The 230,686-nt window shown below is 41.7% G+C and carries 218 protein-coding genes (1 of these 218 cut by a window edge); 30 read left to right on the forward strand and 188 right to left on the reverse strand.

Annotation, left to right across the window (positions count from 1 at the left end; translation table 11 throughout):
• Positions 1 to 310 (forward strand): hypothetical protein (locus QM657_RS02640; RefSeq protein WP_415064975.1); only part of this gene is annotated, 310 nt, incomplete at its 5' end.
• A gap of 60 nt (positions 311 to 370) precedes the next feature.
• Here the strand turns inward: QM657_RS02640 and QM657_RS02645 are convergent.
• The 3 genes from QM657_RS02645 to QM657_RS02655 all read right to left on the reverse strand — a co-directional run bounded on the left by QM657_RS02645 (position 371) and on the right by QM657_RS02655 (position 3,114).
• Positions 371 to 520, reverse strand: coding sequence for a hypothetical protein (locus QM657_RS02645; protein ID WP_415064976.1), 150 nt, complete (start codon positions 518 to 520; stop codon positions 371 to 373).
• Positions 521 to 1,028: 508 nt separating this feature from the next.
• Positions 1,029 to 1,721, reverse strand: a complete 693-nt coding sequence (locus tag QM657_RS02650; protein ID WP_415064977.1) for a hypothetical protein — start codon at positions 1,719 to 1,721, stop codon at positions 1,029 to 1,031.
• Positions 1,711 to 3,114, reverse strand: a complete 1,404-nt coding sequence (locus tag QM657_RS02655; protein WP_415064978.1) for an AAA family ATPase — start codon at positions 3,112 to 3,114, stop codon at positions 1,711 to 1,713. The genes QM657_RS02650 and QM657_RS02655 overlap by 11 nt, the downstream gene beginning before the upstream one ends.
• A 222-nt stretch (positions 3,115 to 3,336) precedes the next feature.
• Between QM657_RS02655 and QM657_RS02660 the strand changes: the two genes are divergently transcribed.
• Together QM657_RS02660 and QM657_RS02665 are read left to right on the forward strand one after the other, a co-directional pair.
• Positions 3,337 to 4,005 (forward strand): tyrosine-type recombinase/integrase, encoded by a 669-nt coding sequence (locus QM657_RS02660; RefSeq protein ID WP_415064979.1) that lies wholly within the window; start codon positions 3,337 to 3,339, stop codon positions 4,003 to 4,005.
• Positions 4,006 to 4,092: 87 nt separating this feature from the next.
• Positions 4,093 to 4,956 carry a lysophospholipase gene (locus QM657_RS02665; RefSeq protein ID WP_415064980.1) on the forward strand — a complete coding sequence of 288 codons (864 nt, stop codon included), beginning with the start codon at positions 4,093 to 4,095 and terminating at the stop codon, positions 4,954 to 4,956.
• 197 nt (positions 4,957 to 5,153) lie between these two features.
• Here QM657_RS02665 and QM657_RS02670 read toward each other — a convergent pair whose 3' ends face one another.
• From QM657_RS02670 to QM657_RS02795, 26 genes are all read right to left on the reverse strand, one after another.
• Positions 5,154 to 6,287: a toxic anion resistance protein gene (locus QM657_RS02670; RefSeq protein ID WP_415064981.1), complete on the reverse strand. Its 1,134-nt coding sequence runs from the start codon at positions 6,285 to 6,287 to the stop codon at positions 5,154 to 5,156.
• A gap of 26 nt (positions 6,288 to 6,313) precedes the next feature.
• Positions 6,314 to 7,423 (reverse strand): hypothetical protein, encoded by a 1,110-nt coding sequence (locus QM657_RS02675; RefSeq protein ID WP_415064982.1) that lies wholly within the window; start codon positions 7,421 to 7,423, stop codon positions 6,314 to 6,316.
• Positions 7,423 to 8,010: a hypothetical protein gene (locus QM657_RS02680; RefSeq protein WP_415064983.1), complete on the reverse strand. Its 588-nt coding sequence runs from the start codon at positions 8,008 to 8,010 to the stop codon at positions 7,423 to 7,425. Before QM657_RS02680 ends, QM657_RS02675 begins: the two co-directional genes overlap by 1 nt.
• Positions 8,010 to 9,485: a VWA domain-containing protein gene (locus QM657_RS02685; RefSeq protein ID WP_415064984.1), complete on the reverse strand. Its 1,476-nt coding sequence runs from the start codon at positions 9,483 to 9,485 to the stop codon at positions 8,010 to 8,012. Before QM657_RS02685 ends, QM657_RS02680 begins: the two co-directional genes overlap by 1 nt.
• Before the next feature lie 684 nt (positions 9,486 to 10,169).
• The gene (locus QM657_RS02690; RefSeq protein WP_415064985.1) at positions 10,170 to 11,411 is read right to left on the reverse strand and encodes an IS256 family transposase; all 1,242 of its coding nucleotides are present in this window, start codon (positions 11,409 to 11,411) and stop codon (positions 10,170 to 10,172) included.
• Between the two features lie 530 nt (positions 11,412 to 11,941).
• A complete protein-coding gene (locus QM657_RS02695) occupies positions 11,942 to 13,348 on the reverse strand; it encodes a hypothetical protein (RefSeq protein WP_415064986.1) in 1,407 nt (468 codons plus the stop codon).
• A gap of 52 nt (positions 13,349 to 13,400) precedes the next feature.
• On the reverse strand, positions 13,401 to 13,514 hold the full coding sequence (locus tag QM657_RS02700; protein ID WP_415064987.1) for a sugar transferase: 114 nt from the start codon (positions 13,512 to 13,514) through the stop codon (positions 13,401 to 13,403).
• A 417-nt stretch (positions 13,515 to 13,931) separates the two neighbouring features.
• Positions 13,932 to 15,779, reverse strand: a complete 1,848-nt coding sequence (locus QM657_RS02705; protein WP_415064988.1) for a polysaccharide biosynthesis protein — start codon at positions 15,777 to 15,779, stop codon at positions 13,932 to 13,934.
• 344 nt (positions 15,780 to 16,123) lie between these two features.
• Positions 16,124 to 17,266, reverse strand: coding sequence for a non-hydrolyzing UDP-N-acetylglucosamine 2-epimerase (gene wecB / locus QM657_RS02710; protein WP_415064989.1), 1,143 nt, complete (start codon positions 17,264 to 17,266; stop codon positions 16,124 to 16,126).
• 9 nt (positions 17,267 to 17,275) lie between these two features.
• Positions 17,276 to 18,433, reverse strand: coding sequence for a capsular polysaccharide biosynthesis protein CapF (locus tag QM657_RS02715; protein ID WP_415064990.1), 1,158 nt, complete (start codon positions 18,431 to 18,433; stop codon positions 17,276 to 17,278).
• 1 nt (position 18,434) lies between these two features.
• Positions 18,435 to 19,475, reverse strand: coding sequence for a polysaccharide biosynthesis protein (locus QM657_RS02720; RefSeq protein ID WP_415064991.1), 1,041 nt, complete (start codon positions 19,473 to 19,475; stop codon positions 18,435 to 18,437).
• Positions 19,476 to 19,480: 5 nt separating this feature from the next.
• Positions 19,481 to 21,004, reverse strand: a complete 1,524-nt coding sequence (locus QM657_RS02725; protein WP_415064992.1) for an oligosaccharide flippase family protein — start codon at positions 21,002 to 21,004, stop codon at positions 19,481 to 19,483.
• Positions 20,997 to 21,560, reverse strand: coding sequence for an acyltransferase (locus QM657_RS02730; protein ID WP_415064993.1), 564 nt, complete (start codon positions 21,558 to 21,560; stop codon positions 20,997 to 20,999). The genes QM657_RS02725 and QM657_RS02730 overlap by 8 nt, the downstream gene beginning before the upstream one ends.
• Complete coding sequence (locus tag QM657_RS02735; RefSeq protein WP_415064994.1) at positions 21,554 to 22,597, reverse strand: hypothetical protein; 1,044 nt, start codon at positions 22,595 to 22,597, stop codon at positions 21,554 to 21,556. The genes QM657_RS02730 and QM657_RS02735 overlap by 7 nt, the downstream gene beginning before the upstream one ends.
• A gap of 206 nt (positions 22,598 to 22,803) precedes the next feature.
• The gene (locus QM657_RS02740; protein WP_415064995.1) at positions 22,804 to 23,937 is read right to left on the reverse strand and encodes a hypothetical protein; all 1,134 of its coding nucleotides are present in this window, start codon (positions 23,935 to 23,937) and stop codon (positions 22,804 to 22,806) included.
• Positions 23,938 to 25,017 (reverse strand): glycosyltransferase family 4 protein, encoded by a 1,080-nt coding sequence (locus tag QM657_RS02745; RefSeq protein ID WP_415064996.1) that lies wholly within the window; start codon positions 25,015 to 25,017, stop codon positions 23,938 to 23,940.
• Between the two features lie 278 nt (positions 25,018 to 25,295).
• Complete coding sequence (locus QM657_RS02750; protein WP_415064997.1) at positions 25,296 to 26,480, reverse strand: glycosyltransferase; 1,185 nt, start codon at positions 26,478 to 26,480, stop codon at positions 25,296 to 25,298.
• 4 nt (positions 26,481 to 26,484) lie between these two features.
• Positions 26,485 to 27,459 (reverse strand): SDR family oxidoreductase, encoded by a 975-nt coding sequence (locus QM657_RS02755; RefSeq protein WP_415064998.1) that lies wholly within the window; start codon positions 27,457 to 27,459, stop codon positions 26,485 to 26,487.
• Positions 27,460 to 27,477: 18 nt separating this feature from the next.
• Positions 27,478 to 28,797 (reverse strand): nucleotide sugar dehydrogenase, encoded by a 1,320-nt coding sequence (locus QM657_RS02760; protein WP_415064999.1) that lies wholly within the window; start codon positions 28,795 to 28,797, stop codon positions 27,478 to 27,480.
• Complete coding sequence (locus QM657_RS02765) at positions 28,794 to 29,909, reverse strand: glycosyltransferase family 4 protein (protein WP_415065000.1); 1,116 nt, start codon at positions 29,907 to 29,909, stop codon at positions 28,794 to 28,796. Before QM657_RS02765 ends, QM657_RS02760 begins: the two co-directional genes overlap by 4 nt.
• A complete protein-coding gene (locus QM657_RS02770) occupies positions 29,899 to 30,771 on the reverse strand; it encodes an NAD-dependent epimerase/dehydratase family protein (protein ID WP_415065001.1) in 873 nt (290 codons plus the stop codon). The genes QM657_RS02765 and QM657_RS02770 overlap by 11 nt, the downstream gene beginning before the upstream one ends.
• Positions 30,772 to 30,817: 46 nt before the next feature.
• The gene (locus QM657_RS02775) at positions 30,818 to 31,447 is read right to left on the reverse strand and encodes a sugar transferase (RefSeq protein ID WP_415065002.1); all 630 of its coding nucleotides are present in this window, start codon (positions 31,445 to 31,447) and stop codon (positions 30,818 to 30,820) included.
• A gap of 59 nt (positions 31,448 to 31,506) precedes the next feature.
• Positions 31,507 to 32,088, reverse strand: coding sequence for a winged helix-turn-helix transcriptional regulator (locus tag QM657_RS02780; protein WP_415065003.1), 582 nt, complete (start codon positions 32,086 to 32,088; stop codon positions 31,507 to 31,509).
• A 216-nt stretch (positions 32,089 to 32,304) separates the two neighbouring features.
• The gene (locus QM657_RS02785; RefSeq protein WP_415065004.1) at positions 32,305 to 33,882 is read right to left on the reverse strand and encodes an O-antigen ligase family protein; all 1,578 of its coding nucleotides are present in this window, start codon (positions 33,880 to 33,882) and stop codon (positions 32,305 to 32,307) included.
• A gap of 743 nt (positions 33,883 to 34,625) precedes the next feature.
• Complete coding sequence (locus QM657_RS02790; RefSeq protein ID WP_415065005.1) at positions 34,626 to 35,507, reverse strand: hypothetical protein; 882 nt, start codon at positions 35,505 to 35,507, stop codon at positions 34,626 to 34,628.
• An 82-nt stretch (positions 35,508 to 35,589) separates the two neighbouring features.
• Positions 35,590 to 37,323, reverse strand: coding sequence for a cell wall-binding protein (locus QM657_RS02795; RefSeq protein WP_415065006.1), 1,734 nt, complete (start codon positions 37,321 to 37,323; stop codon positions 35,590 to 35,592).
• Positions 37,324 to 37,761: 438 nt separating this feature from the next.
• Between QM657_RS02795 and QM657_RS02800 the strand changes: the two genes are divergently transcribed.
• The 3 genes from QM657_RS02800 to QM657_RS02810 all read left to right on the forward strand — a co-directional run bounded on the left by QM657_RS02800 (position 37,762) and on the right by QM657_RS02810 (position 42,724).
• Positions 37,762 to 39,588 carry a sugar phosphate nucleotidyltransferase gene (locus tag QM657_RS02800; protein ID WP_415065008.1) on the forward strand — a complete coding sequence of 609 codons (1,827 nt, stop codon included), beginning with the start codon at positions 37,762 to 37,764 and terminating at the stop codon, positions 39,586 to 39,588.
• 118 nt (positions 39,589 to 39,706) lie between these two features.
• Positions 39,707 to 40,813 carry a cell wall-binding protein gene (locus QM657_RS02805; protein ID WP_415065009.1) on the forward strand — a complete coding sequence of 369 codons (1,107 nt, stop codon included), beginning with the start codon at positions 39,707 to 39,709 and terminating at the stop codon, positions 40,811 to 40,813.
• Between the two features lie 117 nt (positions 40,814 to 40,930).
• Complete coding sequence (locus tag QM657_RS02810; RefSeq protein ID WP_415065010.1) at positions 40,931 to 42,724, forward strand: GH25 family lysozyme; 1,794 nt, start codon at positions 40,931 to 40,933, stop codon at positions 42,722 to 42,724.
• A gap of 139 nt (positions 42,725 to 42,863) precedes the next feature.
• On the opposite strand, the gene QM657_RS02815 is transcribed toward QM657_RS02810, so the two are convergent.
• The 20 genes from QM657_RS02815 to QM657_RS02910 all read right to left on the reverse strand — a co-directional run bounded on the left by QM657_RS02815 (position 42,864) and on the right by QM657_RS02910 (position 67,676).
• Positions 42,864 to 43,799, reverse strand: coding sequence for a glycosyltransferase family 2 protein (locus tag QM657_RS02815; protein ID WP_415065011.1), 936 nt, complete (start codon positions 43,797 to 43,799; stop codon positions 42,864 to 42,866).
• Positions 43,800 to 43,818: 19 nt separating this feature from the next.
• The gene (locus tag QM657_RS02820) at positions 43,819 to 46,095 is read right to left on the reverse strand and encodes a sodium:solute symporter (RefSeq protein ID WP_415065012.1); all 2,277 of its coding nucleotides are present in this window, start codon (positions 46,093 to 46,095) and stop codon (positions 43,819 to 43,821) included.
• Between the two features lie 15 nt (positions 46,096 to 46,110).
• Complete coding sequence (locus QM657_RS02825; protein ID WP_415065013.1) at positions 46,111 to 47,496, reverse strand: hypothetical protein; 1,386 nt, start codon at positions 47,494 to 47,496, stop codon at positions 46,111 to 46,113.
• Positions 47,497 to 47,513: 17 nt separating this feature from the next.
• Positions 47,514 to 49,322, reverse strand: coding sequence for a hypothetical protein (locus QM657_RS02830; protein ID WP_415065014.1), 1,809 nt, complete (start codon positions 49,320 to 49,322; stop codon positions 47,514 to 47,516).
• 36 nt (positions 49,323 to 49,358) lie between these two features.
• Positions 49,359 to 49,994 carry an SIS domain-containing protein gene (locus tag QM657_RS02835; protein WP_415065015.1) on the reverse strand — a complete coding sequence of 212 codons (636 nt, stop codon included), beginning with the start codon at positions 49,992 to 49,994 and terminating at the stop codon, positions 49,359 to 49,361.
• A gap of 4 nt (positions 49,995 to 49,998) precedes the next feature.
• Positions 49,999 to 50,577: a D-glycero-alpha-D-manno-heptose-1,7-bisphosphate 7-phosphatase gene (locus tag QM657_RS02840; protein ID WP_415065016.1), complete on the reverse strand. Its 579-nt coding sequence runs from the start codon at positions 50,575 to 50,577 to the stop codon at positions 49,999 to 50,001.
• 61 nt (positions 50,578 to 50,638) lie between these two features.
• Entirely contained in the window at positions 50,639 to 51,709 is a 1,071-nt protein-coding gene (locus QM657_RS02845; protein WP_415065017.1) for a GHMP kinase, read from the reverse strand.
• Positions 51,706 to 52,413 carry a nucleotidyltransferase family protein gene (locus QM657_RS02850; protein ID WP_415065018.1) on the reverse strand — a complete coding sequence of 236 codons (708 nt, stop codon included), beginning with the start codon at positions 52,411 to 52,413 and terminating at the stop codon, positions 51,706 to 51,708. Before QM657_RS02850 ends, QM657_RS02845 begins: the two co-directional genes overlap by 4 nt.
• Positions 52,414 to 52,554: 141 nt before the next feature.
• Entirely contained in the window at positions 52,555 to 55,668 is a 3,114-nt protein-coding gene (locus tag QM657_RS02855) for a glycosyltransferase (protein ID WP_415065020.1), read from the reverse strand.
• On the reverse strand, positions 55,655 to 56,434 hold the full coding sequence (locus tag QM657_RS02860) for a class I SAM-dependent methyltransferase (protein WP_415065021.1): 780 nt from the start codon (positions 56,432 to 56,434) through the stop codon (positions 55,655 to 55,657). Before QM657_RS02860 ends, QM657_RS02855 begins: the two co-directional genes overlap by 14 nt.
• Before the next feature lie 107 nt (positions 56,435 to 56,541).
• Positions 56,542 to 57,867, reverse strand: coding sequence for an ABC transporter ATP-binding protein (locus QM657_RS02865; protein WP_415065022.1), 1,326 nt, complete (start codon positions 57,865 to 57,867; stop codon positions 56,542 to 56,544).
• Positions 57,868 to 57,888: 21 nt separating this feature from the next.
• Complete coding sequence (locus tag QM657_RS02870; RefSeq protein ID WP_333646133.1) at positions 57,889 to 58,701, reverse strand: ABC transporter permease; 813 nt, start codon at positions 58,699 to 58,701, stop codon at positions 57,889 to 57,891.
• A gap of 23 nt (positions 58,702 to 58,724) precedes the next feature.
• The gene (gene rfbC / locus QM657_RS02875; protein ID WP_415065023.1) at positions 58,725 to 59,279 is read right to left on the reverse strand and encodes a dTDP-4-dehydrorhamnose 3,5-epimerase; all 555 of its coding nucleotides are present in this window, start codon (positions 59,277 to 59,279) and stop codon (positions 58,725 to 58,727) included.
• Positions 59,280 to 59,362: 83 nt separating this feature from the next.
• On the reverse strand, positions 59,363 to 60,325 hold the full coding sequence (locus tag QM657_RS02880) for a glycosyltransferase family 2 protein (protein WP_415065024.1): 963 nt from the start codon (positions 60,323 to 60,325) through the stop codon (positions 59,363 to 59,365).
• Positions 60,326 to 60,345: 20 nt separating this feature from the next.
• Complete coding sequence (locus QM657_RS02885) at positions 60,346 to 61,950, reverse strand: DUF2142 domain-containing protein (protein WP_415065025.1); 1,605 nt, start codon at positions 61,948 to 61,950, stop codon at positions 60,346 to 60,348.
• Entirely contained in the window at positions 61,931 to 62,305 is a 375-nt protein-coding gene (locus tag QM657_RS02890; RefSeq protein ID WP_415065026.1) for a DUF2304 domain-containing protein, read from the reverse strand. The genes QM657_RS02885 and QM657_RS02890 overlap by 20 nt, the downstream gene beginning before the upstream one ends.
• A gap of 19 nt (positions 62,306 to 62,324) precedes the next feature.
• Entirely contained in the window at positions 62,325 to 63,020 is a 696-nt protein-coding gene (locus QM657_RS02895; protein WP_415065225.1) for a glycosyltransferase family 2 protein, read from the reverse strand.
• Complete coding sequence (locus QM657_RS02900; RefSeq protein ID WP_415065027.1) at positions 63,020 to 64,276, reverse strand: lipopolysaccharide biosynthesis protein; 1,257 nt, start codon at positions 64,274 to 64,276, stop codon at positions 63,020 to 63,022. Before QM657_RS02900 ends, QM657_RS02895 begins: the two co-directional genes overlap by 1 nt.
• A 114-nt stretch (positions 64,277 to 64,390) precedes the next feature.
• Positions 64,391 to 66,106: a DUF5722 domain-containing protein gene (locus QM657_RS02905; RefSeq protein WP_415065028.1), complete on the reverse strand. Its 1,716-nt coding sequence runs from the start codon at positions 66,104 to 66,106 to the stop codon at positions 64,391 to 64,393.
• Between the two features lie 127 nt (positions 66,107 to 66,233).
• Positions 66,234 to 67,676, reverse strand: a complete 1,443-nt coding sequence (locus tag QM657_RS02910) for a lipopolysaccharide biosynthesis protein (RefSeq protein WP_415065029.1) — start codon at positions 67,674 to 67,676, stop codon at positions 66,234 to 66,236.
• Positions 67,677 to 67,829: 153 nt separating this feature from the next.
• Here QM657_RS02910 and QM657_RS02915 point away from each other — a divergent pair, with 153 nt between their 5' ends.
• The gene (locus QM657_RS02915; protein ID WP_415065030.1) at positions 67,830 to 69,257 is read left to right on the forward strand and encodes a L,D-transpeptidase family protein; all 1,428 of its coding nucleotides are present in this window, start codon (positions 67,830 to 67,832) and stop codon (positions 69,255 to 69,257) included.
• Between the two features lie 76 nt (positions 69,258 to 69,333).
• Here QM657_RS02915 and QM657_RS02920 read toward each other — a convergent pair whose 3' ends face one another.
• The 8 genes from QM657_RS02920 to QM657_RS02955 form a co-directional block, all read right to left on the reverse strand.
• Positions 69,334 to 70,317 (reverse strand): glycosyltransferase, encoded by a 984-nt coding sequence (locus QM657_RS02920; protein WP_415065031.1) that lies wholly within the window; start codon positions 70,315 to 70,317, stop codon positions 69,334 to 69,336.
• A complete protein-coding gene (locus QM657_RS02925; protein ID WP_415065032.1) occupies positions 70,314 to 71,321 on the reverse strand; it encodes an ATP-grasp domain-containing protein in 1,008 nt (335 codons plus the stop codon). The genes QM657_RS02920 and QM657_RS02925 overlap by 4 nt, the downstream gene beginning before the upstream one ends.
• Before the next feature lie 88 nt (positions 71,322 to 71,409).
• A complete protein-coding gene (locus QM657_RS02930; protein ID WP_415065033.1) occupies positions 71,410 to 72,519 on the reverse strand; it encodes a DegT/DnrJ/EryC1/StrS family aminotransferase in 1,110 nt (369 codons plus the stop codon).
• Between the two features lie 175 nt (positions 72,520 to 72,694).
• Positions 72,695 to 73,615 (reverse strand): glycosyltransferase family 2 protein, encoded by a 921-nt coding sequence (locus QM657_RS02935; protein ID WP_415065034.1) that lies wholly within the window; start codon positions 73,613 to 73,615, stop codon positions 72,695 to 72,697.
• Between the two features lie 30 nt (positions 73,616 to 73,645).
• Entirely contained in the window at positions 73,646 to 74,536 is an 891-nt protein-coding gene (locus tag QM657_RS02940) for a glycosyltransferase family 2 protein (protein WP_415065035.1), read from the reverse strand.
• A complete protein-coding gene (locus QM657_RS02945; protein ID WP_415065036.1) occupies positions 74,533 to 75,540 on the reverse strand; it encodes a glycosyltransferase family 8 protein in 1,008 nt (335 codons plus the stop codon). Before QM657_RS02945 ends, QM657_RS02940 begins: the two co-directional genes overlap by 4 nt.
• Before the next feature lie 122 nt (positions 75,541 to 75,662).
• The gene (glf, locus tag QM657_RS02950; protein WP_415065037.1) at positions 75,663 to 76,766 is read right to left on the reverse strand and encodes a UDP-galactopyranose mutase; all 1,104 of its coding nucleotides are present in this window, start codon (positions 76,764 to 76,766) and stop codon (positions 75,663 to 75,665) included.
• A 68-nt stretch (positions 76,767 to 76,834) separates the two neighbouring features.
• The gene (locus QM657_RS02955; protein WP_415065038.1) at positions 76,835 to 78,019 is read right to left on the reverse strand and encodes a GGDEF domain-containing protein; all 1,185 of its coding nucleotides are present in this window, start codon (positions 78,017 to 78,019) and stop codon (positions 76,835 to 76,837) included.
• Positions 78,020 to 78,391: 372 nt separating this feature from the next.
• Between QM657_RS02955 and QM657_RS02960 the strand changes: the two genes are divergently transcribed.
• The 5 genes from QM657_RS02960 to QM657_RS02980 are packed head-to-tail and all read left to right on the forward strand — an operon-like array spanning position 78,392 to position 83,740.
• Positions 78,392 to 80,284, forward strand: a complete 1,893-nt coding sequence (locus QM657_RS02960; RefSeq protein ID WP_415065039.1) for a BglG family transcription antiterminator — start codon at positions 78,392 to 78,394, stop codon at positions 80,282 to 80,284.
• A 28-nt stretch (positions 80,285 to 80,312) separates the two neighbouring features.
• On the forward strand, positions 80,313 to 80,648 hold the full coding sequence (locus QM657_RS02965) for a PTS sugar transporter subunit IIB (RefSeq protein WP_415065040.1): 336 nt from the start codon (positions 80,313 to 80,315) through the stop codon (positions 80,646 to 80,648).
• Complete coding sequence (locus QM657_RS02970; RefSeq protein WP_415065041.1) at positions 80,645 to 81,877, forward strand: PTS transporter subunit EIIC; 1,233 nt, start codon at positions 80,645 to 80,647, stop codon at positions 81,875 to 81,877. Before QM657_RS02965 ends, QM657_RS02970 begins: the two co-directional genes overlap by 4 nt.
• Positions 81,878 to 81,901: 24 nt before the next feature.
• Positions 81,902 to 82,258, forward strand: a complete 357-nt coding sequence (locus QM657_RS02975; protein WP_415065042.1) for a PTS lactose/cellobiose transporter subunit IIA — start codon at positions 81,902 to 81,904, stop codon at positions 82,256 to 82,258.
• A gap of 30 nt (positions 82,259 to 82,288) precedes the next feature.
• Positions 82,289 to 83,740, forward strand: a complete 1,452-nt coding sequence (locus QM657_RS02980; RefSeq protein ID WP_415065043.1) for a glycoside hydrolase family 1 protein — start codon at positions 82,289 to 82,291, stop codon at positions 83,738 to 83,740.
• A gap of 70 nt (positions 83,741 to 83,810) precedes the next feature.
• On the opposite strand, the gene QM657_RS02985 is transcribed toward QM657_RS02980, so the two are convergent.
• Positions 83,811 to 84,359, reverse strand: a complete 549-nt coding sequence (locus QM657_RS02985; protein WP_415065044.1) for a beta-class carbonic anhydrase — start codon at positions 84,357 to 84,359, stop codon at positions 83,811 to 83,813.
• A gap of 47 nt (positions 84,360 to 84,406) precedes the next feature.
• Positions 84,407 to 85,099, reverse strand: a complete 693-nt coding sequence (locus QM657_RS02990) for an MBL fold metallo-hydrolase (RefSeq protein WP_415065045.1) — start codon at positions 85,097 to 85,099, stop codon at positions 84,407 to 84,409.
• A gap of 194 nt (positions 85,100 to 85,293) precedes the next feature.
• On the opposite strand from QM657_RS02990, the gene QM657_RS02995 reads away from it, so the two are divergent.
• Positions 85,294 to 85,443 carry a hypothetical protein gene (locus tag QM657_RS02995; protein WP_415065046.1) on the forward strand — a complete coding sequence of 50 codons (150 nt, stop codon included), beginning with the start codon at positions 85,294 to 85,296 and terminating at the stop codon, positions 85,441 to 85,443.
• A 26-nt stretch (positions 85,444 to 85,469) separates the two neighbouring features.
• The gene (locus QM657_RS03000; RefSeq protein WP_415065047.1) at positions 85,470 to 85,709 is read left to right on the forward strand and encodes a hypothetical protein; all 240 of its coding nucleotides are present in this window, start codon (positions 85,470 to 85,472) and stop codon (positions 85,707 to 85,709) included.
• A gap of 86 nt (positions 85,710 to 85,795) precedes the next feature.
• On the opposite strand, the gene QM657_RS03005 is transcribed toward QM657_RS03000, so the two are convergent.
• On the reverse strand, positions 85,796 to 86,812 hold the full coding sequence (locus QM657_RS03005) for a metal ABC transporter substrate-binding protein (protein WP_415065048.1): 1,017 nt from the start codon (positions 86,810 to 86,812) through the stop codon (positions 85,796 to 85,798).
• Positions 86,813 to 86,963: 151 nt separating this feature from the next.
• On the opposite strand from QM657_RS03005, the gene QM657_RS03010 reads away from it, so the two are divergent.
• The 10 genes from QM657_RS03010 to QM657_RS03055 all read left to right on the forward strand — a co-directional run bounded on the left by QM657_RS03010 (position 86,964) and on the right by QM657_RS03055 (position 98,188).
• The gene (locus QM657_RS03010) at positions 86,964 to 87,641 is read left to right on the forward strand and encodes a metal ABC transporter ATP-binding protein (RefSeq protein WP_415065049.1); all 678 of its coding nucleotides are present in this window, start codon (positions 86,964 to 86,966) and stop codon (positions 87,639 to 87,641) included.
• Positions 87,628 to 88,449: a metal ABC transporter permease gene (locus tag QM657_RS03015; protein WP_415065050.1), complete on the forward strand. Its 822-nt coding sequence runs from the start codon at positions 87,628 to 87,630 to the stop codon at positions 88,447 to 88,449. Before QM657_RS03010 ends, QM657_RS03015 begins: the two co-directional genes overlap by 14 nt.
• Before the next feature lie 182 nt (positions 88,450 to 88,631).
• Positions 88,632 to 89,045, forward strand: a complete 414-nt coding sequence (locus QM657_RS03020; RefSeq protein WP_415065051.1) for a Fur family transcriptional regulator — start codon at positions 88,632 to 88,634, stop codon at positions 89,043 to 89,045.
• 38 nt (positions 89,046 to 89,083) lie between these two features.
• Positions 89,084 to 90,049, forward strand: coding sequence for a CobW family GTP-binding protein (locus QM657_RS03025; RefSeq protein ID WP_415065052.1), 966 nt, complete (start codon positions 89,084 to 89,086; stop codon positions 90,047 to 90,049).
• Between the two features lies 1 nt (position 90,050).
• Positions 90,051 to 91,625: a permease gene (locus QM657_RS03030; protein ID WP_415065053.1), complete on the forward strand. Its 1,575-nt coding sequence runs from the start codon at positions 90,051 to 90,053 to the stop codon at positions 91,623 to 91,625.
• Position 91,626: 1 nt separating this feature from the next.
• Entirely contained in the window at positions 91,627 to 92,517 is an 891-nt protein-coding gene (locus QM657_RS03035; RefSeq protein ID WP_415065055.1) for a TIGR03943 family putative permease subunit, read from the forward strand.
• Between the two features lie 363 nt (positions 92,518 to 92,880).
• Complete coding sequence (locus tag QM657_RS03040) at positions 92,881 to 94,098, forward strand: ROK family transcriptional regulator (RefSeq protein WP_415065056.1); 1,218 nt, start codon at positions 92,881 to 92,883, stop codon at positions 94,096 to 94,098.
• A gap of 67 nt (positions 94,099 to 94,165) precedes the next feature.
• Positions 94,166 to 95,734, forward strand: a complete 1,569-nt coding sequence (locus QM657_RS03045) for an ATP-binding cassette domain-containing protein (protein ID WP_415065057.1) — start codon at positions 94,166 to 94,168, stop codon at positions 95,732 to 95,734.
• Positions 95,731 to 96,981 (forward strand): sugar ABC transporter permease, encoded by a 1,251-nt coding sequence (locus QM657_RS03050; protein ID WP_415065058.1) that lies wholly within the window; start codon positions 95,731 to 95,733, stop codon positions 96,979 to 96,981. The genes QM657_RS03045 and QM657_RS03050 overlap by 4 nt, the downstream gene beginning before the upstream one ends.
• A 52-nt stretch (positions 96,982 to 97,033) precedes the next feature.
• On the forward strand, positions 97,034 to 98,188 hold the full coding sequence (locus tag QM657_RS03055; protein WP_415065059.1) for a substrate-binding domain-containing protein: 1,155 nt from the start codon (positions 97,034 to 97,036) through the stop codon (positions 98,186 to 98,188).
• Positions 98,189 to 98,265: 77 nt separating this feature from the next.
• On the opposite strand, the gene QM657_RS03060 is transcribed toward QM657_RS03055, so the two are convergent.
• Together QM657_RS03060 and QM657_RS03065 are read right to left on the reverse strand one after the other, a co-directional pair.
• Positions 98,266 to 99,621 carry a diguanylate cyclase domain-containing protein gene (locus tag QM657_RS03060; RefSeq protein ID WP_415065060.1) on the reverse strand — a complete coding sequence of 452 codons (1,356 nt, stop codon included), beginning with the start codon at positions 99,619 to 99,621 and terminating at the stop codon, positions 98,266 to 98,268.
• Between the two features lie 226 nt (positions 99,622 to 99,847).
• Positions 99,848 to 100,228 carry a winged helix-turn-helix transcriptional regulator gene (locus QM657_RS03065; protein ID WP_415065061.1) on the reverse strand — a complete coding sequence of 127 codons (381 nt, stop codon included), beginning with the start codon at positions 100,226 to 100,228 and terminating at the stop codon, positions 99,848 to 99,850.
• A 156-nt stretch (positions 100,229 to 100,384) separates the two neighbouring features.
• Between QM657_RS03065 and QM657_RS03070 the strand changes: the two genes are divergently transcribed.
• The 4 genes from QM657_RS03070 to QM657_RS03085 are packed head-to-tail and all read left to right on the forward strand — an operon-like array spanning position 100,385 to position 103,327.
• Complete coding sequence (locus QM657_RS03070) at positions 100,385 to 101,494, forward strand: radical SAM protein (RefSeq protein WP_415065062.1); 1,110 nt, start codon at positions 100,385 to 100,387, stop codon at positions 101,492 to 101,494.
• Positions 101,495 to 101,525: 31 nt separating this feature from the next.
• A complete protein-coding gene (locus tag QM657_RS03075) occupies positions 101,526 to 102,407 on the forward strand; it encodes a VIT1/CCC1 transporter family protein (protein WP_415065064.1) in 882 nt (293 codons plus the stop codon).
• A gap of 44 nt (positions 102,408 to 102,451) precedes the next feature.
• On the forward strand, positions 102,452 to 102,871 hold the full coding sequence (locus tag QM657_RS03080; protein ID WP_415065065.1) for a flavodoxin family protein: 420 nt from the start codon (positions 102,452 to 102,454) through the stop codon (positions 102,869 to 102,871).
• Positions 102,872 to 102,904: 33 nt separating this feature from the next.
• Positions 102,905 to 103,327 (forward strand): metal-dependent transcriptional regulator, encoded by a 423-nt coding sequence (locus QM657_RS03085; protein WP_415065066.1) that lies wholly within the window; start codon positions 102,905 to 102,907, stop codon positions 103,325 to 103,327.
• 18 nt (positions 103,328 to 103,345) lie between these two features.
• Here the strand turns inward: QM657_RS03085 and QM657_RS03090 are convergent, their stop codons facing one another.
• From QM657_RS03090 to QM657_RS03450, 73 genes are all read right to left on the reverse strand, one after another.
• Positions 103,346 to 103,822: a flavodoxin gene (locus QM657_RS03090; protein ID WP_415065067.1), complete on the reverse strand. Its 477-nt coding sequence runs from the start codon at positions 103,820 to 103,822 to the stop codon at positions 103,346 to 103,348.
• A 188-nt stretch (positions 103,823 to 104,010) separates the two neighbouring features.
• Entirely contained in the window at positions 104,011 to 106,038 is a 2,028-nt protein-coding gene (locus QM657_RS03095; protein ID WP_415065068.1) for an ATP-dependent helicase, read from the reverse strand.
• 15 nt (positions 106,039 to 106,053) lie between these two features.
• Complete coding sequence (locus tag QM657_RS03100) at positions 106,054 to 108,717, reverse strand: DEAD/DEAH box helicase (protein WP_415065069.1); 2,664 nt, start codon at positions 108,715 to 108,717, stop codon at positions 106,054 to 106,056.
• A gap of 201 nt (positions 108,718 to 108,918) precedes the next feature.
• On the reverse strand, positions 108,919 to 109,323 hold the full coding sequence (locus QM657_RS03105; RefSeq protein WP_415065070.1) for a GNAT family N-acetyltransferase: 405 nt from the start codon (positions 109,321 to 109,323) through the stop codon (positions 108,919 to 108,921).
• Positions 109,324 to 109,647: 324 nt separating this feature from the next.
• Entirely contained in the window at positions 109,648 to 110,352 is a 705-nt protein-coding gene (locus QM657_RS03110; RefSeq protein WP_415065071.1) for a hypothetical protein, read from the reverse strand.
• A 1-nt stretch (position 110,353) separates the two neighbouring features.
• A complete protein-coding gene (locus tag QM657_RS03115; protein WP_415065072.1) occupies positions 110,354 to 110,704 on the reverse strand; it encodes a hypothetical protein in 351 nt (116 codons plus the stop codon).
• A 13-nt stretch (positions 110,705 to 110,717) separates the two neighbouring features.
• Positions 110,718 to 111,017 (reverse strand): phage terminase small subunit-related protein, encoded by a 300-nt coding sequence (locus tag QM657_RS03120; protein WP_415065074.1) that lies wholly within the window; start codon positions 111,015 to 111,017, stop codon positions 110,718 to 110,720.
• A gap of 15 nt (positions 111,018 to 111,032) precedes the next feature.
• Positions 111,033 to 111,350, reverse strand: coding sequence for a hypothetical protein (locus QM657_RS03125; RefSeq protein WP_415065076.1), 318 nt, complete (start codon positions 111,348 to 111,350; stop codon positions 111,033 to 111,035).
• Positions 111,340 to 111,696: a hypothetical protein gene (locus tag QM657_RS03130; protein ID WP_415065078.1), complete on the reverse strand. Its 357-nt coding sequence runs from the start codon at positions 111,694 to 111,696 to the stop codon at positions 111,340 to 111,342. The genes QM657_RS03125 and QM657_RS03130 overlap by 11 nt, the downstream gene beginning before the upstream one ends.
• Positions 111,697 to 112,345: 649 nt before the next feature.
• On the reverse strand, positions 112,346 to 113,617 hold the full coding sequence (locus QM657_RS03135) for a RidA family protein (protein ID WP_415065079.1): 1,272 nt from the start codon (positions 113,615 to 113,617) through the stop codon (positions 112,346 to 112,348).
• A gap of 170 nt (positions 113,618 to 113,787) precedes the next feature.
• Positions 113,788 to 114,096, reverse strand: a complete 309-nt coding sequence (locus tag QM657_RS03140; protein WP_415065080.1) for a cupin domain-containing protein — start codon at positions 114,094 to 114,096, stop codon at positions 113,788 to 113,790.
• A gap of 76 nt (positions 114,097 to 114,172) precedes the next feature.
• On the reverse strand, positions 114,173 to 114,472 hold the full coding sequence (locus QM657_RS03145; protein WP_415065081.1) for a Dabb family protein: 300 nt from the start codon (positions 114,470 to 114,472) through the stop codon (positions 114,173 to 114,175).
• A 162-nt stretch (positions 114,473 to 114,634) separates the two neighbouring features.
• Entirely contained in the window at positions 114,635 to 115,384 is a 750-nt protein-coding gene (locus tag QM657_RS03150; protein ID WP_415065082.1) for an ABC transporter ATP-binding protein, read from the reverse strand.
• A complete protein-coding gene (locus QM657_RS03155; protein ID WP_415065083.1) occupies positions 115,381 to 116,433 on the reverse strand; it encodes an iron chelate uptake ABC transporter family permease subunit in 1,053 nt (350 codons plus the stop codon). Before QM657_RS03155 ends, QM657_RS03150 begins: the two co-directional genes overlap by 4 nt.
• Positions 116,430 to 117,419, reverse strand: coding sequence for an ABC transporter permease (locus QM657_RS03160; RefSeq protein ID WP_415065084.1), 990 nt, complete (start codon positions 117,417 to 117,419; stop codon positions 116,430 to 116,432). The genes QM657_RS03155 and QM657_RS03160 overlap by 4 nt, the downstream gene beginning before the upstream one ends.
• 41 nt (positions 117,420 to 117,460) lie before the next feature.
• Entirely contained in the window at positions 117,461 to 118,516 is a 1,056-nt protein-coding gene (locus tag QM657_RS03165) for a siderophore ABC transporter substrate-binding protein (RefSeq protein ID WP_415065085.1), read from the reverse strand.
• Between the two features lie 275 nt (positions 118,517 to 118,791).
• On the reverse strand, positions 118,792 to 119,499 hold the full coding sequence (locus tag QM657_RS03170) for a nitroreductase family protein (protein ID WP_415065086.1): 708 nt from the start codon (positions 119,497 to 119,499) through the stop codon (positions 118,792 to 118,794).
• 46 nt (positions 119,500 to 119,545) lie between these two features.
• Positions 119,546 to 120,340, reverse strand: a complete 795-nt coding sequence (locus tag QM657_RS03175) for a nitroreductase family protein (RefSeq protein WP_415065087.1) — start codon at positions 120,338 to 120,340, stop codon at positions 119,546 to 119,548.
• Between the two features lie 98 nt (positions 120,341 to 120,438).
• Positions 120,439 to 120,777, reverse strand: coding sequence for an ArsR/SmtB family transcription factor (locus QM657_RS03180; RefSeq protein ID WP_415065088.1), 339 nt, complete (start codon positions 120,775 to 120,777; stop codon positions 120,439 to 120,441).
• A 250-nt stretch (positions 120,778 to 121,027) separates the two neighbouring features.
• Positions 121,028 to 122,131, reverse strand: coding sequence for an eIF2A-related protein (locus tag QM657_RS03185; protein WP_415065089.1), 1,104 nt, complete (start codon positions 122,129 to 122,131; stop codon positions 121,028 to 121,030).
• Between the two features lie 123 nt (positions 122,132 to 122,254).
• The gene (locus tag QM657_RS03190) at positions 122,255 to 123,499 is read right to left on the reverse strand and encodes an MFS transporter (protein WP_415065090.1); all 1,245 of its coding nucleotides are present in this window, start codon (positions 123,497 to 123,499) and stop codon (positions 122,255 to 122,257) included.
• Positions 123,500 to 123,577: 78 nt separating this feature from the next.
• Positions 123,578 to 123,931 (reverse strand): DUF2200 domain-containing protein, encoded by a 354-nt coding sequence (locus QM657_RS03195; protein ID WP_415065091.1) that lies wholly within the window; start codon positions 123,929 to 123,931, stop codon positions 123,578 to 123,580.
• 3 nt (positions 123,932 to 123,934) lie between these two features.
• On the reverse strand, positions 123,935 to 124,360 hold the full coding sequence (locus QM657_RS03200; RefSeq protein ID WP_415065092.1) for a VOC family protein: 426 nt from the start codon (positions 124,358 to 124,360) through the stop codon (positions 123,935 to 123,937).
• Between the two features lie 218 nt (positions 124,361 to 124,578).
• Positions 124,579 to 125,901 carry an MFS transporter gene (locus QM657_RS03205; protein WP_415065093.1) on the reverse strand — a complete coding sequence of 441 codons (1,323 nt, stop codon included), beginning with the start codon at positions 125,899 to 125,901 and terminating at the stop codon, positions 124,579 to 124,581.
• Between the two features lie 119 nt (positions 125,902 to 126,020).
• Entirely contained in the window at positions 126,021 to 127,805 is a 1,785-nt protein-coding gene (locus tag QM657_RS03210) for a toll/interleukin-1 receptor domain-containing protein (RefSeq protein WP_415065094.1), read from the reverse strand.
• A 780-nt stretch (positions 127,806 to 128,585) separates the two neighbouring features.
• Positions 128,586 to 129,977, reverse strand: coding sequence for a dihydropyrimidinase (gene hydA, locus QM657_RS03215; protein ID WP_415065095.1), 1,392 nt, complete (start codon positions 129,975 to 129,977; stop codon positions 128,586 to 128,588).
• Between the two features lie 362 nt (positions 129,978 to 130,339).
• Complete coding sequence (locus QM657_RS03220) at positions 130,340 to 131,056, reverse strand: MBL fold metallo-hydrolase (protein ID WP_415065096.1); 717 nt, start codon at positions 131,054 to 131,056, stop codon at positions 130,340 to 130,342.
• Positions 131,057 to 131,339: 283 nt separating this feature from the next.
• Positions 131,340 to 131,981, reverse strand: coding sequence for a Vat family streptogramin A O-acetyltransferase (locus QM657_RS03225; RefSeq protein ID WP_415065097.1), 642 nt, complete (start codon positions 131,979 to 131,981; stop codon positions 131,340 to 131,342).
• 24 nt (positions 131,982 to 132,005) lie between these two features.
• Entirely contained in the window at positions 132,006 to 132,890 is an 885-nt protein-coding gene (locus QM657_RS03230) for a hypothetical protein (RefSeq protein ID WP_415065098.1), read from the reverse strand.
• Between the two features lie 467 nt (positions 132,891 to 133,357).
• Positions 133,358 to 133,705, reverse strand: coding sequence for a cupin domain-containing protein (locus tag QM657_RS03235; RefSeq protein ID WP_415065099.1), 348 nt, complete (start codon positions 133,703 to 133,705; stop codon positions 133,358 to 133,360).
• A 490-nt stretch (positions 133,706 to 134,195) separates the two neighbouring features.
• Complete coding sequence (locus tag QM657_RS03240) at positions 134,196 to 135,428, reverse strand: 6-phosphofructokinase (protein ID WP_415065100.1); 1,233 nt, start codon at positions 135,426 to 135,428, stop codon at positions 134,196 to 134,198.
• A gap of 265 nt (positions 135,429 to 135,693) precedes the next feature.
• Positions 135,694 to 137,415 carry a Na/Pi cotransporter family protein gene (locus QM657_RS03245; RefSeq protein WP_415065101.1) on the reverse strand — a complete coding sequence of 574 codons (1,722 nt, stop codon included), beginning with the start codon at positions 137,413 to 137,415 and terminating at the stop codon, positions 135,694 to 135,696.
• 205 nt (positions 137,416 to 137,620) lie between these two features.
• Positions 137,621 to 138,475 (reverse strand): winged helix-turn-helix domain-containing protein, encoded by an 855-nt coding sequence (locus tag QM657_RS03250; RefSeq protein ID WP_415065102.1) that lies wholly within the window; start codon positions 138,473 to 138,475, stop codon positions 137,621 to 137,623.
• A 2-nt stretch (positions 138,476 to 138,477) separates the two neighbouring features.
• Positions 138,478 to 140,487, reverse strand: a complete 2,010-nt coding sequence (locus tag QM657_RS03255) for an N-6 DNA methylase (RefSeq protein WP_415065103.1) — start codon at positions 140,485 to 140,487, stop codon at positions 138,478 to 138,480.
• Positions 140,488 to 140,920: 433 nt separating this feature from the next.
• Positions 140,921 to 141,121, reverse strand: a complete 201-nt coding sequence (locus tag QM657_RS03260; RefSeq protein WP_415065104.1) for a hypothetical protein — start codon at positions 141,119 to 141,121, stop codon at positions 140,921 to 140,923.
• 168 nt (positions 141,122 to 141,289) lie between these two features.
• Positions 141,290 to 142,321 carry a virulence RhuM family protein gene (locus QM657_RS03265; RefSeq protein WP_415065105.1) on the reverse strand — a complete coding sequence of 344 codons (1,032 nt, stop codon included), beginning with the start codon at positions 142,319 to 142,321 and terminating at the stop codon, positions 141,290 to 141,292.
• Between the two features lie 486 nt (positions 142,322 to 142,807).
• Positions 142,808 to 143,302, reverse strand: coding sequence for a hypothetical protein (locus QM657_RS03270; RefSeq protein ID WP_415065106.1), 495 nt, complete (start codon positions 143,300 to 143,302; stop codon positions 142,808 to 142,810).
• A gap of 554 nt (positions 143,303 to 143,856) precedes the next feature.
• Complete coding sequence (locus tag QM657_RS03275; RefSeq protein ID WP_415065107.1) at positions 143,857 to 144,666, reverse strand: hypothetical protein; 810 nt, start codon at positions 144,664 to 144,666, stop codon at positions 143,857 to 143,859.
• 260 nt (positions 144,667 to 144,926) lie between these two features.
• Positions 144,927 to 145,208, reverse strand: coding sequence for a hypothetical protein (locus QM657_RS03280; protein WP_415065108.1), 282 nt, complete (start codon positions 145,206 to 145,208; stop codon positions 144,927 to 144,929).
• Positions 145,209 to 145,610: 402 nt separating this feature from the next.
• Entirely contained in the window at positions 145,611 to 147,572 is a 1,962-nt protein-coding gene (locus QM657_RS03285) for a hypothetical protein (RefSeq protein WP_415065109.1), read from the reverse strand.
• On the reverse strand, positions 147,569 to 148,405 hold the full coding sequence (locus QM657_RS03290; protein ID WP_415065110.1) for a TRAFAC clade GTPase domain-containing protein: 837 nt from the start codon (positions 148,403 to 148,405) through the stop codon (positions 147,569 to 147,571). The genes QM657_RS03285 and QM657_RS03290 overlap by 4 nt, the downstream gene beginning before the upstream one ends.
• A gap of 13 nt (positions 148,406 to 148,418) precedes the next feature.
• On the reverse strand, positions 148,419 to 149,405 hold the full coding sequence (locus QM657_RS03295; protein WP_415065111.1) for a TRAFAC clade GTPase domain-containing protein: 987 nt from the start codon (positions 149,403 to 149,405) through the stop codon (positions 148,419 to 148,421).
• Between the two features lie 3 nt (positions 149,406 to 149,408).
• Complete coding sequence (locus tag QM657_RS03300) at positions 149,409 to 150,476, reverse strand: GTPase-associated system all-helical protein GASH (protein ID WP_415065112.1); 1,068 nt, start codon at positions 150,474 to 150,476, stop codon at positions 149,409 to 149,411.
• Entirely contained in the window at positions 150,473 to 151,819 is a 1,347-nt protein-coding gene (locus QM657_RS03305; RefSeq protein ID WP_415065113.1) for a metallophosphoesterase, read from the reverse strand. Before QM657_RS03305 ends, QM657_RS03300 begins: the two co-directional genes overlap by 4 nt.
• Positions 151,820 to 152,401: 582 nt before the next feature.
• Positions 152,402 to 152,569, reverse strand: a complete 168-nt coding sequence (locus tag QM657_RS03310) for a recombinase zinc beta ribbon domain-containing protein (RefSeq protein WP_415065114.1) — start codon at positions 152,567 to 152,569, stop codon at positions 152,402 to 152,404.
• Between the two features lie 155 nt (positions 152,570 to 152,724).
• A complete protein-coding gene (locus tag QM657_RS03315; RefSeq protein WP_415065115.1) occupies positions 152,725 to 153,255 on the reverse strand; it encodes a hypothetical protein in 531 nt (176 codons plus the stop codon).
• A gap of 224 nt (positions 153,256 to 153,479) precedes the next feature.
• Positions 153,480 to 153,662, reverse strand: coding sequence for a hypothetical protein (locus QM657_RS03320; RefSeq protein ID WP_415065116.1), 183 nt, complete (start codon positions 153,660 to 153,662; stop codon positions 153,480 to 153,482).
• A 404-nt stretch (positions 153,663 to 154,066) separates the two neighbouring features.
• Positions 154,067 to 154,354: a hypothetical protein gene (locus QM657_RS03325; RefSeq protein ID WP_415065117.1), complete on the reverse strand. Its 288-nt coding sequence runs from the start codon at positions 154,352 to 154,354 to the stop codon at positions 154,067 to 154,069.
• Positions 154,347 to 154,811 carry a helix-turn-helix domain-containing protein gene (locus QM657_RS03330; protein ID WP_415065118.1) on the reverse strand — a complete coding sequence of 155 codons (465 nt, stop codon included), beginning with the start codon at positions 154,809 to 154,811 and terminating at the stop codon, positions 154,347 to 154,349. The genes QM657_RS03325 and QM657_RS03330 overlap by 8 nt, the downstream gene beginning before the upstream one ends.
• 255 nt (positions 154,812 to 155,066) lie before the next feature.
• On the reverse strand, positions 155,067 to 155,999 hold the full coding sequence (locus QM657_RS03335; protein WP_415065119.1) for a DUF5688 family protein: 933 nt from the start codon (positions 155,997 to 155,999) through the stop codon (positions 155,067 to 155,069).
• A 122-nt stretch (positions 156,000 to 156,121) separates the two neighbouring features.
• Positions 156,122 to 157,777 (reverse strand): recombinase family protein, encoded by a 1,656-nt coding sequence (locus tag QM657_RS03340; RefSeq protein ID WP_415065121.1) that lies wholly within the window; start codon positions 157,775 to 157,777, stop codon positions 156,122 to 156,124.
• Positions 157,774 to 158,718, reverse strand: a complete 945-nt coding sequence (locus QM657_RS03345) for a recombinase family protein (RefSeq protein ID WP_415065122.1) — start codon at positions 158,716 to 158,718, stop codon at positions 157,774 to 157,776. The genes QM657_RS03340 and QM657_RS03345 overlap by 4 nt, the downstream gene beginning before the upstream one ends.
• A 16-nt stretch (positions 158,719 to 158,734) precedes the next feature.
• Positions 158,735 to 160,330 carry a recombinase family protein gene (locus tag QM657_RS03350; protein WP_415065124.1) on the reverse strand — a complete coding sequence of 532 codons (1,596 nt, stop codon included), beginning with the start codon at positions 160,328 to 160,330 and terminating at the stop codon, positions 158,735 to 158,737.
• A gap of 80 nt (positions 160,331 to 160,410) precedes the next feature.
• Positions 160,411 to 160,572, reverse strand: a complete 162-nt coding sequence (locus QM657_RS03355) for an SHOCT domain-containing protein (protein WP_415065125.1) — start codon at positions 160,570 to 160,572, stop codon at positions 160,411 to 160,413.
• 48 nt (positions 160,573 to 160,620) lie between these two features.
• Positions 160,621 to 160,989, reverse strand: coding sequence for a type II toxin-antitoxin system PemK/MazF family toxin (locus tag QM657_RS03360; protein ID WP_415065126.1), 369 nt, complete (start codon positions 160,987 to 160,989; stop codon positions 160,621 to 160,623).
• Between the two features lie 709 nt (positions 160,990 to 161,698).
• Positions 161,699 to 162,070, reverse strand: a complete 372-nt coding sequence (locus QM657_RS03365; RefSeq protein ID WP_415065127.1) for a hypothetical protein — start codon at positions 162,068 to 162,070, stop codon at positions 161,699 to 161,701.
• Positions 162,071 to 162,174: 104 nt separating this feature from the next.
• Entirely contained in the window at positions 162,175 to 162,594 is a 420-nt protein-coding gene (locus tag QM657_RS03370; protein WP_415065128.1) for a sigma factor-like helix-turn-helix DNA-binding protein, read from the reverse strand.
• 766 nt (positions 162,595 to 163,360) lie between these two features.
• Entirely contained in the window at positions 163,361 to 165,343 is a 1,983-nt protein-coding gene (gene tkt / locus QM657_RS03375) for a transketolase (protein WP_415065129.1), read from the reverse strand.
• 23 nt (positions 165,344 to 165,366) lie between these two features.
• Positions 165,367 to 166,020, reverse strand: a complete 654-nt coding sequence (fsa, locus tag QM657_RS03380; protein ID WP_415065130.1) for a fructose-6-phosphate aldolase — start codon at positions 166,018 to 166,020, stop codon at positions 165,367 to 165,369.
• Complete coding sequence (locus tag QM657_RS03385; protein WP_415065131.1) at positions 166,017 to 166,322, reverse strand: hypothetical protein; 306 nt, start codon at positions 166,320 to 166,322, stop codon at positions 166,017 to 166,019. The genes fsa and QM657_RS03385 overlap by 4 nt, the downstream gene beginning before the upstream one ends.
• A 53-nt stretch (positions 166,323 to 166,375) precedes the next feature.
• Positions 166,376 to 167,275, reverse strand: a complete 900-nt coding sequence (locus QM657_RS03390) for a ribokinase (RefSeq protein ID WP_415065132.1) — start codon at positions 167,273 to 167,275, stop codon at positions 166,376 to 166,378.
• An 11-nt stretch (positions 167,276 to 167,286) separates the two neighbouring features.
• The gene (locus QM657_RS03395) at positions 167,287 to 168,057 is read right to left on the reverse strand and encodes a sugar phosphate isomerase/epimerase family protein (protein ID WP_415065133.1); all 771 of its coding nucleotides are present in this window, start codon (positions 168,055 to 168,057) and stop codon (positions 167,287 to 167,289) included.
• 29 nt (positions 168,058 to 168,086) lie between these two features.
• Positions 168,087 to 169,067 carry a Gfo/Idh/MocA family protein gene (locus QM657_RS03400; protein WP_415065134.1) on the reverse strand — a complete coding sequence of 327 codons (981 nt, stop codon included), beginning with the start codon at positions 169,065 to 169,067 and terminating at the stop codon, positions 168,087 to 168,089.
• Between the two features lie 15 nt (positions 169,068 to 169,082).
• Complete coding sequence (locus tag QM657_RS03405) at positions 169,083 to 170,024, reverse strand: Gfo/Idh/MocA family protein (protein ID WP_415065135.1); 942 nt, start codon at positions 170,022 to 170,024, stop codon at positions 169,083 to 169,085.
• A gap of 340 nt (positions 170,025 to 170,364) precedes the next feature.
• Positions 170,365 to 170,814, reverse strand: a complete 450-nt coding sequence (locus tag QM657_RS03410; RefSeq protein ID WP_415065136.1) for a YhcH/YjgK/YiaL family protein — start codon at positions 170,812 to 170,814, stop codon at positions 170,365 to 170,367.
• A gap of 13 nt (positions 170,815 to 170,827) precedes the next feature.
• Positions 170,828 to 171,751, reverse strand: coding sequence for a sugar phosphate isomerase/epimerase family protein (locus QM657_RS03415; protein ID WP_415065137.1), 924 nt, complete (start codon positions 171,749 to 171,751; stop codon positions 170,828 to 170,830).
• Positions 171,751 to 172,659: a dihydrodipicolinate synthase family protein gene (locus QM657_RS03420; protein WP_415065138.1), complete on the reverse strand. Its 909-nt coding sequence runs from the start codon at positions 172,657 to 172,659 to the stop codon at positions 171,751 to 171,753. The genes QM657_RS03415 and QM657_RS03420 overlap by 1 nt, the downstream gene beginning before the upstream one ends.
• Before the next feature lie 85 nt (positions 172,660 to 172,744).
• Complete coding sequence (locus QM657_RS03425) at positions 172,745 to 173,698, reverse strand: ABC transporter ATP-binding protein (protein ID WP_415065139.1); 954 nt, start codon at positions 173,696 to 173,698, stop codon at positions 172,745 to 172,747.
• 24 nt (positions 173,699 to 173,722) lie between these two features.
• Entirely contained in the window at positions 173,723 to 174,721 is a 999-nt protein-coding gene (locus QM657_RS03430) for an ABC transporter ATP-binding protein (protein ID WP_415065140.1), read from the reverse strand.
• Positions 174,722 to 174,737: 16 nt separating this feature from the next.
• Positions 174,738 to 175,628 carry an ABC transporter permease gene (locus QM657_RS03435; RefSeq protein WP_415065141.1) on the reverse strand — a complete coding sequence of 297 codons (891 nt, stop codon included), beginning with the start codon at positions 175,626 to 175,628 and terminating at the stop codon, positions 174,738 to 174,740.
• Entirely contained in the window at positions 175,628 to 176,569 is a 942-nt protein-coding gene (locus QM657_RS03440; protein WP_415065142.1) for an ABC transporter permease, read from the reverse strand. Before QM657_RS03440 ends, QM657_RS03435 begins: the two co-directional genes overlap by 1 nt.
• A gap of 99 nt (positions 176,570 to 176,668) precedes the next feature.
• Positions 176,669 to 178,276: an ABC transporter substrate-binding protein gene (locus QM657_RS03445; RefSeq protein ID WP_415065143.1), complete on the reverse strand. Its 1,608-nt coding sequence runs from the start codon at positions 178,274 to 178,276 to the stop codon at positions 176,669 to 176,671.
• 234 nt (positions 178,277 to 178,510) lie between these two features.
• On the reverse strand, positions 178,511 to 179,548 hold the full coding sequence (locus tag QM657_RS03450; RefSeq protein WP_415065144.1) for a zinc-dependent alcohol dehydrogenase: 1,038 nt from the start codon (positions 179,546 to 179,548) through the stop codon (positions 178,511 to 178,513).
• Between the two features lie 788 nt (positions 179,549 to 180,336).
• Here QM657_RS03450 and QM657_RS03455 point away from each other — a divergent pair.
• On the forward strand, positions 180,337 to 181,356 hold the full coding sequence (locus tag QM657_RS03455; protein ID WP_415065145.1) for a LacI family DNA-binding transcriptional regulator: 1,020 nt from the start codon (positions 180,337 to 180,339) through the stop codon (positions 181,354 to 181,356).
• A gap of 400 nt (positions 181,357 to 181,756) precedes the next feature.
• On the opposite strand, the gene QM657_RS03460 is transcribed toward QM657_RS03455, so the two are convergent.
• From QM657_RS03460 to QM657_RS03490, 7 genes are read right to left on the reverse strand one after another with little or no spacing between them, the layout of a single operon-like run.
• Positions 181,757 to 182,722 carry a sugar phosphate isomerase/epimerase family protein gene (locus QM657_RS03460; RefSeq protein WP_415065146.1) on the reverse strand — a complete coding sequence of 322 codons (966 nt, stop codon included), beginning with the start codon at positions 182,720 to 182,722 and terminating at the stop codon, positions 181,757 to 181,759.
• A gap of 22 nt (positions 182,723 to 182,744) precedes the next feature.
• Entirely contained in the window at positions 182,745 to 183,848 is a 1,104-nt protein-coding gene (locus QM657_RS03465) for a Gfo/Idh/MocA family protein (RefSeq protein ID WP_415065147.1), read from the reverse strand.
• A gap of 33 nt (positions 183,849 to 183,881) precedes the next feature.
• Complete coding sequence (locus tag QM657_RS03470; RefSeq protein ID WP_415065148.1) at positions 183,882 to 184,826, reverse strand: ROK family protein; 945 nt, start codon at positions 184,824 to 184,826, stop codon at positions 183,882 to 183,884.
• Positions 184,827 to 184,847: 21 nt separating this feature from the next.
• Positions 184,848 to 185,408, reverse strand: a complete 561-nt coding sequence (locus QM657_RS03475) for an SIS domain-containing protein (protein WP_415065149.1) — start codon at positions 185,406 to 185,408, stop codon at positions 184,848 to 184,850.
• 24 nt (positions 185,409 to 185,432) lie between these two features.
• On the reverse strand, positions 185,433 to 185,870 hold the full coding sequence (locus QM657_RS03480; protein WP_415065150.1) for a cupin domain-containing protein: 438 nt from the start codon (positions 185,868 to 185,870) through the stop codon (positions 185,433 to 185,435).
• A 37-nt stretch (positions 185,871 to 185,907) separates the two neighbouring features.
• Entirely contained in the window at positions 185,908 to 186,948 is a 1,041-nt protein-coding gene (locus QM657_RS03485) for a zinc-dependent alcohol dehydrogenase (RefSeq protein WP_415065151.1), read from the reverse strand.
• 56 nt (positions 186,949 to 187,004) lie between these two features.
• Positions 187,005 to 187,835, reverse strand: coding sequence for a sugar phosphate isomerase/epimerase family protein (locus tag QM657_RS03490; protein ID WP_415065152.1), 831 nt, complete (start codon positions 187,833 to 187,835; stop codon positions 187,005 to 187,007).
• A gap of 558 nt (positions 187,836 to 188,393) precedes the next feature.
• Between QM657_RS03490 and QM657_RS03495 the strand changes: the two genes are divergently transcribed.
• A complete protein-coding gene (locus QM657_RS03495; RefSeq protein ID WP_415065153.1) occupies positions 188,394 to 189,398 on the forward strand; it encodes a LacI family DNA-binding transcriptional regulator in 1,005 nt (334 codons plus the stop codon).
• Positions 189,399 to 189,810: 412 nt separating this feature from the next.
• On the opposite strand, the gene QM657_RS03500 is transcribed toward QM657_RS03495, so the two are convergent.
• The 46 genes from QM657_RS03500 to QM657_RS03725 all read right to left on the reverse strand — a co-directional run.
• The gene (locus tag QM657_RS03500; protein ID WP_415065154.1) at positions 189,811 to 190,077 is read right to left on the reverse strand and encodes a helix-turn-helix domain-containing protein; all 267 of its coding nucleotides are present in this window, start codon (positions 190,075 to 190,077) and stop codon (positions 189,811 to 189,813) included.
• Positions 190,078 to 190,089: 12 nt separating this feature from the next.
• Complete coding sequence (locus tag QM657_RS03505; RefSeq protein WP_415065155.1) at positions 190,090 to 191,904, reverse strand: VirD4-like conjugal transfer protein, CD1115 family; 1,815 nt, start codon at positions 191,902 to 191,904, stop codon at positions 190,090 to 190,092.
• 70 nt (positions 191,905 to 191,974) lie between these two features.
• A complete protein-coding gene (locus tag QM657_RS03510; RefSeq protein ID WP_415065156.1) occupies positions 191,975 to 193,393 on the reverse strand; it encodes a DUF3991 and toprim domain-containing protein in 1,419 nt (472 codons plus the stop codon).
• Between the two features lie 146 nt (positions 193,394 to 193,539).
• The gene (gene mobP3 / locus QM657_RS03515; protein WP_415065158.1) at positions 193,540 to 196,380 is read right to left on the reverse strand and encodes a MobP3 family relaxase; all 2,841 of its coding nucleotides are present in this window, start codon (positions 196,378 to 196,380) and stop codon (positions 193,540 to 193,542) included.
• Complete coding sequence (locus QM657_RS03520; RefSeq protein ID WP_415065159.1) at positions 196,380 to 196,796, reverse strand: hypothetical protein; 417 nt, start codon at positions 196,794 to 196,796, stop codon at positions 196,380 to 196,382. Before QM657_RS03520 ends, mobP3 begins: the two co-directional genes overlap by 1 nt.
• 383 nt (positions 196,797 to 197,179) lie before the next feature.
• Positions 197,180 to 197,794: a hypothetical protein gene (locus tag QM657_RS03525; RefSeq protein ID WP_415065160.1), complete on the reverse strand. Its 615-nt coding sequence runs from the start codon at positions 197,792 to 197,794 to the stop codon at positions 197,180 to 197,182.
• Positions 197,794 to 198,054, reverse strand: a complete 261-nt coding sequence (locus QM657_RS03530) for a DUF6103 family protein (RefSeq protein WP_415065161.1) — start codon at positions 198,052 to 198,054, stop codon at positions 197,794 to 197,796. Before QM657_RS03530 ends, QM657_RS03525 begins: the two co-directional genes overlap by 1 nt.
• A 75-nt stretch (positions 198,055 to 198,129) precedes the next feature.
• Entirely contained in the window at positions 198,130 to 198,666 is a 537-nt protein-coding gene (locus QM657_RS03535; RefSeq protein WP_415065162.1) for a hypothetical protein, read from the reverse strand.
• 139 nt (positions 198,667 to 198,805) lie between these two features.
• Positions 198,806 to 199,252: a hypothetical protein gene (locus QM657_RS03540; RefSeq protein ID WP_415065163.1), complete on the reverse strand. Its 447-nt coding sequence runs from the start codon at positions 199,250 to 199,252 to the stop codon at positions 198,806 to 198,808.
• Positions 199,253 to 199,452: 200 nt separating this feature from the next.
• Positions 199,453 to 200,580 (reverse strand): C40 family peptidase, encoded by a 1,128-nt coding sequence (locus QM657_RS03545; protein ID WP_415065165.1) that lies wholly within the window; start codon positions 200,578 to 200,580, stop codon positions 199,453 to 199,455.
• A 4-nt stretch (positions 200,581 to 200,584) separates the two neighbouring features.
• A complete protein-coding gene (locus QM657_RS03550) occupies positions 200,585 to 200,719 on the reverse strand; it encodes a hypothetical protein (protein WP_415065167.1) in 135 nt (44 codons plus the stop codon).
• Positions 200,719 to 202,572: a VirB4 family type IV secretion system protein gene (locus tag QM657_RS03555; protein ID WP_415065226.1), complete on the reverse strand. Its 1,854-nt coding sequence runs from the start codon at positions 202,570 to 202,572 to the stop codon at positions 200,719 to 200,721. The genes QM657_RS03550 and QM657_RS03555 overlap by 1 nt, the downstream gene beginning before the upstream one ends.
• The gene (locus tag QM657_RS03560) at positions 202,541 to 203,122 is read right to left on the reverse strand and encodes a hypothetical protein (protein WP_415065168.1); all 582 of its coding nucleotides are present in this window, start codon (positions 203,120 to 203,122) and stop codon (positions 202,541 to 202,543) included. The genes QM657_RS03555 and QM657_RS03560 overlap by 32 nt, the downstream gene beginning before the upstream one ends.
• Positions 203,119 to 203,382, reverse strand: a complete 264-nt coding sequence (locus tag QM657_RS03565; protein ID WP_313180819.1) for a hypothetical protein — start codon at positions 203,380 to 203,382, stop codon at positions 203,119 to 203,121. The genes QM657_RS03560 and QM657_RS03565 overlap by 4 nt, the downstream gene beginning before the upstream one ends.
• Positions 203,358 to 205,313, reverse strand: a complete 1,956-nt coding sequence (locus QM657_RS03570) for a DNA cytosine methyltransferase (protein WP_415065227.1) — start codon at positions 205,311 to 205,313, stop codon at positions 203,358 to 203,360. The genes QM657_RS03565 and QM657_RS03570 overlap by 25 nt, the downstream gene beginning before the upstream one ends.
• 150 nt (positions 205,314 to 205,463) lie before the next feature.
• Positions 205,464 to 206,552 (reverse strand): DUF4406 domain-containing protein, encoded by a 1,089-nt coding sequence (locus QM657_RS03575; RefSeq protein WP_415065169.1) that lies wholly within the window; start codon positions 206,550 to 206,552, stop codon positions 205,464 to 205,466.
• Positions 206,553 to 206,565: 13 nt separating this feature from the next.
• The gene (locus QM657_RS03580; RefSeq protein WP_415065170.1) at positions 206,566 to 207,471 is read right to left on the reverse strand and encodes a conjugal transfer protein TrbL family protein; all 906 of its coding nucleotides are present in this window, start codon (positions 207,469 to 207,471) and stop codon (positions 206,566 to 206,568) included.
• A gap of 132 nt (positions 207,472 to 207,603) precedes the next feature.
• Positions 207,604 to 208,584 carry a hypothetical protein gene (locus QM657_RS03585; RefSeq protein WP_415065171.1) on the reverse strand — a complete coding sequence of 327 codons (981 nt, stop codon included), beginning with the start codon at positions 208,582 to 208,584 and terminating at the stop codon, positions 207,604 to 207,606.
• Positions 208,585 to 208,704: 120 nt separating this feature from the next.
• On the reverse strand, positions 208,705 to 209,487 hold the full coding sequence (locus QM657_RS03590; RefSeq protein ID WP_415065172.1) for a hypothetical protein: 783 nt from the start codon (positions 209,485 to 209,487) through the stop codon (positions 208,705 to 208,707).
• 4 nt (positions 209,488 to 209,491) lie between these two features.
• Positions 209,492 to 209,833, reverse strand: a complete 342-nt coding sequence (locus QM657_RS03595; protein WP_415065173.1) for a DUF3852 domain-containing protein — start codon at positions 209,831 to 209,833, stop codon at positions 209,492 to 209,494.
• A 66-nt stretch (positions 209,834 to 209,899) separates the two neighbouring features.
• Positions 209,900 to 210,370: a hypothetical protein gene (locus tag QM657_RS03600; protein ID WP_415065174.1), complete on the reverse strand. Its 471-nt coding sequence runs from the start codon at positions 210,368 to 210,370 to the stop codon at positions 209,900 to 209,902.
• A 13-nt stretch (positions 210,371 to 210,383) separates the two neighbouring features.
• Entirely contained in the window at positions 210,384 to 212,075 is a 1,692-nt protein-coding gene (locus QM657_RS03605) for a hypothetical protein (protein ID WP_415065175.1), read from the reverse strand.
• A 56-nt stretch (positions 212,076 to 212,131) separates the two neighbouring features.
• On the reverse strand, positions 212,132 to 212,725 hold the full coding sequence (locus QM657_RS03610) for a DUF6550 family protein (RefSeq protein WP_415065176.1): 594 nt from the start codon (positions 212,723 to 212,725) through the stop codon (positions 212,132 to 212,134).
• A 116-nt stretch (positions 212,726 to 212,841) separates the two neighbouring features.
• The gene (locus QM657_RS03615; RefSeq protein WP_415065177.1) at positions 212,842 to 213,387 is read right to left on the reverse strand and encodes a hypothetical protein; all 546 of its coding nucleotides are present in this window, start codon (positions 213,385 to 213,387) and stop codon (positions 212,842 to 212,844) included.
• An 8-nt stretch (positions 213,388 to 213,395) separates the two neighbouring features.
• Positions 213,396 to 213,791 carry a DUF4320 family protein gene (locus QM657_RS03620; RefSeq protein WP_415065228.1) on the reverse strand — a complete coding sequence of 132 codons (396 nt, stop codon included), beginning with the start codon at positions 213,789 to 213,791 and terminating at the stop codon, positions 213,396 to 213,398.
• Between the two features lie 132 nt (positions 213,792 to 213,923).
• The gene (locus QM657_RS03625; protein WP_415065179.1) at positions 213,924 to 214,295 is read right to left on the reverse strand and encodes a hypothetical protein; all 372 of its coding nucleotides are present in this window, start codon (positions 214,293 to 214,295) and stop codon (positions 213,924 to 213,926) included.
• An 8-nt stretch (positions 214,296 to 214,303) separates the two neighbouring features.
• A complete protein-coding gene (locus QM657_RS03630; protein ID WP_415065180.1) occupies positions 214,304 to 215,176 on the reverse strand; it encodes a secretion protein F in 873 nt (290 codons plus the stop codon).
• A 3-nt stretch (positions 215,177 to 215,179) separates the two neighbouring features.
• Positions 215,180 to 216,109: a type II secretion system F family protein gene (locus QM657_RS03635; RefSeq protein WP_415065181.1), complete on the reverse strand. Its 930-nt coding sequence runs from the start codon at positions 216,107 to 216,109 to the stop codon at positions 215,180 to 215,182.
• On the reverse strand, positions 216,106 to 217,629 hold the full coding sequence (locus QM657_RS03640; protein WP_415065182.1) for a type II/IV secretion system ATPase subunit: 1,524 nt from the start codon (positions 217,627 to 217,629) through the stop codon (positions 216,106 to 216,108). The genes QM657_RS03635 and QM657_RS03640 overlap by 4 nt, the downstream gene beginning before the upstream one ends.
• Entirely contained in the window at positions 217,623 to 218,438 is an 816-nt protein-coding gene (locus QM657_RS03645) for a ParA family protein (RefSeq protein ID WP_415065183.1), read from the reverse strand. Before QM657_RS03645 ends, QM657_RS03640 begins: the two co-directional genes overlap by 7 nt.
• A complete protein-coding gene (gene cpaB / locus QM657_RS03650) occupies positions 218,438 to 219,250 on the reverse strand; it encodes a Flp pilus assembly protein CpaB (RefSeq protein WP_415065184.1) in 813 nt (270 codons plus the stop codon). Before cpaB ends, QM657_RS03645 begins: the two co-directional genes overlap by 1 nt.
• A 20-nt stretch (positions 219,251 to 219,270) precedes the next feature.
• The gene (locus tag QM657_RS03655) at positions 219,271 to 220,182 is read right to left on the reverse strand and encodes a phosphoadenosine phosphosulfate reductase family protein (RefSeq protein ID WP_415065185.1); all 912 of its coding nucleotides are present in this window, start codon (positions 220,180 to 220,182) and stop codon (positions 219,271 to 219,273) included.
• A gap of 51 nt (positions 220,183 to 220,233) precedes the next feature.
• Positions 220,234 to 220,512 carry a hypothetical protein gene (locus QM657_RS03660; RefSeq protein ID WP_415065186.1) on the reverse strand — a complete coding sequence of 93 codons (279 nt, stop codon included), beginning with the start codon at positions 220,510 to 220,512 and terminating at the stop codon, positions 220,234 to 220,236.
• Between the two features lie 16 nt (positions 220,513 to 220,528).
• The gene (locus tag QM657_RS03665) at positions 220,529 to 220,909 is read right to left on the reverse strand and encodes an LPD28 domain-containing protein (protein WP_415065187.1); all 381 of its coding nucleotides are present in this window, start codon (positions 220,907 to 220,909) and stop codon (positions 220,529 to 220,531) included.
• Between the two features lie 34 nt (positions 220,910 to 220,943).
• The gene (locus QM657_RS03670; RefSeq protein ID WP_415065188.1) at positions 220,944 to 221,372 is read right to left on the reverse strand and encodes a prepilin peptidase; all 429 of its coding nucleotides are present in this window, start codon (positions 221,370 to 221,372) and stop codon (positions 220,944 to 220,946) included.
• The gene (locus tag QM657_RS03675; protein WP_313180914.1) at positions 221,362 to 221,568 is read right to left on the reverse strand and encodes a DUF6133 family protein; all 207 of its coding nucleotides are present in this window, start codon (positions 221,566 to 221,568) and stop codon (positions 221,362 to 221,364) included. The genes QM657_RS03670 and QM657_RS03675 overlap by 11 nt, the downstream gene beginning before the upstream one ends.
• A gap of 71 nt (positions 221,569 to 221,639) precedes the next feature.
• Positions 221,640 to 225,080: an S-layer homology domain-containing protein gene (locus QM657_RS03680; protein WP_415065189.1), complete on the reverse strand. Its 3,441-nt coding sequence runs from the start codon at positions 225,078 to 225,080 to the stop codon at positions 221,640 to 221,642.
• Positions 225,081 to 225,092: 12 nt separating this feature from the next.
• Positions 225,093 to 225,449 carry a SpoVG family protein gene (locus QM657_RS03685; protein ID WP_415065190.1) on the reverse strand — a complete coding sequence of 119 codons (357 nt, stop codon included), beginning with the start codon at positions 225,447 to 225,449 and terminating at the stop codon, positions 225,093 to 225,095.
• A gap of 118 nt (positions 225,450 to 225,567) precedes the next feature.
• Complete coding sequence (locus QM657_RS03690; protein WP_415065191.1) at positions 225,568 to 226,122, reverse strand: YodL domain-containing protein; 555 nt, start codon at positions 226,120 to 226,122, stop codon at positions 225,568 to 225,570.
• Positions 226,123 to 226,135: 13 nt separating this feature from the next.
• A complete protein-coding gene (locus tag QM657_RS03695) occupies positions 226,136 to 226,888 on the reverse strand; it encodes a DUF3849 domain-containing protein (RefSeq protein ID WP_415065192.1) in 753 nt (250 codons plus the stop codon).
• On the reverse strand, positions 226,878 to 227,483 hold the full coding sequence (locus QM657_RS03700) for a hypothetical protein (protein ID WP_415065193.1): 606 nt from the start codon (positions 227,481 to 227,483) through the stop codon (positions 226,878 to 226,880). The genes QM657_RS03695 and QM657_RS03700 overlap by 11 nt, the downstream gene beginning before the upstream one ends.
• A 120-nt stretch (positions 227,484 to 227,603) precedes the next feature.
• Entirely contained in the window at positions 227,604 to 228,434 is an 831-nt protein-coding gene (locus tag QM657_RS03705) for a DNA adenine methylase (protein ID WP_415065229.1), read from the reverse strand.
• An 8-nt stretch (positions 228,435 to 228,442) separates the two neighbouring features.
• Positions 228,443 to 228,778 (reverse strand): hypothetical protein, encoded by a 336-nt coding sequence (locus QM657_RS03710; protein ID WP_415065194.1) that lies wholly within the window; start codon positions 228,776 to 228,778, stop codon positions 228,443 to 228,445.
• 120 nt (positions 228,779 to 228,898) lie between these two features.
• Entirely contained in the window at positions 228,899 to 229,189 is a 291-nt protein-coding gene (locus tag QM657_RS03715) for a hypothetical protein (protein ID WP_415065195.1), read from the reverse strand.
• A gap of 277 nt (positions 229,190 to 229,466) precedes the next feature.
• Entirely contained in the window at positions 229,467 to 230,009 is a 543-nt protein-coding gene (locus tag QM657_RS03720) for a hypothetical protein (RefSeq protein WP_415065196.1), read from the reverse strand.
• Positions 230,010 to 230,023: 14 nt separating this feature from the next.
• On the reverse strand, positions 230,024 to 230,686 hold the end of the coding sequence (locus tag QM657_RS03725) for an antirestriction protein ArdA (protein WP_415065197.1). The gene runs 819 nt beyond the window's last position; the window shows 663 of its 1,482 coding nt (coding positions 820-1,482); its start codon lies beyond the right edge, outside the window — the gene reads right to left on this strand; it ends in the stop codon at positions 230,024 to 230,026.

Genomic DNA, 230,686 nt, shown 5'->3' on the forward strand with positions numbered 1-230,686 from the left:
ATGCGGGTTAGAAATGACATGTCTGGATCTTAACTATCAGGACTTTATGGATCTGTCCTGCGAAGCGAGGGACGAGCTGCTTTCTACATATATAATTATGTCATCTTCTCCTTATGTAAAGCGCCTGCTGGAGCCCCATAAGACCAATAACAAAAGGGAAATCATAGCCCAGATGGGCGCCCGCATTACCGAACTGGAAATTGAAAATGAAAAATTAAATAAGACCATCGAATGGATGCACCAGACCATATGGGAAATGGTCCGCAAAAGCAAAGGGCTGGCTCATGATGACAAAGAGCCTTTTATATGAGGGACAACCTGGCAAGGATATAACCGGGAGTGACGGGCACTCCCGGTTATGTCTCCCGGTTCAGGCCATCCTATCAGAGCTTATGTAACGTCCGATTAATCTGTTGAGTGTCTGATTCAGCCTTTCAATCACCTTGTAGAGTTTCATATTCTCCTCCAGCAGTTTCTCATTCTCCATCTCTATAATCCGCAGCTTCTCAGCATCTGTCATATAGAAAACCCTCCTTTTTCTGCTATAATCTTTTAAAATTTCTAAATCCTATTACAAAGATTTAAAAATTTTAACGGATTACTGCTTTTCTTGTAATCACTATAAGCTGTTTTAAGCCATTTGAAAAGCAAAATCTATCGCATTATTCGACATTCTTTTATCGTTTTTTAATAAAAGGGCTCTCTTTCTTCCGATGAAAAAATCAAACATACTACATATATCGATGACAACACAAAACTATACTATATGTACCATAGGTGCGCTTATTATAGTGTCGACAAGATTTCATAAAAGATTATAAAAAAAATGAATTTTTATGAGAATCCGGGCTTTTTTCTTTGAGAATTTTGCCGGTCAGACCTCTTTTGGCTTGAAAAAAAGGAACCTGCGGACGGGAAATCGTGATTTTCCATCCGCAATAATTGATAATATTTATAAAAATTTTATATTTATACAGTTTAAAAAGTAGTATTCAGAATCTATATCCAGTATAGCAGGATTTTTCTACTTACCTGTCTTCCTGAAATATATAGTGCATATTGGTTGCCCGCCTCAATGAATTTAAGCCTTCTTCCATGTACTTCCACGTTTCCTGGTAGTCTCCCGGCGCAGCTACATCCGGTGAGGAAATGAATTTGATAAAATCATTGACACGTCCTTCGTATTGTTCTGCAAATCCGTCTGATAACTCTTCCTTTTCTTCATTGGTGAAATCCTTTTGCTTCCCGAACAGCACATGCTCCAAGTTACGGGAATTATAATAGATGCGGTAAGGAATGGTGCCTATCTTTCCGGTTTTGCGTAATTTAAACAGTATTTCTTTTTTTCGGTGGTTTCTGTCCAATGTGTTCTTTACAGAAGGAGTCTCCATACGGTCCTCATAATACTCAATGCCATCCACATGGGCCTGGTATACGCGTTCATCGGGGATAAAAACGCCATCAGAATCTGTTAAATGAATAATCCTCACAAAATCTGCATTTTTATAGCCGTACCTGCTTTTCACCTTATTGAGCAAATCATTGATCCTTGACAGTATCTTATCCGTACTCACATAATCCCTCACTGTGATGTCGCCGTGAACCACAAGAAACTGTACCTGCTCTGCCTTAAAATACTCTTTCATGATTGTGCCGATGGCAGCTTCATCGCTGGGGCCTTCCACCAGAAACAGAAGGACCCTTTTCTCGCTATTTTTCATCCCATATACTCCTGCCTGCTTTCCGGAAAGCACGGGAAATCTTTAAGCTGTCCGTTTCTGCATAAATTTCCTCCTTTTGACCTCCCAGGGTTATGCTTCGCAAATATACGTCACGCAAATTATTGGAGTTTTTTATATGCTTCATGTGGATATAGCGGTTTTCAGGATTGGAGGTGGAAAACATGATACTCTCTTTTTCCAGCATTTCCAGTGCTCTTAAGTTGTGGGAAGTGAAAATAAGCTGGCCCTTTGCGGTTTTGTCAAATATGGACAGCAGTTCGCCCAGCATGAATTCAAAAATACCGGCATCCAGTTCATCAATGACCAGACACACGGAATAGTCTCCAAAGGCGTGGATCAATGCATTTAGAATGGAAATTATTTTTATGATTCCTTCGGACTCCATGCGGATAGGAATTTCAATTCCTTCTCTCACTGATAAAAGCTCAATCTTGATTCCCTCTTTTCCGCTGTCCATAAGCTGCAATCCATAATCGCGAATCCCCATCTTCATTCCGGGAATAATGGTGTAGAGAACTGTGTTGATCTCCTCCACGATCTGATATAGGACCTCTTTTCTTTCTTTATCAATAACAGTCGGGTGGATAAGAGAAACGGCAAAATCGCCTTTCATGGCTTTTCCCGTCATTTCACCGGCTTCAATCCGAAATGCCATGGGGAGGATTAAATTGGCTGAGATGACACCGGAATGGGTGTTGCGGATCACAAATAAATCTGTCAGGGCAAAACGGAACAGGGATATGATAATAAAGGAATACTCCTGAAATGCCCCCTGAAAATTGCTCTGAAATACGTCTCTGCTGCCCTCACCGAATATATAGGAGCAGTTGCTTTTTTTTGCAATTCTTTTTGCCACCAGTAAGTCCATTTTGTAGGACTTATTTTCCTCTACCAATTCGTCCAGGCGTTTTTTAGGTGTGAAAATGGCTTCGTCATCACGGTTGTAATCCATGAATACGGTTTTATTGCTTCTTCCTTGGGAAGTGGTTTTTGCGCAGCTGAGGATTTCCCGGCAGATTTCTGCCCGGCCTCCAGAGGGGTTGTGGAGCATAAGCTTATAGGTGATTTCATAAATTTCATTTGCTGTGTAAAGGGCAAATTCTGCTGTTATTTCAGCGGTGGTTTCTTTGACATCGATGTAGTCCTCGATCTCAGGGTCAAGTACATTGCCCGTCATGATGCGCTGAAGAAAATACAGGGCATCCACAACCGCCGTCTTTCCCGAACCGTTTTGACCGTATAAGCCTAATATCTCCGGGTTTTTGTAGGATAGCTTTTTTCGGAAGTTGTTGGGCATTTCAATTTTTCCGTTATTTACATTTTTGATGTTTTTTAATTCTATAGACTGCAAACGTACTACAATATCTCGCATATATTTTCCCTCCATATTCATCTTTTATTTTATGCTCTTTTTTGAATTTTATCAATATTTTTTGGTAAATGTGCTTTTTTTATTTCGTTTTTATTATTTTATGGGCTGTTTATTGGGATTTTTGTGGTGAAATTTGGAAATATGAAGGGCAAAACAGCTTTGGACAAACGAATCATTATCCTTCATAATATCTCTATTACTTTACATCAGGAGGATAACTTCATGAATCACTTACAGCAATTAATCTCTGAATATCTGGAATACTGCCATTATCAGAAGAATCTCAATCAGAAAACAATAAAGGCGTATAAAATTGACTTGGGGCAGTATTATGAACATATTAAAGATGCTGATATGGCATTTAAACGGAATCATATTACGAATTACATAACGGATTTGCATAAAAAATATAAGCCTAAAAGTGTTAAGCGGAAAGTTGCAAGCTTAAAGGCATTTTTTTCTTATCTGGAATATGAGGAAGTGCTGCCGGAAAATCCATTTTCCAAAATTAAGGTAAAATTTCAGGAACCATTTCTGCTGCCTCGGACCATTTCTACAGGAAACCTGCAAAAGCTGTTTCAGGCTGCTTATCAAAACAGGGGGGTAAATGGGGTAAATGGGGTTACTGAGTATCAGGAAAGGGCAGCCGTGCGCGATATAGCGGTTTTAGAGCTGCTGTTTTCTACGGGGCTGAGGGTGTCGGAGCTGTGCTCTTTAAAATGCAGTGATCTGGATTTAGAACAGGGGAGTATCCGGATATATGGAAAGGGATCGAAGGAAAGAATTGTTTTGCTGACAAACTATAGCAACCGCTCATTAATAAACATTTTACAAAAAACTTACAATAGCTTAAAAACAAAAGATTGTCATGCCCTTCCATTTCATATATAATAACCGTAATATAATTGTGATTCATTAACCTTGAAATATATCAGATATCAGACAACACACAGATGATATTAAGATGGAGGTGCTACCATGTTACAAAAAAAATTAAACCCAGTAACAAAAGATGGGAAAACCATTAATGCAATCCTTTTTTATCCTGCCGATAAACCAAAAGGTATTCTGATTGTCTGTCACGGATTTGGAGAACACATCAAACGATATGAAGAATTTGCCCAATACCTGACAGACAGCAGATATGCATGCATTGTTTATGACCAGCGCGGTCATGGTGAAATGGGTGGCATAGCTCCTTCTAAAAGAAAAAAACAGTTTGGAATCATCCCGGATTATAAAAGCTTTTTAGATGATATAGATATTATTAAAAATAAAGCCCTTTCTTTATATCCCGATATTCCACTAATTTTATACGGGCACAGCATGGGCGGAAATATAGCTATCAACTACTTGCTCACAAGGAAACAAAACCGTTTTACATGTGCAGTATTGGAAACACCCTGGTTACGACTGTTTGATCCTGTCCCTGCACCTTTAGTGGCTTTGGCCAAGATATTGGGTAAATTAAACCATAAATGGGCTATCATTAAGAAGTTAAAATTGAATCATATATCCAGAGATAAGAAGAGAAATGGTGAGATAGGTTCTGATGAACTATATCATAACCGTATTTCATTTCGTATGTTCTCAGGTATAAATGATGCCGGGGAAAATGCCCTTAAAAAAGCTGCTGATATATCGATTCCGGTCCTGTTAATATGTGCAAAAGATGACAAAATTGTCAGCCCGAAAGCAATTGAGGAATTCAGTGAAAAGTCTAAGGACAACGTTAAACTAAAATCTTATAACAAGGCTTATCATTCAGTACATAATGATATTATAAAAGACGTATATTACAAAGACCTCATTGAATATCTTGATTCATTTATTCAGGCATAAGAAAGTAAAACTTCAGCACATCTATATGATGAGGCGGGGTTCTTTTTCAAACCATTGACAAACGTTCTATGAAAAACAGACATGTTTCCCATCCATTTGATTGATAAGGCCACCAAGCCAAATCCCGTAAATATGAATGTGAAACATGTCTGATATCTTTATACCCTCTAAACACAAACCCCTTATAACTCCAACACCTATTTCATCACCAGCACATTCTTTAATTCTGCCTCATAAGACAACAGACGCTTCTCTTTATCTGCTCTCTCCTCCTGTGCCCGTTTCGATATCTCATATACCCCGCTTATAGTATCCACAAGACTTCTATTGATGCTCTGAATCGTTGCTTCATCAATCACAGAGCGCTCTCCTGCTGCTGCCACCTTAAGTGAGGTATCTTTCAGCATCTCTGCCGTCTGAGTCATGGACCTATTGATGCTGTCTGCTATCTGCTCGGAAGACTTATTGGCTTCGGCTGCTTCGTTTACGGCAATGGCAACAACCATTTGTGTTTTCCATACCGGAATAGCCAGCATCAACTGATCATTGATGTTCTCCAATATCTGAGTATCAACTTTTTGAATCATCCGGATCTCCGCGGCCATCTGAAGAGAAAGCATCCGGGATACAAGCAGATTATGTATTTTCTTATCAAATTTATACAGCACTTCTCTGAAGTCACTGACCTGCTGAATCTGCTGGGGGTCTCCGCTTGCATTGGCGCGCTCCTCCATTTCAGGAAGTACCTTTGTCTGCAGCTCTTTTAACTTCTCTTTGCCTGCTATAATATAATGCTTAAGCTGGGTTATATACTTGTCATTGCTGCCAAATAATTTCTCCATAGTTGCCAGAGACTGCCTCAGTTCAATCATATGATCTTCCAAAACATTGACAACTCTGTCAATATTGGCTGCTACCGATGAATATTCCGTTTGAATCTTTAAGGCCCTGGATTTAAATCCACTCATCAGCTTTTCAAAAATATTATCTTTTTCCTGCTGAAATTCCCTTACCTTTGTATCATAATTATTTAAAAGCAGAATGAGTTCTGTGATATCTTTTCCGATAGGGCCGGTATCTCTTGTTCTGGTACTTTTTAAAATGGAGTCCGATATTACGGACAATTCTCTTTGAGTGTTGATGCCAAAGTTCTGAACATCCATGGGAGTCTTAATTTCCAGCTTTTCAATAAAATCCTGAAGCTGTTTCCTGTCAGCCTCCTGTAAAGCCTCCATAGACAGGTAATGATACTGCTCTTCATACTCCTTTTCATTAAGCACCTGAGAGTTTGCTACTGCTTCTGAGGGTAATTCCAATCCTAAATCTGACATAGCCATACCTCCAAATATTTTTTCTTTTATTCTTTTAATGTATCTATCATGATATCATATATTTCTTTCTTCAAGCCTGGCACTACGGAAGTCAATTCACTGGCTACCCCATCCACGGGAAGTTCTGCCAAGTTGTCGCCTCCCATGAGCCCGGTTCTGAACCCATACCGCTCCCAGGCAATTTTCTTGATATCCGGATCATTTAAAGCCTCAAGATAGCTGTTTCCTTTTTCCGTCAGGGTGAGAAGGCAATGGCTGTTCCAAATCGTAGGCTCCGGATAGAGAATCCTCACCCGGTTTCTTACCTGCTCATACCCTTCCGGATTATTTACGGCAAACTCCAGCATCGATTTCTCATAGTCAACAATCAACGGTTTCGCTCCCATTCCTGTTCTTAAGTACAAGTCAAATAAGTCAGCCGGAGTATTATTCATAAAACCGCTGAATTCATAAAACTGCTTAATATTCGGAAGAACGGATTCCACCGTATTTTCTGTAACAGTTCCTCCATTCATAATGGAGAGCAGAAGTCCGTAATAGGTGGCTCCTGGTGAGGAGGTAACAGGATCTGTGGAAGCAATATTGATTGTTCCAAATACATTGGTCAGTCCAATATCCGCCCATTTCTGGCCTTCCTGAATCCTGTTCAGCAGGCTGCCCATATCCTTGATAAAATAAGTTTCTCCCCGCACCTCCGCAACACCCTCATTTATCAATGCGTCTGCAATCTGATCCCATGAATAAATGACAACCGGCGTGTTCAGCGCAATGGAGCCATCCAGACTCTTTGCCAGATTATTTGCTTTGAAGTAATCATAAAATCTCTGATCGGAAAAAAACACCGCGTCATAAGGTGTGCCGTTCTCTCTTTCCAGCTTCACACCGTCAGCAATCAGCTTATTATTGCTCCAGGAATCAGAAATGACCTCTATACCATACTTCTGCGCCATAATTGCCTTCACTTCTTCATCTTTTACAAATCCCTCTTTACCGCCGCCCATGGCAACATATACTTTTTTCGTCTTTGCAGAAGGTTGAGCACCTCCTTTTTGCTTCCCGGCAGCAATGGCGCCGATTACAATTAAGGCAAGTACTACAATTCCAATTATCAGAAATGATTTGTATTTCCTGTTCATTATAAATTTCCCCCGTCGTCTTTACTTAAAAGTCCATGTGAGCGGTAAGTCTCATCAAGAGCCCGCATCAATGATTCCGCCTCTTTCATATCCTGTCCTCCGGATGCTGTCAGCAGCCTGGTAAATGCCTCCGATGTCCGTACCATAAATTCCTGTGACTCATTTTTAAATGCCATATCCGCACTCTTTAAAAGGTATGTATCCAATATTTTGTTGATCCTGGGGATATAAAGCCCTACCTGCTGGACAAACTTCAAGTCAATGCTGTTATCATGCAATATATGATTGGAAACATCATATATATTATCTACCGCACCGGACATGACCCCCTGGTGCTGGCGGTCAATCTGTTCTTTATAAGCTTTCAGTTTATTGAAATTCTCCAGTATCCTTTTCCTGTTTTTTATATCCGTATCATTTATCCTGTTATCTGCTTCAACCAGACGCCACTTTTTATCCAGATAAAGCGCAAGAGCCAAGCCAACTGCCAGCACCAGCAGCGATAGCAGGATACTGTCTGTAAAAAAGTATACAATCCCAACTGCTGCAACAGTACATAAAGAGAGTATTACTGCAAGACTTCCCATTAATTATACCCCCTCAATGTCTTAAATGCAGAAACCAGATCTGTTTTTCCGTTAAATATCTTTCCTCCTGATAATTCTGCCAATTTCTCCAATTGTTTCTCATCTGCATCTCCCATTGTAATGGAATAAATCGGGAACTGTTCTTCCAGATGATTGTATTTTTTAACAAATGTATTTTTATACTCTTCTTCACTCTGGCCATCGGTGAGCAGTACGACATAATTGCTATACCCTGAGGATGAGGGAACCACGTGTTTCACCGCTTCATCGAGTGCTTTATAAATATCGGTTCCGCCCTCCGGCCTTATGGATTTAAGTTCTCCAGGTATGGCGCCGAAGCCCTCATAGGAAATGCTCACGCCTTCATTAGCAGAGCCATTAAACAATATAAGAGTAACCCGATCCGTTTCTTTCATTTGGATAAAGTATTTTGAAGCAATTTCAGCATCAAAAAGCGTAGTCATTGCTTTTACCATATCATCATGGCCATCTCCCCGCATACTGCCTGAAAAATCAAGGCAGAAAATATAATTTGCAGGCTTGCTTATCCCAGCCGTATAGAAATTCAATAACTCTGTGGTTACTTCTTTAGATGGGTAGTTCATGGGGGCAAGATATTTCTGGGTATCAATTCCCCAGTCTGCATTAAAAACCTCCGGCCCTGCATATGGAACCTGGCCGCCGTAACCGGTTCGGATTCCCTCCTGGCACATTTCCTTTTGTGTGGAATTTTTCAACAAATAATTTTGTATGTCTAAAAAAATTTCCTTTTTATCGCTGTCTTTATTATCGACATAAGCAAATGGCTTATCTGCCAGAGGTACACCGTCTTCAAGGTACAGTAACTTTAAGGTGGTGCCATATTCCATATTTAGTCTGATAAATTCAGATTCATATCCATAATAATAGTCATTCTCTCCGGCCTGTACAAGCTGGGTCAAATCTTCGTATGTACTGTAAATCTGGCTGTTATCCTGCATATAAGAGTATATCTGATCCCTTATTTCCTGGTTTTTAGCCTGGTCCATTGTCAACATTCTGGGAGAACCGCTTAAGGAATAATAAATTCCCAGATAAGAGCTGGCACCGGCATCAGAACGGGTGATAGAAGGTATGCCAAACTTTCCTCCCAATTGGATTAAATCATTCATTGTTTTTATTGACTCACTGTAGAGCTCAGGTTTTATGCCTACTACGATTGGTACGATGCCGGTTGATTTTGAATCTGTTATGGATACCGACTGGTCCAGGCGGTACAGCCACATGGAATTGGAAAGCCATACGGCATCATAGGCAGCGCTGTTTGCACTCAATTCGTTAATTGCATCAATGTCGCCCATGTAGGTGACATTTAGATCAGCGTTTGTCTGGTTGCAGTAATCTTCTATGTATTTGATTAGTAGCTCATTTTCTGGTGTTGTGAGAAGACGGAATTCTTTATTGGTTTCGGCTGTGGCTGTGGTGGGAAATAGCATTATTATAGCTAATAATATTGTCAGCAGTTTTTTCACTCGGATTACCCCCATTTGTTTACTGTGTATAAAGTTAATATTATAATAAATGTGGGGGGAATACAATAGAATTTGGAGAAAATGTGTGATTTGGGGTGGGAGATTGATATGCGAATATTCTAAGAGTCTGCTTCGGAATATTCAGGAAGGAATTATCCTGATTCTGAGGAACAGCTCTTTCTGAATATCAATGATTGTGCGTTTACCATTTGACGACTCTTTGCAGAGTTAGTTATATTCACATTGATAAAGATATACAACTACTGCATAAGATGATACTTGCATAGGGACTAGAATTATAAAACTACAAGATTTTTTATTGGAGTGTACCAATTGTAAAATTAAAAATGACAAAATAAATCTGAATGTTTATTCAGCAAAGCAAAAGCTAATCTGCCCTTATTGTAATAATACGTCTTCAAAAATACATTCTGTTTATTAAAGGGATACCCAAGGCACCTCTTTATATGAGAAACAGAAATTTTGAGTGTGTGAAGAAATCTCTGTAAAAACAGATCTTCTATGATAAGTGGTAGGGCTGAAGGCGTCTTTATGAGCCTTCAGCCCTTGGTTTATATATACCCTACCTATCAGGGCATGTCAAGGGCAGGCGGGAATACCGCCTGTCTTGCAAACAACTATAATGACTTAACTGGACAGGCGGCCCTCGTACATGATACTCAATTCCCCATATACCTGACCCCAGTTACGGATTGGCATTGTCCACTTTTTTGTGGCTTCAAATGTAGATAAATACAGGGCCTTTAACAGCGCTCCATCGCTCGGAAACACACTCCTTTGACGGTTCAGCTTCCGATAGGTCGCCTTCAGGCTTTCTATTGCATTTGTGGTATAAATAACTTTACGGACATTCACCCCGAACTTAAAGATAGGTGAAATTGCATCCCAATTCTGACTCCAGCTTTTCATGGAATTAGGGTATTTTTCTGACCACTTTCCGGTGACCCGTTCCAAAGCTTCCAAGGCTTTTTCCTCCGTAGGAGCCTGGTAGATCGTTTTTAAGTCTGCAGCAAAAAGCTTACGGTCCTTATCAGATACATATTTCAATGTATTACGTACCTGATGAACAATACAACGCTGGTATTCTGTTTTAGGATAAGCAGCTGTGATTGCTTCTTTGATCCCGGTCAGCCCATCTGCACAAATGATAAGGATATCTTTTACCCCGCGATTCTTTAAGCCATTCAGGACAGAAAGCCAGTACTTGGAGCTTTCGTTTTCACCCACCTCAATAGTCAGGACTTCTTTTAATCCATCTGAATTAATGCCAAGAACAACATAAGCTGCCAGTTTTCGGATCACTCCATTATCGCGTACGGAATAGTGAATAGCGTCTATGTAGAGAACCGGATAAACGTCAGAAAGCGGGCGGTTCTGCCAGTCTTCAATCTGGGGCAGTATCTTATCGGTTACATCTGAGATAAAGCCTTCCGATGCCTCGAAGCCATAAATGTCTTCAAGAGTTTCTGAAATCTGCCTTGTGGTCATACCCTTGGCATACATAGCTATGATTTTCTGATCAATGTCGGAAATATCTTTCTGACGCTTTTTCACTACCTGAGGCTCAAACGTAGACTTACGATCCTGAGGAATATCAATGGCCATGCTCCCATAGCTGCTGTTTACCTGTTTTGCTTTATAGCCATTCCGATAGTCTTCGTTATCAGAACGTTCTGATTTGCGATATCCCAGGTGATCAGCCATTTCTACTTCCATCATTTCCTTGATGGTCCCGCCGAGAAGATCTTTCAGTGCATCTTGAATATCCTGAGCAGATTCGATATCATACTCCTCAAGAAGCTGCCGGATGATGTTGCGTTTTCCATCTGTCATTTGTACTTTGTGTACAGGTTTCTTTTCTCTTGCCATAATAAAGGCCTCCTATGATTGATATTTTATCATAGAAGACCTTTAAAAACCTTATTTACAGAAAAACTTTCACAAACCCCCTCCAACTATTAACAAAGAACCCGGAGAAAGTGCAGTCCATCCCATGTCCTGGAAATGCACGTTCTCCATATTTTTCATATTCACTTATACAGTGATACAAAGAGTAATAGTGGATGTATAGATAATAACTATAATACATTGGCCTCCGCAGTAAATGTGCTTCCGCTCACAAAAGATCACGAAACGCTTGTATTACGGCATTTGAAGATGGCCCAATTAGCAACTTTTTAATACTCCATTTTAATACATAATATCGAACTGCCTATTTTAAATATCCCTCTGTTCCCGATTACTCACTTTAAGAACAAGGTGTCGATGCATAAAAAAATGTTTCATATTGTAATTATCCTTCTCTTAAAAATCATCCATAAATCACTATGCACCCCATAGTGATAATTTATTATTTCTATCTGCCCTTAGCGGGCAGGCTACTCAACACCTTAGCCTTTCTAACGCCTTACACAACTTTCTTTAGAATCCAAAACAATATATCCCATAATATTCCTTTTTAGGTTTAAGATTATTTCGACTTCCTTGCCGATATCCTTGTATTTGGATTTACTCCTGACCTCAACTAAAATAATTTTATCGTATTCCGGAATCTTTTGCAAGGTTGATACATTTTTAGTTATATCAGAACCAATTTCCAAGATTAATTGAGGAAGCCTTTCCTTCAATTGTGTCTCCAATTCCTTTAAAACCACTTCTTTCACTGTACCCGTCAAGAATATGGCTCCACCCTTATCTTCAAAATTGCTGATGTTGGTAGCAATTATATCATAGACTAATTCGTCAGCTAGGTCTTCCCCTCCTTCCAACTGTTCTAACCATGTATCAATGCACGAGAATCTTCTTTTCCTTTTTATTTCTGCAAAGCTCCCTAAAAGTTTTATGCCAAACCGATCTTTTAAATCATTATCTATTTTTAACTTTCCATCCATCAGGAAAATTACACTGGACCCGAAAGCCACTAAAAATGCACCCGCAATACCACCCAAGAAGCCATACTTTATTCCTTCTTTTAATATTAAACCATTTGATAAAGCAGCTGGCCTCTCCGGTTCCTTTACCCCTCTTAAAGCCATTTCTATATCCATTAAAATCTTATTGGTCTCAGCCATATTTTTTACGTTCTGCTGCTGATAATCCGCCAAAAGCTGGTCTGTAACAGAACCTGTGCTCTGATTCATAATTGCAATGCTGTGCTGCCCAAGGTCCTCCTGTATTTGGATAGTTATGAATTCTATCTTCTCTAAGATTTTATTCAATATTTCTTCTGCTTCTGCTTCCTCTGTAGAAGTGACGCTTACGTTAATCATGTTACTATCATAATCTTCCGTAACAGTAATTAGCTCATTTAAATAAATCAAATCAATCCCCTTTTGTTTTGACACTTCCTCCAAAAATGTATCCTTCTGGATAGCAGAGGCATAGGCCTTTACCATGCTATCAGCATGGTCCACGCCTGCCACTGCCCCCCCATCTGCTTGAAGAGGTTCTGGTATCTTAACAAAAATATCAACAGTTGAGACCCCTTTACGATAAGGATTTATCCTTAAAAGCAGAGAATTCTTTTTATACATTTCTTGATGTTCTATACTTGCAGTGAGATTTTCAATATCAAGCTTATATCTCATCACTACCTGTTGATACTTTTCCAAATTATTTTCATACTCTTCTTTTAAGTCCAGCAAAAATTTTTCATCATTATGATTCATAAATTCTTTACCAGATTTATATCCCCCTAGTAAAACGGCAAACACAAATGCAACCAGTAAAATAGAACGCCATTTCCTAAAAGTAAAGAACACCAAGTCCTTTAAATTAATCTCCTGCTCATATATATTGTTATCCATATGAATTTCCCCTTTAAACTGTAATTAATTTTATCATGTGACAGACAATAAATCAAATATCACCTTGATCCATTTCCCGTAAACCGTTAGAGAACTGTGGAAGCTTGTCTATACTGGTACTACGCAGAAATCTTCCAACCTTTATAACCCTTGGATCATATCCCATCTTAAATATAATATCCTTTACTCAATTTTTCTACAAACTCCTTTTTATTTGTTCTGCATCCTGATACATGAAATGAAATTTATAAAAGATAGACAGCTTACCAGGTTTCCTGCAATGTCTAGCAATTCTTTTTCTACTATTTTTCTTGTAAAAAAAGTCAAGTCTGCAATTACTCCCATATTCACAAGCCCTGAAACTCATTTTTGCAGAACTAAGTCATATATAACTTTAGTCCGTTACTTTTTATTTTTGATACATATCTCCTGCTCTCTTGTCCAATAATCAGCATTAACCAATTGCACAAATGAATAGAGCAAAGTGTTTGTATAGTCGTAATGAAATATAAGCATCTTTTTACAAATTCTTAACATTGGCGCTTACCTTATATTTCACGGTTTAGATTAATGTTACTATCTATTATTCTTTAGGCTGATAGGTAGGTACCATTTCCTTGACAAACTTCCTCACATCCTCTTTCTCAGTAATTAAGGCCCCATACATCTCATCTAATCTATTCAGGAAAGTTTTCTCATCAAAATCAATAGGTTTTCCTATGTGTATCAATTTATTCTCTGTATCCTGCAGACCTTCTTCATCCATGAGAAGTTCTTCGTAAAGTTTTTCCCCAGGTCTTAGACCCGTATATTTAATCTCTATATCTCTGTCAGGGACATAGCCGGATAGTCGAATTAAATTCCTAGCTAAGTCATCAATTTTGACTGGTTCACCCATATCCAGTACAAATATTTCTCCTCCCTTAGCTAATGCTCCTGCCTGTAGTACTAATGAAACAGCTTCAGAGATTGTCATAAAATATCTGATGATATCTGGATGTGTCACGGTTATAGGTCCGCCTGCTTTAATCTGTTTCTTAAACAAAGGAATAACACTTCCATTGCTCCCCAATACATTGCCAAACCGCACTGCTACAAATTCCGTGTCAGACCGGTTATTATATGCCTGAATAATCATCTCACACATCCGCTTAGAGGCACCCATAACATTAGTGGGGTTTACTGCTTTATCAGTAGAAATCTGTACAAAACGTTTTACACCATATTTATCTGCCAACTTTACCAGTTTAAGAGTTCCGTATACGTTATTCTTAATAGCCTCATTAGGACTGACTTCCATGAGAGGTACATGTTTATGGGCCGCTGCATGATAGATGAGATCAGGTTTATATTGTTCAAAAATTTGTTCCATACGATTAGAATTACGCACTGATGCAATAAGGACTACTAGACTAATCTCTGGATAATTTCCTCGTAACTCCTGCTGAATCTCATAGGCATTATTTTCATAGATTTCTACAATAATCAACTGCCTTGGCTTGTGCTTCACTATCTGCCTACATAGTTCACTTCCAATAGAACCACCTCCGCCGGTTACAAGAACTACCTTATCACTGACGTAGTCTATAATTTCTTCTGTATTTAACTCTATGGAATCACGCCCCAGTAAATCTTCAATTTCTACATTTCTAATGTGGCTTACCTTCACATCTTCATTAATTAACTGATAGATGCCAGGAAGTGTCTTGATAATGCAATTTGTTTCTTTGCAAATTACTGCAAGCTTCTTTAACTCTTTTCTTGAAATGGAAGGAATAGCAATAATGATATCTGTTACATTATATTTTTTTGCTGCCCAGACAATATCTTGGCGGTCTCCCACTACTTTAACACCCTGGATATAACTTCTAAGTTTTGCCCTATCATCATCAATGGCACACACCACTTTACCATCCAAGTATTGACTATCGTTAATTTCTTTTATAATGGTACTGGCTGCAGAACCAGCACCAATAATCATAATATGCTTCTTGGAATCTGTACGGTACTGATTATTAATCATACGCAATACACGATAGAAAAATCTGGAGCCGCCTACAAAGGCAGTCAAATACATAAGACTTAGAGGCCAAAAGCTCCTTGGCATGCGATGCCCCAGTAGTTTCATGCCGATATATTCTACACCAATTGCAGTACAACAAGCGTAAACGATATTGGTCATCTCTTCTATACTGGCATAACGCCACATACTATGATACAAGCGAAAAAGCATAAAGATAATTAGCGTAAGAACAGTGTGCATGAGAGCATAATCCAAAAATATTTCACTGTACTTTAAATCCACTTGACCAATACTAAAATCAAACCTTGTTACAATAGCACACAGGGATGCAAAATTAATGAATATGATATCTAATATAAATAAAAAAGCCCTCCGTATTGCTAATTGTCTATCCTTTATTATATTCATAGGTTACCCTCCATATAGGAATAAGGATGTTGACAAAATCGTCAGCATCCTTGATTATTGTAGCATATTCTACACCGTAAGACAACTATTCACATAGAGGAACAGCTTTGAGTGATTATTTTATAAGAATAATTCAATATGTTTATCTCTTCTTCTGCCATATTTCAATGTCCTTGTTTATGAAATAAATTAATATTCAATATTCTTTTCAAATAATTAGATTACTAATCTTATTCCTAACTATCAGATAAAATAATCTTATTTATAAATCTTTACTAGTTCTCTGTCATCAAACTACTACTATTTTATGGCCACTACTCCGTAATCCTAGTTATAAATATTCTCTAACATTTTCTCCATACTAGTTTATTCACTATTCCCGTGTAACTCTGAATAATTTTCACTACTTTTACACTTACATTTTCATCCACATAATTAAAAACATCAGAACCGCAATCCATGTTATTACCCATTTCAACCGCCATATTCACTGCCTGCAATACCTGCTCTTTAGTAATTCCGGCTAGAATAAAGTTCCCTTTATCTAAAGCTTCTGGACGTTCCGTACTAGTACGAATACATATTGCAGGAAATGGATAGCCCACAGACTGGAAGAAACTTACTTCCTCTGGTAACGTGCCACTATCACTTACCACTGCAAAGGCATTTATCTGCAATTTATTATAATCATAAAATCCCATCGGCTCATGAATTCTTACTCTAGTATCCAGCACAAAATTTCTACTTTCTAAATACTTCTTACTTCTTGGATGACAAGAATATAAAATTGGCATATCATAATTCACTGCCATACTATTTACCGCAGTGAATAAGCTATTAAAGTTTTCCTCCGTATCTATATTCTCCTCTCTGTGTGCCGACAGGAGAATATATTTGCCTTTTTCTAATCCCAATTTCTCTAAAATATTACTCAATTCAATACCTTTTATATTATCATGCAATACCTCTGCCATTGGTGAACCAGTCACATAAGTTCTCTCCTTCGCTACACCCTCAAAGTTTAGATATCTTCTGGCATGTTCACTATAACACAAATTTACATCTGCTATATGATCGACTATCCGGCGATTGGTTTCTTCTGGCAGGCATTCGTCAAAGCATCGATTACCCGCTTCCATATGAAAAATCGGAATATGCAAACGTTTTGCACTTATTGCGCTCAGACAGCTATTAGTATCTCCTAAAATAAGCAGTGCATCAGGTTTAACCTCTAACATTAGCTTATAACTTTTTGCAATAATATTTCCAATTGTTTCGCCCAAGTCACCCCCCACTGAATTCAAATAATAATCCGGCGCACGCAACCTTAATTCATCAAAAAACACCTGATTTAAATTGTAATCATAATTTTGTCCAGTATGCACCAGAGTATGTTCAAAATAAACATCACATTTTTTTATAACAGCAGATAAGCGAATAATCTCAGGCCTGGTGCCAACAATAGTCATTAATTTCAATTTACTCATTATATGTCCTTATCTTTCTTCTACTGGTAAAAAATAGGTATCTGGCTTTTCTGGATTGAAACACTCATTACACCACATGAAGGTTACTAAATCTGTATCGCCTTCATTAATAATGTTATGTGTATACCCTGTTGGAATATCGACCACTTCTATTTTATCTCCGCTCACATGATAATTAATTACTTCATTATTATCTATCTTTCGAAACTGTATTAATCCCTTTCCGCTAACGACAACAAACTTCTCATTCTTAGTATGATGCCAATGATTCCCTTTTACAATACCAGGTTTAGAAATATTAACAGAAAATTGCCCACAGTCACTAGTGCGAAGAATTTCAGTAAAACTCCCCCGTTCATCAATATTCATTTTCAAAGGATAACTAAATTGATCAGTCGGAAGATAGCTAAGATAAGTTGAATAAAGCTTTTTTATCAACCCACCTTCTGTCATATCCGGCACATTTAGCTCTTGACGGCTTAATTTAAAGGAATACAGTAAATTTATAATTTCACCTAATGTTACCGTATAAGCCATTGGCACATAGCAATATCCTTCTTCATTCATATGTGGCTGTCTATTTAATACCTCAATTAGTTCTGACACTAAATCATCAATGTACACCAGAGTCATAATAACACTGGGGTCATTCACCTTTATAGGTAAATCATGTGCAATATTATTACAAAATGTAGCTATTACAGAATTGTAATTAGGTCTGCACCATTTTCCAAACACATTAGGAAAACGGTACACATATACATCTACACCAGTTTCTTTCTGATAGGAAAACAACAGGTTTTCACCTGCTTTTTTACTTTGTCCATAAGGATTATCTAGCTCTGCTTGAATGGAAGAGGATATCATAATAGGGCAAAGATTATTATGTTTTTTCAAAGTATTAAGTAGTACAGTGGTAAAATCAAAATTTCCTTCCATAAATTCACTTTGCTCTTTAGGGCGATTCACACCTGCTAAATGAAACACAAAATCACAATCAGAAGAATACAGGTCCAATAACGCCGGATTTGAATCAATATCATACTCATAAATAGTAATATTATTAGATACTGTAAAGGACTTGTCTTCCCCTCTTCTAATATTATTTAAAGTTGCAATTAAATTCTTTCCAATAAATCCTTTTGCACCCGTAACCAATATCTTCATCTTATCTATTCTCCCACGCTGCCAGCTCTGTGCGAACATAAGGTAGCTCTAGCAACTTTTTCTTTACCTGATTTACATTCAAAAGTTCTGTGTTATTAGAATTAAATTCAGATAATTTAATCCTTTCTTTATCGCCATTTTTAAAATAATTATCATAATTTAAGTCCCGTTTATCACATGGAACCTGATAAAAATCACCCAAATCTATAGCATTTGCACATTCCTCATTTGTAAGAAGGGTTTCATACATCTTCTCTCCATGACGAATTCCAATTACCTTAATCCCATGTTCAGGAGTGAACAATTCTGCGACTGCCTGGGCCAATACTTCAATTGTACAAGCCGGAGCCTTTTGTACCATAATATCTCCAGAAACCGCATTTTGAAAAGCAAAAATCACCAATTCTACGGCTTCCTCTAAACTCATAATAAAGCGTGTCATAGATGGTTCTGTTATAGTCATAGGATAGCCTGCTTTTATTTGCTCAATAAAAAGCGGTATTACAGACCCTCTAGAGCACATCACATTTCCGTATCTTGTACAACAAATACTTATCTTATCCGGAGACACTGTTCTCGATTTTGCCACTATTACTTTTTCCATCATAGCCTTAGAAGTACCCATAGCATTTACAGGATAAGCGGCTTTGTCAGTTGATAAGCAAATAACCTTTTTTACATTTGCTTCAATGGCAGCCGTTAACACATTATCAGTTCCAATAACATTAGTTTTCACTGCTTCTAAAGGGAAAAACTCACAGGAAGGAACCTGTTTTAAAGCCGCTGCATGGAATATATAATCTACTCCGTGCATAGCATTTTTTACACTTTGCAAATCTCTAACATCACCAATATAGAATCTGATTTTCTCAAATTGCTGAGGATACCTTAATTGATATTCATGACGCATATCATCCTGTTTCTTTTCGTCTCTGGAAAAAATACGGATCTCTTTAATATCGGTATTTAAAAATCGGTTTAAAACCGCATTTCCAAAAGAACCGGTTCCTCCGGTAATTAATAACGTTTTTTCTTTAAACATTAATTTTATCTCCATCTGATTTTTCTATATATTATTTTCAACATATTATAAAATAATAGCCTCTCATATTCACTCATTCCCACTTTTAACATTGTGGCCATATAAATACACGTTATTATTCCATTTCCAGCTACAAATCCCAACCAATTTTCCGGCAGTATATATTGAATCATCCAACCAACTATACCCGTTGTGAGCAAGCATATCCCTGTTCCTTTTAATATCCCGGCAAAATACCTTTTAATACTTATCTTAATAAACTTTCTATAAACATAGTTCATGACCAGAACATCGCCTATAATCAGCGTAATTGCTGTAGCAATTACAGCTCCAAACAACGGATTCCATTTAATTAATATAATGGAAACTCCAATATTTGCAATTGCAACTGATAATTTCAGATAGGCCTGTTGTTTATGCTGATTCATAGCCCATAATATCTGCGATCCTATTGACTGAGATAATATTATTATCTGAGGAAATAGCAAAATTATTGCTATCCAATAGGACTGTTCATATTCATTTCCCACCCATAAACGAATAAATAGTTTACCAAATATGCCGAAAGCTATGCCTATAAAAGCCAGTATAATAAATATAATTCTACTAATACGTATCATTTCACTCTCAATAAACTGTACACCCTTCTTTTCCTCTACCATTCGTACAACACCAGGCATGAGAACACTATTTACATTTGCTGCAATATTTTGTACATATTGTGGAATCAAAATTCCCGTTCCATACACTGCTAAAATCACGGTTGCAGAGGGCGCAAGAATCCCCAGTAACACCTGGCCTATCATTGAGTTTAATTGTGTCGCTAATACTTGTAAAAACACAATACTCGAAAAAATGATAACCTCCTTGGTAAAATGTCTATCCAAGCTTTTAATAGAGGGAACTATTTTCAACTTACTAAATACAAATAATACTGAAATTACCCCTACACCAATTGTTACTCCTAAATTAATTACTACAACATTATAAGAATTTCCACCATATTCTAATGCGATTACGCCTAATGTCATCATAGATACAACCTTCAGAATGTCTACACTTTTACTTAAAGAAAAATATTCATATGCTAGTAAAATCTTTTGATATGCCCCAAAGAACAACGTTGCTGCAGCATTTAAAACAGTAATCCAAAATAATTTTTTAGCCATCTGAATTTCCTTGTCTTCAAATCCCCTGCCTAAAATAAACGTAAAATTACTTTCTAATATGATACCTATAACAACTAATACAATCCCAATAAACAAGTAATAAAGAGTAATAAAACCCAAAAAATTCTTCTGTCTCTTTTCATCTTTCTGTATCCTATATTGTGCTGCATACTTTACAATCGAATTTCCAATCCCCATATCCAGCAGATATAAATATGCTGTAATCGAATTTACCCAACTATATATACCATATTCTGATTTTCCCAAAGAATTTATTAGTAATGGAGTAAATAATAAACTGGATAACATCTGTATCAACATCAATAGATAAGAAAATAGAACACCTACTTTTCTATTCATTTCTTTTCCTTTGCTTGATTTCTTTTGCTGGAATTCCAACTACAATCGTGTCTTGTGCGACTTTTCCCTTTACCAATGACTTTGCACCCACTATAGCTCCATCCTCTATTACAGAATGCTTGAGAATTGTACAATTATCCCCTATCCATACATCATTTCCAATTTTCACAGTACCAACTGTATTCTTCTGCTTATATATAGGAATTCCTTTCTCTAAGCCATGATCGCAATCAATGATATAGCTATGAGCTGCAATCATAGTATTATTACCAATGGAGACCCCACCTTTATCTGCCGATGCATATATTATAACGTCCTGCCCTATTGCTACATTATCGCCTATCATAATTTTTCCATCACCAAAAAAAGTAACATTATGAAAAAAGGTAACATTATCTCCAATAGTTATATTATTATTTAATATATTTACTCTACTATAAACATTGCAATTTTTGACATTCTCATTTCCTGTTTTCACCAAAAATACCTTTCTATAATAGGCTCTCTTGAACTTATATAATACTCGATCAAACAGTACCAATCCTCTACTCAGCATAGTTGCGCCTCCTTTACCACTTTATCACATATGTATGGATAAATAACATATAACACAATTGCTAACGAATATGTAGCATTATTAAATCCCAAAATGAATATCATAGCTGCAAAAAAAACAATTGAGATTTCCCTCTTTTTCCCTTTCATTCTTCCTTCTATAAAGAACGGATAGCTGAGCAGAAATACTAACATTATACCGATGCCCACGCCATATAACGCCATCGTATCAAGAATAAACGAATGTTGCCCAAATTCAACATAATAGCCAAGAGACTTCGATAGACGTCCATATATCAGGCCAAAAAACGGGTATTTTATTATCGAATTTGTGCTGATTGATAATACCGGAATTCTGCCCAAAACAAATTCATCAAAAATACTAATTCCTTTTCCATATAAAGATAGATGCATTTGCTGCAATCGGTCAAAAGTTTTACCATCTGGGATAAATATTAAAACCTTTTCTAATATTAGGCTAAACAACGGCCTCCAAAATAGTAAAAGAACCATAAACAATAATATCACAAGTAAAAGCATCAGAGTATTATTTCTTATAATTTTAAAACATAATAAAACACCAATTCCTAAAACACTTAATATAAGTGCCATCATATAATTAGATAATACAATTGTCGCCTCTCCCAAAACAGCTAATGACAAGTAACAAATTCTCCATTTTCCTGAAGATTCCATGCCCTCCCAAAAAAAAATTATAGTCATCAAGACTAACATATATATAAAAGAATAATCTCCTATGCCCTGCTTTAATATACTATCTGAAAACTCTCCTCCACTCTTTATCATACGGGATATATATGGCGAAGCAATTAATGCTTGACAAGTATTAATCATTGTAATGACAGAAAAGAAAATCATAAGAAGCCAAGGGCCTCTTATAGCCTTATGTTTCTTCAAATAATCATATAATATGTGCATCCAAACCATGGGAATTAGCGATATATACCGGTTTCTTAAATCACTATATCCAAAAAACATCGGTACAATCACCGTATATAAAGAAAATACTGCAGCCATAATAAAATACATCCATTCCATGACTTTTTTTCTTCTTCTTAGCATCAACACTGTCAATACGCAAATTATTCCCATGTAAATCAGAACTATCGGAACGTATACTCTAAGTTGAGGAAGGGAGGTTAGTACACACAATATCGCAAAACATAATGTAACAAAATTATCTTCTGAATTTTTTATGAAATATCGAAACATACTCTATCAGCTCACCTCAACTTTTCAAACATTTTTCCTAATTCAGTTACAAAGCTCCTATCCAACTCATAAATTCTCTTTTTTCCAGATCGCTCTACTCTCTGTGCTGCTATTTCAATTGCTCCTGCAATTTCATTTGGCTCGTCTGTTGTATAATAAAATATAATGTCACCTATCGCTGATTCTTGTACAACTTTTATTGTCCCAGTTACAACATTAAGATCATTAGACAAATACGATAATATTTTAGACGGAAAAGAGGTATCATTTAATTCATTATCACTTTTTTGTGTACTTAAACCAACATGACATGATTGGATAAACTGGATATATTCCTCTCCCATTTTACATCCATCATATGTTATCTTACACTGAGCTGTTCTGCTATTCTCATGAACTTTTTGTATTAAATCGTCAATTTCCTTTTTCGTACCAAAACCAATTATATGCAAATGATAATTTCTTCCTAAATACTTCCCTGCCTCCAAAGCCATGATTGCTCCGCCCTTTTTTTGATTAAAGGTTCCCGCATAAACCACATGTATATAATCATCTACAAAAATATTCGCTTTTTCCTCTTGCACTTTATAATTACCATGCACAATTATATATTGCTTTTTATGATGTGCGTTTAATTTCTCTTCTAACAAGTTTGTTGAAAAAATATAGGAATCCGCCCATTCAAATGCCTGATATTCCCTCTTTTTATGTCTATTTCCCAGCTCCTGTGCATCTTGATATATCTCTTCTACCTCTAAACATATTATGCATTTTTTTAATTTCTGTATTATTCTCCATATATGGGCATAAGCTACTGAGTGATAAATTAATAATATATCATTCTTTTTAGCATACCTCATCAAATAACAGAATAATCCAAACTGCAGCCACCAATTATTTATAAATCTAAAGAGACCATTTGTACGTGGTAATGATGATAGGTAAATAATCTTCCTTTTATTTTCTTCGCTTATTCTAAAATTAAAAGCTTTTTTCCCAATTCCAGATAAGGATATTATTTCAACTTCATATCCATTTTTTTCAAGACTATCTGCAATATATGTCATCTTTTCCACTGCTGCTGGACTAATATATGCATCCGTAGTTTGATTCGTATGATAATATCCAATATACTTTATTTTCATCTAGCACCTCAATAATTCTTGATACATATTATCAATTTGCTTTACAATCTTATTTCTATCAAATGTCTCTATCGCCCATTCATAGGCATATTCTCCCATTTTTTTTGCTTTTTGGGGGTTCTGTACAAAATATTGAATTGCTTCTTTTAATTGCCTTTCATTTTTAGATTCAATTAAAATTCCCGTTTCCCCATTTTTAACCACTTCAGGTATAGCGCATATATTAGTTCCAATAGAGGGAAGTTTCGCGAATGCAGCTTCTATATATACCAATCCATAAGTTTCAAAGTGTGTTGGCAATACAAATACATTACTTTCTTTTAAAATATGGTACACTCCCTCGTTAGAAATCCTGCCAAGAAAAATCACCTTTTTTCTTTCAATTTGGTTCTTTAGCTTCTGTTTCATTTCCTCCAGATATGCTCCATCACCAACAATTACAAAGCAACTTTTATTATTAGTATCATCAAAAATTATATTTGATAATTCTTTAAAGCCTTTTCGTATCTCAACATTTCCAACACTAACAAATATAATCATATCACTATCTATATTATATTCATCACGAAATCCTTTTTTATTCAAATTACTTTCCCGCTCTAATGGTATATTATATATCACTCTCCGTCGTTTACGGGCAAATGTTCTAACTAATTTATGATTATATGAAAACCAACTATTGCATTGAACTTCTCTAGCTAACAGTAATGTAATAGGTTCTGTAAAATATTTAAACAATGCTCTTTTATACCAACTTTGAGTCGGTACTTCGCTTGCAAACCCATGTGTAATCAGGATTCGTCTTGAACATCCCGCAAGAAAAGCAGCAATCATACAAGCAAAACCTTCTTGTATTCCTGATATATGTATAATTGATGGTTTATTTGCCCTTATTTCTAAATAAAGTTCTTTTATAACCTGAAATATCCCTATTTCACTGGGTAAATGCCTTTGATTTAAATGAATAAAATGATAATCCTCTATATTCAAACAACTTTCGATCCTATCAAATATAATATTGGGACTTCTTACCAGACCTTCTTTTACATAATGTAACATAATAATGGGTTTGTGATTCATTTTATGCTTCAGCTCCTTTTATCTTCCTCAGGTTCCTCAGGTTGCTGCTTACCAGGTATTTCTTTAAGGTTCTTGCGGGGGTTACCGATATACCCTGGCAGAATATATTTTGTTACAATCGAATTCATACCAATAATACTTCCAAGTTCAAGGTTGTACTACCTCAAATAATAGTATTAACCCTAATTCAGATATCATTTTCAAACATAAGTGTCTCACCCCGTCTATCTTCTTTCTAAAATCAGATTCCCATATTCCCCCTTGTCATTTGATTAACATTAACTGCAATGGTTCTTTAATTCGACAACATCTTTCATGAAGTGAATAACTCTTTTTCCTTGTATCACTGAACTTTTATTTCTTAAAACAAACTCCCTTGCCTTCGCACCCATTCCCTCTCTTTTATTTATATCTTCTTCAAATATCTTTTCAAGTAAACATTTTATACCTGCAGAAGTCTCATCTTCTAATAAATACGTATATTTAAAATATTCATCGGGGATTCCCTGCAGACATGTAAGAACTGTTGGCGTCCCTGATGACATATACTCTATTGTCTTAGATGGAAAAGAATACTTTGTAAATTCATTTTTAGAAAATCTTGGCGATATAAGTAAAACAACCTCTTTCTCCATCTCTTGAACAACATCATTAGGAATAATTCCATAAAAGATTATATTTTTATACATTTTTGAATAATCTTTCACCATATTTTCTAAAGGGCCATCACCGCATATCCACAGCTCAATATCTTTGCGATCTAGTTGCAAAAAACCCTCTAATAATATTTCAATCCCATTATCTGGTGTTAAACCTCCTGCGTAAAGTATTGCCATTTTTTTAATAACTCTATCAAAAACTTTCTGCTCTTCTGCTATCCCTTCCATAATCAGATAAGGTTTGGCTTTTTTGTTTATAATTTCATTCATGCCTTCTGTTAGTAAAATATATCCGTCAAAACTATTATCCAAAAAAGATGAAATTTTCCTGCTCATTTTCCCTATAAAATTAATATTATCTTTTCTACGATATATACTTACTTCCGAGCATAATGTAACTACTTTTATATTACATATTCTCCTCAGCAAAAATGCAGGGATAATGTGCACAGGGTTTGCAGAATAAGTTAAAATCACTTTCTCCTTTTTTCCTTTTGACCACTTTGCAATAAAATATATATTTTTTAGCAATGCTTTCAAAATAGAATTGATTTTTTTCTTATTACACCATAAATATTTTATATTTATGTCATAATACGCGTCTTCACCTACATCGCAATGCATACTCTTTACTTCTGGTAGGTAAGAAATAATATCCATCTTATCACCATTTAATACTTTTATCATCCCATTCAAAAGCTTTGCTTCCAACTGCTGTCTTGCATGAGAGCCCTTGCTTCCGTTATTTACCAATTGATTAAAAAACAATTCATTACAGAAATATCCTAAATATAATATATTCACTGTGCTATATATTCTCCTTATACCACTCAATTGCTTCTTTAATTCCAGTTGCAAAGCTATATTCCGGGTTATACTCCAACTCTTTCCTCGCTTTTGTTATATCCGCATTACTATGTTTAATATCTCCTTCTCTGTCGGGCCCGAATTGAGGTACTATATCTTTTCCCAGTGCTTTGTTAAGTTCATAATAGATATCAATTAGATATTCCCTACTCCCATATGCAATATTATATACTTGTCCTGCTACTTCACGAGGGGCAAGGCAAGCTTTTAGATTAGCTTCAATTACATTATCTATATAGGTAAAGTCCCTACTCTGCTTCCCATCACCGTTTATTGTCGGCTGTTCATTATTCAATAGCAACTTAATAAATTTAGGAATAACTGCTGCATAAACACCATCAGGGTCCTGTCGTTTACCAAATACATTAAAATACCTAAGCCCATAAGTTTCAAGGTCATATAATTTATAGTACAACTTTCCATATTCTTCACCTATGCGTTTAGTTAATGCATAAGGAGATAATAAATTTCCTTCCTGTCCCTCTACCTTAGGTAAAATGGGATGATCACCATATACAGAGGAACTAGAGGCATAAACAAATTTCTTGACCCCATTCTGCCTGGCAGCCTCCATCATATTCAAGGTACCTTTTATATTCACTTCTTCATAGAATAAAGGCATCTCAATACTTCTTGGGACACTGCCCCATGCAGCTTGGTGAAGTACATAATCAACATTTTCACAAGCTTTAACACAAGTTCCTAAATCTCGTATATCACCTTTGATAAATGTATAATTGGGGTTATCAATAAATAAATCCACATTAGCATGCTTTCCATTTGAAAAATCATCTAAACATCTTACTTTATATCCTTTATCCAATAAAACCTCACACAGATTAGAGCCAATAAATCCTGCTCCTCCCGTTACCAGGAACACACTGTCTTCTTTGAACCTTATATTTCTATATCCCATGATGTCCTTTGCCTTTCATTACAATCTCCAATATCTATATCCTGCTGCTTCATATTCTTTTCTATCTAAGATTCCTTTAATATCAAGCAATACTTTGTTATTGCTTGAACTATCTTTAAACATTCTATTAAAATCTTCTTGTGTGAATTTCAAAAATTGAGTATGGCCTACTGCCATAATTATGGCATCCATATCTCTAATGTCATCCAGTGAATCGAAAACAATGTCATATTCATCTTTAGCTTCCCCAGCATCTGCCTCCGGATCTGCAATCATTGGAATTATTCCATATTCTTTAAGTTCATTAACAATATCAATTACTCTAGTATTTCTAGTATCCGGACAATTTTCTTTAAATGTAAATCCTAGTATTGCTACTTTTGCATCTTTAACCGAAATATCTGCCTTTATTAGATTTTTAATTAAGTTCTCAACTACATACTTGCCCATGTCGTCATTAATTCTTCGTCCTGAAAGGATAACTTGAGAATGGTATCCTAGTTGTTCCGCTTTATATGTTAGATAATAAGGGTCCACACCGATACAGTGTCCTCCAACTAATCCTGGGGAAAAATTCAAGAAATTCCACTTTGTTCCTGCTGCTTCTAATACTGATTTAGTATCAATTCCCATTTTGTTAAAAATAATGGAAAGTTCATTCATAAAAGCAATATTAATATCTCTCTGTGAATTTTCAATTACTTTCGCCGCTTCGGCCACTTTAATTGAATCCGCTTTATGCACCCCTGCATCTACAACTAATTCGTATACCTTTGCAATAATATCAAGAGATTCTTCGTCCATCCCCGCAACGACTTTTACAATCGTTTCAAGCCTATGTACTTTATCTCCTGGATTTATCCGTTCTGGTGAATATCCAACTTTAAAATCTACACCACATTTTAAGCCTGATTCTCTTTCCAAAATAGGTACACAAACATCTTCTGTAACTCCCGGATAAACTGTAGATTCAAATACAACAATAGAGCCTTTAACTAAATTTCTACCTACTATCTTACTGGCAGACTCAACTGGCCTAAGGTCTGGTGTATGATCTGTATTCACAGGTGTTGGCACTGCTACAACATGAAACTTAGCTCCCTTAAGTTTCAATTCATCCGTTGTAAATTCAACTGTTGTTTCCTTTATTATAGTATCACCAACCTCTTTAGTTGGATCAAAACCTTTTTTATACAAATCAATTTTTTCTTTACCGATATCAAAGCCTATAACATCTGCTTTCTTGGCAAATGCAACAGCAATCGGTAGCCCTACATAACCCAATCCTACAAGTGAAATTTTTTCTTCTTTATTTTTAATTTTTTCGTATAAGTTCATTTAATATTCCCCTTTATTATAGCATCTATTTCATCTAAGTAAGCATTAACAATGATTTGCCTATCAAATTCCTTTGTTACCTTTTTTCTTGCTTCAATTCCCATAACTTCTCTTTCTTCCACTGATAATCGCATAAATTTAGATATTGATGAAATTAAGCTTTCAACATCTTTAACCTCAAAAGAAAATCCACTTACACCTTCATCAAATATTTCTTTACATCCTGATATATTGGATGCCAATATGGGTCTTCCCGTTGCTGCTGCTTCTAGCAAAACATTTGACATTCCCTCATGGTATGTTGGATGAATTATTGCACTACAGTTTTCTAAATAACTCCTTATATTATCTTTTACACCATGAAATGTAATAATATTCTCTTTTTGTAACAATTGAATTCTTTCTTCGTATTCAGTTTCGCAAAAGCCTAAAGCATCAAACTGCACATTAGCATATTCTTTTTTTATAACTTTTGCAGCTTCAGCCAGTTCTTCAATTCCTTTATCCCTCATTATTCTTCCAACGAATAAAAACTTAAAACTTTGAGTATCTTTTGGATATTCTTTGTAAGAAAATTCATTTATATTGACCCCTGAACCAGGTATAAGTCTTTCTTTAGCAGTTGTAACATAATTATCAATCATAAACTTTCTATTCGCTTGATTCTGAAAAAAGACACATTTAGCTTTTTTTAAGCCAATTCTGTAAAGTTGCAATGAAATCCACTTTGTTAATCCTTCGTTCTCAATCGCTCCTCCTAACCCCGTTATATTTGATATATAAGGAACATTTAGCATCCTACATACTATTCCCCCGTAAATATTGGGTTTTATAGTATACGTTAGCACGACCTCTGGCTTTATATCCTTTATTATATTTTTATAATGCATAATTAATTTAATATCTTGTATAGGATTAGTTCCATGACGATTAATATTAGTTTCAATATATTTACAGCCCATTTCAATTAATAAATCTATTTTTCCTCCAAAAGGTGAAGAAATATACACCTCATGGCCATCATCAATCAGATATTCTACAAGTTCTTTTCTAAAATTATAAATGACAATATCATGATTTACTAAAAACAATACTTTTTTTTTATTCCCCATTATCTTTCTCCGTCAGTTCAATTGATTCTGTCAAATCCCTTATCCTATAATTCTCCTTATCATAGCTACTCATAGACTGATCATAAACCAAATTGCCAAATATTTTATTTACCACACGAATCCTGAAAGCCATCTTTACAGCCCAATTCATTCCTTTAAACAATTTTATCTTTTTTCCATGCACTTCTGCAATTATTCTAACCATCTCACTTGTTCTCACATACTCCTTATTCTGTGGAAAGAATATTCCAGATTCTTCATTATCAATCATTATTTTAATGAATTCGCATAAATTATCTATATGAAGCATACTTCGCTCATTATCTATATCAGGAAATATTGGTATCTTCCTAGCCAGTTTTGCAAGCCGAGGATAATTACCCTTAGAATTTTTTCCATAAATCATTGGTGGTCTAATTACCACAATCTTAAAGCTTTCATCTTCTAAAGACTTAATGCCTTCCTCCGCTTGCAATTTACTATTCCCATAAAAATTACTTGGTACGGGTACAGTGTTTCTATCAATGACCCGCTTACAATTACTTCCATCTCCATATACAATAATACTACTCATAAATATAAACTGCTTTACACCTTCCCTCTTAGCCTTCTTAGCAGTGTCTATTACTAAATCCCTATTGACTCTATAATATAAATCTTCCATCTTCGGTTCAGATGAAATATGAGCTATCCCTGCCACATGAAATATCACATCATACTGCGAAAAATCTTTTTTTCTCCAAAAATCCCCCTTCATATCCACAGTATCTATTTTATATGTATCAGGCTTCTTCATAAGCCAATTTTCAAGAGAATTACCTATATAACTATCTTTACCCGTGATTAATACCTTTTTCATCATCTCACCCTATAATATTATTGTAAATTAGTTACTGATTAATCAAACGTCAAATACCTTTTTCTTCTTTTCCTTTAGTCGTCTTTACTATCATACCCGTACCACCTTCAACAATACCTTTTCTACCAAATACAACACTAAATGTTCCTAAAAAACATATAGCATCAAACAATATGCTTTTTTTTCTTACATACTCTCCGTCTAACTTTGCCTTTTCTTCAATAGGCAACTCATCTCTACCATTGATCTGGGCCCAACCCGTAAGCCCTACAGGCACATCATTAGCCCCATACTTATCTCTCTCTTCAATTAAATCATACTGATTCCACAATGCGGGTCTTGGACCAATGATACTCATTTCGCCTTTAAGAATATTAATAATTTGCGGAAGTTCATCTAAACTTGTCTTTCTTAAAAACTTACCAACTCTTGTTATCCATTGCTCTGGGTTTTCTAAAAGATGTGTCGGAGTATCTTTAGGGGTATTAATTTTCATAGTTCTAAACTTGAGTATATAAAAATGAGACTTATGTATACCTATTCTCTTTTGTCTAAAAAAAATAGGGCCCGAGGAGTCTAGTTTTATTGCCAATATTAAAAGCAAAAAAATTGGTAATAATAATACTAAACCTATAAGAGATAGTATAAAATCAATTAATCGTTTAAACTTTAAATACATTACGCCACCTCAAAAATTATTGATTAACAATTACTCTTATTAATAAAATATAACTTTTCTCAAAAAATCTCTATGTATAATCTTTCTGCCAAATCAACCCTTTTTATTTGGCTACTATCTACATATTTTTTCAAATCATCTTTGTTAATTTCCATATATATCAATACAGCAGGTTCTGCTTCTTTCATGTTGAGTTGTTGCTCATTTTCGATTATTATAATTTTAGATTTCACATTAAAAAACTCAAATTCATCAATTGAAATATGGATAATCTCTTTCATATCGTGATCATTAACCCACACAAAAATAGTATCATATGTTTGAGACAATTCACCCAATATTCCTTTTATCTTTTCTTTTGTTTCATATATTACTCTATAATGGGCTTTTATATAACTCACCGTCTTTTTTGTTTTTTCCATCATCCCGGCAGGAGTCAGCATATAAAGCACTTGCTTTTGGGATACCTGTGTCATTTTGATTAAGCCTTCTCTAATCATCTTGTTTATTAATACATTAACAGTACTTACAGACACTCCCATTTTTTTTGAAAGTTCACGTTGCGTAACTCTTTCATTTCCTGCAATTTCTGACATAATAGTATATTCATTATCAAAAAGTACATTTCTATTTTCTGGCAAACTTATCCCTCTTTCAGCACATCAGCAAAACACCAAGCACACCGTTCGAAAATCAAACACTAGAAACATCTTACCTCTTTAGAATTTATTTGTCAATAAAAATCTATTTGAAATAAAACCTGAAAGCAGATTCTTTGAACGGTGTACGAACAATTTATCAACCATCATAGAAATTAATAACATAATATCAAATATAGTCTTTTTTATTAGATTCAATTAATTTTCTTCCATCAATATATTATTACTCTCTATTGATTTGGATCCTCCCATTGCCAATAATAACCATAAAATCGGTGTAATTATAGGAAGGCCAAGATTCACGAAAGCCTGAGCACTATAACAAATCACTCCAAAAACTATTGCAATGATGTAAGGATTCCTATTTTTATAACTAAAGCATTTCTTTATATAAGACAATATAAGTATTATATAAGAAATTAAACCAGCAATCCCAATGGTGAGTAAATATTGTAAATATTCATTATGAGCACTATCAAAGATTTCATTATAGGGATTTCCATAAGTTCTACGCATTAGTAAAATACCAAACGTTTCCGGGCCAAATCCAAAAATTTTCTTCCATATAGTAAATTCCCCAAATTGTTCTATTGCATTTCTCCAAATATATCCCCTGTGGGTTCCCCATTGGTCATTAAAGATAAAATAACTTCCATACTTTTCATATGATTCTATATTTCCCAATATATTACAATCATACATAATATATACAATGAAAATTATTACTGCAAAAATTAATGTCAACCAAATATATCTAAATATATTTCCATATTCTTTATATCTCGATTTTGTTATATAATCTATAATACACCATATCAAAATCAATCCCCATAAAGCAGCGATCCAATACAATAGTAATTTAGAATCAGCAATCACAGTAAATATACCATCAACTCTTCGTACTGTATTTTTAAAATAAAAATTAATCCAATCAATAACTTTGATCACCGAAAAAAAAGTAGCTAATACTATTAAATAGCTTTGAATTCCTTTTTTATTAGAGAATAGATATAAAGGTAAAAAAACAAATAATGTAGCCAAAGAAATATATGCATTATCACTAGCGCCCATAATAATAGCAAAAAAAGTAATGATCATGCATAAATAATAAAAAACAGTTTTTTTTCTTTCTACGGAGGCTGCAAAAAGAACTGTCGCTATAGCTGCAATTATACCTACATAAGCAGTATAGGTGTTAATATTACCTATCGTTGATGTAAAACTGAGCTTCTGCTTATCCATTACAAAAGCCTTAAAGCGAAAAATATCCATCTGAAAATAATCTGTGATACCAAATATTGATACAAAGCATCCTGTAATAAGGATAAGATTAATGTAATAGTTTTGATATCTCCAAAATTTACTTACACAAAAATATGATATTACATATAGGCTTAATAAGAAAAATCCAGTAAATCGACCTTCATTTCCCCAAAACGATTCATACAAATAATCTGATGATAACGTTGAAATAAGTGATACCAAAAGAAAGCTTAAAATAGAACAATCTAATAAGTTTGCTTTTTTTATAAGGTTTTTTACAGAAAAATCCTTATAACAGTGCAAAATAGTCTCCCTTCTAGCAGTTAAAAAATAAACTAGCAAAAGCACAAGCATCAAACCTGTACATATGCAATAGAAATAATATTTGACTGCAAGTATATCAAAATAGGCATTTTTAACAACAATAGGCAATCCTACTCCAATCAACACTACATATATTCCAAGAATCATCGTTAAATAAGTACCCTTTTCATTTGCCAACTTTATTTTCATTCTTGTTACCATTCCTTTCACTTCACTCAAGGCACAAACAACTAATGAAAATATTGTGCCCCTATACTGTTTTTTTATAATTATCATATGGATTAGCAATACAATACAAACACAAAAGATGAGTAGTGAATGGTACTTCCTACCTTTCATTCTTAAATGTACCGTCAACCCTTCAATCACAAAGAAGCGGAACTTAGTATCTAGACTCTTATGATTGATAATAAACCATGTATATTTAGTCGTAGGAGAACAGTTATTGCTATTTTTAGGGGAGTGCTATTTTACTAAAACTTCAATCCCCATATGTCGTGGTGTTAATAACCACAAAAAGGGGATCATTGTAACCTTTTCTACTACCAGTTCTGACCTTCCCAAATTTCATTGCTCATAACATTAATTTATTCAAAAATACTGCGGATACTATTAGGAACAAAACTACTCTCAAATTTATTCTCAAGAATATAAAAGCTCATTTTGCCATGTCTTTGTTATTCTCAAATCACAAGGCTATGTTGCTTCACCATTAGTCAGGTGCAATGATAAAAGGAGGTTGTATTCTGTTTTCTTTTTACTCTTTCTCATTGTAAAGTAATTATTTTTCTTAGTATAACATCTTACATTACTATATTCAATATTTCTGCATTTTAAATCTCGCATTAAAATTCCCTGCAGACCTGACAGCATTTTTCTGCCTCCATTCTGCAGGGATATCTTTTATTTCTAATATCATTTCAAAGCCATATTTATTTAGGCCCGATACTAAAAGAAACATAGTCACCATGAATAGTATATAATATTTTACCATCGCCAAATGGTGTATAATATTCACTTCGCATAACTGTTTGATCATATTCAGATGCTGTATATATAGGATTATATATCATCTGAGGTGTGCGGCTTATTAAGGTACACATCGCCAATAAAGCAGTTTCCATACCAGCATCAAATGCGACATAATCAATTAATTCATAATGATCTCCTGACTTGATTAATTTTAACTTTATTTCTCCGCCAGGCGCATAAGTAATAGAAGTCCCATCAATTAAAAAGGAGTTCTCCATAACAGTATTCAAAGAATTCATGGCTTCTATACTTCCTGTAATTCCCCAATTATCATTTGATAAATTTTCAGTAGCAAATGAGGACAACGAAGGAAATTCAATACCCTTCAATAAGGTGGCTGCTTTTTGATTATTTATTTCGCTAGAAGGTCCTACGTTCTTATTTTTTTGATTATTTCCTTTTGTAGCATCATAAACACCAGATTTATTTACATAATATCCGTCTGGAGTACGTTTATTAGCCCACATATCCCCATTGGTTTCGTCCAGGTAATACCAGCTTCCATCCTCATCAAGAAACCATCCCGTTTTCATATGACCATTTGCCTTATCAAGATAGTACCACTCTTTTTTATCCTTTATCCAACCAGTTTCCATCACTTCATTTTCAGAAAAGTGATACCATAAATCATTAATTTGCAGCCACTTATTGCTTGCATAGGAAGAATTTGTCTCTAGGTATTTCCAATTACCATCCTGATGCTGCCATGCTGCAAAAACAGTAGAAACAGATGCCAAACTAATTAAAATTGAAACCCCTATAGTAGTCAGCTTTTTCTTCATTCTATTCTCCTTTTTTTAAAGGGGGAACGTCAATATGACGTCCCCCCTTTATATTTATAGCTATAATCTTATAAAAATTACATTATTTTTCTTCAAAAACAGCTATAATCTTACCATTCTTAACCTGATAGCAAATAGAATCACCATCTTTAGCTTTTGTTCTATCGCCTGTTTCTACCTTACCTGTAGTATTTACAAGATGATAGGTAACACTACTAGTATTAGCTGGGAATGTGTAGTAAGCATTATCTTTCTTCTGAGTAACAGCTTCACCATTTACTGTAGTTGTGCTGTCAGCAGATAATGTTGCTCCTAAAGAAGTAACAAACTGATCTGTTGTAAGCAATTTAATGGTAGTAATTGTAGTTCCAGTCTTTGTAACTTCGACAACAGAATATTTATCATCTTTGTCAGCCTTTACTAACTTACCATTCAGATAATACTTGTCACTATCTTCACCAATCTTACCAGCACCTTTGGTTCCGCCGGACTTATTGAACAAGAAAGTAAAGCTATCGCCATCAATATCAACGGTCTGTTTTCCAGTCTTCATTGAACCATCTTCACCACCGCCGAAATAATAAGCATAAGTCACATAATCATCAATAGAAGATGACCAGTCAAAGTTCGGTGTTGTTTCACCAGCTTTCCAAGAACCAGCAGTAGCATTGGCAAAGGCATCAAATTCACCTTCAGTATCATAGTAATCACCATCATGAATGGTTACAATCTGGTTCTTATCTGCCTTTAAAACAGAAATGAACTTAAGGCCAGAAACCATACCACCCTTGTCATCAAATGCATACTTTTTGCCATTAATAGTCTTTAACTGATTAGCAACCAGTCTGCCATCATTATCACTATAATACCATCTGTCTTCGTCATTGTTGTATCTAGTAGCATTTAAGCCTCTTGCAGGAACAACTTTAAACCAGCCCTTATTAACTCTTGCACCATCTTCTGGTGTTCCATAGTATCTCCACTGCTGGGACCGAGCGCCCGTAACAAGAGTACTTGGTGTTGCAGTTGTTGTGCCTGGAGTTACATAGCTTGCATTCTGGCTCCACTCTGCAGTCATTCTACCATCGGTATCAAATGCATACTTTTTGCCATTGATAGTCTTGCCTGTTTCGTTCTTCATTTTTCTACCGTTAGTCTTAAAGTAGAACCAACGATCCTGATCTTCATCATCAAATGCTGTATCTGCATCTGTATCACTTGCATTACTATCTGTAATACTTAACTGAATCCAACCTACAGTCATAGCTCCATCATTCTCATCACCAAAGTAGAACTCGCCGCCACTACTTGCTGACCATGCATCATCGCCTGTGACTCTTTCACCATTTGTGTCAACCCAGCCATAAAGCATTTTTCCATCATTATCAAAAACATACTTTTTGCCATTAATGGTTTTCAGATTTACAGTATTATTGTCGGAGCCTTTGATAGCTTTACCATTAGCCTGGAAATAATACCAGTGGTTAGCTGCTTCATCATCATCGCCATCATAATCTTCGTTCTCAATGGAAACCCACTGATTAGTTACCATGGCGCCATTCTCATCTACATAATAGAAGTTATCATTGTACTCAATAAGAGCATCAGTAGACATCTCTCCATCATCGTTAAGATAGAACCAGTTGTCACCAGATTTCTCCCACTTTTCAGATGCTAAATCGCCGTTCTTGTCATAGTACACCCATGTGCCATTCTCTTCTGCCCAGCCAGTAGCTGCGAAAGAGGACATGGAAGCGCCTAATGCCAGCAGTGCTGCTGTTGATAATACAGCAACTAATTTTGTCTGCTTTCTCATAATTAATGCACTCTCCTTTTTTCTTTTTGAAATATTTTTTCTGAAATTCCTAATTGCATTACGAGGTAATTATACTTCCTATATTGGAAATAATCAATACTTTTTTTACTTTTTTTGAATATTCTTCAAAAAACGAACAATATTTACATTTCCGCCAGAAGCTCTCAACTCCTCCATCACATGGAACAGTATAATACATTTTTTAGGAAAATGCTATAACATTTCTCTGTTCATTTTCTTACGGAATCTTTACGAAAGAGTCGTTCTTCCTTATTTAAATAGTAACACTTTCGAAAAATTCATTTCATCCCCCCTCAACAACAAAATATCTGCATTGCATCCCCGCCATTTTAATGATATAATGTTCACAATATATTCAATATTGGTATTTTTGAACACTTTTTCCATCACCACAAACCACACGGAGGTCATAAAATTATGGATCGTAACGTCATTATCTGCCGTTCCATTCTGGAAAATCCGGCTGTAACGCAAAGAGATTTATCAAAGGAACTCAATGTTTCCTTAGGAACCGTTAATAGCTTAATGAAAGAATGCATAGAAAAAAAGTACTTTGAAGTCGGAAACAAAAACGAGTCCTGCACCCTTCTTCCGGCTGGACAGGCTCTGCTGGATCAGCATAAGGTCGACGGAGCCCTCATCATAGCCGCAGGCTTTGGCTCCCGTTTTGTTCCCCTGACCTTTGAAACTCCAAAAGGCCTGTTAGAAGTATTGGGGGAGCGTATGATCGAGCGCCAGATCCGCCAGCTTCATGAAGCAGGAATCACGAATATCACCATTGTGGTCGGCTATTTAAAAGAAAAATTTGAATACCTCATCGACAAATACCAGGTAAAACTTCTCTACAACCCGGAATACTCTCACAAAAACACCCTGGCAACCATCTATCATGCCAGAGAAGTCCTCCGGGGCCGGAATATGTACGTGCTCTCCTCCGACAACTGGATGCGCCACAACATGTACCACGCCTATGAAGGAGGCGCATGGTATTCTTCCTCTTATATGGAAGGGGAAACTTCCGAGTGGTGTCTGGACTACAATAAAAAGGGCCGGATTCTGAATGTATCCGTGGGCGGATGCGACCAATGGGTCATGTATGGCCCCGTATTTTTCTCCAAATCCTTTTCAGAACAGTTCCTTCCCGTCCTGGAAGCATATTATAATCTGCCCGGCACCGAACCCTTTTACTGGGAAAATGTCTTTATGGAGATGTTATCCGGCGAAGCCGCCAGAAAGCTTCCTCAACTGCCCCAGGCCTGCCTTGAACCGGAGATGTTCATAAACCGCAGGCCTGCCCATGAGGTTTATGAATTTGAAAATCTGGAGGAGCTGCGCCGTTTTGATATAAGATACCAGCACACCTCCGACAATCAGGCCATGAAGCTGATTTCCCAGATCTTCCAGGTAAAGGAATCTGAAATCACTGAAATCCGCTGTTTAAAATCCGGGATGACCAACAAGTCTTTCCTATTTAAAATAAAAGACCGCCACTACATCTGCCGCATCCCCGGACCGGGAACAGATCTTTTGATTAACAGGAAACAGGAAAAGGCCGTTTACGATGCCCTGTCCGGATATGATATTTCAGAAAATGTAATTTATTTTGACGGGGAAACAGGATATAAAGTCTCTGAATTTTACGAAGACTCCCACAATGCAGCCCCACACAACCGGGAAGAAATAGTGCGTTGCATGGATGTTGTCCGAAAATTCCATCATTCCGGACTTAAAGTAGATCACTCATTTGATCTCAGAGAACGGATTGATTTCTATGAGAACCTCTGCAAAACTTACGGAGACACCTTATTTGACGATTACCGCCAAATCCGCAAACAGATGGATGAACTTTTAAATAAGCTGGACTTCTTAAACCATGAGAAGGTGCTCTCCCACATCGATCCCAACGTGGATAATTTTTTAATTCTGCCTTCAGGCGATATCCGTTTGATCGACTGGGAATACGCAGGCATGTGCGATCCCCTTGTGGATATTTCCATGTGTGCGATTTATTCCTACTACACCCAGGAGGAGACAGACGACCTTATAGAAATCTATTTAAAGAGGAAGTCCACTGACGAGGAGCGGTTTACGGTTTACGCCTATATGGCCCTCGGCGGATTTTTATGGGCTCTATGGGCCGTTTACAAGGCTTCTCTGGGAGAAGAGTTTGGAGAGTACACTATCATCATGTACCGCTATGCAAAGAATTACTACAAAAAGTGTCTTGAAATTTCCAATATATGATTTCTTTGGAAAAATGTCCGCAAATCGTAATAAATTATTTATGCATTCTGACCCGTACTATGCTATAATTACCATATATATGAATAAAGTTTAGCTGGAACAGGAGGAGGAAAACTGCATGCGATATGGAAAAAAGGCGGCTGCGCTGCTGCTGACAGGACTGATCGGAACCGCTGTCCTGATACCGGCCCAGACGGCTTGGGCTGCTACGGGCTGGGTTTCGGAGGGCTCCAGTTGGAAATATATAGATCAGGATGGCTCAGTGCATAAGGGCTGGGTGAAAACTTCTGACGGAACATTTTACTTTCTGGACCTTTCCACAGGCTACATGGCAACGGGCTGGAAGCAGATCAACGGAAAGTGGTATTATTTTCATTCCAACGGCGCTATGGCTACCAAATGGGTCCAGGATGGGGGAAAGTATTACTACCTCATGGATGATACCGGTGTTCTCGTAAAGGGATGGCTAAAGATCGGAAACGATTATTATTATATGAAGGGCGACGGTTCCATGTCTGCCGGCTGGCGGGAGATGGACGGCGGCTGGTATTATTTTAAAGAAAACGGAAAGTGCACCATCGGCTGGGGACAGGTTGGAAATGACTGGTTTTATTTCAACTCCGACGGAAAGATGGCTACCGGCTGGAAGCAGGTGGACAACGCCTATTACTACTTAAATGCTGATACCAAATCTATGCTGGGACGGATGATGACAGGCTGGCTCAGTGACGGAACCAACAAATATTATATGGATAACAGCGGTAAAATGGCTCATGGCTGGAAGCAGATTGAAGGGTCCTGGTATTATTTCAATGAATCCGGACACACCATGACCGGTTGGATACAGCTTTCCGGGGTTTATTACTATCTCGATCCCTCCAGCGGCAAGATGGCAGCCAACACGACTCTTACCATTGACGGAAAGAATTATACATTTGCCTCCAACGGGGCTTATCAGGAAAATGGCTCCGGTACTCCCTCTGCAAATACGGGCAATAACGCTCCGGGAGAGACATCTTCTGGAACCACGATTCCCGGCGGAAGCGGCAGTTCCACTCCGTCAGGCTCTGGCGGACCGGGCGGTTCTTCTTCCGGCGGAAGTGATTTAAGCGGTGCTCCCGGCAGTTCCTCCAACGATACCCCCGGCAGTCCTTCGGGCTCTTCTGGTTCCTCCGGCGGCGGAGTATACGAATTACAGCCTGGGCTTACAACAGGACCTGGCTGATAAGGTTATTTTGTATCTGTGTGGGCATCCGCACCTTTGCGCGGATGCTCATTTTTTACGCAGACATAAGAGACACTCATGATTCCATAAAACAAGAAGGACAAGGAGGAAACGATTTTGAGACACAAGAAGGTTTGCAGGCAGTTGGCTGCAGCGGTATTATGCGCTGTTATGGGGATGACCTCAGGACTTTACCCGGTCATGACTTCCCAGGCAGCGGGATATGAAAAAGTAAACGGGTATTATCAGATGAAGGACGGCACTGTGATCAAGGAAGCCATTGCCAGGGGAATTGATGTTTCCAGATGGCAGGGCAATGTAAACTGGCAGGCTGTGGCGGCAGATGATGTCAGCTTTGTCATGCTGGGAGCCAGATCGAGAGGCGTGACTGATCCTTATTTTCACACCAATGTCCAGGGCGCAACATCCGCGGGGCTGAAGGTGGGAGCTTATATTTATTCTCTGGCAACAACTCCTGACATGGCAAGGGAGGAAGCAGATTTTATGCTGAACCTGCTGAAGGATTATCCTATTTCTTTCCCCATTGCCTTTGATGCGGAAGACAATGCCACTCTCGGAACCCTTCCCCCTTCCCAGGTCAGCGAAGTGATCAATGCATTCTGCAAGCGGGTGGAGGAAGCGGGTTATTATCCCATTGTTTATGCCAATGATTACTGGCTGTCAAAGAAGATTGATTTATCCATCATGAAATACGATGTGTGGGTGGCCAGATATGAGGCGAAGCACGTTTATCCTAATCCCATTATGTGGCAGGTCACCAGTACCGGCTCCATCAGTGGAATCAGCGGGAATGTTGACATTGACTTTCTCTATAAGGACTTGACTCCAAAGCTTCCCGGAAATATGTGGAGAACCATCGGCGGAAAGACTTATTATTATCAGAATTACTCCATGCAAAAGGATGCCTGGATCAATGACGGAACCGGCTGGTTTTATATGAACGAAGAAGGGCTGACCACCAAGGGCTGGCTGGATAAGTCAGGGCTCCGGTATTACCTCAATGAAATCACAGGCCGCATGGATACAGGCTGGAAGCTGATGGATGGAAAGTGGTATTTCTTCAATGCAAGCGGCTCCATGAATACGGGCTGGCTCTCAGAAGGCGGACAGAGGTATTATCTGAATTCTGACGGCACCATGGCAACGGGCTGGCAGGGCTTAAACGGCCAGTATTACTATTTAGACCCCTCCTCCGGTCAAATGGCAACCGGCTGGAAGGATATCAACGGAAAGCGGTACTTCCTCCAGGACAGCGGCGTCATGGCCACAGGCTGGGTGGATCACAACGGTTCCCGGTATTACTTAAACAATGACGGTTCCGTGGTTACAGGCTGGCATACGGACGGCGCTTCCAGATATTATCTGGGCGAAAACGGCGCTGTTTCTACAGGCTGGAAGCAGCTTGACAATGACTGGTACTTCTTTAATCCAAACGGTGCGACAGCATCAGGCTGGGTGAATCCGGACGGAAGCTGGTATTACATCGGAACGGACGGAAAGATGCAGTCCGGATGGCTGGATGAGCGGGGAACCAAGTATTATTTGAGCAATTCCTCCGGTAAAATGACCGTAGGCTGGAGACAAGTAGATGGAAGCTGGTATTATTTCGGCGGAAGCGGCGCCATGGTGACTGGTATGACCCAGGTCGATGGACAGCAGTATTATTTGAATCCGTCTGACGGAAAGATGGCGGCATCTACGGTATTCACTTTAGACGGAGTTTCCTACACGGCTGATTCAAACGGCGTCTGCACCCTGACCCCGGCAGCGGTTCCGGAACAGACAGAGCAGAACACGCAGGGAGATCAGAGCGCTCCGGCGCCTGCTGAATCTCCGGCACCGGATTCAAGTACCAATCCTACAAAGGAAATCGGTCCTGGAATCCGCTGATGAGTGACATGATTGAAAGACAATAAATAAGGTACCTTGATTGGCCTGCCTGAAGTGATCTCCTTAAATTAGATTTTTTAGTCTGATTTAAGGAGGCACATCAGCAAAAGCCTTTCAGGGTACCTTTTTTATGATAATTTTATTCCTCAAAATTTTTCGTCTCTCCCACTATATAAATGGGCCTGTCCTTCAGTTCTGCAAACAGGATGGCGATGTAATTGCCGATCACTCCCACAATCAGAAAAAGAACTGCAAACATAAAGCAGATCAGCACAATGGTGGTGGCATAACCGTTTGGAGTTCCCACCCTGGCCCAGCTCCATATGGTGTAGATCATCATCAGCACACCCAAAAGTCCGGCTCCGGCTCCGGCGTAAATTCCAAGCTTTAAGGGGAGGTTGGAAAAGCACATGATGGTATTTACGGAAAGGGTGACCAGTTTTTTGATGCTGTATTTGCTCTCTCCTGCCACTCTGGTTCCGGCTTCATATTCGATGGTGGTCCGGTTAAAGCCAATGCTTTGCACATATCCCCGCAGAAAACGGACCTTTTCCCTGTAGCTTTCCTTTAGTACCTTTGCGGCTCTGCCGGATACAGCAAAGAAATCGGACGCATTTGGCTCAAATTTCACATCGGAAAGCAGGTTGATCAAATGGTAAAAGGCTGAGGAAGCCAGGTTCTTAAACCAGCCGGCTGACTCATTTTTCGTCCGGACCATGTTGATGACATCATAACCCGCCTCGAATTTCCCAAGGATTTGGGGCAGATACTCCGGGGGATGCTGAAGGTCTGCGTCCATGCAGACAATTCCGTCCCCGCTGCTGTAGTCCAGCCCTGCGATCATGGCAGCTTCATGGCCGAAGTTTCTGGAAAAGCTGATGACCTTTACGCGCTCATCACGGCTGGCCAGAAAGTCAAGGACTCTCATGGTGCCATCCTGACTTCCGTCATTTACAAAAATCAGCTCATAGCTCCAGGGGAGTTTCTTTAAAATTCCGGCTGTTTCCTCATAAAACTGTTCCAAAGCCATTTCCTCGTTGTAGCAGGATACAACGACTGACAATGTTTTTTCCATATTCTCTGTACTCCTCATGCTATTGCTGTTCCTCTGCTTCTTTTTTTAAATAATACTGTTCGAATTCTTTCGATGCCTGGACCGATGTCTGGCTGTGCTCTCCGTTTATATCCACTGCAGCCAGAAGGTTTCCCTTCTCATAGAACACCGGAACCAGCTTTCCCCATTCAATCAAATCTTTTACCAGGGTATAGGAGCGCAAATCGCCACCCATATAGCCTGCCTGAACGTAGACGTAATCGGTTTTCGCATAATCCATGAACTCCACAAAATAATCCATTTTCTTGACCAGAACCACATTTCCCCATACGCCTGTGATGTCATCATATGACTGGGCGCTGCAGGGGAAGGACAGTACCTGGGGATGATCTCCTACGGCGATGAGCCGGGTCCGGGGATCAGAAGCCAGAATGTCCCAGATTCTTTCATTTCCCTTGAAAACCATGTCCTGTCTGGCCGCTTCCCGGTGGTTATAGTACCCTTTATGGCGGAGGGAAGGAGGTGAAAAACCAACGCTCCAACTCCAGTTTGTCATGGAGGTGATGAACAGGGAAAAGAGGAAAATTCCGGCTCCGGCCCCCATTGCAGCCCTCCATACCGCTTTTTCTCCTGTGTCTAAGGCGGTTTTCAGTACATAGACCGCTGTCAGCACATAAAAAAGCATAAAGTAATTTCCATCTACCTGATGGAGCATGACCAGACTCACAAGGTTTACCAGCAGAAATGGGATATACACCATTGTCAGCAGGACGGAAGCGTTCCGGTTACTGGCTCTATCCACATTTTTGCCGTAAAAACGGCTGATAATCCACAAGATGAACAGGAAATACAGCACAAATCCGCCCCAGGCCAGAATGACATGGTCCATATCCCTGCCTGTAGGGGAAAGGAAGAAGCCATAAATCCGTTTTATCAGGTGAAAGGCCTGTTCTTTTATGGACCCGGTTGGAGCGGAATTGGGTATGGTATTGACTTCAAAGGGGTATTTCATCTGAAAGCCAAGCCTTGTCAGCAGGGAGGAAAATACGGAGGTAAGGGGCAGGCCCGTAATTACCATGGTTCTTGCCCATATGCCTGCCAGGGCCACTGCCGATGCTGCCAGAACTGCCAGGGAGCCTGTATTTTGCATCCCCGATTTTCGCTGAGGGAGAAATCCCTTTCCGAAAATGCATAAAAGGGCCATTCCGAAAGCAGCGGTGGAAAAAACCAGGGCAGTGGGTTTTAAGGTCAGGCTCAAGAAAAAGGCGGAAATTCCATAACACAAATGGCGCCAGGACCGGGGGCCTGCTTTGATGCAGCAAAGAAGATGGTAAATCATAATCTCCTGAACGAGAAGAGTCATCACATCACTTTTAGCAGTTACCGCCATATTCATGATGCCGGGAGTTGCGGAAAGCAGGGCGGCCAAAAAGACAGACCGTTCCCGGTTCATGTAAAGCCGTCCTATCCGGCAGCCCATATAGAGGACTCCCCCTGCCAGCCACAGGTTGACGGAAGTTAAAAAGCTGTAGGAGGGAAGCAGGGATAATGGCAGGGTCAGGACTTCAAAGCCTTTGGAATACGTATAGACAATCCCGATTGTACCCATGTTTTCGTAGATTCCGCGGCCATTGTTCAGGATGTATCCTGATCTGACACCGTACCACAAACTGTCATAATCCACCGAGATATTAAGCCGTCCGGCCTGGAGGCATACCATTGCCATGAGAAAGGCCAAAAGAAGAACTTCCCTGCGGTTCCAGGGCTGGTTTTCCGCTCTTACTATTTCTCGCGGGTGTTTTCGGCTGGCTTGGAGTTTCCAGACAATTGATACCGCTGCCCCGCTGATTAAAACAAACCCGGTCAGGTATGGAATGCTTCCAATGCCCAAAGCGGACATGAGGCAGAAAACCGCGATGAGAAAAGCAGAGCCTGTGAGAAAATCGGCACCTGTTCCGTCTTTTCCCGGAAGCTTCCACAGAACAGTTCTTAAAAACCTGCCTGCAAATACAAGATAAGCCATGTACAGTCCGGAAACCAGAACCGGAAAGAAGACCTGATGGACCCACAAAAAGATTGACAGGAGAAGGGCGGCTGCCCCTGTCCTCTGCCGCCTTCCGGGAATCAGGAGGCCAAAAGCACAGAAGGCAGCCAACAGTCCTGCTGTCTCTGCCAACATGGTTCTATATTCGTTCTGGTTCATGACCCACTGGAATGTCTCCTGATGGAGGATACTTTCCAGTGAATGCAGAATTCCTGCTGCAAAAACCAGCAAGAACAGCCAAATCCCATATCTCTGCTTTTGTGCCTGCTTCATAAAAACCTCCGGATATCATTTTTCCTTTGCAAAATCGCTTCGGAAAATGCTGTATCCATTTTCTTTTAATATTGTCAAGGCGTTCCTCACCTTGGCACCGCTGTCCGGTCTGGAGCGGCGGTATTCAAAGTTATCCTTCAGCTCATCATCCGTGTATTGTTCAAAATTCAAAGCTATTTCTGCCCTTGTTTCAAAGCTGTCCTTGCGGTGAGGCGCCTTTTTTATTTCTTCATAAGTGGTGTAGCCATTTCCCGCCAGAAACAGCACACAGGCTCCGGCAGCGGCCAGCCGCACGGCAAACCTGTTTTTTATCCTTTTTTTCTTCATCACAAGGGCAAAGGTGAGCAGGATTCCCAGAATTCCGGTCTGAAACTGAAGCGCATACCGGGAACTGATTCCATAGTTTTCCTGCAGGAATATCCATCTGGAAACCAGAATGAGCACATGGTTCATCCCTCCTGATACCATGAGCATCAGGGGGAGGATGGAGTCTTTATAGAGCCGGTATTTCATATAAAGCCACAAGGCCAGCAGATACAGCGCCATCACCAGAAGACCGAGAATGAGAAATGGGCCATTGCTGGAAAAGATATTCTCTGCCGCTTCTCCTCCTATGACCATGGAAGAAAAAGATTTTATCAGAAAACGGACAAAGAAACCGGGCGTATCCATTAGCTGGGTGAGCAGGGATACTTCTGCCGGGGCGGCGTGATCCTCTATTGCATAAGAATTACTCCACATATACAAAAGAAACGGAACCAGGGCACTTAGTCCATAAACGCTGTATTTCGCCCTTTCTCCCTTCTTTGCCAGGAAAAACAGGAAGCAGCAGGCAAGGACCACAGTTACGGAATATATGGCGCAATAAGGGCCTGCCACTAAAAGGGTGGTGAAAAAGGGGAGTATAATCAGCTTTATCTGGTCACGGGGCCATTCCTCTTCGTTCCATTTTCGGTCCAGCAAATCATAATGGTAATAAAAGCAGACAAAGGACAGAAAGTGGGCCCAGCCGCTTCCGTTTGTCAGCATTTCCCATTTGTTGAGGCTGAAAACCACTGCCGTCAGGATGATAATCCAGATGAGGGAAAGCCTTTTCCTGAGGCAGTACCTCGCCAGAACGATCCCGGAAAGTCCCAGGGCCAGAACTCCCAGCACCCGGTCAAACATGGTGGAGTAGCTGAAAAGGATCACATTGATAATCCTTCCCAGATAATTGACGGGAATTCTGGTGAAGATGTCAGGCACAAAAAATTTGGCAGGATTCCATACGTCAGGCAGATAGCTGTTCACCAGGCGTATATAATCGGTATAGATTCCCTCACTGGTGGATGCAAAGATGTACCAGAGGCAGAAAAACGTTCCCAAAACAGGAAATAAGTAATATAAATAACTGCGCTTCATAAATTCCTCCCTGTCGCTTAATCTGCGGTTATTTCAGCAACCACAGCAAGGTGCTTTTCTCCTCTTTGTTCTGATGCATTTTCATAATAAAAGTTGCATTCAAAGTCCAGTTCCTTGATCTGAGAGGGCTCTCCGGCGATTTCTGCGGTCACAGTAGAGGCATTTATAGGAATGATCTGCTTCTTGTTTCCATTTATGGTCACGGTGATGGTTTCCAGGCCTGTAATATTTCCGGGATAATAGAATTTCAGGCCGATCTTTCCTTCTTTTCCCGTCATGACCTTGATTCTGGCGCTTTCATCCAGCCAGCCGTCTTCATAGCAGCCATAAACCGGCTCTAATTTGATCCGTTTTACAAAATCCGTTATATCCTGGAACCGGTTATGAGCCGGTTCTTCTCTTAAAATAAGCATATTGGGCTTCACCAGTCCGATGTCGTGAATGGAATCGATGAAATAGACCTCTGTGCCTTCTGCCTTCCGTTTCTTATCGAAGGTCTTAAAGAAGGTCTGGGCTGTAAAATCGCTCATTTCGTAGGAATTTCCGATCATATAAATCTTTTTTCCGAATATGCCGTCTTTATACTTCCCATAGGTTTCTTCTGCCAGGGAATTATACCGCAGCTGATTGGGCCAGTAATACAGGTTTTCGTATTTCCCCCGATAAAAGCTTTCCACCGGAAACATGATGAGTCCGTAAACCAGAAACAGGCCGCAGTAAAGAAGGGGCCAGGAGATGCGGACTTTCATTTCCTGTCTGGGAGCTGCGATTTTGCACATATAAGCGGCCAGAAGCCATGCTCCTGTCATGGATACATAAATCCACCTGGTTTCCACCCGGATGGTGACGCTGGAGGAACCGATGCACAAGGCGATGAACAGCAAGAACAGACCGATAACGGGAAGGCGTTCTTTTAGCGCTTCCTTCTCTTTTAAAAGCCTGATCAGGAAAATCACGGTCATGGTGAGCAGAAACAGGTCAGAAGCTATGACAAATACCCGGACCCAGGCAGGGGACGCTCCCCAGCTTAAGCCGCTCAAATGTTCTGGGCCTGCATTGATTCCGAAGATATAAAGAACCTGACTGAACGCATAACGGAACGTATCCGAAATCCGGAAGGTATCCGCCACATTGGTCCCTCCGGTTCCTGCCGGAGATATGGTTCCGATGGTGAGAAAACGGATGGCCTGGACAGCCAGAAATGCGGCAGTCACATGAAGCCAGGGCTGTCTGCGTTTTTCCTTTTTCATGAGAAAGGCTCCGTAGAATAAAACCAGCAGTGCCATATACCGCTCATGGATGAAGCAGACGGAAAAATACAGCACCGATGCCCAGGGCAAAAGCCTTTTTGTCTCCTCTCCCGACAAATAGCGGTAGAGGCAGTAAAGGATTCCTATGGCAGCCCATAAGGCCAGGCTTTCCATCAGGCCGTAGACCTGGCTGATCTGGTAGTAGGACATCCTGGAAAGCAGATATAAAATACCGCATAAAAATCCCACCGGCCACCGGTCTGACAAACGCTTTCCAAAACGGTAAACCGTGTAGGCAATGCAGGTGTTGAGCAAAATATTAATGGGAACGAACCAGCCGATGCGGCTTCCGGTCACCATCAGCTCCAGCCAGGCCGCCAGATAATAGACAAAGCGGAATCTGGTGCTTCCCAGAGGGAATACGAACTGGGCAAAGGACTGTTCCCCATAGCAGGACCACAGGTAAAGGTCGTCCATATAAAGGCCTTTGATCTCAATTCCCCTGTTTATAAAAAAAGCGAAGACCAGCAAAAGCGCAGCGGCAATCAGCTCATTTTTCCATTGTTTTTCTCCCATCTCCCCTTGGTCTCCTTTCCCTGTGTGATGCATTTTTTAAAAAAAGCGTTCTTCCAGCATCAGACACAAGGTATGGTAAACAGGGAGGTGAAGCTCCTGTATCTTAAATACCTCTGTTTCCGGAACGCCGATGGTCACGTCTGCAGCTTCTTTTAAAAGCCCTCCTTTTTGGCCGGTCAGGCCGATGGTCTTCATGCCAAGAGCTTTTGCGGCTGCCAGGGCATACATGACATTTTTAGAATTTCCGGAGGTGGAAATGCCTAAAAATACATCTCCCTTTTTCCCGTATCCATAGGTCTGCTGGGCATAGATCAGGTTTCCATCCACATCGTTTAAATATGCGGTGGAAAGGCCCGGATGGTTGCTTAAGGAAATGGCAGGAAGCCCGCCTTGAAGCTTCTGGGCCAACTCCTCTCCCCTCTCCGGATCAGCCTCATAAAGAGCCTTTGCAAATTCCTCCGAAACCTGGCGGCGCTTTACAAAGCCTTTCATCAGCTCGCCTACGATGTGTTCCGCATCAGAACAGCTTCCTCCGTTTCCGGCCACTAAAAGCTTTCCTCCGTTTTCGTAGCATTGTTCTAAAAGTTCATAGGCCGCCCTGATCTGGGGTTTTACTTCCTCCAGTACAGGATAGCGGTCTGACAGTTCATCCAGGTATTTCATAGGGTCCATTTCTTCACTCTCCTTCTCTCGTCAGTATCCAGTCCACCGCCTCTTTCATGGTGGGGACATAGGCATCTAAGGATTTTTCTCTTTCTTCCCCGGTCATGGCTTCATACAGTTCTCTGCCGTATCCGGTTCCCACTAAAATCCCTTTCACTCCGTAACGCCTTCCGGCTTTTGTATCCAGAACCTTGTCACCGATCATGTAGGAATGAGCCTTATCCACTTGAAAAAATGCTTCGGCCATTTCAAACATCCCGATTTCCGGCTTCCGGCAGCGGCATTCTTTTTTATATTCTCCGATTCCGTGGACCGGGTGATGGGGGCAGTAGAAAAAGCGGTCAATTTCCGCTCCTCTTTCAGAAAGAAGGCTGTTTAAGTATTGATGAAGGGATACCACATCTTCTTCTTTATAATATCCTCTTGCCACTCCCGCCTGATTGGTCACCACCACCAGCTTAAAGCCGTGGTCTTTAAGCCTTTTCAATTCTTCTGCCACACCGGGAAAAAGGACCATGTCTGAATGGCGGTATAAGTATTCCACTTCTTCATTGATGGTGCCGTCCCGGTCTAAAAATACAATTTTATCCATGTTATCCACTTTCCTGCCCTGCATTTTGGGCATAATGGTATGCCCGGAGGGCGCTTCCATTTTATAATTGAAAGCGGTATTCTCCGTCCGGAATGGCAACCTTGATCTCCTGGTAATCCCAGCGTGTTTCATCGGTGATCCACGCCTGGGCTCCTCGCAGTTCAAAGTTCCAGTCTGTGAGCTGGCCGCCTGCGGCTTCCAGACGGGCCGCTACCTTATGGCGCACATTATAGGGGCAGTAGATCAGAAGGTATCCGCCGCCGCCCGCTCCTAAGAGCTTGCCTCCCAAAGCGCCTGCTTTCAGCGCCTCTTCGTAAAGCTCATCGATCTGGGGAGTGGTGATCTTGCTGCTCATCCGTTTTTTGCTCTTCCAGCCGTAATCTAAAAGCTTTCCAAAGCCGTATAAGTTTCCTTTTAAAAGCTCATCCTTCATGGCGTAGGCCAGGGCCTTTACCTCGCACATAGCATCAAAGGGGTCTTTCTTTTCGTAATTTTTTACCTGATCCTTGATGATGTTGGCGGAAACGTGGATATTTCCGGTATAGCAGAGCAGCAGGTTGTACTGCAACTCGTGAATGATCTCTTTTTTGATTCGAAGGGGATTGACCACTACATTATTGCGTCCGTGGAATTCGATGAAGTTAAAGCCTCCGAAGGTTGCAGCATACTGGTCCTGGTATCCGCCGTCGATTTTTAAGTCCTCCCGCTCCACCTTATAGGCCAGATCCGCCATGGCGTAACCGTCCAACTGTATGCCCTTCCATTTTGCCATGGCTGTCAAAAGAGCGACCATGACTGTGGAAGAGGTTCCAAGACCTGATCCGGGAGGTGCGTCGCACTGTAAATACACTTCGCAGCCCTGTTTGATGTCCATGGCTTTTAAGGCCGCTGTTACGAGATCAAGGCGTCCGTCGTATACATAGTTTTCTTTTGTATTGTACTTAACCGTCATATCAAAGTCTAAGGAATGAACGGTGATATGGTCGTCTTCACGGGGAACGATAGAGCAATAGGCGTATTTATTGATGGTACTGCCGATAATCGCTCCTCCCTGCTGCTCACAGAAGGGAGCCACATCCGTACCGCCGCCGCCAAAGCTCACTCTTAGAGGTGCACGTCCTCTGATTATCATACGACTACCCTTCCTTTCTCCACATCTTCTATAAACCGGTAATAGTCTTCCGGAACTCCGATATCAATAAAGTATCCGTCATTGACAAAACCGCCAAGTTTTTTTCCTTCCAGAAGCCATTTGGGGATCATGTCGTGTTCTAAGGACACTTTTCCTTCGGGGATTTCCTCCAGCAAAGAGCGGTTCATTAAGTAAACGCCTCCGTTGATGGTTCCTCTCCGCTTTTCTTCCGTCTTTTCGTCAAATGAGGTGAGCCAGCCGTCTTCTACGACTGCCTGTCCATACCGGGACACATCCTCTACCTCCCGAAGCACCAGGGCCATGTCAAGGTCCCGCTCCTGGCTTAAGGCAGTCAGCCTGCTGTAATCAATCTGATAAAAGGTATCTGCATTCAGCACCAGAAAACGGTCCGTATTTACCTGCTGTCCTGCATTCTTAATGGCTCCTGCTGTTCCCAGAAGCGTTTCTTCATAAGCATAAGAAACCTGGATTCCCCAGGCTGATCCGTCTTTAAAATATTCTTCCACCATGGAGCCCTTATATCCCACTGCAAAGATCACGTGAGTCACTCCATGACTGATTAATTCCATGATTACATATTCCATAAAGGGCTTGTCCTGGATCAGCGCCATAGGCTTTGGCCTGTCGCTTACCACGGAACGAAGCCTGGTGCCAAGACCGCCTGCCAGTAAAACTGCCTGCATATTCTGTGTCCTCCCGGTTCTGTCTTTCCTGTAAATAATCTAAACGTCATTATTATAACATATACCCTTTGGAATAATCCACTATATTCGGCATAAATCGGAAAGGCAGGAGGTCATTTTTCCTGACTTCCTGCCCGAATCTTAAAAATCTTCTCCAACCACTTCCCAGGCCGCATCAATGCTGTGATATCTGCGGATATAATCCTGGGAGGCACGGCACATCTGCCTGCACCGGTCTGTATCCTCATAAAGAGACACTACTTCACGGGCAAATTCCTCCCGGTCATCTCTGACTGCCATGACAGATTCTGCTTCGGCAATTCCTTCGGCTCCGATGGAAGTCGTGACTACAGGAGCACCGTAATAAAGAGCCTCAATGACCTTTCCCTTTACTCCGGCCCCGTAACGGAGGGGAACTACTACAACCCGGCACTGTTCATAAAGCCTTGACAATTCTTCTTCTGAAACAAAGCCCTTTACAATGATTCCGTTATCCGGCTGCTCCAAAGCGCTGATTTCTTCCGTCACCTTAGAACCTACGATATAAAAATTCACCTTAAGCTTCTCTCTGATAAGAGGGAATATCTCTTTTGCAAACCATAAAACGGCATCTGCATTGGGCGGATGGGCAAAGCCGCCTACAAACAGCAGCCCTTCCTTCTTTTCAAAATCATCAGAAATCCGGGTTAAGAACGGTTCAAATACATAGGCCACAATGGCCTTTACGGTCAGGGCCGGTTCAAGCTGGTGAATGGCATCCCGCTCCACATAAGACGGATAATAGGACACTGCCGCCTTTCTCATAATGCGAAGCTCCACGGACTTCCAGTACTCAGAAGACCGCCGCTTTTCCGGGTCCCCGGTCAGCTCATACTCTCTGCCTTCCCGCAGGAAATGAAGATCGTGTCCATAATAGATCATCTTCATATTTGTGTTGTTTTTTATAAAATCCACGTATTTTGCCGCAATGTGAGGCCGGTTTAAGTAGGCCACCTTAATGTCATCTCCATGGGCTTTTAACCAATCCCAGATCTTAGTCTCATAATCCCTGCCATAGAGAATTTCAATTCCCATCTGCTGCAATGCGGTGGAATAAGGTTCTTCATGAAGAAAGTTGTCCCCAAGGAACTTCACCACATAGCCTTTTTCCAGGAACATCTTCAAATACTGGAAGGTGGTCTTGGAACCGGCATCCCGGTCATAGGTGGGCACATAATGGTCCACAACCAGAATGATGTCCTTACCCTGGCTTCTCTCCCTGGCCCGGAATGGGTCTGGATTTCCATTGTTTTCACTTTGCTTCTTAAACTCATCAGCCCATTTTTCTTTCAGTTTCTTTCCGTTTTCCACCTGATAGCGCTTTAAGCCCGTACCGTTTACATCGGTTCCATTAGAAACGCCTTCAAAATGAATGACCTTGGAAAGAGGCTGATAAACCACCCGAAGCCCTGCTTTTCTCACCTCAAAGGCCAGGTCTGAATCCTCGCAGTACGCAGGCGCAAATCGCTCGTCAAAACCGCCGATCTGCTTCCACAGATCATTGGACAAGAGAATGGCTGCACCGGAAATGTAGTCCACATCTTTTACATAGTTATACTCCGGCTTGTCCGGATCATCCAGACGTCCATAATTCCAGCCGGAACCGTCGCTCCAGATGATTCCTCCTGCTTCCTGAAGACGTCCGTCAGGATATACCAGCTTGGAGCCGGCCATTCCGATCGTTGGGTCTGATTCCACTAAGTTCACCAGACTGCTGAGCCAGCCAGCCGTCACCTGGGTGTCGTTATTGAGGAACATGATATATTTTCCCCTGGCAGCTTTGGCTGCCTGGTTGCAATTGCGCAAAAAGCCCTGGTTGGTTTCATTGCGGCAGATCACCAGATTTTCAGTAAACCTGGAAAGCTCTGCTGTGGCATCGGTGGAAACGTCATCGGCAATGATCACCTCATAGGATACATCCTTTGTGTGTTCCAGGATGGAAACGAGGCAGGCATACGTATAATGAATCTGATTGTATACCGGGATGATGATGGATACCATGGGATGTCCCTCTTTTACAAAGCGAAGCTTTCCATGGGTCCGGTATATTTCCCCGATCTTCATATCCCCTTCGATCAGATTCTTCCCCTCTTCGGTGGTATAGAGGCGGATAGAACGGATGGGGTGGATGATCGCGTCTTTTGTATAGGAAAAAATCTTGCGTTTTCTCGTTCCCTGAGGGAATTTCTCATCGAAGATTCTTTTCAGTTTTCTCCTGACCCGGTAGGTAAATGACAGGTGTCCCTGAAGGGTTTCCATGATTCCCTGCATTTCCTGGCAGTCCTTTCGGAGGGTTTCAATGATGGCAGTCTGATTGCTCACATGGTTATCAGTCAGCCGCTTTTCCTCCTGCTGCTTGGTGATGGTCACATCCCGTTCCTTCACCTCCAGCTCCAAGTTGGCTATACGCTCTTTGGCGTCGTCGATGATCTGGGATACCTCATACATATCCCCCGGCAGGGCGTGGGTTTCATGCATGTAGTTGACCAGATATATCTGCTGGTTTTCGCCGTGAACGTATTCCTGGAAATGGCGTTCCATTTCCTCATAAACAGGAAGGCGCTCCGCCTCCACACCCATTTCCTCCATGAATTCTTCCAGAGAATCATAGGATAAAATGCTCTTATACTGCTCATAAAAATAATAGAGGACCCGGTATTTTATATATGTCATGGGAACCGGGAAAGTGAAGACCCATTCATAATCCAGACAGTAATATCCATCCCCGGTCTTCATAATGTTCTCAAACAGACAGTCGATGTTGGAAGTCTGAAAAGCCCAATCCTTTTTTACGCTCTCGTCAGCCCCTGAAAGATTTCCGAACACTTCTTCAAATTCCGGCGTCAGAACAAAGGGAATCATATGGTCTTCCCTGACATTTAAAATCATGGAAATTCCGTCTTCCATATGGGAAACAGAGACCTTCCCATCCTGGATTTCCTTTCCAAGAAGTTCGGATAAAGTTTCCCCTTTGAGAAAATCGAACCGGGCCGTGCTGCCGTCAGGGCTTATGGAGACCTTGGCAACTTTCAGTTTCTGGCTCTGGTCCCTTAAGCGGCTGTATTTTTCTCCAAGGGACTTGATATGAGGAATTCCCTCTTCCCTTAAAGCTGTTTTTTCCACAAAGGGCCTGCCATCCGCCTCCACAATGCTGGTGCGGATCTGAAATTCTTCCCTGCGGGTCTTATTGTATTTTACAAAATTAATTTTCTTCATGGCAGCTCCATATGGTTAAAAATGAATTGGCAAATGTTTCAAACTGCTTTCCCTCACATACCTCATCAAACATCTTTCCCAGGTCAAATCTCAAATACTTGGGGTAGTCGTAGGCTAAAATAGCATGGGTCAAGTCGCCCTTGCCCGGCAGGTAATGGTCAGAATACAGGGCCATGGTGCTGCGGTAGTCAGGCATGGGGTAGTAAAATTCTGCCTTTCCTCTGTTTCCTTCTGCACCGCATAAAAGCTCCAGAACCTCTGCCCTGGATAAACGGACTTTATCCGGGACAGCTCCTGCCTGATATTTAAGCCCCATACGGTTGCAAAGAGCTAAAATCAGCTTTCCTTCCGGCTTTAAAAGGGATTTTGCCTTTTGAATCTGTTCTTCATAAGGCGCCTTAAGGGAGCCGATCATGACCACGTAATCAAAGCCCTCTTCTTCAAAGGCTTCCAGTTCCCCGGTCACGTAGCGGATATTCTCCTGTTTCTGGTTTCTTAAGCGGTTAAAGGAAAGATCGTTTTCATTGGGGTCAAGAACGGTCACTTCCTTCACTCTTCTGCTGTATAAACCTGTTAAGGCACCGTAGTCGGAGCCTACCTGAAGCAGAGATGCTTCCTGATTAAATTCGTACCATTCTAGCAGATTTTCACGGATATCTGACAGAGCATATAAATATTCCACATTGGGATTTTCCTGCAGCAGCATTCTTATATCCCCGTTGTATTTAAGAAACAGTTTCCTGATTTCAGGAGTGATGTCATTCATGTTCGTTTCCTCCTTTCAACTTTCTTGTCCAGGTTTTCAGGACATCATGGTATGCCCGCAGGGTGCTTCCGCCCATGGGGTTAGAGTATTCCTCCCCCACAGGCACTTTATTTTCCTGCTCTGGAGAGTTTCAAGCTGACCTTTGATTCCATATCATAAACTCCCACCGTATTCTTATTGGAAATAACTGTAATATTGGCAATATCATAAAGACGGTGGTAAACCACATGTTCTCCGTTTTCAAAGCCCGTACAGCTCATGGAAAGCAGATATTCCCCTCCCTGGAGGGTCATTTTCTGGTTGAATTCCACTTCGTACTCGTCGCCTTTTTTCACAGACTTCACGTCAGAAGTCTCGTACATGGTGTTGGTGCCGGTTAAATCGGCTCCCCTTTTATCCTTGATCGTGTAAGTAAAAATAGGGGTTTCAATCTCCGCGTTAAAATGAATCCGTTCCTTAATGGTAAACCGTTCTCCCTTTAACAGTAAGTTGGTCACATTTCCCTTGGCATCCAACAGTCCGAAATCCACGATTTCCGCCCGTTTATCACCGTATTCGGTACGGGCAGGATTGATGGTCAGGCGGTCCTTCATAAGGCCCTCCAGGCGCTGTTCGGCCTGTTCCCCGGAAAAATCATTTAAGGTTCCTTCCCGGATTTCTTCCAGCTCTTCCCCTAAATCATCCATCTGGTTAGCCAGAATTTTCTTATAGAGGTCCACCATCTTTCCAGGCTCACCCTCTGCGATGAAATTCCCTTTGTTTAATACCACAACCCGGTCACAGTACTTGATAATGGCCCCCATATCATGAGTAACCATCAAAATAGTGGTGCCGTTTCTCCGGATTTCCTCCATGCGCCGGTAACATTTGGCCTGAAAGAACACGTCACCTACGGACAGGGCCTCATCTACAATGAGAATCTCAGGTTCCACATTAATGGCAAGGGCAAAAGCCAGGCGGACGAACATACCGCTGGAATACGTTTTTACAGGCTGATAGACAAAGTCCCCGATATCCGCAAAATCCAGGATATCCTGAAGCTTTTCATCCATTTCCTTTCTGGAAAAGCCCATCATGGTGCCGTTCATGTAAATATTTTCGATTCCGGTGTAATCCATATTGAACCCGGCTCCCAGCTCCAAAAGAGCGGAAATAACTCCGTTTACCTCCAGCTCTCCGGTGGTAGGAGTCAGAACTCCGGTGATGATCTTCAATATGGTGGACTTGCCGGAACCGTTGGTACCGATGATTCCTACCGTCTGGCCTTTTTCCACGTTAAATGATATGCCGTTTAAGGCATAGAAATCCCGGTGGAAATTCTTATGGGACAGGCTTAAAGACTCCTTTAAACGGTCAATGGGCTTGTCGTATAATTTATAAATCTTTGTTATATTATTAACAGAAATTACATTCTCGTTTGTTCCTACGGACATTGAATCCTCCATTTAAGCCGGTTACAGCACATCAGAAAAGTGCGGACGCAGCCTTTTAAATACTTTTAATCCTGCAAGCATCAGAACAATGGTTACGGCCCAGAAATACAGGCCTAGTTTAGGTCTTTCTATGAACCAGTTTCCAGTTAGCATGCTGTCACGATAGCCTGCCACGATATAGTAGAAAGGATTGATCTTCAATACAGAAGACAGCCAGGCCGGTGCGGACGGAAACATATCCGGGTCCCACATAACGGGAACCATCCAAATGCCAAACTGAAGAAAAATTCCTACGATCTGACTAATGTCCTTGAAAAAGACATTGACGGCACTGGTGAAATAAGTGATTCCCAGAGACAGCATAGAGGACGCAAAGGAATAGTAGATAATCTGCAGCCAGCTTATCCTTGGCATAAAACCGTAAAGAAGAAATATTGCAATCATTACCACTGCAAATATTCCATGAACCATGAGACAGGAAATCATCTTAATGACCGGAAGAATTTCCACCCGGAACACCACCTTTTTCACCAGATAATTATATTCCTGAAGGCAGCCTGTTCCCAGGTTCAATGATTCACTGAAGTAAAACCAGGGAACGATACCAGGAATCAACCATAGCACATAGGGGTAACCCGGTACTGGAGGGGCACTTTTAAATCCAAGCTGGAACACACAAAAATATACCATGATGGTTGCCAACGGCTGTAGAAACAGCCAGGCTATGCCAAAATAAGAACCTACAAACCGTTTCTTAAAATCAGCTTTTGACAAATCCAGTATCAATTTTCTTTTCGTAATAATTTCTTTTAATAAGGAAACCAGATAATTCATGGTTTTCTCCTCTCACAATCTCATTAGAATTTGAAGGTCTCGCTGATTCCGCTCCACTTCTGGTCCTTATCGGAAATAATCAGCTCCATGCCCTCTTCCACCGGCCATTCAATTCCGATTTCCGGATCGCTCCATAAGATTCCGCCTTCATCTCCCGGATGGTAGAAATCCGTACACTTATAGGCGAATTCCGCTTCATCGGATAAAACCAGAAAGCCATGGGCAAAGCCTTCAGGAATGTAGAACTGCTTCTTGTTTTCTGCTGAAAGTTCCACACCGAACCATTTTCCATAGGTTTCAGAGGAGGAGCGCAGGTCTACGGCCACGTCAAATACCTTTCCTCTCACCGCACGCACCAGCTTTCCCTGAGGAAACTGCTTCTGGAAGTGAAGTCCCCGCAGTACGCCTTTGATTGACATGGACTGATTGTCCTGAACAAAAACCATGTTAAGTCCGGCTTCTTTAAAATCGTTCTGATTATACGTTTCCATAAAATATCCCCTGGAATCAGGGAATACGGCAGGCTCAATCACATAAAGTCCTTCAATTCCACATTCTGTTACTTTTATCTTTCCCATAATTATTTTCCTCTTTCTTTATACAGGCATATTTTAATGCATGCTTTTACCTGTAGCATTTTACCACAGTTTTCTTTGAATTTCTATTTATTTTCCGTTTTCCAGTACATGGGATTCATGGTGCATGTTAAGATCAGCCACTCCGGCAGCTTTTTATACCGTTTTCCCATTAAATACCCCATATATTTAAACCCGCTTTTTACGATCACGCCCGGCACCAGCCACGGTTTTTTCTGTTCCACAAGCCATGCGCAGGTCTTTTTCACCAGCCGGATTCCTTCGCTCTCTGAACGGATTCCCTCAAATACCTCAGGGTGGTCCGCCTGGGATACGGCCAGGTCAAAGTTTCGCTTAAACTGGGCAATGCATCCGTAATTGTGGGAATGATACACCCTTGCATCAGCCGCATAGGCAACGGCCTGCCCTCTCTGCCTGATGGTATTGCCTGCATAGATCATGTCTTCGTTAAAAATAGTCCGGTTAATAAAACCGCCTGCCTCTAAAAAAGCTTTCCGGTCATAAGCGCAGCAGACATTGGAAGCAAAGAAAGTCTTGATTCCAAGTTCCGGCAAATCTGCCTTTGTCTTGACCCTGCTCTCTTCCGGATAATTAAAGGACCGGGTATACTTCTCTGCCAGGGCGCAGTCCGGGTTTGGAAGCTGTCTTCCATAGGCCATGACCACCATTTCCCCCTGCTTTCCGGTCTGGTTGAGGCCATTTACCAGAGCACGGATCAGATTCTTATCCGCCGGAACGGCATCGTCGGTCATAAATACCATGATATCCGCTTGCGAATACCCGGCTCCCTGGTTTCTGGTTTTTCCATGGTCAAATTCCGCCTTTGTCACATGATGGACCTCCAGATTGGGAACCCAGGTGTGATCCTCTTCCTTCCAATAGGACTGATCCGTATTCATGACAATGATACGCCTTACGGAGTAAGACTGTTCTCCCAGACACTTTAAGAGGCGTCTCAGGGTCTTCCCCGGCTTATAGACAGGGATAATCACATCCACTGTCCGGCTTTCCTGTGTCTTCTCTTCCATCACATTTCCTCTACTTTCCATCAATAGCGCAAAACCGCAGACGAACAAATGCGGATCAGGGCGTAAATACTCACAAAGCATTCCAGATACCAGGCGCTTTTTCTCAAGTCCATGCTGGTGGACAGGCGCCTGTCAAAGAAAATCAGCAGCCCAAGGGGCAGCAGGGGGATGAAATATCTTCCCTGAACGCCTGTAATATACGTCATCTCTCTTGGCGTCCAGCCCACCAGCATGGAGGCCAGTATCAGACAGACACTGAAAAATATCAGAATCAGGACCCACAGCTTCTGCCCTCCTGTCATAGGAGCTGATTCGCCTTCCCTTCTAATGACGCTGACAAACAGCCCGTACCACAAAATCAAAAGGCAGAAGAAAGGAACCGACAAGCTGCTGTCTAAATTCCCCAGATAGCCGCCTACCATGGTGGTCAGATAGTAATCGAGCTGAGTGACCAGAGTTTCATAGTACATCTGAAAGATTTCATAAGGACAATTCCAGACATCGTGCAGGGTATACCCCGCCGCCTCATTCCAGCTCACATACCCTTCTGTTTCCGTGGCCCACACGGAAAGAACCAGACGGTTCACCAGAAATACAGCCAGCAGCATAACGGAAGCAACCGTGATCACGGAAATCCAATAGCGTTTCTTTGTGCTGAATTTAGAAGCCGGAATCAAAAGGCATATCCCCGCCACCGGCAGATATACGATCTTTCCAGGCTCCAAAAGAACGAGAAGCAGGCCTAAAATGACCGTATCCCTGACAGTCACCTCTTTCTTTTCATATGCCAGATGAAAGCACCACGCCAGAAATATCATGGAAAGGCCGATAAACGCAGTATCATAGGAAAAAGAAGCCGCCAGATGAAGGGTCATGGGCAGGCAGGAAATTGTCATAAAAAGCTCTTTTTTAAAAGGCATGATCCGGACAGCCAAAAATGCCATGGCCGCAAAACAGACCAGATTCATCAGTCTTCCCATATAGATCAGAGGAACGTATCCCCAATGAAAAAGACGGGCAAGGCTGATTCCTATTGCCTGGGGAAGATATACAAGAGGCATGGTGTTCACCGGCACTTCATACCGAACCGTCAGCTCCTGGCTTTTATCCATGGAAAACAATCCGGTGAAAACCTGATTATAGGCATTTTTCCCCACCTCTGTATAAAATTCAATTTCATCATCTCCGCTCCGGACTAAAACATTGGCCCCACGGCTGATCCGCTTTTTTTCCTCTTCACTGGCCTGAGCCAGAAACTCTTCATCCGCCACCGCCGGTTTTCCCATCAACTGGCTGGAAAGGCGGTATGCGCTGGTGAAATGAACCGCTTCATCAGGAGCGGAAAAGGGCGGAAGCACGAACATATAAAATATTCCCAGAATAACGACGGTCAGGGGAAAGAACCACTGGCCGGTCTTTGGCAGCACCCATAAGGCGATTCCCTGGCAAACCAGAAATCCGCTTCCAAAAATCAGCAGCCACCGGTAGAGACTCCGGACTGATTCATATTCCGGAGAAGGAATTCTTACAATAATTTCCGGAAAGGTTTTAAAAAACAGGAGGACAAGAACAAGCAGTGTTCCGGCCACCAAAGCCAATGCCTTTTTATTTCTGATGGACTTCACGCTTTTTTCCCTCCTTCTCCGCCTCCAGCTCCTCCCGGTCCAAAGCCAGAAGCTGAATCAGCTCCGTGACCTTCCGGTCCAACTGGGATATCTTCATGGACTGGGAAAACACCTTGATCAGCAGAATAAAAATCATAAAGGCAAAGATAAAATTGGCGGTGGAGTAGGTTCCAACCAGGCGGGAAAGAATATCCGCCACCCATGGAAGTATACTGAACGCAACCAAAAGCAGGGAAAACATCACCCAAAAGATGGAATCCTCTATTTTCATCTTGGACTGGCGTATTTTCCTGATTACATAACACGTGAGCAATATGGAAACGCATATTAAAACGCCTCTGAGTGCAACTGTCATCTTTTGTTCTCCCTTCTTCTTACCCCCGGTTTCGAATGCGGAAGCTTTGTACCAGTAAAATGGAAAACAGCATTTTTCCCATATACCGTGCCGCATTGACCGGATTCAGGTAGCTCTCGCCCAGAATCCGCTCATCCATGGTGACCGGAATCTCGGAAACTTTCGCTCCCTGCTTGATCAGATAGGAAATGGTGTCCGGCTCCGGGCCGTAATTCAGACCATCGGCAAATTCTTTGATCATCTTTTGGCTGAACATACGCATACCGGAGGTGGGATCATTCACCTTCACTCCAGTGGTGAGCCAGATGGCGCCGCTTAAGATGGAACTTCCCAGCATCCGCATGGAAAGGGGCTTTTTTTCTGAAACAAAACGGGACCCGATGACAATATCATATCCTTCATCCATTTTTTCCTTCATGGGAAGAATGTATTCAGGCCGGTGCTGTCCATCTCCGTCAAACTGAACCGCATACCGGTATCCATGGCGGTGTGCGTATTTAAGCCCGGTCTGAAATGCCCCTGCCAGCCCCAGGTTGATGGGAAGGTCAATGATCTTCCAGCCGTGGTCGCGGCAGATGTCCGCCGTATGGTCCGTAGAGCCGTCGTTGATAATCACATAGTCAAATACAGGGTAGTTTTTGATCACTTCCCCTACCACCCGTTCAATATTAAGAGCTTCGTTGTATGCAGGTATCACTACCAGTACCTTATCCATCATTTCCCAGTGTTTCTCCCTTTACTTTTCTCTTTTCCAAATATCCGGACAGCCTGCCCCATAAAGCAGAGCATGAGGATGAGCATTTCCAGCATATAGGAAAGGGCTCCTCCGTTGATTCCTCCTGTTTTCACCAGACGAAAGGAAAGAACAAAGGAAAGGAGGCAGACAGGCACATACCCCCAGAATATCAGTTTCTGTTTCTTCATAATTACAAGCACATAATAAAACAGGTTCATGACTGCAAACAGGCCGCCGCCCAGAATAATCAAAAGCAGGCCGGACTTGTAGGGCTTTAAGTTTATATTGTAAATGGCACCCAGCACAGGCACTCCTAAAAACCAGGTTCCCGCCAGGGCTGCTGCCGTAAGGGCAAAAATAACCCCTGTCAGTTTTTTTACGCTGGACTGAAATTCCAAAAACTGCTTTTCCTCCCACTGAAAGGACATCCTGGTCAAAAAGGGGCGGATGACGAAGTTGGCCGCCAGATTGATCACAGAGGTGGGCATGAAAATGGCGGCAAAGGCGGCGTTATCTGCGGAAGTCATCTGGGCATCCACCCCATACCTTGCCATGGCAAAAATAAGGCCGTCCAAAAATACCGATAAAAACAGCAGAAAACATTCCTGCAAAAGCTTCCAATGGCTGCCCGCAGCTTTCGTAAACCGGATTTCCGGAATGCGGCCAGCAGCCCTTTTGTCAAATATTAAAATTCCAACTCCCTGGGATATGACCGCAATCCCGCTGGAAAAAACCAGATTCCTTGTGATTGCCAGGGAACCTAAAAAGCAGAGCACCGACAGAAGAGTACGAAAAGTCATGGCCTGTCCGGTCAGGTATAAGTGTCCGTTTCTCTGAAACTCTGATTCATATACATCGGCAAAGCCGTCCAGCACCTTATAAAGGACCATAAGAAGCACCACCAGGGCTTTTTCGGACGTATAGCTTCCGGAAGGCATCACCGTATTCCAGGCAATATAACAGACTCCCAAAACCAGCGCTGCCAAACAGGTCACAAGGCGGGCTAAGCGGTATTCTCCAAAGGTATACCGTCTGCCGATGTCTGTACTCTGGAGAGGTCTCATGCCAAAATAGGCCACCAGAAACATCTGCTGACCAAAGGTGGTGAAGGCAAAGGCGAATATCCCTCCCTTGTCAGTGCCCACCAGGTGATTGACAAAAGCCGCAAGAACCATGCTGGAGCCTGCATAGACCAGACTTCCCACCATATTCCAGGCTATATTTTTTCGTTCCATTTCCGTTCCTCTTTGCTTTTCATGCTCCATTTATTTTACAATACATCTGTTAAAAAGTAAACTTAAAAAGGCCCTGCAGAGTGCTTCACTCCCCTGCAAGGGCCCTTATTCTCATTATTCCACGTATCTCCATCTGAAATTGGGGACCACATCGGACCATTTTTCAATTCCTATAATGGGTTTTGCGAATTCCGTGACTTCTAAGGTGTATTTCTTTTTATCAATGTCCCGGAATACCTGCCAGATCTTTCTGCGCCTTGTGGCAACAATGGTATCGCCCTGATCCATCCGGCATTCCCAAAGACCAAAGGCCAATCCGCTGCGCACCTCTAAAGGAGCGTCCACCTGACGGCTTAAAATATAGGCGTCAATATAAGGATTGCTGTCAACCAGATAATAGGAGTAGGCAAAGGCTGCCGCCTGATTTAAGGGGACCTCCCCTCTGGTAGGGCTTTTTGCTGTAAATCCTTCTTCTGTCAGGATGATATGGCGGACGTCGCCGGCAGGAGACCGGAAAGCAGCCTGGGCCATATAATCAGTCAGGAGATTTAGGTTGGCAAAGTTGATGACAGGAGAATTAAAATCATTGGTAATCCAGCCAGTCGTCGCATCATCCCAGAATTCAGGCTCTATCATAGGAGCCGGATATGGGTGGTAGGCCAGACCCCAGTCCATCTGTCCCTGGGAAGCGGTGATAGAATTAAAGGTATCCACAATATTCTTGCCGCCGTATTTTAACTTGTTATCAATCTCATTATTCCAGTTGTAATCCAGGGAGAAATAAACCCTGTCACTGGCGCTGACGCTTTTTATTGCCGTATAGAAAATGCGGAATGCGTCGTGATAAGCCTGGACGTAGCTGTTTAAATCCCATGGGCCGGTGTAGTTCCACTGCTGGTTGTTGATCTCATTTCCGATGATCCAGTTGGAAACTTTTCCGTGATTTGGATTGGAGCCGTTATAACGCTCTGCCAGAAAGGAGGCAATGGCTCTGGTCTGCTCAAATCCCTTTTCCGTGGCGGGGTTAAACAAATAATAAAATGCTTTGGAGGACTTTTTAGTTCCGGGATAAATGAGGTCCGGTGTGGCATCATTCCAGCCGTTTAAGATAATGGCTGTTATGGTCATGCCTTTACCCGAAAGAGCGCTGATGGTGCTGTCATATCCTTCCATAACCTGTTTGCTGAAGTGGTAGGTCTTTCCATCGTACTGATAGTCAATTCCCTCACCTAAAATCTGGTGAAATGCGATGTTCGTTGACGCATGTTTCACTCCCAGATCAAAAGCATCTGCCAGCATATTCAGTTCGATCTGGAGACCTTTTTTGGTCAGAGGATCGTTAAATGGTTTCGTATTTGGTGCAATAGCCTCAGGATTAGTAATATAATGGGGCTTGCTGACCTCAATATACTTTTCTCCATCCCACACGACTACCACAAATCTGCTGTATAAACGGTCATCTTTTGTCCCCTGGTTTAAGGAAAAACTGTAGGTAACCTCTTTTCCAAAGGGCATGGCTCCCGCATAGTCGGTTCTTCCGTTTAAATCCTTCTGATAGGGCTTTTGCTCCACCAGATAAAGCATTCCGTCCGTTCCGGTCATATCTCCTTCACTGACTGCTTTCACCGTCACACTGGTCTTGTCCGGGTTCACCAGACAGGAAGTGATGGCAGATTCTACCGCCGGCGTCGTCTCTTGTGCTGTATCTGCGGCACTTGCTGCATCTGCCGTATTCGCTGTATCGGCCCATAAGACAGATGTGCCTAAAAGACACATAGAAGCCATTAACAGGATTCCTGCAATTCCTTTTCCTATCTTCTTATGATTCATTCTTGTTCCCTCCATGCTGCCAAATTTCATGTACTCTACCATAATACCCATGTATTGCCATATTTACAATAACATTTTTATTACGTTATTCTGTATTTACTTACAATATTATTACCTTGGACCCGGTCTAATGTTTTAAGTTTTTCACTGTGGCACAGAGATATACAAAGCTTTCCAGCTTAAAGAGCCAGGAAAGACCTCCGTAGACCAGAACTCCCACCAGAATCTGAACCAGCAGGGTCAGCAGAGTTCCTTCTATTATATACTGAACTCCATAGGCAGCACCGCACATGATGGCGGACAGGATGAGAGATGGAAATACATCTTTCCACTGCTGGGAAAAGCTGTAATCCAAAAGCTTTTTATTGGGGTAGGCGTTGATAAAGGTGCAGACAAAGTCCGTCACCGCCCGAAGTCCCACCATAACATAAATTCCGAAAGGGATACTGATAATAAGGGCAATCACGCTGACACATTTCTTCACGATTTCCAGCTTTAAGAATATTTCACTTCTGCCCAGCGCATTGATGGCCTGTAAATTAGCCACATGAAGAGGCCAGGTGGCATAAGCCACGCACAAAAGCCGCAGCATGGGGACAGACGGCAGATAGCGGTCTGTTAAAAGCAGCTTTACCATAGGCTCTGCCACGGCAATGAGTCCGGCCATCATGGGGAATACCAGATAAGAACTGGTGACAATGGACCTTCGCACCATGCTCTTTAACCGTTCCTTATCATCCTGACAGGCGGAAAAGGCCGGAAGCATGACCGACTGGATGGCTGCCCCCAGGTTATTGGCAATGAGAGCCGGAAACTGGTTTCCCCTGGTATATTGGCCCATCATATAAGAGCTGTACTGTTTTCCGATGACAAGGCCGTATAAGTTAGTGAATACGGTATCAATCAGGCCGGAACAGAGAATCTTCCAGCCATAGGAAAACAGGCCCTTTGCCTTGTCCATGGAAAATAAAAGCCTGGGGCGCCACTTTACCAGGACTCCAAGAACCACCATGAGAAAAAAACTGTAAAAAAACTGCTGCATGGCAAGGGACCAGAGCCCAAAGCCTTTGGCAGCCATCACGACACCGATCACACCGGAGCCAAAAGCGGCTGAAAGGCTTGCCATGCACAGCTTTCGAAATTCCATATTTCTGGCCACTACTGCGGACTGGACTGAGGTGACCGCTCCGAAAAACAGGGTTACAGCGAGAATCCGCAGAACCGGAGAGAAAACAGGCTGTCCGTAAAATGCGCCGATAGCAGGTGCGCAAAAAAATAAAACCCCGTAAAGAATTACGGCGATAGCGGCACTGATATAAAAAGCGGAGGAGTAATCCGCCTCATCCACACGGTATTTCTGAATCAGGGCGGTGTTAACTCCGCTTTGGACAAAGACATTTCCAATGGAAATGAATATCATGATGAGCATGACTTCTCCGGACTCCGACGGCGTCAGCATCCGGGCTAAAAGAACTGAGACCAGGAACTGAATTCCCTGGGTTCCGCCATTTTCCATCGCTTTCCAGAACAGGCCGGAAAGTACCTTTTTTTTCATATTTTCCTGATACATACTGGCTTTTAACCTCTTTTTTCCTTTTGGCATTTTCACCTTATTGTACTATATCCCCCAATAAATGTAAATCTTATATAGCATTTTAGCCCTGATTATGTTAAAGTAATCTTGTATATTTTTTATCTATAAGAATTCAGGAGGTTATAAATTATGCGTAAACTGACACGCCGCCTGGTAGCATTCTGTCTGACGGCTGCCCTTGTTTCCGGACAAGCGTCCATTGCGTTGGCGGAAGAAGCATATGGACCGGGATTTAAAAATGGCAAGCCCCTGGACCAGGCAGATCAGCCTGCTGGTACCGTAGGAGGCATATCAACTGAAGATGCAGAAAGCGCCCTTGCAAATGCAGGGATCGTTATTGAAAAAGAAGCAGAGGGAGGCGGCGAAGACGGTGTCGTAGACGAAGCCGCAAAAGCAGCCCAGGAAGCCTTAAAGGCAAACTTCCCCCGTCTTCAGACCACAGCCATGACAGGAGGCGGCAATTGGACACAGCCTTTTGTCAATGACGCCTGGATCACCAATGAGGGACAGGGTTTTCACGGATTATCCACATTTTTAACGAATATTGTGGGAAATGTTCTTTACCGCACTTATACAGCCAGCACCGGCTGGTCTCCCTGGGTCATGAACGGCCAGCAGACCACCAACTACCCCGATGATGTAAACATCGAGGCAGTACAGATGCGTTTTTCCGGTTATGTGAATAACCAGTTTGATATTTACTATGCCACCCAGTTAGAGGATGGAACCACTACCGACTGGGCCAAAAACGGCGCAACTGCCGGAACCATGGGAACGGGCCATTACATAACAGGGCTTCGGATGGCATTCTTTGCCAAGAATTCAGAATTCCCCTATGCCACTGCAAAACCGCTCATTGCCGCAGACGTTGACGGGATGAGGGAAATCGACGGACAGCTCCGCTATTTCAACGGAGATAAAACTCCTTTCACCGGCTGGGCATGGTCTGGAAATGAACGTTATTACTTCCAGGACACTTATCCGGTCACCGGCTGGCAGTACATTGACGGTTATAAGTATTATTTTGATGAATCCGGGAAAATGCTTTCAGACTTAGAGCCTATTGTAGGTGCCGGCGGACCGTTTCTCATCAGCATCAACAAAGAGATGAACACTTTGACAGTTCTGGGCAAAGACGGAAACAACGGCTTTATCATTCCGGTAAAGACATTTTTGACCTCCACCGGACCGGACACCCCTCTGGGAACCTTCCAGACTCCGGCCAAATACCGCTGGCGCGATATGAACCACGGAATTTTCACCCAGTATGCGACCCGCATCTGGAAAGGATTTCTGATTCATTCCCTTCTGTACAGCAAACCTAACAGCATGACGCTGGACTCTTCTACTTACAACTTTTTAAGTATTGCCGAGTCCGCCGGATGTATAAGGCTGATGACAAAGGATACCAAGTGGATCTATGACCACTGCGCCCTTGGAACTACGGTGACGATTTACAATTCGCCGGTACCCGGACCTTATGAGCGTCCGGCCATTGAACAGATCATACCGGAAGCTCAGACCTGGGACCCGACAGATCCTAATGTTGCACAATAATTGAATTGACAGATATGAGAAAATGCCTCATGCCGGTTTATGTAAAGCCGGTATGAGGCATTTTTTAATTTTATTTTTACTTTTTTCCCAGAAATGTTTTTCTGAGAGTTTTATAAAGCCATGGAGTCCGGTACTGAAGCTGGATGAAAAAACGGGTTCTGGGTGTCAGCTCCTTATAATACCTTCTGTATTCCGGATTCACAATCTCCTTAAACTGCCTGGTGTTGACCATGGTGTGATAATAAGTCCGTTTCATGGCGCTTTCAGAGGCTTTATGAAAACGTCCGCCAGTGGCAGCATCAAATTCTTCATATACCTTTTTCATGCGTTCACAATACATCTGCTGTTTTTTTCTGTAATCTCCGCTCTTTCCCTCCACGGTCCAGGAACCTGCAACTCCTACACGGTAGGCACTCATAGGTTCATCGATATAATAACCGTATCCGGCTGCTGCGGCCATCATCTGCAGAGGGGTGTCTCCCACAGGGCAGTCCACATAGTAATCCGGAAGTTCTTTTACCAGACGGGAAGGAAATGCCATGGAGGACATGGCATAGCCGGAGGATTTATCGATAATTTCCTCGGAAGTGATGATACGGCTTCCCCGGTAAGGGCGCATCTGACTTTCGGTCACTGCCTTTCCCACCAGCTCGATTTTTGCGCTGTGAATACAGAGGGTGCATTCCGGATGGGCTTCCATATAGTCCACCTGCTGTTGCAGCTTGTGGGGTGAAATCCAGTAATCATCGCCATCGCACATGAAGATGTACTTGCCTCTGGCACGGGGAAAGTTAAAGGCTCCGCTGATGTTGTCAATTCCCTGGGAATACTGATTTTCAGTCTGAATCAGAGGTTTTATTTTATCCGGGTATTTTTCGGCGTATTCTTTTATGATTTCCCCGGTTCCATCGTTTGAAGCATCGTCATGAACCAGGATTTCGTATTCAAAGTTTGTCTTCTGCATCAGAAAACTGTCCAGGGCCTGCCGGATATAAGCTGCGTGGTTATAAGTGACACAGTTTATGCTGGCCATGATGGCAGAATCGGAATAACCGCTCATTGGTCTTTTCCTTTCTCTTCCTCAATCTTTGTGATATATTCTTCGTATTTTCTGGCAATATACATTTCCTTAATGGGGCCTCTCATATCCAGGGCCTCACCGGTAAAGCACCTTAAATGGTTGGTGACAAAGTCATATCCCGCCATGCAGGAAAATTCCACTCCCCCGGAAAAGCGGGGATTGCATTCCAGCATGTGATGGATTTTGTCCTCTCCTTCGATGAACTCAAAGTTGACACAGCCATTGATTCCAAGGATGGAGGCTATTTTTTTACACATTTCCTCCAGAAGAGGATCAGAAAATACCTTTACTGAAGTTCCTGCACCGTTAGGAGTCCGCAGAAGCTCTTTTCTGCAGACCACTGCCGTTTCTCCTGTATCGGATTTTCTTACTACATCCACAGTGATGATGCTTCCTTTATAAAATGGCTGAAGGATAAAGTCCCCTAAGTCTTCCTTCTCCAGAAATGCCTTCATCTCATTCTTTGAATGAATATAAGAAAGCCCCTGGCTGCTTCTGCCGTTATAAGGCTTTACAACCACCGGATAGGTCAGGGCCTCCGGGTCAGTTTCTTTTAAGTCCAGGGTAGGAATTGGGGTTCCGACACCTTGTGAGGTCAAAAAGTGAAAAAGCTTTCTCTTATCCCGGCATATGCTTAAGGTTTCTTCACAAGGCAGGCACAAGGTGACTCCTGACTGCTGAAATTCCCTGCGGAAACTGTTTAAGACATCAGCTTCCACATCGGTCAGAACCAGGATGGCATCCACATGTTCCTGTTCGCAGATTTCCAGGATTTTGTCCGCGTACAGTTTTCCCTCAGTCGCATACGGCACCTGATAAAAGGAATCCACGTTAGAGGAATCAGCAATCCATTCTCCCGGATAAATGTCACATCCAATGACCCGGATTCCATTCTTTTTTAAATTTTTAATTACAATGTCCGCAGAAAATGATCCGATTGCGGTTACCAGCGCTGTGTTCATAATTTCCTCTTTCCTGTCCATGCTTTTTGGACATAGTGGTATGGCCGGAGGGCGCTTCCTCTTTCTCGTCCATAATTAGGGGACATAACGGTATGCCTGCAGGGGCCTCCTACTTTCCGCTTATGATAATATCGCAGATACGGTCCACCTCTTCTAAAGAGAGCTGGGCGTAAAGAGGCAGTGTCAGCACATTATTGGCCGCTTTTTTTGCCACTGGAAGGCATACATCGGCAAACCTTTCCCGGTAGCATTCAAAGTCAGTGATCAGGGGATAAAAATACTTTCTTGCAAAAATACGGTGGGAAGCCAGCAGCTCATATACCTCATCCCTGGTCTGGGAAAAACCGTCAAATACCACTGGAAAATAAGCATAATTCTGTTTTATCCCTTCCTTCGGAGGAATCAGGCGTATTCCGGAAATTCCTGACAGACGCTCCCTGTAACGCTCTGTGATCTGCCTGCGCAATTCTATGTTGTCACCCACATGGCGGAGGTTGCAGATTCCCATGGCTGCCTGAAACTCATTCATCTTGGCATTTCCGCCTATGTACTCCACGGATTCCTTGCCGGTTATTCCAAAGTTTTTCAAGTAATTAAGCAAAACCTCCAGAGAGGGATCATGAAAGGCAATTGCTCCGCCTTCGATGGTATTAAAGACCTTTGTGGCATGGAAGCTGAACATGGAGGCATCTCCATATGTTCCAATTCCTTTTCCGTTGACCTCCACACCAAAGGCATGGGCAGCATCGTAAATTACCTTTAAATTATGTTTTTTCGCGATTTGCTGAATTTTTTCTACATCACAGACATTTCCATATACGTGAACCGGTAAAATGGCGGAGGTCTTGTCCGTAATCAAAGACTCGATCTTATCAACGTCTATGGTGTAATCATCTTCTCTGATATCGCAGAACACCGGAGTTAAGTTGTTTCTTATGATGGCATGGGTGGTGGAAGCAAAGGAAAATGGGGTTGTGATCACTTCTCCGGTCAAATTCATGGCCTGAAGAGCCATCTCAAGAGCCATGTGCCCGTTGACAAACAGCAAAAGATTTTGGACATTTAAATAGTCCTTCAACTCATCCTTTAGTTTGTCATGAAACTCTCCCATATTGGTCATCCAAGCAGTTTCCCAGATCGGTTTGATCTCTTCTATAAATTCTTCGTAAGAAGGCATGGAAGCCCTCGTTACCAATATTTCCTTTTCTTCCGGTGTCATATGCCAATCTCCTTTAATTTCCGTTCTTATGCCCATGTTCTCTGGGCATAATGGTATGCCCGTAGGGCGCTTCCTCTTTCTTGCCCATGCTTTTTGGGCATAGTGGTATGCCCGTAGGGTGCTTCCGTTCTTATGCCCATGTTCTTGGGGGCATAGTGATATACCCGCATGGCGCTTAGATAGAAAACATCTGCCCTAAAGTTCTTATATAAGTGCTTTTCATGAACCTGTATTTCCAAATGGTATAAATTTTTCCTGCACGGCTTTTATCCGGAAGCTGGATGAAATGTTCCAGAATCTCCCTCTGCTCTAAGGACAAATCCTTTTGATATCGGTTTAAAAATACTTCCGCCTGTTTAAACATCTTCCTGTAATTTTCCCGGACCTTTTCCCTGTTATGGGACCGGTTTGCATACTGTTCCATGCCGCTTTGGGAACCAAGCTGGTTGCTTCCATGCTGGCGGTAGAGAACCAGAGGCTGATTAATATAAGAAATCTTCCCGAAACAGCTTGTCAAAAGTCCAAGCCACCAGTCATGCATCATACATTCTTCCGGCCTATGGACGAGAAAGGGAAGAAAAGCCCGGTTGATCATAACCGTATTCCCCGTAATATTATTTTCAACCAGATAATGACTGAGCCTGTTATCATCGACTGCGATCTTCTGATACTCTGCCATGGACTTATGGAGAATCCGGCCGTTTTCATCCACAACCGACAGATCGCTGTGGACCAGAAGAGGCATATCCTTTCCATAATCGGCTTCCAGCCGTTTCATTTCCCGAAGGGTAATTTCCACTTTATCAGCCGTCCACACATCATCCTGATCGCAGAGCATGATGTATTCGTCTGATACCGCAGACAGCAGGCGGAAGAAATTGTTCTGGGCGCCGCCGGAGCGTTCTTCATTTTTCAGGCTCTTTACACGGTCCGGATACTGTTCTTCGTATTCTCTGATAATGGCAGGTGTTTTGTCTGTAGAAAGGTCGTCGGAAACCACCACGTTCAAGTCAGGAAAGGTCTGGTTCAGAATGGAATCCATCTGCTCTCTGATATATTTTTCTCCGTTATAGGATGCCAGAAGCACCGATACCATGTCTACTCCTCCTTCCAGAAAGGGGCCCATTTACCAGGACAGTCCCACAATTTTAGTCAAAAACCATATCTCAGCCATAAGGCCCCCCAGAAATGCTTTTATCAGCCACTCCTGGAACCGGTTGATCTTTAAATAGTTTTTGTAATAATACAGCTTGCTCTCATGAAGAAGAGCCTGTTTCCTCAGGATGGAACCCACGCTTTTATCAATGGAAACGGAATGAAGGTGCATATAAGAATGATTTAAAAGAAGGGCGGTCTTATACCCCTTTTCCCTCAGCTTAAATCCCAATATCTTTTCCTCATAATACAGGAAGACATTCTCGTCATAAAGTCCGCAGTCCATGAGGGCAGTCAGATCAGCCATAAAAAGCGAACCAGCCACTGCATCCACATATGCGTATTTTCCTTTTCCCTCTGCTGCAAAATCGGCTTTTAATTCCGGACGCCCATTAAGTAAGGGGGCAAAAAGCCGTCTTGTAATGAGCCCTGTATCAAGAATATCTCCGAAAAGACCGTTTATCTTCCAGCTTGACAACGCGATGGCTCCAGTGCCGTCAGTGGTGACCACAGCAGCAGCAGCCAGCTTGTCTATCCTGGAAAAGGCCTTTTTCATAGCCTGTATGGATTCTTCCGAAACCTTTACATCAGGATTGGCAATGAGGCCATGGGTGGCATGAAGGTTCTCATAAGCATACCGGATTCCCAGATTATTTCCGTAGCCATAGCCTCCATTTTTATCCGCCTGAATCAGATGGATGTTTCCCCCTTCAAGGGCCTTTAATCTGGAAAAGGAATCATCGGTAGAGTGATTGTCCACGATGACAATGGAGTCCAGAACTTCATAATCAGATATGGACTTTACCAGGTTTTCTGTGGTTTCAGAATCATTATAATTGAGGATAATACAGCTTATATTCATGCCTTCTCCTTTTGATCTGTTTCCCTCTGTACATTTTTCCTGGAATTGATCACCTGCATCCCGAACCTGCGGCTTACAAAATCGCGGACAGGAGGGCATAAAAAGGTGGCGTAATCCATCAGATGATAGGCGGCCATATAGAGGCGGCTTCCATTTTCTTTTGGGGTCCCTGCCCAGGGAGTGCGGGAAAGATAAGTTTCATAAGCTTTGCGGTAATGGTTTAGATTGCCCTCTTTCCAGGGTCTTTCATCCCCCATAAAATGCAGGATGACAGGACGGCGTTTGGCTTCCTGAAAGCTTTTTTTTGAAATTTTCCCATAGACAGGAGAAAGCCGTGTCAAATGGTCATACCGGTAATACCGGTAATTGGTGAAAAAGTTATACCGGGGAGGCAGAGGCTTGATCTTTCCCTTCAGCGCTCCGTTGATGGTATCCTGATCACCGGCAAAAAGCTTTCCGCCTCTGGAACAGTAAAAGTCCAGAAGCATTTTTCCCGCATCTTCAGTTCTCCAGCGTTTCATATCAATTAAGAGGACTCCGGAATTAAAATAGGGTTCTTCCGGCAAAAGGCCGATCTCCTCCTTAATAGACGGGTATATGGTTGGCTCCATAACCGCACCTAAAATAGAAGAATCCAGCTCTGTTTCCCACAGGCGTTTTAATGAGGCGAGGACTACGGTGTCGCAGTCTAAATACAGGACACGGTCCGTATCAGGAGGAAGGACCTCCCCGATGAACAGGCGGGCCATAATGCTTAAATCAAAGCCTCCGGTGTCCACCTCATAGGAAAACCGCTCCCTCAAATCTCCCAGCTCTATGACGGTCAGGCTTCGGCCAAAAGTGGCCGCCGCCCGTTCCAGACGGGCTCTGGTTTCGGGAGATAATCCCATGGATAATATATAAATCTGGACATCTGAAATTTCCCTGTTATGTTCCAAAAGGGAATAAAGGGATACGGCCAGATGCCTGGCATAATTGTCGTTGGAAGCGTATACAACGTTCATAGATTCCTCCAGTTTTAACGGTTCATTTCCGTTGTATTGTACTATATCCAGGGGGAAAAGTAAATAAGCACCTAAACCTGTCCGGGCTTAAGTGCTTTGGCCTTAATGGCCGCATATATTTATTACTCTGCTATATAAGCCTCCGCCGCCTTCATAGCCGATTCAATCACCTTGTCCATATCATAATATTTGTACTCCCCTAACCGTCCGCCAAAAATCACCTGTTCCTCTGCCTCTGCCAGTTGGGCGTATTTCTGGTAGAGTTCCTGGTTTTTGGCATCATTGACAGGGTAATACGGTTCCATGCCTTCGCTCCAGTCCACGGAATATTCTCTGGTGATGACAGACTTTGGCTGGGTGCCGAATTCGAAGTGCTTATGCTCGATGATTCTGGTGTATGGAGTTTCCCGGTCCGTATAATTCACCACTGCCACGCCCTGATAATTATCCGTATCCACTACCTCTGTGTCAAATTTTAAGCTCCTGTATTCCAGCTTTCCAAACTGATACCCGTAATATCCGTCTATGGTTCCGGTGTATATCACCTTATCTGCCAGACTGTCGTAATGCTCTTTATTTTCTAAATAATCCACTCCCAGCTCTATATCGCAGCCCTCAAACAGCTTTTCAATGATCACGTTATATCCGCCGATGGGAATTCCCTGATACAAGTCATTGAAATAATTGTTGTCATACGTAAAACGAACGGGAAGCCGCTTGATGATAAAGGCCGGAAGCTCCTTACAGTCCCTTCCCCACTGCTTTTCCGTATACCCCTTTACCAGCTTTTCGTAAATATCCACGCCCACAAGGCTGATGGCCTGCTCTTCCAGGTTTTGCGGTTCCCCTGAAACTACTGCCTTCTGCTCATCAATTTTTGCCTTTGCCTGGGCAGGTGTGGAAATGCCCCACATCTTGCTGAAGGTGTTCATATTAAAGGGCATGTTATACATTTCACCCTTGAAATTAGCCACTGGGCTGTTGGTGTAGCGGTTGAATTCGGCCAGCTCATTGACGAACTGCCAGACCTTCTTATTGCTGGTATGGAAAATGTGGGCTCCGTAGGTGTGAACATGAATCCCTTCGATTTCCTCACAGTAAATATTGCCTCCCATGTGGTTTCGTTTCTCCACCACGAGACACTTCTTTCCCTTTTGTTTAGCCAGATATGCAAAAACGCCGGAATAAAGGCCGCAGCCCACCAGCACATAATCATATTTTTTCATAATTTCCCTCCTGTCTCTGTTCTCAATTACATTCATTATACTAAAGCCGCCTGAAAATGCAAATGAATTCAAACCCCGGAATCTTTCGATTTCACCACTTCCACCCGGTTTCGCCCATTCCGTTTTGCCGCGTAAAGGGCATCGTCACTCAGTTTATACAGGGTGTATATAGAAGTGTTTTCATCAGGCGTAACGGTGACCATTCCTATGCTTATGGTGAACTTTACAATCTGGCCTGCACCCACATCAATGGAAGCATTTTCTACGGCCTTTCTCAATCTCTCTGCCGTTTCAAAAGCTGCTCCTTCACCGGTTCCCGGAAGCAGTACCGTAAACTCTTCTCCCCCAAACCTTCCAAACAGATCGTATTGGCGCAATTGGCCTTTTATGAGCATGGCAAATTCCTTCAAAATATGATCGCCTGCAGAATGGCCATAAACATCATTGATTCTTTTAAAATTGTCCAGGTCAATAAGGAAAAGAGAAATGGGTTCTCTTTTTCTCGCGTACAGCGCAATACTCTTTTTACCCTGGGATAAGAACTCCCTGCGGGTGAATATATCCGTCAGCTCATCATACGTTGCCACCTTAACTAATTCCATATCTGATTTTTCCTTTGCAATCAGGATAAAGCCAATATTTCCGATCAGCATGATCAGATACAGGAAGATATAAAATGAAACATTGTATATGTTATTGGTCATAAGCTGCATGGACTCACCCAGCTTAAATCCCATATAGCCTCTTACAACGAGTAAAAGGAGCTCTGCCGTATAGATAAAGGCAACCGTCTTTTGCAAAACAGAAGAATTTTTATCCGTTAACAGGATATAGATCGGGTAAAACCACAGCATGACCCCGCTGATGGACATGATGGAAACCCTTATACCGGCTATATCATGCAGCAGTAAGGCCAGATGAAGCAAAATGATTGAAATGGCAGCAATGATAAAATATCTCCTTTTTATCACTTTGCTGTAACGTTCTTTTATGCTCAAAAAAGCGGTGCTCTGCAGAACCTGGGCGACAACCAGGAACGAATTGCCGATTGAAATGGATACAAACGTATTGATCATGCCCCGCATGCCAAGGAGAGTCCATGCGCAGGTATCAAACAGTCTTGCAAATAAGAATATATATAAGGAAGAATCTTTTTTATGCTGGGTCATGTAAGCAATGCCCAGTATTCCTGAAAAAAGATGTCCCAAAACAATGGTGAATATAAGAGTTTCTACATTAAAGTTTAAGCTCATCTTATGACTCCTCATCCTCATATTGAAGTTTCATTCTTAAAGTATAAACGATCATCATTTTAAAGCGGGCCGGACATGAAACTTTCAGTTTTTATTCATTTCATGCCTTGCATATTTTCTAATCTTCTTATTGTTTGTATCGTATATATTATAATCTATAATTACACATACTAAAAGCTAAAAATGTTTTTTCTGAACTTTGTCACACACATATAAATAATAAGTGCGTATAATCCGAGTAATCTTTTCCACTTTATAATGGAAAAAACGGAAATTGATCCGCCAATTTCAAGGTGCTATACTGAGATCATCAATAAGGTAAGACTGCAGTTATAAATATGTTGATAATTTGGTATACGGAGGGGGATGCAAGTGGATGGACGACTGGGTACATTGTTGGCTAACCTTTCAGAGGATAAGTTCATAACGATCGATGAACTCGCCTTAAAGCTTCAACTGAGCCATAGAACTATCAGAAGCCTGATTAGCCAATTGGAACAAATGCTGTACGGAAATGGCGCCTCAATCGGACGGCAGAGAAACAAGGGGGTGTGCCTTCATATAACAGGCAGGGAACTATATCAGGAATTTTGCAGGAAAGAAACGCCTTCCTCGGTTCCCGATTCCGGAGAACAGAGAATGGAGTACGTGCTGGCGCTGCTTTTCCAGACTCCGGATTACATAAAAACAGAGACTCTCTGCGACCAGTTATTTGTATCAAGAAAAACCATATCCCTTGATTTAAAAAGCGTGGAAAAATTCCTGAACCGCCATCATATATCTCTGGAAAGAAAGCCTTACTATGGGCTGAAAATGAAAGGAACTGAGTTTTCCTTCCGTTTGTGCCTGAGTGCCATATTTTATGAATTAAGGGATGTGTGGTTCGGGAAAATCTATGAAACATTTGAGGATTCCGAAATAATAAGAAAACAGGTTTTAGACAGCATCCATAAAAGGGGATATACCATTTACGAAACGGATACTTCCAACATTGTTCTTCAAATTCAGATCGCTCTTTACCGGTGGAAGATGGGGTGTAAAATCACCATGGAAGAGGTTGACAGCAAAGAGTGGCTGCAGGAGGGAGACATTCAGGTAGCGCAAATGTGCAGTCTGGGTTTAGAACATGCTTTGGGAATATGCTTTCCGGTTCCGGAGGTCAAGTATATTGCCATTCATTTGTCAGGGAAAAAGAAGCTGCTCGCCGGTGAAAATGGAAATGTGGTCATTGATATGGAGATAAACCAGTTGGTGAATGAAATGCTGGAAAATGTTTATCAGGTATTCCAGTTGGATTTCAAATCAGATTTTGATTTAAGCACATCACTGAGACAGCATATGGTGTCTTTGCGGATCAGACTTCAATACCATTTAAAACTGGAAAATCCCATGTTAAAGGAAATCAAGGAGGTATACAGCTTCCCCTACGCAGTGGCGGCACAGGCTGCCACCGTGTTATCTGAATATTTTCACGTCATCGTATCAGAGGATGAGATTGGCTACCTGGCGTTATGCTTTGCTCTTTCTCTGGAGCGAAACAAGAAAAAAAAGAAACGTAACATTTTGCTGGTGTGTGCATCGGGGCAGGGAAGCGCCAGGCTGTTTGAATACAGGTTTAAGGAATTATTTGAAGGGTATTTAAACAGGGTGGAAATCTGCGATATCGGTTCACTGCCGGACAAGGACTTCCATGGTGTGGATTATGTGTTTTCTACGGTTCCCATCACGGTCCCGGTTCCGGTTCCCATTTATCAGGTGCAGTATTTCTTTGACAGGCACAATATCAGACAGGTAAAGCGGGTTTTAGAAGATAATCAGCCGGACACCATAAAACAGTATTTTTCAGAGGATTTATTCTTTGTGGATGTGGAGGGAGACAGCCGGGAAGAAGTGATTCGCAAGATGTGCCGGCGCATTGGAATGGTGCGTCAGTTACCGGAGGAATTTGAAGCAAGTGTTTTATACAGGGAAACCATTATGCAGACGGATTTTTGCGGCCAGATCGCAATTCCGCATCCTTATAAACCTTTGACTGATGAAACCTTTGTATGCGTGGCAATTTTGAACAAACCTGTGCGGTGGTATCTTTGCGATGTGCAGGTGGTATTTTTACTGTCTATTTCAACTCAAAAAGAAAACCTGGAAGCTTTTTACATGACAGCGCCTCAGTTTATGATGGATGAGAGCTTCATCAGACGGCTGATCCGGGAAAAACGTTATGAAACATTAATGGACATCATTGACACGGTAGAGAATTGCCAATGATGCTGACGGATAACGTCAGGAAGGAGAAATGATGAGTACATTAAGAGTGTTATTATGCTGCGGAGCAGGCTTTTCCAGCGGTTTTCTGGCTCAGAAAGCGAGACAGGCTGCAAAGAAAAGAAAACTGGACATGTCGATTGATGCCAGAAGTGAAAGCGTCATCACCGAATACGCAAACAAAATGGATGTTTTATTGGTAGGGCCTCATTATGAAGGAGCTCTGGCCAAGCTGAAAGAAGAGTATGAACCGCGGGGAATCAAGGTGAAATTAATTCCAGCTCATATTTATTCCGCTTTAGATGGAGAAGAACTGGTAAATCTGGCTCTTTTGGCAGAAAGTGAAAAAGGAGGAACATTGGCATGAACGGATTGATGGAATGGTTATCGAATGTATTCGCTCCAAAGGCCAGAAAGGTGTTCGCTAATCCATGGATTGATGCGGTGGCGAGTACCATGAAAAAAGTGCTTCCTTTCATTTTGGCAGGCTCCCTGATCTTTTTTTACAATGTATTCCGGTCCTATCTGGCTTTTTTACCGAATCTGAGTGTCATTGCTAACTATACCTTCGGATTCCTGGCCGTATTTGTCGTATTTATTATGACCCATGAAGCCATGATTAAGCTGCATCATGAGCAGTATCAGATCAATGCTTCCCTGACTGCAATCGCCGCTTATTTCCTGTTCTGCCAGCCCAAGGTGGTGGATGGAGTCTTTCAGATTGCCAACGCAAGAATCGGAGCCGCCGGTATTATGTTTGCATTGGTGGTAGGTATTTACGTGTCCCTTGTATTTCACTTTTATGCAAAGCTTCACGTATTGGAAAACAATGTGACCCTTCCTGACTTTGTCAGTGAATGGATCAACAATATCATCCCCATTACCATAACCCTGGGAATTGCCATGGTACTGAGCAATGTGCTGGGACTGGACTTTTACCAGTTAATTGTGAACCTCTTTATGCCGTTACAGCAAGGGGCTCAGACCCTGCCCGGATTTATTCTGCTTTGTTTTATTCCGGTTATCTTTTACTCCATGGGAATTTCCAGTTGGGTATTCAATGCGGTGACTACGCCCATCTTTATAGCCGCTATTGCAGAAAATATAGCTGCAGTGGCAGCAGGAGGAGTCCCGGTAAACATCGCTACCAGCGAAGCTGTTTTTACAGCGGCATTGATCACCATGGGCGGCAGAGGAGGAACCCTTCCCCTCAATGTGCTGATGCTCAAATCAAAATCAAAAAAGCTTAGAACCATGGGGAAAATTTGTATCGGTCCGTCTCTGTTTAATATTAATGAACCGCTGATGTTTGGGGCTCCGGTGGTATTCAATCCCCTGCTCATGCTTCCCATATGGATCAACAGCATTGTCGGTCCCGCCGTTGTCTGGCTCACCATGCATTTTGGCCTTTTGAATATACCGTCAAAGATGATACAGGTGGGACAGATTCCGGCACCGTTTTCCAGCGTCATGATTACAGAGGACTGGCGGGCTTTACCGGTGTATGCCGTATTATTTATCCTGTATCTTATGACCTGGTATCCGTTTTATAAGGTATATGAAAAACAGTGTATAGAGGAAGACGGGGTTCAGTAAATAAAAAATCTGAGGAGTTAATTTATGGAAAAAGCGTTGTATAAGGATGAAGACAAGGTAGTAAAAGTGGCGATGGAGATTGTGATTGCAGCAGGAGAAGCCAGAAACAAGGCTGGAAAGGCTTTGGACTATGTGGAAGCCTTTGATTTTGAACAGGCAAAAAAACATCTGGAGGAAGCCAGGAAAGACATATTAAAAGCCCACAATGCCCAGACTGATATGATTCAGGCTGAAATTTCAGGAGAAGAATCCATACCGCCAAGCCTGCTGTTTAACCATGCACAGGACACATTGATGACGATTATGACAGAGGTGAACTTAACGGAAAAGATGATCATGTTGTTTGAGAAATTTTATAAAAAAATGGAAGAAGGCACTTGAAAACAGTACATAAATAAGGAGATTATCAGAATGAATCATCAAAAACAGAAGCAAATGCCGGAAGGCTTTTTATGGGGAGCCTCTACAAGCGCTTATCAGGTGGAGGGAGCTGTCGAAGAAGACGGAAAGAAGCTGTCCCAGATGGATATATTAAACCGGGATACGGGTTTTTCTGATGCCAGCGTTGCCAGTGATCATTACCATCGGTATAAAGAGGACATCGCATTGATGAAGGAGTGCGGCTTTAATGCTTACCGTTTTTCCTTTTCCTGGTCCAGAATCTTCCCTGATGGCGTGGGAGAGGTGAATCCAAAGGGAATTGCATTTTATGACGATTTGATCGATGAACTACTGCGCAATGGCATCACTCCGGTCCCAACCATTTACCATTATGATATGCCTATGGCCCTGGTGGAAAAATACGATGGCTGGGTCAGCCGGCAGAGTGTGGAAGATTTCGCTGCTTACGGGGAGTATTTGATTTTAAGATATGGTGACAGGATCAAAGACTGGCTGATTATCAATGAACAGAGCATCATCGTGGAGTTCTGGAAAAAGAAAAATTATATTCCTTCAAAATACCATGACAATCCCCAGATGAAGTTTCAGATCAATCACCACATGAACCTGGCCCAGGCAAAGGTGAGCCAGATGATCCATAAGCATGTAAAGGATGGACGGTCAGGGTCAGCAATCGGGTACTCCCCTGTCTATGGACTGGACTCTTCTCCTAAAAACATGCTGGCAATGTTAAATGCGGAAGACTTAAAAAACCATTTCTTCCTGGATATCTACTTCAAGGGGGATTATGCGGTTGGGGCTTTGAATTATCTCAAAGAGCAGCAGCTTGCACCGGTGATTGAGGAAGGGGACATGGAAATCATAAAAGATGGCTGTCTGGATTTTCTGGGAGTCAACTATTATGCCAGCAAATGTGTGAAATACCCTGACAGTGAGAAAAATCATCTGGTAGAAGCAAAAAGCAATTTGAAAGGGCAAAAAGGCGCCATGGGCGCTTATGAGGTGATGCCTGATTTTTATGAGTATATGAAAAACCCCAATGCAGATACCAATGACTGGGATTGGACCGTTGATCCCGATGGTATGGAATATTTGCTGCGGGATATTTATGAAAGATATGGCATACCCATGATGATTACGGAAAATGGCCTGGGCGCCAGGGACGAACTGGAAAGCGATGGAAGCATCCATGATGATTACCGCATCGATTACTGGCAGAAGCATTTAAGAGCCATACACCGGGCGGTGGAGTTAGGTGTAAAGGTGGAAGGCTTCCTCCCATGGTCATTTGTGGACGTGCTCAGCACCAGCAACGGATACCAGAAGCGCTATGGACTTGTCTATATCAATCGCAATGACGAGGACTTAAAAGACTTGAAGCGAATGAAAAAAGACAGTTTTCACTGGTATCAAAAGGTCATTGAAAGCAATGGTGCCTTTGCGCTGGAGCAGGATAATTGACAGAATAAGTCTTCACTGATACTTGATTTACCTATAAATGGCAGATTCTTCGGAATCTGCCATTTGCACGTTACAGGGCATCAACTCTTTTTAACTCTCCCGTTACAGAATCTATGATCAGGCCGTATACCTTTATTTCTTCCGGAATCAGGGGATGCTTTCGTATCAGCTCCACCGTCTTATTAATAGAAACACCCAGGTCCTTAAAACCGGACAGCCATGAATCGAAATCAATTCCATAGTATTTTATCATATCAATGTTCTTCTGCCTGATCCCATGGTATTTCATTTTTTCGATCATTTTGTCGCTGTCCGTATACATGGCTCCGCAGTCCGTATGGCCGATTACGAGAATTTCCTGAATGCCTAATTCGTAAATGCCGATCAGCAGGCTTCGCATGACGCTTCCAAAGGGATGGGATATAAGCCCGCCTGCATTTTTGATGATCTGGGCATCGCCGTTTTTTATGCCCAGGGCGCAGGGCAGCAGTTCCGTCAGTCTGGTATCCATGCAGGTGATGATCGCAACTTTTTTATCCGGATACTTGCTGGTGACATATTTTTCGTAGCCTTTGTCTTCCACAAAGGCTTTATTATATTGCAGTATTTCATCGATCATAATTGATTCTTTCTCCTTTTATCCATTATATCCCTGAAAAGAAGGGATTAAAGAATCAGGACGCCTCCATGATAACAGATCATTTCTTTTGCCCCGTATGCTTTTATTTTTTCCAGGGAGACTTCCGCTTCTGTTAAGTTCAGTGCATACTGGGGATTTGCAACAATCGGCTCTCCGTGGTCAAGTGCTGCTGCATCTCCTGTAATCATCACCTTTTCCTCATTTACAAAAACAGAAATGTGGCCCGGTGTATGGCCCGGCGTTCCCACGATGGTACAGCCTCCGCACCAGTCAAAAACATCTCCATCGCATACTTCCAAATCCACCGGAACGGTCCGGACACTTTTTAAAAGATTGCAAAAGGCCAGACCAAACTGCTTTTGATCTTCCGGCAGCTCAGACTGCATTTCTTCCGCCTGTTCCAAACGCAGGGACTTTAATTCACCGGAAATATAGGGCGATTCTTCTTTCCCCGCAACAACCTGTACGCGGGGATATTCCTGCTTTAATTCCCATAGTCCGCCCATATGGTCGTGATCCTGATGGGTGATCAAAACATGGGTTAAATCTGCGCAGTTGAGGTTTTTTTCTTCCATGGCCTGTTTGATGGCAGAGAAAAAACCGGTATATCCGCAGTCAATCAGGACCATATTTTTATCATCCATTAATACAACCGGATGGATTATCTCTTTATTTTCACCAAATGTGAGTGTGGTAGTTAAAACAATGATTCTATTCATTTTCAGACTCCTTATATTCTTTAAACTGACAGGGGCTTGCAGCAAGCCGCTCCTTTCGCATCTTCATTATACTTGAAGCCGCCTCAAACTTGCAACTGGAAATACAATTCTCACGTAACCATTTCCCGCTGCACCTTTGAATAATATTCCTCTGCCTGCAAATAATAATCCCATCAATATGAAGGAGAATGATTATGGCAAAAGATTCGCAGCTTGACCCAAAACCGATTCGCAAGCAAAAAGCCAATGGAGGCCCTACCATGGCTGAAAGCGCATTAGACGGAGAAGGCCGGAACAATAAGAAGCAGTCCGGCAGCCGCCACAAACCCGGCAACGACAAATAAGCCTTCCACGCAAAGGAGCAGACGAAATGAACCGTGATAAACTCATAGCCCAGGTAAAAGACGAGTATGCACGAATTGCCTCTTGTGAATCCCGGCAAAACTTCCAGCAAAGCACAGCGGAGCTCACACCGGAGGCCTATTATGAAAACCTGTTAACCAAGGCCGTAAACGAGATCAACAGAGGCACCTTTGACCATTTCAAATCCGGAGAGGAAGTCGTAACTGCCATTGCAAACAATAAAAACTGGCTTTCTGACTGGAAATAGCACATACCTCCAATAAAAACCGCAGCCCTCTCTATAAAGGACTGCGGTTTTTATGATACACATGTATATTTACGGCTGCTGCCCGCTTATGAATTTCCGGTCAGGCTGTTATAAATTTTAGACAGGTTGCTTTCCATCCGCTCCAGATATGTCAGATCATCCTGGGCGCTTTCCATGGTATAGGCGGTCTCCACCGCTGCGCCGACTTCATTTGCCAGGGTCTGGGAAACTGCGGGGCTCACCATCTCTTCTGCAAAAATGGTGGTTACGTTGTTTTCCCTGCAATACTCAACCAACTGGGCCAGCTGCTGGGCGGAGGGCTCCCCTTCTGCAAAAATATCTCTTACGCTGTTTTGCTCCAGACCGAAGTCCCGGCAGAGATATCCAAAAGCGGCATGACCGGTCACAAAGGTCTTTTTCTCCGCGGACTGGAACTTGCCGTTATATTCATTATAGAGACTTTCCAGCCGGGAAATGTAGTCGCTGCTGTTTTTCTCGTAATACTCCTTATTGTCCGGGTCAGCCTGGACAAGAGCATCCTTGATGTTCTTCACTTCCGTCTGCGCGCCCTTTAAGCTCAGCCACAGATGAGGGTCGTACTTCCCGTGAGAATCTTCGTCTTCCCCCTCTTCGTGGTCTGCCTCTTCTTCATGGTCATCAGACGCCGCTTCCCGTTCAATGAAATCAGCCCCCTTGGACGCTTCCACAACGATCAGCTCCGTGTTATTGACAGCAGAAACCGCTTCTTCCACCCAGCCTTCCATTCCAAGACCATTATACACAAAAACCTTAGCAGCGCTTATTCCTGCCAGGTCCTGAGCCTTCGGTTCAAAATCGTGGGCTTCTGTTCCTGCCGGAATAACGGTTGAAATTTCAACTTTATCCTGTCCTACAGCCGCAACAAATTCCTTCATGGCGTCAAAGGTGACAGTAACCTTGATCCTGGTCTCCTGCTCTGCACTCGTCTGTTCTGCGCTGCTCTCCGCCTTACTGCTCTCTCCTGCCGCAGTTGCGGAAGCGCTCTCCTGATTATTATTGCTGCAGCCTGAAACGTTCACCGCCGCAATCAGACACAGCAGCATGGCTGCCCATTTTTTTAACATAACAATATCCCTCCTAAATTTCACTTGCAAATGGTTCTTATTTGCATTTATAATATATGATAGCGACTCAGGATATATTTGTCAAGTGCAAATGAATCGCATTTGCAACAACAAATGAGTTAATAATTCTCATTTAGAAAGGGTATTACTTATGATCAAAGCAGAAAATCTCTTTTTTTCTTATACAGGTTCGCCGCCCTATGTGCTGGGAGGCATGGATCTGGAAATACGGGATGGCGAGTACGTTTCCGTTGTGGGGGAAAACGGCAGCGGAAAAAGCACGCTGATGCGGCTGATATTGAAATTCATAAAACCGGCCTCCGGCACCATTGTGACGGAGGCAAAACGGATCGGATACGTTCCCCAGAAAAATGATTTCTCAAATTCAGGCTTTCCCATTACCGTATATGAAGTATTGGATTCATACCGCAGATTATTAAAAATCAAAAACAAAAGCGCCGTATGGGAAGCCCTTGAACAAGTTGGAATGTCCGGTTTCTCAGGCTCTCTCATGGGCAACCTGTCCGGAGGGCAGAGCCAGAAAATACTGATTGCGCGGGCGCTCATGGGAAGGCCGGAGCTGCTGGTTCTCGACGAGCCTTCCACCGGAGTGGATATCAGCAGCCAGAATGAAATCTATGGCTTTTTAAAGAGGATAAACAAGGAAAAGGGAATGACCATTGTTTCCGTAGAACACAATCTGGATGCCGCCATTTCAAACTCAACCCTGATCTATCATCTGGTCGGCGGCCAGGGGCACCTCTGCTCCCCTCATAAGTATGCAGATGAATTCTTGAAAAACAGGGGGGAAAACGATGGAAATATTTAGTTACAGCTTCATGCAGAACGCGATTTTCGTTTCCGTGTTCATTTCGATTTTATGCCCCTGCATCGGAATATTTCTGGTGCTCAGGCGCTATTCCATGATCGGGGACACACTGTCCCATGCCTCCTTGGCAGGCGTCACCATCGGTCTGCTGACCGGGCAGAATCCCATACTGGGGGCCTTCATCTTCACCTCCATATGCGGCGCATTGATCGAATTTCTGCGCAGCTATTTTAAAAAGCATACGGATTTGATTCTCTCCATCGTGCTTTCCTTAAGCGTGGGAACCGCCATCACCATCATAAGCTCCGGAAAGCTTCATGCCAATGCGGATTCCTTCATGTTTGGAAGCATTTTAACCGTATCCCGGCTGGATATGATCATGATTTTAATTCTCAGCGCCATTTCCGTCCTGACTCTGATCCTTTTATACCATCAGATGATTTATATTGCCTATGACGAGGAGGCTGCTAAAGTGGCAGGCGTAAGGGTCCGGCTGATCAACTACGTTTTTTCCATCCTTGTGGCTTCTGCCATTTCCGTATCCATCAGAATCGTAGGCGTGCTGGTGCTCAGCTCCATGATCTCCCTTCCTGTGGCCACGGCCCTGCAGCTTGAGAAAGGGTTTAAAACGACCCTGATATTCTCCATCATTTTCAGTGTGGTTGACATCATGCTGGGGCTGTTCATCTCCTACTATCTCAATGTGGCCCCCGGCGGATTTACGGCCCTGGTTTCCGTTGCCGTTCTGGTGTCCGTCCTTTTGGGGAAAAAGCTGTACGGCTCTGTCCGCGCCGCCCGGAGCAGATAACTGGGCTTTAAAAAACTTGACTTCATGGCATCAGCCTTTTATAATGAATCTAAATGCGAATAAAACGCATTTGCACCTCATATATACAAAATAGAGAGCGCACTGCCGTTTTATTCATCAAACTTACACGAAACCACAGGAGCCGGGAAGGCCCTTGCAAAAAATCAAATGAGGTGAATAAAATGAATGAGATACAAAGCACCTGGCCTGCAGGAATAAAGAGAACGCGGCAGCGCGAAAGTGTCCTCTCCGTACTTGAGAATTCAGAAAGGCCTTTAACCGCTGCGGATATATGCGCTAAAATGGAAAAAGGCGGGGATGGGACCTGGATGTCCACAGTCTACCGGATTCTCGGCATTTTCGAAAAAAAGGGCGTAGTGATCAAAACCAATATGATGAACAATGAAATGGCAATGTATGAGCTGAACCGTTTTAAGCATAAACACTATGCGGTCTGTACAAGCTGCCATAAGATCATTTCCATGGATAACTGCCCTATGGAACAGTTTATTCCAAAGTTTGAAGACGAAGGCTTTTACGTCACCGGCCACAACCTGGAGGTATTCGGATTCTGCAAGGATTGTAGGCCCATGTGAGAGCTGCCTGAGTCAGTATTAATGTCAGGAGGAATTGCATGTCAACAGAAATATTTATAATCTCCGGCTTTCTGGGAGCGGGAAAAACCACTTTGATTCAAAAGCTTTTAAAAGAATCCTTTCAGAATGAGAAAATCGTGCTCATTGAAAATGACTTCGGCGATATCAGCGTCGATGCCGCCCTGCTGAAATCAGGCGGTATTGAGGTGAAGGAAATGAATTCCGGCTGTATTTGCTGCAGCCTTTCCGGTGATTTCATCAAAGCCTTAAAAGAGCTTTTAGACCGCTTTCAGCCCGGCAAAATCATCATTGAGCCTTCCGGTGTGGGCAAGTTATCGGATATCATAAAGGCCTGCTCAGACCCGCGCATCCTGCCCCTGGCTAAAATCAGGGCCAAAATCACAGTCGCAGATGTAAAGCGCTGTAACGTGTATCTTAACAACTTCGGTGAGTTTTTCGAGGACCAGATTAAAAATGCCGATACAATCCTTTTAAGCCGCACGGACGAATTTCCCGATAAAATAGATGGTGCCCAGAAACTCATCAAAGAGTTAAATCCCCTTGCAGCCATTTTTTCAAAACCCTGGGACCAGATCCCCGGAAATGAAATACTCCAGGGACGCCATGTACATACAAGCATCTGCAAATGCGAGTGCCGCAGCGCCCACGGCCATTTAAATCACGAACACATCCATGGCCACAATTGCTCCTGCGGCCATAATCATGCTGCGGAAGATGTCTTTGATACAGTGACCATCAGGACGAATCACGTATTCAGCATGGAGGACTTAAAGGCGCGGGTCTCCAATATGGAGCGAAACGCAAAAGGGACGGTTCTTCGCGCAAAGGGCATCGTCCGGGGCCCCGGCGGATATATCAATTTACAGTATCTGCCCGGCGACATCAAGATGACAGAGTCTGCTGCCAGAGGCGATATGGTCTGCATTATCGGCCGGGATTTAAACAGGCAGGAACTGTGCGCTTTATTTGGCGGGGAGCAGTGAGATGGAGATACCAGTTTATGCAGTGACCGGATTTCTCGATGCCGGAAAGACCACATTTCTTTGCACCCTGCTGAACAGGCAGGACTGGAAGGACATTAAGGTTCTCGTTGTGCAGTTTGAAAGCGGGGAAGAAGACTTTAAAAGCCGGCATGGCAGCTGTCACACCGTTTCTTTTCCCAAAAAGACCTTAGACCAGCAGCCAATGGAAGCGGTGGTTCAAATTTCGGAGCTTTTACAAGCCGATGATTATGATGAAATCTGGATTGAATGGAACGGCGTCGCCCCATTTTCCAGCCTCCAGGCTCTTCTGCTGCAGGAACCTCTCCGTGGCTTGTGCAGGCTTCAAAAAGTCATACACATTGCGGATGGCGCAGCCATCGAAGGCCTGCTTGGCCGGACAGGAGGCGCTTTGCCTGAGCAGATTGCAGGAAGTGATTTTGCCGTGGTCCGAAACGTCCGTACACGGGCTGACCGTAAGCGGCTTGGCCGCCTGTTAAACGGAATCAATCCGGGCATTGAAATATATGAAATAGAGGACTATGAAGATTTATACAGACCGCTTTTTAGAAGGCGGGAGCGGCCCGTCAACCTGTTTTTCCTGATCATCATCCTGCTGACAGCCCTTCATTTTGTCGCGCAGCCTGTTTTTGAAGCGTATGGGATTCCGGCCAATATGGTGATCAATGTATTTTTAGGGATCATCCTGCAGGCGGTTCCATTCCTGTTAATCGGCGTGCTTTTATCATCGGCCATTCAGATTTTTGTGCCTCAGAGCTTCATTGAACGCAGATTTCCCAAATCCCTGGGCGCAGGTATGGCGGTGGCTGTTTTGGGAGGTTTCTGCCTTCCGGTCTGCGACTGCGCTTCTATCCCCATCTTCCGCAGCCTGGTGAGAAAGGGAATTCCCCTTCCCGTGGCAGTTACCTTTATGGCAGCCACGCCGGTGATCAATCCTGTGGTCATTCTATCCACCTATTACGCCTTCAGCGGCAATATGACCGTTGTGCTTGGCCGGGTCTGCCTTGGGATCATAGCTGCCGTTATGATCGGACTGTTCTTTTCTGTCTGGCCGCCCAAAGGCGGAGCACTGTCAGGGGGCGCGCTGGACCGGCTCATGTGCAGCTGCGGCTGTTATGAGGATGCGGAATCAGTCACCGCTTTGTCCGGAAAGCTCAGCCTGTTTATCCGCCATTCCCAGGCGGAGTTTTTCAGCGTGGGGAAATATCTGGTGATCGGAACCTTTATCGCTTCTGTTTCCCAGGTGCTGGGAACGGGAATATTTACCTCAGCCCAAAAGGGGGCCGGGCTGGCTGTTTCCATCATCATTATGATGGCAATGGCTTTCGTCCTCTCTCTCTGTTCCTCATCTGACGCCGTCATCGGACGCAGCTTTGCCAGTCAGTTTCCGATGGGGGCGATCATGGGCTTTCTCGTGTTCGGGCCAATGATGGACATTAAAAATGTGATGATGCTCTCTTCAGGGTTTTCCAAAAGCTTTATTGTGAGACTGTTGTTTACGGCGTTTATGGTATGCTTTGCCGTGGTCTTTTTGTTTGCCGGTTTAGGAGGGATATAACATGCGGGCAAGAGCGTTTAATCCCCAGATTTTTCTGGAACTTCTCTGTTACTGCCTCTTTGGGGGATCGATGCTGTACCTGGTGAACAGCGGAAAGTACCTTTCCTATGTTACGCCGAGAATGAAGCCCTATCTTTACTTTACAGCAGCCGTTATGCTGATATGGGTTTGCGTAAGCCTTTTTAAGCTGTTCCGCCCCCAGCATATTGTGCGCTCCTCCCACTGCTTTGTGCTGGCAATCCCTGTTTTGCTTCTTTTGCTTCCCCACGGCTCTTTGAACACTTCGGATTTTTCCAGCAATTACATCGGGGGAAATACTTTTTCCGGTAAAAATGGCGTAGCAGGTGTTCCGGCAGAGGAATACGGCAAAAGCAGCGCTGATCCGGCAGGGGGTCAAAGCGATGCGGCCCAGGCAGATATAGAGGTGCCAGGTTCCATCGACAGCACTGTCCCTGAAACCCAGCCTGATGCGGCGGGCCAGGGCTCTTTGGCCTATCTGCCCGGCCTGGATACGGCAAACAGGAAGATCACTGTTTCCGACGATTCTTTTGGCATGTGGCTTTCTGAAATATATATGAATATGAAGAAGTATGAAGGCTATACCATTACCATGACGGGATTTGTTTTTAAAGACCCGGAACTGCTTAATGAGGATGAGTTCGTACCTGCCCGCTTAATCATGTCCTGCTGCGTGGCTGACTTAGCTCCTGCGGGGATGATATGCAAGTACGATAAAGTCTCCGAGCTGGAAAACGATTCATGGGTAACGGTTGAAGGGACTATATTTATCGCAGAATACGAATATGAAGGACAGAAATACAGTGATCCTCAGATCAGGGCAGAAAAGATCACTCCTGCCCAGGAGGTAGAGGGATACGTCTATTCTTATTAGAACATGAACTGCAGCTTTCTCCCGCTTTCAAAATCATCTTTCCTGCTGTAATTTAAATATGCATTCCTGTATTCCGGCACCGGACTCAAGTTCTGGTGCCGGATTTTTATGTAAACGGAGGATTTCGCCTTAAAAGCGGTATTTCGCGCTTATTTGACCTATATGCTGTATTTAAATGACGCTTTAACGCGATACACATAGCACATTGACCAAATTGCAGCAAACATCTTTGTTATAATATACAATAATGCTTTAATTTTTCATAAAATAATTGACTAATATGTACTTTTGGTTTAATATATAAACAGAGTTAATGAATTAACGCAGGAATGATTGTTTTAAAGCAGAGGAAGAGGGCGGTCAATGAACATGCGAGACACAATAGGCAGCAACAACAGCGATTTGACTGAGATGAACCGCTCCGCTGTTGTAAAAATATTGCAGCAGCGAGAGGTCTGCTCGCGGGCGGACATCGCCAAGCAGATGGGCCTCACCCAGGCCTCCATCACGAAAATAGTGGCGGCCTTAATAGAAATGGGAATCGTATCCGAGGTTGGCAGCATGAAAGGCAGCGGCAACCGCCGTTCCATCGGGCTGAAATTAAATGCCGACAGGCACCAGATCATCGGAGTGAAGTTTGCAAGACATATGTTTGCAGTGGGCGTCTTCGATATTTCAGGGAAAATATACACCCAGACGGAAATCGAATACTCCCTTGAGCAAGACCAGAAATCCGTGCTTTCTGCCATGAAAAAGCAGATACACGACACTCTGGAAGAATATAAAAATGTGGTGGCTATCGGCCTCGCATTACCTGGGCCGTTTTTACAGGATGTAGGGCGCATTGCGGTGGTGACCCAGATGCCCACCTGGCACAATATCAACTTTATCGAAGAATTCAAGTACGAGTTTAACAAACCCTTCTTCTTCGTCCACGATGCCAACGCAGGAGCGCTGGCGGAATGGTGGTTCGGGGACCATGAAAGGCCTCTGCACACCCTGGCTTATTTTCTGGTAGGGGAAGGCGTAGGGTCCGGCATCATTGAGCGGGGCAACCTGCTGCTGGGCGTACAGGGCGCTGCCAGCGAAATCGGACATATCAGCGTGGATGTCAAGGGCACCCGCTGTGAATGCGGCAACTATGGCTGTCTGGAGCTGTACTGTTCGGCTCCTGCCATGATGAATAAGGCTCAGCAGCGTGTACCGGAATGCCTTTCCAAGGGACACCAGCAAAGCGCTGATGCCTGCAATGCCATATTTAAAGCAGCCCGCGGCGGCAATGCCGGGGCACTGGAGGTAGTGCGGGAAATAGCGGAATACATTGGCTACGGCTGCGTTACCCTGATCAATTCCTATAACCCCGATATCATTGTCATCGGTGACATTGCAGCACAGGGAGGGGACCTGCTGCTTCCTACGATTCAGGAAGTTGTAAAACAGCGGGTCATCTCTGAACTGAGTTCCAGGGTGCAGATCAAGATGTCCACCTTAAAGGTCGATCCCACTCTCTATGGCGCGGCGGCCATAGCAACGGATAAGGTGCTGCAGATGCCCAGTGCATTTTTAGCAGTAAAGGAATAGGAAAAGAGAAGGAACACATATAGCACAATACTTGCCTGCCAAAAGCAGGCATACAGGGAGGTAAGTTATGGAACATCCTTTAATCCTTCAGATGCAAGGCATTACCAAGGTATTTCCGGGAGTGCGGGCGCTGGATGACGTAACCCTGGAAGTGCACCAGGGCGACATTCACGCCATTTGCGGGGAAAACGGTGCCGGAAAATCAACCTTGATGAAGGTTTTGTCCGGCGTTTACCCTCACGGCACTTATGAAGGCCATATTATTTACAGGGGCAGTGAAATGGCCTTTAAAAACATCAAGGAATCGGAAAATGCCGGCATCGTAATCATTCACCAGGAACTGACCATGATTCCGGAGCTGTCTATCACGGAAAACATCTTTATGGGAAACGAAGTGGTAAAGCACGGCCTGATCGACTGGGACACTTCACGGCAGCGCACAGTGGAACTGCTTGCGCGGGTGGGTCTGACAGTCAATCCCGATACCTTAATCAAGCACTTGGGCGTAGGCCAGCAGCAATTGGTGGAAATCGCCAAGGCACTGTCCAAAAACGTCAAGCTGCTGATTCTCGACGAGCCCACTTCCGCCCTCAACGAGGACGATTCCGCAAACCTGCTGGACCTGATGCGGGACTTGAAAAAACGGGACATCACCTGTATCATGATTTCCCACAAGCTCAATGAGATTGCGGCAGTATCGGACGCTGTCACCGTAATCCGTGACGGCCACACCGTTGACACCTATGCTGTGGAAGCAGGACGGGTGGATGAAAACCGTATCATTCGCTCCATGGTGGGACGCTCCATCGAAAACCGGTATCCTGAACACGAATCCAATCCGGGAGAAGTCATTTTCGAGGTATCGGACTGGCGTGTGGAAGACCCCCATATTCCGGGGCGTCTGGTGTGCAAGGACTCCACCTTCTATGTAAGAGCCGGTGAAATCGTAGGATTTGCAGGTCTTATGGGAGCAGGAAGAACAGAGCTCATGCGGTCCATCTTCGGACGCAACTACGGCATTCACCTTGGCGGAACCATTAAAGTCAGAGGAAAGCAGGTCCGCATCACCTCCGTTGCCTCCGCCATCAGACAGGGCATTGCCTATGTGCCGGAAGACAGAAAGACCCTGGGTCTCAATCTGATCGACTCCATCCGCATGACCATCGTGTCGGCAAACCTAAAGGCGATTAAGCGGGGAGGGCTTCTGGACCCGGACAAAGAGTACCAGGCAGCCGAAAAGTACCGCCAGTCCTTAAGGATCAAGGCCCCCAGCGTGGGTATCGGCGTGAACACATTATCCGGAGGAAACCAGCAGAAGGTTGTTCTGGGCAAGTGGATGTTTACGGAGCCGGATGTCCTGATTCTCGATGAGCCTACCCGCGGTATTGACGTGGGCGCCAAGTATGAAATTTACCGCCTGATTCATGAGCTTGCGGATCAGGGAAAAGCGGTGGTAATGGTTTCCTCCGAGCTGCCGGAGCTGCTAGGCATGGCGGACCGGATATACACCATTTTCGAGGGAAGCATCACAGGCGAGGTAGAGCGCAGCGAGGCCGATCAGGTAAGGCTTATGAGAATGATGACAGACACCTCTGCGTCAGAATCTGAATCAGGAAAGGACGGAAATCCATCATGAAATATATTAAGCAAGTATTAGGCGGTGAACTTCGTCAGTATACCATGGTGATCGCCCTGGCGGCGCTTATCATCATCTTCAATATCACTTCAGGAGGAAGAATGGTTACTTCCTCTAACTTCCAGAACCTGCTGTCCGGCAATGCGTACGTACTGGTGCTGGCTATCGGAATGCTGATGGTCATTGTCATCGGACAGATCGATTTATCCGTTGGTTCTGTAGCAGGCTTCTCCGGAATGGTCATGGCTTTGGTAGCCAGAGATTTAAACTTTCCGTGGTGGCTCGCAGTTCTTGTCAGCCTTGCAATCGGCGTTGCAGCCGGAGCATGGCAGGGATTCTGGCTTTCCAGGCTTGGCATCCCAGGCTTTATCACCACATTGGGCGGCATGATGATCTTCCGCGGCGGCGTTATCTGGATATCCAAGTCCATTTCCGTGCCCGCACCGCCGCAGCTTAAATGGTTCGGCGCCGGATACCTGCCTGAATGGGGTCCTGCATTTACCGGAATGAACAATTCCACACTGCTGCTTGGAATCGTCGCAATCGCAGCTCTCGCTTACATACAGCTAAGACGGCATGCCCGTTCCGCCAGTCTCACCGGAGCAAAAGAGCCTATTTGGCCGGTTGCAGTAAGAATCGGTCTGGGCGGAGCCATCATCGGCTACTTTACCTGGCTGTTCGGCAGCGGACGCCCCGGAACATCATTTCCCGTTCCCGGTCTGATTCTGGTTATTTTAGTTATCATATACCACACCATCACCCAGCGCACCCAGTTTGGCCGCCACATCTACGCAGTGGGAGGCAACAAGAGCGCAGCCGCTCTCTCCGGTGTCAATGTTCAGAGAACTTATTTTCTCACCATGCTCAACATGTCATTCCTTGCAGCTTTGGCAGGAATCATGTTCGTGGGACGTTCCACGGCTGCCGGTCCTTCTGACGGAACCGGCTGGGAGTTAGATGCCATTGCATCCGTATTTATCGGCGGTGCAGCCGTTTCAGGCGGTATCGGTACAGTTCTCAACACCATGGTAGGCGGTATGGTAATGGCAGTTCTCAACTCAGGGCTCATGCTCATGGGTGTTGGAGCAGACCGCACCCAGGTTATTAAAGGTTTCGTATTATTGGCCGCTGTTGCTTTTGATGTTTACAACAAAGCACATGGCCGCCGTTCCATCATCGGAACATTATTTCCTGACAAGGAAAACAAATCCAAAGAAGGTAAGCCAACCGGCGGTGATTCGCAATAAACCGCAGGTCTGGGCCTTATATAGTCGAATGACTTTAAAAAGGAGGTTATTTATGAAAATGAAGAAACGATTATCTCTGCTTATGGCGGCAACATTAGTTGCGACAGCAGCGATGACGGGCTGCGGCGGCGGACGCCAGGCAGCACCGGAGACCACAACAGCAGCTCCTGCACAGGAGACAAAGGCAGCAGAGACAAAAGCCGAGGAAACGAAAGCAGCAGAAGCTGCAGGCTTTGAAGCCGGTGCAACCATCGGTGTTTCCCTTCCATGGCTGGGCACCCAGAACTGGAAAGAAGCTGACGAAATGTTCAAGACCCAGTTAGAGGCCGCAGGCTTTAAGGCAATCGTTCAGGCCGCTGACAACAAGGTTCCTCAGCAGCAGCAGCAAATCGAGTCCATGATTCAAAATGGAGCAAAAGTTATTGTTGTTGGTCCCGTTGACGGTTCACAGCTTGGTTCTGTTTTAGAAGAAGCTGCAGCCGCTGGCATTACCGTAATCGGTTATGACCGTCTCCTTGAGAACACCACCGGTGTAGAAGGCGTAGTACAGTTCGGAAGCATCAAGACCGGTGAATTACAGGGACAGGCGCTTCTTGACGGTTTAGCAAAAGAAAAAGGCGCAGGCCCTTACAATATCGAGTTATTCGGCGGCGGCCCTGCTGACCCCAACGCTCCTAACTTCTTCAAAGGCGCTATGTCAGTGCTTCAGCCAAAGATCGATGACGGCACACTTGTAGTCGTATCAGGACAGACTGACTTCACACAGTGCGCAACCCTTGACTGGGATAACTCCAAGGCTCAGGCACGTATGGACTCCCTGCTCTCCGGTTTCTACGCAGACAAGGAAATTCACGGTGTTCTTTCTCCTAACGACGGTATTGCCCGTGCGATCATCACCGCATCTGAGCAGGCTGGCCAGAAGATTCCTGTTGTTTCAGGTCTTGACGCTGAAAACGAATCCGTTGAATGGGTTTGGTCCGGAAGACAGTATTCAACTGTAGCAAAACCAACCGATGTTCTTGTAGGCAAGACAGTAGAAATCATCAAGTCCCTTCAGGAAGGCAAGGGTATGCCTGCACCTGATACCAGCGTAAACAACGGCAAGAAGGATGTTGGCGTTTATGAGCTTCCTCCTCTGGTAGTTACAAAAGACAATGCTAAGGAAGCATTTGCAAACGATCCTGGCCGTCTTGAGCTTTTAAAGTAATCAATTGATGGAAATCTTATAAAGAAACGGCAGAGGAGCATATCCTCTGCCGTTTCTTTTATCTTTTATGATACGTCTTATTCTTTTTCTTTCAGCGCAGACCGCCTTTTGGATTTCTCCAGATACATCAGCTTATCCGCTCTGTGAAGGATGGTGTCAAGATCACTTCCGTCTTCCGGAAATATGGCATATCCGATGCTGGGCGATACCTTGATGGGGTAACCCGGAACATGAAACTCCTCTTCAAAGCGGTTGAGAAGCCGTTCTTTTGCCTTTCGAAGGCTTTCCATACTCTCAATTTCCGGCAGTATCAGCAAAAACTCATCTCCGCCTAAGCGAAAGGCCATCTCATCCGGCCCGGTGCTCTCTTTTAATATGCGCGCAGTCTCAACAAGCACCATATCTCCTACGCTGTGCCCATATGTATCATTGATCTTCTTAAAAAAATCCAGGTCCAGCAGCAGGATTCCCAGTTTGTATTCTTTTCGCTTTGCCGCCGCGAAGGCATTGGCCTGATAACTGTTGAGAAAGTGCCGGTTAAACAGGCCTGACAAAGAATCGTAAACCGACATGATAATGATCTTGTTGTTGGACCTTATGTATTTGTATACCAGAATCCCTCCGGAAGAAGAAAGGAGTACTGAGAAGATAAACAACAGCACAAATAAAGGCAGATTACCCTCCCATCCGTTTGACGAACTGACTGTAATGTTCCAGTTGATGAAGTCCGGGTCCACAGCGAATTCCAGCTTGGAATTCACATTAGAATCAACTGAGCCAAAAAATGGGGTCGTTTTGTTCTCCTGATTAAAAATCGCAATATCCAGCCCTGAGCTTACGGCATAGGACTCAATCTCCGCAAGTATTTTTTCCGGTTCCAGCACAATGGCAATCTGTCCCCAATACTCCATATCTTCCATGACAATGGGAAGCCTGACGATGAAGCCTCTCCCGCCCTGCACTAAGTCCACCGGCCCCTGCAAAATAGGTTTCAGCTCGTGTTTCACCTTCAGCACAAGGTCCTTCTGCCCTTCCACCGTGGATAAGTCCACCCCGATTGCTTCAGAATTGGACTCCTGGGGATAATTCCATATGATAGTCGTATCCCTGAGAACGCCCACATTGCGGATATAATCTGAGTTTGTGGAAAGAAGCTCATCCATATAACGGTAGGAGATATCTGCGATCAAATCCGGCTGAAGCTTGATATAAGCCTCGTAGCCTTGAAGCAATGTGACATTGGAGTAAATCAGCCTCTGGACCCTGCTTTCAAATACCATATACCGGTCAGTCGTTTCCAGGACTGCTCTCTGCCTGATGTTATTGTGCAGCATCAGAATAAAAGACAGGCAGATGGATAAGAGCACAATAACCGCAGCCATGGAAACCAGCAGCGGGCTTGCTTTTTGAGGAAAAGGTTCATTTTTTCTCATATTGGTTTCAAAAATCCTTCTTTTTATCTCCTTTGCAAGGGGACTGCAAAGAAGTGTATTTTTGATATTATAGCAAAGCTGGGCGGTTAATACAAGGCGTTTCGGTCCATATGACATTTATTGTAACCTAATATTTTCCAGGAATCTACCGATCATCTTTTTGTACAAAAAAAACCGGCGCGCTGCCGGCTTTTTTATAGTTAAAACACCCTGATTTTCTCTGTTTTCAACTGACTGACTGGCATCTGCTGCATAAAATGCCGCAGGAAGCTGTCTCCTGCATATCTTCAATTGCCCAACCTGCAAGCTGTGCGAGTATGGGGAGAATGTGCTTGCCCTTTTCCGTCAGAGTGTACTCCACTCTGGGTGGAACTTCATTATACTGTTCCCTGTGAATGACTCCTGCTGCTTCCAGCTCTTTTAAGGACTGAGCCAGCATCACATTGGTAATATCCCCCAGCTTTCTTTTGATGACGCTGTAGCGCAGAGGGGTTTCGCCTGAAAGGATGCACACAATAGGCAGCTTCCATTTCCCGCTGAATATGCTCATCAAATGGCGGATTGGGCATAGTAATTCTTCTGTTGTCTGATTGGTTTTGTCACTCATTTTCTATTCCTCTGCTCCCATAGTAAGTTTTTTATTACTAAGTCTGTTTTTTCTGCGTTATTGAAAAAAACTTATTTTGTTTTATAATTATATCACAAGAGATATTCAAATACAAGTTCTTTCAGCGATGAGAGCACGATCAGCGGTTTAATGAGAATGAAAAGGGGTATATATGCCATGTTAAACTTAAACAACTTTCTGAACAACGGAATTAAAAACATTTCTGAGACTGCCGGACGCTTCTATCTGGGAAGCCGCCGGGGGCAGGCATTCATGCTGCACATGGTATCAGACCTGCACAAAGGGGCAAAACTAAGAGAACAGCACGAGGAAAACGGAACCCATGTTCCGCCTTTCCTGATTGCCAGCATAGCTTCTGACTGCAATTTGCGGTGCACTGGCTGTTACGCATGGGCCTCCGGCGCCTGCGGCAGCGGACAGGAGCCCAAACAGCTAAATGCTGAAGACTGGCGGCGTATCTTTCAGGAAGCATCAGACATCGGCGTATCCTTTATTCTCCTGGCCGGAGGGGAGCCCCTTTTGCGCCGGGACATCATCATGCTGGCGGCAGAGTTTGAACATATCATCTTTCCCGTATTCACCAACGGAACCTTGATTGATGAAGAGTATCTGGACCTATTTGACCGGCACCGCAATTTAATTCCGGTCCTCAGCATTGAAGGCGATGGGGAAAAAACAGATGCGCGGCGGGGAAAGGGTGTGGCAGAAAAGCTTGAACAGACAGCCAAAATCCTTAAGAAACGGGGAATTCTTTTCGGAAACTCCATCACCGTGACCTCCCAAAATCAAGATGAAGTGACAGACCCGGCCTTTGCCGAAGCCCTGCGGGAAAGCGGGTGCGGCCTCGTCTTCTATGTGGAGTACGTTCCAGTGGAGAAAAATACAGATCATCTCGTTTTAGATGACGAGCACCTGCACATCCTGGCAGAACAGATTGACAGCCTGCGAAAGAGCAAGAAAAATAAAGGCATGATCATCCTCTCCTTCCCCGGCGACGAGGAATCCATGGGAGGCTGCCTGGCCGCCGGACGGGGATTCTTTCACATCAATCCCACAGGCGGAGCCGAGCCCTGCCCCTTCTCTCCTTATTCAGAAATGAATTTAAAGGAGCAGTCCTTATTGACGGTACTGCAATCGTCATTTTTTGAAAGGGTCCGGGAAATCAGTGCGGCGGAAGCATTAAACCACAAGGGCGGATGCACTTTATTTCAATATGAAGATGAAGTAAAGCAGGCAGTCCTGTAAAAATCTGTTATATAAGAAAGGCGGGAGGAGTATGCCAAAGCAGTTAAGTCCGGCTTTGCACAAGCGTATTTTACAGTTCCAGAAAAATGAAATCAGCGGCAGTATCCTGTATGAATCCATTGCCAGAAGACAAAAAGATAAGAATAACGAGCTGGCTCTGCTTGAAATTTCAAAGGCAGAATTCAGCCATTATGAAACATGGAAAAGCTATACAGGCAAGGATGTGAAGCCTGACTGGGTAAAAATTACCATTGCCAAGGTTTGCAGCCGCATATTAGGCGATACGTTTACGATCAAGTTCTTTGAAAAAGGCGAAGACTTTGGAATCAAAGAGCTTCAGGAAATTGAAAAGGAAGTGCCGGAAGCGCGGGCCATTGTCCAGGAGGAAGAGGAACACGAAAACCGCCTGATGGCAATGGTGGATGAGGAGCGGCTGCACTATATCGGCTCCATGGTATTGGGCCTTAATGACGCTTTAGTGGAGCTTACAGGAACTCTTGCAGGACTCACATTTGCGCTGGCAAATACCCGCCTTGTGGCCCTTTCCGCAATCATCACCGGAGTTTCTGCGACCCTCTCCATGGCGGCCTCCAACTATCTGGCGGAGCGGGCCAGCGGCAACGCAGAAGCATTAAAGTCAAGCCTTTATACGGGCATGGCCTATCTGGTAACCGTCGCTTTCATGGCTCTGCCTTACCTGCTTCTGCCAAACAGCCTTTATATCCTGGCTTTCGCAATCATGCTGGCCGTGGTGGTGCTGATTATCCTGTTATTTAATTATTATATTTCCATAGCCCAGGACCAGCCGTTTTTAAAGCGTTTTGGGGAAATGGCATCCATCAGCTTAGGCGTTGCGGCTATTTCCTTTGTCATCGGGCTTCTCGCAAAGTCCCTGCTTGGGATTGATATATAAGATGAACTGCAAATTAAATTATAGATCAAAAGGAGGATTTAATCATGAATACTGCTATACGTTACTTTACACGCGGAGGCAATACAAAGAAGGTCGCTGACGCGGTTTCCAGAGCCGCAGGAGTGGAAGCAAAGGACTGTTCCAAAGCCCTTACAGAACCGGTTGACTTACTGTTTTTGGGAGGCTCTGTATATTGGGGCGGAATAGACAAAAAACTGAGACAATTCATCGACCAGCTTGACCCGGCAAAGGTGAAATGTGTTGCCGTATTCGGCACATCAGCCTTAAAAAAAGAGCCGGACCGGGAAATAGAGAAGCTTCTTCAAAATAAGGGGATTCCCGTATCAAAGCACAGCTTTCACTGCTGGGGAGAATTTTCCGCCGTTCACAAGGGCAAACCGGACAGCAGTGATTTAAAGCAGGCCGAAGCCTTTGCACGGACCGCATTGAGCGCAATGAAATGATGGCCACAGCAGATTTGAAAGGAGGAACCCAACATGGTGCAGTTAAGCCCTTCAGAAAAAGATTATATGGAAGCAATTTATATTCTGGCCAAACGCCTGGGCTCTGTCCGGTCTGTTGATGTGGCAAATTACCTGGAGCATTCAAAGCCAAGCGTCACAGTGGCCGTTCAAAATCTCTGTTCAAAGGGATATTTGCAAAAGATTGACCGGGACCTGGTATTTACCGACTCAGGGCAACCCATTGCTGAAAATATCTTTGAACGCCACTGTATCTTGACCCACGCCTTAAAGGAAATCGGGATCGATGAACCCACTGCCATTAAGGACGGACAGTCCATGGAGCGGGTCATCAGCGACGAGGCCGTGGAAGTCACGGCCAACGCAATCCAGTGCCAGAAATGGCTGACAGGAGTCTGCCCGGCGGGTTCTGACAGGATCGGGATGATGGTTGGATAAAGCAGAGCATTTCCAGTCTCATCTTCCGATCCGGGCCACCCACTTGTCAATCTCAGCCTGAGCAGTAACAAGGCGCTTTCCGCTGAAACGGATGTCAATTCCGTCTTTTACATCAGCCCCCTGACAGGCTTTTTCCACATCCGGAAAGCTGTGTCCAAGCCAGCCCGCATTGGTGGCAAAAGCATATACCGTCTTTTCTTCCCAATTGACAGAAGAAAGGGCGGTTTTTATTGGCGGAGCAAAGGTATACCACCACACCGGAAAGCCGAGAATAACGGTGTCATAATCTTGCGGGTCATATTTTAACGGCTTGATTTCCGGCTCATAGCCGTTTTTAATTTCCTTCTCTGACTGATTCACTGTCGCATTATAGCTTCCGGGATAAGCCTTTACAGGCTGTATTTCGGCCATATCGCAGTTTAGGGTTTCGCTGATCTGACGGGCAATTTTTTCCGTATTTCCGGTGTAAGAATAATAGAGAACTAATGCTTTCATCGTTAATCTCCTTTTTATAGATGTAATTTTTCAAAACAGACACGTTACCGTCCCTGTAAATAGGCTTGGAATCTGCTTCACTATATTATTATAGTACAAAATACGTCTTTTACAATAACACAGAAATAATTAACTTAGTAAGAAAAACATATCAATATAAAGGAGATATTTCCGAAATCCCAAAGGGGTTATACATAGGACAGTTCACTGAATGCTTTTATAAATTCCTTTTGCCCGTAACTTTCAAAATCCACCAGGATCATATCGTCATCTTCTGAAACCACGGTTCCCAGGCCGTACTTTTCATGTTTGACTTTAAGCACCGTTACAGCAGCCTCCTCTTGGCTTTCCCGTTTTGCCGCTTCCACCTGCTTGCGCAAATCCTGTAAGCTGATCTCTTCCGCTCCCTCCATGCCTTCCCTTACAAACTGCCTGGGAATCATGTCAATATACCGGCTTGCCCCCGGCATCGCCTTATAGCTCTCCGGATTGGTATAATAGGACAATTCCAGATAATCTTTGGCACGTGTTATTCCCACAAAAAATAACCGCCTCTCCTCTTCCTCTTCAAAGCCTCTGGTCTGGAGAGGAATCAGGCCATAGTTGATGCCCACAATAAACACATACTTAAATTCCAGCCCTTTTGACGCATGAAGAGTCATCAGCTTTACGGAATCCGCCTGATTGTTAATATCCTTCTGCAATATGTTCACCCCATATAATGCAGAGGAATTAATAAAGTCTGCAAGTCCGGCCACAAAATCCATTTGCTTCTCTGCGATATAATCGACAATAATATCTAACAGCGCATCAACAGCCTCTTTATCCTCCCCGTAAGAGGCAGAAGTTGGCCTTATATAACGATCAAGGTTAAAATACTCATACAAATCCTCACCTGTCCCAATACCGGCACAGCTCTCTTTAAATTGCAGCATCAGCTCCAGAAGCCTGGATTCTGATACCATGCCTTGTTTCACCGCTTTATTTGCCATGGAGTCCGATAAGCCTTCGCCGTAAAAACGGTCTTTCAGCACGTATAACGCCGAAGATAAGTCCTCCTGATTGACAGAAAACCTCAGAACCTTTATGAGCCAGTTTAATACGGGAATATCTCTGATGGTCTTTTTAAGGGAAACCTCGTAGGGGATGCCTTTCTTTGTGAATACAGCTTCAAAGGTATGGGATTGATTCTGCAGCCTGTAAAAAACAGCCATTTCCCTGTACTCTGCGCCTTTGTTATGTAAATCCTGAAGCCTTTCCGCCAGATACTCCGCTTCGTTAAAGGGATTATAGTGATTCTTGATCACAATCTTACTGCCCTGGTCCCGTATGCCGGAAAGCTGGCTTCCGTTTTCCAGAAAACACCTTGCAGCCCCTAAAATCGATGCAGAAGAACGGTAATTGATGGGCAGGGTAAATTCTTTTGCAGAATATTTTCTTTTTAAAGAATAGAAAACATTGATACTGCTTCCCCGCCAGCTATAGATCACCTGATTGGGGTCTCCGACAGCAAACAGCTTTGTCTCCCGGCCTTTCAGCTTATCGATAAACTCCAGTTGAATCTTATCACTGTCCTGCACCTCATCGATAATAATCCACTCCGGTTCAGCGGAGTAATCCGCCAGCAGCGCATTGCTCACGTGAAGCAGATCGAAAAATGTCATCTTATTTTGTTTCTTTTTTTCTTCCGTTAAAAGGCTGACCAGCGTTAAAATATCATCATTGTATTTTGACGTCTGCCTGCCTTCCTGGGCTGACATCATTTCCTGTTCCAGCCTCTTTTTTAACCTGTTTTTATATTTTATCGTCAGATGATGCTCCTGAATCACCTGCATGGCGATATCCAGTTCCTCATCCGGCTCAATCACGGCAAAGTCCCTGGTATACCCCATTTTTTCCAAAGGCAGACCGTTCTTCAAAAGATTGAGCGCAACACTGTGAAATGTCCCAAAGCCCAGCAGTTCCTCCTGGGGGATTTCACTGTCTAACTGGAACAGGCGCTCCTTTATTTCATTAGCCGCTTTATTTGTAAAGGTCAATACAACCATGTTTTTATAAGGAACACGTTTTTCATAGTGCAGATAGATGATCTTAGCGATCAGCACCGTAGTTTTTCCGCTTCCTACATTTGCATTCACAACACAGGCCTCACTTTCATCAAGTACGGCTTCTCTTTGATATTCATTCAGCCTGCTGAATTCATTTTCATACTTCATTCTGTTCTCCTGCACCTACTCCGTAAGGTTTTCATATCTCCTCTGAAGCTTGCTCCTGACATTTGAATGCTCTTGCGTATTCCCGTCAACGCAGATGGCAATATCAATCCCAGGCGGGCATTCTGCATGATACCGGATAATATTGACCAGACTCTTTTTGTTCGTTTTTTCCATGACCCAGTCACGGTAAAAGGGGCTGGTAACCGTAAGCGTCAGCATATGGCCTGACACTTCTGCTTTGGGGACGCTTTCTAAAAATCCGGCAAACGCATCACCCTGACCGGATACATACCGGCAGAATTCCGGCCATTTTTCCTGCAACTGCTCAAAGCGGAAGGGCTTTTTAACCGTGGTCTCCAGATCGGGTTCAACGGCCTTCATGCCCGCAGGAGGAGTTTGCTTTTCAAGAAAGCTTTCCAGCCCCCATTTGACCATGCCCTTGTCCAGCTTATAATCACCTACACATGCGGGACAGCCATCCTTGCAGTGACAGCCGCTCACCATCCTGATCGCATTTTCCAGAATTTTAGGCGTTAAATCATATATCTTTTCAGAATAGCCTAATCCGCCCACGTACTTGTCATATATGTAAATGACAACATCAAATTCCATGACCCCGTCCGGGGTTATAGCGTTGCTGGATACATTTACATCAATGTCGTCCTGGGCTGTCATGGTCACCATCATGGCCGCACTTTTAATGGCGTGGCACAATCCCTCAAAATGGTTATTTCTCACCACCTGGCCGGTTTCATTTCTCTGCAAAAGCTTTCTGAACACCTCCACCACGTCGGAGGGGACTTTGATCCATGTGCTTTCCGTGTCGTAGTCCTTTGATAACGGCTCTGACAACTGCTCATATCCCAGGTTCTGATGGTTATGGAATTGCAGCTTTTTATACATGTACACACTTTCGTCTACATTGACATCACCAAAGGCGATATGGGTTCGCCTATATTCCGTATCTTTAAAGCGCTGGATCATCCTGATAAAAGTATTTCCTCCCGGCATGGTGTAATAATTGCCGTTAAAGGGAACCGCCTGGGCGGTTTTACTTTCCAAGTCCAGCTTTATGACCTGATACAGAACGCCATCATGCATATACACGGCTCCGTTGTGAATCTCGCGGAATGCCTGCATCTCATCCATCTCGGTAATTTCTTTTCCGTTTTCTTTATTGATCAGCTTATACCGGGATTTATCGATGTTTCTCAAGCTGTAATCCCCTGCGGGAAATGTCTTGCCGGACCAGATGAATTTGCCGTTCATGCCGGTCAGTTCCCGGACCTTCATCAAAACCGGGATGATTTCTCCAAGGTCCGGGAACAGGGAGATATCGTCTAAAGTCAGGGGAAGTTCCGCTGCCGCTGCCCGGATATGGGCTAACTGGATCAGCAGATTGTTCTTATCGATTACCGCATTTTCACTGTCATGCTCAAACAGCCAATCCGGATCAATGGTAATATACTGGTCAAAGGGCTGGTTATCCAGGATTAAATAGTTGGTGCATTCTCTCCCGCTTCTTCCTGCCCTGCCGGTCTGCTGCCAGAAAGAAGCCCTTGTGCCGGGGTATCCCACCAGCACAGTGGTGTTGATCTTTCCGATATCAATTCCCAGCTCCAGCGCATTTGTGGAAATCAATCCTTTTAAGACTCCGGAAACCATCTTGTGCTCAATTTCCTTTCGCTCATTGGGAGTGTAACCGCCCCGGTAGCCCGATATCTTATCGGTCATGGAGGCGTTGAAAATCCCTTCTGACTCCAGTTTATCCCTCGACTCTTTTAATACGATTTCCACATTTTTTCTGGATTTTACAAAGGTGATGAAGCTTTTGTCATTCACAACCAGTTCCGGCACCAGATGGGCGGCTACGGTTGTTATGGGGATTCTTCCGTAATCCTTATCCTGTGCTCCTTTAATGCTCGGAGGCTGGATGACTGCATACTTTTTTTCCGGTGACGGGGAGCCATCCCGGTCGATTAATACAAAGGACTGGCCGCAGATTTCTGATGCCAATTCCACAGGATTGGCTATGGTTGCAGAACTGCATAAATACCTTGGGCAGGAGTGATAATATTTGCAGACTCTTTGCAGACGGCGGAACACATTTGCCAGATGGGAGCCAAATGCGCCTCTGTAGGTATGGAGTTCGTCAATGACTACGTATTTTAAATTTGAGAAAATAAAATCAAAGCCAAAGTTGCTGTGATTGGGCAAAAAGGCGCTGTTTATCATCTCCGGATTGGTCAGGATTATGTTGGCGCTCTTTCTTATCCGGCTTCTCTCATTGACCGGAGTGTCCCCGTCATATACTCCTGCTGAAATTCTGTCCGCTCCAAAGTAGTCAAGATATGGCTTGATAGCTCTGTACTGGTCGCTTGCCAGGGCCTTTGTGGGGTATATGAAGATAGCTCTTGCCAGTGGATTTTCCAGGATTTCCTGAATGACGGGCAGCAGAAAGCTGAGGGTCTTTCCGCTGGCTGTGGAAGTGGTGATGACAATGCTCTTTCCCTCCACTGCCTTTGTGAACATCTCGGCCTGATGGGAGTATAAGGATTTCATTCCGTTTTCGTTTAAGAATTGAGAGAGCTCCGGAGACAGGTTATGGGGGTGTTCAACGTAGTCGCCTGTGCGGGGCGGGAGTGTTTTTTTATATATAATCAGTTCGTTTGTGTTCATAAGAATCTCCTGACGGGTTTTCGTTTTCGAATGTACGTTCTATTTTTATTATACTATAATTTATGAGTTACTACAAGAATAATTAAAAAGGCGTACCGTTTTCTGTATCAATGGTATCGCCTCTTTTCATGATTTTATTCTGTTTTAAATACCCTCTCTGATTACAGCATATTAAATTACTCACACGCCTGCCAGTACACTTTAATATCTTTTCGCCATACCAACAGACCTTGGTGCCGAATACTCAAATCCGAACCTTTCATATAATTTATCTGCCGGAACATCAGCAATTAAACTCACATAAGAATCTTTAGGAACATGGTTCTCCAAGTACATGTTTATTTCCGACATGATCTGTTTCCCCAATCCCTTTCCCTGATATTGAGGCGCAACCGCAATGTCCACGATTTGATAAAAGCATCCTTTATCCCCTATCACTCTGCCCATGCCGATCAGTTTATCCGAATCTCTTAGCGTAACCATAAAAATAGAATTTTTCAATCCTGTTTCCGATGCTGTTTCATCCTTGGGACTGAGGCCAGAAATGATTCGTAAATTATTATATTCCTGTGCATTTGGAACTTCATATAAAACAGCTATACTCATATTTAAATTCCTTCTCCTACTCTTTATATGTAATCCTATTGTTTATTTTATCTTTTCTCTAATGATATTATTATCTCATCATACTTTAAATAGTCCAAAATGTCATACCTCTCCCATATCCCCTTGACAATGGAATCTATTCTTTATTTTTTCGGATATCTTTATCAGCTTTTGGAAAACATATATCTAAAGCGTTTACACGATAACCACATGAAATTTGAGTGCCTATACTACTAAAAACCATATTCACACATCACTTTATATAACATAAAAATTATTGATTCTTTATTGTTCTCAGACAACAGTATAATCATAATATTAAGCTTACAGCTTACTTTTTTTAGATGGCGCAACAGGATTCATCCTTATAAAAATAACATGAATAGTCTTATTATTAAATGTTATATCAAAAACCCCGTTATTTTTATTAAAATAATCACATCCATTCTTTGTATAATCAAAGATGACATAATATCCTTCATTATACATTCTACCACTCAGATATGAATCCAACTCTGGAAATCCCGCCTGATAATATATTTCACCTTTCCAAAGCTTAGTTTCAATAATAGTTTTCTCCCTTGGAATACATATGTCGCATTTGCCACCAGACATTTCTGGTTCTAAAAATGTTTCTTCAGAAATGAACATCGCCAGCAAACGACGAAGCTTATCTTCAGAATCATCGCTTTCAATTAAACTTTTAAAAATTCCATCTTCAACTTTATGTTTAAACCTTATTACGCTATCAAAAAACCTTTCCGACTTACAATATACTAATTCCTGTTTCATAAATAGAAATAATCCTTTACAAAATTCTGTTACATTAAGATCATTTGCTACAAAAAAATCTTTTCTTGATTTAGCAGCATCACATAAAGTTTTAGTATTAAAATTTTTATTATTCAAATAAACTATAATTTTAGGAGTAACAGATAAAGCAAACTTATCCACTAGTACACTTGCAGAATTTGCAAAACAATAATCATGAATAATTCTAATAATTGACTTTGAAATATCCCCTCTCATGTTATAATACCTTAGTTAATTTAAAAGCCTTTTCCGCAATAGAATGCATATAGATCTTGTTATTTCCAACGACCTTTTTAATTTCTATTAATCCTAACTCCAATAACTTTTTAATTTTACGAGAAACTGCTACTTCATTTGTAGAGAGTATCTGAGCAATATCTTTTTGGGCCCTTTTACCATCAATACTTTTGTATACTTGTAGTAGCACTATATCTGCTTGAAATTCTGCTACATATTCATCTAGAAGAACTTTATTTGACCTCAAACTAAGTAATTCAATTTTTTCTAGTGTATCAACTTTATGCTTAATATAGTTCACGCTTGCAAACAATTCATCAGTTTCACTCATAATTTACTACTCCTTAAAAAAGCCTCTTGGGATACTTAAGCTTTGCATTCACATTAATATATTCTATAAGTCCATCCTTTTCCAGAGTGACCGCAAATAGTCTAACTGCTTCCGAAGATACATTAACTTCTTCAGCTATTTCTTTAAGGCTTTTAGTACCATCAAATAAATCGTACATTTTTTGTCTTTGATCTGTTGTAAGATATTTAGATTTAATAGACTCGTTAAAAGCTGTTATTTTATCTTGACATAAAATTGTTAATAACTTTTTTATTGCAATAAGTTCATTTAGTACTTTTTCATTATTATCCATTTATAGTTTCTCCTATTATTCATTTTCAACTGAAATAATACCATACTCACTAAGATTAAAAGCTGCTTTATACCGACCTTTGCGTTCTGCCGGAATAACAATACCAATAATAGCCCATCGTTTCCATATATTGGCCACCGTAACGTGTGAAATATTACCTAAAAGTGATGCTATTTCACGAGTAGGTTTTTCTCCATCAGTTAATTCATATAGTTTTAATAATTGTGAAGTATTAAGCTCTGTTGTAAGTAAATCAATAATTATTTTTCTATTAACCAACTTATATATTCTAAGAAATTCTTCAAATAACGAACCTAATTGTTCAATATCCACTAATTCCTCCCCCATCTTCTAATGATTTATTTGTATAATATAAAGCTATTTTCGATGTTGACTTTTTTAATATTCTAGATTTTCCTTGAACAGTAAAGTCAACTAAATTTCTTTCAATTAACTGTTGTGCAAAAATTTGAAGAGTGTTTATCTTACATTTAATATCTTCGCTTATTTGCTGGAGGGTACGCATTCCATCAAAGCTATTATACATTTCTTGCTTTAAATCCGAAGTAATAAATTCCTTATTAAACTTTTGTAAGGCATCACTTTTAATAGAAACACTTAATAATTGTATTTCTTCCAAAATTTCTTCTAAAAGCTCTATTTGTCTATTTTCATTCATACCTCTTCCCCTTTTGTGTATTTTTATTTATTTTATCGTATACGTATTCCTTTGTCAATATTTTATTTTGTACAACTTGCAATATCGCTTAACAATAACTCATATATCGCAAAAATCAGATATCTTCGTTTTGTAAAAAATATTTTATACAACATTTATTTTACAACTTCTATATATTGTGCTCATAAATAGGAGTTTGTTAATACTATTATTATATTTAACTTTTATATTGTTATAAATTCACTTTATTGCAGCTACTTATCCAGAGATCATAACAACACTATTATATTTATTATCTTAACAATCATATAATTTATATAAAAGCATAATATCAACAATATCCTTTTGATAAAATACAAGTACATGACTACGCAACATATACCTCTAACAGTATCTAACCCCAAATCTTAAGTGTTATTTTCTATAAAGTCCACTTCTATAGTTTCACCGATCATCCCACTTCTTGCACCTTCAAACAAAAAACAGCAAAGTTTCTACTATAATTAATTAAAATATTAATCTTCTTTCATCTACACTATAAAAAAACAGAAGCTGTCTCAATTTTTTATTTGAGACAGCCCCTCTTATAATTAGAATATATGATTTGTTATTCGCCACCAACATTAATAGGTAACTTTGATAATGCCTGTTATTTAATTGGAGGTGTTCCTTCTTCGTTTCCTGCAACTGCATCGATTTGAATCAAAGCACCTTCAGATAAAGCGGATACTCCAACGATTCTTCTTGCAGGTGTTCCTTCTGGGAAGAATGTCTTATAAACTTCGTTTACAGCATCAATATCTGCAATGTTCTTAAGGTAAATGTTTACTTTAACCACATCTTCCATAGCGTGGTCAACGCTCTCTAAAATTGCCTTGATATTCTTTAAGCACTGCTCAGCCTGCTCTTTTACACCGCCAGCTACCACTTTACCGGTTTTTGCATCAACAGGTAACTGAGCTGAAATGTGGTTGTAATGGGAGAATGCTACTGTCTGTGTGGAAAGAGAACACTTTGGTGCATTTTCTGTATTGTTTGCTTCGATGATGATTCCATGTCTGTCTTCTACAAGCTGAGGAGGTGTACCGTCGCCGTGTGATACCACTGCTTCGATCTGTACCAGGGCATCCATTGGTAAAGCTGCAGCTTCAACGGTTGTCCGTGCAGGAACGTAAGCTACGGCTCTTGCAATAGCGGAATCCGGGAAAAAGGTTTTATAAACTTCGTTTACAGCTTCCATATCGGAAAGGTCTTTGACGAAGATGGTAGTCTTAACAATATCATCAAAAGGAACATCAATGCTCTCTAAAATTGCCTTAATATTCTTCAAGCACTGTGCAGCCTGCTCTTTTACACCGCCGCTTACCAGTCTTCCGGTCTTTGGATCGATCGGTAACTGAGCTGTAAGGTTATTGTAATGAGAGAAAGACACTGTCTGTGTGGACAGAACGCTTGTTGGTGCGTTTGCTGTGTTATTTGTAAGCTTGATCAGATCGCCTGACTGCGGTGCGTTTGGAATAGTGCCTTCACCGTTTGAAATCAGCGCTTCAACCTGTACCAGAGCATCCATTGGCAGAGCTGCAACTGCAACGGTTGTACGTGTAGGAACATAAGTTGGGAAGAATGTTTTATAAACTTCGTCTACAGCGTCAACATCTTTGATATTCTTTACGAATACAGAGATTCTGACAACATCGCTCATAACATGGCCGATGCTCTCTACAATTGCTTTGATGTTCTTAAAGCACTGTTCAGCCTGCTCTTTTACACCGCCGGCTACCACGTTACCTGTTTTCGGATCGATTGGTAACTGAGCTGAAAGATTGTTGTAGTGAGAGAAAGCTACTGTTTGTGAGTATGGACCGATACCTGTTGGAGCATTTTCTGTGTTTCTTGCTAATACTGCGTTATAACCGCTCATAATAGTATTCCCCTTTTTCATATTTTTTGCGATGTAACCTCCCCAAATGGTTACTCTATTTGCATTATAACAGGCTTTCTTCATTTTGACTATAGGTTTTTCTAAAAAATTTTTAGTTAACCAAAAATTTAATTAGGTTCCTCTGGAAACGGCCCTTCCAGCCCCTGTTTTCAGACATCGTATTCATATTTGACAACGAATAATTCCACTGCTGCATCAGATTTATTGCCCAATTCCGAGTTAACTCCTTTGGGAATATTGACGAGCTGGCCTGCTTTGAAAGTCTTGGTCTCCTGATCTTCCACTGTGACGCTTAACTCCCCCTGGGTAATCAACGCATATACCGTTGCATCCGTTGGATGTTTTGGAAATACTTTGCCTGCCGGAATAACCACATGATTCATAAGAAGCTTTTCATCTTTAAAAACATTTTCAAATATTTCCTGATTCGTTATCGTATAATTGTAAACTTTCTCCATACAGCCTCCTGCTTTTTCATGGTAAAATTTTCTAAAGCCGCAGCGCAGCCACTCTTATCCAATCCTGTAATGCTGCCTATTCGTAATAGTCAATGCAAATGCGGTCCTGCATCACTGCTCCAATAAAGGAAGCCGCTTTTTTATGCTCCGGATGAATCTGGTAAGACTCCAAGGCTTCTTCACTATGAAAAAGGCTGTTAAGAACAACATCCCTGTTACCGGAAGGCATTGTATTTATATGAACTCTTAATTCAATAATTCCCTCCATGCACTGAGGCAGCGCTTCTAACTCTTTTTTTATTTTTTCAGCGTTTTCCCTCTTTTGAGCTTCTGTAAATTCTTCTTTGTGATTCCATGCGACAATATGTCTTATCATATCTGCACCCTCTCCTCAATTTTATTTTTTATCATTCCGGATTCCTGTCATTCAGGATTTATTATACCACAAACTGCGGATTATTTGGAGCTTTTATGTGTGAGCACATTGCGTTCACATATTGTCTTAGGAGTTGTTTATACGATATTGGAGGACACTTTTCTAATAAATCGCGATTGGCCCATGAGGTCCATCCATAATCTCTATTTTCGTTTCAAAAATGTCCGTTAAAACGTCGGAATCCATAATCTCATCCACCGTACCGAAAGCGGCGATTTTTCCGTCTTTCATGGCACAAATCCGGTCAGAATATTTAGCTGCAAAATTTATATCATGCAAAACAACCAGGATTGTCCTTCCGAATTTATCAGCCGCATGTTTTAAATGCTCCATCATTTGAACGGAACGGGCAACATCGAGATTGTTTAAAGGCTCGTCCAAAAGCACATATTCCGTCTCCTGGCACAAAACCATTGCCACATACGCCCTTTGCCTCTGGCCCCCGGAAAGCTCATCCAGATACCGGTTTTCCAAATCCGTTAATTCTAAGAAATCAATATATTTTGATATAACAGCCTCATCTTCTTTCGTCAGTCTCCCTTTGGAATAAGGAAAACGCCCGAATCCGGCCAACTGCCTGACAGTGAGCTTTGTCATAAAATGATTTTCCTGCCGTAAAATGGTCAAAACCTTTGCAAGGTCCTCTGATTTTGATTCTGATACATCCATATCCGCCACCCTGATATGGCCTTCTTCCATATGCAAAAGCCTTCCAATCATCAAAAGTGTGGTGGACTTTCCGGCACCGTTGGGACCGATTAAGGAGGTGAGGCCGGCTTTCGGTATTTTTATATTCAAAGGCCCTATCTCCACCTCACCGTATGATTTTCTGGCATTATCAATAATTATCATAAAGCACCTTTCTTTAAAAATACAATTAAAAATGTTATTCCGCCAAACATTTCAATGATGACGGAAACCACGCCTTGAGCATTGAATACATGATACATTAAAAAGTATGCACCTGTTATGATTAAGAATCCAATCGCAAGGGCCATTGGGAAAACATATCTATGATCATAGGTCGGCGCTGCCTGATAGCTCAAAGTTGCAACTAAAAAACCATAAAAAGTGAGCGGTCCCACCAGGGCCGTGGAAATAGACATCAAAACAGAAACGAGTACAAGGCTGTAAATCACACTGGTCTGATGTTTGATGCCCAGAGAAGTGGAGCAGTCCTTTCCAAGTGACACCACATTCAGCTTCTTGGAGTACACAAGAAGAAGCAATGCCGTAACGGCTACAACCGGAATTGCGATGGGAAAATACTCCGAATCCGCATTATTGACAGAACCGAACAATCTGGCCTGTAAAATATCAAACTCTGACGGCTCCAAAAGCCTTTTCATAAAAGATGATAACGATCTCAGCCCGCTTCCCATAATAATGCCGATTAAAAGCATGAGCTGTAAATTGCCGTATTTTCCGGAAAGCAGCCATCCATAAAGGATCAGACACATCAACACCATAACAACAACCTGAAATACAAAGGATTCCATGCCGCTGAAACTGATAAATGCGCTGGCACCGAAGAAAAACATTGTACCGGTATGAATCGCCGAGTAAAGCGCTTCAAAGCCCAAAAGTGAGGGGGTTATGATCCGGTTATTGGTAATGGATTGAAAAGCGACTGTCGATAAACTCTGGCAGACCGCCGAAATAATCATCGCCGTAAGGGCAAACAGCCTTCTTCTGACAACCGGGATAAAGGAAGGAGATTCGATTGGAACAGGATTTTTATAGACCAAAAGGCCATAGGAAGCAAAAATGCCCAGAATAATCAGCGTTATGAGTAAAATCCAATATCTGTTCTCTTCTCTCTTTGAGCGGAAGGCCTTTGCTGACCGGTTCTCATGACAGACAGAGGGGAGGCTGGTATTGATTTTGCCTGTTTCGTTCATTTGCGCCTCCTTTGTTTTAATAAGATAACAATAAACACGACTGAGCCCACGGTTCCAAGGATCAGGGAAACCGGCACCTCAAAAGGCATTATGATAGCTCTGGAAATGATATCGCAAAGGGTGATTGTGCCCATCCCCAATATGCAGACCCAGGGCAGATTGCTTCTTAAATCGTCGCCCCGATACATGGAAACAATATTGGGGACGATTAAACCTAAAAAGGGCAGGTTTCCAATGACAGCCGTAACAATTCCAACCGCAACAGAAACGAGACCAGTCCCTAAAATAATCATTTTATTGTAATTGACACCAAGGCTTGTTGCCACATCTTCCCCTAAACCGGCCAGGGTCAGCCTGTCGGCATAGATGAAAATAAGACCCGTAACGATGATAATCAGCCATAAATATTCGTATCTGCCGATTTGGACTGCTGCAAAGGAACCGATAAACCAGTTTTGAATGTTCTGGGTCATTTGAAAGGTCAGTCCTATAAACGTGGAAAATGCCGAAACAACTGCACCAAGCATCATCCCGACGATGGGAACGATCAAAGACGAGCGCAGTTTGATTTTCCGTAAAAATAAAAAGAAAATCATGGTTCCTGTAAAGGAAAACACGATTGCCCCGGTCATTCTCAATACTAAAGTCGGCGCAGGGACTAATATATACACAAGAAGAAGTCCCAGACCCGACCATTCAACCGTGCCTGTTGTAGTGGGTTCAACCAAACGGTTTTGGGTAATCAACTGCATTACCAGGCCTGTCATTGACATGGCTGCTCCGGAAAGCATGAGTGCCGCCGTTCTTGGAATGCGGGTTATGAAAAACATGGCCATCCCGTCTGCCTGGCCCCATATATCGTAAACTCCGACAAACAGGGATATCACACCTAAAGCAGCAACAGCCATAATCGCTGACACGAAAGGTATGGTCCATATTTTATTGTGATTATAGCGTTGAGGCTGAGAATTCTCAGCCCCAATCATTTTTTTCCTTATTTTCTTAAACACGGCCTATACTCCTGCCATTACTCAGCCAGAGCTTTTGCAAGGTCTTTAAACAGCTCCAGATAAGTTTGTATAGATTCGTTTGTGTAAGTGTCAGCCGGCGCATAGACGATGTTTCCTTCCGTAACAGCGGTTACGTTTTGAAGAGCAGGTGAATGATCGATAACATCCTGAGCTGGAACCGCATCGGCTGTGGAGGATACTGCAGCATCACGGTCTAAGACAAAAAGCCAGTCCGGGTTACTCTGTGCAATGGCTTCAACGGAAATCTCATCACCCTGATGATCGGAAGTGGCATCAGCAATATCCAATGCCGGAACCCAGCCAAACACTTCATACATAGGGCCCCAGACACGTCCGGAACGGGGAGCTGCAAAACCGATATTTCCGCCGGAAACCACAACGCTCATAACTGTGTCCGTTCCGTTGTATGCGGATTTTACAGCTTCAATGGACTGATCAAAATCGGCTGCCAGTTTTTCAGCTTCTTCATTTTTATCAAAAATCTTTCCTAAGGCGATTGTCGAATCCTTAAGTCCATTAACTAAGTTTTCTCCGGGTGTATCCGTTTTTTCGGAAACGTCAAAGTTTAAATCAATCACGGCTGCATTTGGCACCAAAGCTTTTATGTCTTCATAAAAAGAAGCAAATCTTTGACCGACAATGACCAGTTCAGGGTCTGCGGCTGCTATTATTTCAAGATTTGGCTCACGGTGATTTCCGATATCCAGAACTGACTCATCAAGCACATACGGTGAATCTGCCGGCATTACTCCCTTTGGAACTGCTGCCAATGCGATTCCCCAATCGGACAATGTCTCGAAGGTTCTATTATCCAGAGAAATCACGTTCTTAGGATTGACAGGAACTGTAACCGTACCGTGAACATCATTGATTTCAACGGTTGAGGCCTTCTCTGTCTCCGGTTCCGTGGCTTCTGTGCTTTCTGCGGGGGCTGAAGATTGAGAGCTTTCTGCAACTGTAGTATTGGGGGTTGATGGGCTTGAGCAGGCTGATAACATTAAAGCGGTGACTGCCACAATAGCGGTTGCATTTAAAAACTTAGTTAATTTCATGATCTTCTCCTCATTGAGTATATGTATTTAGTTAGTTTTATTTATCTTGTATTAGTTTTAACTAACCGCATATTATCATACTATAAGAGTAGGATTATTGTCAACTGTTAAATTGCAAAGCGGTATTTACTGGAAATTATATATCTTTCTGGTTCTGCTATCTCCAACCACAAATGGCCCCCAAAAATCGGATGTAACGGACATCCTCTTCTGAAGGGCCATGCTCCAGGCCATCTTCCTGGTGCCATCGCTTTCTAAACATTAACGTCTATTGCTCATCCTAAATGAAAAATACCTCCATTCCCAAATTCAAACTTCCCCCCTGCTCCTATCTCGAAATGCTTCTTCGCAATGCCCAGATCAATTAAGTCCATGGAATAGTCATCTGCAATTTGAGCGCTTAAGGTGTTATTTTCATATTTAAACATCACTTTCTGTGTGTTTTTAGCACTGGGAGCCAGCAGTACAGCTTTCATTCCGTTTTCTACCCATTGAGGCAAAGGCTGATCGCTCATAATTCGCTCTTCCATGCTCTTTACTTTTCTATGCGTAGCTGAACGCACCATTTTTTCTGTCAGGGAAGGCGCTGCTGCTTTACCTGTCACTATAACACAAGCCAATTCCTCGCCGTCTTCAACGGGCAGTTCTTCTTTATCAAATGTGCCTCCAACCCAGCATGTTCCAAGGTCTAAGTCAGTTATAGAAAGAACTAAATCTTCTCCGTAATATCCAATCTTTTCTTTTAAATCTCTATCATCTTTCCTGCCTTTCATCAATATAAGAGAACGCACATTGGTAAATAACCCATAGCTTTTTCTCAGCTTCCCAAAGGCATTGCTTCCGTCCTCCATGAATGCCATGGTTAGACCGGAGGCCTCATTTAGCTGATCAATAAGAGAAATAATATTTTCCTTTTTCGAACCTGTTATGGGCTCCTTTTCAAATTTTCTCCGTGAAACTCTATTTTCTATTGCACTGCGCATGAAATTACCTCCAATTATTCTTATATGGCTGTTTTAATATTTGCTTTTATCTCCATTCAATCTCAGCCTTTTTTCTGGGAACCGTCCGCATGTATTTGACATCGGGATATCCCATTGCAAGGCAGGTTACCACCTTTTCTTTTTTAGCGAGGCCAAGCCTTTTTCTGATTCTTTTGCTCATTTTCGCTGCCACCACGAAAAATCCCACGTACAGCGTGCCAAGCCCCATGGCTTCAGCCATCAATTCCATATTCATCGATGCAAGGGAGGCATCCACATCATCATCTGAAATGACAAAAAGGACTGTCGGCGCTCCATGGAAAAAGAAGCCCGGTTTTAATTTATATCCGCTCACGTCATAGGGGAGCTTAACAAATCTGCTCACCATTTCTAACAGGCGTTTTAAATACCTGAATGTTTTCAGCGCCTCATTTTCAAACATGGGAATGCTTTTTTGTGCAACAATATATCTTATCCTCTGCTTATTGCTTCCCGTAGGGGTAAAGCGCCCGGCTTCTATGATCTTTTTGATTACTTCCTTTTCTACCTGCTTATCTTTATAATGCCTTACCGACCGTCTGAACTTTATTGTGTTGAGGAGAATATCTTCGTCAATGCCGAAGACGTTTTCATCATACGGTTTGACTTCACTCATATCGTATCCGCTCATGGTAAAGGCATCTGTTGGACATACGGCAACGCAGTGTCCACATTCAAGGCATTTCTCAGCCATCATCACGGCTTTTCCCTTTTGCAGTACAATCACACGGCTGGTACAGTCTTTGCAGCATAACCCGCATCCGATGCATTTTTCTGTATCAATTTTTACAGTACTGTTCATCACTCACACCTCAATATTCTTATTTATATAGTTGATTTCATTACAGCGCAAATTTTTTCCTTCTACAAATGCATATGGAGATTTACAGCTAATACTATTTATTGATAAAACTCCTTCATCAAATGCTCAATATCCATAACTAATTTTTTCAGTATATTTAGTTTCGGAGAAACATTGATATAATAAAAGTTTTTAGTCCCTTCCTCTCTCATCTTTACAATTCCGATATCCTTCAATATTTTTAATTGATGTGATACGGCAGGACGGGAGAGGTGTGTTTTGGCTGTGATTTCACCAACACGCATTCCGCTTTCGCAATCGGATTCCATTAAAACCAGGAGTATGATCTGGCGCGTTTCATCGCCAATGGCGGTTAAAATTGACTGTGCGTTTTTAAAATCTTCCTGTATCATTTCTATTTGTTCTTTTTTATTCATTGTGAACACCTCACCTTTTGTTCTTTAGTTCGCACTGATAAACCATTGAATATATCATATACCCGAAAACGAAAGAATACAACATTGGGAAAGCAAAACGAGACGAACTTTTTTCTTCTGCATCAGAATCATGCACTCCTCATTCCCTGAGCAGTCAAAAAGGGGATGTCGTTTGAGCCTGACATCCCCTTGGGGTAAAGATATATTTAAATTATACAGAACTGAATCAATGCGGTTTTTATGATCGCCGTTATTTCTTTAAGGAATATTCCAGGTAAACAATGCTGCTATGGTACTGTTTTCCATCCCACTGGGAATAAACAAGCTCTTCACCGGAGGGGCTCCAGCAGGTAACTACAGCTCCGGCATCTGCCGCAGCCTGAACAGACTCATCCGTCAACATATCATAAATGTATAAAATGCCGGCCCCGGTACTGCTTTCTTCTCCCATTACACTGTAAGCAATCATCCGCTGGTCAGGAGACCAGGATATTCCGCCAAGCTCAATTCCTTCCGCAATTGTTTTAACATTTTTTCCATCCATGTCACAGAGCAGCAGAATCTGTTTTGATCCGTTATACTGCAAAACCAGCATCTGATCTCCGGCCGGAGAGGGATATACGCCGGAAATATTGGTCAAACCGAGGTTCACTGTTTCCTTATCAGACTGATTCAGAGCCATTAAAGTCATATCATCAGCAGTATTATAGTAAACGGTATCTTTTATCTTCTCAATAATAAATACAGCTTTTGGGTCCAGCTCTTCAAAAGAAGCAATGTGTCCATCAGCAGTTGCGTAATAGGCGCCATTCACATATCCGGCTCCAATAATCGTATCTTTATCAGCCCACTTGGCACTCCCCGCACTTCCAATCGGTTCTCCTGAAATGTCAAAACCTTCCAGGCTCTCCATATTAAGCACATGATACGACTGATCGCCCAGACTGTAGCCATGGTATAAAAGATTTTTCTTATCAGGCGACAGCTTTGCCCCGCCCAGATTAAGTTCTTCCTGTTCTTTTAACAGCTTATATTCCTTCGTCTTAAGATCATACAGGTACAGGCTTCTAGGATAAGAGTCCGCCAATTCTTCCAGCGTCATTTTTCCCAGAGACTCATTTTCTTTCGAAACAATGACAGTATCCGAATCCAGCCAGTCAGAAATCTCCAGATTTTCATAGTTATCAGTCCTGACTATGGATACGCCGGGATCACTTGTCTCATTGCCTGCATTATCGGTACTTGTTATGGAACTTTCCGGTTCCTGTGCCGTCACTTCATTATTTTTATTTTCTGCACTGCATCCCGTAGTTATTAACAGGATCAAAGCGCATATGATTTGTATCCTCCTCATATCACCCACCTCCTTGAGATATATCCACACAGCACTGCCTCTGGTCTCACTTTAGCGTGTGAATATATTCGAAGTTTCTAACATAAGCCTTAGCCTTAGAAATCATATCCCTGAATGCTCACACTACGATTTGCCTATCTCAATCAATGAATGGGCCCGAAGCAATGCAAGACCGCTGGCAAATATTACCACGCCGGTTCCAATCAGGAGCCACTCAATTCGCACAATATCGCTCAAGGGGCCAAATACAGCCATTCCGAGGGGCATCGCTAACCCGCTGAACATCATCATCACGCTGAATACGCGCCCCATTTTATCCGGATCGATTTTACTCTGGAGCAGCGTCATACTCGGCGTGTTAAACAACGGCATCGTAGCGCCGCAAACCAGCATGACACCCAAATATACCCAAAAATCCGGCACTACGCCCAGCAGAAATCCGGTTAAACCGAAGGAGGCACAAGCCATAACAATCGTATGGGCTTTATTTTTGAAACCGCCCCAAACGGAAATCAATATGCCGCCTGCGACTGCACCGATTGAAAATACAATTTCAATTGCGGTCAATCTCCAGACATCATCGCCGAATGTACGGGCTGTCTGAAGCGGAGTGAGTAAAGCTGCGGGAGACGCAAAAAAGCTGAAAAATGCGCTGTAAATGATAATAATTTTCAACCACGCCTTGGAATTGATATACCTAAGGCCCTCCCCCAGTTCGTGAAAATATGCCGTTACACCAGTCTTTACTTCCCCTATATGCGGAATCTGGGACACCTTAACAAATATCAAAACGATGCTTATGCCTATTGCCGCAGTTACCACATCAATGAAGAAAATATACTCAATGGGCAGAAACGACAGCAATGCGCCCGCCGCCATGGGTGCGACAAACATATTCAGCGACTGGATTGAGCTTTGTATGCCGTTGAACCGCTGCAGGCTGTCCGTTGGAACGATTTGCGGTATCATTGCGGATACGGCGGGCTGCTGTATGCCTTGCCCAAAGGACCGGGCAACTACAACGATGAACATAAGCCATACATTTTTGTATCCGGAAATGTACGCGACTGCCAGGCCCAGCGTTATCAGTGCGATACCCGCATCGGATATTACGATAAGGTGTTTGCGGTTATGCCTGTCGGCCCATACGCCCGCAAACGGCGAAATCAGCGTCATAGGCAGTAACGCAGCGCAGGTGAACAGCGTCATAATCACACCCGATTTCGTTTCAAGCGTGATCTGCCAGGTTATGGCATGCTGCACCAGCATCGAGCCGAACATTGACATGAACTGCCCAATGATATATAATGTTGCATTACGTTTCCAGTTAGTCATTTCATCTCCTCTATTGAAAGCCAGGTAATCCAATTACGGCCTCCCATCTTCCAGGTGGCCTGGAATCAATACCTATCTCTCAAAATTCCTTTTTACATAATTATTGCAGAATTATCTGTCTCTCAGCACCTTCTCCATGGCCTTACCTTTTGCCAGTTCATCCACCAGCTTGTCTAACCAGCGAACCTTCTGCATGAGCGGGTCTTCGATTTCTTCGATACGAACTCCGCAGATCACTCCGGTGATTTTAGGAGCGTTGGGATTGATTTGAGGGGCTTCGGCAAAAAACGTTTCAAAGTCAGCTTCTTTATCCATTTGAGACTGTAATTCCTGTTCACTGTAGCCGGTCAGCCACTTGATGATGGTATCGACTTCTTCTTTCGTGCGCCCTTTACGTTCGGCCTTTTGAATATACATGGGGTAAACGCTGGAGACTTTCATTCTGTATACACGGTGGTTATCCACTTTTTATCCCTCCAATTGTCCAGGCGTTTCTTCAGCGACTACATTCCAGTTCACACCGAACCGGTCTGTTACTGCGGCGTGGAACACGCTGTAAAAAGTCTCAGTCGGCGGAAGCGTCACCTCGCCGCCCGCGCAAAGCGCGTCGAAAATAGCTGCCGCTTCCTTGCCCGTAGGTACTGTGGCGGTCAGCTTGATGTTATTGCCGTTATTGTTCGGTATCGCTTCATCAGCAAACCAGACGTTCGTACCGCAGATAGACATCTCGGCGTGCATAACCCAGGTGCGCAGCAGTTCAGGCGGTGTCTTTGACCCCTCCGGCATATAATCACCATAGGGCAGGACCTTTGGCTCTCCGCAGGAAAAGGCGGAGCGGTAGAAATTCAGTGCATCTTTACAGTTACCGTTGAATGTAAGATAAGGTGTAATCATGATTTCTTCTCCTTTGTTTCGTTTTCTGGCCCAGACAGGAATTTAAAACGCTTTCACTCGCTTCTCTGAAAATCCATTTTGTTATTATGAACGGACAACTGGCTTTTTATGTCATTTCAGGGGAAACACACCGGGTTATGGTTGTTTATTTTCTGTTTCAGGAAAGCATATGGACAGCAGTCCTGGGGCGGTTTTCTCATTGCTGTAACAGCTTAAGTTTAATCACCTGCACCGCAAGCCGCAGAATCATCCGCTTCCTTATACACTTTAGCGAATTCAGGATCACGGATACGGCCAACGATAATAATCGCCACGACAAAAATAGTGAACGTAAACACAAATGGCAGGCGGCGGTCAATACTTGACAGCCATCCGGCTAAATAACCAAACGGTGAGGCAAACGCGATGGTAAAAGACATAATCAAAGCATTAATACGGGCCCGCTCCTTTGGATTAATGTTTAGCTGGAGCAAAGCATCTTTACGAGGCACTACAAGAGCATTGGCTACTGCCACAAGAAAGACATAAATGATAACACACAGCATATTGCCGATGGGCGTCAGGATCAGAAGAACGGAACATGCGGCGTACAATACGAGACCGATCCACATGGGTATCCGAAATTTCACTGATTCCAGACGGTGCTGTATTCCAATCATGAAAATCAGCATCACTGCCGCATTCAAAATAGGGAAAAAGGCCAGATAACGATCCGCGAGGCCCAGTCTTTGTGTCACATACAAGCTGAAGAAATTGATACTGATGAGATTCGTTATATGTAATATCACTGAAACAATAAGCACTTTCATAATCTCTTTATTCATCAGCACTTTAGGTATCAAATCCTTGTACTCGTATAACATTTTTAAAACAGGAGTATCTTTTGTCTCGGCCATGCGAATCTTTCCTTGCCGGGTTTCTTCACAATGCCGAAAAGTAATAATCGTCTTAATCACCATGTTCACGGCAAAAACCAAATATAAAACACGGACAACCGGAACCACGGTAAAGAAATTTATCAGCAATCCCGAAATCGGTGCAAAAAAGATTGCAATCAGGCCGCCGATATTCACCCAGGTATATATTCCTAATAAATCTTTGGAATCCGCATCTTCAATCAATAAGCAATACCATGCCGTCTGGTTGATCTGCTCAAAACTGTTAAATAAAACGGCAATTAAAAAGAGCCAAAAGTTTCCCGAAACAGCCCATACGAGGCAAGCAATACCCCAGCCAAAGAAATCGCCCATCATGGTTGTAACCTTACGCCCCAGCTTATCGGTGATTATCCCGCCAAAGAAAGAAAAAAGCACCTGAACAACCATGGAAATCGACAGAATCAATCCGATCTGAACGTCCGTTATTCCCTGGGTGTACATATATAGTGTGGCAAAAGGGGCGATTAAGTTATGGGGAATACCCCATAGCGGTTCCATGAAAATCAAAGTTCTTGGATTTCCTTTGTTGTTTTTTAATAATTCAATTAGCGGGTGTCTCCGCAGATCTTTTAGTTTTTGTGCTGTATTCACTGGTTTCTCCATTCTGTGACGGTTTTTGTATTTATGGCTGTTTCGTTAAGCATATAAATTCAAAATAATGTTCTACAAAAGCAGTTCTATATTCGCTACTGATAATAAGGGGGCAGTATCATATCTGAAAATTAGAAATTGTTATATAAAGCTTCCCCATCACGAATCAATTCTCGTATCTTCTTTTTCTGATTAGCATTACACGCTTCTATCAATACATATAATTTTTCAATAGTTAATTTAACCTTCCTCATTGTATCATCCATACGAATTTGATTTCGTTCTAGCTTAATATCAATTCCGTTTATCAAGGCATCTAAATTGGTGTTTCCTAACAAATAGTCACCTATAATTATTAAATTTTTTTCAATTTTGTTATAATACCCATCAAGTATCTTTTCTTTTACTATCGAGAATAGTTCTCTATATTCTTCAACATTAGTTTCCTTTACAATTGTATATAAAAGAGAAGTCGCATTATAGTGTTGTAATAGAAAATCTTTTGAATTATTTATAATTTCAAGAGACTCTTTTAAATTAATTTCGGCAATAACCTCTAAGGCTGTTTGTTTAATTTCTTTATTTGTTGAATCAGTAAATGTTTTTAAAGCATCTACATCATCAATCGAATTGAAAATATATGCGATATTATATTCATCTCTTAAAGTCTCAAGTGTAAGCAATATTGAATATGCATCCAATTGTATGAGCTTATTCCATATCTGCCTACTACCTTCAACAAGGTTACCTGCACCAGTCAATAAAGCAATCATTAAATTGGCATTATGAATATCATTTTCACCAAATGAATCAAATAGCACTCTTCTAATATCATTTCTAAGTTTTGGACTTACTATGAAAACCCCCTCTGATTGAAATCCATATTCACACAAAATACTTACAAGATTCAACCTCTCCTCTTCATTAGATTTATTCCAAAGAATATACCATTCCTCAAAAATTTCATCAATACCTAATCGATTATATAATTTACACATGCACATAATAATCTTACTATCACGTTTTTCTCTCGGCTGTTCTTGAATAAATTCCCACAATTCCCGTGCTATATCGATATCTAGTTGTGTATTAAGAAAGTAATTCCAAATACTTTTCTCTAAATCCTGTTCTTTACATGATTTCAATATTTTCAATATCTTTTTCTGTTGTATTTTTAAACTCTTAGTCTTCTCCAAAACTTTTATTGTGCTTTCAATTACTTGACTTTCTTTCTTTTCAAGTAATTGTGTTAAACCTAACTTTACAATCGCATCATTAGGACAGTATCTACAGATATCTATCAATGAGGTTAATGCATCTATAGATATTCTTGTATCCGCAAATAGTTTATTTAATGTTTGAACAAATGTATCCCTATAAAATAAATTCCTTTCAGAATATCTAAAACTTTCCAAGAACTCTATAAGTTCATTCTCGTTTTCAGTGTTTTCAATTTTCTCAATTACTTGAACTGCATTTAACTTATACTCTGTAAATTCGTTTGCATCATCTTTTATCTCACTAATATCAAAACGTTTAATCAAAGCTGATATATTTTCATTATATTTTCTAGTTGTAGACATATCAGCATATAATTTCCCTTTTAGAAACCCAGGTAAGTCACACTTCCCTGCGAGAACAGGAACAGTTATTATCCTTCTCCCTTCTATTTCATTATTCATAGCAATATCTAATTCTCTTTTTACCCATTCAGAACGAATAGAATCTTCTGATATTAATGCTATCAAAAAGTCCACACGATCCAATCCATCTCTTATTTTCTCAATCAAAGAATCCCCTAGTTTTATTTCAGACTCATCAATCCATGATTTAATCCCATATTTATTTAACTCTTTAGCTATTTTTCTTGCTATTGGTTTATCTTTGTAATTGTGGCTTATAAATACATTAATCATATAAATTCTCCTTAGTATTCTTTTATATTATTTGAAAACTACCTGAATACTCTTTAATCACACCCACCATTTCTGGTATAGAATGTTTTTCTTGACCATTTTAATTCCTCTATTGCATCGGATACCCTATAAATCGATGTACTTAAATCCTTTTTACTTTCGCACTATAAACCAAGTGTACTTTAAGACCGTATTTATTCTCCATATATTCTGTTATCATTTTATGGGAAACGTTTTAGCTATTTCTATATTTTTCTGCCTTTTCAGCAACCGTTCTAACAGGGTCTCACCATCTCCCTCACTAAACTCTACATTTACATTGATATATGTATCTATCTTTGTGTAGGAAAGAAGTACAACTGTTTCAACACTAACCTCTTATTTTTCAAGTGATAATATCAATTATAACATGACAACTCCTATTTTTCGATGTCCAATTAATATAATAAAAGCTGCCAATAATAAACCCCTCTGTGTACTAAGTATCTTAAAGAGCGCTGCAAAGACCAAAAGATGCAGAGGACAGCATTGAAAATCATCGTATAAGAATTGCGTAATGCACCATAGCTTATCCGTTTAGAGAACACACCATTCCTAGCCATTACAGGTGGCAAGCTTGACCCAAACGGGGAAGTGACGGCCTTTCTTCACATCTTTCTGCCCAAGTCTAAAAGGTGCCGGTGTTCCAAAAAAGCCAACACCGGCATCTCTCATTAAACACGGACCCTCCACTTTTGCAGTGAATCCAGTGCTATTCTATAGATATAACAATCAGCAGTTTTAAGCCTCCGCTAATACGCTCTTATGGCGTTTCAAATATTTTCCGTCGCCTTTCTTTCCAAGGAATTCATTATCTTTGACAATGACATTTCCTCTCAGCAGTACAAGGTCAATATCACCTTTAACCTTCATCCCTTCATAGCAGGTGTAATCAGAGGCACCATGCATATCCCCATGAGTCAAAGTGCGCTCCTTATTAGGGTCTAAGATCACCACATCCGCGTCAGAACCCGGTAAAAGTGTTCCCTTCTGGGGATATATGCCATACATGCGGGAAGGATTGGTGCATAAATATTTCACCATCTGAGGAAGTGTAATTCTTCCCTTTTGTACTCCTTCTGAAAAAACAACCAGCACTCGCTCTTCCACGCCGGGAGCGCCGTTAGGGCAAGCGGTAAAATCATTGGCACCCGCCTGTTTTTTTGTAGTGAAATGGAAGGGGCAGTGATCCGTTCCAATGGTATCAAGCACATTGTCCTGCAGCGCCTGCCACATGGCTTCAATATCCTCTTCCTTGCGAAGGGGCGGAGAAAGGATTGCCTTAAATCCTTCGATATCATCCTCGTACATCTCATCCGTCAGGGCCAAATACTGGGTGCAGGTTTCCACTGCAAAATTCTTCTGATGGGCGGCCCTAGCCTTCATGACTTCAAGAATACCTTCTTTGCTGGATAAATGCACGATATAAAGCGGTGCATCCCCTGCCATGGATGCGATATGCAGCAGTCTGTCCACTGCTTCTGCCTCGCAGCGGGCCGGGCGGCTTAAGGGGTGGTATTTAGGCTGTGTACAGCCTTTTTCCACATAGGCCTTTTTGAGATGCTCTATAACACCGTCATTCTCACAATGTACGGCAATCACAATTCCATCCTCTTTTGCCTGCTTCATAACCTGGTAGATCGCATCATCATTCAGCTTTAAATTATAGGTTGTATAAACCTTAAAGCTGGTAATTCCCTCTTTCCGGGCGATTTCACCCATTTCTTTCAAAATGGATTCATTGACATGCTGAATCACACCGTGAAATCCATAGTCAACTACCGCCTTGCCATCAGCCAGTCTGTGATATTCCTCCACCTGATGCCAGAGACTGCATCCAACCGGGCCAAATGCCATATGGTCTACAATGGTCGTCGTTCCTCCGCATGCTGCTGCAACCGTACCATCATAAAAATCGTCTACCGCACGATACTTTCCAGCTTGTAAATCCATGTGGGTATGAACATCCACACCGCCCGGAATTACATATTTTCCCGTGGCATCAATCACTTCAGCGCTCTCATCAGGAAGGTTTGTTCCGATCGCCTTAATCAATTCACCTTCTATAAGGAGATCTCCCTGAAACACTTCCGAATCTGTAACAATCATGCCATTTTTAATTAATTTATTCATAATGCCTCCTTATGAGCTTGTAATGCTTCTGATTGTATAGTACACCCAATATTATATACTTGTCTATGCTTTTCTTTCGGCTGGATATGAAATCCTTTGAGAAAAATTACTAACAGCAGACAGCCGATGACTGCTCCGCAATCTTTGAAGGCTTCGGTCTTCTCTCAACTTTTCGGCTGTATTTTCTGCTTTCAGCCAGTTTCAAATATCTACTCTGCCTGCGCAATTGTGATCATATTATTTTGCCCACTAGGCATGGATTTTTTCAGACTGCTCTCGCAGCCAAAAATGCCTGTGAATTACCAATTTAAATTATTCAGAAGCAAAATTTACTCATCTTTTTCATATGCTGTCATATTTTCTCAGCGATCCAGAAGAGAGTTCATGATATTAAGAATATCCGCTTTACTTACCGGTTCAGCATGTCCCATTACACAAGTATCAAATTCAAATTCTTCAATCGCTGTAATCAAAGAGCGCAATTTATCTTTATCTAAGCAGCAATTATTGTAATAATCTACGCCAACAGCATCACCTATGAATAACACTCTTTCCTGAGGTACAAATATGCAAGTACAATCTTCGCTATGAGGGGATATGATATGGTGTAATTCTACAACAATATCTCCCAGATCAATTTCCATATCTTTACTGTAAGAAATATCGGAAGTCATTACCCGTATCTCCGAAAGCAGCGGATATTCCTTACGAATACAGGTGTCGGCAAATTCAATTTCAGCTTTTGCTTCTAACCTCTTTTTCATTTCGGAATCTGTCCATTTCCACTCAGCTATTTCTGCAAGTTTATCATTTGTCTTTTTATGGGCAATTGTAATGCCTTCCACTGCATTCATACCAAAAGTATGATCCCAATGCCAATGAGTAATTGCAATGAAATCTGGTTTTCTTAAGCCTTTATTAGTTATAGAATCATTAAATAATTCAACATGTCTTCTGGAGTTCCCTGAATCCACCATTAAAGAATATTTTTGTCCGCTTATATATCCAAGAGCCGGTCTATCAGCCTCTTTACTATGCATAGTATAAAAAACGTGTTCTGTTAACTGTTTTAGTTCCATATAATAAATCCTCCTGGAATATCTAAAATTTTATATAAGTCCGCATTACCGACATTTCATTCCACTTTATTTTTCTTTGGCAAGCAAACCCTCTTTCTATGCCTTGCGGATTCAATGGATGCGTAGCCAAAACCTGGCTATTACTCAATAGCGGCATATATTTCAGTAAAACTGGATTTATAGTACATCAGACCACTGAGTTATGAAATTCATTTAAAACCTGAATACAGACAAGCTCTTTATTTAACTTTTTAAATTATCACATCACCTTTAAGCCAGCCATTTAAAAGTCCTGTTCCATTAACTGTTTTAAACCGATTTCTGATGTCAGCTTTTCAAGATTATCAAATATCCTCTTTTCGTCCCAGTCCCACCATTGAATTTTCAGCAAAAATGCGATGGTTTCATCACTAAATCGTTTCTTGATAAACTTAGCCGGATTCCCGCCATGTATTGTATAAGGTTCAACATTTTTTACTACAGTAGAGTTTGTGGCAATGATTGCACCATCGCCAATTTTAACACCCGGCATAATAGTCACATTTTGCCCGATCCAAACATCGTTGCCTATCACAGTATCACCCTTAAAAGGCAATTGCTCCACTGTCGGAGTGACCTTTTCCCAGCCGCCGCCAAAGATATTAAACGGATAAGTTGTGATTCCGTCCATTCTGTGATTTGCTCCATTCATGATAAACGTAACACCTTCTGCTATTGCGCAGAATCTGCCTATTATTAATTTATCCCCCAGGAACTCATAATGATGTTCTATATGATCATAGAACTTCTCCGGAGAATTCTTATTATCGCTATAATAGGTATATTCTCCAATCTCAACATTTAACCTTTCAGGTAGATTACTTATATAACAAACCGTCTTTATATTTTCATTTGGATAAAGTTTATTCTTATCTGGTCCAATCATAACCATTCGCTCCTTCCAGTCTAATTAAATTGTAGATAAAGATGTGAATCCAGCCTGCCAGTAAATTAATTGACCAATTTTTCCGCATTCCTCAGTAAACCATATTGCTCCGTCTTGTCCTAGAGCCAGGCCATGAGGTTCCGAATCTGTTGTAGGAATCTTATATTCAATTATTTCGCCACACGGTTTAATCCTGCCAATCTGATTACTTCCCCATTCTGTAAACCAAAGTTCGCCGTCTTTACCCGGTATGATTGCATGAGGTTTCGCATCCTGTGTTGGCAGGGAATATTCGGTAATTTGGCCTGACGTGGTGATTCGGCCTATTTTATTGCCGATTATTTCTACAAACCAGACAGCATTATCTCCTCCTTTGCAGATTCCAACGGGACCAGAAGCTGGAGTTGGAATGTCAAATTCAGTTATATCTCCGGATACGCTAATTCTACCGATCTTGTTGCCCTGGTTCTCGGTAAACCAAAGGGCTCCATCTGGCCCCTCTGTAATCATTGATGGAAATAAACCGGGATTAGGTAAATCATATTCTGTAATTTCCCCACTCACGGTGATTCTTCCAATTTTATTGCCGTTAATCTCTGTGAACCACATTGCTCCATCAGGGCCTGATGTTATTCCACAAGGGCCTGAGCCGGCTGTCGGTATATCATATTCTGTCATATTTCCTTCCAATGTAATTTTTCCTATCTTATTGGCTTTATATTCTGTAAACCATATAGCTTCATTAATTCCTTTTGTTATGATCAGAGGCTCTGCGTGTGGAGTTGGAAGAAAGTATTCTGTAATTTTACCTTCTTTTGTAATCCGCCCTATTTTATTTCCTTTGTTTTCTGTAAACCACATAGCCCCGTCATGGCCTGCTGTAATTCCATATGGTCCTGATTTCTCCATGGGAAGCTTATATTCACTCGCTTTTTATCCTTTCATTTTAAAAATAAAAAACCTTTCCTAAACTGAAAGTCTCGGAAAGGTTATAAGTCTCATTATAGAAATTTAATATAAAGAACTATTTTAAAACAGAAATAGTCCTTTCATATTATATAAATTCCAGTTAAATTGACCCCATTATGATCCTATCCGAAACTTACAGCAGTTTAAGCAACACAAACCAGCATACCTTGAATATTAAAAGATATGTCCGCTTTGTCTATACTACTATAACTCATAAAAAATGGATAAGATTATATGATCATTTTAACTGATTACCTCGTGTTTATTTTTATACATTTAAAGTATATTACATTTAAGCTGATAAATCAATGATTCTGGCGCTCATACTTTCTTTTCTACAAATCAGCTGCACTAATTATAAGATAGCAGCTCCCAGTGATCGATGTATATTCAAGAAAGATAAGCCATTAAACGTTTGCATCTGTTGCAAAAGCCTCTGAACCCATTGGTGAAATTGTGACGTAAAGGCGCAGAACACCTTCACCGGTATTTATAACCTGCAGGCTTTCCTGTCCATCAACCTGCATTAACTCGCCTACCTGCAACGGAGTTTCATTGCCATCTGTGACAACATTGGCATTGCCTTCCATAACCTGCAGAAAAAGAGTTGATTGCATATGAGTGTGTCCCGGCAGTATTTCCCCTTTGGCAATGTTTAGAACAAAGGCAATTACATCATCACTTTTGAAAAGCATCCGCTTGGCAATTTTTCCTTCTGGCTCATGAAAATAATCATTAAAAATAAATTTGTTCATAGATAAATCCTCCTTTAATTTAAGCTTAAACTTTAATATACCCGAATTATGGCATATAATAACTAATTTCTTTTCTGCAAAATGTTCAAATATTTTATAAGGAAACAGCCAGGATAAATCACAATGAAAAATGTGGTTCAAGGTTATGTATTGAAGTTTATCGGCAGCCATCCATTACACATAATCCAAATATATGACTCTCTATACCAATTATATCATCAATTGGAATCTCTTGTCTATTGGCCATGGCAACAATTCCCATAAGTTTCTGCATCAGAATCAGTGGCTTCACATGCTTTGAGTGTGTAATCCAGCCGCACACCCAAAGCTATAAAACCATTTTTTTAATTCCATTTTCTCTTTTATCAGGAAGCCTGAATATGAACTTTTTGTATTCCTGTTTATCAGGCTGCAACTACCTGCCTATTGCAGTTATTTTACAAGACTTTATTTAAATATTTATACACGACTGAACAACAGCGGAAATGGCTTATATCGAACGGAACAAATGTCTGGGAATACCATCTACCATGACCGGAGATACATCACCCTGAATCAGAGGACGAACATAATTAATAAATGCATCCGTTACATAGTTTCCTTCTTCATTGACCCAGTTTCTGGGAACTAGCTTCTCATCGTTAGCTATTTTATGGACATCCTTTAATTCTGTGCCGCTCTGATATGGGTCGTCTGAGAGGCGGTTCAATATTACCATTTTGCCGGAATCCCCTTCGTCGGCAGCTTTTACTGCTGCACCGCCTACCTGATACGCTTCCAGAATATCTACCCGTGAGGCGCAGTGTGACGCTGCGCGCTGTAAGCTGCTGAGCTCGATAGCGCGTGTTTTGCAGCCAATCTCTCCTGCAATATAGCTCACCAGATAATTTGCGGTACCAGAAAGCTGTCTATGGCCAAATGCGTCTACAAAATCAACGCTTTGACCAAGCTCACATACATAACGTCCATCTTCAAGGCGTATGCCTTCCGATACAGCCACCACAACTGATGATTTTTTTGAAAGAATCTCCCGTACCTTAAGGGAAAATTTCTCTATATTAAAAGGCAGTTCGGGAAGGTAAATCAAATCGGGGCCAGCGCAGTCCTCACCTCTTGCAAGAGCAGCGGCTCCCGTCAGCCAGCCGGCGTTGCGCCCCATAATTTCCACAATTGATACGAGTCCCTTTTCATATTCCAGGCAGAAACTGTCCCGTATAATTTCCTTTACTGAGGTTCCGATGTACTTTGCCGCACTTCCAAAACCTGGCGTGTGGTCGGTAAGGGAAAGGTCATTGTCAATCGTCTTGGGGCAGCCGATGAAACGGGTTGAGTGTCCGGTGACAATGGCATAGTCAGAAAGTTTCTTAATGGTGTCCATAGAGTCATTTCCGCCAATATAAATAAAGGCTTCAATCTCAAGCTTATCAAGAATGCTGAATATCTTTTCGTACACTTCCTTATTCTCGTGGATTCCCGGAAGTTTATAGCGGCAGGAACCTAAAAAAGCGGCAGGAGTTCTTTTCAGTAATTCTGCATCCAGTTCCGTGACGATGAACTGCGCTAAATCAACATATCTTTCCTGCAACAGTCCCTGAATACCATGGAGCATTCCATAAACCTTGCCGGCCCCCCGGTCTTTGGCTGTACGGTATACCCCCGCTAGACTTGAATTGATAGCAGCTGTTGGCCCACCTGATTGTCCGACGATTACATTTCCCTTCATGCATGTACCTCCCTCTCTAAATGACTGTTACTCATATTTAATGCAAGTTATTTTATAAAAATAATTCGTATTAATATTTTAGTGTATTATAACCAACTTGTAAACTATTAAAAAAATAAAATAGTGGAAATATACAAAAATCGGCATGGTTTGATATAATAGCACAAGGAATTGACAAATTCCACGTGGAGAAAGGGCATATCTATCTCAAATCCAGATTTAAATTCGGAGGTTTTCCACTTTTTATATTGGATTCCGGAGAAGATTAACGATCTGCATTTTCCTTTTTTTTCTTTTCTATCTCAATAGCCCGCAACGCTTCTGTTTTACTTCCGGTGGTGGATCGGATCGAGAAAGCAATGTTCACAATATGATCCGATACTCTTTGCAATGAAAACAGGACGGAATAAATGCTTTTTGATACCTCAACAGGGTACATTCCGGAACTAAGGCGTACCACATGTTCGTCACGCGTAGCGGATATTAGTTTTTTAATTTCCTTATGAAGGTTTGAAATCTTTTTAAAATTCACAGTTCTGCGCTTTGTAAACGCATCAAACCCCAAGTCGAACATTTCGGATATATGGCCGTAAATTAAGTCAAGCTCTTCTTTGGTCTGATCTAAAAACTTCACATTATTTTCTTTCATGTAGCTGGTTTCTTTAACCAGAAGTACCGCGTAATCGCCCAGACGCTCAATATCGTTTGTTACATGATGCAATCCGCCGATCAGTTTTTCGTCATCAGCAAATTTAGTAACTGATGAAATTTTGATAAAAAAGTTTGTGAGCTTATTTGTTAAGAAATCAATACGATATTCCGTATCGGCAATTTTTTTGCTTTCACTCATATCTTCGTTGATCAATGAAGCATAGGAACGGTCAATATTCTCCTTTGCAAGAGTCGCCATATCGTGCAGTTCCTTTAATGCCTGTTCAATGGCAACCGCTGGAGTTTGCAGGAAACGCTCATCAATATATGACAACTCTTCCAGCTTCTGTTGCTTATCTTTCACTAAACTTGTGACTAAATTGACTAACGGGTCCATAAATATGAGTAACACTAAGGTGTAAAGAGTATTATAAATTAAGTTAAATGTTGCAAGGCTGAACTGGGGTTTGCCGGGGAAGAGACTTTCAAACATATCTCTGATGGGTGTTCTGAAAAGAACCAGAACAATCGAAAAAACCACAGCACCAATTACGCTGGTAATCAGATGGAATAATGCGATACGTTTCCCGTTGGCGTTCGTGGACAGAGAGGCCATAATGCCGTCGCTGCAGGTTCCTATATTTGCTCCCATCACTAAGAAAAATGATTGATCGATATTGTGAATAACTCCCGCAGCCAGGAAAGCGATAAAAACACCAGTTGCTGCCGTAGAGGACTGTATGATACCTGTAAAGAGAATTCCTAATATCACCAGCAAGATGGGATTTTGCATGATTTCATATTTGAACACTTTAGAGAGCTGGATGCTCAGAGTTGAATCTGATCCTCCGATTGCGGTTTCCATCACTTCCATTCCGATAAACAGCATTCCAAATCCGATTAAAAATGGCGCAATTTTATTAAGGGTTTCGTTATTAGTGGAAAAAATGATCATGACGCCGACAAACGCAACCGCTGCAAAAACAGAGCTGATGCTAAAGCCGCCTTTGCTGACGCCTGAAAGGGCAAACATAAACGCAGTAAGAGTGGTGCCCACTTTTGCGCCTAAGATAAAACCTGAACCTTGCTTGACTGTTACAATATTCGCATGAGCGAGTCCGACTGTCATGATCGAAGCGGCTGAAGAAGATTGAACAAGTACGGTAGCCCCGATTCCGATTCCGTAATTAACGACTCTGTTTTTATTGATCTTTTTGAAAAGATTCCGTATTCCTGATCCTGCGCTTCGTTCCAGACCAGAGCTCATCTGCTTCATTCCAAACATAAATACAGCGACTCCGCCTAACATAAGCAGTAAATTCATTATAATTTCCATTATACTTTTTCCTATCTTTATTATTTATTTCTTACTTTACCTTGTATAGCAGACAGCATTTTTTTGCTTGCGGTGTAAGGTATTCTTCATACTCCATGGCAAAAGCTGGTCTTCACCTCACCTTATTTATCAAATTAGCATTTTCCGGCCTTAACTCTACATCAACCGCAAATATTCGCTAAATATAAAAAATAAATTCATCATATCACAAAACCCCATAAATCCAATAAAGTTCTCCTATACTAATATGTCTTCCTATAATTGAATTAATCTCAAATTCCCGAGATAAAAATAGTTTAGAAACCATCCATTGAACATCTTCTTTCAGCCCATAATGGATTTGATTATGGCAATTACTACAGAGTGAAAAAACATTCTGTTCTCTATCAAGATTTACACCAAAGTAATCAGTAAACGACATCGGGATCAGATGATGAGGCTCCATATACAAAGTTGTACTATTCCTTCGCAGAAATGATCTATGTGTTGGCTCTATCTCACATAAATGCCCCGCTCTTTTAAGTGCCTGTATTGACACAGAATAGCTTCTCAAATAGTTCCTATGTTGTGTGGAAGGATTTAGTATCGCTCCTATTGGCTGCGGCTCATTTGAAAGATAAATTAACTTGTCTGCTGAATTATTACCAGTTTGGGATATGTGTTCTATAAGGCACTGTTCTTGTTCTACTTCGGCAGATATCTGTACAGAAAATATCTTTTGAAAGAAAACGGGTGTAAAGCAGATATGGGCATCTAATTTTAACTTTTTAGCTTCCTCAACCATTAACGCAAGTTGGTTTTTTCCATCCTCCGTAATTTCCCATGTCCCATCTGTACAATTTTTCATATATCCAAATTCTTTCAGATGCTGTCGTTCATATGAGAAATTGTTTCTCCACACATTTTCATTACGAGAAGACCTTATTTTATCGTTTTGGTCATTCTTAAACCAATAGCAGCTATCATTTATATACTGCAGTACATGCCTTCGATGCCCACCTCCGCCTAATTCATTTAACGTGAAAAGAAGTACAAGCTGCATTTGTTTCTGTTGATTCATCTTTATTTCCTCTTCTTTTGTAGGTACAACACTGGATATGTAATGAAGTGTTCAATCAGCAACTGTATAAAAGCTTCAATCTTTGCATTTATTTCTTTATTCTTATTTGCTACTTGAATATTAGATAAGTTGAATATAGTTTCTCCAATCCTGTGCTGCATTTCTAAATCAGGATAATAAACAGATATGGAAGAAAGCCTATCTATATTCATATTTGCACGAGTTGTGTACACTGGAGAAACCTTTTCTACTTCTCGTCGGTATATCGTACTGCGAAAATAGCCTGCCATATAAAGTGGATCAAGAAGTGCGTCGTTCCTAGGGCGCAACCGCTTAACATAGTTTCCATAAACCGCATTACAGTCTTTCGTTGCAACACTGCAACAGGCAAGCTCACCAATCGACTCACTAGTTCGATTTAATAAAACATCACCACGCTTTATACTATATTTTTCTATTTCCTCCTTAGATACCGCGACAAACGATGATAGCATATCTGGGAGAAATGGATGACGCAGGATAGTTTTTACATCCACCATCGGTGTTCCATGACCAAATGATTCCTTTCCTTTCAAAACACCACCAAATATGTCATATAAGTCTGGCAAAAACGCCCATTTCCAGTCAAAAGAAATCTTCTTAGTCTTCCATTCTTTTATACATGCACGCAAAGATTCATCAGTAAAATAAGGATATAATGTGTCAACCATAGTTTCAAACCGCAACCTATTTTCTCGTATAGATAGTAATGGTAATGATTCCTTTTTGGTGTAGAAGTTAGGGCTTAACTTATAATTGTTTTGCTCGATTTCCGCTAAAGAAACAATTGCATATAATTCAGTTTTCTCTCGCAAGATTCCCATCCGATACTGTTGTATTACTTCCAGCAGCTTTTGAATATCTATGTGATTTTTTTGTTTCAACTTCATGCGATTGGCATCAATTAAGAGTATATCTTTACTGGGCTTAGAGATTTTATTTATTAGCCAAATACAACAGGGGATTTTAGTATTGTAAAAAAGTCCTGCTGGAAGCGTGATAATACATTCTATTAACTGGTCACAAAGAATTTTTTGACGTATCTTATATTCCTGCTGATTTTGGGTTGTCAAAGTGCCATTGGGCAATATGATTGCTGCGTATCCATTGTCCGTTAGATGACTAATAATATGTTGAATCCATGCATAATTTGCATTTTTACGCGGTGGTAAGCCATATATCCATTTATCAAATCCTATAATATTCATTTTACCACACCAGTCACGATGGTTAAATGGTGGATTGGCAATGATATAATCAAATTTACGATTTGCATGTAAATCTTCAAGTAATGTATTGGCTGGGCGATCTCCTAAATCAGCATATAAACCATGCAGAAAAAGATTCATCAAACATATTTGATAAGAAGCGCTATCCAATGTCTGACCAAACAATTTTAACTCCCTATCAGAGAATAAGTGAGCTGCTCGGCCTAACAAAGCACCACTTCCACAACAAGGATCATAAATATTCCCTTGACTTTTTATATTTAGCATTTTCAACATAAACTCAACAACACTTAAAGGTGTATAGAAATCGCCATACAGAGAAGCAGTTGCTTGTAACTCTTTGGATAATCCATATTCATAGAGAGTAGGCAAAGAAAAATCATCCAAAGAAACATCTGACAATAAATCAACAATTTCACAAAAAGCCGATTTGTCTATTTTCACAAATTGTAACTCATCTTCCAACATCTCAAAAATAGATAAACGCGGAGTTATCAATGTCATTGCATATCTAATTACAGCAACATAATCTTCAGAATTTGAATTTATTGCATTAACAACAATATCCCAAGGCGTTTCATTTAGTGGTTCTCCAATATCATTATCTATTAAAAAATCATATAATGTTAGTTGCTTATAAATTGGTTTAAATATTTTAGATGCTTGTCTGATTAACAATAAACACTTCCAAACATTTAAATCTAAGCAAGAAATAAGTTGTATAATTTTTTTATTTTTTATCATGTCTTATTGTTCCCTCTTATGGCATTTAAAAAAGTTAAAATAAATTATATAAATATTTTTTTATTTATTTCTATGTACCAAAAACAAAAATCTCTCTTTCACTTTTAATTTCATTTTATTCATACATACCATTTAACACAAATTCAACTCTTTGGCCAAAATGTTCATTTTCTTTACCCCACCACAGTAACCGGAAACATATTCCAGTAAAACTGACCACGAAAAACACATCTACATATCTTTCTCAAACCCCCGAATCGCTTTGATTTACTGGTCTTTCTTCTCCAGCAGCACAACCGTCTCCACATACCTTGTTGCTGTAATTCGGATGACCGCAATATCTGATATCTCCTCGGTGGCAGGACATATTTTCAGCATCATATCAGATGTGAGAGCCTTAAATTTCCATAAAGCGTGTGATTTCTAAACAGAATTACTCATCATCACTTTCTAAAAACAGATCAAAACCACTCTTGAATAATTGGTATTGCACAATACAGTGTTTTTCATCTTCACCAGCAGTATGTGCAATTTTTGCACATACTGAATTCTCCTCTAATTGATCGTCCAAAAATACCTTTTTTAAATATCTTGTAATCACTAAACGATCATCCCCGTACAGTTCTGCCATCATTCTTTATGTCAATCATATATTTTCATCTATATACACTACAACAGGAATACTGTCTGACCCCTATACCTTACCATCCCACACTGAAATTAGACATAGCATTCATTAAAAAAATTTTTATAGTTGCTTCCAACAGTTTCAACTATCCGGAACTTCCGAATAGTTCACCCTTTACATTCTAGAATTATTGTTTTTACCTTTTTGTTCTAATGACTTTATACTATCCAAGTAATCTTTCTCCACATTACTAAGCGTTTTTGTCTTATATCTCTTGTATTCTGTCTGTGCCTTTTCCATAGCCTGAAGATGGCTAACGGTCCCATTTCCCATGAGGAGATTCTCTCCCGTTGAAGACAAAATTCCATCAAGATGTTTTGCCCAATCATCCATTGTCATGGGGATTCCTCTTTCTGCCTGTCTCTCCGCAAAGTCCAAATACCCCGAAACAAGTTGTCCCATAGCTCGTAATTCTTTTTCATTCAGATAATTCTTTGCTATTTTTGCTTCGCGCAGTGTAGGCTGGTCACCTAAAAACGTCATCAGCCCCATAAAATCTTTTTCTGCATCCGCACGATGGTAAATTACCTCAGCTGCAGTTTCTCCGGAAACGGCATAATGAATTTTATTCTGTACTTTCTTAAAAAATTGAACGGATACCTCTGCCTTGGGGTTGTAATCAACACTGGTTGCATAGATTTCGAGTACCTGACGGTAAAACACCTTTTCAGACGCCCGGATATCTCTAATTCTTTCAAGCAGTTCCTTGAAATATCCGCCACCACCCAGTTCTTTCAGACGCTCATCATCCATCACAAAGCCCTTTTTAATGTATTCCTTTAATATGCATGCTGCCCATATACGGAACTGTACACCACGCTGAGATTTCACACGATATCCGACAGAGATGATAACATCAAGATTGTAATATTCAACCTGATATGTCTTCCCATCAGAAGCAGTTGTTGCAAATTTTGCAACAACTGAACTTCTAAACAATTCACCTTCATCAAAAACATTTTTAATATGCCTTGAAATTGTGGATTTATCTCTTTGAAACAAATCAGCCATCTGTTCTAACGACAGCCACACTGTTTCATTCTGCATATTGACACTTATTTTCGTCAAACCGTCTTCCGTTTGATAGATTATAATTTCTCCATAGTTATCCACTGCATCATCCTCCAACCATTCCCCCGATTTCATATTTCTCAGTGTCTTTCCCTCCTCAGCAACCCACATAATTGACGTATTATCACTTGTTATCCATTCTCCGTTGCAACAGGATTACGGTCTCCACATGCCTTGTTGCTGTAATTCTGATGACGGTGGAGCCTGGTACCCCCTTGGTGTCAGAGTATATTTTCAATAATACCGCCGCTCAACCTTTCCTTTTTTATAAAATAGCGGTCTTAATCATAACATGATAACTATCATTTTTCGATATAATCTAATAAAATAATAGCTACCAACAATAAGACCCTCAGCATACTGAGAATTTTAGTTTTAGCAGTTTTAAGCAGAAACCGATATCTCGCTTTCTGCTTATCATTTCTTTTTGTAAATTGGATTTTAGTAGCTTAGTATTAAAAAGTGTTTGGTTATTTTCGGACATACTTTTTTGACTATTCCCTGGTTTTTGTTGCATAGTAAGTGAAAAAACACTATCATTTCTAACAATGTTGATAACTGCTATTTGTTATTATAATCCTTTTTTAAAGCCGTAAGTATTGCTTTTTCAACAATATCGTTTGTAATAGTATTTGTATCGCTAATTTCTAAAATGGTTTCCTCTTTTATATTACCTTTGTTACCATAGCGTCGAACGATAAGCTTTATATTTCCGTCTGAACGATCACCTTTTTTACGCCCATTTGTTCTCGCGTTTATTATTGCGATGACAAAATCTACAACACTCTTACTCAGAGTAAGTCCCGCTGTTCCAAGTGCAATCCAAGCTAATACTTCCGGGCCACTTTCATGTTCTTCATAACCACAATCAAACTGGTGTTTTTCCATGTAGTCATAGATTTCTTGATATGCATTAGGAGAATGTTCATTGTGAAAACACCCACTGTAAACACCAATTTTAATTGAAATAGGAAAACCTTGTGCATCAGAAGTTCTGTACTCATCCAACCGCTTTCTAAAATCTATTTCCCAATGCCCTTTGTCTTTATAGTCCATATGAAACCTCCTCTCGTATTCAGGTCATTATGCCACGCATTTTACTCTTTTAATACGCACAATTTGTAAACATTGCTACATTATAAATTGGTTTATTTCTTTTAAGTTTCATTTGGCTTAGTGGTCATGATGCAGTAAAGCTCCGTATTATTCGAGAATTCATCGTCAAGGGGTAGCATCACATTTCCATCTAAAGTTCTACTACTATTTATCAGGTGTTTCTGCGTTGCAACAGGGTATGGACTCACATGCCTTGAGTAGACAATAAAGATGAGGCGAGGATCCTCTGACTCCTTGGTGGAGGGGTATATTTTTGAAACAGTCACCTGGACAGACCGCTTTTTCAGTGTTTTGCCGTCTGCTTTTCTTTACAGCTTAAGTAAAATTGAAAGCAATAAAACCTTCAAAAGCAGGTTGGCATCTTGAAGGCTTTATTCGATACAATTACTTATCTTTGTCATCAGGTTCTTAATTAGCATCAGCAATAAGCCTGGAAAAATCAACAGCGTTCTTTCTCGTAATGACTGGCTTTCCCGTATCCGCTTCAATTTCTTTTACTCTACACAGAATAAATCTTTATAAACAGAATCGTTATATGGTACAAACCTTTCTTTTAACCCGTCTGATGTAATTTTCTCGCGTAAGTAGACATAGACATTCTTATTCTTATCAAGATACTTTTTTACTATTCTTCCATTACTCCTTTTGATTACAGCATCTATATTTGAATACACACGTAAATTTTCATGTTGAACAAAATCAATCTGTAACATACTTTCTTTAAATCCTTTACTTATGATAGCTTTTCCATAAAATATTCTAAATTTATCAAACTCAACGGTGGATTGTAAATCAACAAATAACTCATTTAAGCTTAATAGTTCATTATCCACCATAATGATTTTATCAGTATGATTAATCTCGGCATCACTATACAGATCCACAAAGCTAGCTACCGAATAAAGGTTTCTACTTTCTCGCTTAGTTCCAGCTAGTTTTCCATCAGTTCTCTTATGTACTCTGTTGATCGGTGCATCTTCATTACCTTGATGTACACCAATGTCAGTTCTTGCTTTATTAACTGATTTTATCATTTTTATAAAGCCATTTTTATTTATCGTTGTTTTAGCACAATTCTTTTCCTGTTCTATTTGTGTTTTTTCTTCATCTGATGATATCTCTGTACATCCAATAATGTGTAATTCATCATTACTTGAAGGCCTAAAATAATATTTCTTACCATTCAAAATCCCCCAGTTTGAACATGTTAATCCAATTTTACAATTTTCATCGCAGCATATAAACGCTCTCTTATCGTTTAATTCCTTTCTGTATGCTAATGAACTTGCTTTCTTAGCTGTCATCTTATCCTTTTTTCTAGACTGTATGCTCGTTCTGACATTATTCTTTCTCCGCATTATATAGTTTTTTAAAATTCTGCCATATCATCGAAATAAAACGATTTATTAACATAATAAAAACTCTATGGCCTTAAGCATCGTATCAGAAACTCCTATACAAACCTCTTTATCTTCCAAAAACCCATAAATCTTTATTAGTTCACTAAATCTGTCCTGTCGACCGCCACTTTTTACAAGAAAGTCACCATACTATTTTTTGATTTTTAATTTTTCAGTGCAGAGATAACCGTCATCCAAAAATACCTACTATTATAAGATTGTTGAGTACTACTTGGATAATGCGTTTTATTAAGTAAAGTTAATACTAAATCTATGTTTCCGCAAATATCATAGTACTTTTTAATAAGCAAATCATTAATTTCGAAGTTCTCCAGTAAATAATTAGATTCTAATTTCTTAAATAACTCGTCAAGTTCAGATTCTTCATATATTCCTTTCAGAATATCCAATGTTTTTACTTCCGGTTCTTTTTTAGCAGTATACAATTATATCGTTGAAGTTGTCTCCCTCTCTTTGGTACTGGTTGCCGGTTTGCCTTGGATCAGCAAATATTCCTGCAAAGCTCCATTTAGGATTCACAGCTATCTTCTCGGTATAGTACTTCACTTGGGCGTCATACCTGTTTTCCTGCTGTTAAAAGCGTATGCTTACCCTGCAGCAGGCAACCACCTTGAGTTATTTTTGCTCAACTCATACATGCCTATCGTGCTTTGGGCTTGGTGGAATTATAGTGATTTCTTTTTGTTCTGACATTTAAAATACCTCTTTAGATTTGATACTGCCATTCTATTATACAAAATCAAATCTAAGGAGTATACTAAAGCTAATACTGAAATAGTGATTATAACCTTCAAAAAAATTAAAGAATGTTTGGACTAGTCTTTATTCTACAGTAAGTGAAGATCCAACTCGTTATCATTATATTTATTTAATAGTTTAATGTCGTATCCCTTTTTCTTAATTGCCTTTCTTAATCTTTTGCATCTATCCCATTGATTAAATACAGTTACTGGTGGTAATGATCTCTGAAGTTTTTCCCACTTTTCTTCTGGATAAGCAAGTTTTGATAGACGATCATGAACATTGGGCACAGCAAATGATACAATTTCATACGGAAACATATCCTTGCTACATATTATAAATGGCAAATAAAAATCTGCTATTTCATTTTTTTGATATTCATTTAGGCTATTTATGTCAAATAATGAATACGCTGAAATCAACCTTTTTGATGACAGTTTATCTGTAAATGGATTAACTATCCTCATTAATTCAAATATTTGTTCAAAATTAAATCTTTCTAAATCCATTTCAAACAAATTTGCAGCAATATGAGAATGTTGCTTACATAATTCGACCATTTTAGAAGTATCATTATGACGCAGATATTCTATGCCAAGTAAATATTCAAGAAAAACAGATATGGCTGCTTCACCCCATATATTATATATCTCACCAGAAAAATCGAACTCACTATCATCTAGAATAATTCGAAGCACTTTATTATCTAGCCTATTTTCCTTTTTACAAATTTGCAAAGAGTTCAATATTCCATGTTGGAAGCCTCTAGATTGCTTCCAAATGGCATCACACTCAGCTAATGTCGAATTAATTGCGATTAGAACATTACAAACACTGTAATCCATATCTGAAAATTCTTCAAAAGAACTCGGAGACAATAAGCTAGCGTATATTGGTAAATATTTCTCTTGTAGTGGTGAATCATCAATTTTAACAAGATATTGCACTATTTTTTTTGAACCGATAAAATCTGTAGAAAACCCTTTTTGAATTAATAATTCTAAAGTTTCTGGTAGCACATCGATCCAGAGAAACTTTATTGTTGCAATAACTATATTTGAATACGCAGTATATATGCCCCATTCTTGAAAAGCACCTTGAAAATATAGTTCAAGTAATTTGTTTCCTATTATTGACCTATCTTCTCTAAAAAGTTTATCTATTAACTCCAACGAAGCATAGATATCAATGGAGTTTTTTTCATTGTAAAAGCAAGAATACAATTTTATGAAGGATGTAAGGCTTACTTCGCTTAAACTCCCATCACATAATAGTTCTTTAAACGCTAAAAATTTACTCCACTCTCCATTTATCAAGATCGAATGTGTATTTATTACCCATTGTGGAAACTTCTGCACATCATCTATGCTTTTCATTAATGTAATATTACTTGATAAATGGCTTAATTTATTCCGAACTTGCTTTGTGCAGAACTGTAAGCTAATTAGATTGCTGTTATCACTTTTTATAAAACTTGTTCCTGTAATAAAGGAATAGTCATAACTTAACTCGCTGTAGCACATGAACCAAATAAACAAAAGTTCCTTAATAAATTCTTCCGAGTCTTTTGTTACAATATAATTAGGTGGAGTTTGACCAATCATAATCCAAATTAGATACTGAATTTTTTTATCATCATATTTCTGCAATATATCTTCATGTGTATTAATTACTAATGACTCAGAATATTTTGTTTGACTCTCACTAATACCAGGACGTTGGAATTTGGCTAATAACGCATTGATATTAGCAGCACAAAATGCCAAGTCCTTGATAGGTATTAATAGCGAATGTGTCCATACACAGCCGGGTCTAGACATTTCGGGTGCATACCATGTTTTTGATAATACTACCAGCTCTTCGTTTTCAAGATGGTATCCAGAATAGTAAAAATCAAATCCATCTGTAACATCCGTCCCCGAAAGATCGCTCAAAATATCCATTTTCCTCTTTGAGTCATCCGATAATAAAATAGATGCTTCTAATAAATGGTGACCATTAGAGTAGCCATGTAATGTTTGATGAATAATTATACTCTTTTCGTTCATTCCATATCACCCATTAATAGATATAAAGGAAGTGTTAAATCGCAGCCTTGATAGCCATCATTCCCTTCAACAAAAATCCTTTCGTAAGGATACTCCTTATCTAACAATAAATCTTTCTTATCAAAGCTGCCTCCTTGAGCACTAATTCCCCAAGTTTGATATTTAATAATATCATCATTTGATTGGCAAAATTGCCATAACATATTCATTCGTTGCTCAAGAAATTGCTCTGGCTTAATATCATTCAAGCTAGATTTTATTAAATCCCATGCAGAAAACATGAAGCCTATCTTAAGCATCTTGTTTTTTCTTATGAACAGAATAAACTGTAGTAATTCAATCACCTGTATTTGAATAGGATCATCTTTTTTAGGATTACGATTTATAATATCATTATTAATTGCTGGAGTGCTTGAATGAAGAAAAGTTTGCTCTGAAATCAATCCCAAAAGTTTAATGCTATTCACATTTATAAAGAAAAGTACTGCATCCGCATCTTCTATATATTTCACAACTTCTTCTGAAATTTCACGCATTTCATATTGGCTTTGAAATGTTTCTCCAGACAAATCGGGAAGTTGTAAATCAAAAGTAGTCTTATTAGGCAACTCTAATTTAATGCTTATACTTGCTTGCTCGCCAGATGGCACTGTCCTTTCCAGAGGCTCCATATTAGCCCATTTATTGCTAAGATTCGCAAGATATTGTCCATTTTCAATTTTGTTCAATTTTAACTTAGCATCAGGGTCATGATTTATAAGATTCCATAAAGCTGCAAGAAAAGTAGTTTTACCCGCACTAGGTAAACCTGCTATAAAACATTTTTTATACATAGCTTCAACCTCCCTACATTTTATAAATAAGCTTATTAAACTCTGAATCCAATTGATAGTCAATCATATATGATTCAACAACTTGATTATCAGTGCGCGGTTTATTCCATGTGCTAAGCAGCTCCTCAAGACCATAACCAACTTCAAAATCACCTGGTTCTGGCATAGCAGCTACTTTATGAAGGGTTACTTCACTTACATATTTCTTTAACAAATCAACTATACAGTCAAGACGTTTATCAATCGTGGTTTCCAGATTAGCATCATCATTCTTTTTAATAATATCATATTTACTAATTAGAACTTGCACCCTTGTAGATGACGAATATAGCTTGGCATCAAATATCGTCCGTGCCATATTATAAGCTTGATCTATTACACCATTTCTTTTATTTTTGTCAGCAAGCTGTTTCCCGTCAAGGATAAAAACATAACTATCAACCGACTTTAAATAGGGCATCTTTTCAGAAATTGTTTCTACATTACCTAAATGTGAATAAATTTCCTCACCCGAGATGTCCCCAAATAAATAATTGGTTTTTGTTTTTGTTGTACTATCATACAATTTAAGATGCAGAAATATCTCGTCAGCAAATCTACTTGTTCGTGGCGTTGTTGCTGTTTCTTTTTTACACTCTAATCTAGTGTAAAATGATCTTTCTTCATAGCCAAATAAACTTTGAGACCCCGCAAAATATAACCCTGCAAAAGGCTTCCGTTGAAACAATTGATATATGGTTGTCTCAATTGTGGTTTTACCACTGTCGAATGGGCCTATAAGAATAATCATTTTGCTAACTTCTGAGGCAGTAATGGGGTATGTTTCTGCTACTGTTAATGCAAGTCCATGTGGTAACTTTATGAACCCGCTTCTCCCATCTTCTTCAATGATTTCATTTGAATCTAATGTTTCAATATCGTCATTTATAAGTTTATCAATATCCGAGGATTGCTCAACTTCTAACGTTGGCATTTTGTTTTCTACATTATTATCTTCCATAACTTATTCACGACCCTCTATTTTAACAAGTAAGCACTCAAAATATAGCAATTTTGCCCATTCTAAAGTTTCATATTCTGTTGATTCAACATTAATAGAAAGTTTATTGGCAGCCATGCTTTTCCATACATCCGGTTGCTTTGCATCTAATGCACATTTTATTGAAAATAGTATCGGGGTATTTTCTTGTTTAACGCCATCCATTTGATAACACGAAAGAATAGATGATTTATGTGCATCGTCAATTGAATCCACCATTGTAACAAGCGAATATTTTTTTGTTTCTTTCTTGCAGGTATCTAACATTTTTTTTAGGAATGCTTCGAATGCATAAGGCCCCGGAATAACTTGTACAAAATCTGCTAACTCTTTTGATAGAAGCAAAGCAATATCTTTCTGTAAGGTTCCCTTTGTAATTGGTTTTTCTAATTCGTTGCTCCAGCTTCCAGTTATCCAAGATAAAATATCTGAATCCTCTTGTACAATATTAACAATCTCAAGAGTTTTATATTGATTTTGGACAATAATTTTAATGTCTCTAACTATTTCCGTTAAGGCATTTGAAAGCCCTACTATATGATTAGGCTCTAACACAGTTAATTCTTTTAGTGACTCAATGAGTTTATTTGAATTTACAGTGGAACAGTTTTGGTACTTTACTGACTTCTCTCTGATTTCAGCAGAAGTTTCACCAAAAACCTTATATGCTGCCTCTCCTAATTCAGGAACCAAAATTTCAACATTATACTTAGATACACACATTACCGCAAGTGCAATATGTAAACTTAGATCTGAGTCCTCCATAAGCTTCATTAAACAAATAGACGCTAGAAGCTCCTGTTCTTTTGTAAAATTAGCCTGAAATGATATATCAATATTTTGAAATATAGTAATAAACTCATTTTTAAATTCATCAGTAGCGTTTAATGAATATGCCATTTTTATAAGATTATAGATGTCAAATTCTTCTTGATCACAATATTCCTCTATTCCTTGCCATCTTTTTTCTAGTTGCTCAGGTTTTGATTCTGCACATACTCTAAAATACAACTCAGCAAATTGCTTTCTCATAAATTTCCCTCCATTTTATTTAATATCTTGTTGTGTAACTCAAAGAGTCTGTCTTGTTCTCTTGCACGGTTAATTGCTTCACCTATCATTTTCGAGTCCAATGTGGCTGAAGTTTCCTTTGTGATTAGTGATAACTGTGTAAGAATATTAATTTGCTCAATCCAAGATAGCTCATAAAAATCGTAAATAATTTTACGTTCATCTATTAACGCAGAAGTTTCGGTCACTGACATACTCTGTGTGCATAATTTAATCTCATCTTTAACGAACGCTTCTCTTTTACGATCTTGCAATGCAGATTTACGTTTGCGGTCTATATTTATTTCATGGGATATATGATTTTCACCGGAAGGGCAGGTACTATCGATGGCAAATGAGTCCCTGTCAGCTGTTAAACATCTAGGGTAGATTTCAACTTCTAATATCCGTTCATCAGTTTCTGTTTTACTGCTTATAGTAATCCAGTTGTACCGAGGTAACCAGTCAACAGTTCTAGTGGGATGTACAGCACCAGAATATAGTATTGCGTTTTCATCCATAATCTCTACAGATTGTGAATGCATATGTCCATACAACTGTATATCAGCCCTTTTATTTATACGTTGCAATATATCATCCTTGAATTTCCAACATTGGGGTGGATGATGACACATCAATAAAGTAGCTACGTCTGTTTCATAGCAAGGAATTTGAGCTTGTCCAATATACATTAGACGATCCGGCTTATCTTTTTGATGATCCGTTCTGTTAGATAAAAAAGATGAGTTTATCCCAACAACTCTAAGCTTCAGGTTCTCTTCAAGTACAAAATCCTTTTGCCAAAATATCTTATCTGTGGAAATATCGCATTCAAATCTTTTAGCAAACTCATTGTACTCGTCTATAGGTTTAAATAAAGCATTAAAATTATTGTCACTAATATATTTACTAAATGTTTTATCAGCGTCATCTATAGTCTCTTTTTCATCAACAGCATTTTGTGCTGCAAAGATTAAATCTGAACTATTTACTACATTCTGGTTAACATCATGATTGCCCGGAACACAATATACATCACTTGGTTTAATATGAAAAACATCACAAACTCTGTTAAGATATTCTTTGGCAATTTCATATTCTTCTATATTCCCTGAAAAAGCAATATCTCCAGTAACCAATATTCCTGCTACATTTTTTAAGTTTCCTCTTCCGTTTATTTCTAAATCTTTTATTATTGCTTCGCGCAAATCTTTATCTATATCTGATGGATCATTACTTGATTTCACAAAATGAATATCTGAAAGATGGATAAAAGATAATTGGGACAAATTTTTCACCTCGTTCACTAGTGTTTCAAAGTTCATTTAAATAAATTTAAACTCTATTCGTATTTGTTATGATTTCTATTTTTCTACACTAAATAATGCACAGTTCAGTAGAATGCAGACATTTAAGGAACCCAACTTCAAAAACTAGGCTCAAATATGGAGGTATAGTAGCCTTAACTGCAATTACTCATTATTGCTATTATTTGTGATTGAAAACATATCATCAGTTAGGTTAGCTAATTCTATTTTTGCTATTTCTAACAATTCATTTACTGTTGACAAAATGATACCTCCTAATTGAGATAATGATATAAACAACATTGTTATTACAATTGTATATCTTTTCCTAAAATTTTACAACAGCAAAACGTTATATTAGATACAATTTTACAGATAATTTAGAATTATAATAGCGAAACCGTCAACAATAAAGTCCTCTGCACTTTAAGGACTTTATTCTTAGCAGTTTAAATTCAACAGGAGCAGGAAATACACCCTGCTCCTGTTTTAATTCCTATTAATAGTAGTCCACTTTTGTTTTACTACAATCCCCGAACAAAATTATATCTTTAATTTTATTTTTATCTATAGATAAACCTTTATATTTGCCCCATCATATTAAATACCATCACAAATTAGTGCTGTGAGTTGTTCTTTTAACCATTCTTCATTTAACGTAGTAGATAAGTTACACTCATTTTTACCCTTTTCAATTCCAGTTGCACATCTCCATAACACTTTGACACGCTCGGTTCTTCTACGATAGGATGCACCACAATCCCACATGCTAATAGATTACCTATTGATGCATATTTAGTTAAAGATAAAAGCTTCTGACAATAAAACTCTCAGCGTACTGAGAGCTTTAGTCTTAGTGATTTACAATAAAATACTATTTCTAGTTCTACCATCATCTCTCCTTATAGATTAGGATTTATCTACTACTTAATATCAATTAATCTATCTTTTCCATCTACATCTCGATAATATATTTTCTCTGCTATAATATGTTTTCTTCTGGTTATAGATACATAATAATCTCTTTGCCCCGCCAATACACTTAGCGACATCATCATAAAAATAACACACATTACTGTAAAAATATTAATATCTTTCCATGTTGAATATTGAACACCTAAAAAGATGGAGGCAAATATCATTAAGAGTGACAATATTAAATTTGCCATCCCATAGAATGAATAATAATAATTTATTCCTTTTAAATGCTTTATGAATATCTTATTGTCCTTTAAAACAATATATTTTGATATCGGCCTTATAATAAACAAAGCACTTAAAAATGTAATTTCAACAAATATATACATCAGTTGAAATGACTCAATATTGTAGATATGTAGAAATGCCATTATAGACTGTTTCTCTTTTGCATCAAGTGACTGATCCAATAAAAGGGCTCCAAAAAGTAGAGCATACTGGAATAAAGTAGTAAAAAACGCTCCATTTTCGTTCATCGAAAGTTTATTAACAAAAATTCCGTTTAATCCCCAAAATGCCTGTCCAATTGAAAATATCTCAAACAGGAACACGAATAAAAAAATAAATATTTGGTACTCTGTTGGTAATAAAATTTTAAAATCTTTTTCTATAAACTTGATTAGTAACGGAGTTACAAAAAAACAAAACACTACAAAAGAAAAATATGGAAAGAGACATATTATTTTCTTCAAAGCATCTTTTATAAATTAAACAGACTTTCTCTGGCATTATCCATAAGCTTCTTCCTATCATCGTATTTTTCCAGAAAATCACTCCCATTAATCTCTATCCAAATGCCAACATTGAAAAAGAAAGAGGTACAAAAAATAAAAAAACCAATTATAGAAATAATAGAAATATTTGAATCCAATTTTATTGTCATAAATTCACCCCCATTTAGAAAATGAAAATGTCTGATCTATATTTTTCTTATACTATCTATATTTTACTTCTAAAAGTATATTTTAACTTTGTATCTCTTTTGAATAAATATGCCTTTCTATGTTTTCAATATTTCTTTTTCAACTTAACCAGCTTGCTCTACAATCTATTCATATGTTGAGATAACTTCTCATCCAACAAATATTACTTGCATTCTGATGCAAAGATATTTAGATTCTTTAGAAAAGTAAGAATATCCCAAAAGAGTACCTTCAGCTGATCAGGAGGGAAAAGTGTCTGTTCATCTATCGCCTGCAGAATAGATGAAAGTTCTGTACCATGTCCATTCTGTTCGCTGCTAATGCAGGTATTCTTCAAATGTGCAAACTCAATGAGTTTTTTCCCTCACTCTGTAAAATCTCCACAAGCTACGACGATCTTTTCCTTCCCACGTGGATCGGTATAGGTCCCAAGCAAAGTCTGCTGAGTTTTAAATCCGAGAGATACAAAGATATGGCAAGCGAGATATTCACTGATACACCCCTTGGTATAACTCATAGCTTTATTACGACTTGGGACAGGAGGAAACTTGAGCATATAGCTGTTTCCATTATAAAGAATATTAATCTTATTTCCGTTTGCACCACCATAGGCCCTGAATTTATTTACCTCGCATGATGTAAAATCAATCATGAATCATCTCCTCCTTTCCTTCTGTACCGAGATATTTTACACGCAGAAAGTCTGCCTGTTCCTCTGTAATCAGACCAGCCCAAAGGTTAGAATTAATGGCTCCATATAATTCTCCCCACAGACAGTCAAGATAGAGTACCTGCTCCTTTTCACCCTGCAAATATTCCTTAATTGCCTTTTGAACACTATCTGGCAGTCCGGCTTCCAGATAAGTTTTTCCGTTTGCCTGTCCAACCAAAGTATTTGTGTCCCAATCTGTTTCCAATTCCAGCAACTCTTCCGTAGATAGTCCGAGAGCCTTGGATAAATTGGAAAGTGTTTCGTCTCCACATTGGTCCAACCCAATTCTTCCAGAATAAATATCTGCGAGGACTGACCATGGAACCCCGCTTTTCTTTGATAAACGATAACGGGACATTTGCATATTGCGTAAAAGTTGTTGTATCGTCATTTTCATCACCTACAACCATTATATTGACGTTCCGGTATCGTGTCAAGGAAAGTTCTGACAATAAGATCTTCCTATATTTTTTGATATTTAATTTGGTCAGGCTAAAATTTCAAATGTATTGGAAATTTTAACCTTACCCATTTTCAGAAGATATGAAACCCTTTCCTTCTAAATGCTTCATATTATAATATTACGCTATAATGTTTTGTTTGATGAAAACTACGTATCCACATGTTATACCACACTCTGCTAGAAACATCATTACTGCATTTTCATTCCCAATTCCATATCACTCCCATCAATCATGGACAAAATCTGGTTTTGACTATCATATCTGTATATATTATCTGAAAGAAAATCCGCCTCAGAAACCTCCGTCCGGTTTACCGCCTTCACAGTATCGATAAGATCAGCAACATTGATATCCTCTGTTTCCTTCACAACAATCAGCTCATGCAAAGAAGAAGGTAAAATCAGAAAATCACCTCCAATTTTCTCACCGATCTCCTGCAATACATTCGGACAACTTATATACGCTGCACCATAATAACCATATTGATTGCTCAGTACAAAAAGATTTCTATCAGCCGGAGTCTCTAAAGGAAAAATACCTATAATTCCAAATATTTTTTGATTCAGGCTGCAGAAATCAGACTGAAATAATTTCTCCATACTCTGCACTGCCTGTTCATGGAGCTGCCCCTGGTCTATATTCCAACGCTTTAAAAAGCGATTATCTATCTGCATAGAAGCAAATGGACCTCCATCATTATAAACCAGGTATCGGTATGTCACTGCCAGATCCTCCAGCTTCTGATGTGGAATATTTTCTAATAATGCATGATTTTTTTCTGCATTGATAACACTGAGAAACAGACGATCTTTTATGTGATCATAGGATAAATCAATATTATTCCGTATTTTTATTTCGTCCCGTGCCGCAACATATTCACTGGCCATGAAACGCAGGGTACTTTCAACATCTATCCCCTTTTCATGAAGTCCATAATAATCCTCTGCGTAGAGAAGCGGCGCAGCCGGATCATTTAAACGATGAAGGGATACTCCATGAAAAAGTACCCCATTATTTTTTTCCAGAGGGACAATGGTTACCTCCATATCCTTTAACCCTTCCGGAAGATAACCTTTTATTTTATCTTTTACCTGCTCTAAATATTTTTCTAATGTCATCATAACCTCCCATTTTTCAAATAATCCATTACATGACCGCTATATCAACATCCTATTTTCTATCTACGTTTCAAAGAAGTCATTACCTCCTTCCCTGCCTTTCATGTTTCATCTATAGGGCGCCATTAATCATCATAAAGCCCTATTTTTTGTTCCATGATAATGCCGCATTTAAAGTGTATTTCTATTTTTGACTCACTGACTACCTTGATTTGCAGTACCAATCGTCTGATTAAATCCTCATCAAATTCTCCTACTTTACAACTTACTCCTTTTAAACATGAACTCATACCCTCTACCCTTTGTTCACTTTCATCATCCATTTTCTGCCTTCTTGCCAGATTTAATCTCTTTACTTTAAGGGCTTGTATTTTTTCTGCAATTTCCCTATACTGCTCATCAAAATCTTCGCTGTTGGCATACTGTTTCGCATCCTCTTCGATCAGGGCCAGAAGCTTCTTTTGCAGCTTATCAATTTCCTCATCAAACTCTGTTTTTACATTTTGGGTTGTGTAATCGCCTATCACCCGTATAAAATTTTCTCTGAATGCTCCCACAACCTCCCTTTGGTTCTCTACTACATCATTCACTGCAGTCATAATCGCTTCTTGCAGGGATTTCTCCTTTAAGGTAGCGGAACCCTTGCAGGTTTTCGTTCCTTTTAACAGGCGGCTCTCACAGCGCCACACAGGGGTAAGATTTCCATTTCTTGACCATGTTTGCCTGCGGTAAGGATGGGAGCATTCTCCGCATACGAGGATGTCTGAGAGTACATATTTTGAACTGTACTTACTCTTCTCTTTTTTGGCCCGCTTTGTAACGGAAGGCTTATGAAGGCTTGCCCTTCTCGTCCTCTCTTCCTGTACCTGATAGAAGAGTTCTTTAGGAATAATCGCTTCGTGATTATCCTCGATATAATATTGGGGTACGATACCATTATTTTTCACTCGCTTCTTTGTGAGGAAATCTGTAGTATAAGTCTTTTGCTGCAGGACATCGCCCATGTATTTTTCATTTTGGAGGATCTTTGCAATAACGGTATCATGCCATCTGTCATTTCCGGTTACCGTCTTGATGCCTTCTGCCATAAAGGTGTCTGCTATTTGCTTTGTACTTAAACCTTCCATATAAAGGCGATAGATCCTCCGGACTAATTTTGCCTGCTCTGGTACGATGATAAGTTCTCCATCTTCATCTTTTGTGTATCCCAAGAACTTTTTATGGTTGACCATTACTACCCCATTTTCATATTTTCGGGCGATTCCCCAACGTGTATTCTCACTTAGATTACGGCTTTCTTCCTGGGCTTGGCTGCTTAAAATGGTGATTAATATCTCACCTGATCCCTCCAGTGTATTGATACCTTCTTTCTCAAAAATGATGCCTATATTTTTTTCCTTAAGTTTCCGTATGGTCTGCAGGCAGTCCACTGTATTTCTTGCGAAACGGCTGACGGATTTGGTTAGGACCAGATCGACTTTTCCAGCCATACAGTCTTCAATCATGGCCTTAAAATCATCTCTTTTTTTGATGTTTGTAGCAGATTTTCCATCATCAGCATAGATACCTGCCAGTTTCCAATTAAGGTTCTTCTGAATCTTCTCGGTATAATAAGATATCTGGGCCTCATAACTGCTTTCCTGCTGTTCTAATTGTGTGCTGACACGGCAGTACGCTGCTACACGCAGGGCTTTAAACTGCACCTTGACATTTCTATCATAAGTAGCTTGTGGGGGTATGATGGATATGTTTTTCTTTCTTACCGCTTGCACGATCCTCATCCTTTCTTTCTGTTTTTATATGTTTCGTTTTCATCTGCCTCATTTTTATATGTTTCATGAATCTTTAGTCCATTAATAAATTCCACTTCAATGCGTCCATTCTTATAAATAATCATGCGTTTTATAATCTGTAAAAACAGAGTTTCCTGAAATTCTGTTTGCAGTTCCTTATGAGCAAGAGCCTGCTTTATATTTTCCGTATGGTATTCATAATCAAAAACCTGTGCCGTCTGATAAAGTAATTCTGACCTTTGAAAAATCAGCATCGCCAGTTCTTTCGAAGAAAATTGTTCATCTGCCTCCAGTTCCCTTATCCTCTGATCCACTCTCCAAAACTTTGGCGGATAACGCCTCGGGCATTCTTTTGGCTTTTTTTCCAATAGCGAGGGGGTTTTTATTATCTGGTTCACAGCCCGGACAAAGACTTCTTTTATCTGTTCCTCTGTAATAGTTCCGCAGATACAATGGACACGATTCTTATAAATATACTTTTTACACTTCCACTTACTTTTTTCTGAAGGTTTTCCACAGTTCTCCACATACTTCCGGAAAATCTCTCCACATTCTCCGCAACAAACTCTGCCTATGAATGGGTTCTTGTTGCTCCTTCCACTGACCTGCATAACATGTCTAATCTTCTGTTTTCCTTCTTCTCTGCGATTCTGTACTTGATTAAAAATTTCCTTTTCAATCATTTGGGGATATAGTTCATCACCCATATATTTAACATTCTCTAAAATCTTGCCTACAGAATTATGACTCCAGGAAGGTTTATTGTTAGCATTCAAAGCTCCATTAACATTCAACTCCTTGGCTATTGCATAGGCAGATATTCCCGAAAGGTAATCTGAAAAAATCTTTCTTACAATCTTTGCATTTTCTTCCTCAAGAAATATTTTCCCGTTTCTCATACGGTATCCCATTGGCATATGTCTTTGCATTATAGGTGCCCTCCTTTCAACAGTTCTCAGTAAGTTCCAGTTTGTTTTTCAGGCGAAAGGTTACGCTCTTCTTCTCTTTGATAATGATCTGCTCTACACTTTGCAGGAACAAATCTTCACGGTAGCGGTCCTGTATCCCCGGATGGATTTCAAAAAGTTCTATAAGCTGCTCCGTATAAAAAATCTCATTCTCATATCCGCTCCCTTCCAGAAGAATCTGTCTGTTTTTTCGAAGGGCGTCCATTTTTACTTGGAGAGCAGTCTGTTTCTCTATAAAAATAGCAGGGTCAAGATATCCTTTTGCGGCTACTCCGCTCAAGATATGACTCTGCTTTGATAACTCCATTATTTTTTCGTTATGCTCTCTGATTTCTTTTTCCTGGTGCTCATCTGCACGCAGTCTTTTTAAAGATTCCAGAAGTGGGAAAAGGATCTCTATGTAATTACTGGAGAGTTTATTCCACATCAGGGTAAATGCCTGCTGTATGATATCCTCCCGGATTGCTGTTATACTGCATTTCTCCTTATTTTCGATGTGTTGAGTACAGCACCATTGTACGTTCTCATAGGGCTTTCCGATATATATCTTCTGCCGTTTGAATACTCCGCCACATTTACCACATATAATTTTGCTGCTGTATGCGTACCGACTCTGTGATTTTATTCCATCTGTTTTCATCTGTCTTCGGCGGTATTCATAAATCTCTTTGACTGCTTCTGCTTCTCCTATGCTGATGATTGGTTCGTGATTTCCAGAGACAAAATACTGAGGCAGTTCCCCTTTATTTCTTTTTTGCTTAAAAGGAACTACCTCAGTAGTATAATATCTCTGCAATATTAAGTTTCCAGTGTAAACCGGGTTTTTAAGAATATCATTTATTGTGCTTTTAGACCACTTTTGGGCACCCCGCATAGCCGGAAAACCTCTATCAGTCAGTTCTTTTACAATAGTATAAGGACCTTTTCCATTTAGATATTCTTTGAAAATAAAGCGGACCGCTTCTGCCTCCTGTTCATTGATCCTCAATTCTCCTTCTATATTATTGTATCCCAGAGCGGGAGTGGATATAACAAATGTTCCATCCTGGAACCGCTTGGTCACTGCCCATTTCATATTACTTGAATGGCTTTCCGCTTCACCCTGTGCCAGAGAACTTAAGATGGTCAGCAGTATTTCACTATTCTCAGATAATGTATTAATATTCTCTTTCTCAAAAAATACTGCAATACCAAGTGACTTCAGCTTACGGATTGCTTCGACACTATCGACGGTGTTTCTGGCAAACCGGGTAACTGATTTTGTGATGATCAGATCAACTTTTCCTGCTTCACAGTCTTTCATCATACGCAGGAAGTCATCACGTTTTTGTAGTTTCATTCCGCTTCGTCCTTCATCCGCATAAATTCCGGCATATTGCCAGTCAGTCCTTTTTCTGATCATTTCTTCATAATAGGCTGTCTGTGCGGTAAAAGAATTGTGTTGTTCTCGGGAATCGGTACTGACACGGCAGTAGGCACAGACACGTTTTTGGGGCTGAAGCTGCATCATTACCTGAGGTTTTACAGGATTAATTTTGATGACTTTTTTAATTTTTTCCTGCTTGCCTGCCATGGTTTTTTCCTCCTTTCCAACAGGATTCTCTCCTGTTAGCAACATACATTACCACACAATCTTCAAAATAGCTACTGTTATTACACATATACTTTTGCAAGTTGAGGCTGGAAAGTCTGCCGGTTTAAATCATCGATTTTTTCGTACTCTTCACTGGTAATCAGATCTTTCTGAAGCAGAATTCTTAAGAACTTCAGTGTGATCTTATATTTAACTTCATTAGCCGCCTGTTCCTTAGACATAAACATCTCCTCCTATACTGACAGAATTTTCTCTTTATAATTGCATTTCTACTGTATCATCGGCTTGTTAAGCCCTATACTGAGTGCCAGTGCCTGATCCACTGAAAGCATCTTCGACTCATCCAAACTGCCTATGTATTCAAAGAGCCGGAGGCGGTCAATCGTGCGTATCTGTTCCAACAGTACCACTGAATTCTTCTGGAGAGCCTCCATACACCCGATTTCAACATGAGTGGGCAGTTCCCTTTTAGACCGGCTTGTGATGGCTGCAACAATAACCGTGGGGCTGTATCGATTCCCGATATCGTTTTGTAAAATAAGAACGGGGCGGCTGCCTCCCTGCTCGCTGCCTACCACCGGACTTAAATCAGCATAGTAAATGTTTCCACGCCGTATGGCTCTTTTTTCTTCCTGCAAAATATGAACCTCCTTTTCATTTGCTTAATGGCACAAATACAGGGACCACTCATTTCGCTCTTAAATAAAGCAAAATTGCTGAGTGATCCCCATCGCTTCTGACATTAAGTCTTTATAATCTAACATCTAAAAACTGTGCTTAATTCGACACTACTTCCCAAGCACACAAGACTGCGACTATGTCGTAGCTCATAGGGCGATGGCTTAAACTGCAGCTGGCTAATACTATGCAAGCATAGTAAACCGCATCATGGGAGTCTCACCCCCAGCAGGATCTCTGCCGGCTGCCCTCATTGCGTGATCCCCTGGTCAGAGGGGGCTGTGACTGGGCAGAAGTATCAATATAGGCTGACGGGATTATTGCAAAACAGACTGCCAAGTCTGTTTTCTGGCCGGATGGGTACCGCTTTGCACCTTATTTGGCCGTCTTTGATAGGTGCAGAAAGAAACAAACAAGAATAAGTGATTTTGTTTTTCTCTCCGCTTTCCTACAGGTGGTCTTAGCGCATCCTCCAAGGTCGCTTTTCCTTTTCAGGTCTGTCAGCTAACGTATTCAAGTCATCGGATATTAAATTTTCAAAGTACCTTTGGGGAAAAGAAATACCCCCTCACTATTAATCCACTTTCGTGAGGGGGTTGAGCCAACTTATTTTTAATTTTTCATAAATTTTTAAATGAATCAGTCTTGGGGGTTCTTTTTCAGTAACACTTACGTTTCATGTCCGCACCATCCCAAAGAACTTTCTGTCTTCTGCTCTGCCTTTATCTTCGGCTCTTTTAATGCAATCTCCCTTAACTCCGCAACCGTCAAGGGATAAAGGCCATACTCACCCGGTTCGGCTCTGCCTGTTCTGATCCATTCAGGATTCGTTGCATCAGTTCCGAGTTCTCCTTTATCCGTCAGATATAATACTTCTGTTCTTCCACTGGCATACTCTATAACATCCCCATCATGTAATTCATCTCCATTTCTGTCAAAATACCTTACTACATCTCCCTCACAAATACATCCGGCTTTAATCTTTTCTTCCATTTTCCTCTCCTTTTCAGACCTGTATTTTTTAGGAATCACTATTTTCATATCCAAATTGTTGAATATGATTTTTCCAAGGTATGCTTGGGAAAACAGAGACTCTTCCCCTCACTACTAATCCAATTTTGTGAGGGGATTGAGCCAATGTGTTTTTAACTTTCCATAAGTTTTTTCAATTGAGCCAAGATGCGAACCTTTCGGTTATGAATGGTTTTTTGAGGTATACCTGTTTCTCTGGATATCTGATGTTCACTTTTATTCTGAAAAAACAATGTAAAAATTAGTTCCTGCTCTTCTTTAGTAAGCAATCCAAGACACTGATAGAGACTTTCCGCAACCAGCTTGTCCACAACCATGTCTTCGACACAATTGGAAACTAAATCAGGAATCGCATCTTCTCCGTTAGTTTCATCTGTGTCCAGAGCACTGTAATGAAATACACCATGTCTTGCATCCTTTTCCTCCAGATACAATTCCCGCCTCTTCATTCTATAATAAGTTAAATATACCTCTTCACTGACAGGAACTAACTGTCCCTGAATATTAATCTGATATTCTTTTCTTTCTGCCATATGGCTTGTCCTCCGTTTCTGAATTTTGAAAATCAATCAAAATGTCAGAAGCGGAGGGGAACGGCAACGCGGTTGAATCGAGTTAACATTCTCAAGCCTTATATTGGGTACAACATGTAAAATAAGCGAGTATTTTGTCGAAAAGAAAAAGTCAGCACTTTGCCTATGGCAAAATACTGACTTTTTTAAATTAATACTATGAAATTGGATATTTAAAACGCTATGCGTATAAAACTGTTTTATTCTTATTTCCAACCATTTGATTGGTAGGAGACCAATTTATCATAGAAGTACCTTTCGTCAATTAGATGTAAAACATGACGCTCTGGCTTTTCATAGAAATCGTAGTAAAATATTTAAGCCTTCCCTTTGACAAAGGAGTGGCTTTATATTGTTTTAACAGCCAGACTATCAAGTACAATAAGCACCTTAGATCTTTAGCTTCGTGCCACCGCACATCAGGGACTTTTTCTTTATCTGCAATCCATTCCATGATCGCTATGATATAGCAACTTGCTTTTATGAGAAAAGGACAACCCTCCACCAATATTCGTGGGTAGAACCTCTCACTCGTTCTGGAAAAAAACTTCTCACTTTCTCAAATACTACATTGAATCGAAGTTGAATTTTATTATACCTAAGGTGTTTTTTTGTAATTAGCAGTTTTTCATTGATCTACATCATGTAAATATTAATCTTTATAAAAGATTAAGCCCGCCTTTCCGACTTAGATAGGCAGGCTTTTACGTAAAGCGTAGAAACTATATTAAAAAAGATCTTCCACTGTCTTTACTACATTTTCAACAGTAAATCCAAATTTCTCAAACAATGTCTGTGCCGGAGCCGAAGCTCCGAATCCATGCATTGTCACGTAAGCACCGTTAAGACCCACGTATTTTCCCCAACCAAAATCAGACAGAGCCTCAACCGCAACTCTCCTGCGAACTGCTTTAGGGAGCACCGATTCTTTATATTCCTCACTTTGCTGTTCAAATAAATCCATACAAGGCATGCTGACTACCCGGACGTTTGTGCCTCTGTCTTTCAGCACCTTAGCAGCTTCTGCTGCCAGAGATACCTCGGAACCACTGGCTATCAAGATCGCATCAGGAGTGTGATCTCCGTAATCCTTCAGAACATAGCCTCCCTTGAGGGTTTCCCTGCTGGACCCTTCAAGCTGGAGCAGGTTTTGCCTTGTTAATACCAGAGCAGTAGGTCCATCTGTTGCCGCAGCCGCATAATACCAGGCAGCTGCTGTTTCTGTGGCATCGGCTGGCCGAAATACATTAAAATTAGGCATGGCCCGGAGCATAGCAAGCTGCTCTATCGGTTCATGAGTAGGCCCATCCTCGCCCACACCAATGCTGTCATGAGTAAATACATAGGTAATTGGCAGTTTCATCAATGCAGACAGCCTTGCCATAGGCTTTACATAATCACTGAATACAAAGAAGGTGGATACATAGGGCCTTAAACCTCCATGAAGGGCCAGACCATTACCGATGGCGGCCATGGCCAGTTCTCTTACCCCGAAGTGTATATTTCTTCCTCTATAGTTTTCTTTGGAGAAATCTCCCTCATCCTGCATATACGTCTTCGTTGAAGGCGCCAGATCTGCAGCACCGCCAATCAAGCCGGGAAGAACATTCTTTAAACGGTTGATCATGATCCCCGATAAGTTTCTGGTTGCCTGAGGCTTGTCCTCATAAGCCCAAAAACTTTCATCCCCTAAAACTGCCTTTGCAGCATCAGGATCATGGTATTGATCCCAGAGTTTTTTCATATCCGGATAAGCGATACAGTATCCTTGGCATAAATCCAGCCATTCTTTCTCCGCCCTGACTCCCTGCTCTGCCAGTTCCTTATAATGGTCATAAACGGCCTGAGGGACAAAAAACGGTTCCTTGCTTTCCCAGCCTAAATTCTCCTTCATGGCATCAACATGCTCTAAGCCCAGGGGTTCTCCGTGAGCGCTGGCCTTACCCTGTTTTCCTGGACAGCCATATCCAATCTGTGTTTTTACGGTAATAAAGGAAGGCCGCAAATAATCTGCCTTTGCTTCTTCGATAGCTCTTCCAATGGCCGCCAGATCATTGCCATCTTCTACGGTCAGGGTCTGGAAACCAAATGCTTCCATTCGTTTTTGGACATTTTCTGTAAAAACAATGTAAGTGCTTCCCTCAATACAGATTTTGTTGGAGTCGTATAAGACAATGAGCTTTGACAGCCCCAGGGTTCCGGCCAGGGAAAATGCCTCCGAAGAAATCCCCTCCATCATGCAGCCGTCTCCGCCTAACGCATAGGTATAATGATCCATAACAGGATAATCCGGCTTATTAAATATGGAAGCCAAATGGGCCTCAGCCATTGCCATTCCCACCGCCATGGCCATGCCTGCTCCAAGGGGCCCAGTAGTGGCTTCTACTCCTACCGTATGTCCGTACTCCGGATGCCCCGGTGTCAGAGAATCCATTTGCCTGAACTGCATCAAATCTTCTTTTTTCAGACCATAACCAAACAGATGAAGAAGAGAATATAAAAGAGCGGAGCCATGGCCTCCTGACAGAATAAACCGATCCCTGTTCTCCCACTTTGGATTGGCCGGATTGTGGTTCATATGATGAGCCCATAATTCATATGCCATGGAAGCAGCTCCCAGGGGAAGCCCCGGATGGCCGGAGTTTGCCTTTTGCACGGAATCTGCTGCTAACACGCGGATTGCATTTACAGATTGGTACTCTTTATTCATACGCTAACCTCCTTAAGCGATCTCTATTCACCAAATACATTCCGGTAATCTTCCTGGAATTTTGCAATTCCCTGATCCGTTAAGGGGTGTTTTGTCATCTGGACAATGACACTGTAGGGAACAGTCGCAAGGTCAGCACCTGCTCTTGCACAATCAATGACATGGATAGGGTTGCGCACGCTGGCGGAAATAATCTGCGTTTCAATATCATGCACCTGAAAAATATGCGCAATTTCTTCAATTAACCGTACTCCTGATGTGGAAATATCATCAAGCCGTCCTAAAAAAGGAGAAACATATGTAGCCCCCGCCCTAGCTGCTAAGAGTGCCTGAGCAGCTGAGAATATAAGAGTAACATTGGTCTTGATTCCCTCAGAAGACAGAACCTTTGTTGCCTTTAAGCCCTCTACAGTCATAGGAATCTTGACAACCATATTGGGATGGATCGCAGCAATTTCCCGCCCCTCCGCGATCATTCTTTCCGCATCAATGGTCGTAGCCTTCACTTCCCCGCTGATCGGCCCATCCACAATGTCCGCAATCTCTTTGATCACTTCCTTAAAATCCCTGCCCTCTTTTGCAATAAGAGAAGGATTGGTGGTTACCCCGCAGATCACTCCCATATCATTTGCTTTTCTGATGTCATCAACATTTGCTGTGTCTATAAAAAATCTCATGTATCATTCCTCCTTAAATATTCTGGTAAACGGATCATGCCGTCTGCAGCCATTAGCGGGCTCAGATAATCCATATAAGCCTTTTTAATCTGACAATTTTCTAAACCAATCCATTGAACCGGGAAAGCCCGTACCTGATTGGATACCTCTGAAATATTTACTTTTACAAATTCAGGACCTCTTCCACGCTCATAACTGTTTCCTACAAATATTCCCATTTCGCCTTCCACTGCATGCACAGATTGCCACCCTGGGATAATCAATCCTGTGATAAACGGAACCCACATTGTCTTTCGTTGCATTAAGAATCCTCAAACCTACCTAACCCAGCACATATTGTTTTGCTTAACTCTCTTTAAGCAAATACTTTCACTTCTTCCTTATGTGGTATGGATGGCATGGCACCTGCTCTGCTTACTGCAATAGCCGCTGCTTTAGAGGCTATATTCATGGAATCAGTTAACGTTTCCCCTGATAATAAACCTCCCAGGAAATACCCAGTAAATGTATCTCCTGCCGCAGTTGTATCAATAACCTGGACCTGATAGATTGGTTGATTAATACACTCAGTTCCAGTAAGGCAAACCGAACCCTTACCGCCCATAGTCAGGACAATCGTGGCCTCTGGGAACCTCACTCTTAGTCGCTCCGCCAGTTGCTCCCCATCAAAACTATCTTCGTGCTCTTCTCCCAATATCTGGAATGCTTCAATCTCATTGAGAATGAAATAATCAATACGATGCAAAGGCAGTGCGAGCACTTTCTCATCCATTGGTGACGGATTCAAAATCACTTTCATTCCCACAAGCTTTGCCTTATCCACAATATAGGGCAAGTTGTTGATCTCATTCTGAATCAGCAGATAATCCTCGCCAGTAAAATGCTCGAATACTTCGTCAATCTGTTCACGTTCAATGGCTTGATTCGCCCCGCCATATAATATGATACAATTATCCCCATCTGCATTATTCTGAATAATCGCATTGCCAGTACGTACATCCGCTCTGGTCCTTACGTAATCCGTATTCACCCCGGCTTCAACCAACGCGTCCAGAAGGAACTGGCCGTCTGTTCCTACCGCTCCCGCATGATAAGTTACAATTCCGGCACGAGAAAGTGCAACTGACTGATTAAGGCCCTTTCCTCCAATGAACACATTTAGTGTTTTAGCAGATAGGGTCTCTCCCTTAGACACAAAATGATCTACCAAATACACATAGTCAATATTCAATGATCCAAACGATAATATTCTCATAAAAATCTCCTTTATTTGCCAAAAGCTTTCATTGCTCTTTGATATGCCAGATTCCAATCTTTTGGAATATCCGCTTCGATTGTCACGGTATCGTCATAACCAGATTGTTTCAACACCTCCCAAAAAGCACCATAGTCATAACCATCCTCTGGTACAGGATATTCTCGTTCCGGGTAAGAAATCGGATAATCAATATGAACATGATGGATATAAGACACATACTCTACAACATTTGAAAAAGGTTCTTCATTACCAACCATGTGTCTGAGATCCGCCATTGTAAATACATTAGGTCGATCTACCTTTTTAATGATACTTACTGCTTCTGGAATCGTGTTAATATAATTTGAGTACTTTGGCCCTAATGGTTCCAAGATCAATTCCTGCCCATTGGTTTTCGCAATATCAGCTATCACTCTGAGCAATTCAATAAATAATGGTTCTTTTTGTAAATCCGCTGGTGTCTGGAGTAAACGTGCCTTTCCATTACCAAGAATAATCTTGCGGATGCCTAATGCACGGGTTCTCTTACACACCTTTTCCAAATATGGAACTAATTCTGTCGGCGAGAAACCATCTGCAAAGAATGTCGGCTTTGTAATCGGGAAAAGTCTTGATCCTATCAGCACTTTAAATCCTTTTGCTTCTACTTCTTTAACAAATTCCGCGAATTTTGTTTCGCTCAATTCTTCTATCTCCGGCATATCCAGTTCTGCATAATCATAGCCCGCTTTGCTAATTTTAGGATAATCACCCATGAGTCCAAATCCGCCCAGTTTCATTTATACACTCTCCTTGTTATCCAGCCTTCTTATTTTCCAGTTGCCTTGCGATTCATCTCGTCCAAAATATTTCTAACTACCAGCATCTCGCTAAGAGACGCTCTAGGTTTCCTGCTATTCATAAAATCATCCAGTGTAGTCTTGGTGAAGATGGAATAATATACATCACTATCTGTATTTACCAATTCATTCGTGGGAGTACTTCCATATTCCCGGATGGCAAGATTATTCTCAGCCAGTACGTAATAACCATTCTTCGTTACAATAGTCCACCGATTTTCTCTCTTGGAATCTTCTGACATCGGGTATGCATATCCGCTCTCAAGCAAGAGAGATGCACCTGATTCCATACGAAGCATAGACGATGCATAGGTCTCAATATCATACTCTGATGCGCACTGATAGATAGAAGATAACGTATCTGCACACCTACTGTCTGTAAGAAATAGCGCCATATCAATGAAGTGTACCCCTAGATTCGTCATACATCCGCCTCCGGCTGTCTCACTGGAAAGCATCCACTTCGATGTGTTTAAGTATCTGGATGGCGGCCCAGCGATAAACTTATATGACATATGGAGAATATCTGTTGTAAGATACTTGTTCTTCAGATCATTTACCGTGTCGCTATATCTCCAAACAAATGGAATCGCACAGAATACCCCCTTCTGCTCTGCCTTGTGATACAGGCTCTCCACTTCTTTACCATTCAATCCAGCCGGCTTTTCCATAGAAAATGCAATTTTGCTATCAATCAGATAATCTGCCACCGCCTTCATCTGATAATGAGGCGCAAATGCAAAGACAAAGTCCGGCTTCGCTTCCATCAGCATCTTACGATAATCCTGATATCCAGGACATCTATATTTCATCGCATATTCAGATGCAATCGCTTCATTCTCGTCACTGACGGCAACAACAGAGTTTTCTGGAAGTCCACTCAAATATAAAGGCACATGCCAGTGGCTAACCCCCAGTAATGCTATTTTGATGTCAGAAGTTATAATCATTTATACCAACTCTCCTTAATCCATCGCAGGAAGGCCTGCGCTTCGCAAAATACGATCCAGCAACTCATGTGTCTTAAAAGCATCCGCCGCATTGGTAATCGGGGTCTGATTATTTTTCACACAATCCAGGAAGTGTCTAATTGCATTAGAGAATCCCAGCTTATCCTCAGACTTCGCCCACCCCATAGCTAATGGAGTCATCTCCATCGTATGTTTTTCACGTTCATCGGTTATAGTCACACTGTCAGGCATCTTAATCAATACCGAACGACTGCCTCCATGCATCTCAATGGTTTCTTCCCACTGACCTGCACTTCTGTCTGCTACAAGTATACCTGATGCACCGTTCTCAAATTCCATCTGTGCAGTAGTAAATGTTTCATAATAAGGATCTGAGAACTTGGAAATAGCATTAATATTTCGAACCTCGCCACCATAAAAGCGCATAAGATCAACAATATGTATGGCATTTTCCAGTGTAGCTCGATATTCTGTCTTCGGACGATTCTTCTGACCGATAATGACATCTGGCTGGATATCAGTATATACTTCCTTGGCTCTTTGGCAAACCGGGGCATAGCGACGATTAAATCCGATCATTAACTTCTGACCGGTCTTCTCTGCCACATCAGCAATATGCGCAGCATCTTTCAATGTGGTCGCCATCGGCTTCTCACTGTATACATCTATTCCGTGATGAAGTAGAAAGGATATCTGATCTGCATGACACTCCTTTGGGGTAAGTACAAAAGCACAGTCCAAACCCAAATCCACGAATTGTTCCATGGTTTCTACCGCATTCTGTGCTCCACACAGCCTCTGTGCCTGTTTCGCTTCTTCAAGCTTCCCGGCCATAAGGCCAACGAACTCAACATCGTCAAATCTTGGCAAAACCGGTAAAAAATTATTCTTTGAAACATACCCAGCACCAATAACACCAACTCTTATCTTATTCATTATAATTTCTCCTTGTATAATATCTTCCATAATTTTATCAAGCATCATATTCTATTTTTAAAAATGGGGGAATACAATTCTTATACTGATTGCTGTAACTAATACTAATAGTAATACTAATACAACCCACAGCAGAAACATATATTTCAAAACTTTAAACGGATTATACTTTCCTAAGGCAAATACCAATGCTTAAGTAACACTGCTGCTTGAGAAACAAAAGAATAAACGCTTCTGACATGGTAATATTCAACCGAGCACCAAAATCCTCGTACATGACATTGCTACTCTTTTAATAATTTCCCTCACTTTTCTCTCCATCGTCAAAAAATGTCATACTTTATACTATATAGGGAATCTTCAATACTAATTTTTTATAATGACAAGAAACTCCATTCACCATCCCACAACACTTATGTACATCTCGCGGTAACAGAATATAAAACTGCCCACTTGTAACTATTTTTCTTTCCCCACTTCCACTGAATAATTCCACATCCACTTCTTCATTATAAGAGGTATTCAGGCTCAATGACATTCTATCTGCATATTCTATACTTTCCATGCCATCGATAACTAATTGTACATCAACATATTTTCTATGGCATTCCATCAGATTCTTATCCAGATCTGCTGTCATCCCCTCCTGCACCAAGGCAAAAATACCATGTCCTGCTTCATATCTTCCAACGGGCGCTTCCATCAAAGAATCTGCAAATTTGATGCCTTCCGTTAAATATTTTAAAGTGGTTACATAGCTCTGCCTATTGTTCCATTCATCAATAAACATGACTAAATTAATACTAAGTGATAACCCAGTTATTCCGGGAAAGAAGCGCCTTTTCCTGTTCAGTAATTATCTTTTTAAGATATTCCGCTGACTTTTTCATACCAATGGAAGCATCAGGTATATCATCCGGATGCCACCTTCTCTCATATTCCAGAGAAAGCCATCCATCATACCCATATTCTTTTACCATCTTCAAAATCTCCGCCCATGGAATAATGCCCTCACCGACAATCCTCGTATACACATTTCTTTCAGATTCATCCGGATGGGAAACTTCAGATGAATTGAACGCAACACCCTCTTTAAACACCAGATCCTTAACGTGCATATACTCCACATATTGCTGCTGAATCTCGATTGCCGCCTTATAATCTTCTTGTTCGGTAAAATTCAGATTCGCCTGATCATATAAAATACGAACAGCCGGATGATCAATTTCCCTGATCAGGTCAACAGTTTCCTTTGCAGATACGGCCATTGTATTGAAATGGTTTTCAATTAACAACGTCACATCCTTTTCTGCCGCCCGTTCCCCCAGAAACTGCATCGATTCAACAAGTTTTGCTCTTCTTTCCAATAAATTCGCTGTATCGCCCGCCTGTAGATTTCCGCCATAAATCCGAATAAAGTGAGCGCCGAGGTATTCACACGCATCGATCACTTTTAAGATTGCATCAATTTCAGCAGTTCTAATCTGTTCATCCAAAGAGTTAAAATATGAATTGTATGGTGTAAGACATGAGATTTCTATCCTATTTTCTTCTGCAGCCTTTTTTACCAAAGCAAGTTCTTCCTTACTGCATGCACAGGAAATACCGCTACAGTATCCATCCTGAATAACGATCTCTGCACCTTCAATACCGATATCATGAAACAGCTTTATTGCTTCAATCACCGTATACTCTGGTGTCCCCATCGTATGCCCTGAAATTTTCATTACAATATCTCCTCCTTGCAATACTCAGCATAAATTTCCGCCAGAGTCTGCTTCTCCGCATCAGAGAGTGCTCTGTGGGGTGCACGGCATATATCAGTACTGATCACGCCTCTCAGTTTCAGCAAGTGTTTCAGAGCAGGAATGCCGGGAATCCCCACCAGTTTTCTATCAGTTTCTACAATCTTCTTCTGGGTTTCCATTGCTCCGGCGAAATCGCCTTCACTAAATTGACTGTACAGCCGGTTGAATCTCTCATAGAAAATGCTGCCAGGACCGGTAACTGTCCCCACCCCGCCAGTCATCATGCATTGCAGAAACAAACTGTCACATCCAATCAACAGCTCGGGAACCCTACCCACCGTATTGAGATAATCTTCTGCACGCATGAGATCAGGGCTGCTGTATTTGATACCGACTACATTTTCATAAGCAGCCATTAACCGTTTCAGCAGAGAAGGTCTAACATCGTTGGTAGTACATCCGGGAATATTGTACACGTAGACTGGAAAATCTTCGGGAAGTCCTTCAATTACAGCCGCATAATACTGAAAAAGCGACTCTTCATCCATACCAAAGAATGCCGGACTCATAATGCCAATACCGTCTGCTCCAATTGCTGCTGCATGTTTTGCATGTGAAGCAGTTTCCTCCGTTGTCATACTGCCACACTGAATAAAAAGCGGAATCCTGTGATTGTTGGTCTCAGCCATAACCTCAGCAACATGTTCACGCTCCTGCTTTGTCATTAGCAGACTTTCACCGTTTGTACCATTGGGATAAAGCGCATTTGTTCCTGCCTCTATCAGATAATTTGTAAAATTCCTTAAAGAAGTATCATCAATTGTTCCATTCTCATTCATGGGCGTAATAGTAGGAATAACTACGCCTCTCAATCTTTTCTCGTACATAATCTTTTCTCCTTTTTTAATTGATGGTTTGTAAGTGTTTGCGAAATGCCAAACCTCACATTACTCCATGGTAAAATCGAATTGATCAGTTTATTTCATCGACTCGGCAGCAGGAAACAAAATGACCAGGCGATACTTCGGTCAGCGTCTGCGGCTCATGACAGCGGTTACAGACATAGTTGCAACGCGCAGCAAACCGGCATCCCGGCTTAGGATTCACTGGCGAAACCAACTCTCCTTTAAGCAGGAGACGTTCTTTCTTATGCCGAACATCGATAGAAGGAATCGCCGACAGCAACGCTTTGGTGTAAGGATGAAGTGGCTGCTGGAACAATTCTTTGGATGGACTGGATTCCACCATCTGACCCAAATACATAACGCAGATTTTCTGAGAAATATGACGCACCACTGATAGGTCATGAGTAATAAACATATAGGTCAAGTCTTGCTTTTCCTGCAAATCCTGCATCAGATTCAAGATCTGTGCCTGTATCGACACATCCAGTGCAGAAACCGGTTCATCGCAAACTACAAACGAAGGGTTCAGAGCAATAGCACGGGCTACACCGATTCTCTGCCGTCTTCCTCCATCCAACTCATGAGGATAAGAATTCCAGAGGCGGGCACCGAGACCAACCGTATTCATAATCTCATCTGCCCGTTCCTCTGCCTCCTTATTACTGAAGCGTTTTGACAGAAGCAGCGGCTCTGTAACGGTTTCACTCACTGTCATTCTGGGATTCAGGGAAGAAAAAGGATCCTGGAAGATTATCTGCATCTCTTCTCTGAGCTCGATAAGCTTCTTCTTGTTCACTTTGGTAATGTCCTCGCCTTTAAACAGTATCTGACCACCCGTGCTTTCAAGGAGATGAATCATTGTTCTTCCAAGAGTAGACTTGCCGCAGCCGGACTCACCTACAATACCAACTGTAGTTCCTTTTTCAATGCTAAAACTCACATCATCCACAGCATGAAGCGTACCTCTGGGTATGTCAAAGTATCGTTTCAAATTTTTTGCTTCAATTAAAGTATTTGCCATAATAATCATCGCTCCTTTATTATATTAAACATCCTTGTCGCAATGGCACATATGACAATGCACAAAGTGATTCGGGCTGACTTCTTTGAAAGGAACATCACCGTGTTTACATTCCTCCGTTGCATGCTTGCATCTGGGATGAAAGCTGCAGCCATCGGGCAGATTCTCAGGATCCGGCGGCATGCCTGGGATGGGCGTTAGCCGTTTGACATCTTTGTCCAGGCTGGGAATAGAACCGAACAGACCGATTGTATAAGGATGAACCGGATCGAGGAACAGATCTTCCTTGGATGCATATTCAACGATCTGACCCGCATAGATAACAGCCACATTATCACATGATTCAGCCACAACACCCAGATCATGGGTGATAAGAATCATAGAAGTATTCAGTTTTTTCTGCAGCGCACTGATCATATCCATTACCTGTGCCTGAATCGTTACGTCCAGAGCAGTGGTAGGTTCATCAGCCAGCAGCAGTTCCGGATTACAGGCTAACGCAATAGCAATGACCACGCGCTGCTTCATACCACCGGAAAACTGATGTGGAAATTCTGCATATCGATCTGCTGGTATGCCTACCATTTCCAACATTTCCATTGCCTTATCCATTGCTTCTTTTTTGCTGACAGACTCGTGAAGCGAAACAACTTCCGCAATCTGGTCACCAACTGTAATAAGCGGGTTAAGGGCTGTCATCGGATCCTGGAAAATCATCGAGATCTTGTTACCTCGTACTTTCCGCATTTCCTTTTCGGGAAGTTTCAGCAAGTCACTATCTTCAAGAATAATTTCTCCATTCAAAATTTTTGCAGGCGGATTCGGCAGGACGCCGAGAATTGATTTCGCAATAGTCGTCTTTCCGGCGCCCGTCTCACCAACCAGCCCCAGGCTTTCACCACGCTTGATGTTAAGTGAAACACCATTCACAGCATGTACAGTTGCTCCAGCAGATGTATAAACCACTTTCAGGTCTCGAACCGAAAGCAGAAAATCACTAGTTTTCATTTCTTCTTTCAACATATTAATTTTCTCCTTATCAGTTTTTCAGTTTGGGATCCAATGCATCACGAAGGCCGTCACCCAGCATATTCAATGACAGCACTGTAAGCATAATCATAATGCCAGAAAAAGTCACCATATGAGGGTAGTTACGAATATAGCTTCTGCCCGCACTCAGCATTGCGCCCCATTCCGGATTCGGCGGCTGAACGCCCAATCCAATAAAGCTCATTGCTGATGCCGATATAATCGCGTTTGCAACACCCATAGTAAGTTGAACGATTAGCGGCGACAGAGCATTTGGAAGAATGTGCTTTACAATGATCCTGGTCGTACTGCAATTGATAGCTGTGGCAGCTTCCAGATATTCCATTCGCCGGATATTTAAGACAGATGCACGAGTCATACGTACAAAACCAGGAATATTACTTATAATAATTGCGAGAATACAGTTATTGAGGCCGGGACCTAACGCCGCACAGATGGCAATCGCCAGGATAAGTGGTGGCAGTGCCTGAAAAACATCCATAAACCGCATGATAACAGCATCCACTTTCCCGCCAAAATAACCGCAGATCGAGCCAAGCATAATACCGATTACGGAAGCTCCAGCCATAGAAATAAAACCAATCTTCAGAGAAGCACGGCTGCCGATGATCAGACGGCTCATGATATCTCTTCCAAGTTCATCTGTGCCGAAGGGATGTAGCAGACTCGGCAATCCAAACGTATGAAACAAGTCTGTTTCAGTATAAGAGTAAGGAGCAATTAGAGGTCCAAAAATTGCAATCATCATCATAAATGTCAGAATAAACAGACCGCCCATTGCCATTTTATTTTTTTTCAATCGGCGTAACATAATTGCCGTCATCGATTGTTTTTTTGCAGTCTGACTGCTAAGAGTCTTGCTTTCTTTCTGTAGATTCATCATTTACCTCCCTTACTGAACTCTGCCCGGATTCGGGGATCGATCACGGTGTAAAGAATATCAACCAACAACATCACCACGCCAAAGACAGCCGCAATAAAAATGACAGAACCTTGGATCGCGGGATAATCACGGGAATTTATCGATGTAATCATATAGCTTCCCAGTCCCGGGATGGAAAAAACAGTTTCCGCCACCAGTGTGCCACCAAGCAATATACCAAAGGTCGCACCGGCCTGGGTAACGACAGGGATTAGTGCATTTCTGAGTGCATGGTTATAGATAATCTTTCTTTCCTCCTGCCCTTTAGCACGGGCGGTGGTAATATAATCCGATCGAATTACCTCCAGCATGCTCGATCTGGTCATTCTTGCCATTGCCGCAATGCCCATCATCGACACCGTAAAACAGGGAAGAATATAAAACTGAATTCCCCCAACACCACTGGCAGGAAATAAACCGAGCTTAAGAGCAAAAACAATAGACATTATCTGACCAAACCAGAAGGTAGGCATGGAAATACCCAGCAGTGCAATTGTCATCGATACTCTATCCTTCCAGGTATTCCTGTAAACAGCAGCCGTTATCCCCAGCGGAACGCCAAACCCCAAAGCAAATGCCATGCTGAGCAGAGCAACCCGGAAGGTATAGCCAAATCGCATCAGAATTTCTTCCTGCACATTTCTGCCATTGATATACGATGTTCCAAAATCAAATCTGGTTATGACACCTTTTATGTAGTAGAAAAACCGGCTCAGGAACGGCTGATTTAATCCCAGTTTTTCACGAAGTTCCTGAATCGCTTCCGGGGTAGCCTGCGCCCCCAGGATAATTGCAGCAGGATCACCGGGCGTAAAAGACATAATCGCAAAGATTAGAAATGCAACACCCAGGAGAACCGGGATCATCATGAAGATTCTCCTAACAATAAACTTTTTCATTAAAAAACTCCTTTTCTGTTTTCATAAAGTAGACACTTTCATTCAATAATTAAAAGTGTCTACTTTTCAAAGGCTAGCATATAACATAAACAAGGGATATTACTTGTTTCTAGCCCAGCTATCAGAATAAGTGCTCAGGTTAGGCAGACAGTCCTGCCCCAGGAAGATAAATGGTTTCATGGCGTCTACATGAACATAGTTGGTGTAAGTGTAAGCATATGGATACATGCAGTTGGTTTCTTCAATATATTTCCAAAGTTCATCAACCGTTTCTTCGGAGTGAGTATCACGGCCCAGAGCAGCAGTCAGTAGTTCTTGCATATGAAGATCATCCGAAAAGAAGGTATTCTTGCCATCTTCTCCTGCCTGTAGATACCATTTCCAACCACAGGGAACATAGCTCTGACCGTTAGGTGCAACCTGGCAGAGATAAAAGTCATATGCCTCAGGCTGATAGCGATAGGTCTGGTAAAGAGCATTTTCATAAGTAAGTATTTCAACCGTAATCCCGATCTCCGCCAGATATGCCTGGATGACCTCACAGGTAGATCGGTATTCAGGCATGTCCTTAGTCATCAGTCGAACGGTTATTCCGCCGTCAGGATAGCCGGCTTCTGCCATCAGCTCTTTTGCTTTTTCAAGATTATATTCATAAGGAATGCTATCGTTCCATGATTCAACATAGTCAACAAAGTAGTTGCCTTCAGGAACAGCCGCAACGTTAGGAAGCGCCCCCTTGCCGTCGTAAATGCTCTGAATAATAGCAGCCCCGTCAATCGCATAGCTGACAGCCTGTCGCAATTTTTGATTAGAGAATACATTGGATTCGTCACAGTTAAAGCCAATCGATCTGACCATAGTATAAGGAACTGTTTCCGTGGCAAAACCGGGCTTGTTATCAAAAGCAGCCGCATCTTTGGTTGATAGATTGTATGCAAAATCAACAGATCTTGTCTCAAGCTCGATCGCCACCTGAGCTGATTCAGCAATGAAGCGAACTTCAATTTCATCACAGTTCTGGTTATTCAGTACCCCATCCTTGTTCCAGTAACTTTCATCTTTTACAAAGGTGATCGAAGAGCCAGGCAGCCACGCCTTAATAACATAGGGGCCGGTACCAATCGGATCACTGGAGAATCCGGTCGTGCTCTTTTCATAAGCCTCCTGAGAAACGATACTAACCGCTGTCACGACCCTTTCAAAAGCACCAACAAGGTCAGGAGTAAAGGTCATCTCAACCTTATAGTCGTCAATTTTTTTTACTGACTGAAGTTCTCCGCAATCATTCTTTCTTTCACCGATTTCCAATATCTTGTTATAGCAGAATACAACATCGTCCGCTGTAATCGGGTTCCCCTGGGAATCATGGACATTCTCATTCATCGTAATGAGATATACACCGTCCCCGGTACGCTCGTATCCAGACGCAATAACAGGTGTCAGTTCGCCAGTCTTATAATAATCCTCGAAAAGACCTTCGTAGAAAACGTAAGACATTTGATCTCTTACAGAGTTGGTAGCGTTAAACGGAAGATAGTTTCCGGGATCAGCTGCAGATGCAATAACCACCTTGATGTAATTAGCCCCTTCTTTACCGCTGTCTGTTGCTGGATTACTTTTGTCCGTTGTGGATCCACAAGCCGCAAGAGAAATACACATAACTGCAGCAATTAAAAAAGCAACCGATCTTTTCATTATTTTTTTCATAAATACACTTCTCCTTATTATATTTATAATTTTTTGTTTCTAATGTGTTCTATGAAGATGCTCTTCCCTTAGTACCTGATAAAATAAAAATTGCCTGAATTGTTACTATCCCCCTTCCGTTTATATAATAATTTCTTGGAATCTAAGCCCCTATCATATACGGCTCATTGATTCCTTTATATAAAAACCACCCGCCTTTCATTTTCTTGCTGGAAGTGATTCTTAATCTTATCTTTAATTAAACTTTACTACTGCCTTAATTGCATCTCCCGACATCATATCCTCAAAAGCCCTCAGCGCATCCTTATAGTCATAAACAGTAATTAACTTTTTCAAATCATCCTGAATATTAACCAGTGTTTCCAACGATGCAGACGAACCGTCTGTCTTACGATGGGGAAATGGCCCCTTCGCCCCAACCATCGTTAATTCTTTCCGCATAATTGGTGTTAGCTCCAGTGTACCAGCAAGCTCGTGGTATACACTGGCAACAACGATTTTCCCACCAGGCCGAACAGCTTCAAATGCACGTTTCAAAACTGATACAACGCCTGTCGCTTCTATTACAATATCAGCACCTTTGTCTCCAACCATTTCCTTGATCTGTTCTAACCAGTCTGGAGCATTGCTATCAACCACATCCAAAAGATTTAACTGACGTATCTTTTCCAGTCTGGCATTGTTATTATCTACCCCGATCACAATATCTGCGCCCATGCCTCTTAGAATACGTGCTGCAATTAAGCCCATCGTTCCCATACCGAATATTACAACATGATCCCCTGGTATGATATTCGCCTGTCTTGCTATACGGTATGCGCAGTTCGTTGGTTCTAACAATGTGGCTGTAACGTCATCAATTTCCTGTGGAAGTGAACTAATAAAACTATAATCCGGCCTATTGAGAACCAGCGTCTCCTCTGCAAATCCGCCTGGAAGCAGGGCATCATTCATGCTCTTACAATAGTTTTGCAATCCATTTAGGCAGTTCCAGCATTGCCCGCAAGTCCTGGACAATTCACTAGCTACGCGCGTCCCTGGTGCGATACCATTTGCACCGTCTCCTGCGTCTACCACAACTCCTGAAAATTCATGCCCAAAATACCTTTCCTCTGTAAAAGAACGATTACCTTTAAACAAAGCAATATCACTTCCACAAACACTACAGGCACTGACGTTCACCTTGACAGTTCCAAGCCGCAGTTGTCCGACTCCTTCCCAGTGATTCTGAAGCTCCAATTTACCATAATCAATTAGTGCTACTCTTCTCATATTCTCCCTGTTTCCTCTCTATTTTCTGTAAAGTCAGGAAGTCCTACTTATCATTCCACAACACTTATGTACATCTTGTGTAAACATAATATAAAACTGCCCACTTAGAACCAGTTTTCGGTTTCCTCTGCTATCAATAACCAACTATACCTCAACATAATCTCTAGATCACTCAGCCGATAACCCCCCTGAATTACAACGCCAAAACCGTCAGCACCAATAGGTACCGCAAGTCAAAAGATAAAACAAACTGGCGATAGCCTCTTACGAGAGTCTAAAAATCAACTTTACGATTGTATTTAATTATCAACGTACTATTAGAGAAGGTCTGATGGAATTTGATTATTCTTTCAACTCTCAAATATAAATGCCATACTGCATAATGTAATCCTTTACATTTAGTGTCAAAAACATAATAATAAATGACCTTTCTTTGCATCATTTCACTAAAAAACGTGTAAAAAATATAATAAAAAAGAATAAATTGCTAAGTATCATTTGTTTTTTAGTGGTTTTTTTATTGATACAATGTATTCGATTACATTTTATAAACACATCATAACATTACTATTTTCCTTTGTCAATCTGTTTGATATGTGAATTTTATCTAAATTTTAATCTATTTTTTTGTTTATTATGCCCTTTCACTTATATTGTTTCCAAATTAAAATATAAAATATTTTTGGAAAGCTCATTTTATGTTAAAGACAACTTGACAAAATTGTATTTCACTGTTATGTTTACTTAAAAGACAATTATGTAATCGATTTAAAGAGGAGTATATTACATTGACTACTATAACAGATGTCGCCAAAGTTGCAGGTGTATCCACCGCTACTGTTTCTCGTGTATTACATAACGATAAATCCGTCAAACCAGCAACCTATAATGCCGTCATGAAAGCTATCGCAGAATTGGATTATAAACCTAATATTTTAGCGCGTCAGATGCGCACTCAAAAAACAAAGACAATTATTGTGATTGTTCCGGATATTAGTAATACTTTTATTTCCGAAATATTATTCAGTATTGAACAGTGTGCAGAAGAGCATGACTACCGTGTGCTAATTGCAGATATGCAAAATCAACCCAGCATTGAAGATTATTATTTTCAAGCGATTCAGCAGCATACTGTAGATGGGATCATCTCTTTGTCGGCCAATATTGCCAAAAGTCTGATGGAACAGGTTGCTGAAAAATACCCAATTGTTGTTGCATGCCAGTATCTTGAGAACTGCAACATTCCCAATGTAACGATTGATAACAGCAACGCAGCTTTCTCAATTACAGAGCATCTGATTCAACTCGGTCATACACAGATCGCTCATATTACTGGACATCCTAATTCTATACTGTTTCGCGACCGTATGAATGGCTACATATCCGCACTGACAAAGCATGAAATAGCTATTGATTTGGAGCTTGTTCAATATGGTAGTTCTTCTATTCAAAGCGGCTACGACCAGACACGGCGGCTTCTGGATTCAAAAAAATCCTTTAGTGCTATCTTTGCTGCTGGAGATATTATGGCATTGGGTGCAATTAAGGCGTTAAAAGATAAAGGATTTCGAGTTCCAGAAGACTATGCAGTTGTTGGCTTTGATGATATCGAAATATCTTCATTTTGGGAGCCACCTCTTACAACGGTCCGCCAACCTAGACGTCTGATTGGAAAAACGGCATTTAACAAACTTCTCAGCCTGATGAATATGGAACCTTTGACAAACGTCCATGATATTTTAGAATACGAAATCGTTATTAGAGAAAGCTGCGGATATTCACAGCAACACAGAGATAAAAAAAAGTAAAGATGCTATTTGTGTTTTGAATATTTTATTGCCCCTTATATCCCTCAAAAACGGCCATGACATAAACTATTGAGCAGCTTATGCATGGCCGTCAGACCAGCCTCAGGTACTAAATTACAACCTATCTTATATCCAACTCTTCTGGCGTTTCAGCTTCTTCCGTAGTATCAAGTTGCTCCATCACATGTTATGAACAAAAAACTTATCATCTTCAAATGCAAAATGGTGACTCCCGATATTTAACACTTCGGTAATCACCATTTTTTATGCTTTTTATTGTTTCTGCTGCACCAGCGGCGGAAATAAAACAGGCTTATTTGTATAGGTATAATATATATGTTGCTGGCAGGCAAACCAAGCCTGGTATAGTTGCTTTGACCCTAAATGTAATGTTACTGGGTCACGCCCACCACATCTCTGTTTTTTCTTCAAAGATCAGAGAGTCTTTAATCACCCGAACAGCCTTCTCCAAACCTTCAAACCGATTTACCAGACTGTCCTCATGTTCTATGCTCACTGCTCCATCGTATCCAATTGCACGCAAAGTGGAAAAGATATTTTTCCAATAAGCTAAATCATTGCCATAACCAATCGTTCGAAATATCCAGGAACGATTGATCTCATCACTGTAATGCTTGGTATCCAGAACACCATTGATGGCAGTATTGATTGGATCGACTCTTACATCCTTCGCATGCACATGATAGATCGCATCCTTAAGCTCCCTGATCACCGAAACCGGATCCATTCCCTGCCAAAGCAAATGGCTTGGGTCAAAATTTACGCCTATCTCCAATCCGACTGCCGCACGGAGCCTTTTCAATGTCTCAGAATTATACACCATAAATCCCGGATGCAGCTCCAATGCAATCTTAGTCACCCCATTTTCCTTTGCAAAAGCAGCAAACTCCTTCCAATATGGTATCAGTATTTCATTCCATTGATATTCCAGAATCTTAAGATAATCCTCCGGCCAGGAACAAGTCACCCAGTTTGGAAATCTTGAGTCAGGACCGTCTCCGGCGCACCCGGAAAAACAGGTAATTGTGTTAAGTCCCAGTTCCTTACAAAGGCGGACCGCATCTCGCATATCTGTATCGTGGGCAGCTGCAATCGCCTGATCCGGATGAATCGGGTTGCCGTGACAGGAAAGTGCACTGATTGTCATACCGGAATCCTCGATTGTCTGCTTAAAACCTGCCAGTTTTTCCTGATCCGCAAGTAAAACTGCAGGATTCACATGGGACTTGCCTGCATAACCACCGCATCCCGGTTCGATTGTCTGAATCCCCATTTTCTGGAAATATTCGAGAGCCTCTCCAAGTGATTTGTCCTGCAAAATATTAGCAACAATGCCTACTTTCATTATTATTGCCTCCTCCCGTTACCTAATCAACATGAATCCAGCGACCTGTTTTTGCGCTTTCACACATTTTATCAATCACTTGCATCTGATGTAATCCATCCTCAAAGGTTGCATATGGATTTGTTGGTTTTATTCCACGAATTGCTCCATAGATGGCAATAAAATTCTGCTTGAATGCATCCGGAAATCCCTCTACATGTCCGCCCGGATAGCTTATGATCGGAGCTGTTTTCGGATGAGCCAGGGTCCGGTCTTTAGTCAGCAGGCGATTTGGCTCATTGCGGTACCCCAGCTTCAGCTCACTGATGCTTTCGCTGTCCCATTCAGCAGAGATTTCAGAACCGGATACTTTTATCGTTGTCTGGTTTTTACTGCCCTGATACACCTGCGAAAATACGGCGTTTCCTACTGCACCATTGTCAAAACGAACCGTAACATAGGAAGTATCTTCGGTATCTACCTGGACATCCTTTAATTTTCCTGCCTGATTTATCTTTCTGACCGGCAGCGCAGTCTGAAACTCTGCAAATACCTCTTTCACTTTGCTTCCAGTCACATACTCTGCAAGATCAATCCAATGGGAGCCAATATCGGATGTGACACGGGTATTCCCGCCATTTTCTGATAACATCCGCCAATTAAAATCTGTTTTCTGTGAAAAGCAATCCTGTAAATATCCGCCATGGACGCCGTAGATTTTACCAAGGACACCATCCTGGATCATATTGCGAAGCTGATGGTTCGCCGGATAGAAACGGTTATGTAAATTTACTGCATGGATCAGACCGCTTGCCTTTGCTGCTGTAAGCATTTCTGCCGCTTCCCCCGCATTTCTTGCCATTGGTTTCTCACAGATCACATTTACTCCATGTTCAAATGCATACATCGCAATTTCTTTATGAGTATTATTTGGTGTACATATATGAATGCAATCTGGTTTTGTCATCTCGATCATCTCACGATAATCTGCGAATCCATTTGGAACATCCAATTCCTCAGCCTTACATTGCGGATCCATAATATCTACCAGTGCAACTACATCCACACCGGACACCCGCTTAAGCGCCTCCACGTGTGCTGCACCAATAAACCCCGAACCGATAACTGCTGCTTTTAATCTCGCCACGTTATCCTCCTCCTCTCTCATATTCCGCTTTTCTTATTTCTCCAGAACCAAGGATGCTGCGCCAAGAAGTGCTGCTTCATAGCCAAGCGGAGTTTTTATAATATCAATATCCTGCATCCGTTTAAATGCATTTTGCTGTACGGAGGCACGAATGGATGGAAGCAGAAGGTCAAGGGACGCCGCCACACCTCCGCCAATCACAATTGCCTGAATATCTAAAATGTTAATACAATAGGAAATGCCGCGTCCTAAGTATGTACCGATCTGATCCATAATCTCCAAAGCATCCGTATTTCCTGCCTTTGCAAGTGTTGCACATCCAACTCCATCCGGCTTTAATCCCATCTCATCAAGTGCTTTTGCAAAAGCAGGTGATTCAAGCTTACGCTTTCTCGTCTCACGAATCAGTGCTGTTCCTGAACCGTGTGCTTCCAGACATCCATACTGACCGCATGGACAATGTGCCGGTGTCTTATATTCAACTTTTAGGTGTCCCAGCTCACCGGCAAAACCATGACCTCCGCGAACCAGCTGTGAACCTTCCACCACTGCGCCACCGACCCCTGTGCTCACTGTCATCCAGATAAAATCGGTATAATTTCTTCCCAGACCAAATCTCTGCTCGCCAATGGCACAGGCGTTCACGTCATTCTCGCACCTTACCTTTGAAATACCGATATTTGTCCTAAAAAATTCTGCTACTGCAACATTTTCCCAGTTTGCATAAGGGGCATAAATCAGAACACCACTTTCATTATTCACGATACCGGGAAGTGACACACCCAGACCAATGAAGTCCTCTGCCATCAAATCCATGCGTTGCATTAGATTCTTCATTGCCTGTACACACAATTCCAGATGTGTCTCATGATTGGCAGTAACTGACGAAAAATTTTCCTGTGCTAAAATCACACCTTTCTCATCCAGAACAGCGGCAATGGTTTTTGTTCCTCCAATGTCTAATGCTGCAATATACATAGATTTATCCTCCAGCATGTCTTATGCACTTGCATTCCCCGCATAAATCTGCTGTGAAATCGCATGACCCAGAATCACATGGATATCCTCAACCACACCATAATTGCCAGACGGAATAATCATAGCAAAGTCAGACATATCAATAATCTTACCGCCCTTATCCGCTACTACACATGCAGTTTTTGCACCAATCTCATTTGCATAACGGTGTGCTTCAACGAGATTCGATGAACTTCCGGAAACAGAGAAGGTCAATACCAAGTCACCTGGTTCCAGAAAGTTCTTCATCTGCTCAACAAAAGTGTTTTCATAACCGCAATCATTCCCAAGTGCACTGAAGATTGCTCCATTATCTGCCGGTGAAAAAATCTTAAGGCGTTTGGAATCGCCGGTGTTAATGCCTTTACCAAAATCACATACCCAATGGGAGGCAGATGCCGCACTGCCGCCATTGCCAAGTAAAAAGAGCTGCTTTCCGTTATTTCTCGTCTCTTCAATCAAATCAAAGAGCTGCTGAATATCCTCTCTTTTAAGACCCTCAATCGTTTCATTTAACATTTCACTGTATTTATCAAAAAACATGCTTCTTTCCTCCAATTTAATTTTTTATGCTTCTTCAATATACTCCCCGGAGTTATCCTCCAAGATGTCATAGCCCGCACGCAGATAAAGATCCAACTGAGGCGGAGTTGCGATACCAAGTGTAACAAAGTCCTCTGTATTTTCTGCCGGATTACGTGTTCCATGCTCGACACCAGGAGGTGCGAATACAATATCTCCCGCTTCAACCGGGATCCATTTATCATAAAGATAGCACTCGCCCTTACCGCTGTGGATGATCAGAATTTCCTCAGAGATTGGGTGCTTATGGGGAGCAAACTCCTTTCCCGGCTTATGGAAACCAACTGCAATATTGGCTCCGCGACATCCCATCTTCGGGTTTAATGCAAAATGTACATCATGCCCATTTGGCATTGTCCATACTTCGCCGCCGCCAATGCTGAATTTTCCTCCATATTTCATTACATGTTCTTTTTTAGTCATAACAATTTCTCCTTCTGAATTTTTTTCTTTCACTATTTTACTTACAAAACCGGATGACCGTTTTGATTGCTGATCCGGACATCATATCATCGAACGCCGAAAGTGCATCTTTATAATCATAAACGCTGATCAACTGCTTTAGGTCATCCTGAAGTTTTACCAGAATATCAACTGCAGCAGAGGTTCCATCGGTCTTAAGATGCGGATACGGTCCTTTGGATCCTATGATGGTCAGCTCTTTGCGCATAATTGGCAAAAGCTCTACCGTATCTGCAAAACCGCTGTAAACACTGCCGACCACAATACGTCCACCGCGACGAACCACCTGAAATGCACTCTGCAAAACCGGAAGTGCGCCGGTAAGCTCAATAATTACGTCCGCACCCTCCGCGCCACACCGTTCAAGAATCTGCTCCTGCCAGTTCTCATCATTACTGTCAACAACATCAACAAATCCAAGCTGGCGTATTTTTTCGAGACGTGCCTGACTCTTATCCACTCCGACAACAACATCCACACCCATGCTCTTGATAATCCGGGCTGCAATCAGGCCCATTGGTCCCATGCCAAAGACAACCACAGTTTCGCCATGCTTTATATTTGCCTGGCGCACCGCATGATAAGCACAGTTCGCCGGCTCCAGCAGCGTTGCAGTAATATCATCAATGGCATCTGGAATCGGGCTGATGAAACTGTACTCCGGAGTATTCAGGACGAGCGTTTCCTCTGAAAATCCTCCCGGAAGAAGCGCGTCGTTCATACTCTTGCAATAATTCGGCAGTCCGTTGCGGCAATTCCAACAGTGTCCACAGGCTCTGGACAGCTCACTTGCTACACGCATTCCCTTCTTAATTCCATTTGCGCCATCCCCAGCATCAATGACAATACCGGAAAACTCATGTCCGAAATATCTCTCATTCTCAAGGGAACGCTTTCCGTGATAAAGTGCGATATCACTTCCACAGATACTGCAGGCAGTTACCTCAATCTTTACAGTCCCTGGTTTGAGTGCTTGAATGCTCTCACAGTTTTCCTGTAATTCTAATTTTCCGTAATCAACTAATGCTACTCTTCTCATAAAATCTATCCTTTCCATGCTTCTGAGTTTAGAAACTGTGCAGCCGAAATATATACCTAGCCAAAAATGGAACGGGCATGTCTGATACCGTTACCCATATGTTCCACCGACTCCTCGAAGGTGTCATACCAGAGCTTCCATGGATAAAGCCCGAATACCTCAAAGGAACAATATCCCTGAAAATCCACTTCACGCAGCGCCTCTGCGACAGCTGCAAAGTCAAAATGCCCATCCCCCGGAGCCTGGCGGTTGGAATCTGCAAGATGCAGGTTTGCCAGTGTGTGACCATACTTGCGGATCGTATCCGCTGGATTTACTTCTTCTATATTCTGATGATAGGTGTCTGCCATTGTACGGACATTTGGAAGGTTGACCATATTTACAAAGTCTACCGCCTCTTCCAAGGTATTCAGAAAGTTGGTTTCATAACGGTTGATTGCTTCTATCGCCAGGGTGATTCCCTTTTCCTGCGCATACAGACCTGCTTGGCGGATTACCTCAGTCATACACTTCACGCCTGAGACTCTGTCCCAGTCAGGCTCGAAACTTCTGGTTTTTCCACCGCTGCCGACAATAACGGTCGGACATTCCAGATCATATGCAAGATCCACTATCTGTTTCATATAGGCAACAGACTTCTTCATCATCTCTGGATCGACACTCAATAACCGAATGGTTCCATCAAAAATATAATGAAGAGCACTGCATACAATTCCAGCATCATGAATCCAGCCTAAAACTTCTTTACGACGTTTTATTGTAGACTCTACTGGCAAATGGAGTGCTGCGGTCAGTTCAACTGCATCAAACCCGAGTTCAGCGGAAGTTTCAATAATTTTTTTCAAATCTGCCATGCCGAAGGCTGCAGTACAAGCACTTAGCTTCATATTTTTCCCCTTTTCAATTGAATTCAATAAACAGGTTATATCACTCGGTATCCCAGTATCGTCAGAACAAAGGTGACAAGTACCGGAGATTCACCTTATCTGTCCAAAGAAAACCTGTATGTAACACGTCGTTTCAAGATATACTCCCTGCTGCGATAATGACGATAGCTGTGAGGCAGGATGCTGAGATAATGTCCTCAATCCATGCAACCACCATATCTAACCGTTTTCAAGTCATTTTACCCTCCTTTACTCTTTTTTTGAAATCGGTTACATTTGTATTTTAAGTATAATTCACATTATATTCGTTGTCAATTATGTATTTCTTCTAATTTTCAGACCCTTAATTTGTAACTTTTGTCTAATAATATTATAACAGATATTCAAGAAAATGTAATCGATTGTAAAAAGCAAATGCATCAAACCATATTAGTTTCGACGTTTTTCTTGCAATTATAATTGAATTACTATATAATGAAATCCATTACACAAATAATTATTTTCAGAAAAAAATCCATAAATCCTTTCGACACTTTATAACTTATTTGGAGGATATATATGAATGCACCAACTATAAAAGATGTGGCAAATGCTGCTGGAGTTTCTGCTGCAACCATATCCAGAGTGCTCAGCAATCCGGATATGGTCAAACCTGCGACAAGAGAACGAGTACTTCAAATTGTTAAAGAAATGAATTACCAGCCAAACGTACTTGCACGTCAGCTTCGGACCCAGACAACAAAAGCAGTTATCGTTATTGTTCCAACTATAAAGAACTCTTTTTTTCAGGGAATTATATCTGGGATTGGCGTAGAAGCGGAAAGCCTGGGATATCAAATGCTTATTGCTGATTTAAACAGTCAGCCTTCACTCGAAAGCTATTATTTCGAAGCGATCCAGCAACGACAGGTAGACGGTATCATCTCTCTTTCTGCCAATATGACAAAAAAACTAGAAACACTACTTAACGATAAATATCCTTTGATTATGGTGGCACAATGCGTTCCTGATCACACAATACCAAGTATATCCATTGATAATGTGGCTGCTTCAAAAGCACTCATGACCCATCTCGTCCGACTTGGACACCGCAACATTGCACACATCTCTGCCGATCCAAAACAGAGTCCATACCAAGATCGTTTAAACAGCTATATTTCTGTACTTGAAGAACACAATATTCCTGTTGATAATGAACTGATTAGTTACGGAGAACCCTCTATCAAAGGTGGGTATGATCAGATGTGGTCATTGCTGGCAAAGAAAAAAACAATCACAGCCGTGTTTGCGGCAGGTGATACTATGGCGATTGGTGCAATGAAAGCACTAAAGGATCAGGGGTTGCGTGTTCCTGAAGACTGTGCTGTCGTTGGCTTTGATGATATTGACCTTTCTGCTTTTTGGGAACCGGCACTTACCACCATCCGACAGCCAAAAGAAATGCTTGGAAGAAGAGCTTTCCAAAAATTGCTGGCACTCTTGCAGAATGAGCCCGTTACAGGTGGTCAGGAATTTCTCCCATATGAGCTAATCATTCGAGAAAGTTGTGGTTATTTCCTATAACTGACAATGTAATAATATCTGGGGCAAAAAAATTTAAATCATTAGTAAATTGAGATTGTCCAAATCGGAGGGGGCATAATATGATTGATATGGCCCCTAAAAGATGGACTTTACGGTGAAGTGGATTTTTCCATATCTAAGTTTTATGAAATATAACGAATCATCTCTTCGAGAATGCCATCGTCTACATACTTTAAGTCCCCCCTCTCTTTCATAAATTCATTCACATCTTTATATTTCTCAAATTATATCAATGAGAATAAAATAAAAAATATATTTCTATTTTTCTGTGATAAATATATTTATAAAGTGAGTGATTCTAGTTGGGTCACAATGAACCCTACCTCAGTTCAGCGAAAAGACGAATTATCCCCTTGGAGGAAAATCCGTCCTTTTACCGAACTTCAATCTGTTATTTCTTTAAAATTATTCGATTAGATGTTTTACTGCCATTCTCCCGGTATCTTGGTTCTTTTTCAATAAGCCCTGCTTTAACCAAATCATTCATGGCCCGCTTTACTGTGCTACAGGAAAGATGCAAATCAGAAGCAATAGTTTTTACAGCAGGCCAACAGTCCGATTTCTTCCCCGAACGGTCATACAGATACATGTAAACAACCCTCGCCCGATGGGGAAGTTCAGCAGGCGAAGCAGAATAAATGTGGCTGAAATAACTCATGAAAACTCCTCTTCACGTTTTGAGTATGGTACGGCGGCGCACTTCAGGAGATTCTGGTACTTGTGCATGAAATAATCCCGTTGATCCTCCTAATATCTCTCCAGTTTCTTCATCTATTGCCATACAGGCGGTATGCTTTCGGACGATGTTTTCTTCCAGCGTCTGTTTATCAGCATACACGACTCTTCTGTGTGCCTTTTCTACCACGGTATAAGGTTCTCCGAAACGGATACCCCAGTCTCGAAACAATCTCAGCCTCGTCTTCATTGGATGAGTACCTGTTTTCATAACAACAAAATTCCCTTTAGGAATAGATTTTAACTCATCCGGATTCATAAGTGGGCGCTCCATCATCTGCAGGGATTGGCTAGGATCATTTTTTCCACGGCTCACACTACCACTCATGACAGTGCGGCTGCCCAAGGCTTTACTCAATACCTCAGCAGTCTGGCTGTTCGGAGCGAATCCACCGAATATAACATCCTGGCAATTATCTATAATTATTTCCGATCCTTCCTTCCCATAATTTTTCACTAACTGTCCCGTTATCGATTGCACAATCGGTACCAGAAGCAGGCCGCGTGATCTCGATGCACTAAACATTAGTTCAAGCGATTGTATTGGTGGTATGGTCCCTATCTCATCCATATAAAATATGACTCGGTTTTTAAGCTTTCCTCCGTTATCATCAGCTATCGCAAGAATTTCTCGATACAACTGTTGTAAAAATAAACTTACCATAAAATATTTCGTTGTATCCTCTTCTGGCAATACAATAAACAACACAGATTTTTGATTACAGAATTTTTCTGCGTCAATAGCTGTTTCAAAACACAGAATCTGTTCCATCTCACTATCCAGAAAGGCATTGAGCCGGGAAAGTACGGTAGAAAGTACCGACGCCATAGCCTGTTCCGCAGAATTAAGGGCGGCACCGGCAAACCAGCGGGCTTTATGATCAGGCGGCAGTTTATCCATGAGAAGTTGGAACTGACTTTTACCTTTTACCTTGCTGGGAGTCAATAAGTCCTGCACCAGTTTGAACACACTGATAATATGGCGACAGTCCATTTTTTTTCCATCATCCTTAGTAGGTGGCATATATTCAGCAAGTAGTAAAATCACCGAAGATAGAAGTCCTTCTGCGGCATCATAAAAAAACTGATTTTGGCCATAATTTTCCTCACTGGAATTAATGATGGTTTTAGAAATAAGTTTGGCATATTTTTCAGCTTTTGCCTTTGCCACAAGATTATTTTCATTGGCAAGATACTGATCCATATATGTGTTGACCAGATGAAGCATATTGTTACCATCGGAGCGTGTAGGATTTCTTAGGTCAATAACAGCCACATGGTAGCCGTAGTAGTCACGGGCAATGGTGCCATAATTGCGGTAAAGATCGCCTTTGGTATCAGTGGTCAAAAAACTCATACCAGAGGCACAGGCATACTCTAGGTTAGGATATAGAAAAAAGGCAGTTTTCCCAATACCTGACGCACCAACCATAAGACAGTGGATATCATCTGTATCAACCAATGCTATGACCCTGTTTTTTACCTCTATGCTGCCGAGAATAATTCCCTGCTCGTCTGCTGTAGGCAGGTCCTCTCCTCTCCTCCACTTCTCTGGCTGAAAAGGAATATGGCGGTAGGTATTTTTGATTTCCTGCTTAGAAGCAAACCGTGCCGTTCCATGTTGTCCATCTCCTACAGTGCGGGATTTGATTCCATTTAAGGTATAATAATGAGCCAAAAGAGAAAGACCTCCAATGACAAAAAACATCACAGCGGCTGATGCAATTAAAATATAAACCTGAGTCGGCATGATCGTATTCTCCTTCCTCTGAACTGATTTAAAATGTCAGAAGCGGAGATAACGTTTTATTCATCAGGGCTTACATGGATAATTTCATTTCTTGACTCTGCTCCATCTTTTGTTTGTTTTTTTCCAATAGAATCATCCCCTTGAAGCTCTGGGCAGCAATACTTTCATAGCACTCTGCCAGACTATTCTTTTCACTGACAGACACCACACGCTCAATTCCCCGCAGGGACATAATATCTGATTCCAACAAATTAATCCTCGTTTTCAGATGCCCACGATTCTCATAAGTCTTGAAACCGTTACGCAATCTTGCTTGTACAGTTGCGACGTCCATACTGTCATCCGTTTGCTGATACGCCCTCACGGCGGCAGTCAATGATAGACAGCAAATCTCACGCAAGCAATCATCTACATCGGAAAACCTTCCCCAATGCATGTGGGAACGGGCTTTCGTGAGCAGGGTCGACAGAACGTCTCCGTTACAGTTTAATTCCTCTTTCATAGTCTCTTCAGCTAGCCATTTGCATATTTTATCTCGAATCAAATGTTGAGGATGTTCCTCCGACGGAATTGCCGGTAAACCATGGTTTGCTTTGATGTCTTCATTCCAATCCTTGTGTACAGACATCTCTATATCACATGAAATTCCTTTTTTAGATAACTGATCTTGATATTTCTCCGATGATTCGATTCCTGCCTCGTCATGATCCAGACACAATACTACATGGTATAAATGGGGATACAGTTCCAGCATCTTCAGCATTGCGTTCTGTGCAACTCCACAGAGTGCCACATAGCTGTGATTCTGCCAATCCTGGGGATGTAAGGTGATATAGGACAATAAGTCAACGGGAGCTTCGAACACATAGAGTCTGTTGCTAGTGCCCACATAGTGAAAGCTGTAATTTGGATCACAGCTATCTACGTTACCCTTGAAACCAGTTCCTTGGGTATAAAGTCCCCGCTTATGAGCATGTCGGGGAACTCCATTTTCATCATATCCCACAAATACCGCATTGTGATATTCCTTCGTACCATCCTTAGATTTCTCAAAGCTTTCATACAAAAGTTTTGCCCTTGCAAAGTAATTGACCACTCCTCTGTCGATAAAGCGGGTTTTTACCAGATAAGCATAGACACGGCGCATATCACCGTGAGGATTAGGTAGGATAAATGGCTGCTTCGACTCCTGTTTGTTTTGCGAGGCAGGTGGATAGATCACACCCTTTTCACCCCCCAGCAACATAGTCACTGCTTCTGGAAAAGTAAGACCATAAAAATTCTGCACAAACTCAATTGCATAACCACCTTCTTCTGCGGAGTGATCGTACCATCGGTTTCCACAGACGGTGATGCTTCGGTCAGATGCCAGACGTTTATCGCTGCCACTGGGAAGCAGCTTCTCATTCTGACGTTGAAGAAAGTCTACAAGATCAACATTGTTGGCACGATATTTTTGATCGTCTGTAAAATGCACATAGCCCCCCATAGCCGCACCTCCTACTTATAGCAGTTTCCAATTCTATAAAAAAGCCGGCCTTCTTAACGGACGACACATGTCTCTGAAGTGGCCTCTCTTTAATGGATAACTGATTAATTATCATTTTCTGTTTATTCATGAATATCCTCTTATTGTTATAATGACATTGTCTGCTCGTGATCACCTTGAGCGTGGCCGGCCGCACGCTTTTTATCATTTAATTTGAGGCGACGTTTTCGGTCAATTCTGGGATTGGTTGGTTTCAGCGGTGGAGTATGATCTGAAAAAATACGGCTCATGTGATGCAGGAGCCGTGTCCCCATAAGCATGATGGACGGCGCCCTGGAACCATATATACTGTCCATATGGTCAAGAAAAAACTGCGCATAAATATTGCCCTGTGCTGCTGAAAGTGTAAACCAATGAATGGCGGTATCCTTGTCCTCTGGTATATCTTTTCCAATCAAATACAGCTTACCAAGGACATACTGCGCATATTGATTTCCCTGTTCTGCAACGGAGTTCAGGTATTGCAGGGCTATCTGCACATTCTTAGGGACCTCCTGGCCCATGAGATAAAGCTTGCCCAATCGGTACTGGGCAAACTGATTTTCCTTTCCGGCAGATTTTTTTAGGTACTCCACTGCTTTCCGGACATCTTTTAGAACCTCCTCCCCTTTTAGATAAAGAACACCAAGTGCATATTCAGCATATTGATTTTTTCTGTCCGCAGCGAAAGTCAGCCAATGGACAGCGGACTCCACATCCTTCAGTACGCCTTCTCCTCCAAGGTATAACTTTCCAAGCCGGTATGCAGCGAATTCATTGTCCTGTTCTGCTGATATGGTATAGAGCCGCATCGCCTCCGCAACATTCTGTGGAACGTGCCGCCCCTTTTCATAAAGGTTTCCAAGAAAATATGCAGCATAGGGATTCTCAGTATCCACTTCTTTCCTAAGATAGCCGAGAGCTTTCTCCACTTCCTCAGGTTGTGATTCTTCATCCGAAAGGATAAGCTTCGCAAGCTGATAACTTGCATATAGATTTCCCACAGATGCAGCCTTTTCAAAATATTCCCTCGCCCGGACTTTATCTTTTTCGGTACCTACACCATTTAGTAACATCCAACCAAGACGGTACTGGAGTTTATCATCATGTCCCCGTTCTTCCAAAGACACAAAACCCAGAAAGGCATCTTTGAAACGGCGGTCAGAATCCTTCTGATTTTTCATACAGCCTATTCCATCACGCAGCATTTTTCCAAGTTCAAAGCTAGCATAGGGAAATTTCTGATCTGCCGAGCGTGTATAGAGAACGAAGGCAGTTTCATAATCTTGCTCTACACCTTTTCCATGGTAATATAAACCGCCAAGAGAATATTGCGCATATCTATAATTCTCATCTGCAGACAGGGTTAGCCAATCTACCGCCTGCAGATAATTCTGTTCTGTGCCAAGCCCGGCAGCATACATTTTGCCAATGCGGTATTCTGTATACTTCCACGGTTTTTCGTCTTCGGCGGCATGAAAAACAGCAAGGGCTTTTTCATACAAAAGATAGGCTTCATCAGCATCAGCTTCGCAGCCAAGGCCATCAGCGGACATTCGCCCAAGGTCATACAAAGCAATAGGATTATCCGCCTTTGCTTCTGCCAGAAAGAGTTCACGGGCTTTTTCAAAGTCCTGTGGGATTTCATTATCCTCATCGCCATACAAATATTGTTTCGCCTGTATATAGTTGTCCGTCCACCATGAATCAGATGATTCCTCATTGGTAACGCCCTGGTCCTCCTCCATACCAGAGAAGGGCATGTCCAGATCATTCTCCGGCTCTGGCAGATCTGTTTCTGTGTCTTCCGGCTCTTCAAAGGTCATACTTCCAATCAGCATGATTTCCTGAATGACTATATTACGGATAGACTTGAAATCCTCACATTGAGAAAGAGACAGCGGTTCGGACGGTGTTTCAGTGTAGATGGATTCGATCCTGCCTCTGATCTCCCACCACAGACGATAAGCTTCAGCAACACGGCTGTCCTTTGCCAGTTCATCTACGATTTCATCTACCATATTCTTCACATTTGCCTTAAGATAACCGTATTTCTTTTTACCACCGACTGTTTGTAAACGTTCAGCAAGATTTGTGATGAGTTGCTCCATGTGGTCGTTCTGCAATACACCGCTTTTCATCTGACCGACCAATTCTCTCAAGGATTTTCCAGCCTGTTCTTTTAGGTCATCCCTTCGTTGGAACTTTTCACCGTAGAGAGGAATAAGTTCCTGACGGAAAATCTCATTTGCCAGTGAGGATTTCATTTTCCTAATACCCTGTTTCGTTAAGTATCCCTCTCCTGGGTCAGTGCTGTAGCAGATCATATGCACATGGGGATGATGAGACTCATTATGAAAAGCCGCATACCATTTCAGATGATCTGGATGTATTTTCAGATTATCCGCAATCTCCAATGCTTTGGAGGAAAGAATTGCCTTCCATGCAAGCGCATTGTCATAGCCCACATGGGCAGCATCCTCTCTTCGCAGGGAAATAATCGGTATCCACACATTTCCGGGATACGCCGACAGCTCATCCGCAATCTGATTTAAGATCAGTGGCTCATCACCACTATGAAACAAACCGTGGTTATCAAACTTTTCGACTCGGGGACGATTGGCGATATAGTCCAGATATTTTTCCCGGTCACCGATTTTATCAAGATGCTGTTCCAGTGCAATAGTGATAAACTCTGAAGCATTTTCCCGGTTAGGGAAAGCGAGATAATCTTCATATTCAAACAGTTCCTTGGTGTCAGGGAACTCCTCGAGAATTTCTTTGATAAGAGCCTGCTGATTTTTCGTGGCATGCCAAAGTTCACGTCCGCTCTTTATTTTCTCCACCCCATCGCGAGTAGCGATATACTTGACCAGGTTATTTAAATGAGCAGCAGCTTTCTCACTGCCTCCCTTGAGGTAACCGTTTTTTATAATAATTCGTGCCATTATTCTTCATCATCCGCTCTACTCTGAAAGTCCACGGCATCATCCAGACGGATTTTACCTCTGGTCCTTTTCACCTCAGCAACACATCGTCCACGTAACCTGTGCAGTTCCTCATCTGTGATATTAAGCGTGGTTGCCAACAAATGCATCATCATACTGATTTCCACCGATAATCGAAAAAGGTTGGCTGCCACCCGATTCTCAGTTTTCTGCATCGTCCCCTCAACAGCCGAGAGCAGTGCTTTGGAAAGATAGGACGTGATATCCTCCGTTCCAAGGTAACCCATATAAAAGCAGAGTGCCTTTTCTATGAATTCGCTGCGGGTCCTGCAATTGTCTTTTTCTAACCAGCCATCCATCCGATCCATCGTTTCAGGATATAGCCAGACAGCGGTTCTTTCTTTTTTGTTTTTCATGCGATATCCTCCTAATGCATAACGTCTACCCCGGAGGTGACCGTTAGAAAGCCTTTATTTTCCCGCAAATCTCCTGATTCCGACCACCCAGGCTGTGACAAACCTTTAATCCGACCACCTCATGGGAAAGTGCCAAAAACGCCCAGCACTGCTGGGCGAAGTGGGAGGAGGGCGGTCGCTTGCGACCACCCTCCTTTCTCCTGCTTGTTTTTCGACCGTAGAAAAATCCTGGTTTTCCCTATACTTTAATTTCAATCCGGTTTCCAAACGTCCTTCACAAAACCCTCACAACTGGTTTTTATCTGCATTGTGGGTAAATCTGCCACCTGGCATCACAAAAGCCCACACGGTGGCAAACTGGGTGCAACAGTGGGGACAAGGGTTCATCCCACCGTAAGCATCTGCCCAGGGCACTGTTCCTGCAAAAGTTCATCGCAATACTCCTCCAGAGATTTCCCATTCTGCTGTTGGCAGTATTCATCCATTTTCGCATGGAGTATTTCTTTTTCTGCATCATTTAGCATGTAGCTGAGAGATTCTTCTCCTCCATCGCCATGGTGCAATACAATGTCCAGTGTGTTGCAGACCTCTCTGAACACAGTGTCAAAGCTGGCATACACATTCAGCCAGTCATCATTTTCAACCGTTTCTACGTTTGTACCAAATACCGTATCTACACTAAAATCAGTATTGATGTAGAAGTTAAGAGCCCCCATTTCTCTCATGATTTCATCACTGAAAGAAATATCATTTTCATTGAGACGTTTGCCAGATACCACCTCTCTGGTGCCATGTCTCTTTTGCTGGTCCAGGACTTCCGCATCCAACCACTGACGAATATTCATCTGTTCAGCCACCGGAACATGATCAGAATAAAGTTCTATCAGATGCTCTTGCATAACCGTCTCAATATCTGTTCCCTGTTCTTCCAACACTCGCTCCAGTGCCTCCCACTTATAACGGTTAAGCTGAAGTTTTACAGAGTTATATTCACTCATCAGGTTCTCTCCTGTTGCTGACCGGATTCTGTTATCTGATTTTTTTCTTTCTGTTTTTTAGGAGAAGAGGTTGACAAAACTTCGTTATCTGAACTTTCATCAATGTATTCCCGCACATTAGCCGGGACATATTTTTCATAAAGACGCTGGAGATAATCGCATAACTCCTGCTCCAGATCTGCCTCCCGTTTCTGCATGTAGCGTTTTACTGCACGGAGTTTTTCCGTTTCCATCTGTATGGTAACAGATTCTTTTTTCATCTTGAGACTCCTCCTTTTCAAGGTTTTATTGAAAAGTTTCTTAAAAATCCATCCTCTTTCATCATGTTTAAACACTTAAAGTTGCAAATTCATTCCAGACATTTGTTCATTATCCTGCTCAGGCTTTAGGGTGATGACTTCACAAATACGTTCAAGTTCAGCTGCAAAAGCATTTTTATTAAGATATGGGTACCTGGTATTTTTATTTCGCAAAGCACCGGAGTAAGCTGAGATGATGTCATCCAAAGGCCCACAAAGATTTATCAACCTGGTTCCCAGCCACATTTTAACTGAAAGACGATTACTATCATAATCAAGAATAAACTGACGTTCCTCCGTACTTTGTTCTGAGAATTGCTGAAGCTGTTCCAAATATAGCCCAGGTTCCAACGGCTGAAACAGACGATAATAACCGCTCGGACAAAACGGAAACCTCTCTTTTGAGTACAGGACCAGCCGTTCTGCATTGCTGCCGAGGAGTGATGGGACCCTCTCCTTTGCAGTATGAACCTCCTCTAGCAGGGAAAGAAGTCCTATCAGACTCCCGAAGTTTTCTGTTTGATAATATGACGTTCTTGCATTTGAGATAATAGCATAAATGCTGCGTGACATATTGAATCTCCTCTTTGTCCATATTGTTTTACTGTTTATAACTTTTGGTTCCTTTGTCCTTCACGGGACTTTTGTGCCATATCGTAGCATGAAAAGACCCCGTCTAAAATAGACGGGGCCAGATTTCATTTTTGAAAATTCATCTCTTAACCCATTCTTGAAGATCCCAATATTCACTAAGGAAGTGGGCTGTTTTCACTAGATGATCTCTTTCTTCAGCATCATTGGTGCGGGCCGTTGTTTCAAAAAGGCTCCAGATTACTTGCAGGATCTCATCTCCATACATTCCTTGAAGCACCTTTTCTTTTGGAAGGCTGCATGGTGCATACTCACCTGTTTCCGCACCACGTTGCATGTTTTCCCGTTCAGTACGAACAATTTTCTGAGCTTCATCAAGATGCTCTTGTGGAAGTCCCCATGCTTTTGTAATGATGGGGAGTGCCTGATCCAGAAGGGAAACCACCCTCTCTTCTTCGTCTTTGCCCACTAGCTGGATGTAATCAACCCTGGCTATCATCAATGTTTCAAGAAGCTTTTCTGGTTCCAGCGAAGCGGTTTGGGGCATGTTCAGTTTCGTATCTGTCATATAATCTCCTCCTTTTCTTGAACCGGTTTTCCGGTGCGCAACCACACAATAAACTAATTTCTCTCTGAAATCAAGCTAAATATTCAGAAATTTCAAAACAGTTATTTCTCCTGTGAAAAATATTTAAAACTCCTTCCCTTATCCAATATGCGAAATAAAGATATTGGCATAGAAATACTTCTTGAATACCCACATGATCCTTAGCCCCCACTCCGGAGTGCATATAACTTTTCTGATTTTGCATAGGGCCTTCCGTACAGAACCTGTTTTCCAGAATCAAATATATCCCGGTGAACAACCTTTCCTTTTGAGGATGAAGCGTCAACTACCTTACCATTCCCAGCATAGATTCCCACATGCGTGATATTTAAATATCTACCGTTTGGTTTGTAGCTCCAAAATACCAAATCACCAGGAGCAAGGTTTGATTTGGAAATTGTCAGCCCATGATCAACACAGTATCTCCCCTGCTCTGCTGCTGTTCCAGGAAGGCTGATACCCAGTTTTCTATACACCCACTGAACAAGATAGCTGCAGTCGGTATAACTTCCCTGCCCTCGCCGTTCTTGGGAATATGGATCACCCAACCGGGAAAGGACAAGTCGTACCGCTTCTGTACCCGTTTCACCAGATGGCAAATCAGAAAAGAAATCATTAAGCTGATCTGGGTTCCAATCCTCCCACATGGTAGAATCATCATTTTCGTTTGGTGCTCCAGTGCCATACAAGGCACGATAATAGATTTCGTTGGCATTGGCCTGGCTCTCATAAGTGATGCCTCTGCCAAATACCTTATTGATGTTATTATAGATAGTAGGCAGGGAGGTAATAGGAACGGCCACCATATAGGTTTCTTCCGAAGTTGTTCCGTCACCATTATCTATGGTGCGGGCATGCTCCTCATAGGTCACAAAGCTGTCCACATATTTTTGATATTCTACTTGAGAAGGGGAATCAGTTCCGAAGAACAGAGAATAAAAAATAGCCTTGACCATGTACTCGTCAAGGCTGTCACCGTCTTCCATTTGTGCATTTACTGTCGCCATGGTTCCATCTATGAGGCTAAAGCTATGCCGCATATCCACGATATACTCCTGATAATTCGCGGGCATACTTGCGGAAATGTCTCCTGTATGAAAACTCATATCTACTGCCGCATTGTTATGATTTGCCGTGCCGGATAGCAGAGAACAGACCAACACAATAACAAGAATGAACGGTGAAAGAACTGCTGCAATAATCCAGCCTGTGAATTTTCGGATGCGTTCATTTGAGAGTGCAACTGCGGCAGCTTTTGCGATTGCTATCAAGGTTCCTGGATCAGCCATCTTATCACCACCATTTCCAGCTATTAAACCCAACCGGACTCTCATATTCTGGTTCTTGATTGTTTCCCATATCTTCAATGATACCCGCTTTGTTTTTCTTCTGTATTTGAAGTCTGTTTATAGCATTTCCTCCCTTCATTATCTTCCACCTGCCTTTCCGAATAGTTTCTCCTTATATGCAGGGGCTTGAACCACAAGATTATATCTTTCTATGCCACATTTGTAGAGACATACGCCACGTTGAGGAAATCGAATCAAGTTATATTCGCTTTCCTCAAGCTGTAGGGAATCAATATAAAACTGCTTGTCTATATTGCCAGCATTGAATAAAAAGACATGAGTCGGAATAGAAAACAGCGGTTTGGTTAGTTCCCTGATTCCTTCAATGTTGAAGTCCTCTAAGTTCTGGGATGCTAAAATAACAGCTGAGTCCTTCTTACGAACCCGCTTCATGAAGTTTCTAATATACTCAATTGCAGTTAAATTGGATAGGAACAGATATAACTCATCGATGCTGGCAACGGTGTTTCCTTCCGTCAGCAGTTTGTCGCTCATGAAAGAAAGTACATTGAACAGCAGGGCATTCTTAACGTTACGGCTGGCCTGCAAAAGACCCTTGACACCAAACACAATAAAACGGTCAGAAGTTACGTTGGTATGACCATTGAAGAACTGGCTCTCTGCGCCCTTGCACATGGAGTGCAGCCCCAATAAAATTTCCTGCAGAAGTTCCTGAGGATAAAGCTGGTATCTGGACTTATCATAACCTTTGAACTCATCTTCAATAAGCGCATATAGATCAGAGAGAATCGGATAGTCTGTTGCTTCCATCGTCTTAAAATCAGTGCCATCACTGATGCCAAACTTTTCATATAACTTACCCAACATGATCTCAATTGCATCAATATGACGGTCAGAAAAGTCTTTATAGCACCGGAAAAAATCCTTGAGAAAGCTGATATGCTGGCTGAGTTTAGTTGACTGACGAAATGCAAGGGGTGCGTCCTCATCACCTGGACTGCCTCCCTCATCCCATGTTTTCGGCTCTAATGGATTGATACGGTACTGGCCACTCATCAAGTCAATGAAACAGCCACCAAGGTTTTCTGCAAGGTCGATATACTCGTGTTCGGGATCTAATCCGATTACGCTTTTCCCCGATTCCAGTACATTACATAAAATGAGTTTTAAGAGGTGGCTCTTGCCTTGTCCACTGTTTCCCAGTATGAGGATATTAGCATTTGTCTTATCATCATCACGCTTATCAAAATCAACAATGATATTGCTGCCAAATTTGTCACGGCCAAGGCAGAATCCCTTGGCATCTGTTTTGCCGCTATAGTTGAAAGGATACAGATTTGCTACAGAACTTGCCGGAAGCACACGCTCAAACTGGCTGCCAAACACATTCCTCCCTGCAGGACCTACCGATAAAAAACCCTCTTGCTGTCTCAGGATCAGGCGATCCACGTTAAGTTTTGAGCGAACCAGTTCAGTCAGTACATCAGTCTGGAGCAGCTTTAACATATCCATATCTTGTGCTGTCAATTCAATGAACACAGCACAGTGAATGAGCGGTTCTCGGTTCCTATGCATGGATGACACCAGTGTTACTACATCCTGCAAGTTACTTTCCGCAGTGACTGTCTGTTGAAGATCATTGGTACTGTTTCTGTCCATACGGTTTTTGTTGGCAGCATTATGAATGATTTTTCTCTCTTCTGCTGCAGTCACCTGTCTGGTATAGATTCGGAGGGTCACTCCATCTTTTTCTCCGAGATGACGCAGAATAGCCTGTTCTGAGGTATTGGTTGGGTATTCTCTGAGCGCCCATACGCATCGAAATGTGTTGCCGCATATAAAGTGATCCGTATTGAATTTGATGATACCCGGTGTAATCATGTCGAGAAAATCCTTGTTCCTCACACATTCCGCCTCAGGTATTCCATTTTTTTTGGCTTTACTCCCCAAAAATAACCCACCTTTCTCCATCATAATCTTCGTATTTCTCTGTAGTCACGTTCTGCTCATAGTAAACTCCAAGCAGGCGTTTGATATCTGCTTCTCCTGCTTTTTTAGCTGTAAATCCCTGGTCCCTAAGACTCTTCTCAATGCGGGAAAGGTACGGCTGGACATCGGATTCCTTTTCATTGTTCAGGCGGATAATAATTAAAAATTCTCTCGCTGTAGCCATCTGTACCTGCATACGGTCCAGAGCAGTCATATCCTGCTCTAACAGCTTGCAAATTGCAGGATTCTGCTCTTTATCCATTCGGCTTCTTAAGTTAGACTTTACCTCTTCAAAGTTTTCTTTTGAATTCAAACAAAGCATCTCAATCTCGGCAATCCCTTTTAATACATTCATAAGAGCATATATCCTTGCACTGATGCTGCTGTCAGATAGTACACTGATATTGGTAGGTTTGATCATAAAAAACACCAACTCTCCATATCCAGTCACCAAACTGTGAAAGGTGATATCCGTAATGCCTATGAGTTGGCGGGTAGAATTTTTTTCATTCTGTTTCCTTTTTCTGTTCATTCCTTTGACCTCCATTCATAGGTCTGCTGTTTAAAAACAAAAAATGCTGCCGCATTATGAATAAAATCAAGGATATTGATGTCCTCAATGCGTATCGTTAAAAATGCGTAGAGAGCTGTGATAACAGAGGGGAACAAAATATAAAACTGGGCCAGGGCGAATACAGAAAATAAAAGTCCTACGCCAATAATACCAATGTCACGCAGATCCCAGAGCCACAACGTGGCTTTTGCTGTTAGATTGTCCGGGTAGATATACATGATGGCAACTCCTCCTGTTCTTCATAACTTTTCCGTAAAAAATAAGCGATACCCCGGAGGACAAAGTCCACACATGGTATCGCCACACTATTTCCAAGCGCCTTGTATCTTGCGCTGTCTGATGCACCTGGAATCAGAGTCCAGCCGTCAGGAAAACCCTGCAGACGTTCACACTCCAAAGGAGTAAGCCTGCGAATGAGGTTCCTGCCTTCTACAATACACTTGTCCTCTGATACAAATTGATTATTGATTCCCTTGTGATCACTGTAACCAATAGTTCCAACTGTTTCCTGGTATGGCTGGCATACAAGATCAGTTGCATCTTTATACTGCCTTGCACTCTGTGTCGCTACCACACCATTCTCAGAAAATTCATCGCTCCGCTGACGGCTGAATATCATATGCCCTTCACTAGTTTCATTGGTCCTATTAATATCCATTTGGCTGCAGTCTGAGCAAGTGTCTGCTGATTGTACTGTATCTATTTCATTTGAACAATGAAAAAACGCAGCAGAATTGCCCACCAAAGGAACATTATTGCCCCCGGTGCCATAAGTTGATGTCACGGTTGGCGCTACATTTAGTGGTCCGGTATATCTGCAGTCTTTAGCATGGTTATCGAACAATACTGGCTGATTTTCCATGACTAATGGCTGATGCCCATGTTCCTGGGCACGAAGTGTACCAGTAATTTCTTCGGTACAATGCATCTGATTTCCGCCCTGATCGTTGAGACAGATTACCGATGGAACTGCTTTGGCAGGTGCATGTTCTCCCTTCTCAGAGGTAAAAACATTGTTTTTCTGAATATTCTCTCCATCCAAACAATTTGGCTGGGCTATAAGAGGAGGATGTCCTCCCATACCTGCACGGAGCGTAGGAGTTACTTCTTCTGTAATATCCATTCGTTCTCCGCCATGATCATTCAGGCATATAAGCGAATCTGTTATAAAAGTCTGCATCTGCATATTTCGGGTTGCCAGTAAAGCGCCAGACACTCCATCCAGATTGATTACCTCATCTCTCTGGTTAATATGAAATGCATTAATTTTCTCAGCCTCTGCCACAAATGTCTGTTGCTTCATTCCGGGTTGAGCCTGTATTGCTCCCGCAATGTCATGTAAATTACGAACTTCATCGCGTTGACTTGCAGCAAATGCTAATAATACATTTTCATCTGTCTGTATATCACACGAAGTCAGACAAGTCCAGCCTGTATCAGTAGTGCTTCCTTGAGTTGAGGCGGCAGGTCCTTGCCCCTGACTTCGGCTCTCCGCAATATTCCTAAACAGGCTGTCCTGCTTAAATAATATTTCTGGGGCGGTGAGTCCTGCAAAATCTGCGACAAGGAAGATACGACGGCGGCGCTGGGCGACTCCCCAGTATTGAGCGTCCAATACTCTCCAAGCCAGGCTGAATTCATTTCCCAAAATGGCAGCCCCAGCAGATTCCCAGCGCCCGGACTGAGGTCGAGGCACATGACAGGTACTGTCCTTAATGCGGATGATCTCCTCGATAACCGCCCGGAAATCTTCGCCTTCTGCGGAGCTGAATGCTCCGGGCACGTTTTCCCAAACGAGGTATCGAGGTCGAACAAGGTGATCTGGTATGTCTCGTTTTTCATCTGCTTTCCTCATTTCCCTTATTATACGGATTTGATCCATGAAAAGACCAGAGCGTTCTCCAGCAAGCCCGGCACGTTTCCCGGCTACAGACAAATCCTGACAGGGAGATCCGCCACAAATGACATCCACAGGTGGCAGGTCCGCTCCATTCAACTTCGTAATATCCCCAACATGGATCATATCTGGAAATCTTATTTTCGTCACTTCAATAGGAAAAGTCTCAATTTCACTTGCCCATATAGGTACGATGCCATTGTGGATCGCCGCCAGAGGAAATCCTCCGATCCCATCAAAAAGACTTCCCAGATTTAGTTTTAGATTTTTTTAAATGTACAGTTACTCATTAAAGCAGGAACAGAATTCTTTTCTCGTTCATTTCTTGCTTTTTTCATATTTAATTTTCCTTTCTATTTTGTTGTCACATTTTATTTTATAGGGTCTAACCGAGTGTTATTTTTAAATGGAACCATTCATGTTAAATGTGTTCTGATTCCTTTGAAGATAATCCTTTTCAATTTGAATCTTTCCTCCCCTTACTACCTGTGCCTCTTTCCCCTCAGCCTGAAGCCATGTGAGATATTCCAGATCTGCATTTTTCTTGATTGATTCGGGAAGCCACGCTACTGGTAATGAAAAAGCATAATTATTTAAATGCTTTGTTTCCTGTTCAATGGTATATTCCAAAGTTTTATATATCATAGGGAGCCAGGGACGGGCATCTTCTGGAATCTCCTGATCAAATGGTGTCATATAAAGCATGACGTCCTCATACCTTTCCCAACTGTCACTCCCGTCTTCATTCCAGGTAGAATCCGCCGAAGAAATGATCACACATTCATCATTACAGCTGATCCATACACATTTATCAAGTTCAGGAAGATAAAACTGCACTGTGCCAACCATACAATGTCCACCAGTATCACCATATATCTGACTTTTGACTTCAAACGTATTGGGCGTAAAAGATGGAATCATGACCAACTTTTGAATTGTTTCCAGATGAATATAGCTCTCTGATGCATAATCAGCAGGATAAGCCAGGCACTGAAATTCAGCAACTGGGGAAGCATTCAGGCATAGATTGCGTATATCCTTGGCTTTGATCTCAGCGTCATTCTGTGACTGAAAAATCAAAATATGGTTACCCTCACATAAAAAGCCAGATTGTCCTGCAAGGGGGCTGTCGGTTCGGGACCTTGCCCATATCGCATAGGCACCTTTCGTTATGCCGCAGATCTGATTTGCAGAAACATAACAGATTGGAATGCCAAGTTGTTTTGCCAAATTAATTTCTACCTGCATACCAAAGCTGATAATATCACCACAGACCCACAATTCATCACATTTTGCAAGTATCGTAAGTCCCATATCAATCCCAAGCTGACGCTGCTCCGGTATACTTTCACTTAAAATTGTCGGATATAGCAGATGAGGAGCAAAAAAAGCGTGTCCCTGTTCCAATACATATCTACATGCTTTCCTGGCAAACTCCGTATTCTTTTCAATATCTCCTGCATAAGGAGATGCCACGTAAATTAATTTCATAAGCCCTTCCTTTCTACTTCGGCGCAAACGCCTGTATCACCGTCCGGGTGGTATTAACAGCAGTTTGGGCAGAATAAACGGCAGACATCAGATTGGCTTTTGTACTTGTATCCATTCCAAAAGCCCCAGCAACTCTGGGAACCTCTACGGAAGAAAGCATTAGGCCAAGTCCAATCAGGGCCTGAGTTCTGAGGATCATAAGTCCGGCAGCAAGAATGGTAGCCTGCAAAAATGTAGTAAGGCACAGGCCAATGATCTGCTTGCACCACTGGGTAAATCCGTCAATATAACCACGGGGAATGGAGAACATGTACAAACTGCCTACGGCAATCTGGATCATCAATATACCTCCCCGCTTGAGATTGGCAAAGAAGACTTTTATCACTGCATAACCCATCATTACAATTATAAAAAGCATCATAATCGGATTTGTAATAGAAGACAGCCCTCCAAAAATGCCAGCACTTATCACACTACTAAGTTCTGACCAACTGCCAAGATCTGAAATAATATTTTTAGCAAGCTCTCCAAAGCCGCTTCGGTACCCAGTGATCCCCGTCGTTAATCTACTTTGAAGGTTGATGGATAGCTTGAACAGTTCTACCGGTACAACAGTAAATAGGGATACAGCCATAAAACCCTTAATAGCATTTATGGCAGCGTCTTTTACGTTTCCTCTGCCATACTGGTACTCAATGCCAGTTTCAAACACTGACACCACAAGTCCGGTTACATATAAGGACCAGGCCAGATAAGAAAAGAACAGGATGATGGACTCTATCCATTTTATTGAAAACAGCTCCACGCCCATATTCCCCATTAAGGCAAAAAAATCAGAAAGAAATCCAACTAGCTGTCCATAGAACCATTCGATCATCTGATCCATAAATGTACTAAGAACAAAATCCCAAATGAACAAGAGATAAACCTCCTTTCTCACAATGCAAATAGACAGGCGGATAGAAAGACCGCCTGTCTATGTTCAAAAGAAACTTTCAAGTTTTAGTTTTAAATCATCCGAATAATGCCATATAAATATCGTGGTTGTAAATCAACCTAATTCCGGACCACGCTGTCTTATTTCCGGTTCACCTGCTGTCCTTACAATACCGTAGTTCGTATCTTCAAAGCCCAGTTCTTCAATTAATTCCTCATAATCAAGATTATCAGGATTATGATTCCTGTAAAGATTAGCTACCTCACCCAGTTCCTCTCCATAATAAAATTCATAATTATCCAGTTTTTCAGCTAATACAGAAGCCTTTTTTATGTCTACATAGCTTTCATAGTTTAAAATAGCCTTGTATTTGCCAAGATCCCGGATCACATCATATTCTTTCATAGCCCGTGCCAGTTCATTAATTTCATCAAAAGTATATGGCATACCTTCACAATACTCCTCTGCCAGAAATTCATCGATGACGCCATATATGGCCCCCGTTTCAAGATCATAATATGATTTAACTCCCAGCTGTTTGGCAGCAGACTCCAGATCACTCTCACTGGCAGGGCAGTTTATCCATATACCATCTTCTTCCCCCAGTTCTTCAGTGTCACTGTCCACGATGAGTTGAATCCGAAAATACGGTTCATCATCACCCAGAAGCACAGCCCGGTCCGACATAGATATCCCATCATACACCACATTTTCTGACAGAAGTAGATATGCCGTGTTGATGATTTCCACAATAGTGGCATCCGGTTTTTCTGAAATGTCCTTCTCCAAACAGATACGCGTTTGTGAAGACATACGCTGTATCTGCTCTCCCAGACAATTTAATTCCATGATAGATGGAGGATGATCTTTATTTTCAATGATTCCGGCCAGAGCCTCCTGTAAACTGTCTGCAGCTACACGAATATAACTTGTTGCAAGGTGACTATAATTACCACTTCCATAGGGAATCTGGCACCAATTAAGATTTTCTAACATCTCGTACTTATTACATGGATATATGGCTGAGGATTGCTGTCCAGTCCTGTTATTCTGTATAGTCAAACGCATAAACCATGGCTTTTCTTTGTTATTCATTTTCCTCTCCTATATTCAAATATCTATATCCATAAACTTCACTGATTATCTGCCATTATTTTTCATTCCTTAACTCATCTTTTGTTCCTTTCTCATAATCTGCACTCCAAATCCCCTTACTCAATACTGGTTTAAGGTTGGCGAAATATCCTCAGACTGATCATTCATTTGCCGCAGTTCCTGCAAATCAAAGAATGTATATACTTCATCAGCTGAACCACCGTTGTTAATGAATTCGACCAGATCTGTTTTCAAATCGTATCCGAGCAGATCATAAGCTCCCATGAATATACCAACTTCAGCTAAATTACGAATATCCTGAAACCTTCCTCCCATGCTCAAATAGTCTGCGGCGTGAACAATTTCATTTGGGAGTACAATACTTTGGCTGGCATACAAGATACAGGCAATATGGTTGCCATATTGATGATTCACTTTCCTAAATGCATCACATATCTCCTGGACCATTTCAGCAGGAGAAACCTCATACTCTTCATTTAATTCATAAGAAATCCGCATCCATTCTCCGACTTGTCCCTTTTCTCCCTGTAATTCTTCTTCAAGAGCAGAAAGCAGGCGGATGCACTCTGGCATATCCGATGCATTACGGGCTTTATTTGAAGCTATTCTTCTCTGTTCATCATCTTGTGATGGCGCAATGAGTTCCATTTCTTCCTCCGGCTCCAAACCATACTCATTGCGTTCAATATTCCGGACAGATAAAATCAACGCCGGATCTTTCGCGACTGTTTTATAGCGCCAGCCATTAATACCAAGCACATTGAAATTTTTCTGGATATCCGTTAAATATTGTTCTGAATCGGTATACTGCATAACTTCATTATTCTCAAAATAAGTTATTTCTCCAATAATTGGGAGCATACTGCTATCCTTTTTTTCCATATTATCACATCCCCAAAATTGTCCAAACATAAAGAGGTGCAGTTAAGGTGAACACAAGGCAGGCAAATAGGATGGATGGCGCCGCCCACTCAAACTGCCCGTGCTTGCGATAATCGAAATACGCCGTGCCCAACTTTGCAAAGAAAAATACTGCCAGAATTAAATCAATAGCGGGGAATACAACGTTGTTAACAACTGTCTTTATCTGTGCGGAAGCATCCTTCCATGTGCTTTCAATGGCTCCGGCTACATTTCCTGTTCCTGATGCAAATACAGGAGTAATAAGCATCAGGGAGGCCATAATGATCATGCCCACGGCAAATATAATCTTTTTATATTTCTTCATAAAGTCCGCCTTTCTTCCATAGAAAAAGCCATAGGACTATACCCACGGCTCCATTTCTTTTCTGCTTTATAGTTTCATAGTCATATCCATATCCGAAGTTTGTTCTGATAAAAATAAAGATACTTCAATGACCTGCGGATACTGACAAAATTTTAGATCACCTCGAAACCCTTTCTTCAGACTACTAAATTCCTTGGCTTCCGCAAGTATTTCATGGGAACTGTCAGGAGACATCTCCTGATTCCACTTTACCCAGTCTCCATTTTGATACCGCTGTTCCAGCTTTAAAATAACATAATCTTCTGGAACAAAAGCAGGATACTTGCGTAATATCCCCTGGGCATCAACATATGGATTCCCCTCCTTCATGATGGTCATTTCCATAAGCCGTAAGGTGTCTTCCAGTGAGGTACAGAACCAACATTCCCGATCATGGAAACAACTTATTCGGTCATCTTTTAAAATACTATCCAGTCTGTCTTTTTGTGTATAATGATAAAGACAGCCTTTTGGTGCCGGAATATATTCATACGCCATCTCATTATCTCCTTTATGGTTTCTGGGGACTTATATGCCAATCCTGCCATAAATTCCCCCGGATGTTGAGGCTGTCTGTAAGATTAGCTGACAACATTCCTTCTGGAGTCCACGCATCTATAAGCCAAGTATTGACTGTATAAGCCCCATCTGGCATCCAAATCGGTGAGAAATGTGTACGGTTTTTATATGCGGAATAATAATTCTTTTGAAACTCAAACCGTCCGGAACCCATGCGCTCTAGCAATCTCCAATAAGTTTTGTAACCAAATTCCGGAAAATAACTGACTGCATTCTGAGGCTGAGTAACCGCTGAACTCTGATTGGAACTGACACTTCCAGTTACCGTTTGATTAATCCCATAGCCGGATTTCATGGTTCTGCCACTTGATGTGGGGTTTTTGTTGTCACATTTAATACTCATGCCGGACGAAAGGTTAGCCTGGTACGAATCCAGATCAAATTCCCACCACCCATGATCACACCAATATCCATCATCGTCCTCATCATCGCCATCATGCCAGACCCAGTATTCATGCCACCAGGGGCGCCATACAGTCCAACTTGCAAAGGATTTTACTGTCCTGTTAGGAACAGAAGCAGGAGAAAAACTGTCGTTCCGGTCATCGGCAACCGGATTGGGCGGAGTATTTTTTCCCAAATTCACAATCTTCGCATGAATGGTCCCCTTCTCCGTTCTGCCGGGACCGGATACTGAAACAGTAATAGTCACATTCTGTTCAGTGGCAGGAGTAGTCCATTTTACCCATACAATCTGACTGTCACCGTCTGGATAATAGACATTATCTACTTGATAGCTTCGGCCACCAATATGAAATTTAACTCGTGTTGGATGATCGGGATCGGACTGTCCACCACTGACTCTGACCGCAGAAATGACTTCTATGTTGACCCGGTACTCATAATCATAACTGATAATTTCCGGAGATTCTGTTTCTCTTTCCTTAAACCGGATGATACCAAGTCCCAATGCCGATTTAATTTCCTGATTTGATCGGATTCCTGTTCTTGGCCCATCCCAGGCCGGATAACCCAAATCTGGAGTTTCCAAGAACATCGCTAAGGGAAGATTTTGAAAACCAACATTTGGAAGCATGGATCGCAAACCACCGTTTGTTATTTCATCATAAAGGGCTGCCTCTGTGGCTGTCATTCCAAAAAACAAACCCTCATAAGTTATATATGCCACTGGTTCAATCAAGAGTTTGTAATCTCCATTAATAAGAATATCAAAGTCCATTCCAACAGAACTGGCAATCACACGGATGACCTGTTCATCAGTAAAATAACTTTTTATTTCTTCTATATTACTGGCACCAAGACTCTTGCTGCTAATAATCCGGGGTAAAGCCTGAGCCGGATTAATATAATGATAAGGCGAAGAATTAAAGGTTAACACTGCACCATTTTTATATTGCAGCTTGGAAACCTTACCAAAGTGAACTAAACCGGATGGCTTTTTATTCGTTATATCAATTGGTTCTGTTACTACCGCTAAATCACGTTCTCTTACTACCGTAACACGAACTCCTTCATTTCCCGGAGTCCATTTATTGGAACTGTTTCCTGTACTTAAGCCACCACCGCCATTATTAATATTTCCTTCTCCAACTGCAAAGACATTCTGACAAGGAAACACTGATATCATAATAACCAATAAAAGTACATGGAATAAACGTTTCATGAATCTCCTCCAATCAAAAAAGCACAGACATTTCGCCTGTGCCTTGCCTGTATCATTTAGTCCATGATACCAATCTTATTTCCATTTTCATACATGTCTTCAGCTGTCACACCGTAAGCAGCTGCAGTTTCTTCCACCCAACCGAAGCCCGGAACATAGATACCTCCTGCCCCCGTTTCTCCACCTTGTGGCTCGCTGCTTTGAGCGGATTCTGCAGTTTTCGTTTCCGGTACCTCTTCCACCCTGGGGGCTTCAGTCGGAACCATAACCTCTTCATGTTTCACCGGTTCCGAGTCAGCCACAGTTTCTCCATTCGGTTTCTGGTTTGGATTTGTTGTCTTTTCTCTTGGCGGTTCTGCCGGTTTTGTTGCCTCCGTCTGTATTTCCTGCACCACCTGGTCACTCTGTAACGGTAAAGTTTCTGTCTCTTTTTTTGTTTCACTGCTCTCTGCGATAACTGCAGCAACTGTTTTTTCTATTTCTGAACTGGGAACAACCTCGATTTCTGCTTCAGATGAAGTCAGTGTCTCCGTTGCTTCTACCTCAGATACAGGCTTGCGAAATTGACTACTTATCAATGAAAAAAGCAAGAGGATTGCTGCCACTCCACCAGCAATAATAGCTCTTTTCTTCCTGTAATTCATATTCATAAACATCCCTCCTTAGAGCACTTGACAATTATTAAATCACGATAACCTTTCTTATTCATCACCCTACCACAATTATCTCTCAAAGTCTACTTTCATTTTAAACACGGATCAAAAAATTAAAATTTAGGAGTATAACCGGCACTGGTTTTAATTCTGATCTGCATAGGCGGAAGAAGTTTTGTTCCAAAAGATACAGGAACCTCCAGCATTATTGTACTGTCTACCTTAAAACGTTCCGCTGACCTATCACCAGAGGCAAATGGTGCATTGTACATATCTACCTCCAGATTCCATATCTTGAATTCCAGTTTTCCCCCTGATGTACGTTTTTCATGATATCCCCCCCTACTACTCAGACCAAGGATACTATCTATCTGCTCATAAATATCCCCATAATCCAGTGATTCCTCAAAGTCTCCTGCCATCGGCTGATAGGCTCCTGAATATCCTTCTCTCACGCTATGATATACGTCATCATAATTATCATTGACGGCAGAAATAACTGCATCCTGCATGGCATCCCTCACTCCCTGGGCAATGATCATCAATCGGAAATATTCCGAAATGCCACTAAAAATAAGAGTCAGTGCAAGGGTCACAGCAACAATCAGAGGAAAAGACGAGCCACATTTATCGGTAAGCAATCGTTTTATTTTCTTCACATCATCACCTACTTCCAGTAAACTTCTGATTTTCCTACAGCTTTGGCTTTTAGTGTAATTGGAAACGATCCAAATCCGGAAAATAGTCCGATGTTGGTCTGATAGGTAACCGTTACCGTAACTTCCTCATTTAAGTGGATCTTACCGGTGTCAGACCAGGATATGGTGGGACTGAGTCCGGTTTTTTCCCTTAAAAGCTGCTCACGGCGGCTGGTTTCTGTACCAACACGCCCCGATATTTCTGCTTCGCGCATTAACTCCGAAGCAAACGTATCAATTTGCTGCTTTATGATATAAACAGGGAATACACGGACAGCAAGAGCAATGACCAACATGGTACAAAGCACCAGTATCGCAACATCAATGTACCCCTCACCTCGCCGGTTTTTTAAAATTCGCTTCATCACATGTTTTTCCTGCAATCCGTCACAAAGCAAAGTTTGGTGCTTATTTTTCATAGAAAATCCTCCTGAATCAATATGGAAAGATCTATGAGTTCATCATTTTCTCTCCTCACTTCATTTTCTGGAGCTGTTTCAACACAAGATTACGTTCTGCCCTTCACGCAAGTCCGAATCTTCAGCCATTTTATAATCCTCCCAGATTGAAGGGTTTTTGCTTATAAACCACAATACATGAATCAATTCATCGCTTAAGTCAGTGTTATTAAAAGCTAACCATCCGTCCCTTACTACTTCCAGAGGATTTTCGAACCGAAGCAAATACCCCATATCATCAGAGGAGGCGATATCCGGTAAAATATTATAAAGTGTTTTTACAGCAGCAATCTCCTCTGCATCAGACACCAATTCTTCCGCATCCTGAGTCAACCAGTCCCGCAGGAAATTTTCATAATTATCCCGGATTTTCTTTACAAACCTTTCTTTTAAATTCTGATCCTGCATCATGCCGCCTCCTAAAACATCCCGCCGAGAGAATTGACAATTTCAAAAACAATGATTGACATATAAGTTAGTAAGAAGCACATCAACATGGCAAAGGAGAATACACGAATTTTAGAAGGTATTTTCATCGCCTGAGCCTTGAGTCGTTGGAGTTCCAGCTGTTTCATGTCATGGGTAAGCATTTGAAAATATACACTTCCGTCATCTCCCCGTAATATACCAATTAGTCCCCTGGTAATGTCTGAAAGCATAGGAGAATTGATCCTCGCCTCAAACCTGGTCAGTGCTGCTTCATAACTGGAAGAACGCATGTCCGCAGTAAGGATATCCAACTCACCAGCAAAATCCTCCCCGGCATTTTTCTTGAAATTTTCTAACATGGACAATACATCCCGGCTAGCTTTTAACTCCTGGGTAATAGTTGCTACAAATCTGGGAAGCTCCTGTTCAATCTTTCCCCGTTTGGCCTGAAGTGTCTCGTCCGCTTTTCTGACCTCCTTAAAATATACAAGGACTGCCAGAAATACAATGACGGGTGACAGAAGCGGAAGAATCATCAGGGTTGGAAATGCACCAAGTCCGACAACCCCGGCTTTTGCTAATGCCGAGGCTGTGAACAGTTCCGGTGTCATCTGAATTCCTGCCGCTGACAGCACATTATTCATACGCCTCTTCTTGTACTCATCAATCTGAATATATTTTGATATTTTAACCGCTGCTGAATGAAGCAGGGTATCGGATATTTTAGACTTTCCTTTTGCCTGCTTCCCCGCCTCCATCATAGCTTTTTGAGTAGCGAGTTTCGGCAGGCAAAAAATATCGGCGGCAATAAAAAAGAATCCTGCACTAAGAAGGACTCCGAATAAAATCATATAAGCAATCATCCTCTACCTCCGGTATTCGATGGGCTGGGTTAACTTGATAACAAATGCTGTGGAAATAAAAATTACAGCTGCACAAACAGTCAGGATCACCTGCCCCAGTGGAGTATGCATCAGAGTGTGATACCAGTCCTGGTTCAAAAAATACAATAGTGGAATGTTACCTATCACAAGAATCTGCATAATAATAAATTCTTTTCTTGGTTCAAAGACCATATTTTCCAACTCGCCATTAACGATCCGCATATCACTGAGTTTACTGACAATAGGTGTTAAGGTGGATTTTAAACTACGGTCATGCTGGCAGGAAATAAGAGCATCACACCACTCTTTGAAAACTGGATTTTCTATTTTACGTTTTAAGTCGTGAAGAGCCGATATAATATCTGGGTCCACCAATTTTACTCTGGAAGCAAAACTCTGAAAAACAGACAGGACTGGCGGATTTAGGTATGCCACGTTTTCCTCCACGGCAGTGAGAATATCTTCATTCCTGAGATATGCCGTAGTTATAATAGACAGCGCGGTTTCCAATTCAGAGGCAATATTTCTTTTGAAGTGGCTCGCTGTAAGCCTTACCCACCAGAACGGCAGCATCAGAAATCCTGCTGCCATCACAGGCATAAGAAAAAAATTTGAGATCATAACGGCAATCGAAGCACCCGCTGCAAACAGCAGTAAAGCTGTCGCACATATAACGGGAAACCGTCTCTCCCTGTCAGTAACTTTGAGGATTGCCTGCACCTCCTGTATCTCCCTGCGCAGATACGAAGGACGCTGCCTATGAGTCACTTCCTCGATCTCATCTCTCAAGGATTTTGGCTTATCAGCAAGCCGGGCAAACAATGAATTGGTGAATTCCATGGGTGAAATACCAAATAAAATAAATAAACCTGTAATCATCCCGATACAGGCAAACAGTAACATGCTTGTCATGCAACCTCTTCCTCCTTTCTCTGGATCTGATTCAGGATAGTCTGAGGCATTCCATTTTCCAGGAATCGCTTGGCCAGGCTGTCAGAAATTACATTTACCTGTTCATGATGGCCTTCTATAATAAAATTGCTTCCCTCTACACGGTTTTCACTGATAATATACTGGAACAGCGGACGGAAATTTCTCCTTCCATCTGGGAGAATTTCACATTCCTGAATATCCATCAGACGACGATTCTTGTTTTCGAGCTGCTTGCAGAACACGACAATGGGGTATGCCTCAGTAACGTAATCCATAAGGGTCTGATCTGACATATCTACAGCACGTTTACACAGAGACACCATCCGCCGATAGGTACCATCATTGGAATTGGAGTGGATGGTGGTCAGCACTGCCACTCCGGTCCGGGCAGCCTCCTGAGCGGCATTTGCCTCTGCACCACGCATTTCACCCACCACAATAATGTCTGGGTTAAAGCGGAGTGCATAGTCTAAAAGGTCAGTCTGGTCAATGCACTGACGGTCATTGTCGCTGTCACGGGTCAGGGTATGGATGACGGAATTAACTACTTTCCCATCTTTTTCCCGCACCAGGTCCAGTTCACGGGAACCATTTTCAATGGTGTATATTCGTTTATTATCCGGGATGGTGGTCAGCAACCATCCTGCCAGTGTGGTTTTGCCAGAACTGGTTGCTCCTGCTACACACACCGGTATGCCATAACGGAGGCAAAAGGATAAAAAGTCCAGCATGGGTTCTGTTGCCGTTCCACTCCTGACAAAATCCTCTTTTTTCATACTCTGGGGATTTACGATACGAATTGATGCCGATACCCCCACATCCTCATCCACAACAGGACTTTTCAGTGCAGCAATACGGATATTTTTGCTTAAGTGTCCCAACACCGCAGGACTGGCATTATCCAGTACCATACCACTAACATGAAGCATCCTGCGTATGACATTAACTGCATGTTCCGGACTGTCAAAATGCTCATCCAGCTTTACGTTACGTCCATCACTGTACTGTACCTCTATATCACGCCAGGAATTAATATCAATCTCTTCTATCCCTGTTCCAAAGATATATTTTGTGAGGAATCCGTATTCCGCCATTTCGGTGTAGAGAGCATCCATCAGCATTTCCTCACTCATGCCCTGTACAACAATGCGTTTATCCTGAATGTAATTTTTGATATAACGCTTTATTTGCATTTTGGCATCTGCACTGGTTCCGGTGAGCAGGGTACTGTAATTGGACGTAATATATTTCTGTACCTCAGCAAGCACAGTAGAAAAGTCCTTCCCTTCAGCTTCCGGAGTGAAAAACAGGAAATGGGCTCCGCTGTCTGATGAGAAAGAAACAGCTTTTTCTGCCGTATCATGAGGGCTTTCTGATTGTTCTGTATTCTCTGTGTTTTTTTTACATGCCTCTTTTTCCTCTATATAAAAAGATGAGTCAGGGACTTCCTCCATGGTATTTTCTTTAAACAACGAATGACTTCTTTTCTTTCCTAACATCCAAACACCTCTTTTGCTATTTTCTCAATCTCTTTACGAAACTGACGACTGTCTTTCAAGGATAAATCCGCAAGCAGGTTTCCTGCCAAATACTGCTCCTCCAGTTCAAAAGAATGAGGTACCGTAAACGACACAGATCCCAGTGCCTGTCCAACCTGCTCTCCCGCCTGCTGCGGCTTTACATTAGCTGCTACCTTATACTGCTTATCCGCATCCCATTTACTGTCACGAAGCAGAGGAAGCTGACTGGAAAGATAGCTGACCGATTTTAAATCCGCATTGGCAAGACGCAGGACATTGTCTGCTTCCAAAAGAGCCACAGCAGATAAAATATCATTAGCAATATAGCTTCCACAATCGACCACGATAAAAGGAGCCACTTCACGTAGTCCGTAAAGCAGCTCCTTTGCCTGTACTTCAGAGTAAGGGGGATAGCTATATTCATTTTCACCTTTTTTCATGCCCAGCAGAGTGAGATGGCTGTGCCGTTTCAGCGTAACCAGATTGTGTTTAATGAGCAGTTCAGACACATGGGCCGCTGCCAGGATACTGCCCAGTGAATGTTCACTCTGTAGTTCAGATGGCGGGCAGATACAGGGCATCATAGGTGCTGTCATATCACAAAGGAGAAGCACCACGTTATGCTTTTTATCCGCCAGATATTTTGCCAGTTTTACAGCTGTCACAGTCTTTCCTGAACCGGGTGATCCCCAGACAGCCAGCATGCCCCCCTGTATCTCCTGATCCTGATATTCCTCAGCCCCAGTTTTGTGCTTGAAAAAAATACTGTTTTTCTTAAAATTCAGCATTACTGTCCTCCATCCTCCACGGGCTGTTCTACATCAGGCAGCGGAGTAGTCTGTTCGTTGGTTTCCTCCTCCTGATGCACGGGAGGATACAATGCAGCAATCATCTTGTCCTGTGCCTCTAAAAATTTTACAGAATTGGCTGATGTGCCACGATAAACAAGAGACAGATGGAGTTTTCCATCTGCCTCCAGTTCTGCGAGAACCTTGCTCTGCTCCGGATTTACTAATAATGTTACAGTGGAGGGTAGTTCACGGTCATCGTTCTCTGCAGGGGCTTCTCCTGTATTAGCGTCATAACCAGACGAAGCAGTCACCCCAATGACCTCCACATACTTCAGTTCAGGAGGAATGACGGTGGCCCCCTGTTTCCGGTAATCTGCAGCTATAACTGATACAATATCACCGCTTTGGAGTTTTCCGGATAAGCCGCTGGCAAAATTTTTAATGGTTACTGATATAGCCTGCATTGTCCCATCAAGGTTATATAGGTAGGAATTTTCGGCTGAGGGCTTATCTGCAATCTTAGATATCAGGATATAGTCTCCAGGAACCATATCAAAAGATGCATATTTCCCAATGATGCTCTCGGTATCCCTGATTACGTCTTCCGGCAGATTGTATCCGCCGACCTCTGCGGATTTTATCATGTCTTTTGTAATCTCATCTCCCTTATTAATTTCCTTTGCAACTCTCACAATCTCCACCTTCTGGCTCACACTTTTGTTAAAGAGCGGGGTTACTGCAAAACAGATAATCAGGGATAAAAGAATACAAATAATCCCCATCACAGTTCTGTTCCTCATAATTCTCATATGAAATCTCTCCTTTTATCTTAATACTCTGATAACTCAAGTACCATTTGAGCCTCATCCTTATCTGTTGTTGGACGGTCTGACAGCCACCAGTCAAACCAATCCTGGGCGGTCCTGGCATAATCATATATGATACGTCCCTCTGCTTTTCTCGCCTCAATCATTCTTTCGAAGGTTCGGAGGTACTTTTCTTTGTAGCCTGGCCAACGGGCAAATTCCCGTTCACGACCTGCCTTTCTTGCCATTGGACAGCCGATGCAGCCCAATCGGGTAAACCCTTCGCAGTATAAAGAGCACTGCTCCAAATTCCAGTACCGGCTGTAATCCCAGATATATTCATCGTACCAGTCCACGATGGGATTCAACCGCTTTTCTTTGTTCGCATAGCAGACTTCAAACGTCCTGCGGTTCTCCTCATTATCATATGGCATGATGATATTTCTTCCTTTTTTGCCAAATGCGACAATTTCCAACTCATCTCGGTTTTGCGCTCTGGCCCGGCTTTCATGCTTCCTGACACCAAACGATAATAGTGCATTTCCCTGTTCTTGTACCCTCCTCTCCTTTAATTCTGCACAGCAGTATCGGACAGTTCGTAATGGCGGAATCTTCTTTTTTAGCATCAGTTCCCATATAGATCGAAGGTATTTTACACTATAAGCCAAATATCCGGCATCCCGATATTCCTGGAAGTTCTTCCTCTGGAATCTCACAAGTTCCGGAGGATCAATTCCAGTCATGTTATTCAGATAAAAATGTTTTACACCAGCCCTCCGGTATAGATGTCCTAATACCCTGCTGTCCTTTCCCTCTGAACTGCAGACACAGTAACCTCTTGGATCATACTCAAGTGCCAGATTCTCATAATACTGGATCATTTTAATTGCTTCATCATCTGGTGCGCCCTTAAAAAGATGCATTTGATAATTCATTTTAGAAGGGAGCCGATGCGCATCTTCCCGGAAACTCCGACCCCCTTTCTATTATTGTAATTTGTTAAGACTCATTATTTCTTTTACTTGATCCTCCTGATCGTTTTCATGTCTCTGACAATATTCTTCAACTTCTTCCTGGCTTGCCTTTCTCAGATCTACAATCTCAAAATCGCAGCAAAAGCATAATGGACCACGGAGATAAAAATCCGCATAGTCTTCTTCATCAAAGAATTTACGCCCATAATAATTGGAGTGTACATCTGGCTGCCAGTCTGGAATAATAAAAGATTCCTCGCTATAGCTGGTTTTGATATCTACCTTTAACAAGAGCCCTCCCTCCCCGCTACATGGATTGTACCAAGCAGGTATTTTGCTCCTGATCAAGCGAAGTTTTCTGCTCCTCGCTCTGGCGTATGAACTCATCCAAACCAACCATGTAGCGGTCTTCATAAACAATCAGATTTTCCATGCTGAGTTCTTCTTTTCCTTGGAAGTCCAACGGCTCTGCAAGAATAATGCACCCATCTGCATGATCTGATAAATCCCGTAATACAGTAGCGTTTTTTACCTCTGGATACTCATCTGGAGTGCAGACGTCATAACAGTAGTATCCGGCAGGAACCGTTTCATGCTCCAATAGTGCACCTGTTACAATCATAGGGATTCCATTAAGGGTTCCAGGTTCAAAAAGCATTGAGTTAGCATTTACACGTTTTATTGACATACCATTTCCTCCTGTTCCCATTTAATTTTTTATTTCATAGGAAAGCTTCTCCTGCATCAAAAAGATACACACATAGAAATCCTGCTCCCAAAAATGGCACCATGGGGAGTGCCTTTCTCTCCGCTTTCCGTACAATTCGATTTCCCCAATACCACAAAATTACTAGACACAATCCTAATATAAGCCCGGCTATACCAAGAGGAAATCCAAGAACAAAGCCAGAGGCAGCAGTCAGTTTGATGTCTCCTCCCCCCATGCCACCCTCTTTTAAAAGAGCGGCAATAAGCAAAGGCAGGCCAAGTAAAATGCCAAATAGTTTCTCTGACGTAAAGGTAAGAAAACCTGTCAAAAGTATAAAAAAGCATAGACTGTCGGGTATTATTCGTTTTTGGATATCCCATAGCGATGCAGCTAAAAGCAAAGAAAAAAACAGCACCGCTTGTGCAATGCTGTCAGCCCCCATAATTAAACATTTCCTTAATGCGTTCCGTAAGTGTGGGAAGTACTGTTTCACCAAACAGGGAATAAAGTCCGCCAAGTACCAGTGCTCCAATTACGACAGCCATCAAAATCTTTACGGCAGTATCTACGTAACCTTCCGCACGGTTATTAGAGATAGCTGACTTTGCTTTAAACAGCATAAGTCCGGCAGAAGACATCGCTGTTCTGGTCCCTACTGTGGCCTCATCTTTTGCTCTTTTTAAAGTTTTAAACATAAACGTTTCCTCCATTATTCAAAATGATAATTTACCGAATAGGTAATATTACTTTTGTTGTACATGCAATCGTGATTTGTGTAGTAGTAAAATTCCAGCCGGGTATATACTCCTGCACCCAGAGTACGATTGAATGTAATGCCATTTGTGGTAGTTCCATAGTCCAACTGATCCCACTGCCCGGTCAGCTTGTTATAGCCCCTCACCCTTCCAAAGTCAGAGCCACTATGTCCGCTGACAGGCGGTACGGTAAAGGTATATGCTGTAATTGTTGCACCTTCAAGCCCATTTTCCATAATCACCGAATCTGGGCCAGTCAGAGTCATTCCGCCTCCACCATTTGATGATGCAACAAAAAATACTATTGCTGCCCATGGAGATTCCGCACCTGTAGAATCCACCGCTTTCACACGCACCAGATTCCTTCCAAGCGGATAGGCTTGTGTCTGGGCATTTCTGTTTTCCCAGACGAGGGTAACTGGATCGCCATCTGGATCGCTGCTGGAAGCAGTAATGGTGACCTGCGTTCCCGGAACCACGGAGTTGCCTCCCGGACTTCGACTAATGACCGGTGTTGTAGGAGGCGAGTTTGTAATGGTAAAGGTTTTGGATACCCATGCCGAATAAAGTCCGGTAGAATCCTTTGCCCTTACCTTGATGGTATGAGTACCTGCAGGATAACGGTTATCTGTTGCTTTGTTATCCCACTCTAAAGTGGTTGTGTCTCCATCTGCATCCGCTGCCGAAGCACTGATATTTACCAGAAACTTTCCACTTTGTGCATTTCGGGTAGGTGTTGCCGATAACGTAACAGTCGGGGCTGTACTGGTAATAGTAAAAGTCCTGGAAGTCCAGTCAGAATAAGCTCCCGCCTCATCTCTGGCCCGAACCCTGATGCTGTGTGTGCCAACTGTATAATAACCATCTGTAGTTGTACCTTCATATTCTAAGGTCACAGCATCTCCATCCGGATCTGTGGCACTGGCGGTGACATTTACAAGGAATTTCCCTTCCTTCATCGTGCGGGTCTGATTGATGGTTATCTCTGGTGCATCAGGGGCCATATTGGTGACTATGATGTTCTCCGAATGCCTGGTTATGCGGCCGCCACGATCTGTTATAGTTGCATTCAGCGTAAATATGCCGGTATCACGGATAGATATCTTACCGCCCTCATCCCCCAGTAATCCGGTGTACTGTGCCTCTTCTCCGTTCTTTTTCAGTTCCCAGACAACATGGTTGGTGCCAAGATTCTGCACATCCTCGGCAAGAACATCCAATTCTGTGCCATAATGAATAGCTCCCGGCATAGAAAATCTGTACTGCACTACCGGTAATATGAGAATACTCTCACTATGGGAATAGCTGCGTTTCAGATAATCGGTCATTGTTGCAGTAAGGACATATTCACCTTCGGATTGAAAAGTAATTTTTCCACCATAGGCATTCAGTTCTCCTAAAAGAGCATCTGAAAGAGATAAATCCTTGCCGTTTCGGGTAATGGACCACTCTAAAGGAAGTACATTATTATTTCCATGGGTTCTCAAGTCAATGGTTGTATCCGTATGGGCCAGATCAGGAAGATCGAATCCTATATTTAAAACAGGAAGTACCTCACATTTACCACCAGTTTCATACAGAAAGACCCGCCCGGTCGCATCAGTAATCCTTGCCACCAGTTCATAAAGCCCAGCTCGCTTAAAACGGATTGTACCTCCCTCATTGGTAAGACGCCCACCTACATAGGTAGACCAGTTTTGGAAGCCAAAGGTGTTATCAACAAGCCATTCAATGGTGAGATCATCAATATCTGCCGTATCGGTCTTTACCGTAATATCACTGTCTGTATGGGCATATTGGGGCAGACTGTAGCTTACCTTAGGAACTGGGTAAACTCTAAAGTCCTGCTGATAGCGGTAAGTCCTTCCTCCGTCATCGGTGAATTCAACTTTTAGAGTATAATTCCCCTTCTGTTTAAACCGGAGTCTGCCGCCACTGTTATCCAGTTCACCTTCGGCCACCTCTGAAAATACAACTTCTTCTCCTTCTGACATAAGTGACCATTTGGCAGTATGGCTTTCAATTTCATCAAATACAGCTTCTACGATGACGCTCTTATCCGTATGGAAAATTTCCGGCAGATAAAAACCTGCAGAACCAACAGGATAAGCAGTAATATTTACCGTATCAGAAAATATCCGCCCAGTTGTATCGGTCACGGAGGCAGTCAGGGCATACACTCCCCTCTCCTTAAAGCGAACACTTCCTTCCGATAAATTACCTTCAATATAGTCGGTAATCTCTACAGACTCACCGTTTCGGGTCAACCCATAATCAAGTGCCAGCCCGTCTGTCTCTTTTGTTTCTGCCTGTAAGATAATGGTTCTATCGATATGCGTAACCTCCGGTAAAGTCAGCTTTATCTCTGCTACAGGATAAACGATAATAGATCCACTGGCTGTAATTCTTTTTCCCAACTCATCCATGATACTGGCAGTCAGATCATATTTACCCGGAGACCGAAACTGCACGGTTCCGCCTGTGGATGTAAGTTCCCCATTCAACACATCAGAGAGAGAAACTGACTTACCATCGCTTCTAATCGACCACGTCACTGCATTGTTTCCAAGATTTGAAGTCCTCAGATTAATCTCTACTGAGCCATCTGTGTGAGTGGTCTTTGGCAGAAAAAAAGAAGCAGTTACCACCGGATAAATGGAAACCGTCTGCTCATAAATCGCTGTTTTACCTCGCCTGTTTTGTGCTGTAGCAATTAACGTAAAGCTGCCTGTTTCCTTGAACTTCACACTGCCTCCCTGTTCGGAAAGTGTGCCAGACAGCACGTCAGACAAAGAAACCGGCAGCCCATTTTTTGAAATCGTCCAGGTCACACTCTTTACATAGCGGCTTTCTGGCTGGATTTTAATTTCTGTATTGGTATAGGCGGTTTGAGGAAGGATAAAGTTAAACTGCGGTGCCGGAATATAGGAAGAACCTCCGCCGGGTTTACTTAAAGTACCAGGATTCTTGGGTTTATCCTCCGGATTTTGATCTGTAGGACTTTTCGATTCTTCAGCCATTATCTGATCCTCTGTATTTTCCGATTCTCCTATTTTGTCACTGGCTTCATCATGAGTAACTTTTCCTCCCGATTTTGAATTTCTATTAGACTGCCTTGTTGCAGTACCATACTTTTTGCCTGCCTGCATAGACCCCTGATTCGCATCAGACAAATCATCTGCATCAGGAAAGCTAAACCATACGGCAAAATCTTCCGGATACACTGCTCCGCCATGAGCATTTTCTTTTACAAGATTATTGTTGGCATTCTCTGTCCAGCGATTTTTCCCTCTTTTAAACAGCAGAGGAACAGCAAAAATAATTACTAACAGAAGAAAAAGTACAAGGCAGAGAACCAACAGGGTACTCAGACGCTTTTTCTTTTTTTCTTTCATAAATACTGCCTCCTACATTCCGCCCATAACAGGCTGACCCTGCTCCTGTTGAGGAGGAGAAGCCTCCTGTAAATATGCCGTTTTCTGCCCCTGTTCCAATGTCTGCTGATAAGCTCCAATTACCGCTTTATCAAACTCTGCCTTTGCTTCCTTGGTGCATGGAAAGCAGATATCTTTGTATTCATTACCTGATTTATAACTGGGCATAGATACAAAAAGGCCTTTAGTTCCTTCCATAATCTTGACCCCCCGGACAGCAAAATCCCCGTGAATGTTTACAGAAGCGTTGGCTCGAATAGTACCCTCTGGGTGAATGGAATGGATTTTCACATCAAACTTTGGGGCGGTTTCCTTCATTGTTTTAGTCATGGTATAAGCTCCTTTCTGAACTTTGGGCAGCTTTAGCCGCCTTGATTTTTAAAAGCTGAAACATTAAATTTCTTCCTTTCATACCAAATTAGGGGCATTAAAAACAACCAAAGCTGCTTTATATTCCCATATCCATATTGAGTTGCTGTTCCCTTTGCTCAAAATCAATTGGCCTGAATGTCTTACGATCAATATAGTAAAACTCACTTCCATCTTGCTCGTACAGTTCAATCACATCGGACATTGAAAGAGGATTACCACAGTAGCCGGGAGGCTGACCATTGGAAAACCTTTCATAGATTGTTTCCAGATCGTTGGTACCAGGCTGTCCGTCATATGCTATACAGTAATCCTCCTGAACCGGAGGACCAAACTGCTCCACCATGTCTGCATAGCTGATGAATTTCATTCGCACATCGACCTCTGGACAAAGCTGCCAGATGCGGACACTTTTAAGCGACACAGCATATTCTTCCTCTCCCTGGCGTTCACCAGAGAGAATCCGTTCCATTACACCTTCTGTCCACCTTGGTGTAAGTCCCCGGCCTTTCAACCAATGAACCATTTCCGCAGACTGGAAAATGCGGTCAACCACAGCTTGATTCTTTTGTGTGTACCCCGCAGGATTACCATAATAAGAAATCAGGCCATTCTGGAGCATAATGCCTGGCATAGTTTCACCTCCATCAATTCATTTCCAGCCCTCCCATACCAGAAGGCTCCTGTTTTTGTTTCTGATATTCCATCAGCTTTTCTTTTGCCCAATCAGGCAGAAATTCTTCCTTGAGGATTCCTACAAAATCAGAGCGGTTCCAACGGGTATTTTCGCCATCGTTTAAACAGATGGAAAAAACTGCCCGCCCAGAAGAATCCGGATGACAGCCAAATCCACCGGTTGCAAGCCAGAGTTGATTCTGCTGACTCCAGTAGCTTTCTTTCATGATATCCAGAGATATGACCAGCACCTTTCCGGTATAATCCAGATTTTTTGAATTCGGCTCGCAGTGGCTATGATCAAACAGTCCAAGTCCCTGGTAGGCACGGCGGTACTGATTGATAAAGCCATCTAACACTGCGGGATGGCTGTCTACGACAAACTCCATATTATTGCTTAGATTTCCCAAATGATTCTTGTTCTCCGGGATAAAGGCCGCCTCTGCCCACAGCTTATTCTCACGGGAAAAGCGTCCGTCATGATCCTTATGCTGAACGGTATTTGCCAGTACCCAGCTTACCCGCCGAAAGCCATACAACGCAATGACACGTTCCGCACATTCAGCTTTCAAATACTTCCCATCAAAATCCTGGCAGATAGCTTCTCTGATTGCCTCCTTGCAGGCAACGTTCTCTTTATGGCTTTTCCGCCATAAAGAGACCTCTTTCAACCGCTTTGCTTCCTCCAGGGAGTAAGGATATACAGATAAAAAATCAGCTGCCATAAATAATTGCCTCCTGCATAATCAACTCATCAAGTTCCGCAAGGCATACACCGCTCTGTGCTAATATAGCAAGGATACTGGGAGGAACATCCGTGATGCCGGATTGCCTTTCGGCCTCTACCACTGTAATTTCTCCATTGCCCCCATCTGCATAGGCTTCTAGCTTAGTTCCCTTGGGGATACCCGCGGCCTCCAGAATATAATCAGGGATGTGGATATTCTGGCTTTCATCCAATAAGTCGTGGCAAAGGGAACAGTTTGCCACCCATTCCACCGGACCATCGTCGCATCCATGGAGAGAGGCACAGGATTCATCACATTCATTGATGCCTTTACAAAGTTCCGGTCCCTCATCACCGCAGTGATTACAGATACCACATGCTTTTGCAAGATCCACAGTCAGTCCTGATGCAATTTCACTAAGTGCATGGATTGCATTTATCAGTTCCAGCGCGGTCATCTTATCTCTTAAAATAATAAGCACATCCCTGACTGCATGGATCTCCAACGTTTCTTCTTCCGTGAATCCGCAAAAACTGCAGGCACATTCCGGGAGCATCAATTCAGGCTCATTCTGATCCTTTTTATTTTTCATTTGGTTATCCTCCTTTAAAATATCTATTCGATAATAAAGCTTTTTTTCTGTTTTACGATCCTGGCAGTTTTATTTATGTCTTATAAGAAGAGGGAAAATACAGCCAGCCTTCCCTTTGTCTCATTCCATAAACCCATCCTGATCAAAAAGGTTTAATTGCGCTGGAGCGTTCTTACTTCTCTCCTGCATATCATAATTTGCAATAAGAATCTCAGGAAACTGCGCCCCATTGTCATATCTTTGTTTGATGTTATTAATACGGATATAGGCATCAATCTGGATACCCGGCGCATCATACAGTTCACGAATAAAACCGCAGTCATTGTAAGACAGCAGGAATTTCCCTTCAATTCTCATCAATGCATCACGGAGCCGGATATGGTCCTCTTTGCGAAAACCATCCTCCCCTACATTCTTGTAATAGCCTTCGGTTTCGTAATACGGAGGATCACAATAAAAAAAACTCACCGGACGGTCATACTGCCGGATAAGTTTTTCAAAATCCTTATTTTCTATAACAACCCTGGCAAGTCTGCGATGTGCCTGTTCAATAAGCGGAAAATTGGAACGTATATCATGGGGCTGACTGCCAAAACTGGTAAGGCCCGAAGCATAGCTGTAGCGGATAAGCTGATAAAAATATGCTGCTTTTTGCACGTTGCTTGCAGGGCTGTCGCGGGCAAGGGCTTCCCGCGTCTGGTCAAAATCTTCTCTAGAATTAAGAACATACCGTAAGGCTTCCATGAGTTCATCCGGTTCTTCCCTGACACAGTGATAGAGATTGGTCAGCAGGCTGTTAAAATCATTGTAGACCTCAAAATCATTGCCCGGAGGTTTGTGGAACAAAACCCATCCGCCGCCGCCAAACACCTCAATATATCTCTCGTAATAGATGGGAAACAGAGTGACAATCAACTCACGCAGAGATTTTTTTCCCCCGATCCATGACATAAAGCTGTTCAAGTATGATCACCTCCCTCCAACGCCAGACATATCTGCCCATCATCTGAATAGAGGCTCCTGGCGTATATCAGCCCACTGCGTGCCTGTGCAATTTTTGATATCCGGCTGGTAAGCTGCCGAATGGTACGGTTGAGTTCTTCCTCATTTGCTGCGTAAAAATATCCATAATCAGAACTGCAGATAGGAATCCCCTTTACACGCAAGCGGCTTACGACATCACGAAGTTCCCGGCTGCGGATGCCAAACGCTTTTTCCAACTTTCGGCTGTGGGCGGCTTGATTTTCTCCATGATGGAATCTTTTCATATATGAAATAACTTCTGTGTCCAACATCAAATGTCTCCTTTTCCCAGGCCATCTTCCGAAAAAAGGCACAAAAAAGCAGGGCCGCTACCCTTTTGGGGAAAACGGCCCTGCTTTTTCATTATGAAACATGACAGATCTTTATCCGTCTTACTTTATAACACCCAATTCTCGAAGAATTGAGATACAATCCCTGGCTCCCTGAATGTACAGGATTTTCTGGAATTCAGCATCTATCTCCGCAGACTCGGACATAAATTGGCGGATCAATTCTCTGGTTTCCGCACTGATTCTGATACAATGCTCTACCTCCTCGCTAAGCGCTACAACCCGTTCAAGTCTGGCATTCAATTCCGGTGCAGACTGGCGTATCTGTGAAAAAATGGTTTGTGATCGTTCTTCAATGCTTTGTTCCAACAATTCCTTGAGATCTTTCTCCATATGCACGCCTCCTTTCTGCACAACACAATGCCACACCTTTTTGAAAATAGCTATACCACAAGTGAACAAATTATATAGGGAAAAACAATCCCTGTTGATGGTTGTATGGTTTAGAAAATTGATATACAAACTCCTTGTCATTTCTCGAAATATAGCCATGGCAACCCGGCTGTAACCCACCCTGCATAATTTCATTCCTGCAATATGCAGCATAATCAAAATATAAATTCGTGACAGAATCAGGATTGATAGGGATAAGGGTATCTTTTCAAAAGACTCACCTCATTTCAACCGTTCCATCCAATCGGGCGGGAGTCTGTTTTTCTTCCTGCTGATTGTTATGGCAGTGTTCCAGCATTTCAGAAACCTTTTGGGGAACACAGGTAAAATCGATATGAATGTCACATTCAAGAGAAACGGTATACCAGTAATCATATGGAATATACACATTTGATAAATATTGGAATTCACCAGGGTCCATTTTACTGCCGCCCTGATCAATCACACCTTTGGGTGAAAAAAAGAAGGTTCCCCAGTGCTCTCCTGAAGCCTCTAAATCAAGCGTTACAATTCCAAGTCCGATATGCCCTGTATTGCGCCCCCTTATGACAGCAGGTAGTTCTACAAAGTCATAACTGCCTTCCTCCAGGTTATCTGTGTGGTAGGCTTCAATAAATGCATCATGTAACTTTTTCAAGATTTCCTTTGCATATCCATCATCATTGGAATTACAGGATTTATCAAGCTTTAAGAAATCTATGGAAGGAAGAAGTGCATTTACCTTATCAATAAATTCAGCCTGTAAGTTCTTATTATCCATTCTCTATTTCACCTCTATCCCATTCTCATGCTCTGTTCGGGGCAATCAAGACATTGCTTTACGGTTTGTCCATTATGGGAGACAAGTATTCCATATTCTGTTGCAAAAGCGCCCTTATGCTCCATGAGTTTCTCTCCATAACAATATAAATCCGTACATTTAAGCAGTTCTTCCCTTAAAGGAACCGGAATCTTTTCAAGTTCCAGCCGTGCATAGTCTACAGGAGTTGCAAGTTCCTTCATCAAAGAAAACTCCTTCGTCCAGGAGGCAAGTTCGAGTGCCTCCTTAAAAGAAACATTTTCCTGACATGTCTCCAGTATTGCTTTGTAGGTAAGTAAATCGCCCGCTTCATTCAATTCCTTCAGTTTTTCCGAAAGTTCGTTAACAAGATTGTAACTGCTGCCATCTGTTTCTTCAAAATGATGATTAATCTCCTCTGTCAGCAAGGGAATAATGCAATCCACAGCTATAAGCATACATTCCTCCAGTGATGCAGCACCAGATTTTTTCACTGCCTGAAGCAGTTCATCATCACTGGCAGGAAGTCCCAGAATTGACACCGGATTATCAATCCGCAAGCCATTTTCACTCTCCCTCTTAATTTTAATCAGCACTGTATAATCAGGCATATAGCAGGGAATAGCATCTCCACTTTTGTAAATCTGGATAATCTCAGC

Origin of the sequence: Lacrimispora sp., assembly GCF_047605665.1 — a bacterium.
In the GTDB taxonomy this organism is placed as follows: domain Bacteria; phylum Bacillota; class Clostridia; order Lachnospirales; family Lachnospiraceae; genus Lacrimispora.

What these genes read in the sequence shown, in the direction of transcription:
- QM657_RS02650 (WP_415064977.1), bottom strand. Translation starts at nt 1,721, where the DNA reads ATGAAAAATAGCGAGAAAAGGGTCCTTCTGTTTCTGGTGGAAGGCCCC.
- QM657_RS02905 (WP_415065028.1), bottom strand. Translation starts at nt 66,106, where the DNA reads ATGAATCATAAGAAGATAGGAAAAGGAATTGCAGGAATCCTGTTAATG.
- QM657_RS03450 (WP_415065144.1), bottom strand. Translation starts at nt 179,548, where the DNA reads ATGAGAAGAGTAGCACTAATTGATTATGGTAAATTGGAGCTTCAGAAT.
- QM657_RS03265 (WP_415065105.1), bottom strand. Translation starts at nt 142,321, where the DNA reads ATGAAATCGGGGGAATGGTTGGAGGATGATGCAGTGGATAACTATGGA.
- QM657_RS03205 (WP_415065093.1), bottom strand. Translation starts at nt 125,901, where the DNA reads ATGGAGAAACCAGTGAATACAGCACAAAAACTAAAAGATCTGCGGAGA.
- QM657_RS02835 (WP_415065015.1), bottom strand. Translation starts at nt 49,994, where the DNA reads ATGGACCCTATGAAATACCTGGATGAACTGTCAGACCGCTATCCTGTA.
- QM657_RS03330 (WP_415065118.1), bottom strand. Translation starts at nt 154,811, where the DNA reads ATGAAAATGACGATACAACAACTTTTACGCAATATGCAAATGTCCCGT.
- QM657_RS03390 (WP_415065132.1), bottom strand. Translation starts at nt 167,275, where the DNA reads ATGAGAATATTATCGTTTGGATCATTGAATATTGACTATGTGTATTTG.
- QM657_RS03575 (WP_415065169.1), bottom strand. Translation starts at nt 206,552, where the DNA reads ATGAAATTAATTTACGTGGCATCTCCTTATGCAGGAGATATTGAAAAG.
- hydA (WP_415065095.1), bottom strand. Translation starts at nt 129,977, where the DNA reads ATGAATAAATTAATTAAAAATGGCATGATTGTTACAGATTCGGAAGTG.
- QM657_RS03385 (WP_415065131.1), bottom strand. Translation starts at nt 166,322, where the DNA reads ATGCAACGAAAGACAATGTGGGTTCCGTTTATCACAGGATTGATTATC.
- QM657_RS02730 (WP_415064993.1), bottom strand. Translation starts at nt 21,560, where the DNA reads ATGCTGAGTAGAGGATTGGTACTGTTTGATCGAGTATTATATAAGTTC.
- QM657_RS03620 (WP_415065228.1), bottom strand. Translation starts at nt 213,791, where the DNA reads ATGAAGCGAATTTTAAAAAACCGGCGAGGTGAGGGGTACATTGATGTT.
- QM657_RS03010 (WP_415065049.1), top strand. Translation starts at nt 86,964, where the DNA reads ATGATCAAAGCAGAAAATCTCTTTTTTTCTTATACAGGTTCGCCGCCC.
- QM657_RS03720 (WP_415065196.1), bottom strand. Translation starts at nt 230,009, where the DNA reads ATGGATAATAAGAACTTACAGGCTGAATTTATTGATAAGGTAAATGCA.
- QM657_RS02705 (WP_415064988.1), bottom strand. Translation starts at nt 15,779, where the DNA reads ATGAATATAATAAAGGATAGACAATTAGCAATACGGAGGGCTTTTTTA.
- QM657_RS03710 (WP_415065194.1), bottom strand. Translation starts at nt 228,778, where the DNA reads ATGTTGGACACAGAAGTTATTTCATATATGAAAAGATTCCATCATGGA.
- QM657_RS03435 (WP_415065141.1), bottom strand. Translation starts at nt 175,628, where the DNA reads ATGAATCTACAGAAAGAAAGCAAGACTCTTAGCAGTCAGACTGCAAAA.
- QM657_RS03170 (WP_415065086.1), bottom strand. Translation starts at nt 119,499, where the DNA reads ATGCGCAGTGCAATAGAAAATAGAGTTTCACGGAGAAAATTTGAAAAG.
- QM657_RS03155 (WP_415065083.1), bottom strand. Translation starts at nt 116,433, where the DNA reads ATGAACGAAACAGGCAAAATCAATACCAGCCTCCCCTCTGTCTGTCAT.
- QM657_RS03180 (WP_415065088.1), bottom strand. Translation starts at nt 120,777, where the DNA reads ATGAATAAAAAAGAACAAATAGAAATGATACAGGAAGATTTTAAAAAC.
- QM657_RS03520 (WP_415065159.1), bottom strand. Translation starts at nt 196,796, where the DNA reads ATGAAAAACAAAAAAGAAAGAACCGCTGTCTGGCTATATCCTGAAACG.
- QM657_RS03175 (WP_415065087.1), bottom strand. Translation starts at nt 120,340, where the DNA reads ATGAACAGTACTGTAAAAATTGATACAGAAAAATGCATCGGATGCGGG.
- QM657_RS02850 (WP_415065018.1), bottom strand. Translation starts at nt 52,413, where the DNA reads ATGCAGGCAGTTTTACTGGCAGGCGGTCTTGGCACCAGGCTTCGTTCC.
- QM657_RS03420 (WP_415065138.1), bottom strand. Translation starts at nt 172,659, where the DNA reads ATGTACGAGAAAAGATTGAGAGGCGTAGTTATTCCTACTATTACGCCC.
- QM657_RS02825 (WP_415065013.1), bottom strand. Translation starts at nt 47,496, where the DNA reads ATGAAGCGCAGTTATTTATATTACTTATTTCCTGTTTTGGGAACGTTT.
- QM657_RS02775 (WP_415065002.1), bottom strand. Translation starts at nt 31,447, where the DNA reads ATGTATTTAAAGTTTAAACGATTAATTGATTTTATACTATCTCTTATA.
- QM657_RS03130 (WP_415065078.1), bottom strand. Translation starts at nt 111,696, where the DNA reads ATGAATGAAAATAGACAAATAGAGCTTTTAGAAGAAATTTTGGAAGAA.
- QM657_RS02660 (WP_415064979.1), top strand. Translation starts at nt 3,337, where the DNA reads ATGAATCACTTACAGCAATTAATCTCTGAATATCTGGAATACTGCCAT.
- QM657_RS02755 (WP_415064998.1), bottom strand. Translation starts at nt 27,459, where the DNA reads ATGGGATATAGAAATATAAGGTTCAAAGAAGACAGTGTGTTCCTGGTA.
- QM657_RS03350 (WP_415065124.1), bottom strand. Translation starts at nt 160,330, where the DNA reads ATGGCAGGCAAGCAGGAAAAAATTAAAAAAGTCATCAAAATTAATCCT.
- QM657_RS03100 (WP_415065069.1), bottom strand. Translation starts at nt 108,717, where the DNA reads ATGAACACAAACGAACTGATTATATATAAAAAAACACTCCCGCCCCGC.
- QM657_RS02740 (WP_415064995.1), bottom strand. Translation starts at nt 23,937, where the DNA reads ATGAAAATAAAGTATATTGGATATTATCATACGAATCAAACTACGGAT.
- QM657_RS03210 (WP_415065094.1), bottom strand. Translation starts at nt 127,805, where the DNA reads ATGATTAATGTATTTATAAGCCACAATTACAAAGATAAACCAATAGCA.
- QM657_RS03070 (WP_415065062.1), top strand. Translation starts at nt 100,385, where the DNA reads ATGAAAAGGGGTATATATGCCATGTTAAACTTAAACAACTTTCTGAAC.
- QM657_RS03055 (WP_415065059.1), top strand. Translation starts at nt 97,034, where the DNA reads ATGAAAATGAAGAAACGATTATCTCTGCTTATGGCGGCAACATTAGTT.
- QM657_RS02870 (WP_333646133.1), bottom strand. Translation starts at nt 58,701, where the DNA reads ATGAATTATCTGGTTTCCTTATTAAAAGAAATTATTACGAAAAGAAAA.
- QM657_RS03715 (WP_415065195.1), bottom strand. Translation starts at nt 229,189, where the DNA reads ATGGAGAAAGATCTCAAGGAATTGTTGGAACAAAGCATTGAAGAACGA.
- QM657_RS03445 (WP_415065143.1), bottom strand. Translation starts at nt 178,276, where the DNA reads ATGAAAAAAATAATGAAAAGATCGGTTGCTTTTTTAATTGCTGCAGTT.
- QM657_RS02935 (WP_415065034.1), bottom strand. Translation starts at nt 73,615, where the DNA reads ATGGTATCGGTGCTTCTGGCATCCTATAACGGAGAAAAATATATCAGA.
- QM657_RS03495 (WP_415065153.1), top strand. Translation starts at nt 188,394, where the DNA reads ATGAATGCACCAACTATAAAAGATGTGGCAAATGCTGCTGGAGTTTCT.
- QM657_RS03505 (WP_415065155.1), bottom strand. Translation starts at nt 191,904, where the DNA reads ATGCCGACTCAGGTTTATATTTTAATTGCATCAGCCGCTGTGATGTTT.
- QM657_RS03065 (WP_415065061.1), bottom strand. Translation starts at nt 100,228, where the DNA reads ATGAGTGACAAAACCAATCAGACAACAGAAGAATTACTATGCCCAATC.
- QM657_RS02735 (WP_415064994.1), bottom strand. Translation starts at nt 22,597, where the DNA reads ATGGCTGCAGTATTTTCTTTATATACGGTGATTGTACCGATGTTTTTT.
- QM657_RS03460 (WP_415065146.1), bottom strand. Translation starts at nt 182,722, where the DNA reads ATGAAAGTAGGCATTGTTGCTAATATTTTGCAGGACAAATCACTTGGA.
- QM657_RS03300 (WP_415065112.1), bottom strand. Translation starts at nt 150,476, where the DNA reads ATGAGAAAGCAATTTGCTGAGTTGTATTTTAGAGTATGTGCAGAATCA.
- QM657_RS03405 (WP_415065135.1), bottom strand. Translation starts at nt 170,024, where the DNA reads ATGAATAAGATAAGAGTTGGTGTTATTGGTGCTGGGTATGTTTCAAAG.
- QM657_RS03000 (WP_415065047.1), top strand. Translation starts at nt 85,470, where the DNA reads ATGAACCGTGATAAACTCATAGCCCAGGTAAAAGACGAGTATGCACGA.
- QM657_RS03525 (WP_415065160.1), bottom strand. Translation starts at nt 197,794, where the DNA reads ATGAGTGAATATAACTCTGTAAAACTTCAGCTTAACCGTTATAAGTGG.
- QM657_RS03040 (WP_415065056.1), top strand. Translation starts at nt 92,881, where the DNA reads ATGAACATGCGAGACACAATAGGCAGCAACAACAGCGATTTGACTGAG.
- QM657_RS03080 (WP_415065065.1), top strand. Translation starts at nt 102,452, where the DNA reads ATGAATACTGCTATACGTTACTTTACACGCGGAGGCAATACAAAGAAG.
- QM657_RS03370 (WP_415065128.1), bottom strand. Translation starts at nt 162,594, where the DNA reads ATGGCAGAAAGAAAAGAATATCAGATTAATATTCAGGGACAGTTAGTT.
- QM657_RS03105 (WP_415065070.1), bottom strand. Translation starts at nt 109,323, where the DNA reads ATGAGTATAGCTGTTTTATATGAAGTTCCAAATGCACAGGAATATAAT.
- QM657_RS03545 (WP_415065165.1), bottom strand. Translation starts at nt 200,580, where the DNA reads ATGGCTGATCCAGGAACCTTGATAGCAATCGCAAAAGCTGCCGCAGTT.
- QM657_RS03640 (WP_415065182.1), bottom strand. Translation starts at nt 217,629, where the DNA reads ATGTTAGGAAAGAAAAGAAGTCATTCGTTGTTTAAAGAAAATACCATG.
- QM657_RS03430 (WP_415065140.1), bottom strand. Translation starts at nt 174,721, where the DNA reads ATGTTGAAAGAAGAAATGAAAACTAGTGATTTTCTGCTTTCGGTTCGA.
- QM657_RS03050 (WP_415065058.1), top strand. Translation starts at nt 95,731, where the DNA reads ATGAAATATATTAAGCAAGTATTAGGCGGTGAACTTCGTCAGTATACC.
- QM657_RS02820 (WP_415065012.1), bottom strand. Translation starts at nt 46,095, where the DNA reads ATGAAGCAGGCACAAAAGCAGAGATATGGGATTTGGCTGTTCTTGCTG.
- QM657_RS02990 (WP_415065045.1), bottom strand. Translation starts at nt 85,099, where the DNA reads ATGAATAGAATCATTGTTTTAACTACCACACTCACATTTGGTGAAAAT.
- QM657_RS03320 (WP_415065116.1), bottom strand. Translation starts at nt 153,662, where the DNA reads ATGACAATAAAATTGGATTCAAATATTTCTATTATTTCTATAATTGGT.
- QM657_RS03235 (WP_415065099.1), bottom strand. Translation starts at nt 133,705, where the DNA reads ATGAACAAATTTATTTTTAATGATTATTTTCATGAGCCAGAAGGAAAA.
- QM657_RS02855 (WP_415065020.1), bottom strand. Translation starts at nt 55,668, where the DNA reads ATGAAGAAAATTAATTTTGTAAAATACAATAAGACCCGCAGGGAAGAA.
- QM657_RS03325 (WP_415065117.1), bottom strand. Translation starts at nt 154,354, where the DNA reads ATGATTGATTTTACATCATGCGAGGTAAATAAATTCAGGGCCTATGGT.
- QM657_RS02845 (WP_415065017.1), bottom strand. Translation starts at nt 51,709, where the DNA reads ATGATAATCAGAGGACGTGCACCTCTAAGAGTGAGCTTTGGCGGCGGC.
- QM657_RS03060 (WP_415065060.1), bottom strand. Translation starts at nt 99,621, where the DNA reads ATGAGAAAAAATGAACCTTTTCCTCAAAAAGCAAGCCCGCTGCTGGTT.
- rfbC (WP_415065023.1), bottom strand. Translation starts at nt 59,279, where the DNA reads ATGGGAAAGATAAAAGTAACAGAATGTGGAATTGAAGGACTTTATGTG.
- QM657_RS03025 (WP_415065052.1), top strand. Translation starts at nt 89,084, where the DNA reads ATGTCAACAGAAATATTTATAATCTCCGGCTTTCTGGGAGCGGGAAAA.
- QM657_RS03290 (WP_415065110.1), bottom strand. Translation starts at nt 148,405, where the DNA reads ATGTATAAAAAATGTTTTATAGCAGGTTTACCTAGTGCGGGTAAAACT.
- QM657_RS03245 (WP_415065101.1), bottom strand. Translation starts at nt 137,415, where the DNA reads ATGGAAATTATAATGAATTTACTGCTTATGTTAGGCGGAGTCGCTGTA.
- QM657_RS03690 (WP_415065191.1), bottom strand. Translation starts at nt 226,122, where the DNA reads ATGCCAGGCATTATGCTCCAGAATGGCCTGATTTCTTATTATGGTAAT.
- QM657_RS02970 (WP_415065041.1), top strand. Translation starts at nt 80,645, where the DNA reads ATGAACGGATTGATGGAATGGTTATCGAATGTATTCGCTCCAAAGGCC.
- QM657_RS03120 (WP_415065074.1), bottom strand. Translation starts at nt 111,017, where the DNA reads ATGGATAATAATGAAAAAGTACTAAATGAACTTATTGCAATAAAAAAG.
- QM657_RS03135 (WP_415065079.1), bottom strand. Translation starts at nt 113,617, where the DNA reads ATGAGCGGTTATAACGCAGTATTAGCAAGAAACACAGAAAATGCTCCA.
- cpaB (WP_415065184.1), bottom strand. Translation starts at nt 219,250, where the DNA reads ATGAGAATTATGAGGAACAGAACTGTGATGGGGATTATTTGTATTCTT.
- QM657_RS03415 (WP_415065137.1), bottom strand. Translation starts at nt 171,751, where the DNA reads ATGAAAATTTCAGGGCATACGATGGGGACACCAGAGTATACGGTGATT.
- QM657_RS02945 (WP_415065036.1), bottom strand. Translation starts at nt 75,540, where the DNA reads ATGAACGTTGTATACGCTTCCAACGACAATTATGCCAGGCATCTGGCC.
- QM657_RS03625 (WP_415065179.1), bottom strand. Translation starts at nt 214,295, where the DNA reads ATGATGCAGGATCAGAATTTAAAAGAAAGGTTTGTAAAGAAAATCCGG.
- QM657_RS02965 (WP_415065040.1), top strand. Translation starts at nt 80,313, where the DNA reads ATGATGAGTACATTAAGAGTGTTATTATGCTGCGGAGCAGGCTTTTCC.
- QM657_RS03110 (WP_415065071.1), bottom strand. Translation starts at nt 110,352, where the DNA reads ATGAGAGGGGATATTTCAAAGTCAATTATTAGAATTATTCATGATTAT.
- QM657_RS02690 (WP_415064985.1), bottom strand. Translation starts at nt 11,411, where the DNA reads ATGGCAAGAGAAAAGAAACCTGTACACAAAGTACAAATGACAGATGGA.
- QM657_RS03185 (WP_415065089.1), bottom strand. Translation starts at nt 122,131, where the DNA reads ATGAGGAGGATACAAATCATATGCGCTTTGATCCTGTTAATAACTACG.
- QM657_RS02895 (WP_415065225.1), bottom strand. Translation starts at nt 63,020, where the DNA reads ATGGATAAGGTACTGGTAGTGATACCTGCATACAACGAAGCTCTTAAT.
- fsa (WP_415065130.1), bottom strand. Translation starts at nt 166,020, where the DNA reads ATGAGATTTTTTATAGACACAGCAAATGTTGATGACATCAGAAAAGCA.
- QM657_RS03355 (WP_415065125.1), bottom strand. Translation starts at nt 160,572, where the DNA reads ATGTCTAAGGAACAGGCGGCTAATGAAGTTAAATATAAGATCACACTG.
- QM657_RS02920 (WP_415065031.1), bottom strand. Translation starts at nt 70,317, where the DNA reads ATGAGCGGTTATTCCGATTCTGCCATCATGGCCAGCATAAACTGTGTC.
- QM657_RS02770 (WP_415065001.1), bottom strand. Translation starts at nt 30,771, where the DNA reads ATGATGAAAAAGGTATTAATCACGGGTAAAGATAGTTATATAGGTAAT.
- QM657_RS02685 (WP_415064984.1), bottom strand. Translation starts at nt 9,485, where the DNA reads ATGCTATTTCCCACCACAGCCACAGCCGAAACCAATAAAGAATTCCGT.
- QM657_RS02680 (WP_415064983.1), bottom strand. Translation starts at nt 8,010, where the DNA reads ATGGGAAGTCTTGCAGTAATACTCTCTTTATGTACTGTTGCAGCAGTT.
- QM657_RS03230 (WP_415065098.1), bottom strand. Translation starts at nt 132,890, where the DNA reads ATGGAGAAATCAGGACCATATGGAATTACAGCAGGCCATGACGGGGCT.
- QM657_RS03030 (WP_415065053.1), top strand. Translation starts at nt 90,051, where the DNA reads ATGGAGATACCAGTTTATGCAGTGACCGGATTTCTCGATGCCGGAAAG.
- QM657_RS03275 (WP_415065107.1), bottom strand. Translation starts at nt 144,666, where the DNA reads ATGACAGCTAAGAAAGCAAGTTCATTAGCATACAGAAAGGAATTAAAC.
- QM657_RS02915 (WP_415065030.1), top strand. Translation starts at nt 67,830, where the DNA reads ATGCGTAAACTGACACGCCGCCTGGTAGCATTCTGTCTGACGGCTGCC.
- QM657_RS03365 (WP_415065127.1), bottom strand. Translation starts at nt 162,070, where the DNA reads ATGAAAATAGTGATTCCTAAAAAATACAGGTCTGAAAAGGAGAGGAAA.
- mobP3 (WP_415065158.1), bottom strand. Translation starts at nt 196,380, where the DNA reads ATGGCACGAATTATTATAAAAAACGGTTACCTCAAGGGAGGCAGTGAG.
- QM657_RS02925 (WP_415065032.1), bottom strand. Translation starts at nt 71,321, where the DNA reads ATGGACAGGAAAGAGGAAATTATGAACACAGCGCTGGTAACCGCAATC.
- QM657_RS03705 (WP_415065229.1), bottom strand. Translation starts at nt 228,434, where the DNA reads ATGTCATGGATCGGGGGAAAAAAATCTCTGCGTGAGTTGATTGTCACT.
- QM657_RS02665 (WP_415064980.1), top strand. Translation starts at nt 4,093, where the DNA reads ATGTTACAAAAAAAATTAAACCCAGTAACAAAAGATGGGAAAACCATT.
- QM657_RS02785 (WP_415065004.1), bottom strand. Translation starts at nt 33,882, where the DNA reads ATGAAAATAAAGTTGGCAAATGAAAAGGGTACTTATTTAACGATGATT.
- QM657_RS03090 (WP_415065067.1), bottom strand. Translation starts at nt 103,822, where the DNA reads ATGAAAGCATTAGTTCTCTATTATTCTTACACCGGAAATACGGAAAAA.
- QM657_RS03655 (WP_415065185.1), bottom strand. Translation starts at nt 220,182, where the DNA reads ATGAATTATCAAATGCATCTTTTTAAGGGCGCACCAGATGATGAAGCA.
- QM657_RS02975 (WP_415065042.1), top strand. Translation starts at nt 81,902, where the DNA reads ATGGAAAAAGCGTTGTATAAGGATGAAGACAAGGTAGTAAAAGTGGCG.
- wecB (WP_415064989.1), bottom strand. Translation starts at nt 17,266, where the DNA reads ATGAGTAAATTGAAATTAATGACTATTGTTGGCACCAGGCCTGAGATT.
- QM657_RS03635 (WP_415065181.1), bottom strand. Translation starts at nt 216,109, where the DNA reads ATGACAAGCATGTTACTGTTTGCCTGTATCGGGATGATTACAGGTTTA.
- QM657_RS02790 (WP_415065005.1), bottom strand. Translation starts at nt 35,507, where the DNA reads ATGAAGAAAAAGCTGACTACTATAGGGGTTTCAATTTTAATTAGTTTG.
- QM657_RS02645 (WP_415064976.1), bottom strand. Translation starts at nt 520, where the DNA reads ATGACAGATGCTGAGAAGCTGCGGATTATAGAGATGGAGAATGAGAAA.
- tkt (WP_415065129.1), bottom strand. Translation starts at nt 165,343, where the DNA reads ATGAATAAAGAGTACCAATCTGTAAATGCAATCCGCGTGTTAGCAGCA.
- QM657_RS03560 (WP_415065168.1), bottom strand. Translation starts at nt 203,122, where the DNA reads ATGAACAGAAAAAGGAAACAGAATGAAAAAAATTCTACCCGCCAACTC.
- QM657_RS03665 (WP_415065187.1), bottom strand. Translation starts at nt 220,909, where the DNA reads ATGTCAATAAAACGTGTAAATGCTAACTCAATGCTTTTTGAACCTGGA.
- QM657_RS03480 (WP_415065150.1), bottom strand. Translation starts at nt 185,870, where the DNA reads ATGACTAAAAAAGAACATGTAATGAAATATGGAGGAAAATTCAGCATT.
- QM657_RS03035 (WP_415065055.1), top strand. Translation starts at nt 91,627, where the DNA reads ATGCGGGCAAGAGCGTTTAATCCCCAGATTTTTCTGGAACTTCTCTGT.
- QM657_RS03015 (WP_415065050.1), top strand. Translation starts at nt 87,628, where the DNA reads ATGGAAATATTTAGTTACAGCTTCATGCAGAACGCGATTTTCGTTTCC.
- QM657_RS03345 (WP_415065122.1), bottom strand. Translation starts at nt 158,718, where the DNA reads ATGCAAAGACATATGCCAATGGGATACCGTATGAGAAACGGGAAAATA.
- QM657_RS02955 (WP_415065038.1), bottom strand. Translation starts at nt 78,019, where the DNA reads ATGAGCTTAAACTTTAATGTAGAAACTCTTATATTCACCATTGTTTTG.
- QM657_RS02725 (WP_415064992.1), bottom strand. Translation starts at nt 21,004, where the DNA reads ATGAATAGAAAAGTAGGTGTTCTATTTTCTTATCTATTGATGTTGATA.
- QM657_RS02890 (WP_415065026.1), bottom strand. Translation starts at nt 62,305, where the DNA reads ATGACAGTTGCACTCAGAGGCGTTTTAATATGCGTTTCCATATTGCTC.
- QM657_RS02865 (WP_415065022.1), bottom strand. Translation starts at nt 57,867, where the DNA reads ATGTCCGTAGGAACAAACGAGAATGTAATTTCTGTTAATAATATAACA.
- QM657_RS03550 (WP_415065167.1), bottom strand. Translation starts at nt 200,719, where the DNA reads ATGAAGGGAGGAAATGCTATAAACAGACTTCAAATACAGAAGAAAAAC.
- QM657_RS03670 (WP_415065188.1), bottom strand. Translation starts at nt 221,372, where the DNA reads ATGGGGGCTGACAGCATTGCACAAGCGGTGCTGTTTTTTTCTTTGCTT.
- QM657_RS03645 (WP_415065183.1), bottom strand. Translation starts at nt 218,438, where the DNA reads ATGCTGAATTTTAAGAAAAACAGTATTTTTTTCAAGCACAAAACTGGG.
- QM657_RS03425 (WP_415065139.1), bottom strand. Translation starts at nt 173,698, where the DNA reads ATGGCAAATACTTTAATTGAAGCAAAAAATTTGAAACGATACTTTGAC.
- QM657_RS02880 (WP_415065024.1), bottom strand. Translation starts at nt 60,325, where the DNA reads ATGGAAGAGAAGACACAGGAAAGCCGGACAGTGGATGTGATTATCCCT.
- QM657_RS03500 (WP_415065154.1), bottom strand. Translation starts at nt 190,077, where the DNA reads ATGAGTTATTTCAGCCACATTTATTCTGCTTCGCCTGCTGAACTTCCC.
- QM657_RS03095 (WP_415065068.1), bottom strand. Translation starts at nt 106,038, where the DNA reads ATGAAGTATGAAAATGAATTCAGCAGGCTGAATGAATATCAAAGAGAA.
- QM657_RS02745 (WP_415064996.1), bottom strand. Translation starts at nt 25,017, where the DNA reads ATGAATCACAAACCCATTATTATGTTACATTATGTAAAAGAAGGTCTG.
- QM657_RS03270 (WP_415065106.1), bottom strand. Translation starts at nt 143,302, where the DNA reads ATGGACTATAAAGACAAAGGGCATTGGGAAATAGATTTTAGAAAGCGG.
- QM657_RS03020 (WP_415065051.1), top strand. Translation starts at nt 88,632, where the DNA reads ATGAATGAGATACAAAGCACCTGGCCTGCAGGAATAAAGAGAACGCGG.
- QM657_RS02715 (WP_415064990.1), bottom strand. Translation starts at nt 18,433, where the DNA reads ATGAAGATATTGGTTACGGGTGCAAAAGGATTTATTGGAAAGAATTTA.
- QM657_RS02830 (WP_415065014.1), bottom strand. Translation starts at nt 49,322, where the DNA reads ATGGGAGAAAAACAATGGAAAAATGAGCTGATTGCCGCTGCGCTTTTG.
- QM657_RS03340 (WP_415065121.1), bottom strand. Translation starts at nt 157,777, where the DNA reads ATGAGGATCGTGCAAGCGGTAAGAAAGAAAAACATATCCATCATACCC.
- QM657_RS02720 (WP_415064991.1), bottom strand. Translation starts at nt 19,475, where the DNA reads ATGTTTAAAGAAAAAACGTTATTAATTACCGGAGGAACCGGTTCTTTT.
- QM657_RS03555 (WP_415065226.1), bottom strand. Translation starts at nt 202,572, where the DNA reads ATGGAGAAAGGTGGGTTATTTTTGGGGAGTAAAGCCAAAAAAAATGGA.
- QM657_RS02815 (WP_415065011.1), bottom strand. Translation starts at nt 43,799, where the DNA reads ATGGAAAAAACATTGTCAGTCGTTGTATCCTGCTACAACGAGGAAATG.
- QM657_RS02980 (WP_415065043.1), top strand. Translation starts at nt 82,289, where the DNA reads ATGAATCATCAAAAACAGAAGCAAATGCCGGAAGGCTTTTTATGGGGA.
- QM657_RS03400 (WP_415065134.1), bottom strand. Translation starts at nt 169,067, where the DNA reads ATGATTATAACTTCTGACATCAAAATAGCATTACTGGGGGTTAGCCAC.
- QM657_RS03410 (WP_415065136.1), bottom strand. Translation starts at nt 170,814, where the DNA reads ATGTTTATTGATGAATGGAACAATAGGCAGAGCTATGTAACCACTTTA.
- QM657_RS03220 (WP_415065096.1), bottom strand. Translation starts at nt 131,056, where the DNA reads ATGGAACTAAAACAGTTAACAGAACACGTTTTTTATACTATGCATAGT.
- QM657_RS03700 (WP_415065193.1), bottom strand. Translation starts at nt 227,483, where the DNA reads ATGAAAAATAAAAAGGATCAGAATGAGCCTGAATTGATGCTCCCGGAA.
- QM657_RS03485 (WP_415065151.1), bottom strand. Translation starts at nt 186,948, where the DNA reads ATGAGAAGAGTAGCATTAGTTGATTACGGAAAATTAGAATTACAGGAA.
- QM657_RS03045 (WP_415065057.1), top strand. Translation starts at nt 94,166, where the DNA reads ATGGAACATCCTTTAATCCTTCAGATGCAAGGCATTACCAAGGTATTT.
- QM657_RS02860 (WP_415065021.1), bottom strand. Translation starts at nt 56,434, where the DNA reads ATGAATGACATCACTCCTGAAATCAGGAAACTGTTTCTTAAATACAAC.
- QM657_RS03165 (WP_415065085.1), bottom strand. Translation starts at nt 118,516, where the DNA reads ATGAAATTAACTAAGTTTTTAAATGCAACCGCTATTGTGGCAGTCACC.
- QM657_RS03140 (WP_415065080.1), bottom strand. Translation starts at nt 114,096, where the DNA reads ATGGAGAAAGTTTACAATTATACGATAACGAATCAGGAAATATTTGAA.
- QM657_RS03145 (WP_415065081.1), bottom strand. Translation starts at nt 114,472, where the DNA reads ATGATAAGACATATTGTCGCATGGAATCACAAAGAAGAATTTACAGAA.
- QM657_RS02700 (WP_415064987.1), bottom strand. Translation starts at nt 13,514, where the DNA reads ATGGGATATGATCCAAGGGTTATAAAGGTTGGAAGATTTCTGCGTAGT.
- QM657_RS03305 (WP_415065113.1), bottom strand. Translation starts at nt 151,819, where the DNA reads ATGAACTTTGAAACACTAGTGAACGAGGTGAAAAATTTGTCCCAATTA.
- QM657_RS03600 (WP_415065174.1), bottom strand. Translation starts at nt 210,370, where the DNA reads ATGGCGTATGAATATATTCCGGCACCAAAAGGCTGTCTTTATCATTAT.
- QM657_RS03240 (WP_415065100.1), bottom strand. Translation starts at nt 135,428, where the DNA reads ATGAAGGGAAATGTAATCGTCGGACAATCAGGTGGGCCAACAGCTGCT.
- QM657_RS02910 (WP_415065029.1), bottom strand. Translation starts at nt 67,676, where the DNA reads ATGTATCAGGAAAATATGAAAAAAAAGGTACTTTCCGGCCTGTTCTGG.
- QM657_RS03310 (WP_415065114.1), bottom strand. Translation starts at nt 152,569, where the DNA reads ATGTGGGATTGTGGTGCATCCTATCGTAGAAGAACCGAGCGTGTCAAA.
- QM657_RS02765 (WP_415065000.1), bottom strand. Translation starts at nt 29,909, where the DNA reads ATGGGGAATAAAAAAAAAGTATTGTTTTTAGTAAATCATGATATTGTC.
- QM657_RS03490 (WP_415065152.1), bottom strand. Translation starts at nt 187,835, where the DNA reads ATGAAGCTAAGTGCTTGTACTGCAGCCTTCGGCATGGCAGATTTGAAA.
- QM657_RS02800 (WP_415065008.1), top strand. Translation starts at nt 37,762, where the DNA reads ATGGATCGTAACGTCATTATCTGCCGTTCCATTCTGGAAAATCCGGCT.
- QM657_RS02675 (WP_415064982.1), bottom strand. Translation starts at nt 7,423, where the DNA reads ATGAACAGGAAATACAAATCATTTCTGATAATTGGAATTGTAGTACTT.
- QM657_RS03115 (WP_415065072.1), bottom strand. Translation starts at nt 110,704, where the DNA reads ATGAGTGAAACTGATGAATTGTTTGCAAGCGTGAACTATATTAAGCAT.
- QM657_RS03200 (WP_415065092.1), bottom strand. Translation starts at nt 124,360, where the DNA reads ATGATTACACCTTATCTTACATTCAACGGTAACTGTAAAGATGCACTG.
- QM657_RS03510 (WP_415065156.1), bottom strand. Translation starts at nt 193,393, where the DNA reads ATGGGGGGCTATGTGCATTTTACAGACGATCAAAAATATCGTGCCAAC.
- QM657_RS02985 (WP_415065044.1), bottom strand. Translation starts at nt 84,359, where the DNA reads ATGATCGATGAAATACTGCAATATAATAAAGCCTTTGTGGAAGACAAA.
- QM657_RS03585 (WP_415065171.1), bottom strand. Translation starts at nt 208,584, where the DNA reads ATGAATAACAAAGAAAAGCCATGGTTTATGCGTTTGACTATACAGAAT.
- QM657_RS03680 (WP_415065189.1), bottom strand. Translation starts at nt 225,080, where the DNA reads ATGAAAGAAAAAAAGAAAAAGCGTCTGAGTACCCTGTTGGTTCTCTGC.
- QM657_RS03085 (WP_415065066.1), top strand. Translation starts at nt 102,905, where the DNA reads ATGGTGCAGTTAAGCCCTTCAGAAAAAGATTATATGGAAGCAATTTAT.
- QM657_RS03595 (WP_415065173.1), bottom strand. Translation starts at nt 209,833, where the DNA reads ATGAAGAAATATAAAAAGATTATATTTGCCGTGGGCATGATCATTATG.
- QM657_RS03630 (WP_415065180.1), bottom strand. Translation starts at nt 215,176, where the DNA reads ATGATTGCTTATATGATTTTATTCGGAGTCCTTCTTAGTGCAGGATTC.
- QM657_RS02930 (WP_415065033.1), bottom strand. Translation starts at nt 72,519, where the DNA reads ATGACACCGGAAGAAAAGGAAATATTGGTAACGAGGGCTTCCATGCCT.
- QM657_RS02900 (WP_415065027.1), bottom strand. Translation starts at nt 64,276, where the DNA reads ATGGAACGAAAAAATATAGCCTGGAATATGGTGGGAAGTCTGGTCTAT.
- QM657_RS03530 (WP_415065161.1), bottom strand. Translation starts at nt 198,054, where the DNA reads ATGAAAAAAGAATCTGTTACCATACAGATGGAAACGGAAAAACTCCGT.
- QM657_RS03605 (WP_415065175.1), bottom strand. Translation starts at nt 212,075, where the DNA reads ATGAAACGTTTATTCCATGTACTTTTATTGGTTATTATGATATCAGTG.
- QM657_RS03315 (WP_415065115.1), bottom strand. Translation starts at nt 153,255, where the DNA reads ATGAACGAAAATGGAGCGTTTTTTACTACTTTATTCCAGTATGCTCTA.
- QM657_RS03695 (WP_415065192.1), bottom strand. Translation starts at nt 226,888, where the DNA reads ATGGCAGCTGATTTTTTATCTGTATATCCTTACTCCCTGGAGGAAGCA.
- QM657_RS03285 (WP_415065109.1), bottom strand. Translation starts at nt 147,572, where the DNA reads ATGAACGAAAAGAGTATAATTATTCATCAAACATTACATGGCTACTCT.
- QM657_RS03565 (WP_313180819.1), bottom strand. Translation starts at nt 203,382, where the DNA reads ATGTATATCTACCCGGACAATCTAACAGCAAAAGCCACGTTGTGGCTC.
- QM657_RS02940 (WP_415065035.1), bottom strand. Translation starts at nt 74,536, where the DNA reads ATGAATATAAGCTGTATTATCCTCAATTATAATGATTCTGAAACCACA.
- QM657_RS03470 (WP_415065148.1), bottom strand. Translation starts at nt 184,826, where the DNA reads ATGTATATTGCAGCATTAGACATTGGAGGAACAAAAACCATTGCCGCT.
- QM657_RS03675 (WP_313180914.1), bottom strand. Translation starts at nt 221,568, where the DNA reads ATGTCTTCTGCCGGACTTATGCTGTTTAAAGCAAAGTCAGCTATCTCT.
- QM657_RS02795 (WP_415065006.1), bottom strand. Translation starts at nt 37,323, where the DNA reads ATGAGAAAGCAGACAAAATTAGTTGCTGTATTATCAACAGCAGCACTG.
- QM657_RS02670 (WP_415064981.1), bottom strand. Translation starts at nt 6,287, where the DNA reads ATGTCAGATTTAGGATTGGAATTACCCTCAGAAGCAGTAGCAAACTCT.
- QM657_RS03250 (WP_415065102.1), bottom strand. Translation starts at nt 138,475, where the DNA reads ATGAATCAACAGAAACAAATGCAGCTTGTACTTCTTTTCACGTTAAAT.
- QM657_RS03255 (WP_415065103.1), bottom strand. Translation starts at nt 140,487, where the DNA reads ATGATAAAAAATAAAAAAATTATACAACTTATTTCTTGCTTAGATTTA.
- QM657_RS02805 (WP_415065009.1), top strand. Translation starts at nt 39,707, where the DNA reads ATGCGATATGGAAAAAAGGCGGCTGCGCTGCTGCTGACAGGACTGATC.
- QM657_RS03685 (WP_415065190.1), bottom strand. Translation starts at nt 225,449, where the DNA reads ATGACTAAAACAATGAAGGAAACCGCCCCAAAGTTTGATGTGAAAATC.
- QM657_RS02995 (WP_415065046.1), top strand. Translation starts at nt 85,294, where the DNA reads ATGGCAAAAGATTCGCAGCTTGACCCAAAACCGATTCGCAAGCAAAAA.
- QM657_RS03075 (WP_415065064.1), top strand. Translation starts at nt 101,526, where the DNA reads ATGCCAAAGCAGTTAAGTCCGGCTTTGCACAAGCGTATTTTACAGTTC.
- glf (WP_415065037.1), bottom strand. Translation starts at nt 76,766, where the DNA reads ATGAAAAAATATGATTATGTGCTGGTGGGCTGCGGCCTTTATTCCGGC.
- QM657_RS02840 (WP_415065016.1), bottom strand. Translation starts at nt 50,577, where the DNA reads ATGGATAAAATTGTATTTTTAGACCGGGACGGCACCATCAATGAAGAA.
- QM657_RS03590 (WP_415065172.1), bottom strand. Translation starts at nt 209,487, where the DNA reads ATGGAAAAAAAGGATAGCAGTATGCTCCCAATTATTGGAGAAATAACT.
- QM657_RS03395 (WP_415065133.1), bottom strand. Translation starts at nt 168,057, where the DNA reads ATGAAACTGGGCGGATTTGGACTCATGGGTGATTATCCTAAAATTAGC.
- QM657_RS03295 (WP_415065111.1), bottom strand. Translation starts at nt 149,405, where the DNA reads ATGGAAGATAATAATGTAGAAAACAAAATGCCAACGTTAGAAGTTGAG.
- QM657_RS02760 (WP_415064999.1), bottom strand. Translation starts at nt 28,797, where the DNA reads ATGAACTTATACGAAAAAATTAAAAATAAAGAAGAAAAAATTTCACTT.
- QM657_RS02695 (WP_415064986.1), bottom strand. Translation starts at nt 13,348, where the DNA reads ATGGATAACAATATATATGAGCAGGAGATTAATTTAAAGGACTTGGTG.
- QM657_RS03540 (WP_415065163.1), bottom strand. Translation starts at nt 199,252, where the DNA reads ATGACAGATACGAAACTGAACATGCCCCAAACCGCTTCGCTGGAACCA.
- QM657_RS03160 (WP_415065084.1), bottom strand. Translation starts at nt 117,419, where the DNA reads ATGATTGGGGCTGAGAATTCTCAGCCTCAACGCTATAATCACAATAAA.
- QM657_RS03260 (WP_415065104.1), bottom strand. Translation starts at nt 141,121, where the DNA reads ATGATGGCAGAACTGTACGGGGATGATCGTTTAGTGATTACAAGATAT.
- QM657_RS03005 (WP_415065048.1), bottom strand. Translation starts at nt 86,812, where the DNA reads ATGTTAAAAAAATGGGCAGCCATGCTGCTGTGTCTGATTGCGGCGGTG.
- QM657_RS03610 (WP_415065176.1), bottom strand. Translation starts at nt 212,725, where the DNA reads ATGAATATGAATTACAGGAAGAAAAGAGCTATTATTGCTGGTGGAGTG.
- QM657_RS02655 (WP_415064978.1), bottom strand. Translation starts at nt 3,114, where the DNA reads ATGCGAGATATTGTAGTACGTTTGCAGTCTATAGAATTAAAAAACATC.
- QM657_RS03475 (WP_415065149.1), bottom strand. Translation starts at nt 185,408, where the DNA reads ATGTTTTTTGATAAATACAGTGAAATGTTAAATGAAACGATTGAGGGT.
- QM657_RS03335 (WP_415065119.1), bottom strand. Translation starts at nt 155,999, where the DNA reads ATGATGACATTAGAAAAATATTTAGAGCAGGTAAAAGATAAAATAAAA.
- QM657_RS03225 (WP_415065097.1), bottom strand. Translation starts at nt 131,981, where the DNA reads ATGATTGGACCAGATAAGAATAAACTTTATCCAAATGAAAATATAAAG.
- QM657_RS03535 (WP_415065162.1), bottom strand. Translation starts at nt 198,666, where the DNA reads ATGTCACGCAGCATTTATGCTATTATCTCAAATGCAAGAACGTCATAT.
- QM657_RS03150 (WP_415065082.1), bottom strand. Translation starts at nt 115,384, where the DNA reads ATGATAATTATTGATAATGCCAGAAAATCATACGGTGAGGTGGAGATA.
- QM657_RS03440 (WP_415065142.1), bottom strand. Translation starts at nt 176,569, where the DNA reads ATGAAAAAGTTTATTGTTAGGAGAATCTTCATGATGATCCCGGTTCTC.